The organism is Corallincola platygyrae (assembly GCF_039544265.1).
In the GTDB taxonomy this organism is placed as follows: Bacteria; Pseudomonadota; Gammaproteobacteria; order Enterobacterales; family Neiellaceae; genus Corallincola; species Corallincola platygyrae.
In genome coordinates, this window is sequence record NZ_BAABLI010000015.1 from 1 (window position 1) to 230686 (window position 230686).

Sequence of the window (230686 nt, forward strand, 5' to 3'; positions counted from 1 at the left end):
GCCTTCGGGCATAGCCCTCAGGCGTTCAGCCAGTGCACGAAGCGATGCTTCGTCAGCGCACTGTCTTCACCCCCATGTGAGCGATAAACCTTTTAGAAACGCGTCTACCTCTTGGTTTGTAGGACAGACACCTAATTAAATGAAAAGGCTACCCGAAAGGGTGGCCTTTTTGCGTTGTGGGGTACTGAAAAACCACGGAGACACCTTCGCAGCTTGCGGGCAGCCTTTTAACTTAATGCGCCTGACGGCGCTTACCCCCGCGGTCAGCCCTTACGGGATGAACACCTTTCCTTTATCAACACCCCACGCCGCAGGGACTCCCGGCTTGCAAGCACAGCTTGCTGCGCGCTACGGCCACGGCAAAGCGATGCTTTGCTAACCGCGTGGCCTACGCCCCCATGTGAGAGGACTGTAAGGAACAAATGTCAGGTGCAACCTCTGCCATGCAGCCCACAGGCGCTCGCAAGCGAGCTGCGTTGGCCCCCAGCTCACGGCAGCAAGCCGCTCGCGCTTCGGGTGTATGAAGCTGCGCTTCATTAACAGCACACCCTAAGCCCCCATGTGAGCGGCGCTTCGCGCAGATAACCAAAATACAAACAAGTTGCTTGTAATCGACTCTTCCTAGGGGAGAGAGGGTTGGGTGCGGGGCTTTCGTTTTATGAAACCGTTACAAAGGCTGTTTGCTGATCAAAAAAGCAAGCCGCTTCTTAGCTTCAAGTTCTTCATCAAAAGGCTGTCCTTGGTCGAGCGCCAATTCCAAATAACGTTGCTCTTCTTTTTCGTTATTTTTGCGTTCGTAGATCTTTGCAAGCGAGAGAAGATCTTCTAACTCCAATGATGCGTGTTGGGCTTGAGAAGCAAGGTAGTTCTCGATTGCTTTATCCAGCTGCTGATTATGAAACTGGGTCCTGGCGTAAATTTTGGTTACTTCCCCAAATTGAGGAGCAATTTGGTGAGCCTTGGTTATTGACGTTAGTGCGGATTGATTCTGATTAAGGGCAAGATAACTTAGGGCTATTTGGGCTTTGACTATTGGATTTCCCGGCAGCTTATCTTCCATTTCCTGATAGGTCTTTAGTGCTTCTTCGTAACTACCGGCTGAGAAAGCTAAGTTTGCTAGTCTGCCTTTTAAGTCGAGGGACTCCGGGGCTTTTGCGCTGGCAACCCGATACCCAGCCAATGCTTTTTCAAGGTCTCCTTGATGAAAAGCGATATCCGCTACTTCAAGTTCGGGAATCAAGAGTGTGGGGTTGCTCTCTTTTAATTTTTTATACTGGCGTAATGCTTCTTCTGCATTCCCTCCCTTCCATAGGCTGCGGGAAAGGTTTATTTGGGCTAACGAGTTGTCATGTTTTATGGGGGCTTCCGTAGCCATCTGGAAATAACCCTGTCTGAACAGGTAGTAGCCATAGGCGATATTGAGCCAGTCACTCTTAGTAAGCGCAAGGAACTGCGTTCTGACTCTTGCTTCTGACATATCGAAATAGAGTGGTATCAGGGACTTTAACTGCTGTTCGTTTTCGACACCTTTGTACGCAAATGATAGTAGTTGGTGGAGCGGATCTGCAGGATCTAACCGCATCAGGCGAGTTATGATCTTATCGGAATCAGCACTTTGTTCAGTGAGAGATATGAGCGCTTTAAGTTGTTGAGGCTCTCGACTGTTAATTTCATCTAACCGACTAATCAACAATTTGGATTGCTTTACATTGCCTTGGCGCCACTCGATTAATGCAAGGTCTAACATGGCAACATAGTTTTCAGGGTGCAGTTCGAGTACCCGGGCTATTGAGCGCTTAGCGGAGACCAAATCGTTATTGATCATCGCTACTGCCGAAAGAATCAGGGGGCCCCCTGGATGTTCAGGATCAAGTCGCTGCCAATGTTCGGCGTATTTTTCAGCATCATACAGATTACTTTGAGAGAGGCTGATTTTGGTTAGAAAAACGGTTGCCGCAAGGTTGTTGGGATCGAGGGTCATTACCTGTTTGAGTAGTTGAGATGCCGCCTCGTTGTGTCCTTGTTTAAACAATATCTGCGCTTTTAGTAATTTCGCCTCGCTACTGTTAACAGGCATATCGATGACTTCAAGCGCTTTAAATAACCTATTTTGCTTTGCATAACCTGTCGCCGCAATAAAGGCGGTAGAGGAGAATAGTTGAGGTGCAAGACGTTGAAGTTCTGTTAGGTGTTTGGTCAGAGCTAAGTCCTTATGCTGACCGAGCAGTGCTAGAGCATACAAGTGATGTCCCGCGGGGTCTTCTGGACGTTCAGCTATCCAGTTTTTGGCGGCGAGCTCAGCATCGATGAAGTCATTGTTACCAATCAACCCTAATATCTGTTGCTTTGCGCCTTGAACATAAAGCCCATCCATCAGGGTTTGGTTGAGCCAGTCGAGATCACTCAATCCATAACTGTCACTACTGCTCAAGCTGTTCGATTTGAGCGCGTCTGAGAGTGCGCTATCAAGCTTTCGCTGTGAAGCTGTGTCTGACAAGTTTATTGGCGCGGCTAAAGATACAGGCAACCAAAAGGCCAAAATCAGAGCGGCACAGTGGCGATAAATATGGCTGATAAGTTGGCTCATCATCAGTAGTTCCTTTACTGGCGTTAACCTACCAGTTTAGACAAAAATGGCGCTACCGCGGAAACGGTAACGCCATTTGTGATTGGAAGTTGGAGTTAATCAACCAACTAGCCTTGACGGCGACGATACATTACACCAAACAGTGCCAGAGCCAGCATTGCCAGTGGGGCTGGAGCTGGAACATCTGAATTTGGTGGAGGCTCGTTAAAGCCTGCTTCGCCTTTCACGTGGAAAAGCGCAACAAAGATGTTGTCGTCATTAGATGGATTATTGGTATCAACTTTTATCTGGGTATCACCATCGTTGATAAACGGAACCAAGTTGTAACGTTCATCATCGTCTGTGTAGTTATTAGGATTCAACAGGTCATCGTCATAACCACCCATGGTGATCAGTGAACCATTACTTTGCTGTTCACCGTCATCCCAATTACCTGCGTTGTTGGTGAGCAAATTGCCATTAACGTCAACGTTAGACTTCTGATTACAGCAACTGAAGCTAATACCTAAACGCATCTCAGCAAAAAACGCTGGATCCGTAGTATCGATGGGGTCGGCGAAATTTACTGTGGTGGTATCACCGTCGAGTGCTGCGCCGCCATCAAGAATAGCTACAGTAGATTTTTCAAGAGAAGCCAATTCGTAAACCACAATCAATGCTTCACCATCCGTACGTGAATCAGATTCACGAAGGCTAAAGTTGTAGACGCCACCTGGGCCGCCATCAATGGTAGGCTTCACCAGATCGGTTACATCTTTACGGCCTGTGCGGAAGTAGTTTGGCAGTGAAGGAGGAATTGGGTTCACATATTCCTGATCCCAGGAATTGATGTTAGTGCCGTTGAAGTTAACATCACCCATTGCAGGTGCTGAACCATACATCGCGGAATAAAGGTAAGCTGCAACTACTGTTGCTCCCGCAGGGACGGACGCAGAAATAGTGCCGCTTTGACTTGTACCACCCCAACCGTCGGAGGAAACACCGTAGTTGCCTACGTACGTTTTAAAGGTAGTTAAAGACGCAGATGCCATGCCTGATACTGCCAGCGTGACAATCATTGCGCCGATTTGTAAAAATCGCTTCGCATTAATCATCGTGTGATTCCTTACTTTTTAATGCATATCCATATACAGCTCTAAAGTATCAGCCGCGCTACATCTGGGCTGCGCGGTTGAGTCATACCTTGTTTAGCAAGATGCTCGCCAGTTATGAATTCCAGAATTTTTCAACGTGTTAGCCTGCATATGAGGTCGCGACATTGCTTTTTTGTAAAGATCTTCGACGCGACCACTAACACAAAATTGGTAGGGATATTGTGCTTTACTTGGGCTAAAGCCCGAACCATAACGGGTGATATAAAAACGTCTTCATGGAGCGATTATGACGCGTCATTGGTATTTCTTGGTGGGACTGTTTCTCTTCATCGCAGGGGTTGCGTTGGCAAGCGACTTCTCTGGCTTTGTTGGTGGCTCTGCCATGATGGGCGAACCACTAGCTCTTTTAATGTTGCTGATTTTCTGTATCGCCTACCTATTAGTGTTTTTTGAAGAAAAAACGGGAATAGCAAAAAGCAAACCGATGATCTTCAGTGCAGGGCTGCTTTGGATGATTGCATCCGTGATAGCGTATCAGCATGGTCTGGAGCATGATGCTATCCGGCAGGCGGTGACCCATAACCTGGATGAGTTTGCAGAGCTGTTTTTGTTCCTTATGGTTGCGCTGATTTATATCAAGCAGATCGAGGAGCGACAGGTCTTCGAATTGCTCAAAAGTAAGCTAATCAGCCGGGGATACAGCTACCAGGGCTTGTTTTGGCTAACGGGCATCATTGCGTTTTTTCTTTCTGCGATAGCAGATAATCTGACGACGGCACTGGTTATCGGCACCGTGGTCATTGCTGTTGGTCAGGATTCTCCAAAGTTTGTTTCCATTGGTTGCATCAATACTGTCGTCGCGTGTAACGCTGGCGGCGCTTTTTCTCCGTTTGGTGATATAACCACCCTGATGGTCTGGCAAGCAGGTAAGGTTGAGTTCCTCGAGTTCTTGAAGATATTCATTCCTTCATTGATTAGTTTTCTTGTCCCTGCGGCTGTGATGGCGATTTTTTTGCCTAAAGGATCTCCTGAGACCTTGGGTGTGGATGTCAACTTAAAGCCGCATGCCAAGCTTTATTGTTTTCTCTTTGCATTCACTATTTTGTTGGCCGTACTGAGTGAGCAGATACTGGGCTTGCCACCCTACCTCGGCATGATGACAGGCCTTTCTCTGTTGATGTTAGGTGAGTACTTGTTTAATCGTTCTCTGCCTGAATCTGATCCTGATAAGCAGCGCAATCTTTTCTCGGGGTTGGCTGAGGCGGAGTGGGATACGTTAATGTTCTTTTTTGGAGTGATGTATTGCGTTGGTGCTTTGGGATTTATTGGCTATCTGGCGTGGCTCTCTGATCTTCTGTATACCGGTTATGGTGCGGATGCCGCGAATATTGTGGCAGGGTTGATTTCCGCGATGGTAGACAACATCCCGGTCATGTTTGCCATTCTGCAGATGGACCCGGCAATGGATCAGTTCCAATGGTTGCTGATTACCTTGTGTGCGGGGATTGGTGGCAGTGTGATGTCGATTGGCTCGGCGGCTGGCGTAGCCTTGATGGGGATAGGTCGTGGCCATTACACCTTTTTGAGTCACTTGCGCTGGTCAGGGGTGATTTTACTCGGTTACGGTGCGGGTATCGGCACGCACTATTTGGTTAACCTTTGATTCGTTGGTGGGAATTTTAGAACTTTCTTTTGCGTCAACTACTCTTAATAGAGTGAATCGACCGTGATCTTATTCGCTGAAGCGAAGGTAGAAGAGGTGTTAGATTTAGTACACATACTCTTGAATTCAGAGTTTTAGGGTTGCTAGGAGCCGACCTGTAATTGTCCGCACGGATGCCTCTTGTGGTCTGACGTAAGAGGTGATTTATGAGCTTTTTTCACTTTACCCGCGAAGAAAAACGCTACCCGGTTGCCAATATTGCTGTACTTGTTTGCGGTGCAGTTGCATTGCTGGTTGCTATCGCAATTTAGAGACGTGGACATGAAAAGGGCAGCCGTTCGGTTGCCCTTTTTTGATCTCTGAAACCTCCCTGATTCGCTTTAAATCGTTCAGTTTCGCTACTCTGCCAAGTTTTGCATAAATCTGATTGTCTCGAGCAATCGCCTATAGGTTGTAGCATAGAAGACTAGCCAATCAGTTGCCTTGTCCTGTTTAGTTGCCAGTGTCCGCAGAAGTGAAAAAGTCCTTATCGGGAGTGATCTGCTGTTATGTGTTAGCGTAATTAACTGCTATTCAAATAATAATGTGGCTTTAGGGGAAAACAGAATGATTCGACTATTAGTGGGAGCCTTGCTCTGCACGCTAGGCTGGGCTGCTAATGCAGACCTGACAGAACGAGAAGGTTTGGTGACTGCTGGAGGCAACCCTATGGTGTTGCTTGGCAATGGTGTGAACGTGGGTGATCAGGCGCCAGATTTTAAAGTCGTTGACGCTAAATTTAAGCCGATTCACTTGAGCGACTTTAAAGGTAAAACTGTACTTGTTTCGGTGGTACCCAGCATTGATACCGGCGTGTGTTCGCTGCAGACCAAACGTTTCAACAAAGAGGTCGCTAAGCTGCCGGGCGATATTGTACTGATAACCTTGTCGACAGACCTGCCTTTTGCCCAAAAGCGATTCTGTGAAGTTGAAAATGTCGACCAGATGCCTGTGCTTTCCGACGCCGTATGGCGCGAGTTTGGTGAACACTATGGCTTGTTGATTAAAGACCGCGGGCTGTTGGCGCGTGCCATTCTCATCGTAGACAAAACCGGGAAGCTGCAATACCAGGAGCTGGTGAAAGAGATGAGTGAGCATCCAGATTATGATGCGGCACTGGCTGCGGCGAAGAAGATTCATCAAGGCTAAACAGAGCAACATTTGCATTAAAAAAGGGGCTGTCGATTCAGCCCCTTTGTTGTTTTGGTCAGACAGTATTACTCAATAACTGGCCGTTTATGAGCAACGCCCTGATGACAGTCAATGCAGGTTTTGCCTTCCGTTTCTATCTGCTTGTGATTGGTGCGCACGCGGATAGGTTGTGCATCGGTATCCCAATTTTCTGGGATATGGCAGCTTCGACACTCACGGCTGTCATTGGCACTCATATCGTCCCATACGTGCTGAGCCAATCTTAGTCGCTCCTGTTCGAAATTCTCCAGCGTCACGGTTTCCATTAACTGGTAGTAGATATCTGCGGTGGCTTTGACCTTAACGATCATCTTATCGACGAAAGGTTTGGGTACATGGCAATCGGCACAGGTGGCGATGACGCCTGAACGGTTTTTGAAGTGAACGGACTCGTGGTATTCCTCTACGATAGTATCCCGCCCAATATGACAGCCGTAGCAGAACTCATTGGTGTTGGTGTAATCCATGACGCCATGGAAAGCGGTAACGCCGATAACACCAACAATGACAGCTAAAAAGCCACCTATCGGGATCCCTAACAGCCACTTACTTTTTGTTGGTCGCCAAAGTCGACCCGGCTTTTTAGGCGCATTCATAAACGATCCTCGCGTGAGGGCGAAAGCCGCTCAAGGAGCGGCTTATTCACCTTATTTACTTTCGCTCAGATAGCGCTGCTTGAATGCCTTTTGCGCTTCCAGTCGTTTTTGTTTCACGGAGTCTGGCTCTTTACCTGAGAACCAGGCATGTTCGGGGCGTGACAGGATCTCATCAAGTAGCGCGCGGGCTTCTTTCGCCTGTTCGCTCTTGCCTGCATGTTCAGCGTGCTCAACGACTTCAATATACTGAGGCACCATTTCTATGTAGAAACGTTCAGCGATTTCGTACATGCCATGCCATTGTACGTAGTCTGGTGCCATCATAGCGGCACCGTGACGGGCGCGACGACCTTCGTGGTGCCATAGGTAGAACCAGGTCCATTCGATCTCTTCGTCAAACTGCTGTTTGGTCAACATCTCATGTTTGGCCAGCATATCCATCATGGCTTTGCCTGGGCGGGCGAACTTGTCATTGTAGAGCACGACCAAGTGGTCAAACTGCTGATAGAAGTTTTCCACCCAAGGGCTGGTATGGCATGCGCTACAGACCTTCTTCATATCGGCTCGACGGTCTTCCCAGGATTTTACTTTTTTACCCTGAGCCAATGCCTTGGCATCAATTTTTTCTGAAATGGCGGGGCGTAAAGTCCAACTGATACGTGCGCCAACATCGTGGGTCAGTGGTAGCTCACGTGTGGCTGACATGTGACAGGTTGCGCACGTAGGAGCGGCATCATAATCCTCTCCCACAATCCATTTTGATGAATCCAGATTCATACGGTCGACATTGGCATAGAAGTTAATGCCGTGTTTGGACTCTTCATAGATCTCTTTCTGTGGATGGTCAGGACCAAGGTGGCATTTACCGCAGGCTTCAGGACGACGGGCCTGTACCATAGAAAACTCATGACGTTGGTGACAGGCGCTGCAGGCGCCGACAGAACCGTCCGGGTTGATTCGGCCAATGCCAGTATTGGGCCAGGTAGTGGGGTCCAGATCCCCATTTTTCAGTACTTTTACCTCTGCACCATGGCATTGCCAGCAGCCACTCACTGCGGCAGGAGATTGCCCGTTAAAGCTTAAATGGCCTTCAACGACTTCTGCTAAGAAGTTATCCAGAGACCCGATAATCTGGCCTGCTTTGGCGTGGTGGCTGGCGGCAAACTCAGCAACTTCTTTGTTGTGGCACTGCCCACAATCTTTAGGCGATACGATCACCGCAATGTCGAACCCTTCATGTTTGATAGCATCAGCATCATTGGGGTCAGCACTGTGGCATTCGTAGCAACCAATGTTGGCGCCAAAGTGCTTGGAGCGCCCCCACTGTTGATAGAGCGCAGGGTTTTGTTCTTTGTGGCAAGCAACACACTGTTTGCTGGCGTCACTCAGGGAGGTAAATGGCTTCAACATCTGCGCTTTGGGTGCAGCATAGGCCAGGCTCAGCATCGCACTGATGCAGAGCAAAGTGAGTAGGGCAAGGAATCTTACTTGTACCGCCAAACGTCCGTTAGTCATGGCTTTATCCATTCTTCGTCGCGTGGTCGTACCCTTATTATTTTTATGGGTACAAGGATGGATAAATAATAGACATATAATCCACATTTTATGTGGGTGATTTGAAAAATTGTTAACCCCCTCACTGGTCGATAAATAAACAACTGAGCGAGATCAAACCTTATAGCCAGTTAAGAGTTTGCTCATAAATAACACATTATCTATACTGTATGCATATACAGTATTTGGTGGTGTTAATGGGGTCTCTTGAATCCTTATTTGATAGTGGTGCGATATGGCAGGGGCGTAATCCTCGCACAACTTCAGAATGCTCTTTTCCGACTCAGATAGCCAAGCTTGATGATGCATTAACTGGTGGCTGGCGCACGGGTGAATTAATCGAGTTGCTGTTATCACAGCCAGGGATCGGTGAATTACAGTTGCTGCTGCCTGCCATGGCTAAACAAGCGTCGCGTGATGCCTGGCAGTTGTGGATAAATCCTCCTGCTATGCCTTATGCCCCAGCGCTCTCTGCAGCAGGTCTCGAACTTTCACAACAGTTGATTGTTGAATCTCGTTGTTTAAAGAAGGCGTTATGGAGTGCTGAACAGGCGTTGAAATCTGGCTGCTGTAGCTGCGTGCTGCTTTGGTTACCTGACCCCAGGCTACAAGCCAGTATGACTCAGTTGCGCCGACTGCAATTGGCCGCAGAAGAGGGCAATGCCCTGATTTTTATGTTGCGCCCACAGTGGTTAGGTGAACAATTTACCCAGCTGCAAAGCTCTCCCGCAGCAACCCGATTATCGCTTAGCCTGATGGAAGATGGATTGAGTGTTGAGCTATTTAAGCGTCGGGGTAGCTGGGCGCTTAAACCTTTCACGGTAGATCTGTCGACAGGTTTACAGCTTCCACAGATCACACCGCAATCAACCCATCAAACCTGCTTGCAAACCTCTGGTGCAGATATCATTCAAGGGCCATGGAGTTAGAGGGGTATGGCTTGGCTGGCGGTAGAATTTCCGAACCTGGCACTGGAGTGGTGTAGCCGCGGTCTAGGTGATGCCCAGACAGTGGTGCTGCTGGATTCTAAACATAAGGTTTCCCAGTGTAATCAGATCGCGGCGGCTCAAGGGGTTGAACCGGGCATGACGCTGGCCACACTGCTGGCGCTGGTCGACGACGTCACTTTGGTCAGTGACAGTGATGCTCGGCGCTTGTATGGGCTTACGCCAAGCCGAGAACTTGGCCAAAGTTCGGTTAAAGGGAACTCAGGTAAAAAGAGTGCGGGTAAAGAAAGACGTAGTAAACAAACTGAGTCTCTGACATCCCTTGATGCACTTCAGCAGTTGGCGCTCTGGGCAAACGATTACTCTGCCCAGATCCTGCTTGTTCCCCCTCAGAGCCTAGTGATTGAGATCGGCAGTATGCTGCGATTGTTTGGCGGCTTGCCTGGGTATTTAGCGCAATTTGAACATGGATTGCAGCAACTCGATTACCCCTGCCGTTGGGCAACGGCACATACGCCAGTAGCGGCATTTACCTTGGCTTATACCGCAACAGCGTGGCGTCAGGTGAGCGCAAAATCGACGATGGCGCAGTTGGTTCGATTACCTGTTACCAGTCTGCCGATCAGTGTCGAGCAAAAGCAGTCTCTGGAGCGGTTAGGGCTGAGTCAGCTGGAGCAACTTTTGGCGTTACCTGCAGCGCAGGTGCGTAAACGATTGGGCGGAGCATTACTGTGTTGGCTATTAGAACTGCAGGGCCGCCTGCAACCCAGGTTTACCCGCTTCGTTGTACCTCCTCAATTTGAGATGCAGTTACCGCTGCTGGCTGAAATCGTGCACATCCACGGTTTGTTATTTCCATTACGGCGCTTGCTGGAAGGTATGGTGAGTTACATGCGTCACCGTCAGTTGGCAACAACAAGCTGTCTGCTGTCGCTGACTCACAGAGATCAGCCAGCCACATTGATCCGTTTGAATTCTGCGGCGCCTGAAGTGGCATTGGCAGAGTGGCTGCAATTAAGTCAACTTCAGCTGGAACGTCATCAACTGGTTGCCCCTGTGATCAGTATGTCACTTTGCTGTGATCAGTGGGTGGAGTTAACCGCAGAAGCCAAAGACTTGCTGCAGGCAAAACATGGACAGGGTTTGAGTCGATTACAATTGCTGGGGCGATTGCAAAGTCAGCTAGGCTCTGAACAGCTCTATGGTTTGCGCTGTGGTCAGGCTCACACACCGGAACACGCCTGGCAACGTGCTGAACCTTCTGTTTCTCCTGCTTCAGCTTCTTCTGTTTCAGTCTCTTCTGCTGAACCACCGTCTGTTTCGTCTCAGGAGACAGGAAGCCAACTTCATTCGTCAATGGTGCCGATACGTCGTCCGAGTTGGTTACTAGACCCCGCTCAGCCTTTGACCAGCAAAAATATTCAGATCCTGGATGGTCCGGAGCGGATCAGTTCCGGCTGGTGGCGATGGCCAGAGCCGGCAGTATTACGAGACTATTTTGTTGCCAAAGATGGCGATGGCCGTTTGTGCTGGATCTATAAAGACGCGCAGGGCAGTTGGTTTGTGCATGGCTGGTTTAGCTGATGTCCTATGCCGAGCTTCATTGCCTCAGTAGCTACAGTTTTTTACGCGGGGCGTCTCATCCGGAAGAGCTGGTAGCCATGGCTGCGCAGCTTGACTACAAAGCCCTGGCTATCACTGATGAGTGCTCGGTAGCCGGTGTGGTGAAAGCCCATATGATGGCCAAGCAGGTGGGGCTTCAACTGATTGTTGGCAGTGAGTTCCAACTCACCTGTGGTGACCGTTGTGTGTTACTGGCACCGAATCGCAAGGCGTATGGTGAACTGTGTGAGTTGATTACATTAGGGCGACGGCGCTGTGAAAAAGGCCAATATCAGCTGGATTGGCCTGATCTCATTGATGTTACAAAGCGCTGTCTGCTGCTGTGGTGGCCAGCATCGGAAGACAGCTTTTCCACTCGCGTTAATGAGCTGAAAGTACACTGGCCTGAACAGCTTTGGCTGCTGCAACATCGTTGGTTGTTGTCGACGGAGAAGTCAGCATTGCAGCGATGGCAGTTGCTGGCGGCACAGCATAAGGTTCCTGTGGTCGCGGGAGGTGGTGTGCTTATGCATGAGCGTAGTCGGCAACCGATGCAGGATCTGCTGAGTGCCATTCGGCTCAATATGCCTGTGGCTGATGTTGTATCGCAACTGTCGCCTAATGCTGAGCGTGTGCTCAGACCGGTGGAAGTTCTACAGAAGCTGTTTTCAGCCGATGCGTTGGCGCAAACGCTGGAGATCGCCAAACGCTGTCGGTTTTCATTGGATGAGCTGCAATATGAATACCCGGCTGAATTAGTGCCGGATGGCCTTAGCGCATCGGAGTACTTGGCGCTTGAGGTGGAAAAAGGGGCACTGTGGCGATTCCCCAAAGGTATGCCTTTGCCTGTGCGAGCTCTGTTACGAAAAGAGTTATCGCTGATCGCAGATTTAAGATACGAATACTTTTTTCTCACCATCTACGATGTGGTGCAGTTCGCTAAGTCTCGTCACATATTGCATCAGGGGCGGGGCTCAGCAGCCAATTCGGTCGTCTGTTACTGCCTGGGGATCACGGAAGTGGACCCAACCAAGGTGGATCTACTGTTTGAGCGTTTTATCTCGAAAGAGCGTAATGAGCCTCCAGATATCGATGTCGATTTTGAGCATGAACGTCGTGAAGAAGTTATCCAGTATATCTACCAAAAATATGGCCGTGATCGTGCAGCCTTAGCGGCGACCGTGATCAGTTACCGCTTTAAGAGTGCGCTGCGGGATGTAGGCAAAGCGCTGGGAATAGATACCAGTCTGCTTGAGCATTGGCTGCATCAGGTGGACCGCCGTGACCGACAAATTGGCTGGCAGCAGCAGATGGCGGACATGGGAGCGTTGGACCAGCCGATGGGTGAGCGTCTGGTGGCGTTGATATCTCAACTGATTGGTTTTCCACGGCACCTGTCTCAGCATGTTGGCGGATTTATTATTTCAGCGGGGCCTCTGCATCAGTTGGTACCGGTGGAAAATGCTGCGATGGCTGACCGTACTGTGATCCAGTGGGATAAGGATGATCTGGAATCGCTGGGCTTGTTGAAGGTCGATGTATTGGCTCTGGGCATGCTGACCGCGATCCGTAAGTGTTTTGCCATGGTGGCGGAAATTACCGGTGAGCCGATGGGCATGGCGCAGGTGGTTTGGGAGCAGCCAGAGGTCTACGACATGTTGTGCCAGGCTGACAGCATTGGCGTGTTTCAGATTGAGTCCCGTGCGCAATCCAACATGCTGCCGCGACTCAAACCGCGCTGTTATTACGATTTGGTGATCCAGATTGCGATTGTCCGGCCTGGCCCGATCCAAGGGGATATGGTGCACCCGTATCTGCGGCGCAAACAGGGGGTAGAGCCCGTGATTTACCCCAATCCAGCGTTAGAGCCTGTGTTATCACGGACGCTGGGTGTGCCGCTATTTCAGGAGCAGGTGATCAAGCTGGCGATGGTCGCGGCTGGATTCAGCGCCGGTGAGGCTGACCAATTGCGGCGAGCCATGGCCAGTTGGAAAAAGCATGGCCAGTTAGAGGTGTTTGAGAAAAAGTTTCTGCTGGGCATGACCAATAACGGTTATCAGCGTGACTTTGCTGAGCAGGTCTTCCGGCAGATCCGCGGCTTTGGTGAGTATGGCTTTCCCGAGTCCCATTCTGCCAGCTTCGCGTTACTGGCTTATGTGTCTGCCTGGCTGAAATACCACTATCCCGCTGCGTTTTGCTGTGCATTACTCAACAGTCAGCCCATGGGGTTTTATACGCCGTCTCAACTGGTCCAGGATGTGAAGCGGCATGGCGTGACAGTGTTACCCGTGGACGTGACCCGTAGTGATTGGGATCATCTGCTGGAGCCTATTCAAGCCAACCATGATCGAGTTGAAGGGCATGGTATCCGTTTGGGACTGCGTATGGTCAAAGGGGTGTCCCATCAAGCCATGGCACGCCTAGTGGATGCGCGACCCGCGGAAGGGTTTGCAGACCTGAGTGAGTTTTACCAATACATGCAGGCAGCCGGGGGCATCGCCAAAGATGAGCTGGAAGCGCTTGCAGCCGGTGGTGCACTTAAATCGTTGGGTGGACACCGATACCAATCTCGTTGGCAATTGGCAGGTGCAGAGGCCAGTACGCCTTTGTTTCCTGCACGGGTGGAGAGTGATGGCGTGGCGTTAGCTGCGCCTACCGAGGTGGAGTCTGTGTATGAAGATTTTGCCAGTCTGGGGTTGTCTCTGGAACGTCATCCGTTAGCCATATTGCGTGGTGAGGGTTTGCTTCCCGGTTGTGCCACTGCGGCAGAATTGATTACCAGAGCGAATGGCAGTTTAGCGACAGTGGTTGGATTGGTCACCGGGCGCCAGCGCCCCGGCACTGCATCGGGTGTTACCTTCATCACCCTGGAAGATGAAACCGGAAATACCAATGTGGTGGTTTGGCAGGCCACCGCAAGAGCCCAGAAACAGCCCTATTTGACGGCGCGTCTACTCGAAGTGCGTGGCATTGTTGAGCAGCAGGGTGAGGTGGTTCACTTGATTGCTGGAAAACTCACCGATCGCAGCCATGAGCTGGAAGGATTACTGCTAAAGTCCCGAGATTTCTGCTAATTTACAGAAAAACACAGGTAAAAAAGGATATCCCGTGACTACGCCATTGGAGCAAACCCTGGAAGCGATTGACCAGGTAAACAGCCAGGATCCCAACCTGGAGATCTGTTACGAAGTCGAAGTTCCAAAGGAACTGCTTTATGGGCAGCGCATGAGCGAACGATTGGCTCAGTTTGAGCCGGGCGCATCAGAACACTTGCAGATCGCGGCCAGAGCTCAACATATCAAGCGTTGGGCCGTGCCCCGCAGTGATTACCCAATGGATCGAGCGGGCTATCAGAAGTGGCGGGTGGGTCTTGGCAAAATGCATGCTGAACTTGCGGGCGAATTAATGGCTGAGCAAGGTTACGGTGCGGATGATATTGCACGCACTCAGCAGTTGCTGCGCAAAGAAAAGATTAAGCGAGATCCAGAGTGTCAGGCATTGGAAGATGTGATTTGCCTGGTATTCCTCGAGTACTACTTTGAAGACTTTGCCGCCAAACATACTGAAGAGAAACTGATCGGTATTGTTAAAAAGACCTGGGCCAAAATGTCAGACCGCGGTCATGAGGAAGCATTGAAACTGCCTCTTTCTGAGGCAATGTTAACCTTAGTGAACAAGGCCTTAGCTTCGTAGTAACTCTCTATTTTGTAAGAATATTACACCGTTTTTGAAATGCCGCCTGTCAGTGATGACGCAGCGGCGTTTCTTGTATGGGCCGGGTTGGTGCGCATGTGGAGTGGTTTCACGTATCAATGGAGTGTAAAAAAATAAAAAAATGAGAACTGGCTCCCAAATTTTATGTCTTCAACTGTAGTTATTGTCACAAATTGCGGTTTGTGGCTGTGCTAGCGGTGAAAAAAACCTTTTAAAACCGAAAGTTAATAAAAAGTTATCTTTTTTAATAAAAAATTTAACAAAACATAAACAATTGACTAAAATTGCATCAAGTCAGAGCAATCACTCAGCTAAGTGATTTTTTATTGAGCGAGATCAGCTCGCGTTTTTTAGCGATTACTAGTCTTAGCAGTGACGAATTTATAACCAATTTCAAATTAACCAGTTGGAGATAGTGATGGATAAAGCCATGACCGCAGCAGAAGTGGAAGCGCTGCGAAAACAACTGGCGACGGATCGCACTGTAATGGTGGACATTATGGACCACCTGAAGCAACTCGTTCTTGTCGCTGGCGAAAACAGCCCTCAGGCGACAAACGAAGAGAGCTACGCTGCCTGATATCTGGCTTTATCTCTCAATCGAATATCTAAAGGGCCGCTGAAAAGCGGCCCTTTCTATTTCTGCAATATTTCCCTTATACTCAAACCCACATTCTTGTCGGAGTGCCGAGCCACCTTTGGGTGGATAGGCTGAGATCGCGAAAGCGGGATCCGTGGAACCTGATCGGGTTAATACCTGCGAAGGGAAACAAGAGAGTGCTTCGTCATTGGCAGTTCGGGCGATCACTCTAGCATCCTACTGACCAAACTCATCTATCGGTGCGCCGACGTTTTACTGTTAACACGGTTAAACGTGAGGCCACAATGAAACAAGCAACAGACGTTACTAAAATAGAACAACCTTCTCGTCGCGAAACCCGTGCTGCTGCACAGGCATTTTTCGACAATCTGGCGGATCTCTCCTTTCCCAACTCTCAGAAAGTGTTTGTCCAAGGTGAAATGCCAGGCGTAAAGGTGGGCATGCGTGAGATCTCTCTGGCACCGACCCTGACTGGTGGCACCAAAGACGCACCTGAGTTCACCGACAACGATCCGGTGCGGGTGTATGACACTTCCGGTTACTACACCGAGCCAGGCGCAGAAGTGGACCTGCATAAAGGGCTACCACGCCTGCGCGAACAGTGGATCCTGGAGCGAGATAATACTGAGCAGTTGGAGGGGGTCAGCTCTGTCTATGCTCAGCAGCGACTGGCCAATGAAGGATTGGACCATATTCGCTTTGAGCACCTGCCCAAACCGCGTAAAGCTAAATTCGGTCAATGCGTCACCCAGATGCACTATGCTCGCGCTGGTGTTATCACTCCCGAAATGGAATACATCGCGCTACGTGAAAACATGGGCCGCGCCAAAGTCGCTGAAGAGCTGGCGGTGCAACATCCCGGAGAATCGTTTGGTGCCGCAACACCGAAAGAGATCACGCCCGAGTTTGTGCGCAAAGAAGTTGCCGAAGGTCGCGCCATCATACCTTCGAACATCAACCACCCTGAAGCGGAGCCAATGATTATCGGCCGCAACTTCCTAGTGAAAGTGAATGCCAATATCGGTAACTCAGCGGTGACTTCGTCAATTGAAGAGGAAGTCGAAAAGCTGGTGTGGTCGACCCGTTGGGGCGCCGACACCGTGATGGATCTTTCTACTGGCCGATACATTCACGAAACACGTGAGTGGATTATCCGTAATAGCCCGGTGCCGATTGGTACCGTCCCAATTTATCAGGCGCTGGAGAAAGTAAAAGGCGTAGCGGAAAATCTGACCTGGGACGTGTTCCGCGATACTTTGCTGGAGCAATGTGAGCAGGGCGTGGACTACTTCACTATTCATGCGGGGGTGCTGTTAGCGTATGTGCCTATGACCGCCAGTCGCGTCACCGGTATCGTTTCTCGTGGTGGTTCCATTTTGGCCAAGTGGTGTTTGTCGCACCATGAAGAGAACTTCCTCTACACCCACTTCCGTGAGATCTGCGAGATCTGTGCGGCCTATGATGTTTCTCTCAGCCTGGGTGATGGTTTGCGTCCTGGCTCGGTCGCCGACGCCAACGACCAGGCCCAGTTCAGTGAGCTCTACACTCTGGGTGAGCTGACCAAGATTGCTTGGGAATACGATGTGCAGGTGATGATTGAAGGCCCCGGTCACGTACCGATGCAGTTGATCAAAGAGAACATGGATAAGCAACTCAGTGCCTGTCACGAAGCGCCGTTTTACACCTTGGGCCCACTGACTACAGATATCGCACCGGGCTATGACCATATTACTTCGGGTATTGGTGCAGCGCAGATCGGTTGGTACGGCTGTGCCATGCTGTGTTACGTGACGCCTAAAGAACACCTGGGGCTGCCCAACAAAGAAGATGTGCGGGTAGGTCTTATCACCTACAAGATCGCGGCACATGCTGCAGACTTGGCCAAGGGGCATCCGGGTGCTCAGGTGCGTGATAATGCACTTTCCAAAGCGCGTTTCGAGTTCCGCTGGGAAGACCAGTTTAATCTGGCGTTGGACCCTGATCGTGCCCGCGCCTATCACGATGAAACTATCCCACAGCAGTCAGGTAAAGTGGCGCACTTCTGCTCCATGTGTGGCCCTAAGTTCTGTTCAATGAAGATCTCTCAAGAAGTACGTGACTTCGCTGCCAGTCAGGAGCGGGCGATCAGCATCCAGCTAGTCGATGAAGTGATTACCACCACGATTAAAGACACGGATATTGCTGAAGCGGGCATGGCGGAGATGTCTCAGCAGTTCCGCGAGCACGGTAGCAAGTTGTATCAACCTGCCACAACAGAGGCGGAAGAATGATCACGCCTTACACCTGCACCGGAGAGCTGGCAACGCCAGCTTTGCCGGTGGAAAGGACTGTGAAGAAGCCGCTCAAAAAACCGATAGTATGGGCCATTGGTGGCTCAGACAGTGGCGCTGGCGCGGGCATTCAGGCCGATATACAGGCGATCAACGGGTTGGGGGCGCACGCCTGTACCCTGGTTACAGCAGTCACTGCACAGTCGTCAGTGGGTGTTCGTTCGGTCAATCCGGTATCCGTTGAGGTACTGGCTGATCAGTTGACGGCCTTGCAAGAGGATATGCCGCCAAGGGTAATCAAAATCGGTTTGCTGCCTTCAGTCCCGCAGGTGCGTTATCTTGCCGATTATATTGCCACCCTGAAGCAGCAGGCGAATGCGCCAAAAGTGATTTTTGATCCAGTAGCTGTGGCCAGCTCTGGCGACCGAATGGCTGATGACGGCGTATTAGCGGCTGTTTGTCAGTACCTGTTGCCCTTAGTGGATCTGCTCACGCCAAACCTGATCGAGGCCTTTGCTTTAGCTGATATGCCGTTTGAGAACGCGACATCGCCGGAACGGCTGGTTGATAAGTTGCTGCAAACAGGTGTTGGCTCCGTCTTACTCAAAGGTGGCCATGCTCTATCTGAGACGGCTGCGGAGGCTGCGCCGGAGAGTACGCCGGAGAGTTCACAAGTTACCGATCTGTGGAGTAACGGTAGTGAGCAGCGCTGGCTGCGCTCGACCCGCATCAACACTGCCCATGGTCACGGCACCGGCTGTGTCCTGGCCAGTGCCATTTCGGCTGTATGGTCGTTGGGATACGCACTGGAAGATGCGTTGGTGTTTGCCCGAGCCTATCTGCAGCAAGGCCTGGTGAATGCCTATGGCGTGGGTCTGGGCGCTGGGCCTTTGCTACATGGCGGCTGGCCGACGGATCCTAAATGTCTGCCTCTTGTAGGGGGAAGTGAACAGGAGCTGGTCGTCGACGATAAAGAGCAAGCAGCCTCTTTCGTGCCCTGTCCCAAACAGTTGGGCTTATACCCTGTCGTTGATTCCGTCGAGTGGATCGAGCGGCTGCTAAAGGCTGGCGTAAAGACGCTCCAGCTGCGCATTAAAGATCCTGATCATCCTGAGTTAAAAGCGCAGGTCGCCAAAGCGGTGGCATTGGGTAAACAGTATCAGGCTCGCCTATTTATCAATGACTATTGGCAGCTGGCGATAGATGCCGGGGCTTATGGCGTGCATTTAGGGCAGGAGGACTTGTTGACCGCAGATCTTGACGTCATTAAATCGGCGGGACTGCGGCTTGGCCTAAGTACTCACGGTATTTACGAGTTACTGCGCGCAGCACAAATAAAACCGAGCTATTTGGCGCTGGGGCACATCTATCCGACCCAAACCAAACAGATGCCGTCAAAACCGCAAGGTGTGTATCGCCTAGCACAACAGGTGGCGCTTTGCCCCGACGTGCCACTGGTAGCGATTGGTGGGATCTCCCTTGAAAGAGCAGAGCCGGTAGCTGCAACCGGCGTCGGTAGTATTGCCGTGGTTACTGCGATCACTCGAGCGGAACAGCCTGAGCAGGTAATTGCTCAGTTCAATGCCTGTCTGAGTAGATTGGACGAGGTGCAGCCATGACTCAGGTATTTGTGAATGGCGAAGCTGTGGATTGCCCGATAGGGGCCACTGTGGCTGAGTTGTTGCGGCTTCAGCAGTTTGACACATTGGGTATCGCCGTCGCGGTCAACCAGCAGATCATACCTCGGGGTCAATGGCATCTGCATGAGTTGGCACATCAAGATCATATCCAGCTATTTAAAGCGATAGCCGGTGGCTAGAGAAAATAGGTGAGAGAGACATATGTTAACTATTGCAGGTAAGTCATTTTCCAGTCGATTGTTCTCAGGCACGGGCAAATTCGCCAACGCAGAGCAGATGGCAAAGGCGATTTTGGCCAGTGGTACCGAGCTGGTGACCATGGCGATGAAGCGAGTCGATTTGGAAAGCAAACAGGATGATATTCTTCGTCCGCTTATCGAGGCGGGTGTGAACCTTCTGCCCAATACATCAGGGGCAAAAAGCGCTGAAGAAGCGGTGTTTGCAGCGCAGCTGGCCCGCGATGCGTTGGGTACTGAGTGGGTGAAACTGGAAATACATCCTGATCCCAAATATCTGATGCCAGATCCTATCGAAACCCTGAAAGCGGCAGAGCAGCTGGTGCAGCAGGGGTTTAATGTGTTGCCTTATGTGCATGCTGATCCTGTGCTGTGTAAACGGTTAGAAGAGGTAGGCTGTGCGGCGGTGATGCCTCTGGGCTCACCGATTGGCTCGAATCAGGGCCTCCGCACCCGTGAGTTTTTGCAAATCATTGTCGAGCAGGCGAGGGTTCCCGTCGTTGTTGACGCAGGAATTGGTGCACCATCCGATGCCAGCCTGGCAATGGAGCTGGGTGCTGATGCCGTGCTGGTAAATACCGCTATCGCCGTGGCTGCCGATCCGGTTGCCATGGGGCGGGCCTTTAAGATGGCCGTTGAGGCTGGACGAATGGCATATGAAGCTGGCTTGGGGACAAAACAGCAGATCGCAGTAGCCAGCAGCCCACTGACGGCATTCCTTGACCAAGCCGAGGTGTGCCAGTGAGTTTTGCCGAGCAGATCGCCACTTGGGATTGGGATGATTTGGCGCTGACCATCAATGGTAAAACTACCGTTGATGTGCAGCGAGCGCTGGCCAAACCAAAACGCGACCTCGACGATTTCCAGGCGTTGATATCGCCAGCGGCAGAGCCGTTTCTGGAGCAGATGGCACAGCAGGCGGCGATGCTGACCCGACAACGGTTTGGCCACACTATTCAGCTCTATATCCCGCTCTATCTGTCCAATATGTGCAGCAACATCTGCACCTATTGTGGCTTCTCCATGCATAACCCGATCCGACGTAAAACCCTGGATATGGCAGAGCTGACCGAAGAAGCCCATGCGATCAAGGCTCTAGGGTTCGAGCACTTGCTGCTGGTGACCGGGGAGTCGGAACGCAAAGTCGGCATGGACTACTTTCGCAAGGCGTTGCCTTTGCTGCGGCAGCATTTCTCTCATTTGTCGATGGAAGTTCAGCCGCTGGCCACGGAGGAGTACGCAGAGTTAATTGGTCTCGGTTTGGATACGGTTTTGGTTTATCAGGAAACCTATAACCGCCGTACCTATGCCGAGCATCACCTGAAGGGGCAGAAAACCGATTTTGATTGGCGATTGGCGACCGCGGAGAGGTTGGGCGAAGCTGGTATTGATAAGATAGGCCTCGGCGCTTTGATTGGCTTGGATGATTGGCGCGTAGATAGCTTTCACGTAGCCGCGCATCTGGATTATCTGGAGCGACGTTTTTGGAAAACTCGCTACAGCCTGTCGTTTCCAAGGTTGCGTCCATGCACCGGTGGCTTAGAGCCCAAGTCAGTGATGACAGATCGACAACTGGTACAACTGATATGTGCTTATCGCTTGTTAAACGGGCAGGTGGAGATCTCGCTGTCGACTCGCGAATCTGCCAGTTTTCGCGATAGCGTATTACCACTGGGTGTTACCACTATGAGTGCTTATTCCAGTACTCAACCGGGTGGCTATGCTGATGGCCGTGTGGCGCAGCTGGAGCAGTTTGAGATCTCTGATGATCGACACCCTCAGGCGATTGCTACCAGACTAAAACTGCTTGGATTTCAACCAGTTTGGAAAGATTGGGACCAAGCATTTAGCGACGGCGTGATCTGACCCCATCCTTTTCTTGCTAGCGGCCATGGTAGAATTGAGACTCAACTTAGTTCCAGCCCCTGCCGGAGTATTGTAGATGCGGCTCACTACCTATACAGATTTTGGTTTACGTACCCTGATCTATTTGGCGTTATTGCCAAGGGATCAGAAGACCAGTATCGCTGAGGTGTCGGCTCACTATCAGGTGTCACGCAACCATATGGTCAAGGTGATCCACCAGTTGGCCAAGTTGGGTTATGTGTCGTCGACCCGGGGCAAAGGCGGCGGGATTCGATTGGGCATGCCAGCGGACGAGATCTGTGTGGGGGATGTGGTTCGAGCCCTCGAGAACGCTCTGGATGGGATTGACTGTAACTCTCCCGCCTGCTGTTTGACGCCATCTTGTCGTCTCAAAGGCGTACTCAAGAAAGCTGTCAATGCGTTTTTGGCAGTGCTGGATGAGTACACCTTGGCAGAGCTAATTGTTAATCGCGACGACCTTATTCCACTGCTCTGGAAAGATGGACTACCTGGCAAAGAAGTGAGCACAGAGTCATGAGCCTTTCTCTTCAATAGGAGTGGCACATGACGTCTGTTTCTTATGCTCTGAAAGTTGTCATCTAAGCAAAGTAGCCGGGATCTGGCTGCCAGAACTCTCTGATATCCACCGTTGCCATGCCTGCTGCTTTTGCTGCATCGATACCCGCATCACCATCTTCGAATACCACACAACGAGTTGGCTCTACTTTCAGCATTTCGGCGGCCAGCAGAAAAGTATCTGGCTCTGGTTTATGTTTGGTTACCAGATCTGCACCGACCACGGCGGAGAATAGCTCATGAATGCCGGCCAGTTTAAGTAGTGAGTGGGCTTCATCCGTGCCAGAACCGGTGCCAATCCCCTGAGGTTTCTTACCAAAATAGTGCCGAGCAATATCAGCAATTGGCGTAGCGGTTACGCCATGGGCCATCAGGTCGTCGACCCGCTGTTGTTTGAATTCAACGCCTGCGCTGAAGTCTCGTACCGGTAGTCCCGCTTCTTCAGCGATGATTTCCATCGTTCTCAGCGTCGGCAGGCCCACTAGAGATCGCATTAACTCAGGGAGAACGGGCAGTTCGACAAACGCTAGAGTGTCTCGCCAGGCTTGCTCATGCAGCGCCATGGTGTCGAGCAGCGTGCCATCCATATCGAAGATAAGGGCGTCGTAAGCTTGGTAATCGGATAGCTTCATTTATATGTAGAACGTTTTCAGGGAGCAGACGAGCGTCAGAATATCTTGCTTGAATAAAGGTTTCGAGAAATTTCCTTTTCACGTTTTTTTGATCTGAAAGAAAAGAACATCACTGATTAGACCAATGAGCACAGTTTGTTAACGAAGTGTGATCAACACCTCTAAGTGGTGAAAAAAACAGCATATAATCTGGAATCCTAAATCAGGATTAAGTGAATTCCTTACATTTCAAGGACAAGGCGACGCAGAAAAGGAGGTCAGCGCGCTTATTTGGGGACATTCGATGTATGCAGTGATTGTAAACCCCCTCAGTGGTTGTGGTCAGGCATTGAGCATAGCCAAGCGGGTGATGCAACGAATTGAAAAAGCAGGCGAAAAAGGCCGGCTGATCCACTGCTATGCGCTCGAAAATCTCCGTCACCAATTACAACAGGCCGCAGATAACGGCGTAATAAACCTGGTTATCGTTGGCGGCGATGGCACTGCCCATCAAATCATCAACCACCTTCCTCATTACGATTTCAATATTGGTTTTGTTCCCGCTGGTAGCGGCAATGACTTAGTGCGTGCATTGGAGTTAGGCCACTGTGAACAGGAACAGATCGATGTGGCTCTGTTTACTCCCCCACAGAGCGTGCCACTGGGGCGATGCAATGGTAGCTATTTTTTAACCTCGGTTGGCATCGGCTTTGAAGGTCATATTGCCCACCAGGCGGCTGGGAAACGTCGCGGAAGAAGGGCAAGTTACCACGGCGCCATACTGGGCAACCTGTTTAACTACCAGCATCACAAAGCCAAGTTTGTAAACTGTCAGTGGAAAAGTGACGAAGAGTTTCTGATGTGCACTGTCGCTAATAGTCCCTTCAGCGGTGGCGGCTTTAAAGTGGCACCGGGAGCCAGCCTGCAGAATCGCGAGTTATCCTTGGTTCGCATGGCTCCAATTGGTGGTTGGTCACGTTTACCCATGATGTTCAAAGTCGCGAAAGGTGATCATGTGGAGGCGCCAACGGTCAAGCAGATTAATCTGAATCAGCTCGAGATCCGTGCCAGCCAGCGTATTCCTGCCCATATTGACGGTGAACCCTTTTACGCAAATCGCTTCTGTTTCTCCAGCTCTGACACATCGATCAAGGTCCGTTGCCTCGGACTGCGCTAATTCGGTATGGTAAGCCCCTGATTTCATGACAGAGTTGATCCCATTCCCGATGCTGACCTCTAAAGAACAGTTACGTTATAGCCGCCATTTGTTATTGAGCGACATCGGTGAAGCCGGGCAGTTGAAACTAAAATCTGCCACTGTGCTTATCGTTGGCCTGGGTGGCCTGGGATCTCCAGCAGCGCAATACCTGACCGCGGCTGGTGTCGGCAAGTTGCTACTGGCGGATGGCGATAGCCTGGACAGCAGCAACCTGCAACGGCAGGTGTTGTATCGCACCGAGCAGGTTGGTGAGCTTAAAGCTGAGCTCGCTTTGGAGCAGCTGGAATCTCTTAACGATGAAGTCCAGTTGGAAGCGATTGCAGAAGCGCTTAATGAGGAAAGTCTTGCGACATACCTGCCTGAGGTTGATTTGGTGCTGGATTGCACCGATAACTTTGAAACCCGCCACGCTATCAATCGTGCTTGCCACCACTATGGTGTGGGCCTTATCTCCGCGGCGGCGATTCGTTTTGAAGGGCAGCTGGCCAGCTTTAATCATCGTCAGCAGGACAGTGCTTCGCCCTGCTACCACTGTTTGTATCCCGAGACTGGTGAGTCGCCGACATTGAATTGCAGTAACAGTGGTGTTGTAGGCCCTTTACTGGGTATTTTGGGCAGTATGCAGGCACTTGAAGCGGTTAAATGGTTGCTGGAGATGCCTGTACCCAGCTTGAACCGACTGCGACTGTTTGATGCCAAGACCCTGGAATGGCAGAACTTTGCCATCAGCAAAGACCCAAACTGCCCGGTTTGCGCTAAGTGATCCGACCTGTTAGCTTTACTGTACTAATCGCTTTGATATGGGCCTGCGAGGCAGCTGCAGATGAGCAATGTTTACCAGTTTGAAGTTACCAATAATGTTGGACAGCCGGTATCTATGTCGGCTTATGAAGGCAAAGTGCTACTGATTGTTAATACCGCCAGTGCTTGTGGCTTTACACCGCAATACGCCGGGCTGGAAACCTTATACAAAAAGTATAAAGAGCAAGGGTTTGAAGTGTTGGCTTTCCCATGTAACCAGTTTGGTGCGCAGGAGAAAGGCAGCAACGAAGAGATTGCCAAGTTCTGTGATTTGAACTTCAACATCAGCTTTCCACTGTTCGCCAAATTGGATGTGAATGGTGCAACAACTGATCCGCTGTTTGCTCACCTGAAGAGTGAAGCCAAAGGCTTGCTTGGCAGCGAGCGCATTAAGTGGAATTTCACCAAGTTTCTGGTTAACCGCAAAGGGGAAGTGGTTAAGCGTTTTGCCACGGCCACCAAGCCGGAGCAATTAGTGTCAGCCATCGAAAGTGAGTTAGCAAAAAGCGTTTAACTCAGGTCCACAGGCGGATAATCGACATCCGCCTTGTCGATGCCTATTTTGTCAAACAGTTCGACCAGTGCTGGTACCTCATCGAACTGGATCCCAACCGTGATATGGCGGCCGTCATGTCTGTTTTCGCTTTTTATCTCACCATCAAGCAGCAATGGTTCGTCGGGCTGGGATGGAAACACCACCTTGAGCAACACATCTTTGATCCTCAAACGTGGCTGACCGAGTGGCCAAGGCAGCTTTAAGCGGCAGCCGCCGACCGACAGGTCGACAATGGTGCCGTGAAATACGGTTTGTTCTGTCTGCCCTGTGCTTTCATCTTTCTGTTCACCAATCATGGTCGCTGGCACATGGGTGGCGATGCGGGTTTGATTGCGCAAGCTGTATAACTGGATCTGCTTTGGATAGTCGATAAACAGGACTGGGTGGGGCTGTCGAAGGTTGGTTTGGATCAGGGATTTAAAGGCGATACATTGGCCGGCTTCCCCTTCGATAATGGTGCGTACAATACAGCCGTAGCCGTGCACCAACAGTTCATCGTGGTCGACTCGGGACTGTGCTGGTATCGACAGCGCCATGTAGCGGCCCTCTTCATAGCCCACCAGTTTGCACTTAAACCTGGGCTTGACCCCCACGGCAAGCTGAAAATCCAAAACATTGCCGGGCCTCATCTGACTGAGGGTTTGTACAATCTCGGCTCGTTCGGTGATGCTGTCTGCCTGTTTATTGCTCACTTTGCCCCTCCCAGACTACGGCTTCAGTGAGACTCACTGAAGCCGTTTGCCGATTTAGCTTACTTGATGAAGGTGCACATCTCGCTGTGGGAACGGGATGGTGACATCCTCTTGGTCGAATGCCAGTTTCACCTTCTCAATTAGGCCAAAGTGTACCGGCCAATAATCATCTGAATTTACCCAGACACGGAGCAAGAGGTTCACTGAACTGTCGGCGTGGGCACTGACATAAACCTCATGGCCAGGATCTGTCAGCACACGTTCGTCTTCGATAGCCAGCGCATCCAGAATGCCCTTCGCTTTGGCAATATCATCCTCGTAGCTAATGCCAAAGGTAAGGTCGACACGTCGCTGGGGTTCGCAGAATAAGTTTTTCACGCAACCGTTTGAGAGCATGCCATTAGGTACTACGACCTTCTGATTATCCATAGTCAGCAGAATGGTGTTGAAGATCTGGATCTCGCGAACGCGTCCCAGGTAACCCTGGGCTTCAATCACGTCGCCCGCCTTAAACGGCTTGAATAACAGGATTAATACACCGCCGGCAAAGTTGGCCAGGCTGCCCTGAAGCGCCAGGCCAATGGCTAAACCCGCTGCACCCAACATGGCGATCAGGGACGCGGTTTCAACGCCGATCATCGATGCAAATATGATAATCAGAATAGCTTTGAGAATGACCGAGGTGATGCTGTGCAGGAAGCTACCCAGAGTGGGCTCCACTTTGGCTCGGCTCAGGGCTGCATCCATTACCTTGAGCATGCCCTTGATGATGGAGAAACCGACAAGAAGCACGATAATGGCCAAGAGTAATTTCGGGCCATACATCACCGCCATCTCTGCGGCTTTTTCTGTCAGTGTGGTGAGTATGTTAACGCCGCTGTCGACGCTCTCTGCGAGCTGTTCTTCCATTGAAAAGTCCTTTGTTGTGTTAGTGATTATTGTTCTATGAACAGTGGTTAGAATCCGTTGTTTTCTGCGACTGATTGATACCAGTAGGAGGAGGCTTTGCGATAACGGCTTAGATCGTTGTCGCGGTCGATATATAAAAAGCCATAGCGTTTTTTGTAGCCATTGATCCAACTGAAGTTATCCATCAGTGCCCACATGTAGTAGCCCTTAACGTTGATCCCATCTTCAATCGCCTGATGGATAACAGCCAGGTGCTCCTTCACAAATGCGATGCGGTCGGGATCATCCACACTGCCATCAGGATTCAGCTTATCCTGCAGTCCAATGCCATTTTCGGTGACATAAATCGGGATGTTGGGGCGATAACCATTGGCTCGTTTCAGCAACTCATACAGACCTTCTGGGTAGATCTCCCAATCCCAATCGGTGTAACGGCCCTGCGGATTCTTAACGAACTTGAAGGCACCTTTAATCGAGAAGATACAGTCCTGAGCTGGGTCTTTTTCGCCCGATGTGTTGAGATAAAACTGAGTTTGGTCTGCGTTGCCACTGGCGTAGTGGGGGTAATAATAATTAACGCCGATGAAGTCGATGCTGTCTTCGGTAAACCAGCCGAGCTCCTCTCCCGTGTGTTCGGGCAGCAGATCCCAGTCAGCATAGTATTGCCAGACATCATCGGGATAGTGGCCCAAAAGAGCCGGCTCGATAAACCAGCGATTAAGTGCTCCATCAGCCAGCCGCGCCGCCGTTTCATCCTGTGCTGAAGCGGTTGCCGGATAGACGGTGGACATGTTCAATACGATACCTATCTGACCTAGATACGCCTTTTCGTGATAGTGCTTTACTGTCAGTGCGTGGGCACACAGCATATGGTGAGCAACCTGTATCGCACGTTTATAACTGTGAACACAAGGTGGGTGCAGGGCAGTTACGTAGCCGTTAAGCGTGCTCCAGGAAGGTTCATTGAGTGTGGCCCACTGCGGCACCCGATCACCAAAACGCTCGAAACAGGCTGCCGCATAACGAACAAAATGGTCCACTGTCGCTCGGTTCTCCCACCCTCCTTGTTCAGCAAGTGCCAGTGGCAGATCCCAGTGGTAAAGGGTGACATTGGGTGCAATGCCAGCCTCCAACAGTTGGTCGATCAGGCGATCGTAGAAGTCGAATCCCTTTTCATTAAAGGCGCCCTGACCATCAGGCTGAATACGTGGCCAGGAAAGGGAAAAACGATAGCCGTTATGACCCATAGCTTTGATCAATGCGACATCTTCAGACATCCGATGGTAATGATCACAGCCCAGAGCAGGTGTTGCCTGTTGATAGATGCGCTCAGGATGCTGTTGGCAGAACTGATCCCAAATTGATGGGCCTTTGCCATCTATATCCGCCGCTCCTTCTATTTGGATCGCGGCGGTGGCGCTGCCCCAGATAAACTTGGGCGGAAATGGGTGCTGCATGCTGTTACCTCGGAACAATCGGTAACAGTAAGTGTAGACGGATAGATGAAAAAAAACGCCTGTTTACAAGTAATTACTCGTAGACAGGCGTTCATCCAGCAGAGGACGGGGCAATGAGTCTCCCCTAATGTTTACTTCACCTACAGGGCCGTTGGCGGAGTAAACTCCCTTCCAGAGGTTCCAGGAGCCGCCATAGTAGGCAGGCTCTATGACGATTAAGTGACAATCTGAAACTTTTCTTGTGACAAAGAAGGGGGTGGACCCTACTTGCGGCGTCCACCTTGCTGAGCAAGTACGCCTATGACGATCAGTGACAGCCCAATATAGGTTGCTGGGTGTATTGTTTCGCCCAGAAACAGGTAGACAAAAACCAGAGATAAAAAAGGAGAGAGGAAGATTAGATTTCCTACCCGAGCTGCGCTGTCGGTAAGCCTTAGCGCTGTGAGCCAAACAATAAAAGTCACTCCCATTTCGAACAATCCGATATAGGTTGCTCCCAGCCAGCCCTGCCAATTGGCGGGCCAAAGATCTCCCTGACTCCAGGCCAGCAGACCACATAATGGTGTGCCGATCAGAAAGCAAACAAGCAAGCTGGCAACGGGATCCTGTGATTGTTTGGTGTTGAGGATCCAGTAGGTTGCCCAAAGCAGGGTACTGCTCAGCGCCAATATGACGCCAAGTGTTGAGTCAAACTGTAGCGACAACAAACGTCCCTGAGTCGCGATGACAACTGCGCCAAGGTATCCCAACCCCGCTCCCAGCCACTGGGCTCTGGTCACCCTATGTTTCAGCAGTGGAACGGAGAGCAGAGTCAGCGTGATCGCCCAAGTGTAGTTGAGCGTCTGGGCCTGCTGTGCAGGTAATCTGTCATAGGCTTCGAACAAAACCCAGTAGTACGCAAATGGGTTAATAGCCCCCAGCGCCAGAAACAGTAGAGGCTGTGTCTTGAACAGGCTCGGCAGTACTTTTAACTTGCCTTTAGCAACCACCACCACAGCCAGGAACAGCGTCGAAACTAGTGATGCCAGCCAAACCAATTGCACGGGTGAGAGGTGCTCCAGCGTGAGTTTGAATGCAGTGGCGACAGTAGACCACAGCAATACCGCGAGCAGGGCGAATAAAACCGCTTTTCTAGGTTGGGGAACGGCTGACAAGATGGCGTCTCTGACGTGATTTTTCTCTGTATTCGATGGTTGCTATTGTCGTGGGATCACATTACTTACTCAAGTCGCTTGAGAATGATTTCCACTCAGGCGCATAGTGTCGCTCCTTGATGAAGCCCGACAGGACTTTTATCTGAACTCGCAAACTTCGGGATCTAAGTCTTTAATTAGTGAACCGAAGCGTAATTAAGCTGACCAAGGGGTGCTTTATATGTCGCAGATGATGTCTGTGGCCGACGTTGCCGCGTTTTTGAATGTATCTGAGGTGCGAGTAGAGCGCCTTGCCAGAGAAAAACTTTTAGTTCCTGTGGAAGAAGACAGCGAAGGTCATCCCGTTTTTTCTGAAGATGATGTGAAGCGTTATAAGACGTTAGCTGACCGCCTGGGTGGGTTGTAAGTTCTGACTATGCGAGGAATATAGATAGATTCCTCGCACCCTCCCTTGGAAACTAGTCTGCGTTACCCGCACTCAACCGCGCAATCTCATTGTTTATTTTCTGCATCATGGCTTCGATATCAAGAATGTCGAGGCGTCCCTCTTTATACCAAAGCAAGCTACCATTGCCGTCGAACACAAAAATAGCGGAATCACCTTTTTTCAATCCCCATCCCGTTCGGACACGCCCTTTGTTGTCCAATACAAACTGGGCGTTAGGCTCTGCTGCTGTGCGCTCCTCCAGCAGGTTACGAATGAACTTTTGTGTACCCCAGACACGGTCGCTGGCGTTAACTATGGTGGTAGTCTGAAAGTAGGTGATGGGTAGATTAGCCTGAGTTAAGGCCTGGATCGCATCCTGATTGATCTCATTGGCACTCTTTTTTGCGGCGATATGCACAACCACACGCGCTTTGCCTGTCAGTTGCTGGCTGCTCCAATCCTGATACTCAATTTCAGATCCCTGAAGGGCCATCAAACCTTTATTACTGACGTCGACCTTGGGTGGCGTAACGCCTACGGTGAGTGCTGTGCTGCTGGTAGAGCAAAGTAGCAGGGCGATACCAAGTACCCGTTGGATAACTCTCATGTCAGCTCCATAGGTGAATACCGAGGGTAGTAAACATGTGTCTAATCAAAGCATAGGAGAATTGGATGGGTTTTTATCTGCGTCAAATCTCGAACTGATAAGTTTTTAATCAACAGCTTTAACAAGATTTTGTAACATAGAGCGATTAACCCAAGGAGATTCAGGCAGCATTAAAGGCTCCTGAGTGACTTAGTAAAACAATGGAGCAGTAAATGACGGAACAAACTCCCATGGATGAGACAGTGAACGCCGCTGAGCCATCCCAAACGCAGCCAGCGCCTGCGGAGCAAACTATTGAACGCACCAGTTACCCATTTGCCTTTCATGGCCAGGGCGGTGAGTTCTTCAAGATTTGGATCGTAAATATTGTACTTACCATCCTCACGCTGGGGATCTACGCTGCGTGGGCGAAAGTACGTACGCATCAGTATTTTTACGGTAATACCGAAGTTGCCAAAGCCAGCTTTCAATATCTGGCGGATCCCATCACCATCCTCAAAGGTCGCATTATCGCGGTGGTACTGTTTCTGGCTTACTTCTTTTTGAACCAGCAATTTCCAGTGCAAACCATGCTGGTTTCAATTCCGCTGTTTATTATCGCGGCACCCTGGATTATCAATCGCAGTCTGCGGTTTAACATGCGTAACACTGCTTACCGTAACATCCGGTTTGATTTTACCGGTACTTACGGCTCGGCATTCTGCAACTTCGTACTCGGCTACCTGGCAGTGATTTTCAGCTTTGGCATGGCATTTCCGTGGTGGCTGCGTCAGCTCAACAAGTATGTGGTGAATAACACCAAGTATGGTGATGCAGAGTTTGAAGCGACCTTGGACGTTGGGGAGTACTACATCGCCTTCCTACTCTCTATTCTGATTAGTTTTGCTGTTTATGCTGTGATTTTAATTGGCATAGGCATTTCTGCGATTGGTGCGGCCGTAGAGAGCCCGGTACTGACGGTAATTCTGGGTGGTGTTACAGGTATCGCCGGTATTATCGGTTTCAGTTTTGCGAAAGCTTTTGTTAATGCTCGCCTGGGTAACCTGTTATTCAATAATACAAAACTGCGAGACAACGGATTCACCAGTGAACTTAAGCCAGTTGATTTAACTAAGCTCTACGTCACCAATGCGTTGCTGATTATAGTGACCCTGGGCTTGGCTATCCCTTGGGTAATGGTGCGTATGGCGCGTTACCGTTTGGAAACACTGACGTTGGAAGCGACAGACCTGACCGGCTTTGTGTCTGAGCAAACCGATCGTGGCAACGCTATCGGCGAAGAGATTGGCGACGTCTTCGACATTGAGCTGGGACTGTAACGTGATCCAAGGGGACTACTACGACGGAGAGTCTTCAGCCCAGTTAGCGGCAACCATGCAGGTTGCCGCCAATGGCTCAGTGGTGGTGTTGGGTGACCAGCGTCAACAACTGGCAAGCTTCCACCTGGAACAGGTGAAAGTGTCACCACGCATTGGCAATACCGCGAGATACATCGATCTGCCAGATGGCAGCCGATTTGAAACCCGTGAAAATGATGCTGTGGACCAGTGGCTGACGGCATTTGGCCGGGATAGAAGCAACCGTTTTCTCAACTTCCTTGAGAGCCATACCAAGTTTGTTCTGCTCAGCGTTGTGATTGTCGCAGCGTTTTGCTGGTGGATGGTTGAAGATGGTATTCCGCGAGCGGCAGAGGTGGTTGCCTATCAGCTTCCGGCATCGATTCTCGATGATTCAAGTAAAGCGACATTAAAACTGTTGGATGAGAGCTTCCTTGGTGAAAGTGAATTGCCGCCAGAGAGACAGCAAGCATTGCAGGAACTGTTTGCCGGTTATCTGCCAGAACATAGCGAGTATCAGTTCAGAGTGCTGTTGCGTAATGGCGGCCGAATGGGGGCGAATGCATTTGCGCTTCCAGATGGCACCCTGGTTTTCACCGATCAGTTGGTAGAGCTGGTGGATTCTGACCAAGAGCTACTGGCTGTGCTGGGCCATGAGATTGGTCATGTGGTTGAGCGGCATAGTTTGCGCCAAACCCTACAGGGGTCGACAGTCGCAGTGATTGCTGTGCTGGTTGCGGGCGATGTGTCGGTGTTTGGTGATCTGTTTGCGGCTTTGCCAACCATCATTGTCAGTTCATCTTATTCGAGAGACTTTGAACGTGATGCGGATGAGTTTGCCTTTACCTTTCTAAAGGACCACGAGTTGTCACCTAAGCTGTTTGCCAATGTGATGCGAAAAATGATGCTGGCTCATGAAGCGAAGTCCGAAGGTGATGAGGGTGAGGAACATACACACGGCGACGACCCTGATGAATCAAGTTGGTTAGACTACCTCTCCAGTCACCCGGCATCGCAGGAGCGGATTGAACGCGCTGAAGCCGCCGCTGAGTAATCTGTAGAGTCGTCTTTTGTCTTAAAAAAAAACCGCCATTTGGCGGTTTTTTTCGTTTTTAGTCGTCTATCTTTTCGGCAAGCATGAAACGGTAAAAAGAGTACACTGTCCTAACTTTCATCTTTGCCGGGAGTTTCTGTGTCTGTGATTAACGTGGGTATCGTCGGCTTTGGTTATGCCGCGCAAACATTTCATCTGCCTTTTCTAAAAGCGCTGGCTGAAGATGAGCGTGTCGCTATTGCGATGGTGAGCAGCTCGGATGCTGCAAAAGTGCATGCTCATCTGCCCGGCGTCGATGTGGTCTCTGATCCTGCCGAGCTCTGTCAAAACCCAGCGCTGGACCTGGTGATCATTACCAGCCCTAATGACAGTCATGCCAAGTGGGCAGAGTTTGCTTTGACTGCAGGTAATCATGTGCTGTTGGAAAAACCACTTACCACACGCCTGTCGGATGCCGAGCATCTGGCTACGTTGGCTGAGAAACAGCAACGTATGCTGGTGCCTTTCCAGAACCGTCGTTGGGATGGTGACTTTCTGACCTTGAAGCAGCTCATCGCTGAGCAGGCTGTGGGTCCTATTCATTATTTCGAAAGCCATTTTGACCGATTTCGTCCGCAGCCCAGAGACCGCTGGCGAGAGAATGGTGGTGAGGGCAGTGGTATCTACTGGGATCTGGCACCGCACCTGATCGATCAAACGGTCAATCTGTTTGGCATGCCGCAAACCATTACGGCGAACTTGCGGGCGCTTCGTCCGGGAGCAAAGTCGGTGGATTACTTCCATCTGCTGTTGGGGTACGAAGACAAAGAGGTGGTATTGGCCGCGTCACCTTACATGGCAGCACCCAATCCAAGATTTGTGCTACAGGGTGAAAAGGGCAGCTATATAAAACTGGGACTGGACCCCCAGGAAGATGCTCTAAAACTCGGTGTGTCTCCGCTGCAGCAAGGATTTGGTGCAGAGGCAGAGGCTGACTGGGGACGTCTGCATAACGCTGAAGTAGCTAAATCTCAACCTACCTTAGCTGGCGACTACGTTTCGTTTTATCGTCAACTGCTGGCTGCGATACGGGGAGAAGCCGCTGCGCCTGTTCCCGTGACAGATGCGGTGGGTGTAATTCGCCTGTTGGAGCTAGGTGAGCTTAGTGCAAAAGAGCAAAGAACCGTCAGCTGTCAGCTGAAACATTTTGAGTGAGCTTATACAGCTCTTTCGCCAACTGCCGAAACAGCGTTGGCGAGACCATCATTCCCACATGGGTGCAAATGACTGCCTGTTGGTGGGTGCTGGCTTGCGGGTCCAGACAGGCTCGCCAATGAACGATACCATCGTACAGACTGTAAAACGCAGAAACTGGGACGGGCATGGGAGTTCGGTTTTGCTCGGCCAGCTCTTGTTCTATCTGTTCAATGGGATAACCCCATCTACGATAATGCCTGTTAACTATGGTGTATTTGGGACCCCCGACAACGGGTGTACCTAGGGTGATAATGCCGGCAACCTGTGTCGGATTATCGCGCGCCAGTTGTCTTGCCAGATAACCCCCCAGGCTCCATCCAACCAACATGGGGGGGCAGCCATCTCGCTGGTTGATACTGACTAATCGAAGTTGCAGCTGTGGAAGCAGCTTTTCCACCCGGCCATGATTTCTCCCCAGTTGCCACCCTTCAACGCGATAGCCTAACCAAGTCAGGTATTTTCTCAGCAGCCAGGTGGCCTTGTCGGACGCGGTATAACCAGGAATGACAAGCAACGAACCGCGGTGGTGTGGTGCGCGGAATCGAGACCGCAACAGCCAAGGGCTGCTGAGAATAAGCATAAGTAATTCCACTACGCACATTGCCTCTCGAATAGTTTCCCAGAGGTAAGGAGCGCGAAGCGGTGTATCAGCTGTTGTTTTCATATGCCCGCGTTCAGTGTTTTTATACCAATCCGAATAAGAATCTGATCTACCAGCGGGAATTTTAATCACTTTAGGCAAGGCAGGTGATTGAAGGCATAGTTGTTCTACGCCGAAATCAGCTAACGCTGCATAAAGTGATTTAAAACCCGCCCTGCGGGGAAGTCTGGGCAAGCCTACTTCTGCGTTGCAGCCATTAAGGGAGCAACCATTGCTTCATGACTGCTCCTTGAGTTGAACTTGCCCAGGTTTCCTGGTTGACCATATATTTATTCGGATTGGTATTAGATGTGAGCAAACGCACGGCTCACAACAAATTCCAGAGATCTAAGTGAATATCTCTTGTCGAAGCATTTGGCAACCACTAGATTGGTTTTTGAACAAGACGTTCAATATGCGTTCAAGGAGTGGACCATGTCCGTTGTATCTAAACTTTCGCCATCTTTTCATTTGCCTCCCATCGGAGGTTCGCTAAAACGATTCGCTAATCGGCATTGGGCGCTATTGGCATTCCCTGTATTGCTGCTGTCTGCTCTGGTGCTGGTCGGTCAGCTGTTTTCATCCGAATCAACGCTGTTTGCTGTGTCAGAAGTGATCGTTTTCTCGGCGTCGGGGCTTTGGAGTCTGGTGATATGCCTGCTTTCGCCCAAGTTGCTCTGGTCTGATCGTTTGGTACGCCTCTGGGCCTGGAGCCAACTTCCACTTTTTGCCGTTTGGATTGCGACTGAATCAGCACGCCCCTGGTGGGCGCAGTTGGCTATTGCAGCGCCGCTGTTAGTGCTACTCATCCAGACGCAAAGGCGGCGTTGAACATCGATGTGTTTTTCCTGTTTGTATTATCTGGTTGTTGAGGTTGTTAGATGAAAAATAAGATTTTGGGTATTGTCGGTGTAGCGTGGGGAGGCGGGATACTGTTTCGCCATTTCACAGTGAATCAGGGATATACCAATCCCGATTATCAAGCTGGGATAAACTTTGCGGCGATTTTTGGTGCGGCTATGTTGGTGGTGGGGTTGTATACGTTTTTTAAGAAATCGTGAGTTAACCGTTTGCCAAAATGACTGAGCTCAACCACTAAAAAGGCCACATTATGTGGCCTTTTCGATACGACTCAAGCGCAGAACTAACGATAAATATGTGGTGACAAGGTCACAAACTCTTCCGCGCTGGTGGGGTGAATTGGAATAGTGGCGTCAAAGTCCGCCTTGGTCGCGCCCATCCGCATCGCCACTGCAAAACCCTGCAGTATCTCATCCATGCCAAAACCGATGCCGTGAATACCAATAATTCGCTGCTCTTCACCCACACAGATAAGCTTCATCCGAGTTGGCTGCCTGTGCTCGGTGAGCGCCGTATACATGGCGGTGAACTGAGAGTTATAGACTGTGATGCTTTCTTCGCCATGAGCTTCAATTGCCTCTGGCTCGGTCAAACCCAGCGTACCGATAGGCGGGTGGCTGAACACGACTGTCGGGATCTGATCGTAATCCAGGTGCAGTCCTTCACGACCATCAAATAAACGCTCTGCCAAACGACGACCCGCAGCAACAGCGACTGGCGTCAGTTGAGGTCGGCCGGTATTGTCACCTACCGCATAGATACCGGAAACTTCGGTATTCTGATACTTGTCTGTAGGGATATAGCCGCGGCTATCCAGGCTGACACCAGTGGCTTCCAGATTGATTTTGTCTGTTGCTGGATCGCGTCCTACGGCCCAGATCAGGCTATCTACCGGACCTATCATCTCTCCGGATTGGGTTTCCATGGTCAGGCTGCCATCATCGTGTTTATGGATAGCCTTGGGTACCGCTTCGGTATGCAGGTTTAATCCGTCCTGTTCCATTACTTCCACCAGCGTGTCTGACAGCATGGGATCGAAGTTTCTAAGTGGTTTGTGTTTGCGAACGGCTAAGTGGGTTTCGCTGCCCAAGGCGTTAAATACACCCGCGATTTCAACAGCGATGTAACCTGCACCCACGACAAGCACGCGTTCAGGTTGTTCGGTCAGTTCAAAGAAACCGTCGGAATCGATGCCATACTCTGCACCGGGCACATCTGGGATCTGAGGACGGCCGCCGGTGGCGATAACGATGTGATCTGCGGTGTAGGTTTCGCCATCCACTTCAATGGTGTGGGCATCAACAAACTTGCCGAAGCCGTTGATCACTTCAACCTTGTTGTTGGCTAATACGCGGTCATAGGAGCCGTGAATACGGGAGATGTAAGCTTCGCGGGTTTCGACCAGTTTGCTCCAATCCAGTCCTTTCAGGTCTGCATCAAAACCATAATCCGGCGCGTATTTGAATGCATCAGCGATTTGGCCGGCAAACCACATCGCTTTTTTAGGCACACAACCGACGTTAACACAGGTACCACCCAGATACTTGGCTTCAACAATGGCACACTTGGCACCGCGCAATGATGCACGGTTGGCAGTCGCGATGCCGCCACTACCACCACCCAGAGCGATAAAGTCGAAATGCTTACTCATGTTCTCTCCTGCTTTGGCTTTCTACTGCGGGTCGAAGGAATGACCGAGGATCTATGACAAATCATTCATAACCTAACATTTATGACTCATCTCCTATGACAAAGGATACTAGCAAAGCACAGCAAAAAGAGAACGGAATGATTGTAAGGGGTTATGCTATGGAGGGAGGCTCTGTAGGTGTGATTTTTTAATCAGAGAGCCATAAGAGCTCCGTATGGGGCTAACTTAGCGTATTCAGTTTCCTGTAATACGACTTGCGACACGTTTCGCTAAGGCGGCTATTGTTACGAAAGCCGCGTTAAAACCGTCGCTATAGGCTGTTGCGTAAACAGGCTACATAGTCCGCTTTGGAGATCGAATTGACGGCGAGAAAATGCTCCATTTGGCACTCATTGACTTCGTTCAACGCGGCTTGAACCAAGTCGGCGGGAATACGCTCCGGTAAACCTTCTATGAGAGCAATGTGACATTGTGTTGAAGCTCGTCGCAGGGCTTGTTCGAATTCTGATTGGCTGAGCTTGGCACATTGACGAGGCGCTAAGTTGCCCGCTTCAAGCTCCATTTTGATCATCTTTTGAGACACCGGGATCAATTCAAGCGACCCAAGGCTACCATCTGCCGCGAGAGGGATGGAACGAGCGCGCTCAAGCCTTTCGATAAATTGTTTGGCATGACTATACCCCTTCGCTGCTGCCTGCTGGATCGCATCAAAACCTTGACGCTGAAGCGTCGAGTCGTTGCGCTCCAGCCCCATGTGAACTTGGACTTGGCCCTTTAGAAACAAGGCTTCTAAATGACCCGTCTGCTCGGCTTTTTCCAGCCATTTCACAGCATCTTCGTAGCGCTGAGCCTGATAGCTGAGCAAGCCCAGCACCAAATAGGCGTCAGGTTCTTTCTGTTTGGCGTAGGACATTGCAAGTTCATGCGCTTTAACCGGGTCTTCAAACACCAGTGCATCTAATTCATCACGAATTGTCTTAGCCTGCACGGCACCTGTGATTAGTATCAGCGCGACGCACCATCTCATAAGGCTTCGAGGGGACATTCAAAAATCCTTTTTTCGACTTGAGCTTTTATTGTCCATCAGTGATTGCGATGTGACAAGGTAATGTGGAGCCAGACTTGAGCCAAGTGCATGCTTGCCTGTCGATGCTCTCGTCCTATGACTTCGTATAAGGGAAAATTCCCTACGATAAATAGAAATACACTGCATTGTCTGCGCCAGCATGGATCACTAATCAGAAAGTCATCATGCGGCAAAAACTTCACCAAAGCTCTCCAAATGGTTACAGCCAACCCTTCAAGTGTGCAGTTCGGCCCGCTTCTACCCGGTTCTTAGCGCCCAGTTTGTGTATCGCCTCAGACAGATAGTTGCGCACCGTTCCTTCAGATATGAACAGCTGTTCTGCGATCTGTTTCGAGCTCAATCCTTGATGGGCTAATCCCAGAGCTTTACGCTCTTTATCTGTCAGAGGACTCTCTGCATCCATACCCTGCAGAACCAGCTCCGGGTCATAAACACGTTGGCCGCGATAAACGATACGGATGGATTCTGCCAGTTGTTCTGCCGGTGCGTCCTTCAGCAAAAAGCCTTTTACGCCCATCTCCATTGCTCTGCGAATATAGCCCGCACGGGAGAATGTGGTCAGTATCATCGTTGTGAGGTCTTTGTTGTCAGCCAGGGCCTGTTCACAAAGTGAAAGCCCATCGAGCTCCGGCATTTCGATATCGCTGAGTAGAATGTCGACAGTGTGTTCCTGCAGCAAATTCAGCGCTTCTTTACCGTTTTTTGCTTCCGCGACAACGTCGATATCGGTTTCCATATTCAGCAGGGCACTCAGCGCCCCTCTGATGAGATCTTGATCTTCTGCCAGTAATACTTTTATGCTCAACTGAGTGCCTCCACTGGGATGGTGATTTGTTGGTAGGTTCCTTGGCCTAAATCGCCTTGTTTGTGGGTGACTGAAAACGACCCATTAAGCGCCTTCACCCGCTCGACGATACCTGTCAGGCCATTACCGAATTGAATATCCTGGCCGACACCGTTGTCGTTGACCCAGAGTTGAAACTGATTGTCGTTGGTTTCGCTACCCACCTGGCATTGGGTCGCTTTAGAGTGACGAAGCACGTTGGTGATCAGCTCTCTCAGGATCAAGCCGAGTTCCGCTTCGGTTTTTTCTGACATCTGCGGTAGCGAAATTTGAGACTTGGTAACAATATTATGTCGCTCTAATTCCAGGCTTAATGCGCTGAACTCCGATGCCAGATCCACATGCCGGTAATGACTGACGGCTTCTCGCACCTGCTTAAGTGCGTCACGACTGACCTGGCCAATGTTTTTTAACTCCTCGGCCAGCACTTCCAGTTTTTCTGGTGAGTGTTGCGCTTGCTGGCAAACTCGTTCGGCCAGCTGGGCGCGCATATTCACCACGGACAGGGTATGACCCAGAATATCGTGCAGATCCCGGCCGATTCGCTCACGCTCTGCTTCTGCTGCTAATCGCTGTATCTCCTGCTGACTCTGTTTCAGTTCGCTTTGGTGTTTTTCTTCCCGAGCGACCCACACCGACTCGATGCCGATTATGATAGAGGTGATCATGCCGGGCAGCAGGAAGTAGCCAATATGGAGAGGGAACAGCAGATAACACCCGATCATCAACACAATGTTGGTGATCAGCAGTGGCACGGCAATACGCATCGACCAGTTATGACCAAAGTGGGCAGAGGCAAAGATAAAGAAGGTATTGGCACCCACATTTACCGTGGCTGTTGCAATGCCAAGCATCACCATGCCGAGGTTGGCAAGTCTGCGATGGGTGAGATTGGCGCTGGCAGATACAATGTAATAGCAACCAAGAAACGCGAGCATTGCCAGTGCCAACCAAACCATGGTTATGGAAGGAAATTCGCTCAGTACGGGTTGCAACCAATAAAAGCCAAGCGTCAGCAACCAGATATGGGTCGAGTTAGGTGTATTGCGGAGCCATCGCTTACTTTCGTTCATTCCCTTTAACTTCATTCTGTTGTTTCTCAATGCTGAGCGCGTGCCCCTCTCGAAGCACACGCTTGGTGTCATAGTTGCGTGTCTATTTCAGGTTGGCAAGCTGTTCTTCAACCCAGCCGTTGTTGGGGGATAGCACCAGCGCTTCCTGCAGATCACCAGCAGCCGCTTGTTTTTGGTTCAGTGCACTGTAGGCCTGTGCGCGCCAGATATACGCTTCCGTCAGGCCCCAGTCGATGGTGTTTGTATCTTCGACGGCGAGTAATTTGATGGTCTGACTGAAATGCTCGACTGCTTTTGTTTTGCTGCCACCATATTGCTCAGGTTTGTGGTAAGCCACCAAACCACTGGCCAGGTGCGCACGAGGATTGTTGGGGGCTAACTTAAGTGCTGTGCGTGCCGCTTTGTCAGACTCAGGCCCAAGATTGACTGCCTGAGCATAGTCCAAACCGATCTGAAAGCCCTTCACCATAGAAAGCAGACTCCAGGCTTCGGCATCTTCAGGTGACTCAGCAACGATCTTCTCTAAGGCAATCTGGGCAGCCTTAGCATTGGCCAGACTTTTTTCATTATCACCTGCAACCAAGCTGGCAATTGCCAATTTGTATTGGGCAAATGCCGCAAGATAACGGTCACTGCTTTCTACATACGTTTCAATGGTGGCGGTGTCCGCCTGATAACCGGCACTGGCCAATTCGTCGTAAACCGATGCATTGGCCTGGCTGGTCAGCAACAGGGTGGCGCTTAGGAAAGTGGCAAACTTATTCATGTGGTCCTCACTTAGTTTGGTTTGATACTGGCTGTTCAGTTGAAAGAAATTCTCTACTGATAAACTGGGTAACTGCACCGACACGTCACTTGAAAATCCATAAGCGTTGGCGGTAAGCAAAGTGGTTAGCGTTACGGCAGCTAAGGGCTTTCTCATGTTTAGGGGCATGGTTCGTTTCCTTGTTTGTGTCGGCGTTCTTTGTCATCAGTTGACGGTGATAAGTATTTCCAATTAGCACTGTGTTCGTTACCCACAGCTGTCACCAATCGCATATGACAAATGTCATCAATTCACTTGAAAACTGCGCTCAGAACCCCGATAACTCGTTTAACCCAAAACAGAATCCGGTGTGCCTTTTATGACCAACCCTTTACTCTCTTTTTCCGGTTTACCGCCGTTTAGCCAGATTAAACCTGAACACATTCAACCCGCCGTTGAGCAGCTGATCGCCGATTGCAAAGCCAAGGTGGAAGAGGTGGCTGCAAAGGGAGGGGCAAGCTGGGAAACCGTGATTGCGCCTCTGGATGAGGTAAATGACAAATTATCCAGAGCCTGGTCGCCGGTGGGACATATGAATGGTGTGGTTAACACGCCGGAATTGCGGGAAGCTTATGATGCCTGTTTGCCATTGCTGAGTGAGTTTGGTAGCTGGGTTGGCCAGCACAAAGGTTTGTTTGATGCTTATCAGCGCGTAGCCAACAGCACTGAGTTCGCCAGCCTGAGCCAGGCGCAGCAAGAGGTGATTAATCAAGCGCTGCGGGACTTCGAGTTGGCAGGTGTCGCATTGGAAGACGATAAAAAACGCCGCTTTACCGAGATATCAACACGCCTCAGCGAGTTAGGCAGCCAGTTTTCCAACAATCTGTTGGATGCCACTCGGGGCTGGAGCAAGTTGATCTCCGATGCTAACGAGCTGGCGGGGCTTCCAGAAACCGCATTGGCGGCTGCCAAGCAAGCGGCAGAGATGAAAGAACAACAGGGTTATCTGTTGACCTTGGACTTTCCCTGCTACCTGCCTGTGATGAGTTATTGTGATAATCGCGAACTGCGGGAAGAGATCTACACCGCATTTGTAACGCGAGCGTCAGACCAAGGGCCGAATGCGGGCAAGTGGGACAATTCAGCCATCATGGATGAGATTGTTTCTCTGCGTCATGAGAAGGCTTGTCTACTTGGGTTTGCTAACTATGGCGAATATTCGTTGGCAACCAAAATGGCGGAACAGCCTGAGCAGGTATTGGGTTTTCTAAACGACCTGGCGGAGAAATCCAAGCCCCAGGCAGAAGCCGATCTGACCGAATTGAAAGTCTTTGCTAAGGCTGAATTTGGCGTCGATTACGCGGAGCCCTGGGATCTGACCTACTACGCTGAGAAGCTGAAACAACACAAGTATGCAATTGACGCCGAGGCCGTGCGCCCATGGTTCCCAGAGCAACGTGTTGTATCCGGCTTGTTTGAAGTTGCCAAACGTCTATTTGGTGTGGATATCAAGCAACGTGACGGTGTTGATACCTGGCACAAAGATGTGCGTTTCTACGATATCTTCAATGCCGATGGCTCTTTGCAAGGTAGCTTCTATCTTGATCTCTACGCCCGTGAAGGTAAGCGTGGCGGTGCTTGGATGGATGAGTGCCAGGTGCGCTGGCGCTTAGGCAGTGGCGAGCTGCAGTCGCCGGTGGCTTACCTGACCTGTAATTTCAGTGGCCCTGTGGGGGCGCAGCCTGCGCTGTTCACCCACGATGAAGTCATCACTCTGTTCCACGAGTTTGGCCACGGTCTGCACCACATGCTGACCCGTGTTGATGTGCCGGGAGTATCGGGTATCAATGGCGTGCCCTGGGATGCGGTTGAACTACCCAGTCAGTTCCTGGAAAACTGGTGTTGGGAGCCGGAAGCGCTTGCGTTTATCTCAGGTCACTTCGAATCGGGTGAGCCATTACCGCAAGAGATGCTGGATAAGATGTTGGCGGCGAAGAACTTCCAGAGCGCGATGCAGATGGTGCGTCAGTTAGAATTCTCCCTGTTCGATTTCCACCTGCATCTTGATTTTGACCCTGCACTGGGTGCTCAGGTGCAACACACCTTGGATCAGGTACGTGACAAAGTAACCGTAGTGCCTGTCAGTGGCTTTAATCGCTTCCAGCATAGCTTCGGTCATATCTTTGGTGGCGGCTATGCGGCAGGCTATTACAGCTACAAATGGGCGGAAGTACTTTCTGCTGACGCCTTTAGCCGCTTCGAAGAGGAAGGGATCTTCAATCCGGAAACCGGACAGAGCTTCCTCGACAATGTTTTACGCAAAGGCGGCAGTGATACGCCAATGAACCTGTTTAAGGCATTCCGTGGCCGTGAGCCAGAAGTGGATGCACTGCTGCGTCATAGCGGCATTGGCAAAGCGGCTTGAACTAACATCAGGTCATATAGAATTTAGTATGACGGGGCGTGAATAGTTCGCCCTGACTCAGGAGCTTTTAATGACACGAGCAGAACAAGGCAAGTTGCCAGTAGCGGAGGTCGACGTACATGGCTGCGTTGGCAAGATTGGATTGCACCCCTGTCCCGGCAAACGCGATGGCAGTGATGATTACAGCGCTATGATGGAGCAGGATCTGCAGCAACTCCTATATTGGGGTGCTGAGGCTGTCGTGACCCTGGTGGAGCCGGAGGAGCTGGAAAAACACAATGTCGCCGACCTCGGAGACAAGGTAGTTAAGTGCGATATGCAGTGGTTTCACCTGCCAGTACCCGATGTGGGTTTGCAGGATGACGCGTTTGATGAACGTTGGCCTGCAGTAAGCAAGCGTTTGAATGCGTTGTTGGATGGAGGAGCCAATGTCACTTTTCATTGCCGAGGAGGTACCGGCCGCACCGGTTTTATTGCCGCTCGCCTGATGATTGAACGTGGCATGGATAAACATGAGGTTGAGAAGCTGGTACAAGCCGCTCGACCCGGAGCACTGACCATGGAGTGTCGAAGGGAATTCCTTGGCTTAGATTAAACAGCAGAGTTTTTTGCCTAGCTTTATTAGAAAGGTGTGATATTGCTTGCAGGCTAAGCGGGCAATTGTTGCACCTTTTTCTATTTCCCATTATTAAAAATGAGTTGGAAAGGAAGCTTTCTTGCTATTCCTTTTAAGACCCAGACATGTCCTCATTTTTATATGCTTAGCTAAGCCCCAGCGTTAAAACATTGATGGAACAATTTAGTTTGGAAAGTTAATCCGTATTTACTTACTAAAATTGGAGTTAAGGATGATTTATAAGTTGAAAATGGTGTTTGTATCCAGTGTTTTATTGATGCTGGTCGGGTGTGTAAGCCCTATTCCGCTTGCTGAACAGACTCCGTCCCCTGATTATTTGCCCCCCAATAAAATTCTCTTAACGGTAAACGACCAAAGAACAAGGGTATTTGATGGCAAACCTGATGACTTTGTTGGGGTGGCCCATGGTTCATTTGGGATTCCTTTCGATTGGCATGTCGGAACCGTATTGGCAACTGAAGATGGAGATAAGGAAAGAAACCTGGCTGAGTTCTTGGAGCATAGAATTAGTACAGGTTTAAACAGCAAAGGGTGGGATACAGAAGTTGTTGCTATCGCAGATCCAATGGATGAAGGAAGTATTACCCAAACTATTCAAGAGAAAGATGCTCAGAAGCTGCTAATGATTAACATTCATGAGTGGTACTTCAGTATTAATTTGAATTGGGTTTCTGCTTTCAATTTTGATACTGATGCAACAGTCAACATCTATGAGACCGAGGATGGCAAGCTGTTCCAGAAAAGAATTGCCGGTAGAGATGTTATCGAGGAGAAAGCTGATGAGTCTCCCCAAAACAATATTTTGAGGGCATACAGGGCGCAGTTAGTAGAGATTTTTAGTGATCCTGAAGTCAAAGATGCCCTTCTGAAGATGTAATCTGTTTCCATAAATAGACTGGGTGGCACCTCCCACCCAGTCTCGCATTTCAACTGACCTTTCTCTCATTTCCCTGCATTTCGCGGCATCGTTCAAACTCTGAAACATCCAAATTTTGTACTGTTTAAAATGTGACCATTCAGCAGTTTTGTTTTGTTTCCAACTGCTTTAATTGCTGTCGTACTTATTGAAAAGGCGAACGCAATCAAGCGTATTCCTCGCAAGGAGAGCAAGGTGAAACAGTTGGTCCTAAAAGCGATTACCTTCCTGCAACTGGTGTGTGTGATAGCACTGGTGCTGGGAGGATGGGACGCTTTTCTTTATTGGCAGCAAAATGGCGAACAGCCAATCAAAAGGGCTGCACAATCTCTGGTTGTTGATGCACCCACTAACCACTATGTAGAGGTCAGTGGTGGCTTACGTGAAGTGACCAACACCTACGAAGTCTCGATAACATCAGGTCAACCAACGGAGTACTATGTGCCGGTGGTGGTTCAGGCGGGTGACGAGCCGCAGTTAACTTACCTGATCAAGCAAACTGACGAACCCAGCATTACTGATTTGTTTGGTGAGGTGCACGAGCGCGGATATCTGGTCTCCAGGCATCTCCCCGTAGATTTAGAGCAGGCATTTCGCCATCAGTACCACTTCTCTGGCAGGTTGTTGGTACTTGAAGCGGATTACCTGCCAATGCCTGTGCATGGCAAACTGCTGGTATTGCTGCTGCCCATGGTACTGCTGTTGATAGCTGTGGCCGCGCGCTCTATCTGCCTCAATGGGCGTCATTGGGCTTGGTATGATGGTTACGTGTAGCTTGTTTGAAGAGCTCTGGACAGAAAAAAAGCGCTCACAAGGAGCGCTTTCGGGGGGTACGCTGTCCCATACAAGGGATTTGGACAACGCTCTTTTGTTTCAGCCCTGGGTTCTCATTACAGGACCAAAAACGTTCTTTACATGCGGTACGTGAAACCCGCAAAGAAGTAACGACCTAACACGTCGTAAGCCTCAGGTACCGTATTCATATCTGAATAGCTTGGTACGTAAGGTGGTTCTTTGTCGAATAGATTATCGATACCGACCTTCAGGCTCAAGCTGTCATTAACATAATATTGACCTGAAACATCGTGGTATGTCACAGAAGAGACTTCGTAATCTTCATAAAGGTCATCCATCGAGTGGATGTAACGCATTTTGTAGGTGAAGTCCCAATCATCTGATCCCACACGAATATTTGCATTACTACGCCAGCGAGCGTAGGCCCCTGTCATGCCGCTGATGGTGCCGGTGTAGTCATTGCCGTCTTCTTCAAATTCGATCAGGTAAGAGCTATCTAAGTTAGTGCTCCAGTCCAGATCAAAGGCTATGAAGCTGTACTGAACGTTAGTGTCGATACCAGAAGTCTGCTGATAACCCACGTTGGTCAGTGGACGGTCAACGTTACTGATCTCACCGGTTAGACTGTCACGACTAATGTTCAACGTATCACAGGCCTCGGAGATACCTCCGTAGCACGCATCCAGATACTGCTGTGTATCAATACGTACGATGGCATTTTCAATTTCGATCTTGTAGTAGTCCATGGTCAATGACAAGCCATCAACATACTCTGGGCTGTAAACAACACCGAAGGTCCATGTATCAGCTGTTTCCGGCTGCAGGTCTTCATCAGATACCCAGGTCGATTCGATCTGGAAATCATTGAACTGGTAATCGGTATTGCCGATCTCGGAGTGACACTGCTGATAAAGCGCACCGGTTGGATCTGAGTCGCCATAGCCAGAGCAAGGATCTGTTACGTAGTCGAATGAACCGACATTACCGCCATAGAGCTCATCAACACTCGGTGCACGGAAGGCGGTTGAACGCACGGCACGCACCATCCACTCATCGTCTACTTTCCAGCTCAGACCCAGTTTCCAAGTGTCGTCACTACCGAAAGTACTGTAGTCGAACCAACGGACTGCAGCTTCCAGTGTCACATCATCTGCAAAACGCATGTCAGACAGCAACGGAATAGCAAATTCAGCATAAGCTGAGGTGGTATCGTAAGAACCGTCGGTTGCATCCTGTTGTGACTGCGAACTTTCACCTGCCACCGTGACTGAGTCTGGCTGGAACCAGCCCTTCTCCTCACGGTACTCAAGGCCTGCTGCGAACCCAACAGTGCCAGTAGGGATCTCAAAGGCGTCACCAGAGATGTTGAAGTTCACTACGTTCATCTCGTTACCGCCGCTGGATTGGTCGGTGTAAGTCACGTAGTCGAGTGTTTCCTGGCTGATCTGTCCTTCCGGCACGAACCAGTCCTGACAAGGTACACCATTCTGACCACAGCTGTCTGAATAGGCGGTTTCCATCATCTTTTTGTTGTTAATCAGGTTGTGAACTTTGCTGTTGGCGTCATTGCGGCCCCAGGTGTAGCTCAGATCCCAATCGTAGCCATTGCCAATATCCCAGTAACCCTCTACACCCACTACAACTCTGGTGGTGTCAGTAACCTGCTCGTATTGGCGCGGACCGGCCTCGGTCATACGGCGCTTGTAACTGACGTCACTGCCAAACGGGTTACCGATGGCATCGTCACCAAACTGAACTCCTGTCACGGGTGAGGGGGCCAATTGCTGATCAGAAGTACGTTTGGTGTAAAGAAACTCGGTGAATGCAGTGAGGTCATCATTCAACTCGAAGTTACCATTACCAAAAATGCTGACACGTTCCTGTGGCGTGTACAGATAGCTATATGGCACATAATTAAAGGCATCGGTCTGGTTGACCCACTGGCCTGAATTGGGATCGTACTGCTTCCATCCATCGCCAGGGTTGACTGCACCACCAGGGATAGTCGAGCTGCCAGGCACACAGCTTGGATCGGTAGAGCCGTCCAGCGCACAGGAAGACCAGCCACGGTCACTTTGCTTTGCACTGCCGCGGTCAACATAGGTTGCACCAAGTACAAAGTTGCCTCGGTCGCTGCTGCCGCCCATCAACAGGCTGATATCGCCAGTGTTGGCGTCGCCTTCACCACTGCCACCATAGGTGCCTGAGAGTTCCAGGCCTTCAAAGCTTTTTTTAGTGATGATGTTAACCACGCCAGCAATGGCGTCGGAGCCGTATACAGCAGAAGCACCATCTTTCAACACTTCAATACGTTCGATCATCGCCAGAGGAATGGTGTTCAGGTCGACGGATGCATCAGCACCTGTACCTGAATTCACCATGCGGCGACCATTGACTAGTACCAGGGTGCGCTGCGTGCCCATACCTCGCAGGTCAACGCGAGCAGCACCTACGCCGCCGTTGTTGGATGAGGCGCCAGTCGCCATACCTGCAGAGGCTGTGGATTGCTGCAGAACCTGCTCTACTGAGGTATAGCTGCCAGCGGCAATATCTTCCGCAGAAATCAGTTGAACAGGGCTGGCGCTTTCCATATCTGCACGCTTGATACGTGAGCCGGTAATTTCGATACGTTCAACCTGTTCTTCGCTATCGGCGTCGTTAGCAAGTACGGGTTGTGCCAGCAGCGGAATACCTGCCAGCAAGCATATCGATCGGGTGATCGTATTGAGTTTGGTTGTAAGCATTGGAAGTGCTCCTTGAAATCGATGGACAGTGCTTTTTTAACTCGGGATTTTTATTGGTTTTTCCCGTTGGGCTGACGTTAAAAGCTATTTTCGAAGGAGCGTCAATCGTGATAATAGATTGATATTGATGATAAAAAGTTTAGAGAGTGTGTATTAGAGGTCAATTATATGTAATGGAACTGTAGCCATATGGTTAAGTAGCATCTAAACCTGTTCACCACATAAACAGCATGGCTAAAAAGCGAACATTTACTTTTGTGAAAATTGTTGCGTGACAGGCGTTTTGGATAGATGTAAAAGTGTGATCGGTGTCACGTTTGGTTGGGTGGGTTTCAGGAACTTTTTTTGAATGGCTTTTTTCAGACAAGACAAAATTGCGCTAGTTCAAATTCGACCCATTTAAAAGTTACATCTCGGTGACACCTTTCCCTCCTATGTTGCTTTCAGTGCCAACTTGTAACATTTAACTGTCTATCTCCACTCGATTTCGGCCAGCCTGTTTTGCCTGGTAGAGCAATTCGTCTCCTCGCTGGTAGAGAGATTCAAAACTATCGTCTGGCTGGCAAAGGGTCAGTCCCATACTCACCGTGACAGCAATTTCGCCATTATCCGTTTGAAAAGGTTGGCCTGAAATCGCGTTTAGTAGTCGTTGAGATGCACCTTTGGCATTCTTTTTTGAGCAGCCTGGTAGCAAGATTAGAAACTCTTCTCCGCCTATGCGGCCGAACATGTCGCCACGGCGTAACTGCTGCCTGATCCGTTTCGTCAGCATACGTAGGATGTGATCACCCGTTGGATGGCCAAAGTTATCATTAATCGATTTGAAATGATCTACATCGACAACCATCAGGGCTAGCGATGTATCACTGCGGCGATGTTTTTTCACCAGATGATTGCCCGTGCGAATAATCTGCCGGCGGTTTAGCACACCTGTAAGGCTGTCTTTCTGTGCTAGCTGTTGTAAACGCCACAGAAAGTAGGTCAGTAGGGTGAGAGAGACTATCAGCACGAGTAGCAGGGCATACTGCATTTTTATTTGTCTGGAGCGCAGTTCATTTAGCTGGCGTTGCTCCGCCAATCTACGCTCTTGCAGAATATTCTGTTTGGTGAGCAAATCTGCTCGGGTTTTGTTGATTGCATTGTCCATCTGGGCACTGAGGGTGGCGATACTTTCGCGTTGCTGGATGGCATTGAATTTTCTGAGGTCATTGGCCCACTTTGCGTAGAGCTCAAGTGCCTGTTGGGTTTGACCCCTTACTTTTGCCAACTCAGCTTTATAGCCCAGTGCGATCAATTGATTAGCTTCGCGGGACAGAGCCTTGAATTCGTCATAATCCTGCTCACTCAGCTCCTGAAGTCGATTTGCTTCTGAGAAGTTGCGATTGTGGGCTCTGATTAACGCGGCGAGCATAAAAAAGGGATAGCGAAAGCGAGCTTCGTCAATCTCACTGATCTCACGTAACGCAATATCAACGCTGTAGTTCGCATCTTGATAGCGTTGCAGTTGATGTAGCGCCATCATGCGACGAAATTGAACGAAAAAAAGGCCGTAACCCCACTTAGCTCTGCGGACATCCACTTCTAATTGCTGTAATACTTCCAGAGCTTCTTCTGCGCGGTCCAGGCGAATAAGCACTAACGCAATATTTGAGCGCAATGTCAGACCCGTAATCAGATCTTCGGCCTTAAGCTTCTCTTGAGCCTCCAGCATCGTATCGTAAGCTTCCTGAAACCGCCCTTGCAGAAACAGCACCGATGCGGCGTAAATCTTTGCGTTAAACGTAAATTCGTGCCAACCCTCGGTATTCTCTTCGTCGGGCTGCATTTCTCTTATTATTGCCAGCGCATTATCTACTGTCGTGATTGCTTTAGAGCGTTGTTCAGATACCGCATAAGATTGAGCCAGGGATAGGGTTAGTTGGCCTCTCACCAAATTTGCTGATTCTGGCTGTGCTTCGATTTGTTGTGTCAGCCATTGCTGCTCTCCAGCATAGTTGCCCTGCCTTTGCAGCAATACCCCCTTGATCTGAATGACCTCGACTCTAAATCGTGGAGGGGCGGAGGCCAGCGATTTTAAGGCCTGCTCGGCTTTAACTAGCGCCTCATCACGTTGTCCAATTTGGATATAAGTATTCAATAGCCAGACCCAGCTTTCCGACAGTTCTTCAATAGAAACATCATCTGGTGGCGTGCTAAGCCAGTAGTTGAGCCTCGCGACTAAAAGGGTTGGGGTATAGCGCTGACTCTCCAATGACTCTCTGAGATCGACCCAGGCGGGTGCCGACGCAATAGCGTTTTTTGCAGAAATAATACTCGCAAAAACAAGGAGAAAGATGGCAATGCACGGCTGACTACGCAATCTAGCCTCGTCGATGTTGAATGGTAGTTACTAATAACTTAGGAGGCTTTTTCAGGTTGTTCAAAGAAGGCGGATACTCTGTGATAGTTTTGTGATGATTTTAGAATTTGGCTGGGAGATGTTACTCGCAAACTTGATCATGAGAATTCACATGGAGATAGATTCAAATGAACAAGTTAAAGTTTGCTCTACCTGCCGCAGTGATGTTGGCTGCCGGCGCCTCTGCCAATGCTGCTCAACTTGAGATCAGCGTACAAAACCTGACACATGGTATCCACTTTACCCCCCTGATTATCGCGGCACACCCCGGTGATGTTTACATGTACCAAACAGGTGAAGCAGCATCTGCAGCGCTTCAAGCGATGGCAGAAGGCGGTGATATCTCCATGTTGGAAGCCGCATTGGATGGTATGCCTGTGTTGTCTAACCCTGCCGGCGGCCTGTTGGCACCGGGCGCATCAACAACACCTATGATGCTGGATACAGGTGAGATGACTTACCTTTCTCTCACTGGCATGTTGCTACCCACCAACGACGGTTTTGTTGGTTTAGATCGCTGGATGATCCCATCTGAGCCCGGCACCTATACGGTTTACCTGAAAGGTTATGACGCGGGTACTGAAGCCAATGATGAAATTATCAACGGCGGCGGCATGTCAGGTGTTCCGGGGATTCCGGTTGCACCAGGCGGTGATGGCGGCACGGGCGCGAGCGGCGTTACCAGCACTGAATTGAATACGACTGTGCATATTCACCCTGGTGTTTTAGGTGACTTTGACCCTGCAGGTGGTGTTTCCGACCTCGACCCAAGCGCACACCGCTGGCTGAATCCTGTGGCCAAGCTGACCGTTACCGTACAGTAAGGGAGGGCGAGCCATGAATAAGCAATCCCTATTTAAACTTGCAACGCCGCTTTTGGCCATCGCAGTGATCAGTGGCTGTAGTGATGACGATGATGATGAAGAGATCGTTATCGAGCCCTTGATGCGCAGTTATGAAGTTCAGGTCGTTAATTTAACGCCAAACCAGCCATTGTCTCCAGTTGCTGCTCTGGTGCATGACAGCACTATTCAAGCCTGGATGCTAGGCTCGCCTGCTATCGTGCCATTGGAAGTGATGGCCGAAGGCGGTGATAACAGCCAACTACTGGCGATCGAAGGTCTATGGGCCTCAGCTTCTGGTGCAGGTGTAATTATGCCGGGCGCGTCTGAAACCATGATGTTGGAATTTGAAGACAGCGTCGATCTTAACCTGACCTTGGCAACCATGTTAGTTAACACCAATGATGCCTTTACCGGTCTCAACAGTTGGTCAATAGATCAACTGGCTGTAGGTGACTCCTGGTCAGCCACAACCAACGTGTATGACGCGGGTACCGAAGCCAATTCCGAAACTGCGGCCACTATTCCTGGCCCAGCCGCTGGTGGTGAAGGCTATGCCGAGGCGCGAGATGACGTTGACCGTGTTTATGTGCATGCGGGGGTTATCAGTGCTGATGACGGTTTGACCGATTCGGCCCTGTCATTCAGTCACCGCTTTGACAATCCGGCAATGAAAATCACTATCACCCGTATCGAGTGATAGTGCAGTGACGCTCCTTATCGCCCTGTTTTTCTCCATTCTAAACCTGGGGCGGTAAGGAGAATTTTCATTGTCGGAAATTTAATCGGCGTTGGACCGGTCTGCTCCTTCATTGCAGCCAAAGGGGCAGGCTATGAAGGCACGGATTTTACTGGTCGAAGACCACGCGGATATCGCCAATCTGATTGGCATAAACCTGGGAATGATGGATTACGAGGTGGATGCTTACGGCGATGGTAAACAAGCGTCACGGCGTCTGCATCAGGAGTACGACATGGCCATATTCGACATCATGTTGCCCGGCGGCATTGACGGTCTGAGCCTTTGCCGTCAGCTTCGGCGCATCAACGAAGATATCCCTATCCTGATGTTGACGGCTAAATCTGGCGAGCAGGATCTGGTGGTTGGTTTAGAAAGTGGTGCCGATGATTATCTGGCCAAGCCATTCAGCGTACTGGAGCTGCAAGCCCGCGTAAAAGCGCTGCTGCGTCGATATCACCGTCACCATCAACAGGCAGAGGAAGGTCCTAAACCGATCTGCCTTGAAGATCTGGAGATCGATCCGACTACACGCCTGGTTCATGTCGCTAAACAGTTAATTAACTTAACCGCCACTGAATTCGAGTTGCTCTGGCACATGGCCAGTCAGCCGGGCCGAGTATTCAGTCGTGAACAGCTTCTTAATCAGGTATGGGGGCATCGCCATGATGGCTACGCCCATACCGTTAATTCCACCGTTAATCGACTTCGCAGCAAACTGGAGTTGGACCCTGCGCGCCCTCGCTGGATCCATACCGTTTGGGGTGTGGGGTACAAGTTTGCCGGTGGACAACTTGCGGATAGCCACTGATGTTTAGATCTCTGTCCGGTCAATTTGCGCTTTATGCCACGCTGCTGTTTTTGACGGTAGGTGTGGCGGTCGGTTGCTGGAGCTTTTCCAGCTATCAAACCTACGGTGAAGAGGTAGAACAGCGCCTTCACCGAGGCCTGGCTGCGCATATTGTTTATGACAACAAACAGCTAAAGCAGGGCACCATTGACGCCAGTAAGCTGAAAGATGCATTCCATACCATGATGTTGCTGGGACCCGATTGGGAGATTTATGCGCTTGACACCCAAGGCAGTTTATTAGCCTACTCGGCGCCACCTGGAAAGGTGCTTCGCCAGCGGATCAGCCTGGTGCCGATCCGCGCTTTTTTTGAGGGTGCCGATTTCCCTCTGTATGGCGATGATCCACGTAGTCATGACGGTCAACGGATCTTCTCTGTGGCACCCATCGAAGACAGTAACGGCCAGTTAACCGGGTACCTTTATGTCATCATTGGTGGTGAGCAATGGCGCAATCTGACTGAGATGCTGTCAACCAGTCGCGTGCTGCAGGACAGCTGGCGTCTATTGGGTGCAGGCTTGCTGTTTGGTCTGGTGCTACTGGTATTGCTGTTTGTGCTTTTGACCCGGCCATTGAAGCGGATCGTAAAGCGCTTCGAAGCTTTCACCAGTCATGGCTTCACCCGCCAGCATGAAGAAGCGGTTAAGCATAGCGGTTGGACCCCTGCAGAAGTGAAGGCATTAGATGGCGGTTTTGAAAAGATGGCCGATCATATCGAGCATCAGCTCGAGCAGATTAAGTCCACCGAGCAATTGCGGCGGGAACTTATCTCGCACGTGTCCCATGACTTTCGCACACCGCTGGCGTCATTGCAGGGTTATCTGGAAACCTGGTTATTGCAGCATCCCGATGAACGTCAACCTCAGCTGGTACAGGTGGCGCTTAAAAATGCACGACAACTAAATTTGTTGGTCGAGCAGCTGTTTGAGTTGGCACGTTTGGAGGGAGGGGATATCCGTTTTAATCCAGAGCCTGTGGTTGTGGCGGAGCTGGCCTACGATGTTGTGCAACGACTGCAATTGATGGCGGAAGACAGAGGGGTCCGACTTACCGTCGATACCGATATTCACCAACTTCAGGCGATGGCAGATATCGGCAAGCTGGAACGGATACTGGTTAACCTGATCGACAATGCGCTGCGCCACACACCTAAGGGTGGTGAGGTCACCCTGAAAGTTAAAGCTGCTAATGATGCTATATATTTGGCGGTATCAGACAATGGCTGTGGTATTGATGAGGCGGAAGTACCGCATATCTTCGACCCCCATTATCGTGCCAGTAACAGCATTAATGGTGAGGGAGCAAACACCGGCCTCGGGTTAGCCATTGTGGCGCAATTGGTGGCACTGCATGGCAGTCAGATTGCGGTGGAAAGTCGCCCTGAGCAGGGCTCGACCTTTGGTTTTAACTTACCAAAGGCCAGTTAGTCAGACTTTCAATTAGACGCTGGTCCAAACGATTCTTTAAGTTGGGCCAGCAATTTCGTTGCCTCTTCCCGCTCTTGTTTTTGTCGCCGTTTTATCTGTTTCTTCACCTCTAACAGGGCATTCAATGTTGCGGCCTGGTGCGGCACTTTCTTCTGCATCAGGCGACTCTGTTTACGTCTAACGCCTTGCAACTGAACAGCGCAATCATTCACATTCCCGAGATGCCTTTGAAGTTTCTTCATCGGTTTCAGCAGCGGCTGCCATTCACTTTTTTCGCTGATGTCGGGGAACAGTTCGATCAGGTATCGGAGTTTCTTGCCCTGGATCCGCAAGGCGTGGAGTTCATCATCTGAAACCTGATCATGTAGAGCCTGCGCGGCAGCAGTGATCACGCGGTAGCGTTTTTTCATCTGCTTATGCAGCCATTGCTGCAGTTGCTCTGGTTTTGATTCTGGGCTGGCGTTTTTTTCCGCCTGCGCAAACCAACGGCGGATAGATTGGAAACTTCGCTGGCATCGTTTGCTGGTGAGCCAAGCCACTACCTGTGCGCGCTCGCGCTGATGGCGCTTCAGCTCTTTCTGGGAAAGCTGGTTTAACAGCTTCTGCTGCTTTTTGGTCAGTGGTGCCAGATAAGCCTGCCACTGTTCATGGTATACATCCATGTCGCGCAGGGTATTGGTTTTACGAGCCAGCAAACCTAGGTGTTGATTCAGTAATTTGGCGCTGTCGTCGGGGAATAGCTTTTTTAGCTGGCTAATCAGACTACGCAGTTTACGCAGTGCGACGCGATAATCGTGCAGGGCATCAACTTGGGTGGATGTGCGCATTATTTTGGGCGGCTGCAACTCAGCAATAGCCAGCAGCTTTAATGCGACCTGGGCAATAGGTAAGGGAAGTCCTTCTTCTGTAATGGCTTTCTGATTCATGCCTGGCCTCGGTCAGTTTATCAGCGAAAAAGCCAAGCACTGACGTTAAAGCAAGTTGATGACAGTGAACCTAGTATGGACCCAAATGGGCGGGGCATAGCGCTAACTTGCCCCGGGATTATTCAGCGGCATGCGGAAGGCAGCATCTCTGATGGCAAGTCTGTTCGGTTCTCGCCAATGGCTGTCATGCCTTCAACTGCTTCACTGTATCCGCACAGCCAGGCTATCGGGCTGCTGGGGCTGCCTTTCACTACCGCAGGCCGGAAAGAGAGTGTTTTGCCTTGTAGTGCCTGCGATGCCTTATTCCCCAAAGTCACATGAATCGCACCATTAATAACCCTGGTTCCAGTGATTCGATTGCCTATCAGTAAATTGGCGTCGGGTACGCCGGCTTCTCGGTTGTCTTTTGGTAGATACAGGTTGTCAGCATAGAACTTGGTGATACGGCTTTTCACATGATCCGCCATAGAGATGGCTTCGGTCATCTCGCTTCGTTGCACATATATTTGGTAGGCAGGTAGAGAGACCGTGGCCAGAATGCCGATGATGCTGACCACAATCATCAACTCAATCAGGGTAAATCCTTTTACGGCCTTCATACGACATCTCCTAATACAAAAATGGGTGAATACGCGCTGACCAGGAACATCACAATAGTGGCTATGATGGCGATGGCGGTGATCGCCAGCAGCCCTTGTGAATAGTGGTTGAGTTCTATTGTCAGTTGTTTTCCTGAATGGGCGATAAGTGTGGTTAGCTCTGTCTTCGGGTTAAGACCTGCGGACGCCAACAACTCAATTTGTTTCGCGGGTACCTGTTTCTCGTTTGCTTGATGTATTGGTGTTTCAATTAGTTGTTTTAGCTGTTGATAACGCCTTTTTGATCTGCTCGGTATTAGCAGTAGCCATGAACTTTGGTTTTCGGTGATGGGCAGGGTGAAACGAAACATCTGCCGTATCTGGAGCGAAGCCGTCAGGTTAAAGACGATCAGCAGGAAAATGGCAATAGAGATAAGATCGTTGTAATCAATAAACCACCCCATCTGCCCTGGCATTCCAACGTCCATTTGCTCGAACATAATGGCAAATTGAGGGTAAACAAATGTCGAAAACAGGGAGGCCATGACGCCGTAGCAAATGAGCAACAACGACATATATACATGCAAACGCAGCAGTGTTGGCGGCGCAGATAACTTAGGTTCGAGATCCATTTCACCGTAGGCCGTTGCCGATTGAAGCGCTGCCTGTCTTGGCTGACTTGATATCTCTGAAAGGATTTGAGCTGGCAATGATTTTGGGCTGCCCAGTGGGGGCAACTCCAGTGCATTTGCCAACGCTTTTGCTTTTACAACGGCATCCCCAGTTGTTTCACCCTGGTTTAGTTGCTGCGTAATACTGCGGCAAATAAAGTGAAATGTACTCCAACTCACAGTCACAACCTTGTGATTTATCTGTAGATTTTTCCACTCTATTAATTAGTTCGCCAACAATCCAATTTTTTATTCAGGAATGAGGTTGGGGTTAACCGACTGCAAATGAATGTAATGAAAGGCGAGGCATCCGCACCTGTATTCTCCGTGATGATATGACCCACGAAGATGGAACCACCGTTTTGAGGGGAACGGTGATTTGGACCGGATGCCTCTAATCTTTTTTAACTGACTTCTACAGCCTTCTGCAGTTCGTTCTCAGTTGAAGGTTTCTGTTTACCTTTACGCAGCAGGTAGTAGAACACCGGGGTCAGCAGCAGACCAAAGATGGTCACACCAATCATGCCGGAGAATACCGCCACACCCATTGCCTGACGCATCTCTGCACCCGCGCCGCTTGAGAACACCATGGGAACCACACCCATGATGAAAGCGAACGAGGTCATCAGAATAGGGCGTAGACGCAGGCGACACGCTTCCTTAATCGCTTCAACCACACCCATGCCGCGTTCCTCCAGCTCTTTGGCGAACTCGACTATCAGGATGGCATTCTTGGTGGCGAGCCCCACCAGAACAATAAAGCCGATCTGGGTAAAGATGTTGTTGTCACCACCGTAGATGATCACACCCGTCATGGCAGACAAGAGTGTCATTGGCACAATCAGGATGATTGCCAGAGGCAAGCTCAGGCTTTCGTACTGAGCAGCCAATACCAGGAATACCAGCAGGACGACCAGCGGGAATACCAGTAGGGCGGCATTACCGGCCAGGATCTGCTGATAGGTTAGATCGGTCCACTCGTAGGTCATACCAATTGGGAGTGTTTCATCCAGAATCTTCTCAATCGCTGCCTGCGCCTGACCTGAACTGTATCCCGGCGCCGGTGCACCGTTGATCTCTGCCGTGGTATAGCCGTTGTAGTGCATGACGCGGTCTGGACCAGCACTGTGAGAGACCTGTAGGAAAGAGCCCAGTGGGATCATCTCGCCGTTCTGGTTGCGCACTTTCAGCTGGTTGATCTGGTCAGGTTCCTGACGGAAGCTTTCATCTGCCTGCACATTCACCTGATAGGTGCGACCAAACTGGTTGTAATCATTCACATATAGTGAACCCAGATAGGCCTGCATGGTGGTAAACACTTCGTCGATAGCGACGCCCTGGCTTTTCGCCTTGGTACGGTCCAAGTCGACATCCAACTGCGGCACATTGACCTGGAAACTGGTGAAGATACCGGTCAGTGCCGGATCTGCCCATGCTTTACCAATCACCTCCTGGCTTACCTGATAAAGAGTTTCATAGCCGAGGTTAGCGCGGTCTTCGATCTGCAGACGGAAGCCGCCGATAGTGCCCAAACCCTGTACCGGTGGTGGCGGAAAGATGGCGATAAACGCATCCTGAATCGCTCCAAATTCCTGGTTCAGCTGGGCGGCGATGGCGTGTGCAGACAGCTCGGGCGTGGTGCGCTCTTCAAAAGGCTTGAGTGCCGCGAACACAATGCCGCTGCTTGAGCTGTTGGTGAAGCCGTTAATGTTCAGACCCGGGAAGGCGACTGCGTTTTCCACACCGGGATGCTGCAGTGCGATCTCTGACATCTTACGGATCACCTCTTCGGTACGGTCCAGTGATGCCGCATCAGGAAGCTGCGCAAACGACACCAGGTACATTTTGTCCTGACCCGGCACATAACCGGTGGGGGTGCTGGTGAACTGCTGATAGGTCAGACCCATCAGGCCACCATAAAGCAGGACTACGATGCCGCTCAGGCGAAGCAGTTTGCCTACGCCCTGGGTATAACCACGGGCACCTTTATCAAACAGTTTGTTGAATGGTGCGAACAACCAGCGGCCAAATAGGAAGTCGATCAGCTTGGTCAGCCAGTCTTTGGCTGAGCCCTCTTTTCTCAACAACAGCGCAGACAGTGCCGGGCTCAGGGTGAGTGAGTTGATCGCTGAGATAAAGGTCGAGATGGTGATCGTCAGAGCGAACTGTTTATAGAACTGACCGGTCAGGCCAGACATAAATGCCGTGGGGATAAACACCGCTGCCAATACCAGCGTCGTCGCGATAATGGGGCCGGTGACCTCTTTCATCGCCTGCTGTGTTGCTTCGATTGGGCTTAGACCTTCACTCAGGTTTCGCTCGACGTTTTCCACCACCACGATGGCGTCATCCACCACGATACCGATCGCCAGTACCAGACCGAACAGAGACAGGGCGTTAAAAGAGAAACCCATCAGATGCATGATGGCAAAGGTACCCACCAGTGACACGGGGACCGCGGCTAATGGGATCAAGGATGCACGCCAGGTTTGCAGGAACAGAACAACTACCAGAACGACCAGCAGTATGGCTTCAAACAGGGTGTGAACTACCGCTTCAATTGAACCACGAACAAACACGGTTGGGTCATAAACGATGGCGTAGTCCATTCCATCAGGGAAGGTTTTCTTCAGCTCGGCCATGGTGGCGCGAACATCATCTGAGATCTGGATAGCGTTAGAGCCGGGTGCCTGGAAGATGGGTAGGGCGACGGCAGGTTTGTTATCCAGCAGTGAGCGCAGGGCATAGAAATCTGAGCCCAGTTCGATACGGGCAACATCACGCAGACGTGAGATCTCGCCATTCGCGCCGACCTTGATAATAATGTCGCCAAACTCTTCTTCGTCAGCCAAGCGACCCTTTACGTTGATTAACCACTGAAATTCGCTGCTACCAGTAGGTTGCGCACCCAGTGAGCCCGCAGCGGCTTGCTGGTTCTGTTCGCGAATAGCGTTGATGACATCGCTGGGGTTAAGCTCCAGTGCGGCCACTTTCTCCGGATCCAGCCAGACACGCATGCTGAATTCACCCGCACCAAACAGCTGCACATCACCGACACCCTGAATACGGGCCAACTCATCTTTCACATTGAGATGGGCGTAGTTAGACAGGTACAGCATGTCATATCTGTCGTCAGGAGAGGTGAGGTGTACCACCATGGTCAGGTCAGGAGATGACTTCTGGGTGACAACGCCCAGACGCTGCACTTCTTGTGGCAGGCGGGGCAGGGCACGGTCAACACGGTTCTGTACCAATACCTGTGCGTCATCGGGATCAGTACCGATAGCGAAGGTCAGGGTCAGGGTCATACGACCGTCCGCAGTGGCCTGAGAAGACATATACAGCATGTCTTCTACGCCGTTAATTTCCTGCTCCAGTGGTGAAGCTACGGTATCGGCGATCACCTTGGGGTTAGCACCAGGGTAGTTGGCGGTCACAACCACAGTCGGTGGCACAACGTTCGGGTATTCAGTGATTGGTAGCTGCCACACCGCCAGTGCACCGGCGATGAAAATCATCAGCGACAGTACACCTGCAAAGATAGGGCGGTGGATAAAGAACTGTGAAAATTTCATCTTAGCCTCCAGTGACCGCATCACGCTCAGTTGCGGCTAAACGCAGTTGAGAGGTATGAGATGCAACCATGTTCTGGATAAACTCTAGACGGGCTAACTGTTGTTCGCTGGCCATGGCAACAGTTTCGGCATTTACCGGGGTACCAGGGCGAACACGTTGCAGACCGTTAACGACAATTTTCTCGCCAGCTGCCAGACCTGATTTGATGATGCGCAGGCCTTCAACCTTTTCACCTAATTCAACAGGGCGATACTGCACTGCATTGTTCTCATCTAAAACCAGCACATATTTGTTGTTCAGGTCGGTACCGATAGCGCGATCTGAGATAAGAATACCCTCATAGCTGGCACTGCCGGTCAGTTTGATACGTGCAAACAGGCCAGGAATAAACTGGTCACTGTCGTTTTCAAACACGGCACGGCCACGAATAGTCCCTGTGCTTGGATTAACACGGTTGTCGATGAAATCGATATAACCCTGATGTGGGTAGTCACTGTCGTTGGCTAACGCCATCAGCACTGGGTGATGCACGTCGCGATCACTGGCACGACGACCTTCGTTCGCGAGTTTCACGTACTTCAGGTAGGTTTGCTCATCAGCGTCAAAATAGGCGTAAACACGGTCGGTAGAAACCAATGAAGTCAGCTTGGTCTGACCGGCTGCGACATAGTTACCCTTGGTAACATCCGCGCGTGAAACACGGCCGCTGATAGGTGCAGTGACTTCGGTGTAGCTCAGGTTGAGTTCTGCCAGTTCCAGTGCCGCTGACACAGAGGCAACATTGGCGTATGCCTGATTCAGCGCAGCAAAACGTTGGTCATATACCTCTTCTGACATGGCATTAGTTGCACGCAACTTTTTAGCACGCTTAAAGCTCAGTTCAGCCAGTTCGCGTTGGCTTCTGGCTTCGGCAAGCTCTGCGTCCAAACGCTTAACCTCGGCGTCAAATGGACGGCTGTCGATGTAAAACAGTGGTTGGCCAGCTTCAACAATGGCACCCTCTTCAAAGGCAACACGTTCGATATAGCCAGATACGCGAGGACGCAGGTCGACGCTTTCCGGTGCTTCAAGACGACCGGTAAACTCATCCCACTCGGTGAGTTCCTGGTTAATCACAGTCGCGACAGAAACGGTGGGCGCCACCATGGGTGGTTGTGCTGAAGTAGGCTCTTGGTCACAGGCCGCCAGTAGCAGTGCACTGGCGCCAATGAGAGCTATTTTGATACGAATAAATGTGTTCATTGCTTTCCCCTCCAAAGCGAGTGATTTGAAGTATGAGCAAGATCACACTATAAATATAATTATAAAATCGTATACAATTCATTTGGAAAATGAATGGATTAACGATCATTTTGATAATGTACTGTTAATTCATTGGGTTAGTGTTAACGAGGTGTGAGATATGCGTCACCAGGAACTTAACTTATTAATGATTTTTGACGCCATTATGACCGAGGGTTCGATTACGCGAGCCGCGGATCGTCTGGCATTAACCCAACCTGCCGTATCCAATGCGCTCTCGCGCATGCGCGCCGCCTGGAAAGATGAACTTTTTGTTAAAGATGGCCGCAATATTCAACCTACTGTGTATGCCCAAAACCTCTGGACTCAAATTCGTGAGCCGCTGAAAGAGTTGGAAGACGCGGTAGACCAGAATGAATTTAATCCCGCTACCGCCAAACGCACATTTCGTCTAGCTGTCGCAGACGCCGTGGTCGATGTGGTTTGGCGGCCATTGCGCAAAATCATTGAAGAATCCGCACCGGGCATCAATATTCATGCGGTGCCTTACACCATTTCAAATGCTGAATCGTCTCTCCACGACGCTGAGGTGGATATGGTCATTGGTGCTCAGGCGACCGCCTCTTCAGTAATTCGTACCGAGTTCCTATTCAATCCTTGTTATGCCTGCGTGATGCGTCTGGATCACCCGCTGACGAAAGTGCCGCTAACGCTAGAGCGTTTTGCTGCTGCAGACCATCTGCTGGTTTCTCTGTCTGGTGATGTCACCGGTTATACCGACCAGGTACTGGCGCAACAGGGCATGAAACGTCGTGTTGCCATGTCGGTAAACCACTTCGCAACAGTGCCTGCGCTACTTAAAGAGACTGATCTGATTGCTGTAGTACCTTCAACCACCATAGAGCAGGCAATGTTTAATGGCGAACTGGCAGTGATGGAGCCACCGATTGAACTGGCTCCTGCGCCAGTGGCCAGTGCCTGGCACAAACGGCAAGAAAACGACAAGGGATTGTGCTGGTTACGCGGCCACGTAAACCGCATTATCAAAGAGCACTTCGACCGTCATATGAGCGAACTGAAAGCGCGTATCTGCCCGCAGTGCAAAGACACAGTGTAACCCTGTGTAGATAGAGGCTAGGGTCATGAACAATCAACAGGGATGGATCCATATGCCGGTACCGCTGGCGATTTTGGTCGCGGTATTGATGGCGCTTAGCTGTGGCTGTTTTCCTGCTTCTTTGGAAAGGATATTTGATTCGGCGTTGTTGTGGTCTCGCACCTCTTTCTGGTTTGGGCTGAGCCTTTGTTTGCTCGCAGCCGCCATCTGCATTGCAGCGGTGATCAGCTTCCGCCGTGCAAAAACCACCGTCGACCCCAGATATCCAGAGCAAAGCAATCAACTGGTGGTAGCCGGTGTGTTTAACTACAGCCGCAATCCGATGTACGTAGGGTTTGTGCTTGCCTTGATAGGCTGGAGCTTGGTTCTAGGGGATGCCTGGACCTTGCTTTGGATTATTGCCTACTGGGTGTTTATGGACAGATACCAGATCCGTCGCGAAGAACAGGCGCTCACCGCCAAGTTTGGAGAGAGCTATCAAGCCTACTGTCAGCGAGTGAGGCGGTGGGTTTAGGCTGGCATAATAGAGGCCCTTCACCAAAACCCCCTCCCGTTGGAGAGGGCGCGATGTCAGCTATAGTTCGTCCCGTGAAAAGTTCGTAATACCTTCACCAAACTGAGCGACAGCTTTTTCTCTCATTGGATTAAGCAGTAATCGCAGTTCAACCAGATCATTGCCTACATCAGCGACTTCATCAGGATCATCTGAGCTCGAACAGACGTCTGCCATCTGTTGCTCTAGCGTAGTAAGCCCTTCTAGGACCAACTTTAGCTCTGATTCGGCAAACTCCATTTTGAATTGGCTCATACGACTTTACCTTCTTTTTTGAACACTCTGGACGCTTTCAGCGCCATCTCTTCTAGCAAACCTTTGAACTTGTCTACTGGCATGTTCTGCGTAGGAGAAATGCAGTAATGATGGGGTTTATCCTGAACCATCTTTAGCCCCTGTGGAGGTTGAGTATTTGGAGGAAAACGCCAAACCCATCCCGTCATTGGGGCATTGTTGATACCTTCTCTATCAAACACGCTGATTCCTTTTCCATTCGCGATGATAACCTTAATTCCATTTATGGTTGTTACATCAACATCACGACTTCGGACGTTTGATAATCGAGGGCTAGATGCATTTCCAAGTCGAAAAAGCTCTTCTGGAAGGATGTAGAATTCCTTTGGATACATAATGATTTCCTTATCATTTTCAAAATTCAGAAGCCTAAATCTAGCAGGTTTTTAAGACCTTATCCCCTTACAGTAAGTTTTTTCGCCTGAGTTAGTAAAGCTATTGGAATGGACTACGTGCAGCGCATTCCTACCTTGGGCGTAAATGTCTTGGTGAGGGCTTAACTCAATTAATAGAAAGAAAAAGACCGACAAACCGGGGAATGACAGTTTGCTGGTCTTTACCTTGCCGCTAATTATTTACTAACCAAAACTCTCCGGTGACCGCTGCGATTGGCAGGGTGACGCTGCCGCTGACGGTTACCGTTTGTCCGGTCAGCAGGTTGGTCAACGAGGTAGCATTGGCCAGTTGTGATGCTTCAAAGGTCGCTTCATGAGCGGTACTGTCCGCATTGAGCAAATAGAGAATCTGCTCACTGTCTGCTACTTTCAGGTCGGCATACAAGCCGGTGGCGTTTTCCGCTAGCAGCGGCACTCGTTCGCCGCTGTACAGCGCCGGATGGGCATCCCGCATCAGCATCAGCTGGCGGATATAGTCACGCAGTGCGGCTTGCTCTGTGGATGCGGTAAAGGGCGTGCGGGTTTCGTCCAATGGCAGGCCTTCGATCTTGCCTGAGGTGCGCGCCACATGGTCATCACACATCACGTCGATACCGTTGCACACATCGTTGGTTTCGGCAAAACCGGGCACCTCATCGCCAATCTCGTCTCCGTAGTAGAGCGTAATAGGGCCCGAGTAGGCGGCGACAAAGCTATAAACCGCGCGGTGACGCTCAAAGTACTCCTCTTCCAGCCCTGCGCGTTGGATCAGATCGCCGAGCCTGACCAAATCATGGTTGGTCACAAACAGGTTAGGGTGAGCGTAATCTGGATTCGCCGAGTTAAGCTGCCAGCCCAGATTTAGCTGACTGGGGTAGGGCGCTCCGCGACCACTTTCTTCTGCTGCCAGGGTCTGAACCAGTTGATAGCGCATGGCAAAGTCCAACGCTGAGCAAACACCGGGTAGCTCGGCTGTGCCATAACCATGGCTGCGCACCTTGTCGCCACTGCCATCGAAGATCTCTGCCACCATATAACCCAGCGGATTTACCGTTTCCCCATTCATCTGATAGGTCACAGATTGGCTGGTTTCCTCTACGAGCTGGCGGATCTCGCCCCAGCCGCCGACGGGCACTTCGTTGGCGACGTCTAAGCGCCAACCATCAATTTTTAATTCGCGGATCCAGTAAGTGGCGACCTCTTTCATAAAGTCGAGATCGACAGGGAAGGTACTTAGTTGTGTAGTGGTTAAGCTGTCAGCATAGTGCGGACCCTGACCTGATAGCGTCAGTCCGTTGGGTGAAGCATATTCTGGCGCGTTGGTTTTATGATGGCCAAACACACCATCGAAGAAAACATAAAGGCCGCGGGCATGGGCTTCATCAACCAGTGTGCGAGCCTGTTCCAGGCTGCCAAAATTCGGATCAATGGCAAAGTAGTTACTGCCAAAGTAGCCAGTGGCATCGAGCCGAGTGACGTTGTCTGGTTGACCGGCGTCCTGCACGGATTCAAACACAGGCGTCAACCAGATCGCGTTCATGCCGAGTGACTGGATATAGTCCAGTGAGTCAGTGATGCCCTGAATGTCGCCGTTATGGTGACTGGGACCATAGCCGATGCCATAGCCTCGATTGGTATCGCCATCAATAAAGGCTTCCGTCATCACGTGATAAATACGCAGTCTGTCAGTTTGTTGATACAGCGTTTGGTCACAGGGGTAGGGGGTATAAGTGACTTCAGGCTCTGTTTTGGTCTCGGTGCCGCCCGGTGTGCCGCCGCTACTGCCGCCACCACAAGCGCTCAGCACACTGGCTGCCAACAAAAGACCCACGGTTAACTTTGCGTCCATACTATCTCCCTGAAACCCAGATGAATTGTTTTCAGTGAGCTATTTAGCCATGGGTGTAGAAAAGAAAAATCCACCTCAGGGGTGGATTTTTAATCAATGGTGCTAGCGCACGAGGGACTCGTTTGAAAGCGAAGGCCTATTCACTGGGTTCGACTGCAGCCACTGCTTTTTTACCTTTGGCTTTTTCCCGCATGCTCTGCATGATGACGTAAAACGCAGGCACCAGCAGAGTTCCGACGATCGTCGCCATCAACATGCCGCCCATCACTGCATTACCCAGTGAGCGGCGGCTGGCCGCGCCTGCGCCAGTGGCAATCACTAAAGGCAAAATACCCAGCACAAACGAGAAAGCCGTCATCAGTACCGCTCTGAAACGGAGTTTAGCTGCGGTTTCTGCTGCTTCCAGAATGCTCTTGCCCTCTTCTCGAAGCTGCTTGGCAAACTCCACCACCAGAATCGCGTTTTTACTGGCCAAGCCAATCAGCAGCACCAGACCGATCTGGGTATAGAGGTTAATTTCCCCCCCCACGGCCAGCACCATGGCAAAAGCACCAAATACGGCGACAGGTACGGCAAGCATGACCGCAGCGGGAATGGTCCAACTCTCGTATTGGGCTACCAGGAACAGATAGGTAAATACCAGTGCCAGGGCGAAAATAAAGGGTGCCAGGTTACCGGCTTGGATCTCCTGGTAGGTTTGGCCACTCCAACTGGTGGTGTAACCCGCGGGTAGTGTCTCTGCTACTTCCTGAATAGCTTTAATCACCTCACCACTGGATACACCAGGCATGGGAAACGCATTGATCTTGGTTGCACCATAGAGGTTGAACTGCTGCACGTATTCAGGACCCAGGATAGGGCTGGTGGTAATCAGGGTACTCAGAGGCACCATCTCCCCATTTTTGGTTCTGACGTAGAAACGGATCAGGTCGGTCTCATCGTTTCGGTATTCGGTTTCCGCCTGCATCATTACCCGGAACACCTTACCAAACAGGTTGAAGTCGTTGACATAGGATGATCCCAGCATGGTCTGTAGGGTCGAGAAGATTTCCGTCAAGCTGACCCCCTGGACCTTGGCTTTGGCGCGATCCACGTCGACAAACAGTTGCGGCACATCGGCGCGGAAATTACTGAATGCGCCGGCAATTTCGGGGCGTTGGTTGGCGTTGAGAATCATCCCGCCCATGGTGGCGGCGATCTGATCCGTTGAACGTCCTTGGGTATCTTGAAGGAAGAACTCCACACCGCCGACATTACCCACCCCGGGCAGAGGCGGCAGCGAGAAGGCCATGGCTTTTGCCTGCGGGAACGCAGCTAATTTGCCTTGCACCTTTCGCACAATGGCAGCTTCAGTCAGTGAGGGATCTTCCCGTTCACTCCAGTCCGCCAGCGTCACAATCAACAAACCCGCGTTAGAAGACACTGCTTGAGACACGATGCTGTAGCCACTCACAGAGATCACTCGTTCAACGCCAGGCTCCTCTTTCACTGCATTGATCATCTCCTCCATCACCGCTTTACTGCGGTTCAGTGAAGAGCCATCTGGTAATTGGACATCGACGAAGAAGGCTTTTTTGTCCTCAGTAGGCACAAAACTTGTGGGCAGGATGCTCGCTAAACCGCCGACACCCGCAAGTAACACCAGATAAACGACACCAACAAAGGCGGTTTTTCGGACCAGAGATGAAACCCATTTGCTGTAGCCATTGGTCATACGATTGAAGTGCCTGTTAAACAAGGCATGGAAACCTTTCTCTTTTTTCTCCGGCGTTTTCAACATCACAGCACACAGTGCGGGACTGAGCGTCAGCGCGTTAACCGAGGAAATGAGTACCGAGATACAGATGGTGACTGAGAACTGGGCGTACATCTGACCGGTAATGCCTGGCATCACAGCCGTCGGTGCAAACACGGCCAACAGTACCAAGGTGGTGGCGATCACCGGCCCTGTGACCTGGCGCATCGACTCAGCCGTAGCGTCGACAGCAGACATCCCTTCCTCTTCCATCAGGCGGGTGACATTTTCTACCACGATAATGGCATCATCCACCACGATACCGATGGCGAGGATTAGTGCAAACAGGGTGACGGTGTTGATGGTCATGCCGGTGGCCAGCAGGAAGGCAAAGGTACCAATCAGAGACACCGGAATAGCAATCGCCGGGATCAGGGTTTGCCGGACATTCTGCAGGAACAGGTAAACCACCAAGACCACCAGGCCAAGTGCCTGTAGCAGGGTGACGACCATCTCCTCGATGGAGACTTCAACGAAGCGTGTGGTATCGTAATACACGCCCCAATCCAGACCCTCTGGGAAGTTTTCTTTCAGCTTGGCCAGCTCGGCACGCACGCCTTTGGCAACTTCCAGTGCATTGGCGTCGGAAGACTGGTTAATAAAGATAAGGGAGGACGCCTTGCCATCGAGCAGGGCTTCGGCGTCGTAGCTTTGGGCACCCAGTTCTACGCGAGCAACATCTTTGAGTTTGACGCTACTGCCATCTTCGTTTGCCAGCAGCACAATCTCCTTAAACTCCTCGACATCGGTTAAACGGCCTTTGGCCTGCAGCGTATACTGGAATTTCTGATCGCCGCCGGCAGGTGGCGCGCCGATACGCCCTGCAGGTACCTGAACGTTTTGCTCCTGTAGCGCCTGTCGAACATCATCAACCGTGATTGACAGACCAGCCATGCGGTCCGGGTTAAGCCAGATCCGGATGGAGTAGTCCATCGAGCCGATAATATCGGCTTTGGATACGCCCGGTACTCGCGCCAGATTGTCCTTAATGTTGATCGCCATGTAATTGTTGATAAACAGACTGTCGTAGCGATCATCGGGCGAGAACAGACTTACCGCCATCAGCAGGTTGGGGCTCTGTTTCTCAACTTTTACCCCTTCACGTTTTACCTCTTCCGGCAGTCGTGCGGTGGCAATTTGGACCCGGTTACTGACGTTTACCTGGGCCATATCGGCATCGGTGCCGACTTCAAACGTGACAGTCAGGTTATAACTGCCATCGTTGGCGGAGCGGGATTCCATGTAGATCATCCCCTCCACACCATTGACCTCGGCTTCAATCACCTTGGCGATGGTATCCCTGACCGTTTCGGCGCTTGCCCCGGCATAACTGGTGCTGACATTGACGCTGGGCGGCGCCAGATCCGGGAACTCGGAAATAGGCAGTACCAGCATGGAGAGAAAACCCGACAGGGTCAGTACGATCGAGATAACAAAGGCGAACTTGGGCCTGTGAATAAAGAACTGACTGATCATGGTGGACCCCTACCTATTTGCCAGCGCTTTTTTTGCCAGAGCTTTGCTCAAATGGCATCGCTTCCGCCATCTGGGTGGTGACCTCCAATCCAGGTCGAACCTTCTGCAGCCCCTCCACCACGATCATCTCGCCCTCTTTCAGGCCAGATTCTACTTGCCATCTGACACCATAACGACTGCCCATGGTGACCTGGCGCTTTTCAATTTTGCTTTCTGCGTTCACCACTAAAACGAAACGACCGAGTTGGTCTTCCTGAATGGCGACTTGCGGGATCAGCAGCGCTTCCACTTGTGAAGGTGCATTAACGATGGCAGTGACGAACATGCCTGGTAGCAGGGCGCGATTAGGGTTAGGGAACAGTGCGCGAATGGCCAGGGTACCTGTGGCCGCATCTACTCGGTTGTCGACGAAATCAATCTTGCCGTCCAGTTCATACATTTCACCGTTAGGCAGGCGCATTTTTATTACCAGGTCGCCGGCTTCAAGGGCTTCTTCTGCGCCGTCGGCGCCAAAGTTGCGATATTTGGCTACGATTTTTTCACTGGCTTGGAAATGCACTTCGATTGGGTCGAGGTTAACCACGGTGGCTAGTGCGCGATCTGGTGATATCAAATCACCTGCAGACACGTTAGCGCGGCTGATACGACCATCAATTGGCGAAGTGATCTGGGTGTAACTCAAGTTAAGTTTGGCTGCATCTAATGCTGCACGCGCTTTGGATTCTTCCGCTTCCGTTTCCAGCTTGTTGCCGGTGAGTTCATCCATCTCTTTAGCGCTAATAACGCCTTCAGCGAAGATCTCTTTACCACGGTTATAGTTGGCAAGGGCCACTTTTTTAGCAGCGATGGCGCGGTCTAACTGCGCCTGTGCTTGATTCACTTCGGTTTTGTAAGTCGCTGGGTCGATTTCGAACAACAGGTCGCCTTGTTTCACGTCTGCCCCTTCCGAAAAAGTACGACGCAGTAGCAAGCCGGAAACGCGCGCATTGATAGTGGTGTCTTCATTGGCCTGAGTTCGGCCGACAAACTGGCTGTTGGGCACTATTGAGTCAGTCGCAACTTTCACCACGGTAACACTGGGCTTGGGGGCTTGTGGCGGTGGTTGTTTATTGTCGCAGCCGCTTATCACCAGTAGGCCTGCAAGCGCCAACACAGCAGCGCCGTAGCGATTTCCATTTGCTTTGTTCATGTGAACCTCAAAAGACGTCAATTCCCAAATATCCAAGGCGATAATGCTCAAGCGACTGCGACATGAAAAGCCATGCTGAGCGAACTCTGAGTTTTTGGCGTGTTGCGATATCGACAGCAACACGCAGATTCAGATTTGAGTGATGCAAGATCTAAAGCATCGTACATTGATGTTAAGACTGCGCGATATTCATTCAAATAGCTATGAATTTGATAAATTCATCATTGAATCAAAGAGTTTGACACAATTGTAGTCGTTTACAGGAGGTGGGGGCGATTGGATTAACTGCGCTGGTATTTTTGTTTCCAGCAATCCACCGTGTGTTGCAACGGGGCTTTGATTGGTATCCCGGAGTTATGATCCTGATTGAGGTGCAATATATCTCCGGTTTGCTGAAACTTGGTCATGCCTTCTTGATTAGCCCAATAGTAAATTCCCCAGTTATCAAGGTCCCACTGAGGATCATAGGGATTGTGCTCGTAATCCACGTAGAACAGCTGATCAGGCGTACTGACAAAGTTAGCAGGGAAGTAGTCCAGATTGACTCCAGCACGCTTGGCGATATGAGAGATTTGGTAAAGGTCTGATATCACAGCTTCGGCATTGCCCTTGGCAATAAGATCATTGGCTAGGACGCCATCAATATATGACTTAACCAGAAAGCCTTCCTGTTCGTTGTGACTGAGTAATTTGGGTACCGGCACGCCGTATCTTTCCAGATGGTGGTAAGCATTCAGCTCGAGTGTAACTTTGTTTTGGTTGCCAAAGTCGTAGTAGGGACAGGGTTCGTCATGCATCAGCTTGACGACGTATTTGCAGCCATTATGTACCGCCAGATAGGAATAGCCTGATTTGCCTCGGCCAAGTAGCTGCTCCAGGCGCAGTGGTCCTTGCTCGGTTTCCAATACATTGCCAACTTGCTGGTCCGGACTCATTCGGGTTCTCTGAATATTTGCGCGAAAACAGCTCATTTTTGCTGTCCGCGACCTTGTTCACCATGTTTCCCATCAATAAAACGCTGATAAGTAAAGTGCTATATAGCGTTGATTTTATTTACAAAGATCTAGATGTTAGACCTCTGACTTCTTTGAAAACACAATAAATACAGGTAGTTAAGATTTGGCACTTCAATTGCTTAGCTGGTACCGATAACAACAATCTATGTTTGGGGAAAGGAAATGAAAAAAGCAGTATTAGCGTTAGGTGTTGCAAGTGCTTTGATGGCAGCAAATGTATCTGCAGACGTGCTGACGTTTGATGACATCACCAATGCAACCGGATTCACTAACCTTGCTCCTACCAACTACGGTGGGCTTACTTGGAGTAGTGATTTTTACATCCTGCATACACCAACCTACACGCCAAGTGGTTATCAGACGGGCACCGTTTCTGGCGACTATGTAGCGTTGAACGGTTTTGCCAGTGATGTTGCTGTATCAAATGGTGCGTTTAACTTTGAAGGTGCTTATCTGACCGGTGCATGGAATGATGGTCTGCAGATTGAAGTAACCGGCCTGTTGGGTGGTGCGCAGCAATATCAACAAACTGTGAGTGTTGATACTTCAGGTGCTACCTGGTTCGATTTCAATTTCTTTGGCATTGATGAGCTGAAGTTCCGTTCTTTTGGTGGTGTCCAGAATGGTAACTTGAACGGCTCAGGCACCCACTTTGCCCTGGATAACTTTACTTTCAGCAAAGCTGCTGTTCCGGCACCAGCCACTTTGGCATTGCTTGGCTTGGGTCTTGCTGGCTTTGCAGGGTTCCGTCGTCGTAACGGCTAGTCCTCATTAGAATTACAATAAGCCCCGCAATGCGGGGCTTTTTTATACCCAAAGGGCACACTGTGTTCAGGACGAACGGTATGTCGCGGTCACATGGTACCCAAAACACTTCGTGGGGCATGCTAATGTGATGGAGCGACGATGTTCTGAATTCGAGTTGGGTTTGCGTTTGCTTCAGCGCATATGCAGTTGGTCAACTTCACAATGATGTGGTCAATATCCTCAAGTCAGGTTTTTAAATAATCAAGCAATAAACAGTCAAACCTATCAAAAACAATGTGTTACCTAGTTGGCCTCTGTTTTGCTCTAGTCCTTTTCGACATAGTAAAAACCAACAGGGAATTCATGATGAAAAAACTATGGGTAGTACTGGCGCTATTGGCGCCTTTGAGTTTGAGCGGCTGTGTGATTGCCGTTGGGGGAGATGGTGACAGTGTTCGCATGCATTCCGATTGGGAAGATCGTGAGCACGAGAACCGTAAGAAACTGGAAAAGCTGGATCTCGGCATGGCATTGACGGATGTCCGTGGAATTATGGGTACGGCGGACTTCGACGAGAAGCTGGCGAAGGAAGAAAAGTCTTTCCGCATCCTATACTACCGAACTCAGCGTCAACACAAAGACGGCATTACCAGCAAGTCGGAATGTACACCGCTGGTGTTTGAAAACGGCAGTCTTGTAGGTTGGGGTAATACCGCGTTGGAACGTATCTAAGCCATCAGCTTAGCCTCTTAGAAAGGGTGTTGTTTGATAAGCGTCTCTAGTTCGGAGGCGCTTAAAAAACCCTCGGCAGCACCTTTTTCTCCGATTTTCCACGAGGCAAACCTAACCGCTGTCTGAATCGACACGTATGGATTACCCGTAGCCAGCCAGGTGTGGATAAAGGCGGAAAACAGCGCATCACCAGCACCAATGGTGCTGACGATAGGGCGAGTTTGTAGCGCATTGGCGTGATAGAACTGCTGGTCTTCGGCAACAAACATCAGTGCGCCTTGGCTGCCACGTCCCATCACGATGATCTGGTTTTGGTAGCGTTGAAAGAGTTCGTTGATCAACGACTCTGGCAAGCGACCATGCAGGCCTTCGTCACTGAGGAATAGAATATCAGCGGCGGCCATAAAATCACGGTTGTACTCGTCATCGGGATCCGCCAAGACATGAACATCGGTAGCGAGTGAGACTTTGTGTTTTTTCGCTAAAGGTAATAGGGCGCGGTTGTAATTGATGTTGCACATCACTGCGAGTTCACACCCTTCCAGCTGTTGCTCGAAAAGTGCTACATCGTATGCCGTGTCTTGAATGGTTTTCAGATCAACGTGGATCTGCCGTTCACCGCCTTGGCCATAAACAATAACGGAGGCGGGTGTTTCCGCCAGGGTCGACAAGATATGGGTATCGTCGAGTTCTATACGGGCCATGTCTGCCCTTACCAGTTTGGCATTGAGGTCCTGCCCGATTAGGGAGGTAATATCAATATCATTGCCAAGGGTGTGCAGCGCTTTAGCGACGTTGTAACCGACGCCAGAAACGGTGCTGTGGACTTTATCGAAGGCATAGGTGACGGGAAAATAGTTAAGGGGGAAACCATCGATTGCCAAGGTGGTTTCAATATTGATCAGCCCCGAAACCAGAATCCGCTTGTCCATGTCAGTACCTATTCAATTGTTTAATTTTGTTTTTTTACTGAAGTAGCGCACTAAATCTGACTGAATTTGTCCTATATGAGAAGCAAAGAAGACGTGGATCATGACTAATACCAATCCGCATAAGAATATGAGCTACCAGCGGGAATTGAAATCACTTTAGGCAAGGCAGGTGATTGAAGGCATAGTTTTTCTACGCCGAAATCAGCTAACGCTGCATAAAGTGATTTAAAACCCGCCCTGCGGGGAAGTCTGGGCAAGCCCACTTCTGCGTTGCAGCCATTTGCAAGGGAACAATCATTGCTGCATGACTGCGCCTTGAATTGAACTTACCCAGGCTTCCTGGTTGACCATATCTTTATGCGGATTGGTATAAAATTAAGTTGTGCATAGTGAGGAGCTTGGAATGGTAGCGACGACAACAGCAATGACGCCAAAGGCAAGAGCCGCAGTAAGAGCAGTGTCCGTGGCCATGATGATTATGGGCGGGCTTGCGATAATCCTGCCGTTTTATGTTGGCATAGCTGCTGCCATGGTTGTTGGGATCGCCATTGCTCTGACCGGTGTGTTTGGACTGGCAGTTAGTCGCCGTATCAAGCGTGCAGGTTATAAGACGCTGTCAGAAGTGCTCTATTGGGGGTATCTAATATTTGGAGTCATCATCCTGTTTATGCCCAAGCTAACCCTTGGTCTGGCGGCATTTGCGTTGGGTGCTTTCTTTATTCTGATCGGTTGGGTTAACTGGCGCTCAGCCAATCACGCCGCAAACGCTGGTAAAGCCAAACTGAAGAGTGGTTTCAGTGTCGCTTTGGGCATTTTGATTGTATTGGCAGGGTCGACAGGCGTTGCCTGGTTGATCGGTATCGGTTTTGGTGTCAGCCTGCTGTTGCAGGGCATCAACCTATGGAACAAAGTCGGCCAAACGCCGGTGATGTTTGAGGCTGAATCCTGAATGTGGGGTTAACAACGATCTGAATAGAATAGAGTGAGCAACTAAACATTGCTCACTCTATATAATCTGCAGAAAATTACCTCTTACTGAAAGCTTTGAACTTCTATTGCACCAATGTCATAGCTTTCACCCACAGGACGTAGATTGCCATTAAGATCGTCCAAGATTGGTGTCGTGGGCGTCACTCCAGCATCCACTGCTGCACTCGATGAAAGCGGTGCATAGCCAACCCCAGATAGCTCTGGCGCATCGCTGATAACATTGCTTCCTGCCCAGTGACTATCAATTGATGGTAGTAAGTTGCCTTCAACAGAGATTTGCGCACCACCGAAACCTGTAATGGCGTTTGTTTGAGGTAAGTCCTGCTCGCGGTAGAACAGGTTGTTTTCAACCCTGTACACCGACGCAGGTATTTCGCCTATTTGAAGCAAACTGGAGAAATTGACCACTGTATTGTGTATCAGATTGATCTCTCCATCTCCTCCCCAGTCATTTACGACGGGGCTGTTGGCAAGATTAGAAACAAAAAGGTTGTTCTGGATATTGATGAGACAGCTGTAACACGTTGTGATCATACCGCTGATGTTATCGTCCTGCTGTTCGGCCTCAAACATAAACCTGTTACGTTGGATCAGGCCGCTACTGAGCAGTTCCAGAGCGCTGCTCCCTGCTGACAGCTTGTGAATAGAAGCGTCTTGTATCGTACTGTTTTCAGACATCACTATCGGGTGTGATAATACGAAGTACTCGCCACCCTGAAGAGTTGAGTTTGCAGCAATCGACAGTGTTGCACCCGGCATATCTCCGTTATAGAAGCTATCGCCACTTGTTAGCCAGAGCTGCAGATCCGCAGGTGCAACGATCTCCGCACCACGTGTATCCAATGAGCCAACATAAATGCCTGAGGGCAGAGTAACCACACTGTTTGGATCTGACGCTAAGGATGCGTCTATAAGATTTTGAAGTTGTGCAGCAGGATTGCCGAAGAGGACGGTGCTCTCTGTGTTACTTACATGTTCAGTACCACCTTCATAGCTTGTCGTTATTGTATAACGGATCCGTAGCTCTCCAGTCGAAACTGGTTTATTTAGCATGAAGAAAAACACGGTTTCTGAACTATATAAGTTGTCTTCCTCAGGTCTTTCCGAAGTCGTGCAGCTGAAAGACAGTCTTTCCAAGACGCAGTTTTCCAAGCTGTATTGATAATCTTCGATACCCGCAAAGCTGGCACCTTCAGGGGCTTCAATGATTTCACCGCTCACGGTTACACGGATGGGAGTACCCGAGCCAGTGCCGGTAATCCGAACGGCGGTTGTCGCGAAACTTGGATTGTCGCCGATAGGCAACGTTTGCAACATACTATGTGGCATAACCTGGTAGTCCGCTCCTTGAATATAGATAGTTTCCAGTGAGCGAGACGTTAGGCGTCCGAGCATGTCCGTCAACAGGAGCGAGGGCTGAGTGAACCCTTGGCGCTCTGGCACAAAGGTCAGGGTAACCAGGTCATCTATCGCTTTGTACTCTCCACGGTCCTCAGATAAGAAAGGAGTTAAGGGCAGGTTTTCACACTGCAGAATGTAGTTCGGTGAGTCTAACTCGAGCGTACACTGGTCAGGACCTGAAAAGCTCCACCCTGGCTCGCTGCCCAGATCTACTCTAATTGAGTAACCTGCCTGGGATAGGTAATCGATCAGTCCGGAATGTACATTGCCTCCCACAGCAATCTTGACTGATGCCTGCTGTCCCACCTCCAGGTTGCTGAAGCCTGCGTCATTAGGCCCTTCGTAGTGAAGGTGCGCTTCCAATGCTGCGGAAGGGCTGAAACTGGATTCATTGGGCGCGTATCCGGTCTGATATTCAAGCAGGTTACTGACTCCATCCCCATCCAAGTCTTCGCTGGAATCATCTAGCCTTGTTGATAGGCCATAAAACTGCTCCCAGCCGTCGGGCATACCATCTTGATCACTATCGCTTAGGTCACCATAAACAGGGTCAACCAAAAGGCTTGCGCCAATGCGCATCTCTTTGATGTTGTTTTGGTGAGTTAGGGTGATAGTGGCTTCAGGGGCATCATAGAGATCTTCTCTAGAGGTGATCGTGATATCCGCTGTGGCCAGTTCATTGCTAAGTCGCAGATGGCCTGCATAGGGCTGATAATATTGTTGTGCTGCATACCTATCAAGGGCCAGAGGCTCTGGCGTGGTGACATTAACAAAACCAAAGGCGCCAATGTATACCTGGCCTGTCATAGAGATTAAGTCTTGCCCATTTTCACAGATAAAATTTTGCTGGAAATTGTGGTAATAGATATCGTCATTGGAACCAGGATTGTCCCAATTCATTTCAAAGTGATAACTGCGCTGACAGGTATCGTTATTGCGAATCTCAATTTGTCCGTCGGCGACGGTCAAACCAACATACTGACTTTCGACACTGAACTCATCGTAGATAAAGGTCATGTCCGCTGGTGTCGCGGTATTTAGGTTCCAACGTTCGAACTCAATAATGATGGCACCATTAACCTCTACGCCACTGATTACACAGCTATTAAACTCTTGCGTTAACGTGCCGGTTCCATCGTCGTCGTCAAGATTGCCTGAAATTCTACCGGAACCCGATTCGCAGTTAAGTGCTTCATCAACACGTTCTTTGGCAAGATGGCTGGATTTTGCTTGCTTGATCACTGGTAATGCATGCATCTCCATGGGACTGGCCTCAAATGACAAGCTTTCTTCGAAATCAAAGCCGTCAAATACAGCCAGCAGATAAGGTGAAATGGACTCCATTTCTAAATCTGCAGCGGTCGTTATACCGTCGTAATGTCCGATATTTGGTTCGGGGGAAGGGGGAGGGGTTGTATTACCGCCACCTTCGCTGCCACCTCCACCTCCACCACCACAGGCGGAGAGAAGAGTTATCAATCCAATGAGCGACAAAGGCCTTAACTTATCCATATTACTCCATTCCATTTTTGTTTTTTTATAACCAAAAGCGCACAGAAAATTAACATAACCACTATCTTAGGGTGATGTTTTTATAAGCATTTAGTGATGCAAATCATTTGGCTTAGATTGGATCGTTTTGAGACCAATAAAAAAACCGCCGAGCGGCGGTTTTTTTATTGGTGGGTATAGGGTTGATTAATGCTGATCTGGTGACTCGTTGATTATCTCATTGCCGTTGGAGCGCCCCTCGAGAAATGCTTTTGCATTCCCCAATGAGGTTTCTGCGATCGCCGCTAGCGCCTCGCTGGTGAGAAATGCTTGGTGGCCCGTGAAAATTACATTGTGGCAGGCTGAGAGTCGGCGGAACACATCATCCTGAATCACTTCGGTTGAGAGATCCTCAAAGAACAGGTCCTGCTCATTTTCGTATACGTCCAACGCCAGTCCTCCCAGCACGCCGCGCTTGAGGGCGTCAATCGCCGCTACCGAATCCAACAGTCCACCACGACTGGTATTGACCAGCACCGTACCTGGCTGCATTTTGGCCAATGACGCTTCATTGATCAGATGATTGTTTTCTGGTGTCAGCGGACAGTGCAGTGAAATCACTTTACTTTGGCTAAGCAGTTCATCAAGAGGCACGTAGCGACCGCCTAACTCTTCAAAGGCGGGATTGGGGTAGGGGTCGTGGCCTAAAACTTCACAGCCAAAGCCTTTCAGAATACGTGCGGTTGCTAAACCAATTTTGCCGGTACCAATCACGCCCGCAGTGCGACCGTGCATATTGAATCCGGTCAGGCCTTCCAGCGAGAAGTTTGCATCTCGGGTACGTTGGTATGCTTTGTGGATACGGCGATTAAGTGTCATCACCAGAGCGATGGCATGTTCGGCGACCGCTTCTGGTGAATAAGCAGGAACCCGTGCGACACGCATGCCCAGTTCACGAGCGGCATCGAGGTCAACGTTGTTAAATCCGGCACAGCGCATCAGGATCAGCTTGATGCCCTGGCTGGCCAGGATCTGAAGGGTATCTCGTCCTAAATCGTCATTAACAAAAGCACAGATTGCAAAGGCATTACGTGCCAGGGTGGCGGTTTTGGGTTCCAAGTGAATATCAAAGTACTCAAGCTCAAACTGGTAGTCGTTGTTTCGCTTGTCGAAGAACTCGCGGTCATATTTTTTGGCGCTGAACAGACAAATTTTCATAGTACCTCAGGGAATTAGCCGCAATAAAAAGAGAAGAAACGGCGTAAATGTTTGCCGCTTGATAAGGCTCAAAATATAATGCAGATCACATTTTTTTGGGAGTCATCCGTGGATTTTCCTTCCCTCTGTCGTCATGCCGGGTCTTATCTTTCCAGTGCCATAGTCCTGCTGGCCTGTCTTTTTGCCGGGCGCTGGGTGGCAGATCTGACCCAGGGTGTGCTGCCTGACAGCATTGCAGGCATGATCCTGCTGGCAATACTGCTCAGCCTGGGTGTGGTCAAGCTCGCTTGGGTGGAAGCCGGTGCTAATTTCCTGATCCGTTGGATGGCGTTGCTGTTTGTGCCTATTGGTGTTGGTTTGGTGGATAACCTCGAACTGTTGTCCAGTAGTCTGGCTGCGATTATTGTGACATGCCTGTTTGGTACTGTGGTGATTATGGGGCTGGCGGGTTGGCTGTTTCAGTGGCTGGAGCGTCGTCAATGAACTGGATAATGCCGTTATTTTATCTGTTGCTTACCGTGGCTGTTTATCTCGGCGCAATGGCGCTTCAAAAGCGCTGGAACCATCCTCTGCTTAATCCGGTACTTATCGCACTATTAGTGTTGGTGGCTATTCTGCTTGGGTTCGATATTCCCTATCAGGATTATCAGGCTGGTGGTCATTGGCTCAGTGACCTGCTTGCCCCCTCAGTGGTGGCGTTGGGCGTTCCACTGTACAAACAGCTCAAACAGATACGCCGCGAACTGCCGGGTGTGCTGATGGTAGTAACCCTGTCCACGCTGTTTGCGCTGATGAGTACTGTCATTCTTGCCTTGTTAGTTGGTGCGGCCAATGAGATCGCCGTTTCACTGGCGCCGAAATCGGTGACGACACCTATCGCGGTGATGATTGTTGAACAGATGAATGGCACACCTTCATTGGGTGCTATCGCCGTGATCGTGACTGGATTAGTTGGTGCCATTGCAGGTATTCCAGTGCTCAATTGGATGAAGATTACTGAGCCTAAGTCTCGTGGTATTGCCATGGGTACCGCCTGTCATGCCCTGGGCACTGCGCGTATTGTGCAGGAAGGCGGAGAGCAGGGGGCATACAGTGCGCTGTCTTTGGTGATTTCTGCTACCATCAGCGCCATTATCGCGCCCTTGATGGTGCCTGTTCTGTTGCAGTGGTTTGCTTGATGCCGTTACCCATTCATTGTGATCTCCCCCAGCGCACCGACGATCTGAATCGTTTGGTGGCGCAGTGGGGCTTTGTGCCTGTTAAGCAGTTGCCCAAAGAGGGATTGATGCTTTGGTTGGACGCGGAGCGGTTGTCGTTGCGCGATGCAGGTGACAAAAAGCAGGGGGCGGTGAGTGTTGATTTTGCCGGTGGTGGCTCCCGCCATCGTCGTTTGCATGGTGGCGGGCGAGGTGAAGCGGTAGCAAAAGCGGTCGGTGCCCGTGGCCAATCCACGCCAACGGTATTGGATGCTACAGCAGGATTAGGTCGGGATGCGTTTGTGCTGGCCTCTATCGGTTGTCATGTCACTATGCTTGAGCGTTCGCCAGTCGCAGCTGCATTGCTGCAGGATGGACTCAATCGCGCGGTTATGGATAGCGAAATAGGTGACTGGATCAGTGACCGAATGACACTTATTCCTGGCGCCTCCAGTGACTTGATGAGTGACTGGTCTGGTGAGCGCCCGGAGGTGGTTTATCTCGACCCCATGTATCCCCATCGGAAAAAATCCGCTCAGGTCAAAAAAGAGATGCGGCTGTTTCAACAGCTGTTGGGACCGGATCAGGATGCAGACGCGTTGCTGGCACCGGCATTGGCTCTGGCGACCAAACGGGTTGTGGTGAAACGCCCAGATTATGCGCCTCCGTTGGCTGATAAACCTTCAGACGCACAGATCAAAACCAAAACCCATCGATTTGATATCTACTTTTGTTAAAACTATTGGTTTGCTAGCAGCGCAATAATTGCGCTGAACCAAAGTTCCTGCGAATGGTGTCAAACTTTTTAACAGTGTAAAAAAAGTGTAACGCCCCCTTCTTATACTTCGCCCTATTGTCGCGGCGGAGCCTTTGCCGTGTTTTTTATTCGGGCGGTTAGGGCAAAGTCGATGCGCGTTTCTCATCTTTCACGTTATTCAGCGTTCAGTCTCTTTGGTGTTAGCGCGCTACTGCTGGCAGCTTTGATCATCGGTTTAGAGCGTCTTGATGATGCGGCTGAACAGTTAGAAAGCTACCAGCAGCTTAAACAGAAAATCGTGGTCGACTTAGGCCATACCATCAACCGCTATCTTTCTACTGGCAACGCGCTTGAACTCAGTGCAGCTGAGCAATTACTGACTCAACTGCCAGAGCAGGAGCTCCGGCAATTGGAAGCAGATGTCGCCGCGCCTATGGCGGAGGCGTTGACCAGCCTGCTTAACAACCTCACTACCAAGTACCGTGCGTTGGGCAAGCTCAGTGGCAACAGCCAGGGTCTGCTATTGAACGCTGAACGTGAATTGTCGGGGTACGCTGAAACCGCGGTGGACTATGGCTACAAAGCGCAGGCCCTGGGCCGTCGCGAAGCTGCCGATTACGTGCGCTTGGGTGCTGCCCTGCTGGTGGACCTGCAAAGCCTGTCGTTTGCTCGCGCCAATTACTTCGAAACCGGTGACGATGAGCAGGTATTTCTTGACCAGGTTAATCGTGTCCAAAGTGTGGCAAACAAAATAGGTGACCTACCTCTGCTGGGTGTAATGTCTGAAGTGGAAGTGGATGAGTTTGCGCTGGGTGACGATGAAGAAGAGGCCTATGACCTGGCCGAAGAGATGCGCCAGGAGATCGTCAGCCTAGCACGCCGTTATCCAAAAGAGATGGCCAGCACCACCGCTTTGATTCGTGAGCGCACCGATACGCAACAAGCGCTCAGTGACGAAGTTGCCCAGCTGACGGCGTTGATACTTGAACAGGAAAGCCTGGTTAAACTGAGCAGTGCGTCGATTGTTTCTACGGTGGAATTGGCGTTGTATGGCTGCGCGGGTCTGATCCTGATCGTTGCCCTGTTCAGTTACCTTGCGATAGCGCGAATGGTATTAGCGCCACTGCGCCGCCTGCGGGATAGCTTCCGCCAACTGGTTGAAGATGGCCACCTGAACCGTATCGACAATATGGCAAAGAACTCCGAGCTGGGAGAGATCGCCAACTACTTCAACGTGCTGTTGGATAATCAGCAGGGTGACGAGCGGCGCAAAGTGGAGCAGCTCAAACTTGTCTCTGATGCCTTAGCCAGCGTCAAAGAGCAGGTCAATCATATCTCCTCGACGACAGAGGAAACCGAGCAGCAGGTCGCTACTTCTCGTGAAGTGATGGAGCAACTGGCTTCGCTGAGCACCCAATTGAATGCAGTATCAACGGATGTTGAACAGAATGCACGGGAAACTCAGGAGTCTATGACCGCATCGCAACAGGGTGTTGAGCAGGTCATGGGGGCGACTGAAGCCACAGACAAAGCGGTAAAAGAGGGCCGCGAGTCGTTGGCATCGCTGAGCCAGTCGGTCGAAGACGTTAATGCCATTCTTGATGTGATCCGCGGCATTGCCGACCAAACCAACCTGTTAGCACTCAATGCAGCTATCGAATCTGCACGCGCCGGTGTCCATGGGCGGGGGTTTGCCGTGGTGGCGGACGAAGTGCGCAAGTTGAGCCACAAGACTCAGGAATCACTCTCTGAAATTACCCAGATCCTGACACAACTGGGTGAATCTTCGGTACAGCTGCAGGGCAATATTCAGGGGATTGAGGATGCTTCGCGCTACCAGCACGAGGTCAGTCAGTCTTTGCTGAAAACCGCTGATCAGGTTTTGGATAAGTCGCGCGCCAGTGCGGATGTCGCTCACCAGGCATCAGAGTATGTAAAACAACAATCAGACTATGTCACCGATTTTGCTCGCGCGATGGATAACGTGCAGGCCCAGGTAGAAGAAGCCAGGACGCTGTCATTCGAGATTGAAAGAGATGTTGAGCAGCAAGTTGGACGCATTACCCAAACCTTGGGCATGGCTTAGCTATATGAATGCTCGCCCGCAATCGAAACAGGTCAAGCATAAAGCAGATACGGTTGCGACTTGGGTGGCTGTGCTGGTGCTTTTGGCGGGGGTTTCGCTAAACGGTGCGCTCGAACGTAACGCTGAAACTAACCAACAGCAACAAGCTCAATTGCTGGCTGAGAATGTTGGCACACGTCTGGATGCGTTTGTTCAGGAACGGCAGTCTGCACTGTCCGTCATGGCTCGCAACTGGCCTAATTCCCATCCAAATGTACCGCTTTGGTTTGCGCAGCATGCAGCTGACACCATGGAGGTGTTGGGGGGGGTTGTTGCCATCGGCTGGTATGGTGCGGGCGGAGAGCTGCAAGCGGTTCAATCTGCCGACTGGCAACCCTTTCAAATATTCGGCTCACTGGCAGAGGCAGGGCTGCCCCACATGAACTGGCCGCAGGGATTGGAATCCCTCAGTGTTCGTATGCAGACGGAAGAGGGCCGCCACTTAGTTGCGTATCTGATCCCTATGCTCCCCAATCGACTGGATCGTGGCTGCCTGGTGATGGTGATTGACCCCCAGGCCATTGCGGCAAAGCTGATTGCGCCCATGATAGGAAATGAGTTCACACTCAAGATCACGTCTGATGAGATGGATGTATTGGTGGTGGGACAGCCTGGTGCCGCCCACATCTATGCATCAAGACCGCTTGTATTTAAAGACCAGCGCCATGTTTCACTGTCGATCTACGCTAACCACACTGCCTATCAGGCAAAGAACTATGTGATTGGTTTTGCCGCTTTGGCTGGTTTGCTGCTGGCCTGGGCTGTCAGAGCCAGCATTATTCGGCAACGACGTTTGAATCTGAGTCAGCAGCGCTTCAAAGCGGCGTCTGAATCCAGTCTCGACGGGCTGCTTATCTTAGCGCCGAATGAATATGGTGAGCTGGCGGTGGCCGAGGCCAACCCAATGGCTGAGCGATTGATCGGTCGTCCTCTGGACCAGCTTTTAGACGCCAATGTCGATTCCGTGGCCGCTTGGCTGCAGTCGGAGACACTAACCAATGACTGCTATCAGGTCCTCACTGATCAACAAACCATCGAACGACGTTTTTCCACTCGCTGCGGAAAGCAGTGGTTCAAATTACAGCTGGTGCATACCGAAGAGTTGGTTGCAGTGACCTTGAGAGATGTTTCGCAACGGATGATCGCCCAGCAGGAGTTAAAAGCGCGTGAAGAGAAATTCCGCCGATTGGTAGAGGGGCTGAACGGCCATGTTATCTACGCCATAGATAGTGATGGCCAATTCGAATACCTGAGCGATACCTTGTCACGATTGTTAGGCTGGTCTCCGGAAAAAGTGGTGCCCAGACTGGAGCGCATTCTTGCCAGTTGTGCCCAGCACCGAGGTTCACGTTATCAAATGCTGCTGTCGGGCCAGACGACAGAGCCCTATCGCCTTCGCATTCGTCATCAAAATGGTAACTTGAGAACGGTAGAGCTGAGTGAATCGCTGGTGTTTGATAATGCCGGTGAGTTACGCGGCATTGAAGGGATCGCCAAAGATATAACGGATGCCGATAAGTTGCAGCAGCAAGTGACTTACCAAGCTCATCACGATGCCTTAACTGGGTTGTTCAATCGCTACCATTTTGATGCCTGTATTGCCGAGTCTCTTGAGCAAGTCAGAGAGGGTGGGGTGGAGCGCTGGTTATTTTATTTTGACCTCGACCAGTTCAAAGCGGTCAATGACAGTTGTGGTCATATTGCGGGCGACGCTTTGCTGCGCCAGCTGACACACATTATCCAAAATGCTTTGCCTGACGACGCCGTGTTAGCTCGTCTTGGTGGTGATGAGTTTGCAGTGTTATTCCCGATGCAAGGCCAGGAATCGGCCGTTGCCCATTGTGAGGAGCTGATTAGGGCCGTGCGGGAGTTTCGATTTGGTTGGGAAGGGCAGCTGTTTCAGCTTGGTGCCAGCGGTGGATTAGTAGAGATAGAGTCTTCTTTTGTCAGTGCTGACGAACTGCTCAGAGCCGCAGATGCGGCGTGTTACATCGCCAAAGAGCGCGGACGCAACCGTATCCATCTGCATGCCGATGATGAAGCAACACAGGATCGCCATCGCGAGCTGCACTGGTTCAGCCGGTTACGCCGGGCATTGGAGCAGGATCAGTTTGAACTCCATATGCAGCCCATTTGTGCCGTGGGCAATACACCCAATAAAGGTTTGCACTACGAAGTATTGCTCCGACTTCGGGATGAGCAAAATAGTTTGGTGAGTCCCGCAGTCTTTATCCCTGCGGCGGAACGTTACGGCGTGATGCCTGACATTGACCTGTGGGTGGTTTCACAGACCCTGGCGTTGTTAGATGCCCATCCCGAGCATGTTGATGAGCTGGATTGCTGCTCCATTAACCTGTCCGCGGCAACACTGAGCCAGCATAGAGTGACAGAGCAGATCATCGAACGGGTGTCAGATCACCCAGAACTCGCAGCTAAGATCTGTTTCGAGATCACTGAAACCTCGGCCATTAGTTTGATGGAAGATGCGCAGCAGTTTATTGGGCATCTGAAGTCGTTGGGGTGTCGTTTCGCGTTAGACGACTTTGGTGCGGGCATGACCAGCTTTGCCTATTTGAAAAACCTGCCCGTCGACTACCTCAAGATTGATGGTCAGTTTGTCCGTCGTCTGGCGGAGGATAAAGTGGATCAAGCTGTGGTACGCGCCTTTAAAAATGTGGGTCTGAGTCTGGGTATGGAGTTGGTCGCGGAGTTCGTCAGCTCCGATGCGATCCTTGAAGTTATCTGTGATGTAGGGATTCATTATGGCCAGGGCTACGCATTAGGTAAGCCATTACCGCTGGCCCAATATCTTCAAGGCTACCAGATGGCCAGAGCCTGCTGACTACTCTACAGGGCGCGTTGAGTGTGCTTAAATTGCCAGTAAGGCAATTCAATGACCACAATGCAGCGCTCAATGTCAAAACATATCTGTAAATGGGACCGCCAGACAAAAGCTCAGATGATGGGGGATCCTCTTTACGAACTGGTGAAAAAGCCCAAGTTTGTCTGCAAGAAGTGCTTTCGTGTTGCCAGCGATAAGTCGCCCCTTTGCAAGCCGATCAAACTTAATTCACTCAGATCAAAATAATCGTCCGTCGCCTTTTTAAAACGCCTAGTAATTGCGATACCCTGCTGCCAGTTTATTTGTGAAGGGTTAACCAGATGAGAGTGCGCGAGCAGACCGCTTACGACCAGACTCGGGTCGACAGCCTGTATCGTCAGGCGGCGCCACTGATTCTGATGTTCCCTTTTTCCAGTGCTTTAGTGTGCGCCTACTTGATAGGTTTCACCGAGATGCCCGCACTGCCACTGCTGGTTTGGTGGGGTGGGATCTTTGGTTTAAGTCTGGTGCGGTGGTGGTTAACCGAAAAACAGAAAAAGAGCCGTGGCGAAGCGCTCCATTACGAGCGCGCTTACATGGTGCTCGAACTGATCTGTGGCGGATTTGCTGGCGCGATTTGTGTTCTGACGCTGCAGTTGTCCTTCCTGCAACAACTGATACCCCTGCTGGTTGTGGTTGGCGAAGTGGTCAGTGCCGTGGTGGTGATGGTGACCTGTTGGCGGGTCTTCGCTGCTTTTGCCTCCATGGCTGTCATACCTTTCTCGCTTGTCTGGCTATTTGTCGGCACTCAGGACCATCAGATTGCAGCACTGTTGCTGTTGCTGCCCTTCAGTTTTTTGGTTGCGAATACGTACCGCCATTTCTATCGCTTCGCTGATGAAACCAACAAGCTGCGATTCGAGCGAGAGGAGTTGGTCGCTGAGCTGGCTGACAACAATCGGGAGTTGGCTGCAGCACGAGATCAGGCAGAGCTAAACAGTCTTGCCAAATCTGAACTTCTCAATACCTTAGGTGCACAGCTCAAAGCGCCGTTGATGGGGCAGCTGGCCTGTTTGAATCTACTGCATGACAGATCAAAAGGGCGAGCCAACCAATCTCTGGTAACAGCCAGCCAACACAATGCGGCGCAATTGCTGCAACTGGTAGACGACCTGACGCAACTGGAAGCGCTGGATCAGGATGCGTTTTCACTCAAACCCATGGTGTTTAATCTTCGCGGCGTGGTCGAAGAGGTGATGGAGCTTATGGCCCCCTCTGCTCACCTGAAAAAGGTGCAATTGGAAGCGGCCATTGATCAGAGTACTCCTGAACTGGTTAAGGCTGACATGGGTAAATTCAGGCGCCTGCTACTCAATATGTTAACGCCAGCCATTGAGTCGACCCACAAAGGTGAGATCCTGCTGAAAATGACCTTCAGCAACCAGCAGGCGTTTTTGGTACTCACCGACACTGGCGAAGGGCGAACTTCTATTCCAGATGACCAGACCGAGTTGTTACCAGGACTCCCTCTGGCGACCCGGTTAACTCAAGTTATGGGGGGAAAACTGTCCTGCAACGCGTCCCTGGCAAAGGGTACCCGGGTGAGTGTTTCTGTGCCGATGGATGTTGTTTCTGAGCCTGTTAGTGTTCCCTTGGTGGATACCAACCAAACTGTGCTTGTAGTGAGTCCCCATGGCTGCGTGCGCCTAAGTGTGGAAGCACAGCTTGCTTGCCTTGGGTATCAAGCACATTTGGTCGATAAATTGGATATCGCTGAAGCCCTGTTAAAACAGAGTCGAACATCGGCGATCCTGATTGCTGATATCGACGCGGCCAAACCAGATAAGTGGTCCTGGCTGGCGGAACGCGCTCACAAACAAGGCCATCGATTGTTGCTGTTGCGCCGGTTCAATCAAACGGCAGTCAATTCGCCAAAAGCGGCAGAGCTAGCTTTACCCACCAGTGTAAGTAGGATTGAGAACGCTCTGACGGTTACTGTTCGTGATAAACAGGCCGAACCCGAAACCGAGGTGTTAGCGGCGCAGCGACAAAAGCAAAAACAGCAAAAACAGCCGATAGCTGCCGGTGAAGCGTTATTGCATCAGCTGCCACCAATGGAGGTGCTGGTACTGGAAAACCTGTTTGCTGAGCTGGGGTGGCGAACTAAAAATGTCGATGTAAACAGCCTGTCTAGCCTTCCGCAATCGTCTGCGCTACCACAGATTGTGGTGGCAGATGTGTCCAGTAGTCCTATCGCCGATGTGGTCATGAATCGCCCTGTTATTCGTGTTGGTCAGGCGGGAGATGAACGGGCGCAGTTAACGCGCCCTATCGATTCAGCACAGCTATTGGCGGAGTTAGAAAAGCAGCTTAAGACCGGTTAGCCGGTTCTTAGGGCCAGCAGTGCCGGAATATCCAGCTCTTCCTGATAAGGTACAAATCCCGTTTGCCTTTCATCAATGGCCAGTATCGACATACGGTCGGCCAGCTCGTTGCCCTCAACACCCACGTGGCCATTAACGTGCAGTAGGCTCACTTTTGGGGTGACTTCGTTGTAGAGATAGTAGATTGACTGGATCAGCTCAAGATTTTTTATCACGCCCTCGCGTTTCTGCCAGCCGTTTTTCTCCCACCCTTTTGCCCACTGGGTAATGCATTGAATCGCGTATTGAGAGTCACAAAACACAGCGACTTCTTTGTCTTTTGCCAGCAGTTTTTTGGCAAATCTCAGTGCCTGATGCAGCGCATTTAGCTCCGCGGTATTGTTGGTGCCCTTGGGGTTGAATAAGCCATACCAAAGTTCGACAAGACGGTTTGAGCGATAGATAGCCACACCTGAACCGGCTTTACCTGGATTGGGCTCACAGCCACCATCGGTGAAGATCTTAAGTTTGGCTGGGTGCGCAGCCACTTCTTTTGCTGTGTAGGTTTTTACACCAGAACCACGTTTTTTGGCTGCCGGGCGTTTTGCAGGTGAGGGCGATGACTTGCCGTCAAAAGCCGCCTTGGCTTCAGCTTCTGTGGGGAAAGACTTGTATCGAGCGCCGGGAAATTGGTCGACCTGCGCTTTGCAACTTGGCCAATCGGTGTAAATACCCGGCTGGTGTCCTTTCCAGACCACATAAAACTTCTTTGCCATCTAATTTAGCCTCTAGCTTGGTCGACATTTTCAGGGTGTCATGATGACAGTAATGATTGGTAAAAGCATCTGATGACACCTCAAGTGCGGGGAATTGAGGTGTCCATATCCATAATCCAGTATCAGCGAAGCACCAGCTCGACACGCCGGTTCTGCTCCCGCCCACCTTCGCTTTGATTGGTTGTCACTGGAGATGCTGGCCCCACTCCCATGGCCATCAGTTGCTTCTGCGGAACGCCTTTGCTGATTAACGCTTTGACAACCGATTCGGCGCGTTGGCTGGAGAGCGTCATATTAAATTCGTGTTTACCGACGCTATCGGTATGTCCCACCACATAAAACACTTGCTCTGGATTGGTTTTCAGATAATCAGCAATGGTATCCAGTACTGGTGCCGAGTCGACGGTAAGTGAAGCTTTGTTGAAGTCAAAAAACAGGCCGTGCAGAACCACCTTGCCCTGTTCCGCTAACTGTTGATTCAGGTAGGCCGCATCAATGGTGACGCGATCCGTTGCCATTGCTGTGGGTTCGACAATATCAACGGCGATGTACACATCTTCCCAGTAACCAAGAACGGCTACCGAAGCGTAGGCATCCCTCTTATCGCCTGATAATTTGGCTGTCATCATTCGAAAGTCGCTTTTATCCGTGATGTTCCAGATATCCATCGGTGAATATCTGTGTTCGTCTGGACTGCCCTCCCACAACGGCTCGAGCACACCATCTTTGCCACAGTTAGCCAAAGCGCAATCAAATATTACCGAAAAGCCCGCTTGGTTGAGCGCTTGCTCATAGTTTTTATACACCTGAAGCACTGATTGCTTTGGCGGCGCTTTGTAGACGATGGTGGTGACTTTTCCTTGAAGTGACAGGTGAGGCACGTTTTCTTTTGCGTCTGCCACACCGGTTGCCAAACGAAATTCACCAAATTCGAGTTCTTGATAACCCTGGATAACTGACCCTTGATAGCGACTGATAAGTGGATGATCTTTGCTGCCTTCTTTGTCTTCACCTTCAGCCTGACCAATAGGGGCGGGGGTAAGTTCTTGTGCCAAAACCTGCGTGTCGACTTCTACCAGCCCAAGCTGAAGAGGGAAGGGCTCAACAATATGTTGATCGATCTCGAGCATGTCCTTGTACCCGAGATTGATAATCCATTGCACATAGGTGGGGGATTCTTCGGCACCCAACTGTGCCAGCAGATATTGATAGTTATCTCGCGAATCTAGGTTGTAGATATCGATATGGTTTTGAGAATCGTGGTGCCAGGTGTCACGGAAAAGCTGCTCGACAAAATCGTCACCACAGCTTTTCTGGTCGCACTGCAGTAAGATCTTGCCACCTGATTTCTCAACAACATCTTGATAGTTTTTAGCTGCCATTATCGGTGTGGAACCGTTGTTGAGCTCGTAGGCATGCACGGTGAGCTTACCGGCCACTATGGTGCCTGTTGGTTGTTCGTTCACATCTAGTTGAACACTATTTGGTATCAATATTTCGGCATAGTTGACTTGCGCGGTCCCCTTAATCCCTGCCTGACTAAATGCAGATATCAGCGGGTGGTCTTGAGGTGTCTCAGCCTGAATTGCGGTGCTCAGTAACGCGCCGCTGGCGACAAGCACTGCTGAGAGCGATTTGATGATTGTTGCAGTATTCATGGAAGCAATCCTTTGTCTCTTGTTGGCGAGTGCGAGGTTCATCAGTCGCACAAGCAGTCATTATGTCACTTTGGTCGTATTGAGCTATGTCTTTTGTCATACCGGTGGGGGATGCCTCCAAAGCGGCGACCTGTGCTGTTACGTCTACTTTCAGTGAGGCACTGGCTGGCGTTACCCGCACGCATGCAGAACATCAGGAGGAGTCATGGATTTATTCGCTTGATCACGCTTTTTTCTATCCATGTCAGTGGTTAGAGAGTTTTTAATCGGCAGCTCGGTAGAGTCAATCAAAGTTATTAAACAATTTTGTTGTCCACGTTGGTGCTCCTATATGTCTATTTTTTAATCAGAAATCAGCAAGGTCCAAAGGAAGTGACGATGAAAAGCAATGGGTAAGATAATTAAGAAAGGAAAAGGTTACGCCCTGCTTTTGAGTTAGCAGGGCGCAGTGAAGGTTAGTACGTAAATGGCACAACCAGTGCCGTTGCAACGGTGTTTAGCTGTTCGCCTTCTCTATGGTGTCGCTGAAAGCTATATACAGCGCCATATCCAGATACCTGTGCAGGTATCATGTCCAGAAATGGGACTTCCCCAGCAGAAAAGTCAAATTCTTGCTGCGGTAGTTCGATGTCTGTGGATTTAATTACTCTGCCATCTAAGCCAACTTCTAAAAGTTTTAGAGTGAAGTTGATTTGCGTATCAAGGAAGTTATCCGCATCTTCGTTTTCTTCAGTCGTTGTTTGACTATCGACCCAAGTGACTACTACACGTCCATCAACTGCCTGGCCCAGCTGGTAGCTTTCAGATTGACCAAGTGAGGCGATCTGCGTCCAGTCAGAACCGTTAAAGCGGCTTAAATAATAATTAAATACGCTAGGGTCGTCGGTCGGTTTTTGGATCACTGCAAAAAAGTTGTTGGCATCCACAATATAGTGGCCTGCCAGTGTGCCATCGCTAATTGTGGCAACGGTTTTTTGGTTAAGCGCAGCGTCTACAACACACAGTGATTTGTTATCGAAGGCGGTAATGACAAACCCGTAGTTATTGCGTTCGAGAGTAAAACTGCAAGGTGTAGAAAGATAGCTATCATCTGTCAGTGATACATTCCTGTTTAGCTGCAGAGACGAGGTTAATTCACCTGTAAGGTCGTATTTTCTAAGCTCGTTATCCAATTTGAAATCGTTGTTGATGTTGCTGTGCAGCATGGCGATATGCGTATCGTCTGCAGCAGCCACTAAGCCTGATGACATTTCCGAGTATTGAGTTAACTCCCCTTGATACGCCAATGACAACTCCCCATCCCAATTCAATTTGCGGTAGGTTGTTTCGTAACCTGCGGGGTCTTCTCCTGTAGTAGTACCAATGCTGCCGACAATAGATAACCCTTTGGCTGTATCAAGACTAAGGGCATCTGGTTGGTACTCATAGCCGCTGTCATCCTGCATGCCTCTGATTTCACCGTATGGCATCAAAAGGTCGACTTCCCCATTGAAACCGTAGTACTCGACAAACCCTTTAATTAGGTCGCCGGGCATAGAGACACCCATAAAACCGTGTTCAGGATGGTAGTTTACGTGAAGTAACAGGCTGGCGCTGTATGGATCATCTTGATCGAATGCACGATCGAACAACGTATATTCTTGCGGCGTTGTGCTTGCAATGATGGACTCGGTAACGGGTGAAAGCCCCATCACGATGTAACTCCCATCTTGCTCTACTACTACCATTTCACTCCACAATGGAGTTTGGTTCTGATCGATAATGTCGGCTTCTTCGGCCGCGATCGCGGTCAGCATCGCATCTGCTTTTGTCGACAGTGCAGCGCTATCGTCTAACACCTCTTCAAGCGTCATGATAGGCATGAGTGCCTTGGCTATTGCGCTGAGTCGGGCGTCATCAGCGGCAATATAGTCTGTATTCAAATCACAATTAGACTGACCTATCCAATGGCAGACTTGTTCTCTGGCGGTCTGCTTCTCTTCACCGGCTCTTTGATACAATACCTCCAGCGTGGAGTAGGGAGAGACCAACGACACATCTAGATTGCTGACCAGTAATAGATCGTTCTCGAACGTCTTTGAATAGGTAACATCAACCGTGGTACCCGCATGAATTTTTGCTGCCAGTAGGGTGGTGGTTGGCAGTTCATAGTCGGTCTTGATGGTAACTAGGCCGTGGCTGTCAGACTTTTCAGAAGGCTCGCCGCTGTCTTGCTGAAGATCACCATTAAGATCAAGCCAGCCAGTGGCATCTTTCAAGTAGCCGTCAATGACCGTGAATTGCGTGGTTACCTCAGGGGTTTCAGGTGTGCTGCCTCCTCCTGAGCCACCACAGCCTGCAAGAATGCAAGCAGAGATAATGGTTGTTGCTATTGATGAATGTTTAAACTGCACTTAGATGTTTCCTTACGTGTAAAGATATGTACTTTTAAAAAATTGGAAAAAGTGTTGCTTAGCTTGATGCAACCCCGCTCCGAGATGATTCGGAAAGCGGGGATTCCAGTTAGGTTAGCGCTGTCGTGTGGTTCTTGTTAGGCAAAGCCCGACCAACCAAAGAAGGCTTATCCAGCCAAGCGAACCGCCTCCACCAGACGACTTATCCACTTCTGCTTCAGTTGTTTTCACTTCCACATCAAATGCAGTAAATCCGCCTTTATTGTCGGTAACAATGACTCTGAAATGATCGACCCCCAGATGTCCTTCCGGTGGCGTGTAAACTGCATTTTGATGGCCAGAACGAGAGATGCTTGCACCTTTGACGGAGTGGTCACTGACGGAAACGATGGCCACAGTGTCGCCATCTTCATCACTCACTTGGTTCATCAGGTCAATGGTTAAACTTGCGCCCTGTTCTACTGTGTGGGGAGCAACATAAATGCGGGGTTTATTGTTGCCCATGGCTAAGAAGCCTTTATGGCTTGTGTTCTCTACACTGACAATGGCATAGCCGTTTTCAAATTGTGCGGTTTCATCTTTTTGCCAGCTTTGTGATGCTTCATCAAATACAAAGTAGGCTGAGGGATAGATGCGCTTATTGTAGAAAATGGTGAGCTGCTCTATCGGTTGTTCAGTTTGCATGTCAACAAACCCAAAAGGCGCATCCGCCAAATCGACCGGCAATGACTCATCAACAAATGTTTTGGTGGCAAATTGAACAAATTGGTTTTCTGGGGCGATCACATAGCTAAAACTAATGGCGCCTGTTATTGGCAATGAAACGACATTTGCCTGTTCAGCATCGAGAATCGTGTCTTTGTTACCATCCGCGAACAAATTTTCCAGTCTGTCGGGAACAGAATCTCCGTCACTATCCTGCACAGCGACGGGGGCATTGAAAATTCCATGGTTGGTCTGCGAGGGATCAGCCTGGTTAGCTGCTCGCAATATCACGCGGTATTTGTCGGTTGCTGCCGCTGACTGTGATAAAGGTACATCAACGTGTACCGTTTTTTCTTCACCAGCTTCCAGTGTCAACTCGGTATCGGTCAAGCTGATTTCGGTACCGTCCTGCAAACGAGCATTTAGCGTTAGCGACTGTGTTTCGCCATGATTCTTAACGATGAAATCGACTTTGGTTGTGACGCCTGGGATAAACACCACGGGGCGAGAATAGACTGGCTTAACAGACACTGTTTGCGGCGAGTACAGGCTGCGATAGGTACGTTCAAACGCATGCCCAGCTTGCGTGACACCGCTGATGACGGCCTTGAAAGCCGTCGTAGGTATCTCCACCTCACCAACATAGCGGGTTGCATTCGCACCTGTTTCCACAGCCTCAATTTTTGCGGTTTGCAAGTGTTGACCTTGCTGGTCAACAAGTTCAACGTTGGCCTGGTCAATAGCGCCTGCAAGGTGCAGTGTCAGTATTTGGTTTTTACCGGCAATGGGTTGACCGGAAATGGCGTAAAGGCCCTCATGTGCGGCCCTGCCTTTAAGCTCTTTGAAACCAAACTCAATCGTATGCACCGCCGTGCTGGCGTGAACATCCAACGTATAACTCTGCCCATCTTCTCCTTCAACAACGGCCTGCCATTCGCCAGGTACGGGATCTGATATCACCCAGCTTTGACTGCGCTCAGTTCCGCGGATTTGCAGGCGCGGATCGAAGGTTGGCACCTCCGAACCATCCGGCCGATATAGGCGCAGGGTGCCAATAGGGTTCATATTGATGTGGAGCATGAGTTGGTTAGTCTGCTCATCTACCTTAACGGTATGTGTATTTGGCAATGTTGCGGTTTTTGGCTCTGCCATCCGGGTTTGTGCTGATAGATCCGCGTTTGCATAGGAGGATATGGTTGCGGCTATCTGCACCAGCTTGGCAAACATGTCGCCACCGTCACCAAAGTTAGGGTTAACATAACTGAAGGTCTGTTCGGCACTCGCAGCGGAGTAGTCGTAAGGGTAAACCAGCCCTTGGGTTTCATTTGCGATGGTGGTGTACGTGCTGTCTTCAGTAAAGGCGAGGAAAAAATTAATGCGAATGTTTTTCTCTTTAGCCAGACTAATTACATCCTGCAACAGGTCTGTATGTTTGGTATCGGCATCTGTGTATAGATACAGCTCTGTGCCGGGTGTGGCTTCATTTACCAACACCAGCAGCGCATCTAATGCGCTTTCTGGCGCATCAAAACCATCGTCCGGAACGCCCTGCTGTATTCGGTTGATATGAGAGAGCATGGTCTGATTGGTATAGGCTGTTTCAACGGTGGCTACTGCCTCACCGAATGACACCTGGTAATAGTCTGTAATACCCCTTTGTGCTTGGATCGCACCCACCGCGTCACGCATACCGTTTTGAATGCCAGTAATGGTTGGCCCCATACTGGTGGTGGTGTCAACGGCAAAAGCTATTTTGCCTCCAACCCCCATAAATCGTGCAACATTGTTTACCCGTTGCGCCTGTGAAAGGGTTTCATCCTCAAACACAGCAGTAATAATATCGTTGACGTAGGCGCGGGTATGAATGGTCGCAACGTTGATCGCTTCCATATGATACGCCTGGCCCGGTGTGTCTTTGTTTAATCCTGTTCCATCGCCGCCATGTTCACATTTATAGGGCTGCGGGTCGGTCTGGCCCATGGTGTAACCATTAAAATACCCTGTGGTAACAACATTAAGGCCACGGGGGCCCAAGGTTAGGTTGGGCAATGGGCCATCATCAACCTGCCAACCCGTTTCCCACTCGCAGGTTTTATAATGTGCTTCGTCTGGTGCTTGTTCCCAACCATCTTGTGCATCGGCATATGGATTATCGTCTGTCGGGTAGGTCAGTTCAGTAAAAATATCCTGATTCCGATGCCCCAGATTGACCCAGTTTGAATGGGCATAAAAATCCTGCAGTGTGTGCAGCGCCCTGCCGAGTTTTTGCCTGGCGGCGACGAGATCCGGCTCATTGGACGACAGTTCCTCTACGATATCCCCTCTGAATTCAATTAGTCGCTGACTGCACCCATCTCGGCCACCAATCATTTCATCGTCACAATGGGCCGGACCATGGAAAAACTCGCCGGTTAAGTCATCAACGTGGGCGTTTGCCGCTTGAATTTCAGCTATCACCGCTGCTGAAAAAGCCAAATCGTGCCCTTCTATGTCCAATGAGGTCAGCGCATCTGCGGTCACCGTCAGGTGGTTGGTTCGGACATCTTGCCAGAGGTATCCCTTGCTCTCTGACGGCTTAAACGCATTTGCGGAAAATGCGAATGTACTAATTAATAGTGCTATCTGTAGATTGCTGGTAACAACGCGCATCGCTATGGTTCCTGGAGTATTTTTATAAATTTAACGCAGCGTTCGTCGTAACGTTCGCCGTAGCTATCAACAAGGGTGATAATGCTGCCATCCGTTGCGACAGCGAGACTGTTGCCTTGCCAGAAATAAGCATGTTCAAACCCTTTGATGGAACTTATTTCGCTTTTAATTTCGTCTGATTTCCCCGACAGATAAATGGTGTCATTTAAGACATCAAACGAAGAAATAAAGCCCGTATTATTTGTTAATGCTGCCCAGTGTCTGCCGGAGGTTTGTTGCACCTTATTTAGCGTATTTTTATTGGTGTCAAATACCAGCAGGCCGGATTGTCCTGAGGCGATATAGAGGTAGCGGCTATCGGCACTAAAACGCCCCTCTTTAAAATTGGCGGATGTTTTCCAGCTGCCACGGTTATAAAATGGCTTGGTAGTATTGTCCAGACGGGTGATCTTTTGTTTGTCCGAGATGTCGGTGAGTATCAATGGCGAATCTAAAATTGAGCCGTAGGCTAATTTATTTCCGTCGGGAGAAATGACGATTTGTGATGGATGTTTTACACCGTCTAACTCTTTAATAAACGTTAATGTATCACCCTCTATTCCAAACAGGCTTAATCCGTCACATCTTTTGTTTTTATAACAACCTGAAGCATAGAGGTATTTATCATCGGCGGTTATGGCAAATGCCAATGGCTCCATGAACTTGGTGCTTGATAGCTGATGGATGTTTTCTGGGTTGCGAACATCATAGATAAGTAAGCTATCTTGGACCGTCATATACAGCTTATCCGCTGCATGGTTTAATTTGTATTCCCGAATGTTTGCTTTTTTTTGATTGCTGGTGACTGAGATGATGTCGCTGATTTTGGGTTGGGTAATATCACGAATGTCAACCACGTAGATCTTGTGCTTCTGACCGCGATGGTGATCCATAAGGAGTACATACTGGTTATTATGAATAAACAGAGGTTTACCCTGCACCCAAGATATTTCTTTAAGGCACCCCACCTGTTCTTCTTTTGGGAAATCAGCCCAAGCACTCCTTGTGTTAATAAGAAGTACTATCGCTACAATATAAAATACTATCTTCATTTTTACATATATGGATTGGTAGAAGAGTTATAAATTTCAACTTCGACATGGTCATCTTTGAAAACAAATAACATATTTGAGAGGAAGTAACTGCCCGCTCTATTAGGGTTTCTAGTGCCGGCTCGCTGAAACTCTTTTGAATTTTTTATCGCCTCCATATCAAGCTCTTGTCGAAATATAGCGGCGTCAATGGGAACCCATCGACAACCGCGCTTCCGCGTCTTATATATATGTTTGCAATCATGCAGTTCAGCTAGCTGCCAAACTATCTCTAGTTTGTCTGGCAGCTTTTTTGACTTAAGCCATAGCAGGCTAACCCAATCAGGTTGAGAAACCGTGCCAGCTATTCCCGGCCTTATTTCGAATTGAGGCTGCATTATCTCATTGCCATTGTCTGTATTTAGCTCAGTGACAATAACACCATAGCCTGCAGGCGAGAGATTTAGCCCATACAATCTGGTATTTTTACTGCCCGAACAAGCCGCTAATAAGGTAACTAATAAAAGCGTGAGTATGGTTTTCATTTCATATCGCCTTAGGTTGGATCGTCAGCCAGAATAGGAGAGGCCTCGCTGCGGTCAATTGTCACATTCAGCCCATAATTGTTTTGTAGCCACTGGCTGTATGCATCGCCGTTAACCAAACCGATACGGCTTTTCTCTCCAGAGACATCCCAGCCCTCAACCATATCGCAGCCAAATACTCCACAGTCCTCCACCATGTAATGATCGTCGTAGAATTGCTGACTTTGCGCGTGAGTCATACTGCCGCTGTTTCTGGGCCCGCTAAAGGCGTCTCTTTGCGAGACAGAGCTACCATCCAGGTACTTCAGGTTTCGACCTCGCATATAGATCGGCAGCGCATTCAGACTGGTGTGCACGATGGGGTTGGTAACCTCCATTAGGCTTTCAGTGCTAAGGTATTGCCTGTTGAGTGTAGGTACGCCCGCTTGTTCCGCTTGTTGTACCATCCACATCAGGGCGGCGTCAGACAAATCACCATCGGGGTAGCCTCCGCCAACATCAGCATGGGCGCCAACAAACCCAAGTTCTATTCGGTTAGAAGAGTTTGATGTATTGGCAGATTGGTGAATGGACACGCCGTGGAAATCGTCCCTTTCTTCATCCATGGCTACGGCGTGGGCTGCATAGCCCACTGAGTCGGGGAGGCCCAGTCGCAGCTCCGACAGGTCATCACCCTGCCACTGGCCGAAATGTGACACCGTATCCCAAAGACCTGCAAAGCGCAGGTTTAGGCTGATCCCAAGATTACAGCTATCTCCCTGCATCAGTGCCTGAGCATTTTCCAGGCTATCAGCGGAGGCGCCTACAAAGTCGGTTTCAAAATCAGGGAACTCGAGCGATGTTGCCCCGTCAATAATGTCTTGTACAATATTTAGGAAAACACGTGCGGATGTAGCACCTCGGCTAAACCCGACAACGTCAATATCTAAAACATCTGACGTTCGGCCTGCGTCACCAAGGGCATTGATGTGATCAACTAAATAGCCTGTCATATGGGCCACACGCTCTCCAAGCGTGTGACCAAACGCTAAATCTGTATTACCTCCCGATATGCCACTGGCGGCATCCGTGGTGCCGACACCTGAGATGTAGTACCAGTGCCGCCCCGCCAATGTGGGCATTTCCGATGATGCTGCACGATAACTGTTTCTAAAGTGCACCACATTACTGATTGTCGTTTTTGGCACCGCCGGGTCGTTATTATTCGTACCGTCAAAGGCAAATAGCAGTAGGCCTTGCGGATCGAAGAAGTGCACCGGATTGGAGGCTACGTAGGCAAAGGTGTTGATACCGCCCCTCAAACCCAATGGATCAGGAGAGGTATAACGCCCCATGGTGGGATCGTAGTAGCGATGAATGTTGTAAAACAGCCCTGATTCTTTGTCGGCGTATTGCCCCGGAAAGCGCAGGTTGACGTGATGATGGTAGCCGTCTTGATCTGGGTCTGAGTCTGCTTTGCCGTTGCCAAATGCATCGCTCTGCCATCGCCACACTGTTTGCTGCTTACTGTTGGTGGCGAGGCGTGGTGCCTGCAGATGATCGGTGTGCAGATAGAGTATAGCCGCTTCGGGTTGCTCACCCGCTCGGTTGAACTGTGCTATTGGCATATCGCCCAGCCAGACGTATTGTTTACTTAACGCGCCTTTAGGGGTAAGTGACCACTCACCCAGCAATTGTCCGTTTCTATTGTAATAGAACAACTGATGATGCCATTCATCACCCTCTCGCCAGGATTTAACCTGACGTTGACCGAGCGCGTTATAGCTATAAGCGGTTTTTAACACTCCCTGATTAAATAAAGCGGCGGGTTTTCCGCTGATATTGTTGAGGAAGTGAAGGCCTCGGATCTTAGGTGCCGTTTCAGGATCTGCAGACCCGCTTTGTTGGGTAACATGACTCTCTGTTTTCTCAACTAGCCCTGAAGGCTCTGCGTTTTCATTTGTCACGCCCATTAAGCGGTTGCTTTTTGCCTGATAACGATAGTTTAGATTTTGCTCAACGTCTCCAACGCGTACCTGGTGAGTTAAACGGTTGCCTGCAGGGTCATAGCTGTAGGCTAAATTCAGCTTGTCGTTGCTTTCTGAAAGCAGACGATCCAGTCCGTCATACTGATAATGGGTTGTGCTGTTGTCAGATTTAATGGCAGTAAGTGAGTTGCTATTATCAAATTGATAATGCCGCTGCCAGTGAGTATGTCCTTTGCGATCCGTCAGTTTGCTCTGGGTAAGCCTTCCATCCTTGTCGTAGGTGTGACTTGTTTTCAGGCCATTGCCATAGGTCCAAGCATATGGGCCAGCAAATGGGCGATAACGCACACTCTGAAGCAGGGTATCCTCAGGCTTTCCTGGTTGAGACTGCTGCATTGCCACCAATCGACCCTTGTCATAGGTGTAGCTGATTGCCAGGCCGTCGGGGTATATCATTTTCGCCAACTGATTGGCTTGGTTGTATTGGTATTGCAGACTAAAACGGTATTCTTTGTCAGCGACAGCGATAAGGCGACTGTCTCTGATGATATTTCCGAGTCGGTCATACCCGTAGTCAAATTGACCGGCACTATTGCTAATATGGGTCAGGCGTCCGATGCCAGCGCCATGCTCAGGATCGGTTTGGTCATATCGATATTGGGTGTCCAGTTCATCTGTGACGTGATCTAACGCAATACGACGATTTAGCATGTCGTAACGGTAAACAATCCCTGTCGTTGATGGGGCCGCCGTTATTTCTATCAGATTCCCTGCTGCATCATAGCGGTAATGCTGCGTGCCTTTGTCAGGGTTAATGGTTTGAATGGTTTCTCCAAAGCCATTGTGCATAAATGTGGTTTTCGCGCCATTTGGTGCTTTGACGACGGATAACCTCTGCTGCCCATCGTATGTGAATTCGGTGATACCACCCTCTGGATCCTGATAGCGGACAAGTTGACCCAGCAAGTCATAGTTGAACTGGCTCAGTAGCGTTTGTTCTGCCCTGGCTTGAGACTGACTGAGTTGCTGGCCCCTTGCATTGTATCGATATTCTGTTTTTTGCTTGTGGTTCCCCAGCGCCTTGATGACCTGCCCAAGCGCATTGAATTGACGTGCACTCGTTTGTACTACGGCGCCTTGTCTATTACTAACACTGGCATTCTGCCATTGGCCATTCAGACGGTTAGGCGAGAGCGTTATGCTGTCTCCCTGCTGATTGCCTAATTGAATAAGTTGGCGAGCATCGTTGTATTTCAGTGTCAGTTGTTGACCATCACTGCTGACGACATGGTCAAGAAGGCCGTTAGCTTGATAGCTGAACCTCTGCGTGACGGCGCCGTTTTCACCATGAACCGTTGCAGAGAGCAACTGGCCACGCGGGTTGTAATCAAATGTGTGACGGGTGCCGTTTGCATCAATGAGAACCGTTGGCTGCCCGAAATGATTCAACTCACTAAAATGGACCGTGTGCCCTAATGCGTTAACTGTTTTTATGAGATTGCCGCTACGGTCAAAGTGCTGGACCGTGATGTCGTCCTGGCCATTTTCTGGTGCCCTTGGTCCATTAATAGCCCAGCTTTTGATTTGTGTTTCATCAACGTCATAGAAGCTGTATTCGTGCTGCCAAGTGCGGGTGGTATCAGTGCGACTAGGATCGTTAGCTGACTCGGTGAGGTCTTGCAGTGTCCTCGATACAATACGCCCGCGCTGATCGTATTCATTGGTTATTTTGAGGTAGTCTTGCCATTGTCCCTGGGCATCTTTTCCTCGATAAATAATTTGAACCGGCTCGGCTATACGTTCGTGCCATGTTGTTAGCGTTTCTTGGGATTTTTGGGTTTCAATCCAGTTACTACCATCCCATTCCATGCCGGTGCGCTGTTTGGTTGGTAAACCGCGGCGTTCTCGCTCTGTGAGTGTCCCTGCACCATTGGCGTCAACCGCGACATTCACAAAAGCATCGCTTGAATAGAAATGGAAGTTCTTTGTGGCGTCGCAACCGAGTGTTTCATCACCTTCGATTTGGGCGGTTCGCCTGATGCCGCTGATCTCTGCAAAATGATATTTTGATGCAAGGCCCAGCGCGTTTGTTACAGTGGTAGTGCCATCATCGTGGTATACCAAAGTAACTTTTTCTGCACCTTTACCGTGTTCGCTACTGATCGCACGTTTCACGTCGTCGTAATGCCAGGAGGCGTAGCGCTTGCCCTCTTCGTCGGTGATACCTGTAAGCGCTTCGGGGTGACGTTCATCCTCATAATGATATTTGCGCTCTGAGATTTCACCTGTTGGCGCTATCTGAGAGATACCTACCAAGTTTCGCTGGCTATCATGAGAGAAACTAATCTGCTTTCCTGACGGTAAGGTGACAGCGCTTAGCATTCCATCTTGGTATTGGAATGAGATCTCAGCGCCCACATCATCGACAACAGATTGCAATTGCCTGTCATCGCTGTAGTTAAGCGTATGGGTGCGTCCGTATCGGCTGGTTAAGGAAAGTAATCTACCATCGCGGCTGTACTTTTCGGTCTCCCCAGTGCCCAACGTGTAGTGCCATGCGACAAGCTGGCCGTTGTCACGGATTGGCAGCAGGGCACCCACAACGCCAGGCTCGGCTACAAATTGTTCTTTGTAATAAATGAAGCGCGCTTGTTGGCCATCATTGCGGTGCATCAGCACGCGCGGACGTCCTTTATCATTTACCTCAACAAAGAGTTTACGATGATAATAGTGGCGCCAACCTGCGCCGACTGTGCTGACACGATCTGTGTCTGAGCTGTTGTAATAGCGGATAAAAGCTAATGGAAATACACCACTGCCAATATAATCGATTTCTTTCTGAAATTTGTTTCCGGTCGCCGAATTGATCGGGTTGCCTACACCTGAGTAGGTCGGGGCGTCCCCACCAGGCATGGGGCAATAGCCACCGCCACTGTTGCCACCATTCCAACGACCACTATCACCATCAAGAAACCCAGGATCGCCGGAGCCTCCGGTACCTCCGCTTCCCCAGTCACCGCCAGTACCGCCAGAGCCTCCATTCCAGCCTCCATCATTACCAGATCCTGATCCGCCCGTGCCGCCGTTACCGTCGCCAGGGCCATCATTGCCACCGTTATCGTTGCCGGAACCGCCCCCTGAGCCGCCGTTATCGCCTCCCCAGCCTCCACCAGAACCTCCGGTACCACCATTGTTGCCGCCAGAACCGCCATTGTCTCCGCCTGAGCCGCCGCCATTGTCGCCGCCGGTACCTCCATTGTTGCCGCCGGTGCCGCCACCTGAACCGCCAGTACCCCAGCCGCCACCTGAGTTCCAGCCACCACCGGAGTTCCAGTCGCCACCTGAACCGCCTGAACCTCCGGTACCATTGCCTCCACCATAGTTTCCATTGCCGCTACCAGCACCGGGGCCTACGCTGAAAACGGGCCCCTGCATTCCGTCTGTTGAAATACCTGCAAGTTCCATGGCGACTTTGGTTCCTTGAAACCTGACAGCCTCTCCCATCCGAGAATAGGCGCCCACGCCTAGGAACAGGGTCAACGCGAGCAAGGGCATGTACTCTGACATGCTGTTGCCAAGCTGTTTCTTGAGTGAAACGGTTGTTAGTTTTGGTGTTTTCATGGCACTTCCTTGTTTGCAGAGTGCGTTGGCTTTCTTCTGATTGCTACGGACAACACCAAGCAGTGGTGGCTTCATCGCTTGGTGTTGTATTTCTATTTACATCAACCCCTTACGAGTATGCTTCGGCTGGAAACATGCCCTTTAGGTGTTTCAGTCTCAATGGTTAGAACGCCTGACTCAGGGCCACTTGGTGTTTCCTCTTCTTCCTCTTCGTCCCTCAGAACATTCACACGATAGTGCAGAGGACCATATTGAACCGTACTAGGTACAGAGAAGCTGGCCTGGCCTTCAATTGTACCGACGGTGGTACTAATTCTGACTTCCGTACCGTGTGGCAGTGGATTGTTGTTGATGTCTGATACCCAGATGGTTACTGGGACTGCTGCATGGTTGACAAGGTCTACGTGGTCTTCAGCCGAACCGGTAATTTGATCGTCAAAAACGGTAGCGCCGTCTGGCTTACCGCCGAAGGGAACAATCCATATGTAAGCGGTTGAACCTGATTTGATAAGGGTGATGGTTTCTCTGACTTGAATAAGGTTTTTGACGCACAGTCCAAGTTGCTCTGCTTCATCAGAGCATAACAAGCCGTTATAAATGCCATTGGCTAGGTTAAACTCGCCATCAGGCTGATTAGGATACCCTCCTTGCGGGCCGCCAAAATCAATGAATTCTTCCTGTTGACCACCCTCTCTTTCCAGGCATAGTTTTGTGGCGTCATCGTAGCAGTAGGGACCGGTTGGGTTTACGCTGCTATCTAAGCTGAACACTCCATCTTCATTGTCATCAAGAAAAGCTTCTGTCAGGTCATGATAGTGTTGCTCTTCTTCGCCCTGGTCATAAGAGCCATTACTGTTTTGGTCAACCCAGTCATAAACGCCGTTGGCGTTTTCATCGACAAAGGATTCTTCGCCAATTGCTGTGACAAGTACCGAGATGCGAGCTGCGTATGGTTCGCCAAAACCACCGTGAAACGCCTTTTCGAAGGCGGTTGCTGGTCGCGCTGAAACAGGGCACGGTAGCATTTGACCTGCCGGAAAAATCAGGATGTCTTCGCCAGCACTGTTTCGGCCTATGCAGTCTCTATCCCCAAGTTGAATGCCCTCTGGCGTGGGGTCTGAACTAATCCACTTGGCCTGACATTGACCATCAACAGTACCCGCTTCACAGGCGGCTGTGATTGCGCCCCCTTCGGTGCGAAATACAGGGGCCGTACCATCGGGAACAGGGTTGTTGAAGTGATCAGCCAATGAAATGACGATATCGACTTCGTGGTTAGCATAGTCGAGCGATTCTGAATTGTACTCCGTTGCAGATAAGGTAACACTGTTCTGGTCTGCCACACCTGTGCCGACGGTCATTACATCAGACAGTGCAAAGACGCCTTCGCTTGTGATCTCTGCACGGACACGAAGAGATACGGGGATGGTGCCAGAATGCACTTCTGTTTGCACAAAGCCATTGGCGTCACTGAAGCCCTCAAGTTCTGAGAGTTCAAGTCCACCTAGGTTAGTGGTTAGAGAGAATTGGACTAAAGTGCCGGGGATGCCGTTACCGGATTGGTCTACGACTTTAAACTTGATTTGGCCAACCTCGGAGCGACCGGCGCCGCCCGTGCCCTTGAGTACAATTTGTGAAGGTGTGGCAGAGACAAATTGCAGGTCTGACAACTCAGGTTCCGCCAACGGTAGCGTAAGTTGCGCCATCGGCACCTGATCACTGGTCAACGTGGCATAAACGGTATCACTACCGCTACACCCTTGATTCGAGTACGTCACCACGGCTTTTCCAGAAGCATCAGTCCATACTGTAGGTGTCAGGCTGGCAAGAGCGTCAGTCATTGACGCGCATCTGGACCAAAAATAGACTTGCTTTGGTTGTGTGTGTGCTTGATTGTTCTCGTCAAATACGTGCACGGTTAAGGTAGTGGAACCGCTTGCTGACAGCAGGGCGTCAGGGTCTCCGGCACGCTCAATGTTGCCAGATATATACTGCCCATCGACCAGTGAGCCCAAAAACAATGACACTTGCCTAATTGAGATGTTGATTGTCTCTTCTACATCTTCAACCGTGACGCTAACTTGTCCTGCACCTTCCATGTTCTGATACAGCATAGCTATCATGGCGTGGCCGTTTGCGTCCGTTGTGACAGCACCATTGCCAGCGGGTGAGAGCAGGGTGGATGCCACTTCCGCAAGTTGATTAGCCGCGGGGTTGTGAGCCTTATCCTTCACGGTAATACTCAGATACGCGTTGTCACTTGAAGTGAGTGCGTTGTCAGTTACTGCCACACAATCAGTAATGCTAGGTGAGTCAACTGGACACGTAACGATAACTGCGGTGATTGTATACTCTGGCTCGTCTTCTTCCCCTGGTTTTGGTGATGAGCCAGAGCAAGATACCAATGCAATGACGAATGCCATCGCGACGAAGATTGAGCGGAGAACTGCCAAATTGATAGATCTAAATGCGAGGTCCATTTTTAAAATTCCGTTACTTCAAATACGGCGACTTTGCGGTCTTGTTGCGATTCAATGGGGTTGGTTGAGTTGCTTGTAGGGGCCAACTCACCGATACCAACATGCTTTAGCCTGTGTTGCTCAATACCTTGGTCAACTAAATAATTAGCAACGGTTTTTGCACGTTTTTCTGAGAGTGTTTGGTTAGATTCCAATGAGCCCGAGACACTGGTATGACCGACAAGTAAAAATTTGCTTTCTTTATTTTTTTTGATGTGGTGAGTGAGTTCTTTCAGTAGCTTCTTCTGAGGGAATCCAAGTGATGACTTACCTTCTTCAAAGTAGATATTTGATATCTGTGGTGATGTGCCAACACTTTCAGACTGACTGATGACCTTTACACTGAGCAGGCGGGGATACTGCCCGACATCATTAAAGTAAGCTGCAGTGATCTCGCTATGCACAGCTCCTTGTTTGAGCGTCAGTATGTAGTGTTGAGATTCGGTCTTGCCTAACTCGTTGGCATTTAAAAAGAGCTCCCATGCTTCAACGGCACCGCATGCTTCACCATGGCATTCAAATAGGATCATGTCCTTTTGTTGCTGAACGTAATCAATGTATGTCGAAGAGAGACTGAGTGCAGATTGTTGTTTTCCAAAGTCGAACACCTGCCACTGTGCCACGCCAACTTCTGTTCTTAGCTCGGCAGGGCGAATGCCTTCGCTGTTGTTGTCCTTATCAAATACCTCTTCTAGTTTGCCTGCGATTAAATCGACCTTTGTGTGGATCTCAGTCCTCTCATCAAATAGTACAGCGGAGTTAGATAAATCGAAGTTCAACTCAGGCGCTGCGTGTACAGTGTGAGAAGTGCTAAGTATTAAACTAACGATAATGGGCTTTAGATACTTCATTGAAAATTCCCTATTCGTTACGGAAGGTCGTTACCAAGGACCGGGGTTTGCATTCTAAAAATTGAGTTTGCAGATAAAACGATGTAGCTCTTGCCTGTCACTGCTGACATGGCGAGGTTGCATTGACCAAACATAGGGTCAATGTCGACGGCGCCAATAGTCATGAGTCCGGCAAGTGTTGCTACGATGATGTCATCGACAATGGGTACAAGTAGTTCATGACACAGGCGAACTTCTGCTTTAAGTAGATTCGCGTCCTGCATGTTGAGTTGATAACTTTCATCACCAGATCCTATTGATCGTTGAGCGGTGGAGCGCCAAGTGAGGTTGTCGTTCGGTATGATCCACTCGTTCCTATTAAGATCGGGAACAAAAGTTTCTTGTTTAAAGGCTTCAAAGACTTCTTTTGTCGGGCTAATAATGGACACCCTTGCCCCGCCGGTTCTGACCAGCAACTCAGCCTCGGCCCAAGCCATTCCTACGCTTGTCACTCCGGCATCGCCATCGACATAAAGAGGGATTAAGGACTTTGCAAGCTGGCTGTTCATCGATGCCATTGATGCATAGTTGAGAGCGCCAGCTCTGACGGTTTCAAATGCGGCACGGCTTAGTGTACTTTTGGCGCGATAGGCCAGGGCAATCTCAAATATTGAGAAAATGAGCAAAGCGGCCAACGGCAGAACAATGAGCGTTTCTACCATGGACTGACCCGCGATTTTTCTCTTAGAGGCATGTCTTCCGAGCATTTGTGCAGGCCCTATTTGATGATTTCTAGCAAGCGAGACTGCAAGATTTCGAGGCGCTTTCTATCGTTGTCCGTTATTGGAATGATAGAAAGACCATCGTCCGATACAGCAATGGCTTGCTTAACCCGAGTGAGTGATAGGTTGTACCAAGCTCGGGAATTTTCTGGGTCAGCTTTGATTGCCTGCTCATAAGACCTTACCCCTGCGTCCATATGACCGGTGCGAACATAAATGTTGCCTAATCTGTACCAGGCGTAGCTGTACTTTGGATACTGCTGCGTGATCTTTAGATACTCGGTTTCCGCTTCTGCCAAACGACCTTGCTTGTAGTAACCGTCGGCCTTTTCAAGCGTTTCGTAGATCTGCTTATCAAGTGGTTTTTCTTCCACCACCCGTTGCGTATGTGACACGCAGCCACCCATTAAAAACAGGCAAATAATCGCGGTGACAGCGCGACTAAAGATTTTTAAAGCTGAGTTCATCGCCGACCTCTACACCGAGTTTGTTTAACAGACCTGCACTACATTCGATGACTTTATGTGCGCGCCTGTCGGATGTTGCTTTTCTCTTGCCAATTTCAGGCACTATCTTCGTCACAATATTGTCCTTATTGAGAAACGCGACATCGATTGGAAATCGCATTCCCAACGTATGAACCGCGTTACAAGGTGTAAGGCAGAGCGCCTCTTGCTCGGTAAGGCCGTCTTTAAACAACAGACCTTTTAAGCGGGCCAAAAAGTTGTTGGCAACGGTAACGTCATTGAATAGCACCCGGGTACCTTTCAGTAGCTGACTTTGCATACGTTAAACCTCGTAAAGAAACTTCATGACGATTGGGAAGCCGATGATGATAAAGGTCACCGGAAAGATGAATGCGACCAATGGAAAGACCAGTTTAACGGGGGCTTCCAATGCCTTTTTCTCGGCGCGTTGAAAGCGCTCGACCCGACGTTGCTCAGCTTGAATTGCTAGCGTGTCGCCAATACTGGCGCCTGACTTCTCTGCCTGAACCAAGGCGGAGACAAAACTGCTCACCTCCTTGACACCGAGCCGGTCATCCATTGCCCTTAAAGCATCCAATTTTGGTTTCCCGGCCTTAATCTCCCTCAAGACTCTAGAAAACTCATATTGCAGTGGACCGATGGGCCCTTTTTTTACTGCTTGTGCTAAGCCTGCAGTCAGGTTGAGGCCTGCCTCTACGGTCAGGACCAAGAAATCGAGGTAAGTAGGCAAGTGCTTGATAATGTTACCTTCGCGCTTCTTGCGGTAATCACCTAACGAAATTCGAGGAAATACAGCACCAAAAAGGGCTGCAAGGGAGACAGGTAAAAAACCAGCATTGCCCAGCACAGACATTACTATCCAGCAGCCGGCACTAAAGCAGACCGCTGAAATTACTTGTATTCCAAAAAGTTGTTCCGGTGTAAACAGGTAATCTAAGCCTGAACGCTGCAGCATCTTCGCTTGGCGTTCCAGCTCGTCAACCGGCAGTCGCTCACCAAAGTAGGTCGCAATAAGATTGACTAAAGGCCATATTGGGCGCAGCAAAAACGGCAAGGGATCCAGATATTCACGATCCTCGCGGGGCATGATTTTGCGTACATTGTATGCCCCAAATATGATGAGCACGGTGGCGACCATAAATAGCGCGCTCAGCGCAATAATTGAGAAATTCATACTAAACGTCGATATTCACTATTTTTTGAATGAAAAAGTAACCAATGCCGAGCAAGATAGTGCTGATGATAATCACCACCCATCCACTCAACTCAGTGGTGATCCGACCCATGGCTTCAGGTTCGATATGGCTTAGTGCTAACCCCACAAATACCGGCAGTCCGGTCATCACCCAGCCTTGCATTCGCCCTTGCGCGGTGAGGGCGTCAATTTTGCCTTCCATCTCCAACTTTCGGCGCACCGTAGAGGAAAGCTTTGCCAAAATATCAGCCAGATTCCCCCCTACTTCTTTGTTGATTAGCACTGCCGAGACCAGCAGGTTGACCTCATCAAGCGGTAGGCGTTTTTCCAAGTTGCGAAAGGCTTCGTCATATTCAACACCCATACGGATCTCTCTAATAACGAGGCCAAACTCCTGAGATATTGGTGGAAGTTGCTCTCTGACCATCTGCTCTAATGCGGACTTAAAGCTGGCGCCAACACGCATTGAGGTCGCAATGGTCTGTAATCCGTCAGGCAGTTGCGCTAGAAACAGCTTCGTTCGCCTTTCTTTGAGCTTTTTGTATACGATGCGAGGTGCAAATCCCGCCCCGACGCCTGCCAGCGCGCTAAATACAGGATTTTCAGAAATGATGAGCGTGACTAACCAGACCACAAACATCGAAACTAAATTTATCTGAAGCAATCGTTTGGGCGAGACGAAAAGATACATGTCTGCAAGCGTTGTATTCGCATGTCGCTCAATTTGAGACTGGTAAACTTCCGCGAATGATTGCCCAATTCTGGAAAAAAACATCACCAGGAAAAAAACCGACGCGGCAGCGAGCAAACTAAGCACTAACATCATTAGGCATTTGCTCCAGAGAACATATTTAGGTTGATGTCGATACCGCGCTTAGCTAGGTCTTCACAAAAATCAGGGATTAGGCCAGTAGCCTCAAAGTAGCCTTGAACTTTGCCATTAGCGTCATATCCACTCTGCGAAAATTTGAAAATTTCGGATAGCATGAGCCGCCCGTTTTCGATGCCGTTTACTTCGGCGACATATGTGATCTTTCTTGAACCACAAGGGAACCGTGTTTGTTGCACGATAATGTCAACAGCAGAGGATATCTGTTCTCGGATAGCCAGTACCGGCAGATCCATTCCCGCCATCATAACCATGACTTCAAGGCGAGAGATGCAGTCTCGAGGCGAGTTAGCGTGCAGTGTCGTCAGCGAACCGTCGTGGCCAGTGTTCATTGCCTGCAACATGTCCAAGGCTTCACCCGAACGACACTCTCCAACGACGATTCTGTCTGGCCGCATACGCAGACAGTTTTTAACTAAATGACGAATAGAAACTGCACCTGCACCTTCTTGATTTGGCGGGCGAGCCTCCAATGAAACGAGATTGGGCTGGTAAAGTTTGAGCTCGGCGGCATCTTCTACTGTCACAATTCGCTCGCCATCCGGAATGTAATTGGACAGCACATTCAGAAGAGTCGTTTTACCAGAGCCTGTCCCCCCCGAAATAACGACATTCTTTTTTTGCAATACAGCAAACTGTAGAAATTCCGCCATTTCTTCGTTAAGGCTGCCAAAACGCACGAGATCAGAGGTGTCCAGTCGTTGTTTCATGAACTTACGAATGGTGATGCTAGGGCCTTTTAGTGCTAAGGGTGGGATCACCGCATTCACACGTGAGCCATCCTTAAGGCGTGCGTCAACCATTGGGCTTGATTCGTCGATTCGTCTACCCAGGGGAGAGACAATGCGCTCAATTGCTGAAATTACAGCGTTATCGTCGGTAAATGTGACTTCTGACTTTATAAGGCGGCCATTCTTTTCATAGAAGATTTCATCAGCTGCATTCACCATGACTTCACTGATGTCATCATCTTCGAGGAGCTCTTCAAGTGCACCCAACCCAACGGCTTCATTAAGCACTTGGTTCATCAACTTGTCTTTGTTGATATGTGTCGGTATTGACTCCAAACTCGAGATCACTTCAGTGATCCAGTTAATGGAGTTTTTCCGGAGCTCCGTATCTGACATTTCGTCAACATCAATACGGCGTAAGTCGAGCAGTTTAATGAGGCTTTGATGCACAATGGCACGCCATTGGCAGTACTCTTTTTCTTTAGAGTTACTGTTATCCTCGCTTGTTATCGTTTCTGTTGAGGCGCTGTGTGGCTGCTCTATTGATGTGGCATGTTCACTTGGCGCTTCAGTTGTTACTTCTTCTTGTGTTGGGTTATTGGGTTTTGTTTGCTGCGTGGACTGGGACTCCGCTTGGCCGCCGTTATTACTGGCTACCTGGATCAAGTAACCACCAATTTCTATCATGTCGGTTTGTGATAGCGGACCAAAATGTTCGCCAGCCTCGCCACTCACTGTGATGGGAGATTTCTTGTTTAATGCGCGAACATAGACATCTTTATCTTGCAGGTAGATGCAGGCATGTTGGCGACTGATTCCCCATCCTCGTAAGATAATCAGGTTGTCAGGATCTTTTCCCAGGTAACACTCATTGTTTACGCAGGGGAAATCACCAACTTTGCTACCTTTTTTGGTTGCAACCGTTACTGTAAACATCAGTCAAACAACCCCATCTCAAATTCTGCGTCATAAATAGGGCGAATGTCGCCATTAAAGCTCTCAATCAGCTGATCTCTGAATTCGGTCTCTAAGCTAGTGCCGTTGGGATCCATCACTGCGGGTGTCACAAGAATGACCATCTCACTTTTCTTATTGATAAAGTTTTCTGAGCGGAAGAGAGCTCCTAGCAGAGGTAGGTCGCCGAGGTAGGGTATTTTGTCGTAAACGAGAGAATCTTCGGCTTGCACAAGACCTGAAAGTACAATGGTTTGGCCTGAATCAACATTAACAACGGTTGATATCTCTCGGTTAAATAAACCGGGGACATCTTCAACTTCGGTTGAGTTATCGAGCGAACTTACTTCGGCATGCAGGTCTGTGAGAATTTTGCCTTGTTCATTTACTACGGGTTCGATGTTGAGCATGATGCCGTACTTTCGAAATTCCACTGTGACCTGGCCGAATTGATCTCGGACTGGATAGGGGAACTCGCCGCCGGCGTGAAATTCAGCTTTCTCACCGCTGCGGGTGTTTAGCATTGGGCGTGCGAGGGACCGAGCCTGACCTGTTTGGGCCATTAAGTTGATTTGAGATGTAATGGAAGAGGCCATGCCTAATGACCCATAAAGAGATCCATCAGAGATTGCGATGTTTTCCACCAACTCTTCAGCGCCAGGGCTTACTACTTTGAAGAAATCGTTAGTGATTGATGCGCCTGCTACGCCGGCTGATGGCCCCGCTATCTGACTTACCCACTCAATGCCTAACTCTTCAAGCGCGTTACGTTGCAGCTCTAAAATTTCTACTCGAATCGAGATCATTTTTTTCATCTCGACTTGTTCAAGCTCTACAAAAGAGATTGCATTCGGGTATCGGCGAAGAATTTCTTCAATTTTAAAAGCGTCAGCCGCTTTGATGGCTCCTCGAAGTACGGATTTACCACGTTGGTTAGCGAGTTCGACACCTTCAATACCCTCTATAAGCTCTTGAATTTCCTCGAAATCACTGAGTCTTAACATGTTTACCACATTGGGAAGGCCCTTTACGATGGCATCAATTTTCTCTAGGTCGTCTTTCGTGACTCGCCCTATGAGCATAATTTTGTCTGTTTCACGATGAACGGTTACGCCATTAAAACTTTTTAGAATTTTGCGCACATCCAGCGTGAGGCGGTCCATATCCAATGCGGTAACGGTGACGTCGTATTCGCTGCGCCTGTTTCCCTTAGTCCAAACATAGATTTCAGTTTTACCGGGCATTTTAGGGATAATCATCAGTTCGCCTTCAGCGAGGACTGATGTACTTAAAACCTGGTCGTTACCTACAGCAATCCGTTCAACATCTTGAACCTTGAGCGTGAAAACTTGGCCGACATATAGCTGAACGTTGAATTCACCGATCTTTGGATACTGTGATACCTGAGCCTGAGCAAAAAGAGTAAAACAGGCAATGACAAGTACACATAATTTGAATACTGCTTTCATTCATTACTTCCATGCACAAAAAAGGTTACTTGCTTTCAGCAAGGCTTGCTTCTTCTGGTTCTTCTGTTGTGGCTACCGGAGCTTGCCAACGTTTGAGTTTTTTACTTGGGTCTGTGGTTGAAATTACGGGGACAAACGCGGTGATTAGCCCACCGTTCTCTGAAAGCGAGCCAGCAAAATACTGGATGCTCCCTGAAGAGACGTTGGAGGTTGCACCGTATGCGATTTCCTCAAAATCAAGCTCTTCTGTGTCTACCTGGTTGCGGAGCATCACAACCAAATCACCGTTTTCTTGTGCAAGGAGAACTTGTCCTGCGAGTTCCGCTTCTAGAACGACGGTGATGGTGTTGTAACCATAGAAATCACTGGGTGCGATGGTCTTACCTTGTGCGCTGGTGGAAGCACTTCGTCGAGCGCCAGTGGCGATGACATTCACATTCTCGGCGAGTATATCGAGCTTTTCGACGGTGTTGTTTTCCCCTCCTTTTACCATCAAAACCAGATCGACGTGGTCGCCCACTTCGATCATTTCTTCGTTAGATTCGAGGCTATCAACTTCTAAGGTAAGAGGGCGGTCGCCTTTCGCTATGAGGTCCGAAAAACGTCCCGCCTTTTCGCCGCCAGCATAAATCTTTAACAGCGGTTTACCCCTTGACATATCAACGAGCATTTCTTTGCCTGCATACTGAGTGAACTCCAGTGGGCTGACGTAGCTGTCAGGTAAGTACTTCGCCGGCACCTTGGCGACAGCCATGTTACTGGCACCGATGAAATCACCTGCATTGATCTTTTTGCTCGAAACAACCACTTCCACTGTGGCAGCCTCTTTTTTGCGGATATTCGATAGCAGCTCTTCTTTTTCGCTTTGCAGGTAAGACTGCGAACTAAAATACGCTATCACGGCGAGAATGATCCCGGCGGCCAGTAGGCCCCAGGATTTTAGGTTGTCATTGATTTTGATTGCCATTATTTACTACTACTTCTGATACTGAATGACTAACGAAGCACGCCGATTGAAGTTGCTTCTTCGTACGCGGTTTGATTTTGTCGAATTGCGTCATTGAGACGTTCGATAATGTTTCGCCCATTCTGGGAGGGCATATAGTTATCGTCTAAAGGCGTCAGCAAAGTGACCAAAAGAGCTGCAAAAACAAGCATGTATTCGATCATGGCTATGCCGCGCTGGCTTTTCATTTCAACCCACTCCCTTTGTTGACTTGTACCATGACAATGTCTGTTACATCGCTGCCTTTGGGCCTGCTAAAAATCAGTTGAACTTCGTTACCATTTCTAGAAAAAAGCAGGATGCCTTTTGAGCGCGAGTCTTTCATGCGGTAGCTGATGTTCTGCCAGCCCCTGTTCATGTAATGCTTGAGATAAAACTCTTTAGCCATAGCAATGGACTGCTTGGTTCTAATGGTGGCGGTTCGGGAGGAGCCAACCATCTCTGCGGCTGTGAAGTCCTGAATAACGACGGAGCGAGCCGGTACTGGGAGGCCTTTACCGGGAGAGAAATCACTTTCATCTTCAAAAATGCCCATATAGGAGATTGAAAGTGTGCCGATCGTAATGCCTTGAACTTTATTAAGTTGCACAGCAAACATCATCTGTTCACTAGGATCGTAGTGGCTGATGAGTGGTGCGCCATTTAGCTCCTGCTCAATAAAACCTTCGACATCACCTGTGTTGTTTGTCCACTCTTGGCGGTAAAAACTCATGACTTCGGCCATGGTTTTATCTGTTCTGAGTTCGAGAATATGGAGAGGCAGTCCATTATTCCTTATTTCCTGGGCGATGATGGTTACCTGCGCATTATCAGGAACTGGGAACGTTGGCCAGTCGGTGGCCTGCGCCTGTAGGCCCAAGGTGGCAGTCAGAAAAGTAATAACGAGGAGAAAAAATCGCATTCAACTAGTCCTTTAATACGCGATTAGGATTGGGATCTTGATTGGGCACGGCGTCGTGCTCGACTATGCCTAGCTCTATGTCGTCAAGATAGCTTAGCCACGGAACATAGCTGAGCCCCGTCGTTACCACATTGTTTAGAAGGGGTTCAAACATATCTAACGGCACCAACGCAGAGACGGTTCGGTCTTGGTGTGAGGGGCCTCCTGCATTCCAGCCGTCTGTTAACATGGAATGATTTGAAGAGATTTCAAAAGGTGCTGCCAGCCCGTTATTGCTCCAATCAAATGCGCTGAGCCAAGACAAGTCTTTCATCTTGATGCTAGCCTGACTGCTGACAAAGCCGTTAACGTTGACATCGAAATCAGTGAAGCGGGATAGATTGCCAACGGTCAGATCGATGGCGGTTGAGTAAGGCCCATTGATACGTCCACTTGAGGCTGAAACGTTGACATAGAGTGGCTCATCCCCATCGGCATCGATAAGTAACTCTCGTTGTTCTGTTTCGGGGTTGTAAGCGTAAAGTATCGGGTCCAGGGATAGCGAGTCGTCAAACGCGCCCTGGTTAGAATCGATTCTCTGATCACCTTCCGCTAGGATTCTCGCGGTAATTTCGTGACCGATTTGATTATCTGACTTGGTAATTCGTTGCGGCACACCGTCAGCATAATCTGCGAGCCAAACAGAACGTTCCCACGAAGCATATCGTGCGGCTTCTTGGGATTTATGTTGGGTTTCCATATACTTGCCCATCACCGGTAGCATAAGAAAAGCGGGTACCAAAATCAGTGAGGCGACAATGGTGAACTCTGCAAGGGCTTGACCTTGCTGCTGCGATTTTATTGGTGAGGAGATCATGGTATGGGTCTCCAATCTGGGTCTAGTCCCGTAGCATCGTCGACAGTGTCACCAGCTTGGGAATTACTGTAGGAAGAAAGGCGTGGTTGCCAATAAGGGTTATACAGACTTCCATACTCAAATTTGCCGTCACGTCGTTGCCAGCCTGATATATCTGACGCGCGCAGGAAATGGGCTTCCGCTTTGGATAACGTCATGACTCGAGCCAGGTTCAGGCCGGAACCTTGAGCTGATTCCAGCGTATTTCGGCTAGTGCTGTCTGCGACATCATCAATGTTGTTACTGGTGTTAATCTTGTCATGACCTTTCTCAAGGTAGATGCGAACCGGTACCGCTTTCGATGTCTGTTCGTTGGTAGCTAAGCCATGGAAGTCTTTCAGCCCGGTATAACCGAATCGGCCATTGGCCCCCAATCCGCCTTTTCGGTGTCCGATACCATCAAAACGGCCTCGGTAATTGTGGCGAGAGCCATTAAATTTATCGGTCGTTCCTTCCCAATACCTTGTTTTTCTGTCTCGCTTATCGACTTTTTCTGCCGCATCATCATTTTTATGGGCCCCTCCCCAATATTGCTCAAGGTCAGGTCCCTGACATTGGGAGGCATAAGGCGCATAGTTACACCACCAAGGCGGGGTGTAGTCGTTAGATACAGGTACGCTCCAGTCAAAGCCATCTGGGTGGTAAGTAGCTTGCCTTCCCCAGCCGAGTTCAGTCTCGCTCCACTTTCTTCTGGGGCCACGCCAGGAGAATTTCCATTTTTGAACCCACATACTTAATGTGTCTTTGGCTGACCATGAGTAGTAGGGCGCATCTTTGCCTTCGGCACGTCCCATTTCTGTGCCACCATATTGGCGGAATTCTAATTTTATCAGCGGGAAGGGTAGCCAGTTGATTCTCCAGAATCGGTTGTTTCTGGTGGTTGAGAATTGGTCTCGACTGGCCAGTGTCACTTGGCGAAATTCGTCCATTCGCTCTTTGTGTCTTTCATTATCGACGCCATCGTCGTCATCACAATTTTGATTGTAATAAAGACAGGTTGGCCCAGTGCTGCCATCTGAGCCCCCATAGGCTTGTTCTGCGCGTTCAACCTCGTACTTTTGAACAAAGTTGAGCCATACGCGTATATCGTCTGCGGTTAAAAGCCCGCCAGCAAGACCGGCTGAGGCCTCACTGTCATTTTGATCGATGACCTCAAAAACATCGAAAAACATGCCGCCTGTGGTTGCCGCATGCATTAAGGTTTGTGCGTAGGACAAAGCAAAAACTGCGCCCTCTTGAAGCGGTATTAATCCGTCACCAGCCCGCTGCAGGCCTAAATTTAGATAGCCAAAAACTCGTTCTGCGACGGTGAAAAAGGCGTCAATTGCGGGACCGATGTATGGGATATAGCGTAGCCAGTCAGCAATGCCCTCAAATGTCCAAAAGATTTGCTGATTGTTTTGTAGGTAAGATGACAGCGACACTAACTGGGCGACTGTCACGTGATTAGCGATCATGGCACGGTTTGTATACGCGTGGAAATTTAACTCGCGTGCTTGAATCACTGCGGCCGAATAGGCAGCTGCATCAGCGGTGTTTTGCAGTCTTGTGCGTTCATTATTGACTCGCCCTGAGTCATACACCATCAAAGATGCAAGAGACAAAGCTATCAGAAACAGCGCACTAATTACGATCACATTACCGCGCTGTTTAGATATAAGACGTCCGTTTCCTATCAACTATGCCTCCAAACTCAAATCCATGAATCAGTAACTTATCGACTACTGTGCTGCACCGTCGTCATAGTTACTCAGGTTGTACTCTTGATCAGCCAACGCTTGAGCTGCGTCTGCATCGTCTTGTGCTTTCTGAATGACAGCATCACTGTTTTGACCAGATAGTTCGGTTGTAACAGCGGCTACCTGATTACGGAGGGTTTCTCCAAACAAGCCGTAAGTACCGATAGCGGCAATGGCGATCAATGCCGTGATAATGATGTATTCAGTCATACCCTGACCTAGTTGACGACGCATATGCTTGATGTTGCGGATGGCCATGCCAATCTCCTTTTTAAACGCAATTATTTAAATTGGCATCATAAATGTTATCGATACCATTGTGCGCCCATTGCTTAGGGAAGGAGCGAGCGATTAACCTTGTTAAATGAAGTATTAAACAAAGGAATTGCCCTATATCCCCTCCTTGGGTGCAAGCGCATTATCTGAATTAGTAAAATTTGGTCAATCAAGGTTTAACCTTTTATTGACAATGGTCATTAAAAGTTAAAATAGATAATTGGTATGTTAAATACATGTATTTACGAGAAAATATGTATATTTTGGGTGATATCAGAACTGGATTTAGCTGCTGCGTCTCCTCTGCCCAGAGTATAGATTGGCTATGTTTAGTTTGATGTTACGTTTAATGTTATGCGTTTATATTCAGGTAAAATCGGAGCGCACTACAACAATAAAGAAGCGGGAGCCTGCCATATTCAGAAGGTTAAACAGTGATGATTCATGTATCATTTTTGGTTAATTAATGTTCGATTATGATATCCTTATTTAGCGAAGCTTTTACGCTAAGCGTTTAACCGAAACGTTAATTCATAGCTGAAAGTTGTCATTGAAACTGTTGGGCGTGCTCATTCGCTAATGGTTTCGATTGCGTTTTTATTTAGACCGATGCCCCACGAGGTTTTTATTAACCAGTTCTGAATTGAAGGGAGGGAATCAGCCTTTTGGGTTCGACTTTTAAGTCTTTATTCGTGACCAGAGATAGCCTGCCAAGTGGCAGAACATCTCAAGATTTTACAGAGCTTTTGCGCTGCCTATCTTTGGACTTGAACAGGTATACGTAACAGGGCATTGGCTTCATATTTGGGTATCTGTACGGTACCAATAGATCTGGGTTTAGTGTTCGCCGAGTGATGCAGGGCGTTGGTTAGTACCCTTTGCTTATCGACCTGATAACACGCCTTACCACGTAAGCGGCCTAACCAGTACCAGCACAAGATGTGATCTCCCTGCACAAGGTATTACGATAACCCGCATTAGTGATAATCAATGGTGTAAGTTGTAAACCTTAAACTCAAAAGTGGACTCATAGAGTGTGACAGAGCGGCTTTTCACTGACACGGAAGCGTGCAGAGTCGCTATTGCGCAGGTACTTACTTACATCCGTACTATCGACCTATACAACGGACATGGGATTGGCTCCACATAAACCTTTCGCCCACCAACGGTAAATCACTAATGGTTCGGTAATCAGCTAAATGCTACCCAACAACCCGTCGATGCGTTTGATGTTGCGCTAGGGGAGACACACCCTTGTATATGACGCCCTAACTCGGTGAATGAAAAGCTGTCGCCATCAAGTTACTAAGGCGTCAATTTTTGAATTTGTGGACATTGCTAAGCGAGCATTTCCTGTCGGGTCTGAATTCGGTGCATCCCGCTGCCGCAGTGCAGGGTTTGAGATGGTGTGCTATTGGCGAAACTAATTAGATCAAACCACGGGGTGCGCGTCTACTTTTGTGAATTTCCTAGGGATTATGGGGGGATTCGCTAGGCTGTTGTAATGAAGCTGCCTGGGATGGTATTCAGGCTCAGGTTTCACGGTGGGAACGCAGCCAAGCAGAAGAGATGCGATAGCAGCGACTAAGGTTAAAGAGATTGTCTTGTTCTGTCTTCGCTCGGGGCGGAAGTCGCATTCATAGCCGTTGCTGTATATAGATAAAAGCTTAGTGCTTTGTTCCTCTGATGATACTTGATGAGTCATTGGTCAATTCCTTTGTCCAAGTCATCTAAATTCGTATTGTTATCTGTCTCGGCCTGTGATGCTACAAGTAGGGTAGCCAAGGGTATGGCAGATCATCTCAATGTTTTTGGCGATCCAATCTGGATTAATTGCTCCCCAATCCTGCACTTCGTAATGCCCGTTCTTATTTGCGCCAACAAACGTAATCTGTATATCCAGTTCTTCCAGAGCACTTAACGTGTCTTGCGCTGTACGCCTCGGCATACCCGTCACTTTAACAATGGCCGGTATGGTGGCGATCCCTTTAGAAATCAGGTGGGCTAGTAGCAGACGGCGAAAAAAGCTGGTTTGGGTTTTACTTGGCATACTGGTTCAACGATCCAATTGAATGACCGGGGCAGTATGCCCTATTGCCATGTACAAATAGGGGGATGGCGAATCAATTTGCCAGTCAGCTCACGAATTCTTGGGCGAATAGCCGTCCAAGTGATTGGAACTTCAATCCTTATCTATATGATTTGCTACGCTTTAAAAGCCTGTCACCAAGACAATGGGGTTGAGATGAAGAGTTGCTGGGCAATGGTGTTGGTTTGGCTTCTGGGCATCAATGTGTTTGCTGCGCATGCGTCCGGGCCGGGCGTTGATGTGTTGCGAATGGTGCCAAAGCAGTCAGAAACCGACGTTTCCCATGCTTTTTTGATGGACGCCGTCACAGCCGCGATGGAAAACACGGTTGATGACTTCGGTCCTTACCAGATCGAGATGATGCCGATCCCCCTCAACCAAGGCTTGATTCTGCACCTGCTGGAGTTTCCCGGCGTACTCGACTTGGTGGCGTCGGCTCCGACCGAAGAACGTGAAACGACTTTTCGAGCGATTCGTGTGCCGCTGATGATGGGCTTACTCGGGTATCGCATGATGCTGGTGCACCCTGATCGTATTGATGAGTTTAATAGTTTCACCAAACCCGAGCAGTTGAAGTCGCTGGTGGCATGTCAGGGCGCTCAGTGGCCGGATGCCGACCTGTTGGAAAATCAAGGCTACCGTGTATATAGAGTGGAAGGGTATGAAGAGATGTTTCACTTTGTTCGTGACGGCACCTGTGATTACTTCCCTCGGGCAATTACTGAAGGATATGGTGAGCTGGAAGCCTTCAATCAAAAACATCCTGATGCGCCATTAGCTAAATTTGATCGCATTTTGCTGCACTATTTTGTTCCGCTGTATTTCTTTACCGGCCAGCATAATTACGAGTTGGCTGCCCGTATCGAGCTGGGATTGCAGCGAGCGATTGACAGTGGTGAGCTAAAAAAACTGCTGGAACAGAACCCTGTCACTCAGTCGGCCTTTCCGCTAAGCAAGTGGAAGGAGTCCATCGTGTTTAAGGTGGCTAACCCTGATTTGTCTAAATCCACCCCTATCTATCAGGCGCACTATTGGCTGCAGATCCCTGCGACCGTATATCAACCATGATCAGGCAGATTGTATTTACGATCGCCGGATTGCTTCTGGTTGTTGGTAAAGGGCTCGCTGACGAGCGGGCTCCAACCCAAAAAGATCCCCTATTTGATGAGCCAAGCCTCGCCGAAGAGTTGGCCGATAAATCCACCTTGGTTGGAGGCTGGTCCTTTATCCACCGAAACAGAACGCGTCGTGATGAGTCGGGCAATTCCAATCGTTTCTTTGATGACCTCGACCATAGCACCGCACAAGCGGATGTGAAGTTTAAGTCGGGTTGGCTCTGGCAGCAGTGGGGCCTGAATTTCAGCGCATTTTCTGCGTTGGATCTTTATATCGATGACGACTTACCACGCAATATTGAAAATGAGTTCTCGTTTGCCGGTGACCGCTGGAGTGAAGAGAACAGTGACGCGGCAGAAAACGGTGTGAGTGTGTCCCGCCTGGTGCTCAAGTACCGCAATCAGCCGAAGTGGTTTCGGGTCAAGGCAGGCTACGCCCCGATGCATGTGCCCGGAATTATCGGTGTGAATTGGTCATTTCAGCCGGGCACCTATCGCGGCGTTCAGGCCAAGTTTATCCCTAAAGACTGGACCATCACCTACGCCTGGGCTGACCAATATAAAGCGCCCTGGTATCTGAAGACTCAGAACTTTTCACGAGTTAACGCATGGGATGAGGCCCCTGTCAGTGGTGGCAACCGAATCGATTACATCCACGCTCTGGGCGCGATCTATCACCCTAAACATCATACTTGGTCGGTGGCTTTCAGTGCCGGGCAATCTGAAGACTATGTGGATGCCTATTTCTTTAAAGTGGCTAATCGCTGGGATTGGCTGGATGGTGTCACTGCCAGCTATCAGTTCTATGGTGCCGATTCCAAGGATGACCCAGATTATCCACTTTACGATGGGTTAGCCTGGCAGCAGGCGCTAACGCTTTCAGTTACCGACCAGAACTGGCTTTATCGTTTGGAGTTTATGGCAACCAAGGCGGAGGGATTAGGTACTTATTTACCTCGCCTTACCCGGGGCTATGCTAACTCCCAGGGCGCATTAGAGCTGTGGTGGGATAGTCGCTCAGATTGGAATAATGATGGTGAAAAAGCGCTGTTTGCAGGCGTCTGGTATCAATTTCCTGCTGAGTGGGGGTTGCAAGGCTGGCAGATCGGGGCCTCCGGTGCTTATGGTTGGGATGCGGTACGCTGGGTTAATCACCAAGAGGATTCTGATGCAGCTAAAGGGGAGGAAAGCGCCTGGAACATAGATCTTGGTTACACGGTGTCAGAAGGTCCTTGGCGGGGGGCATCTATCAAACTGCACTACACCCACTATCGCAATCATCAGGATGATTTGGGCAGTTTCTACTACGCCAACATGTTTACCTCAGAAAGAGATCTCAAGCTGTTATTGTCGGTGCCTTTTGAGGTATTTTAGTTGTTTATCAATATAGGGTGGCTAACCCATCCGGAGTTCTCGCAATCCAGCCCTGCGACGAAGGCGTCTGGCCAAACTGTCCACCAGCACGTTTAGCAACGCACTGATCACTATCAGCAGCGCTGCACGGTCAAAGCGAATATCTTCAAATGCCGAATCGATGTAAAAGCCAAGGGTGGTGATCCCCAAAATGCCAAGGATGGCACTCTCGCGCATGATCACTTCCCAACGATAGAGCAGAAATGTCATTAACTGCGGGTAGATGCGGGGCAGGATCTCGTAGCTGTATCGGTCAATGCCTTTGGGTGCGTCCTGGCGCAGCTTCACATGGTCTGTGATACGGCTGCCCAGGTAGCTGATGAGGCCGCTGTTGTGCAGTGCCAGGGCCAGTATCGCTGGCAACATGGAGGGGCCAAAAAGCAGCAGGAAAACGAATGCCAGTATCATTTCGGGCGTTGACCGCAGCGCCAGTAAGATGCCGTGCCCCAAGGTTTGTGAAATGGGATTGCCGAACTGACGACTACCCAGCCAGGCTAGTGCCACGGTGAGCAAACAGGTCGCAGCCAAGCTGAGTTGGGTGAGTACAAGAGTTTGTCCTACTGCGGGCATGGCTACCGACACTAGCTGATTGGCATACCAGTTCAACGCGCCTATCCAGTCTCCTAGGAGTAAGGCCTTGGGCCAGATATCCTGGGTGAAAAATTGCCAGAAATAGCTACCGTATACAGGGGGTGTTTCTGGCAGTGCCCATAGACAGACCACCAAGTAAACGGGAACTAGCGCTGGTTTTAGCCAGAACCTGAGCGTAGCAATCAGGGCAAAAAACAGCAGCAGTATGGTCGCCGCCTGATCATAGACGCCCTGGGCAAATGCGGTATCTAAGTGAAATCCCAGAGTGGGTAAACCAATGAAGCCTAGAATCGCACTGCTGCGAAGGGCGCATTCAAAGCGATAGCGGGTGTAGGCAACCAGCGCTGACCACGCGGCCGGGATAGTGCTGTAACACCAACGACTGATCTTATCGGTGCCTGACGGCAACGGCGTTTGGTTATCAATGCCCTCCAGTATCTCCGCATAAACCTTAGCGAAGGTGCAGGCGTAGGGTAGGGTGATCGCCAGCAGGCCGGTTATCGCAGAAAGCCCGAACACCTGCATAAAAATCAACGCCCAGAACAATTCATGTATTGCGCGAATAAAGGCGCACAACCCGCGTATGACACGAAAATGAAAAAGCAATGCCAGCGGCATACCCAGGAGGGCGGCTATGCCGACACCTATCAGCGCAAAGGCGACGGTGATCAGGCTGGCGTGGGTCAGGGTGTCAATCTCACTGAGGCTGGGTGATACAAGTCCTTGCATCATGCGCCCTAATTCTGCGCCTGGCTCAACCTGATAAAGGTTAAGGTCTGCCCAAGGCAGTAAAACCAGCGCAGCCATAAGAATTAACAGGGTGAGTCTGGCCATGGGGTGAAGCTGTGCGGCCTTATGCCACATAAAGTTGGTCCAGTTGCTCGGCTGTGAGCGACGAACTTGGTAGATCGAATACGACTTTCCCGTGTTGCAGGCCTACGATGCGATCAAAACAGGTCAGGGCCAGTTGGCGATTGTGCAGAGCAATCACCGAGCTGGCGTGCTGGTGTTGAATCAACTCTATCAGCAGTTTTGCCTGCAGCGGATCGACCGCAGACACAGGCTCGTCACCGAGAAAAATACCTGCCTGTTGATACAGGGCGCGGGCAATAGCAGTGCGCTGTTGTTGGCCACCAGAGAGCGTATCGACGGGGGAGTTAATCTTCTCATCCAGCCCGAGCGTGTCGCAGAGTTGCTGCACCGCTGCTTTGTGTCTGCGCCAGGGGCGAACAAGGTTACACAGGTTATAAAGTGGGTTGTGCCGGTTCAGCTGACCCATGTAGACGTTTTGGTAAACCGACAGATTGCCCACCAAGCCATAGCTTTGTGGACACAGTGCGATATGCTCCGGTGCTTGCTGATAAAGCAGTTTGAGCAGAGAGCTTTTTCCTGCCCCCGAGCGCCCCACTAATGCCACATGCTCTCCGGGGGGGATAGAAAGAGTGACAGGGGCAAGCACCTGCTCGCCCTCATAGCTGAGCGATTCGCCACTCAGCGTCAGTGATGGCTGTGCCATTAATCGAGCAGGCCGATCGCTTTGCCGGTCTCTTCAATCGGGCCGTAGTCCGCGTTACTTGCAGGTACGAATGACTTGCGAGGAAAACTGGCAAGCAGATCAGGATCCGTCATGTTCAATAGTGCTGCCTTCACCTTCTCTTTAAAGCCTTCGCCATAACGAGTATCGACATCGCCGCGAATACTCCATTGGTAATCTGGGTAAGTTGGCGTCTCCCAGATCACGCGGACTTTATTGGCGTCCACTTTGCCTGAGGCGAGTTCACTCTCCCAAACTTTAAAGTTCACCGCACCGACTTGATAAGCGCCAGATTGCACTTGAGCGATGGTACGACTGTGGTCGCCTGAATAACCTACCCGTGCAAATAGCTCCTCAGGCGATTTCTCGCTCAATAGACGTAAATAGAATTCCGGCATCAGTCGACCTGAAGTTGAGCCTTTGGATCCAAAGGTAAAAGTGTTGCCGACGATGTTTACGGGAAATTTTTCATCCTTTGACAACTCTGCACTGTGGTGCGCGATAAAGAAGGTTTTGAAGAACTGATCTTCGTAACCTTGTGCCAGAGCCTCGGAACCAGGAACCAGGGCCCGGGCGCGCACACCAGACAGGCCGCCAAACCAAGCCAGTTGTACCTGATCATTGCGGAAAGCGGTGACAGCGGCGGCATAGCTTTTCACCGGAATGTATTTCACCTCGACGCCTAATTCTTTGCTCAAGTAGGCAGCGACTTTATTGAAGCGCTGCTGTAGGCGTGTTTCGTCTTCGTCGGGGATGGCGGTGAAGGTAAATACCTGTGCCTGAACGGCGAGGGTACAAAGTAGTGCCGACAGGGCAACCAGCATGTTGCGAAACAAACTCATCACTTATCCTTTTGTCTGATGATTGGATTTTAATTGGTGCAGCAATTGTTGGCGCTGCTCACTGTTTTGCAACAGCTCGGAGATCTCTTCTGGTCCACCTCGATAAACAATGCGCTGCGCTTTTTTAGTTAACTGGTAGTCATACATAGGGTCGTAATATTCTACCAGTAGCGGTGATATCCACTGTTTATGGGCTTCTGGTTCACCTCTAAGGTGACGACTCAACGCATCTTCCAGCAGTGCCAGCATCTCCCGGTAACGCAGGTCGCCCAAGCGACGCTTTAGTTTACTCATCGCCTTGCGCAAGCCTTCGGCAAAACTATCAAACCCCTGCTCTTCGCCCAATGCCTGCTGCGACTCCGTGAGATTGCTGAGTATATAGTCGTGATAACTATGTTCAATGCGCTGGTCCAGTGGCAGTTCGAGCAAAACCAGCGGTGATTGCTGCATCTGCTGTTGAAGCACGGGAGGCAGGGCACAGCGACCTATCAGATGGCTTTCATCTTCTAATACCAGGGGCGGAATCGAGACATGGGCTCGATAATGGTGACGATATTTCAGCAGGTTGATGGAAAACGCATTTTCGAAACCGATTTGTGCTGGCTGTCCGCCCAAACGTTTACCAAATGCACTGCCGCGATGATGCGCTAACCCTTCCAAGTCTATTTGGTCAGGTAGTTGTTTGAGCAGGTGAGTTTTAGCACAACCTGTGCGCCCTCCCAGAATGACCATGGGTGTTAGAGGTGTGGTCGCTTCTAAATGATCGAGTAGGTAGCGCCGCATCGCCTTATAACCGCCAATGATTCTTGGGTAGGGATGTCCGGATTCGGCCAGCCATTGCTGACTTATCTGCGAGCGCAGCCCGCCACGAAAACAGTAAATGAATCCCTCAGGATGTTTCCGGGTAAAAGCCGCCCAGGCATTCACTCTTGACTGCTTTGTTTCTCCTTTGACCAGCTGATGCCCCAGTTTAATCGCTGCATCCTGGCCATGTTTTTTGTAGCAGGTGCCGACTTTAGCTCGCTCCTGATCCGTCATCAGCGGCAGGCTGACGGCATTAGGGAAAGCGCCTTTGGCGAACTCGAGCGGTGCCCGGGTGTCGATGAGCGGACGATCGTTAAGAAAAATATCCGCAAAGTCCTGACTGTCTGGACGCTTGGTTGACATAGGATTGTAAGAATTCTGTGACATTATCTTCGCCAATCTGACATCTAACACCGCGTGTTGCTGATTTTATTCAACTGTTTCGGCGAAATGCAGATGTTTCGTTTTTGTTAACAATGTGAGAGCGCTCGTTTTTTAGGCTTTGTTAAAATGGCATCCTTGTTCGGATTTTGAGCAAGGCAGCCGAAAGAGCTGCTCGTAAGGAGTCCAATGATGTCTTTAACTGCCAAGCGCCCTGTTGGCATTACTGTATTGGCCATGCTGTTCGCAACACAAGTGTACGCGACTGAGCTGACCCCTCAACAGTGTGAAGAATACCTACTGATTGATGAAGTGTCTTTGACTGAGCAGCAACATAAATTAGTCACCGAGCAGTGTAAAACACGATTTAACAGCAAAGACGGAGTAAGTCAGTGTGCCTATGAAGAGGGTGAGCTCCTGCGCCAGTCTTTATCTGAGCAGGCGGCTGTGAAATGCAAATAGTTGCCTGAGCCCATTTAACTGAACGCTGACGCAATAAATTCAAGCTGGTAATCCCTAACGGCTGCTGCCATGCTAAAACGGTTTTTGCCTAACTGTTTGAGTTCATGGGAGGAACCGTGTCATGTATCGCCTGTATGAAATGCCCGCTTCGGGCAATTGCTACAAGATCCGATTATTGTTGACCCAATTGGATTTGGCTTTTGAGCGTATACCTGTCGACTTGCTCAAGGGCGAAAGTCACACCGCAGAGTTTCTCGCGTTAAATCCCCACGGTAAAGTGCCACTGCTGCAGCTTCCTGATGGTAGAACCCTACCTGAATCCAATGCAGTGCTTTGGTATCTCGCTGAAGGCACGCCATATTTGCCAAGAGAATCATTCGAGCGTGCGCAAGTCTTGCAGTGGATGTTCTTTGAGCAGTACAGCCACGAGCCATATATTGCCACCAGCCGTTTCTGGCGTGTTTTTGTTAACCCTGCAGACCATCAAGAAGAGCTTGAACGTGCTTATCCAAAAGGCATTCAGGCGTTAGCGCTTTTGGAGCAACACTTGAGCGAGCGCACTTTTATGGTGGCTGAACGCTATACCATTGCGGATATTGCACTATACGCCTATACCCATGTGGCTGAAGAGGGCGGCTTTTCGCTGCAGGATTACCCCGCCATTCGCGCATGGCTGGATAGGGTTGCGTCGCAACCTGACCATATCAAGATTACCGAATAACAAAAGTATAGATTGAGCACCAAGATTGGCAGAGCGCCAACGCTCAACAAGCTAAGAGGAAAACTGATGAAAGACGCTACTAAAGCGATACATGCCGGTTACCAGACAGATCCCACTACAAAATCGGTTGCTGTGCCTATCTATCAGACGGTCGCCTACGAGTTTGATAATGCGCAACATGGCGCCGATCTGTTTAACCTGGAAGTGCCGGGCAATATCTACACCCGAATTATGAATCCAACGACCGATGTGTTGGAGCAGCGGGTAGCAGCGCTGGAAGGAGGCGTGGCTGCCTTGGCCCTTTCTGCGGGTAGCTCTGCAATTCACTACGCCATTATCAACCTGGCAACCGCGGGCACCAATATTGTTTCACCTCCCCAGTTGTATGGCGGTACCTATACCCTGTTTGCCCATATGCTGCCGTCGTTGGGTATCGAAGTAAAATTTGCTGAAAATGACAGTCCGGCTGCGATCGCTGCCTGTATTGATGAAAACACCCGCGCTGTGTTCTGCGAAACCATTGGTAACCCGGCGGGTAATATCATCGATATCGAAGGTGTTGCACGAGTCGCTCATAACGCCGGTGTGCCTCTGGTGATCGACAACACAGTGGCTACGCCTGTGCTGTGCAAACCGATCGAACATGGCGCAGATATTGTGGTGCATTCAATGACCAAATATATGGGTGGTCACGGTACTGCCCTTGGTGGTGTGATTGTTGACGGTGGCAGCTTCCCCTGGAGTGATTACGCAGAGAAGTTCCCGATGTTTACCCAGCCTGAGCCTGCTTATCACGGCGTAGTTTATACAGAAGCCTTTGGTCCTGCGGCATTTGTTGCCCGTGCCAGAACTGTACCGCTCAGAAACACAGGGTCTGCTATTTCGCCGATGAATGCGTTTTTGATTTTGCAGGGTCTTGAAACTCTGTCGCTGCGAATGGAGCGACACTGTGAAAATGCACTGGCGGTTGCCAACTACCTTAAGTCACATCCGAAAGTTGAGTGGGTGAGCTTTGCCGGATTAGAGGAAGATGATCGCTATCCGTTGGCGAAGAAATACTTTGATGGCAAACCCAGCTCACTGCTGACCTTCGGCATTAAAGGCGGCTTGGATGCCGGTGTGAAATTCTATGATGCATTAGGTCTGTTTAAACGCTTAGTGAATATCGGTGATGCCAAGTCATTGGCTTGTCACCCTGCCAGTACCACTCACCGTCAGCTCTCGGACGAAGAGCTGGTGGCAGCCGGTGTTACGCCTGAAATGCTGCGCCTGTGCGTTGGTATCGAACATATCGATGACATTATTGCTGATCTTGAACAAGCTCTATCAAAAGCTTAACGTGTTGTTCTAAAACAAATTATCAGACGCCACCGCTTGCGCCGGTGGCGTTTTTTATTCAAAGTACTAGGCCTTCTAATTAAGTAAAAAATCGTAGTCTTAAGGATGAGTTGAGAATGAAGTTTCACGCCGCCACCGTTTGTTCTTTATTTACTGCATTGCTTGTTTCCCTACCTGCTAGCGCTGAATTGACATCGCCCCAGATTTCGGTGGGTGTGACAGCGGTTAAAACGTATTTTGATGATAGTTTCGCCTGTATTTTATGTACCAGTCCCGTGGAGTTGGAAGATGATGAAGATGCTGGCGTCGAATTGTTTGTGCGTTTTCACTATAGCTCCTGGCTTGGTTGGGAGCTGGGTTATGTTGATGCGGGTGAATTCAGTTATTCCGGCCGGTATGGAAATGAAGACGCTAAAGGTACGGGTGAAGTCAGTGTGACTTACGTTTCTTGGGCACCGCAATGGGTTGTCGCAGATAACTTCTCTCTTGGTTTTGGTTTAGGTTGGGGCATTGAGAGTGTCGATATTAACAACGATGCCGGCAGCGTTGATGTGGATGATGGCGGCGCTTTTTATTATAAAATCGGCGCTGAATATAAGTTCTCCGACAATTTCGCTATCCATACCAAGGCCGCATATGTAACAGGTGAAGATATTGATGTTGGCTGGGTAGGTTTGGGCGGCAGCTACTTTTTCTAAGTCATTACCGGCCTGTTTTTTTCTTAGGCAATAGCTGGGCCACTGTTAATACTAATACATCTTCAACTCCTTTCGCCTGCTCTGGCGGCGCTTTGGTGGAAGTTAATCTGGAGTGGCTGGCCTCTCCCGAAGCCTGGATGGCTCTCGTTGCGCGTATTGGCTTGTTGCTGTCGATCACTTGGGTAATGAGTCTGTCCAGCACGCTATTTTCTGTACTGGATAATGCGCTGAGTGGCCGTGACTTGATTCTAATCGGCGGTGGACTGTTCCTCTTGGCGAAAAGCACCCATGAGATCCATAGCTCATTGAAAGGAGAGCAGCAGGGTGGTGCCATTAAACATGCTGGTTTCATCTCTGTGATCGCTCAGATCATGGTGATCGCCTTAGGGGTGATGATGCTTGCCGCTGGCAGTATAGCCCGTTTTGTTGATACTCATCCTACCCTTAAAATGCTCGCGCTTAGCTTCCTAGTGCTGCTTATCTTCACTTTAATTGCGGAAGGTATTGAGGTTCATATACCTAAGGGCTATATCTACTTTGCGATGGCATTTTCTTTTGGTGTCGAGATACTCAACTTGCGCGCAAAGAAACGACTGAAAGCAAAAGCGGTACGTTTGCACAATCCACGAAAAGCCAAGCTCAAAGCTGAGTTTGCTGAACAGGGAGCCGATTACGGCAAGGAGTAATGATGGGGACCTTATGCTGCTCAACACGCATTAATTACCTTCCGGTGGACGAAACCCATTTGAATTTGCTGGCGTCGTTGGATAGCGACCCGGAAGTAATGCGTTTCATCAATGGTGGCAAACCAACGCCATTGGCTCACTATCGGGATAACGTTCTGCCTAGATGGGAGGCGATCAGTCAACGTGCATCCCATTTGGGCTTCTTCATAATGGAACACCAAGATGATGGTCGTATTCTGGGGTGGGTGCATAACCGCCCGTTTGTAAATGCTGATGGTGAAGAGACCGGTGAGCTGGAGTTGGGATATCGTCTGTTTCGCTGCGAGTGGGGGCAGGGATTTGCCAAAGAAGCGGCGGGGTGGGTGATCAATAATAGTCGACGAGTCTCGCAAGGCGAAACCATGGTGGCGATAGCCATGCCTGATAATCTGGCGTCTATCGCGGTGATGCGCTCGGTGGGTATGTCCAAGGTTGAGCAGTACCTTCATCAGACAGGTGTCGAGGTGGTGAAGTACAGTTGTACGCTGTCTGACTAACCATGCTTTCTATATCCACACTAATGTTAATAGTTTGTAACTCTTTGCTCGCGCGGCATTAACAGTTCACTCATATACTTGTTGCCATCATCATTGTAGTGACAGGGTTATGGTCCTTACATCCAGTTCATTGAAGAATCCGGCAGGTGTGCTGATCATGGTCGCCATGATCGCGCTGCTGGGTGCATACAGCCTACAGCAACTGCCGGTTCAACTTTTCCCTACCATTGAGCGTCCGCAGATCTCCATCATGACCTCTTGGCGCGCTGCTTCACCGCGAGAGATTGAGTCTGAGATCCTTGAGCCTCAAGAAGAGGTACTCCAGGGGTTGCCCGGAGTCGAAGAGATGTCGGCATGGGCAAACCGCGGTAACAGTTGGATAAATCTGACCTTTGGGTTGGAAACGGATATGCAGAAGACCCTGGTTGAAGTGATTGCCAGGATGAATCGTCTGCCGCCGATGCCGAGAGACAGTGATCCACCGACCATCATGTTGGGGGGATGGGGTGGTGATACCCCGGCACTGACCTATTTCTTTATCCAGGCGTTACCGGGCAACAATAAACCGATTGGCGATTACCTGACCTTTTTTGAAGATGTGGTCAGGCCCCGCTTAGAGTCGGTTCCAGGTGTTAGTCGCGCCAGATTAGAAAGTGGTGCAGGCGCTCCGCAGGAGCTGCAGGTAAGGTTTGATCCCTATCTTGCCGCCGACCTGGGGATCGATGTCAGCGCCATTGGCGGTTTGCTCGGCAGTGGTAATGACATTTCCGGTGGTTTTGTTGATGTCGGCCGTCGTCAATACACTCTGCGTTTTGCTGGTCGCTATCAACCTGAGCAGCTGGGAGAGCTGATTCTGGAATGGCGCGATGGTCGTCCTGTGTATCTGCGCGATATTGCAGAAATCAGTATTGAACGCGGTGACCGTCAGGGTTTGGCCATCCAGAACGGTAATCCGGCGATTTCGGTGCGGATCGACCGTCAAAGTGGCGCTAACGTGCTGGCTACTTTATCGCTGGTAAAAGAGGAAGTGGCCAGACTGCGCGAAGAGGTGCTTGCTGAGAAGCAACTCACCATGGTGCAGTCCTTCGATGCTTCTGTGTTTATTCTCCGCGCGATTAATCTTTTAAGCGGTAACCTGAGTATTGGCGTGCTGCTTTCTGTGGGTGTGCTGTGGTGGTTTATGCGTCAGGCACGAGCAACGTTACTGGTTGCTCTGGCGATCCCTGTCTCTCTGTTATCCACATTTATCGTACTCAAGCTGACGGGCCGTTCATTGAATGTGATTTCGTTAGCAGGACTGGCGTTTGCCGTGGGTATGGTGCTTGATGCTGCCATCGTTGTGTTGGAAAACATTGTCCGGCACAGGCAACAAGGGGCTACAGGATTAAAAGCGGCTGAGTCGGGTGCATCTGAGGTATGGGGGGCGTTGCTGGCGTCCACCGCAACGACGGTAGCGATCTTTATTCCGGTAATTTTCCTTAAAGACGTGGAAGGCCAACTGTTTGCCGATCTTGCTCTGACTATTGCCATCGCGGTTTCTATTTCGCTACTTGTGGCGGTGACCATATTACCGGCCGCGGCCAGTCGTTGGTTGGTGCGGGATGCGATCCCGGACCGTCTGCAGGGCTTATGGCTGCGGATCACCAATATTGTCATGCGTCTAACCCAATCGGCCAAGCGGCGCTGGGTACTGATTGTTTCCATGATGGCAGTGCCTATAACGGTAACGGTATTAATGCTGCCATCCATCGATTACCTGCCTCCTGTGAAACGAGACGCAGTGGATGCCTGGTTTAACTTCCCACCGGGCGCGTCAATGGAAACGCTGGATAAAGAGATCGTGCAGACCATTGTCGAACGTCTCGATCCTTATATGAAAGGGGAGCAGCAGCCAGCACTCAAGAACTACTACATCATTCTTTGGCCCAACGGCGGCACCATGGGCGTTCGGGTAAAAGATCAGGATCGTGTATCTGAGATGGAGGCGATTGTTCGTGACCAAGTGCTGAAGGGGCTGCCTGATACCATGGCTTTTGCTCAGCAGGGCAACTTGTTTGGCGGCTTTGGTGGCGGACGCCATATCGCTGTGCACCTTAAGTCTCGGGACACCGAATCTCTCATCGACGTTGCCCGCTATGGCATGAATCGATTGAACGAAGTTTTACCGGGTGCCAACGTGCGACCCAACCCGGGCCTGGAACTGGCCGAACCTGAGCTTCGCTTGGTGCCTAATGACCGGCGTATGCTGGAAGTGGGCTGGAATCGGGCAGACTTGGGACGTCTGGTGCGTTCGTTTGGTGATGGCCTTTATGTTGGCGAATATTTCGATGGCGACAAACGGATGAACATCATCTTCCGTAGTCAGGATTGGCAATCTCCTGAGGCGCTGGCGGCGATGCCGTTGGCGACGCCCGAGGGTGGTCAGGTCACCCTGGGTGAACTGGTAGACATCGAGCGTACCGTGGGCCCAAGCCAGGTTCAGCGTATCGACAGACGTCGAACCTTTACCCTTGGCGTGTCACCTCCGGAGGGCGTGACGCTGCAGGAAGCAATCGACAAGATTAAGGCTGAAGTTGAGCCTGAACTGATCGAAAGGATGCCCGATGATGGTGCCATTACCTATGGCGGCAGCGCTGACAGTCTTAAGAGCGCATTACGCAATATGTCAGAAAACTTTGTGGTCGCGCTGTTGTTGCTGTTCTTGCTAATGGCGGGCCTGTTCCGTTCACCCAAGGACAGCTTGCTGGTGGTATTGTCGATTCCATTAGCGACGGTGGGTGGGGTGTTGGCATTACGCCTGCTGCATTTGATTAGCTTCCAGCCGCTGGATCTACTGACCATGATTGGTTTTGTGATTTTGCTTGGCCTGGTGGTGAATAATGCCATTTTGCTGGTGCACCAAACGCGCAGTGCTGAGCGGAATGGCGCCAATCGCGAAGAAGCTGTTAGACAAGCCCTGCAGCTGCGTATGCGGCCGATATTTATGAGTACCCTGACCAGCATTTTCGGCATGTTGCCTCTGGTGTTGATGCCGGGTACCGGCAGCGTGATTTATCGAGGATTGGCGACGGTTATTGTCGGCGGAATGTCAGTGAGCGCGTTGTTTACATTGTTGCTATTGCCCGCCTTGTTGCGTTTAGGCGAGAAGCCTCTGCAACAGGCCGAAGTGCTGGATATGCCGGAGCGTTTTCCCATGGCCAGTGGCAGCAAAAGGAGTTAGATAATGAAAGTGTGTAAGTTACTGGCAGCCACCATGCTACTGACCGTATTTGGTTCTGCTCAGGCTGAGCTTCCCCCTGCGTCGGTTTGGTTGGCGACAGCAGAGCAGCAACAGATGCAGTCACAGCTTTGGTTGCCCGGCTCTGTGGCTTCTCGCCATGACGCTGAGATTGCGGCAGAGATCAGTGGTCGCCTTACCTGGATTGCAGAAGTAGGCACACAGGTGAAAGAAGGCGAGGTGATCGCCCGCATTGATGACAGTTATCTGCTGCTTGAGTTGGAAGCCGCCGAAGCGTCAATTGCTCGGCTTGAAGCTCAGCTAACGTTTTTAGATAAAAAATTAGCTCGTTTTATCGAAGTCGCTCGTTCTCAAGGCACGTCGCAGAACGAGTTGGATGAGCTGACCTCTTCAAGAGACATGGCCGTTCAGGAACTGGTCGAGGCAAAAGTTAGCCGAGCCCAGATACAACACCGCTTGACTCGAAGCAAGGTCAAAGCACCTTATGAGGGAATGGTGGTCAGCCGCGAACAGCAACGTGGCGAATACACAGATGTAGGTGAAGACCTGGTGCGTCTGGTACAGATCTCCCAACGGGAAGTCAGAGTGCAGGCGCCGCTAAGTGTGGCCAGCTATCTGAAAAAAGGTGATTCAGTTTTGGTTCGTTATCTGGAGAAAGACATTCTGGTGTCGGTTCGCACCTTGATCCCTGTTGGCGATGACCGTTCTCGTACCATGGAATTGCGGCTGGCGTTAGAGCAGACTGACTGGCCGGTGGGGGCAGCGGTAAGAGTCGCCCTTCCAAACAGTGAACCAACCGATGTGATTGCTGTGCCACGTGATGCGTTGGTATTGCGCGGTAAGCAACGCTACGTGTTTTCCGTTGACGATGAGGGCAAAGCGGTCAGAATCGAAGTAGATACCGGTATCGCTGATGGCGATCAGATCCAGGTTATCGGAGACGTCGGTGAAGGGCAGCGGGTGGTTATCCGCGGTGCAGAACGTCTCCAGCCCGGACAGGCTGTAAAAATTGAGAATCAACTGGCACAGGCAGAAAAGAGTGCCAATATAGATAGTTAGTTGCTATTTGACGCTGCTACTCCGACCACTCGGGGTAAGTTTGGTCAGCGCACACTATTCGGACATAATAGGCGCAGCTTTTTACCGGGCAGCGCCTTTTTGCTTGCCAGAACATAGGAACAGACCATGGTTATCAAACCAAAAATTCGTGGTTTTATCTGTACTAACTCTCATCCAAAAGGTTGTGCTGCCAACGTACAGGAGCAGATCGCCTACACCAAGGAACAGGGAACTATTGCCAATGGCCCGAAGAAGGTTTTGGTGATCGGTGCATCTACAGGTTATGGCCTGGCATCTCGCATCACTGCCGCATTCGGTAGTGGCGCCGCCACCGTGGGTGTATTTTTCGAAAAGCCTGGCACAGTAAAACGCACTGCCAGCGCAGGCTGGTATAACTCTGCAGCATTCCAGCAAGCAGCTGAAGCTGAAGGTCTGTATAGCAAGAACATCAACGGTGATGCCTTCTCTGACGAGATCAAGCAGCAGACGATCGAGCTGATTAAGCAGGACCTGGGTCAGGTTGATATGGTTGTTTACAGCCTTGCATCGCCTCGTCGTACCGACCCCAAAACAGGTGAGACTTTCTCTTCTGTGTTGAAACCCATAGGTAAGGGTTACACCGAACGCACGCTCAACACCAGCAAGTTGGAGATTGAAGAGGTCACCGTTGAGCCAGCCAATGATGAAGAGATCGCCAATACCGTTAAAGTGATGGGTGGTGAAGACTGGGAGTTGTGGTTGGATGCGCTGCAAGAAGCCGGCGTACTGGCCGACAACGTACAGACGGTTGCTTACAGCTATATCGGTAAAGAACTGACTTGGCCTATCTATGGCAAGGCGACTATCGGTAAGGCTAAAGAAGATTTGGACCGTGCCGCTGCGGCGATCACTGACAAGCTTAGCGGCCTGAAAGGCGAAGCGCGCGTTAGTGTGCTGAAAGCCTTGGTAACGCAGGCGAGCTCAGCCATTCCTATTATGCCGCTGTATATCTCTCTGCTTTACAAAGTGATGAAAGAGGAAGGCAGTCACGAAGGTTGTATTGAGCAGATCCAGCGTTTGTTCCAACAGGTTTATGTTGGTCCAGCGAACCTGGATGAAGACAACCGTCTGCGTGTTGATGACAAAGAGCTGGCTCCTCATGTTCAGGATGCGGTTGCTGAGTTATGGCCACAGGTCACGACAGAAAACTATGATGAGTTGTCTGACTATCGAGGCTATCACGCCGACTTCCTTAAGTTGTTCGGCTTTGGGGTAGAAGGTGTTGATTACGATGAAGACGTCAATCCAGAAGTGGATATGGTGTTGTCGTAACTAAAGCTGCAAGCTTTTAAAAAGGCGCCTTAGGGCGCCTTTTGCATTTCTGTAACTTCTAAATTTTGACCAGCGGCGCAGACTTCAGCTGTTCTAAGCCATAGAATCGGAGCGGTTTGGCAATCGATTTCGTTAGGGATTTTTCTGAATGGTTCAGCGTCTTCTTGGAATAGCTCTGTGCAGTTTGCTCTTTTTTACCGGGTGTAGTGATGCTCCGGATGCATCACAGGTACAAAAAGCTATCGAGCGTCATATTGTTTGGCAGCCATGGCAGGTTGGCAGTGTCGCAATCAACAGCGAATCGTCGGTCGGTGATAGTGCGGTGCAGTACCAATTCACAGTAAAATTGTCGCCTAAAGAGGATCTTTACACATATTTGTTTCAGCTTGGTGACAACCGGGTGGTATCTGTTGGTCGTGCTCAAGGTGATAGCAAACCCGTGGTAGGCGTTGCTGATGGCAAAAAAGGGCCTCATGGTTGGGATCTTTCCATTGCGTTTAATGATGATGCTTTTGGCCCTGAAGGTGAGCCCAAAAAGGACGGTGACGTCGTTATAGGCAGTGACGAATACAACAAGGCGGTTGAACTCGCCAATGCAGAGCTTGCTCAGATTGCGATAGAGATTGAAGAGCTCACGTCAAAATTACAGTTTTCAAGAAAAGAACATCAAGGGATGCTGGCGCAGCTAAGCGATCTGCGTGATACCAACCGATTTCGGGTTGATAAATTGAAGCAGCAGTTTGAAGGCAAGCGTCAGGCGATCGAGGAGCGCTTTGCTACTCAGAGCCGCCAACGTCAGTCTCAGTTGAATGAAAAGCGTAAGCAGCAATTGATTGCGCTTAACGTGAAGTTTGAAGAACGTTTCACCAATGCCGAAAAAACTTTCGCCGATCGACGCCGCGCATTAGACAAAGCCATGGTCGATAATGACCGCAACTACAACATCATGGTTCAGGATGTTCACAAAGCGTACAAGGCGGATATTGGCGCATTGGATCCGAATTCCATGTCATCTGACGAGTATCGCTCTTACCTTGACGCGAGAGTGCAGTCTCGGGACAAGTCATTGGCACAGGTGAAACAGGAACATGCGCAGATGCGCGAGAAGATCCGTGTTGATAAAGAACAGTTGATTACGGGCCACAGAGAAAACATGGAGTTGTTGCGTCAGGAAAAACGCACTACTTTGGAAGAGGCGCGTCGACAGCAGTCAGATGAAAAGCGCGCCATGTTTGGTGAGTATCAGCAGCAACTGGATGTCTCTTTGGCTGAGTTGGATAAAGCCTATGAAGCACGCCGCTCAGAACTGCTCAGCGAGGAGAAAGAGCTGAGTCGATCAATGAAAGAGATGGCTCAGCAGGTGCATGAGTTGGAGACGCTTAATGCCAGTAAGTTGAACCGACGTGACGCACTGACTAAAGGGCTGGAGGCCGCCAGTACGGCCAGTTAATTAACACTCAGGTGAGGAATAGTTGATGAAGGCGATAAAAGGGAGTTTGGTCGGCTTATTAATGGTGTTGGCGAGTCAGGTTCAGGCTGGCACCATCCGAGTTGTCGGACAGGGACAAGTGTCACAAGTGCCAGATCAGGTTGTTGTGCAACTGAGTGTGGTTAAGCTCGCAGATAAGGCTGAGCAAGCCAAACAACAAGCTGACGCTGCGGTTCGCAATGTATTAGATGCAGTCGCCGCGTTGGATATCCCAACGGAAAATGTCGGCGCCGCTGACCTGCGTTTGTCCCCAAAATACAATTACCAGAAAAGAGAACGAGTACTGCTCGGGATGGAGGCTAGCCGCCAGATCCGGATTGTTCTTAGTGACGCGTCTCTCCTGGCCTCCCTTTTGGATAACGTGGTTTCGGGTGGTGCGACTCAGGTTCAGGGAGTACATTGGCAGTTCAGTCAGTTAGCCAAACTACAACACCAAGCGCGTCTGGAAGCCTTGAAAGATGCGCAAGCTCAGGCAAAGGAACTTGCCGCCGTGTTGGGAGCAAAGTTGGGAGATGTTGAAACCATCGATACACAAACCCAGCAGGCAGGGGTACCTATGCCGAGACTGAGAACTGCCGCCGCTGAAATGGATAGTTATCAACCTGCTTCTCAAAACATTGAGGTACAGGTGCTAGTGGAATTTGAGCTGGAGTAAGTCCCCACTTCGGTGCTTCGATCCTGATAGCTTGGCTACGCTGCTGAAGCACTGCCTCTGTAAATTATTTTGTAAAAAATAGTGTACACAAAGGATTGTTATTCCTTTCTATAATTTTGATATTCATTTTGGTTTTTTATACCACATCGGTATTACTAATAGTCGCGCTGGATCGCTACCATGTAGCCCAGCAAAAAGTTAAACAAAACAGATAACGATAATGAAGAGGATCCTTGATGACCCTCTCCCCCATCTCCAGAGGGGTTGTGTTAGGAGTGATGTTTGATTTGGTTGCATGCCAGCCAGTCTGACAAAAAAATCACCCAACACGTCTGCACAGCAAAAATAAAAATAAGTGCAGTTTTCAGCCGGTCTCGTTAGAGATCGGCGTTCTATTCAAACGTCATGCGTTAATTGCATGTCAGGTTCAAGCAAAGCAGACCGTTCCTGGGTTTGTAATGGTTTGCTTTGATGAAGGGAAAGCGGTGCCGGTGGCACCGCTTTTTTTATACCCAAAACACTTCGTGGGGCATGCCAATGCACAGGAGCGTCGATGTACAGGAAGTACGGCCGAAAATTGCTCCTGCATTTTCGGCATTTCCGCCATCCATGGCGGTCGTATGACGCGGGTGCATGGTACCCGAAACACTTCGTGTGGCATGCCAATGCACAGGAGCGTCGATACCCAAAACTTCTCGTAGTAACCAATCCGTTTAACCGGAAACTCCGTAAGGATAATGCCGGGCCCAATTGGAAACTTGTCAGTCGCTTGCGTCCGTTTTGCAACCAATGCTAAGGACGAGAAGATGATCGCTAGAAACAGTATAAAGACGCTGATTGGTATCATGATGCTAGGCATGGTGCCCTTTGCTAACGCTGGCCTATATAAGGCTGTCGCGTACCTGGATTATGCACAGGAAGTTTCACCGAGTAACCCTTTGCCGAGTTCAGCCATGGGGTATGCCTCTCTGGTGTTTGATTCAGATACCCTGACTCTGGATATGGTCGCTACTATTCAAGGCATCGCTCTGGCTGGTGTTACGTTTCCAGATGGCGGGCTTGCCTTTGGCGTATTGGGACCGTTCCACATACATAATGCGCCAGCGGGCGCGAATGGCGGTGTGGTGGTGCCATTTAACATGATGAGTTACTTTACCGGTGCGGTTGACGGGTTAATGGTGCAGGCTGATGACATTGCTTTTGATGCGTCGATTCTCACCGAGTTGGTAGCGGGAAATTTGTATCTTAACCTGCATACCTTGGATTACGGTTCAGGAGAGATCCGTGGCCAGTTATCTGTCGTGCCGGCACCTGCTGCCGTTGGACTGCTCGCATTGGGCATATTTGGTTTGATGCGTCTACGTAGTCACTAAAACCTACAGCTGAACGGAGCCTGACATCAGGCTCTTTCAGCCAGTGAACCTTCACTAGTTTGCAGGCTTGTCGACCTGATCTAGGTCGGCAATTGGCAGACTTTGACCTCGAATCAGTTCAATTAGCTCTGGGATAAGGGCTTTACCTGTTTTGGGTGGGGGTAAACGGGTTGTGGTTTGAGACGGTTGCCATCCCGCTGGAGAATGCTCAGCCAGCAGGTAGCGAAATGGCAGGTAAGGCTCTACACCTAATCGCATATCAACAAACTTCAGTTGTCCCTGGTCGTCTTGCAGTTGATAGTACCCATGAGTAAACCAATCGAGCCTCGCCAGTTTTGGTAGTGCGTGTTTATCAGCAAGATTCTGATTGTGAGGATAAGCGTTAAACGTGATCGGTTTTGGATCGAGCCAGCTAAAGTAGCCTATAAGCAGCTGATCTTCGTTTTTACCTATGACACGCCAACTCATAATGTTGAAGGGGGTGGGTGCCAGAAAGGGGCTCTCAAAGACATTATGTTGCGCCAGAATGGGAACCGCTTGTGCCCTCACTGATAGCATCAGTATGACGCTCAGTACCAGATAACCCTGGCTTACACCCAGGCCCCATAGATTTGCGCTGGTTGGGTCAGCCCTTCTTGTTTTAAATGCCCATAAACTTATGCCGATGCCAACAAGCAACGGCAGGGTGTAGAGTGGATCAATAATAAATATGGTTGACCAGGCAATAGGCGGGGTTTCGAGAGGCCAAAATAGTTGTGTCCCATAACTTGTGAAACAATCAAGAATGGGGTGAGTCACCAGGCATAGCCATACCATTAAAGTTGCTGACCAATAACGCCAAGAATGCAGCTTGCTTACAATTGCGCCAATCAGCGGTGACAATGCAGAGAGAACGAAAATTGAGTGGCTGAAGCCTCGATGTTTGGTGACCTGATCGACCGCGTCCTGATAGTGAATAAATACATCAAGATCCGGCAAGGTGCCTAAGCCTGCTCCCCATGCGAATGCTCGCCAACCGAGCTGCCTTCCACCAATTGCGCCGCCAACTGCAGCCCCCAGGGCTGCCTGTGTGATTGAATCCAATTTTCTACCTTAAAGAACCTTTGTCTGACTTTAAGCTAATACATTTTTAGCTGGGCCTCATAATCGAACCAAACAGCTTGAATTAACAGTGTATTACGTCTAGCAGTTAGGGTTAGACCATAGCTTTTTGAGGATGTTTGATGGCCAGCATAATGATCGTTGAAGATAGTGAATCTTTGGCGCTCGTCTATCAAAGCTATTTAAAGCAGGAAGGTTACCGTGTCAGCCACTTCAGCAATGGCCAATCCGCACTGGCGGCGCTGACTCGTCAGCCTCCTGACTTGATGTTGCTGGATTTAAAGCTTCCCGACATGGATGGCCAGCAAATTCTTGAGTTTGTAAAAGAACGGGAGTTGGCAACCGCGGTTGTTGTGATCACTGCCCATGGTTCAGTCGAAAATGCGATTGAGGCGATGCGGCTGGGTGCAAAAGATTTCCTGCTGAAGCCCGTGTCTAAAGCCCGTCTTCTGGTGACTGCCGAGAACATGTTACGCCTTTCTGAGCTCGATGCCTTGGTTGAAACGCTGCATCAGACTTTTGTGGTTGAAAGTTTCGAAAAGCTGATTGGCAAATCCCTGCCAATGCAGCAGGTGTACCGGATCATTGAAAGCGCCGCTACCAGCAAAGCAACGGTTTTTATTACTGGTGAAAGTGGTACAGGCAAGGAGCTTTGTGCCCAGGCGCTGCATCAAAGGAGTCCACGTAACAAAGCGCCTTTTGTGGCTATCAACTGCGCTGCTATTCCTCGCGAACTGATGGAAAGTGAAATCTTTGGTCATGTTAAAGGCGCCTTTACCGGCGCAGTTAGCAATAGGGAAGGGGCGGCAGAGCGTGCTGAAGGCGGAACATTGTTCCTGGATGAGCTTTGCGAGATGGATTTGGATTTGCAGAGCAAGTTGCTGCGTTTCCTGCAAACCGGACAGTTTTCTCGGGTCGGAAGCAGCAAGCTGCAAACCGCGGATGTGCGCATTGTGTGCGCGACCAATCGAGATCCGCTGACCGAAGTCAGTGAAGGTCGATTCAGGGAGGATCTCTACTATCGATTGCATGTGATACCTCTGGCCTTGCCGCCATTGCGTGAGCGCGGAGATGATGTGCTGCTGATTGCTGAAAAGCTGTTGTCGACAATTTCCAGTGAGGAGAACCGGCAATTTAGAGGCTTCAGTAGTGATGTCCAGTTATGGATGAAGCAATACCCCTGGCCAGGCAATGTGCGTGAGCTGGAAAATGTGCTGCGCAACGTCACCGTACTTCACGACGGTGAGCAGGTAGAGCGCGCGATGTTGCCTGATCTGACGCCCCGAGCTGAACTAAACGGAATCCGAAAATCGGTCTCAGATAATGAACGCCTCTCGTCTGTAGCCGAACCGCTCCTGGCAAAAACAGCAAATGTCTGGCTGCCAGATACCCTGGATTCGGTACAAAGCTTCGAGTACTACGAACGCCACCTTATTGAGCATGTTGTAGACCTGCATCAGGGCAAAGTCAGTGAGGCTGCCAAAAAGCTGGGACTCAATCCCTCTACCTTGTACCGCAAAATAAAACAGTGGAAAGCCCTGGATGAACAATCGCAGTTACCTGTCTGAACAGGTGTTAATCGACCTTTTGGCAGATACGGGGGCTGAACTTTGGCCCCAACTAAGCCAATGCTTTATCGATGAAACTCAGGCGAGAATCAATGAGGTTGAGGCGTGGTCTGGCGACCGGCAGCAACTACTGCGAGAAAGTCACACCCTTTGCTCCAGCGCGGCCACGTTTGGCGCGCTGGCTATTAGCGACTTGGCCGCGGAGATCGAGCAACGGGCAATGACAGAAGAAGTTTACTTGCTCGAGCAAAAAATCAAGAAGTTGGCACCGATCTGGCGTGAAACGCGTCAGGCATTACAGGCCTTTGGAAACAAGTGAGGACTCCTATGCGGATAGCGACAGCATTCAGCACCCAAACAGAGACACCAGCCGCGGTTAATGAGTGCATTAGCCAGCTGGAGTCGATTTTTGATACCGCTGCTGACTTGTTGTTGATTTATCCCACCAGTGCAATGGATGCCGACGAAATATTTCATTGTCTGGAAAGCCACTATCCAGCAGCGCAACTGATGTTATGTACCTCCTGTCAGGGTGCGATGACCGAACATGGCTATCATGGTGTTTGTGGCCATGGCTTGGTTATTTGGGCATGTCACGATCCCGGCGGTAGTTTTGGCTGTGCCGTTGAGCCGTATGCTGATAATGCAGTAGAAGAGGCAGTGCAAAGGGTACTGCATAGCGCAATGGCCGCGGCAGGCCGTGTTGGAGAGCTACCAGCCTTGGTCTGGCTGCATGGTACGCCAGGACAGGAAGAGCGCATACTTAGCGCAATTGAACAGTTATTTGGGCGTTCTATGCCTGTGATCGGCGGCAGTGCCGCAGACAACGATGTAGCACAAAAATGGTTAATTGGTGCCAATGGCCATCTTTGTGAGAACGGTGTCGCTGTGACACTGTTTTACCCTTCGTGTGAGCTGGGATTCAGTTTCCATTCTGGTTACTTGCCTACGACAGTAACAGCCACTGTGACCCAATCCAGTGGACGCCATCTGGAGCAATTAGATGATGCGCCAGCTGCTGAACTTTACAATCAGTTGACCCATGGCGTGCTCGGAGACGAATTGGAAAAAAATGGCAGCATTCTGGCGGCCACAACCCTTTCTCCTTTGGGCAGGTATGTAGGGCAAGTCAATGGTGTGGCTTATTACAAATTGGCTCACCCGGAACATGTCTCCGAAGAAGGGGGCCTGCGTCTGTTTGCAGAAGTTGAAGAAGGTGAAGAGGTGGTGCTGATGCAGGGCACCATAGAGAGCTTGATCGGGCGCGCGGGAAGGGTGGCTCAGGAAGCAAAAGAGACTTTGGATGTGTCGCGTCATCGCATTATTGGAGGATTAAATATCTATTGTGCCGGTTGTATGCTGACCGTTCAGCAGCAGATGCCCGAAGTGGTTGATTCAATTAATCAGGTGCTGCAGGGCGCACCATTCGCCGGTGCCTTTACCTTTGGCGAGCAGGGCCAGTTTATCGGTGGTGAATTTGCACACGGCAATCTGATGATTGCCAGCGTTGTATTCATGGAGGCATAGATGGCGCCCGACGATAAACTGGAGCAGGCAGAGTCTTACCATGAATTGGCGCAACAACTGGTGCGAGCGAGAAGTCAGGCGCACAAACTCCAGGCGGAAAATGATGCGTTGCTTCGAGGGTTGCAGCAATTGTCTGCGGCAGCGGATCCGTCAAAACTCACGGATGCTTTAGTCGATATGCTGGCGCCTTTTACGGGGTTGGAGAATGCGCTTATCGTTGAATTTCAAGAGGGCGTTTATACTCCTCTTGTTGCCAGCGATAAGGCATTGATGATCGCGCGCTGGCCAGCATCACCTTCATTTGGCCGAGCCTTGTCAGGCGAAACCCTGTTGCTGTTTGATACCGGTTTTTTACCTGAATGGCAGGCGTTGCCTGATTCTGTTTGCCAGATATCGCGAAGTGCCATTATTACTTCGATTGCGGATAGTCGGCGCCAGGTTCTGCTGATCTGTTTGCATAGCCAAGCACATAGCTTTGACCACGAAGCCCGTCGTTTAGTGTCGCGTTTTCGCCCTTTTTTGTCACAACTGCTGATTAATCTTGGCTTTCGCCATCATCTTGAAAACCTGGTTGCTCAACGTACCCAGGCCCACAAAGAGAGTGAACTTAGGTTTAAAGCCTTTGCCAGCAGTGCCAGTGACTGGTTTTGGGAGACCGATAGTCGACTTCGACTGACTTACCTGACGCAGCCCGATCGATTAGCAAAACAGGCCGCTGAACTAAACCTATTGGGCAGGCGCTGGTTAAGGCTGCGCAGCTCTAAAGAAAAGAAGCAGGGGCGCTGGCGTGATTTGTTAAAACAGCTGTCGGCGAGAGCACCGTTCCAAAAACTGCGCTTTGAAATAGAACCTATGCCGGGCAAGCGGCGCTGGATTGAAGTCAGCGGTGAACCAAGGTTTGAACAGGCGCGGTTTATTGGTTATCGCGGTACCGCCAGGGATATTACTGACATCAAACGCAAACAACTTGCATTGGAGCAGGCTTGGCAGGCGGCTCAACAAGCGGCTGAGGCCAAAAGCGCCTTCCTGGCGATGATGCAGCATGAATTGATTACCCCGGTTGGTGGCATTGTCGGTGGACTGGAGCTGATGGCGGCCGAGCCACTGACCGAAACCCAGAAACAGCAATGGAATATGGCGTCACAGTCTGCTGCATTACTCGATGCCTTATTGAAAGATCTGTTGGCCTTGAGTCAGGATCAAGGCATTGAAGGAGAGTTGGCTCTTGAAGCTTCTGAGTCACGCCGAGTTAGCGGGAAACTGATTGATCTGGTTAATCACGCATTAGGGTTGTGGCGAACCAAAGCGGCGGAGAAGGGGTTGACACTGATAAGCGAGATCTCCGGTGCTGTTGAAGATGTTTGGCTGCCGGAGGTGGAGCGTATCGCCCAGGTACTGTTTCATTTGCTGGGCAATGCCGTGAAGTTTAGTGACTCTGGCACTGTCCGACTCGCGGCGTCATTGATGGCCAACAACATAGTTTTTGCGATAGAAGATCAAGGCCCTGGCTTCGAGCCAGAGCAGGTGGCGCAGTTGTTTAATCCGTTTGAGCAAAGGGATAACAGCCGTACCCGGCTTCATCAGGGCAGTGGACTTGGGCTGGCTTTAAGTAAACGACTGGTAGAGTCCATGGCCGGCACTATAGGTATCGATACACAACCAAATGGAGAGCGGTGGCAGGGGCGCGTGTGGTTCAGCCTGCCTATGTCTAAATCAGGTAGTGAGCAAAGTGAATACATCCCTGAACTGGAAAGTGCCAATCAGCCACTCCAGATACTGGTTGCGGAAGATAGTAAGAGTAACCAAATGGTGATTAAGTTGATGCTTCAACAGCTTGGTCATGAGGTCAGCTTGGTGGACAACGGTGAAGAAGCTGTCAGAGCTGTCAGTAACAGCCAGTTTGATTTGGTGCTGATGGACCTTCGCATGCCAGTGATGGATGGACTGGAAGCCAGTCGCCAGATAAGGCAGCTGCCCAAGCCGATGTCTGACGTACCCATCTATGCGTTGACCGCAAATACGGGCCTCAATGAAGCTGAACATTTCAAATCTGTCGGTGTCACCAAGGTGCTTGCCAAGCCATTAAGAGCGGAGCAGCTTCAGGAGAACCTTAAGGGCCTGCTTGGCTGAGCAGATGCCCCCTGACGTGCTTGAGTCGGCTTCAGTCGAGCGATTAACCTCTTCAGTAGTGAACTTTTTTCAGCAAGTTGTGCGCCGCAGTAAAATGCTCCGCGATAGTATTCAACCCTGACAATCCTGATCCTGCAACAGGCATTTGAGCCGTAGCCAAGAACCATCGAATAACACCGTTGCGATGCTGGCGGTGTATCACACTTGAACCCGACGCCCTCTGAGGCCAGGTTTACCAGCAATCCATAGCCCCAAGGGGAAAACCAATGCAGCCAACCGCTGGGTTTGAATCTTAACTTAATCCCCGCCTTGCGAACGGCAACGCGGGGAAAGCGCCGGCTGTTATGACTATCTGGATGGAATTTACTCATAACCTTATGGGACCTCATAAAGCTCGTACTCGATAGTTGTGACTAAACGCAAATCGACATATACCTCCATCATGTAAAGACCTGCCGGATCATTGGGTTGGGGTTTCATCCATACAGCACTGCTACCAACCGCATTGACCATACGGCTTGATATCTTGTTGAACTGGCCATTTCGTCCCTGCTTGGGGATGTAATGTATGGTACTGAGCGTAAAGGGCTCTCCGCTCGGCTTTTCAACTATCAAGCCGTATAGGGTTTCAGGCGCTATCACAAATCGATTGTGTTCAGAGAATGTGGGTTTGCTACCGGGTACGTCTGAACGGACCTCGCCAAAACGTATCTCTGTCTGTTCGCTAGCAAGGGCATAACCAATCATTAGAGCGGATAGGACAAGTAGTGCGAGTATTCTCATCTTATTTCTCCTTGTTTCGTTTGCAGGCGGCTGCGACCAATATCAGTCCCATCAAACTCAAATAAAGTGAGCCTGGTGCAGGCACCGAGACACGCGTGGCTTGAGGTGGAATACCATCGCCACTGATCTCGTAACTAAGCTTCTGTTGGATGGCGTCTCCGAACTGCTCAAACCTGTCTACCTGCATCAGAAAAGCATTTTCGCCACCGACGACTTCGTCCACGTAGAAATCACTGACGGATTGGTAAGGGCTAATCACAATGCCGTTGATGGTATCGATTTCAGTGAGCGCATCATCTCTCGCTAATTGCGTGTCTCGACCGCTGTTTTCGATGCCATCGCCGGATACATCAATAATTTTTCGATTGCCACTAAATCCGTTGTCTGCGAATTGTGCTGTGCCAAAATCGATAGCACTTCCTACCCCCGTCATATGCCAGAAAGGCCGAGCAAGCTCAGCAAGTGCAGATGAGAAATCCAAAGCAGACTCGACGGAGTCGATCAATGTCCAGTCGGCCATGATGCTTTGCTGGTTTTCACCACTCCACATCACCAGTTGAACCGCGATTTTTCCCAGTTCGCCCTGCAGGATGCTCTGTTGCACTTCATCATTGCTGAATGCTTGGGCGTAGCCATCGCGCTGCAATAGGTACTCTTGATGGCTGACGCTGCCAGAAACGTCCATCAGCAGCTGAAGTTCCACATCGACATCCAGGTCGATAATTTCTATCGCCTGGCTCTGCTCGGCTGACGTTGCCCAGAGTGAAAAAAGAAGGGTGCCGTTGGCGAGTGGCAAAAGAATTTTGGATCTGTACTTCATGTCGTTTACTCCTTAACCCGAATGCACAGGCGTAATGCCCGTTGATGCCACAGGAGAATGAGTCAAACCTCATGCCGACTTGGTAGATCACGCATAAATACCAATAATTTCAATAAGAAAGGTACGTTTTTTAAGTTGGAGGTAGAAATTAGGGGATATTGCAAATTGCAATTATTTTGCATTTTGCAACGAAGGTGATGTTGTAAATTGCAAATAAAATCTCTGCATAGTAGTGCTCTTTATAAGTTTATCATCTTGAAAAATATGGTTTTTATGGATTTGGCACAGTGGTTGATTGGGTAAGGGTGGTCGGATAAAGGAGTTTGTTATGGCTAATCTCAATATCAATAAACGTCGCCAGAAGAGTGTGACTAAGTACATTGTTTCACTCTCTATCATCAGTCTTATTATGGTCTTTCTCGGTGGCACTTGGGCTTGCATGCGCTATCAGCAGGTTAAGAAGCAGGTCAATCAACTAAATAAAAACTTTCAGCAACTCCAGGGAGAGGTGGATGTACTCCGGACCCTTGAGCCTGGAGCGCGAAGCGAGAATCTGTTTTCTAATGCGGCGAACAATATGCGCTTGCAACCGGGGTGGGTTGTGAGAGTGCACAAGAATCCTGATTTTCGAAAAGCGGTTCCTGAGTTGAAAGGCTCGGATCTGGGCAGCTTCGTTATGGATGAGTCTCGCTTTCATTTAGCGCGTCATCGCTACAATCAAATTGAGCGGCCACCTGTTGGGGCATATCAGATGAACGGTGTGTATGCCAGTTTGACCAAAGGACGCCACCAATTTGTGCTTTCGTTCAATGTGAACCGACTTTCGATGCAACGAGCCAATGAACCCAAGATCGCTACTCGCTGTTTTGCTTCGATGCGAGTAAATGGCAGAGAGCTGTTTTCTGACAGCGTAAACCTTTACCAGGGATTTCGTGATGAAGCGTTAATGAATGGCGAAGTTAGCTTGGACCAAGGGATGCACCCTATTTCCGCAGTTATTTTTTGTGATATTTCCGGATCTTTGCGTGGCGAAGATGTCGAAGTTGTATTCAAAAGCAGAGCGCCCGGTGATGCGACTGCACAAATAAGCCGAAACTCAGTGTTCCATGTTGCTCGCCCTCAACATGAGTTGGCCAGGCTAATGAAAATGATGGAGTCACAACTAGATGACTCTGTAGAACAAGAGCTTTCTCATAACCGCAATCAGCGCAGAGAAGTAACCAAAGACGTAATTCCAACTTCATTGAAATCAGCGCTGTAAGTCGGAGGGGTTATGGTTGAGCAGTACCAGGCGTTTAGGATCGTGTTTTGGGTTGTGTTGATGTTGTCGGGAGTAGTCGTTTTTTCATGAATCCCTTATCAACTCAGAATTACCGGATGCGATCTCCACCCGAAGCAGGGATGCGTTGCCGACCAAGAGGGCCCCACTGGGCCCTCTTTCTTTTTGAGTTCCTTTTTTACATCGCTCCGTGAAGTCAATCGTCTTCTTAAATTAATAAAAAAATGTTAAGCACGACATCTGTTTTTAATGAGAGAATTGTACTTTGTTTGGGAAAATATAAATAAAACATTGACAGTGAGATTTTATAAACTATTATTTCGCCTCAATTAGTTTAAATCAGATTAAAAGGAGTACTTGAAATGACAGAGGTTAAATATATCAGCCGTTAACAATGGCCTTTCAAGTACTAGAGCTTGCAAGGCCAATGAACAGGACTTGCAAGCCAGGACACGTCAATACGAACCCTGGCCATAAAGCCGGGGTTTTTTGTACCCAAAATCCAGCGCGACTCTTGTTAAGTCCCAAAAATATAATGTTATTCGCGATGTATAAATATCGCGAAGGGGATTTTTATGCCTATTAAAAAGATATTAAATGGCAATGGGAAAGATGTGCCCGTAAAAATATATACGGACACAATAGACCATGGTGCAATTAATCAATTAAAGAACATTGCCAAACTGCCAATTATTCACAGCCATATTGCTGCTATGCCTGATGTGCATATGGGCATTGGTGCAACTGTGGGGTCGGTGATACCTACGCTCAATGCAATTATTCCCGCTGCGGTGGGCGTAGACATTGGTTGCGGTATGAATGCGGTGCGGTTGTCGATAAAAGCATCGCAACTGCCGGATCATTTAAAGCCGCTCCGAGAGGCGATTGAGCGCGCAGTTCCGGTGGGTGCCGGCGCGCATTCTCAAGTGTCGGCAAGAGCACAGGCCTGCAAACCGCTGGAAAAAGGACTGGCACAGCTGTTCGAACGACATCCGACGCTGCTGAAGATGCTGCGTCAGCCCCATGCGACCTGGGTGAAACAGATGGGCACCTTGGGTTCGGGCAATCACTTTATCGAGCTGTGTGTCGATGAATCAGATGACGTTTGGATCATGCTGCACTCAGGTAGCCGCGGTATTGGTAATGCCATTGGCCGTTACTTTATTCAACAGGCTAAGCGCGATATGCAAGGGCATATGCAACACCTGCCTGATAAAGATCTGGCGTACTTTAGTGAAGGCTCACCTCATTTTAATGACTATGTGGTGGCGGTGAACTGGGCACAGGAGTACGCCAGAGTGAACCGGCAGGAGATGATGGGTTTAGTGCTTCGTGCCATTGCCCCTCACTTGCCTGAGTTTGATGTCAGCCATGAAGCGATTAACTGTCATCATAATTATGTGCAGCAGGAGTTTCACTATGGCGAGCAGGTGTTTGTGACTCGCAAAGGGGCGATCTCTGCGCGACAGGATGAGTTGGGGATTATTCCGGGCTCAATGGGAACCCGCTCCTACATTGTTCGTGGTAAAGGCAGTGAGGAGAGTTTCTGCTCCTGCTCTCATGGTGCGGGCAGGGTGATGAGCCGAGGTAAGGCCAAACAGCTGTTTAGCCGTAAAGATCTCGAAGAGCAAACCCGTGGTGTCGAATGCCGTAAAGACAAAGGCGTCTTGGATGAGATCCCGGGTGCGTATAAAGATATCGATCAGGTGATGGCACATCAAAATGATCTGGTAGAAGTGGTACATACACTCAAGCAGCTGGTGTGTGTCAAAGGGTAGAGCAAACGATTTGTTGTTCTTACACATACCCATACCCAAAAGAAGGGAGGTAACGATGAAAGTAAAACTCAGTAAACCACGCAACCTACATGCGTGTTCGCCACTGATGCGAAAAGGCGGTGCCCATGGCAGAAGTCAGAAGGCACAGCGGCAGGCGGACAAACAGGCGACCCAGTTGGATGCCTGGGAAGAGTATTTAATGATGGAACGAGAGGAGACCGGGGGCAGTGAGCCCCCGGCGCGTTTTTATCACTGACTCGTCATGGCTTGAGTGCAGCCATCGCTTCCATATCTACCTCGGCTTGATAGTCGACCCCTTCCAGCTCAAATCCATTGAGCGCCATAAAATCGTGTCTGTAGCCGTTAAAGTCGGTTAGCTGTTTGAAGTTCTCAGGTGTGATGGTTGGATAGATTTGGGCTATCTCGGCTTGCAGCGCGTCATCTAACTCCCAATCATCCAGCCTTAACTGTCTGTCTTCATCCAGTATTGCCGTTGCACCAGCCCCCTTGCTGGCAAACAGCCGGTAACACTGCTCAATGCAACCCTCGTGACTGCCTTTGGCTTTCATCTTCTTCATCAGTAGCGCCAGGTAAACTGACATCACCGGGATAAACACACTGGCTTTGGTAACCAGAGCTTTAGCGACAACAGGGTAAGCACTGCCTCCAATCGCCGTGTTGAGCTGCTCATTTAGGTGATTGGCTGTGGCGTGCAGATGTTCTTTTGCCACGCCAATGGTACCGAAGCGATAAACGGGTGCCGACAAGTCCGGCCCCAAATAACTGAAGGCCAGGGTTTGTGCGCCGGGCGCCAGGGCATCGGCTTCAAGCAGGGCATCTATCCATTCCTGCCAACCCTCACCGCCCATCACCTTAGTAGTGTGAGTGGTTTCTTCACTGGTAGCTGTTGGGATCTTGGTCCACTCCAGTGCCGCGGTCTCGAGGTTAACCGTATAGCCCTCAACCGGTTCACCCGTGGTTTTAAGCACAGAACGGAAACTCTCACCGGTGGCGGCAATATCGCGACGACCCGTGGCCAGTGAGTAGATCACCATATCCACCTGACCGAACGCTTGCTTTATCTGCTCGACAACCTGAGTTTGCAGCGTTGGCTGGAACGCATCGCCAATCACATTGATGGCTTTACGGCCCTCTTTCTCAGCCGCCTGTTTGAAGAAACAGTTGTTGTACCAGCCCGCGGAACCCACGCCTTTCTGGGAAGGCCCGCGTTCAAAAGAAACACCCAGCGTATCTGCGCCGCCTGCAAAGGTCAGTGCGACGCGAGCGGCGAGACCAAAGCCGGATGAAGCTCCCAGAATAAGCACGCGTTTGGGGGCGTTCAGTGCGCCCTGTGACTTCACATAGTCGATCTGCTTTTGCAGGGCCTGACGGCAGCCGATAGGGTGACAGCTGCGAGCGATATTGCCTGTCAGTTGCGGGGTGATGATCATAACGGGCTCCGAGCGTTGTGTTGCCTCAAGCATATACAGTGAACATCTATCTGCGCAAAGGCAGTGCGTCACCAAAACGTAATGCGAGCAATTATCATTATCAAGAGATTGAATTATAAGAAAATATTATTACAACGCATTGATCTGAACGTAGATGCACCGGAGAATAACCGGATAGGCATACAAAAAAGCAGTGGAGTTGGTTGTGTTAGCAAAACCTATGGTCGAAAAGCTCAATGAGCAGATTAATCTCGAATTTTTCTCTTCAAATCTCTATTTGCAGATGAGTGCCTGGTGTGAAGACAAAGGCTTTGAAGGCGCCGCTGAGTTCCTGAAAGAGCATGCAAATGAAGAGATGGAGCATATGAACCGTCTTTTCACTTATGTCAGTGAAACCGGTGCCATGCCTATCCTCGGCGGCATCGATGCGCCGCCACACGAGTTCGAGTCACTCAAAGATCTGTTTGAAAAGATCTATGAGCATGAGTGTCTGGTGACTCGCGCTATCAATGAACTGGCACATGTGGCATTCACCAGTTCTGACTACAGTACCTTTAATTTCCTGCAGTGGTACGTGGCTGAGCAGCACGAAGAGGAAAAGCTGTTTAAAGGCATTCTGGATAAAATCGAGCTGTTGGATAATGATCGCAAGCTACTGTTCTTTATAGATAAAGACCTACAGGCGATGGCGCGTGGTGGCAAGCCAGGCTCGATTATGGAGCCGGGTGCTTAGGCATCGAGATTTGTAAGACAATTGAAAAAGGAGCCGAAAGGCTCCTTTTTTGTTTTTGTTGAAGTGCGTTTACTTTATCTTGCGGCGAGTGAGCGCTAGCCCAAGTAGTGCCAGTAGGCTAACCAGTCCTGTTGAACCACCTGCATCAACATCATCCCCTTCGTCCCAAAAAGCAGCTGCTTGGTAGCTGCAGCGCAATTGAGCTTGCTCGGCCGGGGCCGCTAATAGGGTGAAGTCTGTGAGTGTTACTGATGATGGCGTTGCTAACTGATAAGGGTCTTTAAAATGGAATTTGAGGGTGTGTTCACCTTCGGGGATTGTTATCTGCATCGATTCGCCAACGCAGTTGCCACTTAAGTTTGTAATAATATTTCCATCCATGAATACGCTGAGTTGGGTATAGCCACTGGCCCCTGTTAAAACCGCAGAATAGCTGAGTGTTGCCGGGCCTGTCAGGGTTCCGCGAAGGTAACTATCGTAAGAGCTGTCGTTAGAATGCTCAATACCTGCCGCTATTGCGGTCCAGTTGTCTATATTGCCGACGGTCCAGTTTTGAAATGCGGGCTCCCAGCTTTCAATGCCTGGCACCGCGCTTGCGGCGTAAACCAAAAGATCGATATAGTAATTTCGGGCCTCATCTCCATGGCTTGCTCTCACAATAAGATCGTCATGATCATGATGATATGCAGGGCGCTCCACTGTCAGTAAAATTGAGCAGCTTGCTGAAGGCGTCAGTACGGTGCAATCATGGCTTACAAGTCCAAAAGCGCTATTAGTATCAGCCGATTGCAGGCGGACCTCTTCAATTGTCACCTCTTCATCGGAGTGGTTGGTAATCACCTGAGTGTGCTCTATCTGATCTGTTGCTTGGTCCAGAAACCAGGTCTGGTCGTCCCCTACATCCAATACTGGCTTGTAAACAAGGTCTGCCTTCACCTGCTCTATCCAGTCGAGATAATCCCCTAAGCGGGTGAATATGCCCATGTAGTTGTAGCCATGGGATACCAGCGCAGCGTAGTGATATTGTCCATCTATAAAAACAAACGCAGGTGTGCCGCTATCGCCCGGCGCAGGTCCCCTAAATTGCTCGCCTCCGCACAAGTAATTGCTGGCATTGAATCCGCTTGGTGCAGTGACCTGTGCAACGTCATTGCAGGTTGTTTCGTCGGCTATCTCAATGTCAGCACCCTGCAGTTGGTAAGCGGGTGTATAGCTTTCGTAACTGGTCGAGCCCAATCCTAAAATCTGTAGCCTTTCACCGGGCTGAATTTGCGCATCCAATTGTTCGGTGATAACCGCTACTGAAGGCAGTTCTTTTTTGCTGAAGGTGTTGCTGAGCCTGTACAAGGCCAAATCTGCGATGTAAAGCCGCTCATCATAATCTGGGTGGATGATGGATTCGAAAAGTTTGAAGCAGTTGTTTTCGCCGGCACTTCCTGAGCCGCCTATACAGGCGACCGATTCATCTGCTGGCGCTAGGTCGACGCAGTGGGCTGCAGTGAGTACCAAACCATCACCGATATAGGCGCCGCCACAACGGTGGTCAGATAAGCCATTGTCTGTTATTTGGCGTAGGCTGACTGTAAAGGGCCAGTCTTGATCGCTAACGGTTTCTCCGCCGACAACGGCGATGGCAGGTTGGCTTAAAAATACGAGCAGTGCGGTACTGAAAAGCGAGAGAAATTTTTTCATAACATCCTTGGTTATCAATCCATTAGGTATTGATGGGATGCTAAAGCAAACAATAAACCCCTGACTATGCCAGGGTCTTTATTTTGTGCAGAGAATCACTTAGCCACGCAGGTCACAGACGTTTCAGTGTATATACAAAACCGAGTTGTTCGGTTTTCATTGCTCGCTCGGAAAGTTCCAGCACGGTGATCTGGAAGTACCCGAGATCGATAATATTGTTTTCAAGGGTATAGGGATCTGCAGGCATGGGTTTGTTATCCAGCCAAACGATCCATTGGCAATCTTTGAATTCCCAAAGATCGTTGCGAGGCTCTCCCTTCTGGCCGTTGATTGCGGTGATCACCCACTTGCCTTGAAGTGCTGATTTATCAATAGCCTGACAGCAAAAAGGCAACAGTAATAGGCTGAATATCCACAACGTCCTTATTATCATTATTGTCCCTTTCATGTTGTGGGCACATCTTCCTGCTTTGGCCCGTTGTTGTTTAATCTACCAGTATCGCTTGCAGTATCCCTGCCGTGAGTGAGGTCCCGCCTTCAACGACTGTCCCTTTACCCGAGCGCGCTAAATCTTTCAGATCCAAAGGAACAGGCTCATCCGGAGTTACAAACAACACAGAAACCCGACTCTTTTTGCTGCTGACAAATTTCTTGGCCAGGTTTAGGGTCGCATTTCGTTCTTCTGGGTAACCCGTCGCATCCGTGATCACCACTATCATGCGCTGTTCTACTTCCGGACGCCATTGACTGCTTACCGCTTGCTTTAATCCGGCGTACAGCGCTTCAGGGGTATCGTCGTTACGGCCGCCACCTATGCCATGCCTGAGCTGCAGTGAATTCACAAACTGGCGCAGACGATTAAAGTTCTGAGGTGAGTCAGAGATTCTTCGCAGCGGATGCACCGTCACGGGCCGCTGATACTGGCGGTCACCATAGGCCACAATGCCTATGCCAATTGAATTAGAGAGCTTGTCCGTGACACTGACAAAACTCACTATTTCCCGTTTCAAAGCGCTCAGTGATTTGCCCATGCTTCCGGTCACATCCAGCATAAGCACCAGGTCCATATCCGGAAACTGAGTTTTGCTGCCGGGAACGGGTTTAGGCTCAGGTACAGGTTTGGGAATAGGGGCGGGTTTGGGAACGGGTACTGGCTCCGGCTTTTCCGCCAGTAGTTTCAACGCTTCGGCCAGTTGCCGTTGCAGTTCTTCAATGGTGGCGGACTGAGCATCAGCGCTTGCGTTGGCATCTTCCAGCGCTTGTTTCAGCGCATCTGTATCGGCGCTGTCACCGGTATGGGGAAAGTAGGGAAACAACAGGATCGCAATCAGGATAAACGCCCCCATACCTGAGGCAAACAGATCCAGCGCAGACATGCTGAATATGTTGATCTCCCGATTGCGACGCTGCATCGCTTAGCCCTGTGACACCAGTAGTTTTACATCACCTAGCTGCAATTGCGCGTCCAATGGCAATGCGACAGGTTTAAAGGGTTGAACCACAACGCCATTGACACGGGTGCCATTGGTTGAGTTCAAATCTTCAATAGTAAAGCCATTGGCATCACGCTTGATTCGAGCATGACGACGTGACACCGAGTTATCATCAAGCATCAGGTCAACAAGTTGAGGATGGCGACCAATACTGCAGCCTTTGGGATTTGCACTCAGCAGAGCTGCGGTAACTTGAAGACAGACACTGTCTGATTGACCTTTAAATCCCGACAGTACAATGCCACCGGCCCCTGCTGCCGCAAGCTGTGGACTTGGCGCATGTACAGGTGCTGGGCCCGGATTACTGGCCGGCGTGACGGGAGGTCGCGCAGGCGCTGAACCTCTGAATCGTTGGCTTAATGGCTCAACCACCTGATGTACCACTTGCGCTGCCTTTTGGCGATTTCCTTTGACAGCCAACAGCAGGGTTATCACCAGTAGGCCCGCCATGATGGAGCCCGCCAGCAATACGTTGTCGATCAGCCAATTAAGTTGTTTGTCGCGTTCGCCAAGCTGTTCATCCATCTGCTGGCGCAGTTCAGCTGCTTTCAATTCGGCCTCTCGAGCGCGCTGCTCGGCAAGTTCGGCGGCAGACTTTGCAGTCAGCGCATCTTTGCGAGCCTGTGCATCTGTGCCATCGCCTGAGCCTGTCACACATTCGCTATTGTCGCGAATGTAGTCAATGCCACGGTCTTTAAGAATGGCTGTCAGTTCCGATGCATGAGAAGCCCAAAACGCACCGTGACCAGCTTGTGCCTTAATGGCCATGGTGTTGGTGCCAACTATGCGGCCACAGGCGTCAAGCAGCGGGCCGCCGCTGTTTCCAGGGTTTACCGCGGCATCATGCTGGACAATCTTTAATGAGCGAGAGCCGCCCCAGGAGCCGGTATAAATACGGCTGACAGTGCCCTCAGTCGCTGTTGCCTGAATGGCATGGCTGCCGCCAGGCGCCTGGTCTGAAATGCCCGGATAACCAAAGGCATATACCTGGTCTGTTTTATTCAAACGACTGTCGTTGATCGCTATCGGGTGACCGTTGATCCCTCTCACTCGAATAATGGCAAGGTCCAAGGCCGGGGAGTCAATAATGACCTCTGCCTCAATCCGCTGCTCATCGTTGTGAGTGATAATGAATAGCTCCTGGTAATCTTCAATAACATGGTGGTTGGTCGCGATATAACCGTCTTTATTCAACAACGAACCGGTACCTGTGGAGGTTCCATCCACCATGATATTAACGATACGCACTACGCCACGTTCGAGTTTATCTACCCCCTTCAACGCGGCATACGCGGGCTGAAGCAGCAGCCCGAGTAGCGCGGTGAAAAGGAGTATAGGCTTGAGGGATAGCTGCATAAGAGTTACGCCTGTCTCAGTTCAAACATCAGGGTACCGAACTGCACTCGGTCACCAATCTGGACAATATGAGGCTGTTGCGGAGGCAGCGTTACACCATTGATGGCGACGCCATTGGTGGACGCCAAGTCTTCAATCATCAATTGCTGACTGACCCAGATCACTCGTGCATGCTGACGAGATATCTCGCTATGGGCGACAACTAAGTCTGACGAATTGGGGTTACGGCCCAGAACTAAACCTGCTGCTGAGTTACCCAGGCTGCTGCCCTGGATACGCACGGCCAGGGAGGCAGACTCCCCATCAATACCTACCAGGATCAGGTCTGGGATAGCAGCAATGGCTTGCTCCTGCGCGGCTTTCGCTGCCAGGTTTTGCTGAGCCTGTTGCAACTCTTCTGCGGTCATCTGCTGCTGTTGCGCCAACTCCGAGGCTTTGCGCTTCTTCAGCTGTAACAGGATGATCAGTGCCAACACAACGACGGCCGCACCAATACCGCCATAGAGCATCCACTGTTGTTGCTGTGCCTGTTTCGCTTTGGCGGCTTCCAGCTCGGCCTGTTGCGCTGTCAGCTTGGTTTCCAGCTCTGCCGCTTTGGCGGCGGCTTCTGCTACCACAGCTTTTTGGGCGTCAATTTCTGCACCCAAAGCGGCACGTTCTTCATCGGAGGCATCTTTGAGCTGCTTCTGCTTCTCTTCCAGCTCCGCCAGTTTTTTCTTGGCTTCGGCTGCCTTTTTAGCTTCTTCGGCACGCTTTTTAGCGAGCGCATCACGCTCGGTTTCTAACGCTTCGAGCTCTGCTCCCAGGTTCTTTTCGGTTTCTTTCAGTTTGGTCTCTGTGTCCGCCAATGCTTCTTCCGCTCGTCGGGCTTGTTCGGCAGCAGAGAGGCAAACCTCTTTTGCCACAGTGGCTGCAGCGTAGCTTTTACTCATTGCCTGAACTTGTGCAAGAGGGACGCTGAAGCCACTACCCTCTTTGCTGGTAAACAGGCTGGCATCAGGATCAGGCACGTTGATGCCAATCAGCTCGCCACAGTTGTTCACCAAGGCGCCACCATGACTGGCATCTTTAAGAGGGATGTTATGAACGATGTAACGTTTGCCACTATCTTTGTCGTGGACCAGCTTGGTAATGCTGCCGATGCCGAATCGAAAGGTCTTGGGTGCTTTGTCTTTATCGCTGGCTAAGCGCAGCGCGCCAACTGCACGCCCCTGTTCAGACTGCTGTTTGGCGACGGTCAGCGCCGGAGCATCCAGCCCTTCTACGCGAAGCAGGGCAAGGCCCAGCTTATCGTCCTGATTCACCCTGATGGCTGCCAGTTCCGCGCCCGTTGCATCGACCACAGTAAATCTTTGTCCTTTTTCCAGCGCGTCGCTGCCGGTCAGTACATACCCTTTGGCAAGGACAACGGCAGTCGCTTCTGCTCGAGGGTTATCGTTGAGATAAACCTTGAGCACCAGGCTGCTATCCAGCAGAGCTTTGTTAGGAATGTCAGCTGCCATGGCCGAACTGGCCAGCAAGGCGCCTATCAACAGAGTGAACAGTCGTTTCATGATCGTGCTTCCATTACTCGTTATTCTTTTCTTGCTCAGCCTTTGGCTCTATCGGGCTGGGCGCTTCATCTAACTTTTTTGTATCCGTGTCATCATCAACGGCCATATCTGATTTCTCAGGCGCCGCTTCTGCCTGGTCAGCCCCTTTCTGCTCATCCAGGTTTTCTGCTTCTGGTGCCTCTGGCTCGGGCATCAGTTCGGGAGAGGCCTGTTCAGGTTGTGGGTCTGTGACTAACGGCTTCAGATCTGCAGGAGCTGTGTCCTGCTCAGGCGTCAGATCGGTATCAGCTTCTGGCTCTGAGACAGGAGCATCGCTTATCTCTGCTGGGGTTGTGTCAGTGGCTGGCACCATCGGTTCTGGTACAGGCTGCATAAACCAGAGTACCGCTGCCATCGCGAACACTAAGCCCACAGCATAAAGTGTCATGCTGCTACTGCTACCTTGTTTGGGTTCAGGTGCGGCACTTCCCCCAGAGACAATGCTGGCCACCACTGCGGTTGCGTTATCCTGACCAGGACTTTGGACATCATGTACCGCGCCGAGCAGTGCGCGTACGCCTGCCGTCGGATCTGAGTTGTGTGTCGCCAGTTGGGTGGCGATTTCCGTCTCAGCAAGGGTTTGCACGCCATCACTGGCGAGCAGGATCTGGTCTCCCTCTTTTAAAGGGAATGGCGTATCAGGCTGGTCAACCAGAGATAGCTGATCACCGCAAAGTGCGGAGCGTAATGCGTTTCGCCGACTGTCGGTTGCAAGCTCTTCTTCGGTCATACGGCCAAGTTCAACCAACCCCTGCAATACAGGTAGCATGGAGTGGTCGTCATTAAGGCGATGAAGCTGTCCGTCACGGAGCAGCCACATGGGAGAATCACCAACACTCACCCAGGTCACTGATTGATCTGCGACCACAGCTGCCAGCAGCGTGCATCCCATACCTTCGTGGCCAGGGTTCTCATCTATATGCTGGGTGATTGCGTCGTTGGCTGCATAGAGCGCATCTCGCAAGATCACACTTGCAGGAGCACCTCCATCTTTGGCCTGTTGGTAATGGGCGAGGAAGGTATCTTTGGCCAATTGGCTGGCGGTATCTCCCGCAGCGTGACCGCCCATACCGTCTGCCACCAACAGCAGAAGATCACCTTGGTCATTGATCTGCCAATGACCAAAACTATCCTCTTGATAATCACGAGCCCCCTGGATCTGGGCGCCCGCCATCAATGGCGTATCAGCCATAATTATGACTTCTCCTGCCAGTCAAAATCAGGGCCACAAAGCGGCATGAATTTCAGCTCTGTTGCACCAATGGTGAGTTCTACACCTGGCTTCAGTTCGGTTGGGGTCAGCACGGGTGCGTCGTCCATGTAAACCAGATTTGTGCCACCGCCTTGTTGCAGATAGAACTTGCGACCCTTGGGATCGTAGGTGACCAAAGCATGCTGCTTGCGTGAGATTTGGTCGTCACCAAAGTCGAGGATCACACGCTGGTCCTGATCACGACCTATGGCGTTAACACCGTATCCCAAGCGCAGAGCGTGTCCCATACCTGGACCGCCGGTGATCACCAGCCAGCCTGATAGCGGGTCTGCCATGGCGTCCCCCTGAGGCTCGATCGGTGCAGACACAGGAGCGCCTGAGGCAGCTGCTGTGGTTTGGCGCCCTGGGCGAAATACTCGGGTTTTTGGATCACCATCAGCGGGTGTCGCTGCAGGAGCTTGTCCCTGAGGGTTGCGCGATGTTGGCGCGTCAAATGCGTTTTCACCTGAGACTGGTGGCGGTGTTACGCCAGGACGACTGACAGACGTCGGGGTATCAAGCGGATTGCCATTTCCTGTTGTCTGCTGTGGAGCTGGCTGATTACCTCTTACTACTTGAGTGGGTTGCTCCAGCGGATTGCTGGCTTGTTGGGTCGGATTATCAATGATGCGACCATTCTGATCTCGATAGACGGGCATGTTACTCCCCCTGACGTTCGTAAAGTCTGTTAATAAGGTTGTCCAGGCAATATTGCCCAGATAAATTCAAGGCGCGTTCTTCCCGGCCTTGTGCCACATGGGTGACAAGTACAAGTATCGCTGACATCAGCAGTGCCAGCAGTGTTGTGTAAAATGCGAGTCCCAAACTGAGTGTGACTTGCTTAAGAAGCTCCGGGTCATCGAATTTTGGTGCGGCACCCGCGTCGGCCAGTGCAAGCGCAATACCAACCACAGTGCCAATAAAACCTAGTGTTGGAATCAACCAGCTGATGTAACGAACAATGTTGTACCTAAGGTCAATTTCATGCTGATAAAGTTCGAGGCTGGAGTTAAATATGGTGTTGGCCTGCGAAAGTGAGCCGCTGCTTTGGAATTGCAGGATCACTCGTCTTAACAGGCGAGGTAAAAAACAGTCCGGTGCGATGGTTTGTAGTCTGGAGTAGAGAGCTCCCAGATCTCTCCCGAGTAGCATGGTCTGTTCATCTTCGGGTAGTAACTGCAATGAAAGCTGGCGCTCCTCTTCACTGGCTGCATCGAGGCGAAACCACAGTTCCGCCATGCCAAATGCAAATACCAGCCACATTAATACAGGAATGGTGAACGGGTAGGGCAGCATGCGACTATTTCTGTCCAACAGAAAACCTGCAATGCTGCTCTCTGGAGGCAGCGTAAAAGAGAGTAGGGTGAGGATCACAACGGCTGCGCCGCAGCAATATAGCCAGTACTCCTTGCGCTTCAAGATAGCACCTCACCAGTATCTGGGCGCCGTTGTGGGCTGGGCAACTGTTGTAGCAGTTGCCCCACGGTAGTGGTGACATTGCCGAACCTCACCGCATGGTGAGACTCAACAAAGGTTTGAGTGATTCCTTGCCACTGCCCCTGTTTATCAACAAACGTACCGTTGGTACTTTTGCAATCGCAGAGGTAGTAACGCCCGTCGGCAGCTCTTACCAGCTCAGCATGACAACCGGATACAGATGGGTCCTGCAAAGTGACATCATTGCTGGATCTTCGACCGATACTGAATGCGCTTACTGGCATAGCTTCCTCTCCAATCTAGTAATTATCCTGAACGTTTGCCTTGCTTCCAGCTTCATGAACGTTCTGTGAGCCACCCTGGAAGAAACGGTTGCCCGTGACGATTGGCGCAGCATCCTCGTGGATATAGATCGTGGGATATGAATCGTCTTCGTCATAACCTACGTTATAGAACTTGTTACCACGATAGGTGCCGCTGGCTTCTTCACGAATATTGATCCCGTTGCCACCGATATTGCGTAACGTGTTGTTAATTACCAATGGGCTGGACGTGTCGTAGATGGTTAAACCGAAGCCATCGACTTCGTTGCCTTCAAAGCGCGGACTGGCAGAGCCTTCAACCCATAGTGCCCAATTCACCAACCCGGTCAGTTTGCTGTTTTTAATCACAGGCTGAGCCTGTTCTTGAATTAAGAATACACGGCCTGCAGGGCTCTTAACGTCCAGTCCTAACATGGTAGGGGTCGCCGTTCCTGAGATAGACACGACAAAGCTTTCGCCAGCTCGGCGTATCACATTGTTCTCGTAACTGCCTTTGGCAGAGCCCTTAATCAAGAAATGGTTCGAGCTGTTATTGGTAAAGCGGTTACTCTGAACCTTAGGTGCTGAACGCTCCCTAGAGACAAATACCGGCTTATCCAGACCGTGGAAATGGTTGCTGCGATAAGTACCACGAACGTCACCGTAAACGTTGATGGCATTCCATGGTGTGCTATGAAAATAGTTGTCAGTAACCGTTGGTTTGGATGTGCCATTGGCCGCCAAAATGGTGGACTGGCCATTACTCAGGTCATTATTGTGAATCACCGGGCTGCCGCCAGTGATCCACAGCGTATTCTGATTCTCTTTTGTCCCAGTGTATTTCAGCGTCAGGTTTTCCACTGTCGCGTCCGCCGAAATCGCAAAGGTGTTTTCGGTTGTTGAAGTAATAATGATGCGGCTTCGATCGCCGTCACCTTTTAGTTTGATTGCCTTATTCAGAATGATAGGGCCCTGGTAACGACCAGGTTTAATCAGCAGTGTATCGCCGGTTTTGGCCGCCGCGACTGCACTCTTAAGGCTGGTGTAATCGCCTTTGCCAGAAGCATCAACGATGTAGCCACTGCGCTTAAGGTCGATTTTAGGTCCCTTGTCGCCAGACTTAGGCTTAAATTCATACCAGCCGGTATAAGTGCGGTAACCTGCTTTGCTTACTTCGACCCGGTAGCGACCAGGGGCCAGCATCATGCCATCTGTATATGCCGGGCCGATATTCAGAATACGTACTCTGGCATTAGAAGGCGTGCGTGCCACGGTGAATGGAAACTCCGTTGGCACCACTTCAGATAGCGATACCATGGGGGTCTGCGAGCCATCATGGGTGATGGTCAAGGTACTGGTTTGGAATCCATCGGCAGACACTCGGATCTCATATCGACCGTGGGGTAGTGACATCCCCTGGCTGAACAAACGGCCAGAGCCCGTCATTACAACTTTGGCGGTGCTCGGAGACAATGTCAGTTTGAGCGGCCCAGATTCAGCTTTCTTAGGTGCTACTGGATCTTTTTTCTGTACGATTTCGGCTTTTTTACCGCCACCAATATCTGGTTTCAGTTGGCTTTGTGCTACGAAGTAACCACCGACACCGACACCCACGCCAACCAGAAGGATCAGCAGTGTTTTCATGACGCCGCCACTGTTACCTTCCTGCGGTGGTGCAGAAGTCACTGGGGCTGCGGAGGATTGTTGGGCAGGTTGTGGAGCAGAGCCCTGAGAAACAGGTTGATTGGAGGACTGTCCCATCATCACTGTTGCAGCAGGTTCTGCATGACCTGATGGCGCTGGTGTTGCCGGTGGTGTCGATTCGGCAACAATACCAAGTTTCTGCTGCCACACTTCAACACTCTGTGGGCGCTGATTTTCATTAACCTGCATTGCCCAGTCGACGCCCTGTAATACGCCTGGAGCGAACTTGCCTGCGCCAATAGACTCAGCGGTAGGCATATCGGCACCGCCACGGCTTACCGTTAATGAACGGCTGACTGCATCCATCAGCTTGTCATCACCGACACCGGTAATAGCGCGGTAAGCCACCATACCCAGTGCATAGATATCGGTCCAGGGACCTAGTTGATCCATTGACTCTGCGTATTGCTCGATGGGGGCATATCCGGGAGTCAGGATCTGAGTAACACGACCGGATCGATTGCCAATGGCCTGACGTGCAGCTCCAAAGTCCAGTAACACGGCACTGCCGTCTGGGCGGATAATAATGTTGCCCGGTTTGATATCGCGGTGGATCATGCCGGCCTGATGCACCTGACGCAGACCGCTGGTGAGGTCGATCAAAAGTCGCTGTACTTCCTCATTACCGAGTACCGGTGTTGTCTGCAGTTTTTTCGACAGGGTGATCCCTTCTTCATAATTCAGCACCATGTAAGCGGTGCCGTGGGCCTGGAAGAAGCGATGCACATGATTCACATTGGGATGGGTAAAGCGTGCCAGCACCTGAGCTTCTTGTAGAAAGCGGTCCAGACCCCATTGAAAGTCATCCGCATCCTGCTGACTTTTCGGAGCAACGGTATCGCCAGCACGAACCGCAAACTCATTGGGCAAGAATTCCTTAATGGCAAACACCTTGTTCAGATAGATGTCTACCGCTTTATAAGTGATGCCGAAGCCACCGTGACCAAGAATGCCTTCAATGCGATAGTTGTCGAGTTGAAAGCCGACTGGCAGTGCGTGAATGTGGTCCATGCTGTCGCTTTACCTTAGCTAATAAGTGGAACTAACCTCCGCAGAGTCAATTTCAAAAAGCAGAGCTTAAAAGGCCTTGCTAATGACAATGATCGCGGACGGAAAACCAATGTCACTCAAGCGAAGCACGCTTAAGTTAATAATTTGTTAAATATTGTTCGTATTTTGCGCTATCTGGTCAGACATGCCAATGCTTATAGTTAGTTTTTTCTAATGCGCTGGCACCAACTGTTCAATCTATTTATAACGCCGAATCGTCTCGCTGAATTACTAACTTGCTGATTTTGTGATCCTAAGAGGCTCAAATTTATCTCTTTTAAGGCCATTAAACGTTAACTGCTGACATTTGGGGCAATCTGAGAAATCAGTTTAGGGAGATTCACAGTACTTCCTGCTCGGCTACCCGTACTCAACATAGTGGCGTAAAATGTCGTGTTTTTTAGTAAGTGATGAGTTGGACCTTCCATGGCTGAGCAAGCAGATGTAATAGTGATAGGTGCCGGTGCTGCGGGCTTGATGTGTGCCGCCGAGGCGGGCAAACGGGGGCGTCGCGTATTACTGCTTGACCATGGTAAGAAAGCAGGGCGAAAGATCATCATTTCCGGCGGTGGCCGCTGTAATTTCACCAATATGTACGCTGAGCCATCTAACTACCTCAGCCAGAACCCCCATTTCTGCAAAGCCGCATTGGCTCAATATACCCAATGGGACTTTATCGCCATGGTTGACCAACATGGCATTGCTTATCACGAGAAAACCCTGGGCCAATTGTTCTGCGATGACAGTGCGCACCAGATTGTCGACATGTTGCTCAAAGAGTGTGATGACGCAGGCGTTGAGCTCAAACTGCGCACGGAGATCCTGGCCGTGGAGAAGACTGACGTGGGGTTTCAGCTCAAAACCAGCCAGGGTGTATTTGAGTGTGAATCGCTTGTCGTCGCCACCGGTGGCTTGTCGATGCCTAAGTTGGGAGCCACTCCGCTGGGTTATCAGATCGCAGAACAATTTGGTCTGAATGTTTTACCCACACGTGCGGGGCTAGTGCCATTTACACTGCATCCGGAACAGAAAGAGGTACTGGCTGAACTCGCAGGCATCAGTGTCGATAGTTACGCTACTGCCGAGGATGGCACTGCATTTAAAGAAGCGATGTTGTTCACTCATAGAGGCCTGTCTGGTCCATCCGTGCTGCAGATCAGCTCTTTTTGGCAGCCTGGAGAGCCTGTCACTTTTGACCTCAGCCCTGACGAATCACTCGTCGACTGGCTGCTGGAGCAGGCGAATAGCCAACCGCAACTTACGCTGAAAAACGCACTGTCCAGAAAACTCCCGAAACGCATGGTTGAAACCTGGCTGGATATGCATCAACTGGGAAATCCAGCGATCGGCCAGATCAGCAACAAACTTAAAGAGAAGTTACAGAGTGTACTGCATGAGTGGCAGATAATTCCCGGCGGGACTGAAGGGTATCGTACGGCTGAAGTCACCTTGGGTGGTGTTGACACCAACGAACTTAGCTCAAAAACCATGGCCGCTAAAAACGTGCCCGGCTTGTTTTTTATCGGCGAAGTGGTCGATGTGACTGGCTGGCTCGGGGGCTACAACTTTCAGTGGGCATGGAGTTCTGGCTGGCTTGCCGCGCAGCATGTCTAGCTGCATTAGGCTAATGAATCGATTGGATTTTTCATTGTAATTTTGTGATGGCTAATTCAGTATAAGTGCTTCATTCACACGGGAAGTGAGAAGTATGACTCGCGTATATTCTAAAGTTATCAGCGCGCTCGCCGCGTCTAGCCTACTTGTTTTCAGTTCCGCGTACGCTGCACCCGATAAGGCTCGCAGCGCCAAGCCAACCCCAAAGATCATTGACGGCACACTGTCCCCACAAGGCCAATGGCCATTTATGACTGCCCTTGTTAGAGGTGATGATCAAATCAGCGTATGGAATGGGCAGTTTTGTGGCGGTAGTTTTATTGGGGATCGTTACATCCTTACCGCTGCACACTGTGTCATCGACGAGGCACCTGAAGATATCGACGTCGTAATTGGCGTGCAAGACTTGACCTCTCAACAAGCGGAGCAAAGTCGATTGCCTGTGCGTGCAATCTATCTCCACGCAGACTATGACCAGGTGACGTTACAGAACGATATTGCGGTGTTGGAATTACAAGCATCACAAGATCTACCTGCAGTATCGCTGGCAACCAATACAGATTTGGCAAACTTAAATTTGGGTGAACTGCTTACTGCGATGGGGTGGGGCAATCAGCAGCCGGATAGCAGTTTACAGCCAATTTACCCTGATGCCCTGTTTGAAGTTGAGCTGCCTTATGTCAGTCGATATGAGTGTCAGGATCAAGGTGGTGATTTTGCTCAGATAGGCGAGGAGACTATTTGCGCCGGTTATGGACCAAATTCTTTCCGTCAGGAAGATACCTGTCAGGGAGACAGTGGTGGCCCGTTGGTTGCTGGAGGAGCTTCAGAACCTGTGTTGGTCGGCTTAACCAGCTGGGGAGACGGCTGTGGGCAAGCCTATGGTGCGTATACTAATGTCGCTCATTTCTCTACCTGGTTGGAGAAAGTGACTTCCGATCTCAGGTTTATGCCATTTGAACAATTAGGTTATGTGGCCCAGGGGACCTATCAGCACAGTTTTACTTTGCTGAACGATGATAGTGTTGCCATTGATGTGCAGTCGGTGTCGGTTGCCCAACGCAATCTTAGCAATGTGGTGACGGTGTCAGATAGCTGCTCACTGGCAAGCAATGGCGGTCAGGCATTGGCCGCGGGTGAACAATGTGAGGTGGTTGTTGAGTACACGGTCAGCGTTGCAGGTGAAAGTGAGCTGGAAGTGACTTTCGAGACTAATCATCCTCAGGCGGGAACCGTCAACTCTCTAGTCCGCATGTCGGTGCTAATAGAAGAAGCAACGGACATTGGTGCCTATGTTGACAGCGCGCTGGGTGACTGGTTTAGCAGTGATTATCCGTGGCAGGTACAGACGACAGACAGCACCGTAGGTAATACGGGACTGATGGCAGGCTCTATCTCAGATGGTCAAGAATCGGTGCTGGCGGTTAAGGTTGCAGGAACGGGCACCTTAACGTTTGATTACCGTGTCAGTAGCGAAGAGGACTACGACTTCTTTTATGTCTATGTAAATGAGTCCACAGAGTTGACTCGATCTGGTATCGATAGTGGTTTCAGAAGTTTTTCCATTACATTGGATGAAGCTGAGACTCTGGTACAGTTTGTCTACAGCAAGGACGCCAGTGTCAGCGAAGGGGCCGATACCGTTTATATTGATAATATCCGCTTCACCTCAGACAACGAACAACCGGAAACACCCCCTGTAGACAATGATGACTCTGACGTTGTTGAGACCAGTGGCGGTGGAGGCGGTGGTAGCACAGGATTCCCTCTGTTATTCCTGCTCGGTTTTGTGCTGTTGGTTCGCAATTCGCTGGTAAAGGGAGCCAACTGATGGGTTTGATTAAAACGTTGGTCACTGCGACTAGCCTAGCGCTGCTATCCGCCTGCGCATCAGACGCGGATATTGAGTCTGCCAATGTAGATAGCAGCAATCACGAAACGCTGGTGGCCGCCAGTGTCAAAGTTGAAGGTGTTTACTTCTCTGCAATCAGCACCGGCTGCAGCTCGACGAAGAGCTTTATGTTGGATGTGGTCAGCATTGACGCCGACAGCGCCGATCTTGCCGTGATCCGTATCGAGCCTGATCGCTGTAAGCGGGTGCCGTTTGTTGATTCCTTCACCTTACCGTTACCTGCTGCGGTTAAAGGACTCTCTATTCAGGTGGTCAACCCTATAGACCCAGCCCTTAAGGGTGGTAAAGGAAAGCCAAGTCGCACCAAATAGTGACATCGTAATAAAAAAGGAGCCTGACAGGCTCCTTTTTTGTTTTAGTCCCTGTCTTTTGGGGGGGGCAGCATAAACTGTCACCTGATTTCTGCCCTGATGTTTTGACTGGTACATGGCTTTGTCTGAACGGTGAAGGATATCTGTTTTGCAGGTATCCGAGTCATTAAACAGACAGATACCCGTGCTGATGGTTGCAGCTACTTTTTGTTGGTTGTGGACAAATGGATTGACTTCCACCGCTTTTCTCAGGCGTTCCGCCAGCTCAACAGCCTGCTCTGGTGATGTTTTTGGCAGAATTGCCGCAAATTCCTCGCCCCCCAATCTGCCTACAATATCGGTGGACCGCAGGTGGCTTTGGCACTGAGCTGCGACATGTTTCAGGACCTTGTCACCAACCAAGTGGCCAAATCTGTCGTTCCAGCGTTTGAAATGATCGATATCGATAGTGAGCACCGTCGAGTTGCTGCCATTGAGCTGAAACTTCTCAAAATAGGAAGAGAGCTTGGCCAGAAAAGTGCGTCGATTATATAGCTTGGTCAGCTCGTCTCTTTCCAACAGATACTGAATTTTTTGCTCCATCTCGACCTTCTCTGAGATGTTGCGGGTTATCCACAGTACTGAGTCAAATGCTTCACCATTTAAAGCTAATGGCGTGATTTTCCCCTCGTACCAGATGGTGCGTTGTAGGTTTACATCCGAATTGAATTCGGGGTTCAAGTCTGAGGGTTCGACCGAGTGCATGATCACTTCGGTGCGTCCAAACGTGATCGCCTGCTCTATGTGGACAAGCAGCTTCCGAGCCAAAGACTTGGATACGATCTCGGTAAGATTGAGCCCGATTAATTTTTGGTAGTCGAAACTGGGAATTGATTCGTCATTACCCACATAGAGTTCGATACAGGTTCCATCTTTAGAGAAAACAAAGGCGTTATCGGGCAATGCGTTGACGATAGCCTTGGCGCGTCGGAGCTGATCTGTTTCGCTATTGGGTGTTTGGTTGTTCAAAAGAGTGTTTGTCCTGTTGAATCAAGCCTACGACTAACGTCTTTGAGTATAACTTACAACGAAGCCAAACCGGAGGTCTTTGATTCATATATGATTTAAACACATCAGAATGTGAGTTTTGGTAGCTTGGATGGGTTTATATGTTTGAGTTCGACAACCCTGGTCGGCGCCAAAATTTCACTTACATTTCACCTCTACCAAGATAAAGTGATGCACACCTTTAAGGCCGGAGATGCCCTGTGAAGATACTGCTGATTGAAGACAACGCAACGATCGCCAAACAGATCGTGGAGTTTTTGTCTGGTCAGCATTGGCAGGTGGATTACGCCCGTGACGGCGAGCAGGGCATTGCGCTGGCGTTGAACGATATCTTTGACGTTATATTGCTGGATCTGAACCTGCCAGATGTGGATGGCCTTGATGTCTGCGAGGCGATAAAACAACAGGCGCAGGTTGTTCCACCCATTCTAATGCTGACGGCGCGGGGCAGCTTTGAAGATAAATCGGCCGGTTTCCATCGTGGTGCCGATGACTACCTCACCAAGCCATTTGACCTTCGAGAGTTGGCGTTGCGTTGTCAGGCGTTGGCAAGGCGCAGCGAACTGCATCAAAGCCAAACCATCGACGTGGGTGAGTTAACACTGGATCTTTCCAATAAAACCGCCTGTCGTCAGGGGCAGCCGCTGCAATTGACCAGTATCGGATTTCAATTGTTGGCGCTACTGGCAAAAAGCTATCCGCAACCCGTCTCTCGTGCCCTGATTATTCACACCCTGTGGGCGGATGAACCGCCTGACAGTGACGCGCTTAAGTCTCACATCTACTCGTTACGCAAATCACTGGATAAACCGTTCTCGTCTGCCATGTTGAAAACAGTAATGAATCTTGGCTATCGGCTGGAGGTAAGCAGTGATGCTGATTCGTAGTATTAAACATGCCGCCGTGCTGATGTTTGTCAGTTTTACGCTAGGTTTAACCCTCTTGTATCTGGCCCTGGCAGTTGTGGCTGCGTTTATAGTCGAAGATGCGTTGATCTATCGCCTGCTTGCCAGAGAAGCTGCTCAGATAGAGCACCAATATCGACAGACCGGAGTGTTAGTGGAATCAGGGTTAGATTTTATTCAGGTGTATGCCAAAAAAAGTGCCTTGCCGACCTTCGCACAACAAGCGTTGGCTGACGGCATCACAGACAACGAGATCTTTACCTCCACCAAAGAGCATTACCATATAAAAACGCTGCGTTTAAAGCAGGGTAAGACGGGCTACTTACTGGCTGAGGTCTCGCCGTTGCTCATCGTTACCAATACACCACGGATATTCACTGTGTTCCTGTTCGGGCTGGGGATTACCCTGGTCATTGGCATTTTTCTCGCGTTTAAGATGGCTTCGTTTACGGTGCGTCCGGTGATGGCGATGACGAATGCAGTAAAAAACAAGCAACCCTTGCCCCACCTGAAACATGAATTGGGTTACCTGTCTGACACATTGCAAAACGCATTTGATGAGCAATCCCGAAGTCTGCAGCGGGAGAAGGATTTTACGACCGATGTTAGCCACGAGCTGCGAACACCGCTTACGGTATTAAACAACACCATTACCCTGGCAGAACAGCGCGGCTTTCAGCCTGAGGATATTGTTCAACTGAGGGATGCGGGCAGGCAGATGCAACACACGGTAGAGGTGTTGTTATCCTTGGCGAGAGCTGAATCAGTTGCCAAACAAACCTGCCAACTGCGACCCATGATTGAGCAGGTAGGTATGACCTGCGCTTTGTCACAAGGCATAGAACTGGACCTCTCACTGGAGGTCGCCGATGACTTTGTGGTGGATGCAGATCCCAGCCTGCTGACATTGCTGCTAACTAACCTGATCAACAATGCTATCAGCCATGGGTCTGATAACCAGCTGACCATTGAGGCCAATGAAAACCAGCTGCTGTTCCACAATGCAACATCCAGTTTGGCAGAGCATGAAACCAATAGCGATCAAACTGACTCAGGAGGTAAATCTCTGTTAACCGAAAGGGGCATTAAAGGTGAGCAGAGTCAGGGGATCGGCCAGGGGCTTTATCTTGTGACCCGGATACTGGATGCGCTGGAATGGCGTTATCAGCTGCATCATGGCAAGGGGCAATTTTCTATCGATATTTCACTCTGATTTCACCTGACAATCGCTAATCTGCCTGCAACAAAACGGAGGCAGAACCCATGACTAAAAAGATGAAGATTTTTTCGGTGACCCTGGTCACCGTGGTAGCCATTTTGGCATCACTCTATGGCGCTAAGGTTTGGTTGAAAAGCTTGTTGCCCGACAAGTCGCATTTTGAAGCACTCAAGCGCACCCAAGTTCACGACCTTCCATACATCACCGAGGATATTCCTGCATATCGCGGCAAAATTCTGGCTGTGGTGACCAGTGTGGATCGCATGGGTGAAGATAAGACCACCGGCTATGAACATACCGAGTTGGCGCGTGCCTACTGGGTGTTTATCGCCAACGGGTTTGAGGTCGATATCGCCAGCCCGAAAGGCGGCAAACCGCCGGTGGTGATTGATGGTGAGGACATGGGCGCATATGACTACGCCTTCCTTAATGACCAGGCAATCCAGCAGCAAGTCGACAACTCCCTTCCGCTGGCGTCAATAGATCCCCTCGATTACCAAGCGGTCTATTTTGTTGGTGGCAAGGGCACTATGTTCGATTTCCCAGATAACCCAGATGTCCAACGTATTGCCAAAACTCTGTATCAACATGACCGTGTGGTCAGTGCGGTGTGCCATGGCCCTGCAGCCCTGGTAAATGTGGAGCTGGATAATGGCGAGATGCTGATCGCTAATAAAAGAATCAGCGGCTTCACCAACGAAGAAGAGTTGTTCCTGATCCCCGATGCAGAACAGATATTCCCGTTTCTGCTGCAAACCAAGTTGATAGAGCAGGGCGCTGATTTTCAAGCGGGCAGCACTTATCTGGAGCAGGTGACTCAGGATGGCAAACTGATCACCGGACAAAACCCCTGGTCAGTTTGGACAATGGCGGAGATGGTGGTCGCGGAGCTGGGTTATGAACCCAAAACCAGAGTGCGGACACCGGAGGAACATGCGGTTGACCTGCTGATGACTTACGACGCTAAAGGCTTTGATGCCGCAGTAAACATGATGCAACAGCAACCGGAGCTGTATCAGCGGATCCTGGTGGTGATGCATGGGATCCTGGCGTTTATGAAACTTGAGGTTGGTAAGGGGTTCGAACTGTTGCGCTTGGCCAGTCAGATAAAGGAGCTGGTGAGTTAATATCCGTTTCGATTGCAGGCTATTTACGAGTAGTCTGCAATCTGTCTATTGAAGTTCACTATTGGCAGTACTCTCTGCCGACGACTGCAAACGGTAACGTTCAAAAAGATGTTGGTAGCGAACAGGCAGGGTGGCGTGGCGCTTGGTAACCAGATAGACAGATTCGACAATCGGCTGGCTAAGTGGGTAGCTGCGCACTCTGGCTTGCTGGCAGGACGCCAGATAAGCATTTTCCGGTAATACGGTATAACCCAACCCTTCAGCAACCGGCATCAATAACATGCTGATTTGGTTGCTGAATCCCGATTGTTTGAGCTTCTCGAACCCCGGATAGCTGTCGGCGAAGTTGGCGCGCATCAGTAGGTTGGTATGGTATTCACCATCGGGATGGTTAATCAGCCCGAGTCGGTCCAGCGCTGCAAACCCCTCTTCCCTGTGGTTTTCGGGGACCAGCAGATGCAGTCGCTCCTGGCCAAACTGGCGGTAATTTAACTGCTCACACTCCTCATACTTAGTGACAAATCCCGCATCGATCTCGCCATTGAGCACCATCTTCTTGATCGTTTCGTTAGGCGCAAAACGAAAATCGATATTCAGATCCGGTGCCTGTTTTTGTTGAGCCAATAAAAAGGGATAAAACATCAAGCCAAAAGAGCCCGGACTGGCCAGCCTGCAACAGCCTTTGCTGGGATGGTCGTCATTCAGGTTGTTCAACAGATTGCTGTGGTCGTCAAACAGTCGCTTGGCGTAGCGATAGAGTCGTGTGCCCGGCAATGTGGGTTCAAACCGTTTGCCGTAACGATTAAGCAGCGGCGTACCATAGTACTCTTCCAACTTGCGCATATGGTGGCTGACCCCTGGCTGAGTCATGGCCAGCAAATCGGCGGCCTGAGTAAAACTGCCCGAATCCAACAAGGCGACATAGGTTCTGAGCCAAACGGGGTTAACCATGATCATCCAACTCTTTAAATGCGTATATAAAACATTATTTCATATGTGTTGTGTAAATGTTGATAATTTGATGCGTGACAGGTCACAGCGTTGAATAATTAGTGAGCAACTATTAGCGTGAAGGGATAATAAGAGGACCAAATAGAAAAGGCGGATGTCGCTGATTGCGAACATCCGCCAGAGGGAGTGGTTAAGTCATCTCAGTGAGAAACGACTAGTCGAGCAGGGTGACGCCGTATTCGCCAGTATGCACGTTGGCCCAGAAGCGATAAGTGCCATCCGTTTCGACCATCAGGTTGAACGCTGCGGGATCGCCATGCAGCGTCAGTTCGCGGTAGCCGTCATAGTTGTAGTCAGCAAACACCATGCCCCAGGAAGCGTCGTTGGCTGTGTATTTGTACCAGTGCTCGTCGCCTGCGGTCAGTGCAACGTCGATATAAAACAGCTTGCCGTCAGCCGTCGACATGTTGAATGCAGGATCGTTGGCGTTCCATTCACTCATTGAGCCAACTAGGCGCAGCGATTCCACAGTCAGCAGTGGCGTCACTGCTGGCGTGATCTCAAAGCGGTTGGTCTCCGGCCACAGGCGGATCACATGGTCACCGGTCTCATTCACCTTAAACAGGATATTGGATTCCTGCGGCAGGGCATGCAGCGCGCGGCCCCAAACGCCAGCGGCGCCAGTGCTGTCCAGTGACCAGCTTTGGTTACTGCTGAAGTTCATCACATAGCTACCATTGCCTGCGTCACCGCCGTCGGTTGCAAGTGGCACGGTAAGCACCCAACTGCCGTCGTCCTGTTGTGTCATCTGGTGAGCGTCGTCCGTGGGGTCCCACGCATTGGCAACCACACTGCCATTGACCTGATAACTGGTGATCTCGTCGTTCAGTACTTCGACAGCAGGCTCGATATGGTAAGTCGCTGTGGTGGGGTCGACGGTGATGGTGTAGTCACCATCGGTATCTACACGAAATACCAGCGAAGCTTCCTCAACCAGGCCTACTTTTGAGTTATAGCCGTTGCCGCCCGACAGTTCTCCCGGACGGTTGTTGATGGCACCAAACGCAAAGTCAGCAATATGGTTGGCACTGAACAGGATCTGGTACACGCCGTTGCCTTCATGGCCGCCGGTCGCGGACAGCGGCATCACCTTGCTGAAGCTGCCATCGCCATTGGCGCTCATATCATGTTCGACACGGGTTTCATCCCACACTTCTGCAGGTAGGGTACGGCCGTCCACAACACGTTCTTCGGTGCCCTCTTCGTCATAGGCAAAACCATTCACCTGCATTGAACTAATCTCGGTGATCAGAGTGACTTCAGGTGAGATGGTGAAACTCTGGTCCATGGGATCAAAGGTGATGGTGTAATCACCAGCTTCAGCGACCTGAAATACAATGTTATTGCCGAGCGTATGCTGATCGCCGGTCACCAGTCTGTTTGGGCTGGTCAGGTCATGTTTGTATACCTGATCTAGTTCGTGCTCGGTAAAAAAGCGGATGGCATAGATACCGTCGCCCGCGCGACCACCTTCAGGCGAAAGTGTGTAGGTGGCAGTGAATTGATCGCCGCTGGCGTCTATTCGCGTCATGTTGTTCAGCTCGCTGTAAGGGTTCCAGCGGTCGCGATAGTTATGAACAGTACCCACCAGCTGCGCGCTGGCCAGTTGCGGGGAGATCTCTACGATCTCTGTGTCGTCATCATCACATGCAGTCAATCCGGCACTCAGGGTGAGTACCAGTACGGGCGTCCAGATTTTCATGGCCTTCCTCTAGGGTATGAATTAGAAGTTGGCGGCCTTTTTAGCGGTAATAGTGGGCAGGGTTAAATGATGGTTTTTAATTGAAACCATTACAGATAATTAAACTGTGCGAGGGCAAAAACTCTGTCGGCAGAAATGTGACCGAAACGCGCCGATTATTCTCGCCGCTATCGTTTTCTATTCCAAAACTTAATGTAACTATTTGGGGCTTCAGCGGTTTGAGCTGTGTTTAGTTGGCATGAAGAAAGTGCGTTCCCATCGCAGGCAATAACCAAGTCAGGCTGTTACCTGTCATTTGCCACTCACTATCGCCTGCCAATGGGCTGACATTACCAAGCTCGTCAAGTAACGAGCCCAGTTCAATCTCGACTTTAACCGGGGCATCCGTCAGGTTTACGCCTACAAGAATAATTTCTTCAGGTGTCGTCTTGGCCATCACCAGATAGTCGTCCTGAACGACAAGAGGCAATCGGCCGCCACGATAGAGGGCGGGATGTTGTTGTCGGGTATGAAATATTGTTTGGGATTTGCTAAGCATCTCGTCATTGAGATTGTCCCATGGCATGGGTACGCGACTGGCGTGCATGTCTGGCAAATAGGTGTGTGTGAGCGCGGTTTCGGTGCCGTAGTAGACGATCATCGGGCCGCTCAATGCTGACATGAACTTAACCGCAGCTTCTAAACGTCTCGGATCGCCGTTCATCACTGTGAAACGAGGCATATCGTGGTTGTCCAGGAACCAGGCCGGATGTGCGGTAGTCGGGTAGGCAGCACTGACGGCTTGAAGGTATTCCTCGATAAGGGTAAGCGAACGCCCGCCAGCAAATACCCGCTCAAGGGCATAGCGGGTGGGAAACTCGATCAGCGAGTCGAATTGCAAGCCTATGCCGTCAACTGGCCGGTAGTGTTCGGTGAGTTCGGTAGGGGCGGCATGGTTGTCTAACCATACTTCGCCTAACACAAAGGCATCGGGTTTTTGTGCTTTTATCTCTTGGTACAATTCCGCCCAGAAGCTTTTCTCCATCCCCAGTACATAGTCGAGTCGGTAGCCATCCACATCGAACTCGTTGAGCCAAAATAGCGCCGCGTCTTTTAGAAAGCGCCGCGTGTTGGGATCCTTTTCGTCCCAGTAACCGAAGTTGGCACCAATGCTGTCGAAAAACACCTCTTCTGGCTGACGGTTGCCCGTGGTTTTTGGTTGTAGTCCATTGGGATCTCCATTCGCCCGATCGTAGTTGCTGGCTCCATGATTAAGGGGTAGATCCAGAAAAACCTTCAACCCGCGATGATGGGCTTCATCTATTACTTGCTTGAGCAGCGCGAGACTTTTTGCAGGCTGGCCCGGGTAGGCAAGCGCACCGTTCACAGCGAAGTAGTTGGCGGGATCGTAGCCGTGAGACGTAAAGCTGGGAAAGGTGGGGCTTAGCCAGATAGCGTTCACCCCCAGCGCTTGCAGGTAATCAAGCTTGCTCAACACTCCTTGAAGATCCCCGCCAGCATAATTAGGTCCGACCCAATGCGACAGACCGACTCTATCATTGCCTGGCTCGCCGTTGGCGAAGTAGCCGACCATGATGTGGTAGATGATGAGGTGGTCAAAGGTTCGTAGTGCCTGATTATTTTGGCCTAGTTTTACCGCCAGTGCGCTTTCATCTCGGCTGCCTAGCCATAGCCTGTCAGCATAGTTGATGGGCAAGGTTAGCTCGGCTTGGTTCTGGTTTTGAGTGCTGCCTAATAGGTTCCCATTCTCGTCCAGAATCTCAGCGCCCTTGGCCTGTATATGCCAGGTGTCGTTAGTGGTGGGGACCACTTTTTCGAACTTGGAGTGGCTGCACCCTGCAAGGGTGATGATAGAAAGCAGTATGACGATTCTTATCATTGCGCGGCTCTGCAACGAGTAGTGGATAGGATTAAGCGTATAACTATAGGATAAATATAGGGTATTTGTGCGCTTGCCTAACCATGTAGCTACCAATGCCGCTAACCTCACAGAATACAGGACGAAGTCTGCAGAGGCGCCGCTGTTCTCTGGCTACCCTTCTTTGCCGTCAAAAAAGTCCTGATTAATCTTTTCGTGGAACAGCGATACGCGCATCAGTACGTTGCGCAGGTTTTGCTGCTCCAGTTCGGTCAGGTCGTTGATGGCCAGCACGTCATTCACTTTGCGCAGGTCGGTGTATTCGACAATCTGGTTCATAAAGCGCAGGTGCCAGATATGGTCGAAGATATAAACCATTTCGCGGAAGGTTTTCTGGTCAATCTCCTCCCTGGCGGCCAGCTGTTTTAACCGGGTCATGGTATTGGCTTCACGAATGTCATGTTTCAGAGCGTAGATACGGCAGAAGATCTCCATCGGTCGCAGGCAGGCTTTCAGATTGACCGATTCCACACCATCTACATTCTCGGTTTTTATCTGATTTCCTCTGTTAAGAGGCACCTTGTAAGAGAGGCAGTTTCTTGCGTAGTTGGGCAGGAACTCCGGATGACTTTGGTTCAGTGTCTGGATATGTTGCTGCAATTCGTCGACCAACGTCTTTTCACCGTAAGTCGCGCGAATATCAAAAAACACATTCAGCTCCAGAATCGAATCGGGTTCGGCCTGTTCGATCCAGTCGGTGAAATTAGCTTTCCACTCCTCCAGCGTCAGGCACCACTGGTGATTGGTGGCCATGATCAGGCCCTCGCAGTAGCTGTATCCGGCCTGATTGAGCATGCCACACACTCTTTCGGCCAGATGCAGGAAGTAGCGGCGTACGGTTTTAACGCTGGTGTCATCGGTGGGTGCCTGAAACATGATGGCGTTGTCTTGATCGGAGAACAAGGTCATATCATGGCGGGCATTGCTGCCAAACGAGATGAAAGAGAAGGGTACGGGGGGCTCGCCAAGCTCTTCGATGGTCAGGTCGATAAAACGGCAGATAGCTGCGTCGTAGGCACTGCCAATGGCGCGGCGCAGGTTGTCGGGGCGCGCGCCAGCGTCAATCATCTCCCGCACCAGGTCGGGCAGTTGGTTTAACGCCTCAACGACATGACCATGGCTGTCACTTTGGCCGATATCGGTAACGATATGGCTGGTCAGGCCCTGATAGTCGATAACCTGCTTCACCAGGCCATAGGCGCCGCCGTAGATCTTGCGAGTGATGGGGCGGAATGAGATCACGTGGCCATGTTTTTCAGAGAAGAATATCTTCGAAGAGCTCAGGATCACATCCAGCGGCTTGCCACTTTTCGTGCGCAGCTGGGCTTCAAACTCACCAGGCTCAGCGGCGTGGTTAAACAGTTCAAGCAGATGGTGTAACACGCGGCTGTTCTGCGGAGTATCGGGTAGCAGCTCACTCCATATGTCATGGGATTTGAGCTCGGAGTCACCGTAACCCACCATGCGATGCAGGCGATTGTTGGAGTAGAGGATCTCGCCGTCGGCTTCGAGGATATAGCCTTCGTTTGAGGATTCGACTAATGCCCGGTATCTGTCCTTGGCTTCATGCAGCGCCACTTCCGCGCGCTTTTTCCGGTTCTCCAGCGTGCGGCTTTGGGCCATGATGTAACCCATGATTCCTGCCAGCCCAAGGGTGATCAAAAAGAAGATAATAAACAGGGTGCGTTCGAGCTTATCTATCCCTTTCTGCACATCGTCGAAGTAGACCCCGGTGCCGACGATCCATTGCCATTCGTCGACACCTCGGACGTAACTGAGTTTAGGTGCGGTCTTGTCGGCGTCATCTTTCCACTGCCACAAGTACTCCAGGTAGCCTTCCTGGTTTGCCTTTACCAGCTCGGTAAACTCCACAAAGATCAGCTTGCCGCTTTTGTTTTCGCTATCTGTGTAGTTGGTAAGATCTGCGCCTTTGAGGTCGGCGCGGTAGGGGTGCATGACCATGCGCGGATGCATGTCAGTGATAAAGAAGTAATCCTTGTTTTCCTCACCGTAACGCATTGCTTTAATTTCTTGGGCGGCTCTGGTTTGGGCCTGGTCCCGGGTTAACTCGCCCTGTTGTTCCAATGCGATGTAGTTATCCACAATACTGACGGCAGAGGAGGTCAGTTCCTTAATCATCTGCCGTTTCTGACCCATCATCGAATCTTCTACCAGCGGCACAATGACAAAGATAATGGCGGTCACAAACAGCACTATCGCCAGTACCGTGGGCATCACGATGCGCAATCCAAAGCTGTTGATAAAGCGGTCACCGGCGGCTTCGCTATCGCGGATGCCATCGAAATACTCTGCCAGCTCCTTGGCATCCAGCACGGCGCTGAGTTCTTCGTTGTGCATCGAATCGTGGTACTTGGCTGTGAAAGTGCCGTTCTCAAAGTCGGCACGAGAGGGCAGGTAGCCGTCGTAATCGTCTTTGATATGGGTTTCCATCACGTTCTTAATTTGGCTATGTGAGTACTTGTCGCCAAACTCCTGGTAGGCCTCTTCCAGTGCCTCTTTGCAGTGCCGGAACCGGCGATGGTCGTAGGGGTCGTAGTTCATTATCTTGCCCATTCGCAGATAATGATCGAAACCGTCGTGATCGAAAAAACCGTCAATCCATTTGTGGATATCTTCGGCCCTGATGCCAAACAGCTGTTCGGTCCGGTTGGCATGTTCAGAAATTTTCATATCACTCCACTACGTAAAACAAGAAGCGCAAGAACAAGAAACGCCAAAACAAGAAATGCGAAAACAAGAAACGCGCTATTCATGATTCTCTATTCGATAGTTGCTGGCCGCAAACAGTGCGCATGATCCAGCATCTCATCAAAATACAGACTTCAAATGCATATAAAGCAACCTAAATCAAAAAGCTTTGGTTTTGCGCTCGTACACTGTGACAAATTTTTAACATTTGCCAGTTTCATAAAGAAGCGTTGGGCTTCTTTTCATCATGTGCGGGTAGCCAAGTTGCGGCAAGCACCCCCTTTATCACAGAAGAGTCATAAAGGTGTTCTGTAGCGTCTGGGATGTCGTCTCGTGCCGGTCGAAGGCCGGCATACAGAACTAAAGAGGTGTTTTGTTGTGCAGCTCAAACCCGCCAAATTTAGGAAACAAGTATATGTCTAAGAAAAATAAGACATTTTACAGAGATATGCGCCGTAAAGCGCAGGAGTTCGAAAGCCGTGAAGAGTTTTTGAACCACGATCTCAAAATCATGAGCTTCCGTCGCTGGGGCATTCACCTGCCGTTTCGCGATTACAGCGTAGAGATTGAGGACTGGGTACCAGCACTGGCTGCGACCATTGGTAAAGTGGTGATGGTAGCGGCGATGGTAGCGGCATTTGCTGCCGAGTTCGGTTTGTCAGCGGAGTTTGTTGCTGAAAACGTACGTTACGAGCTGCTGATTGCCGGTGCGCTGTTCGTGATCCTGTTCTCTGCCATCCTTAACCCTAATGCCAACCTGGCCGGAACCCACGGCCCGATGATCCCGCTGATCCCGCTGATTGCTGCGGCCGGAGGGCATCCATTGGCACTGGGTATCATGGTGTGTGTGTTTGGTCTGATCCTCGCCTATACCAAGGGGGGCTCCAAGTTAATGACCCTCACCGGGGTCGGGGTCCGAGGGGGACTGCTCATCTACCTCGGTGCGTTTGGTTTGATGGGCCAGATTAACAAGACCGAAGCATGGGCCTCATCCAGCGATCAGGGTTATATCTCGTTTGCCGTCATCGGCATCACGGTACTGGTATACGCATATCTGGCGAAAGTCGGTAAGCGTTGGTTGGCAATCCCGCTGTGTTCAGCACTGGCCGGTATTGTCGCGTTTGCATTTGGCGCTGACTTTGCCTTCTCGTCAGAGCCGGGTCTGCCACACTTCAGCCCATTCTACTGGTGGGGTGAAGACACAGGTTGGCAGCTGGGTTGGCCTAACCTGAACCACTTTATTGCGGTAATGCCATTTGCTTTGCTGGCTGTGGCAATGTGGTCGCCTGATTATCTGGGTCACCGTGTATTCCAGGAACTGAACTATCCGAAAGAAGCGAAAGGCGTACTGATGGATGTGGATGACACCATGGTGGGAGCGTCTATTCGTCAGGGTGTTGGCTCTTTCCTGGGTGGTGGTAATCTGGCGTCATCATGGGGGACCTACATGATCCCTGCGGCGATCGCTAAACGCCCTATTCCTGGCGGCGCATTGCTGACTGGTATCCTGTGTATCCTGGCCGCTGTGCTGGGTTACCCAATGGACCTGGCGATGTGGGAGCCGGTATTGCGAGTGGCACTGATCGTAGGTGTCTTCCTGCCGCTGCTGGAAGCGGGCATGCAGATGATCCACAAGCACAAAGATTCTCAGAGTGCGGGTATCTGTATTTTTGCCTGTGCCTTTGTAAATCCTGTGTTTGGTTGGGCCACCACCATGCTGCTCGACAACATGGGCTTTATCGGCGACAAGGAACGTGCAAAAGAGTTGTCGAACAAAGACAAGTACCTGATCCCAGGCATCGCATTTGTGGTTTGTGTGGGCTCACTTGCCGCTGTTGGTCAGCTGCCAGGTATTCCAGGCCTGATCGGTAACTAATCTCAGGTATCTGAATTTGTAGAGAAGGGCAGCCAGATGGCTGCCTTTTTTATTCCCCCATGGTGGGTGTTTCATCATTCTCAAGTGGGAGCTGTATGGCGATCATTGTGCCTTGATTGGGCGTCGAGGTGAGTTGGAACTCTCCCCCAAGGCCACTTTTCACCAGGTTGTTTACGATACTCAAGCCTAAACCGGTGCTGCCCAGTTGTGGGTTGGCTTTGAAAAAAGGCTCCAGGGCATGCTCTCGTGTATACGTGTCCATACCAACGCCGTTGTCTGAAATGCTTACCGTCAGTTGCTCGCTGTTGCTTGCCACCCGCAGTACGACTTGTGAACCCGCACGTCGCTTTGGAAAACCATGAATGGTCGCATTACTCAACAGACTACTAATCACTTGTAACAGCCGCGCAGGATAGGTAGTGATATGAATTGTGTGGCTGCGGTTTTCAACGATCAGCTCTATCCCTCTCTCATTGAAAGTCGCGAGCATGGTTAAACTCAGGTTATGAAGGGCGTCTGCAATAGATATTTTCTGCTTTTCGTCCGTGTACTGCACAACAGCGACCTTTTTAAAGCTTCTTACTAACTCGGCCGATTTTTCCAGGTTCTCAGCGATTAGCTGGCTACAATCAGTAAGCTTTTGCAGCGCATCCTCCAACTCTGAGCGCTTGAGCTCGTTCTGTGTCAGTCTTTGGAGACGTGTCTCTGTGCTCTCCTGTATTGAAGAGTTAGCAAGAATGCTTACACCCAGCGGCGTATTTACCTCATGAGCAACCCCCGCAACCAAGCGTCCGAGAGAGGCTAACTTTTCCTGTTCCATCAATTTGGCTTGGCTTGATTTAAGTCGCGACAGCGTATCGGATAGCTCTTGCGTGCGTTCAGCCACCAGCTCTTCCAGGCGTACATTCAATTGCTCCAGCGCGTGTTGGTGTTCCATGCGTTCAATATCTGCTGCAATGCGCCCAGAAAAGAGTTCAAATAGCGCGGCTACTTGCTCGGCATTATCGATATGATCTTTATAGAGAGCGACGATGATGCCGAACACATCACCCTGGGTGCTGTGCAGAGGGGCGCCAATGTAGCCCGCGATTCCCATATCCTCGAGTAGCTGATCCTTGGGGAACAGTCGACAGATATCATCTTCATAGATACAGATATTGTCGTTACTGACATCAGCACAGGGCGTATCTTACAGCGCGTATTCAAAGTTTTCGGCGACTTTACCATCAGCGATAAGGCAAAGGGTGCGGGATAGGATACGCGACTTATCCAGCCTAGCAATAAAGGTGTAGTCAGCGTCGATCACCCTATCCAGTTGCAGTGCCAGGGTCTCCAGAAAGGCTGTACCTTGGGTAGACTTTAACTAACTAGTAATTCGTGGAATATCGAGTGCGACACTCAAATGTATGCCCCGTACGTGTGCGCTTTTGATAAGCAAAGCAAATAACTCAGTATTCGGCCAACTAGCTGAGGCTGGCAAAGTAGTTCTGGCCCATTAAATATCGCTTGTTTTGTAAGCGCGCTTGACTAAATGTGAAACAGGTCAGAAGTTCACCAAAACAATTTGATTAGACTGTTTTTCATATTTCATGCTGTTTGAAGTGGAGATTAGGAAGTTGGCTCTTTGATTTTTCGTCGGGTAGTAGTGCTCAAGCTGTTAACGACATCTACAGTATTATTGCTATCGCTGTTAAGCTCGGCGGTGTTTGCACAACATCGCATACTGATTATCGACTCTTATCATCCGGAATATGCCTGGGTAGAAAAGTACCGGGCTGGCCTTGAAGCCACGCTGGCTGGCAAAGCTGATCTCTATTACCTGTCTCTGAATGCCAAACAACTTCCCTCTGAGAAAGTCGATGAAAACGCCGAAACGGCTTGGGCCCGCTTCAATGAGATTAAACCTGATCTGGTTATCATTGCTGATGATGAGGCGGTAGCCCGGTTGGCGGTAAGAATTGCTGAGACTAAGGTGCCAACGGTCTATTTCGGGGTCAATGCAGATGCCAGAAGTTATGGATTGCTTCGGTCGGAATGGCTGACCGGGTTTATTGAACGGCCGCTGTTTAAGCGTGGTATCGCATTTCTTACAACTTTACTTACTATTCCTCCCAAGCGAGTGTTGGTGTTATGGGACAACAGTGGTACCGCGCAGCGAGTTATCGAGCAATCGTTTGCCGGTGAGACCAACCCCACTGTGAATGGCATTGAGTTGGAACATAGATTAATTGCTGACGAGAATAGTTGGAAAGCGGCGGTGCTGGCAGCAAAAGAACAGGGATTTGATGCAGTTATTGTCGGCCTCTATCAGTCGGTTTCTGCGGAGGCTGGCGGCATAGTTCACGATCGCGCACTACTTAGCTGGACTTCCTCTCATTCGGCACTACCTCTGTTCTGTTTTTGGGATTTTGCTATCGGAGCCAATGGCACGATTGGTGGCCTAGTTATGTCAGCGGAATCCCAGGGGAGTGAAGCAGCGAGACGAGCATTATTGATTTTGAATCGGCGTCCAGTGAGCCATTTCCCTGCCAGTGTCGCCCAGGGAAGCTTTGTCTTCAGTCGTGCTCAGTTGGAAAAGTGGCAAATCATATTGCCAGACAAGATTAAGCAAGTGGCCCGCTTTGTCGACTAATGTCTAATTTCGTTTTGTCATTTTTTTGTATTAACTGCTAAATACATTAGAGCACGTTAATTTACCTCTTCGCTGGAGTTGCTTCGAGGTTCGTTCCTGCAGGAAGCCTCATAACCCTGGAGCACGTTTTTATGACCATGCGTAGTAAAATGCTACTGTTGGCACTGCTACCAACCTTGGGCATGTTTCTCGTTTCTACTTTCCTCACCATCTACGAAATAAACAAGATCTCAGCGGCGAATGTCGAAGATGCGCGCTCCACTATCTTAGAGGGGGAAAAACGAAAGCTTCGAGACTTAGTGGAGAGTGCTAAAGGTATCGCTGAACCCATTCTCAAAGACAATAATCTGAGCCCTGAACAAAAAAAGGAGTCGATCACCAAGCTTCTTTCGAGTGCTCAATTTGGTCCTGATGGCTATTTGTTTAGTTATGACTTCAATGGAATAAGAGTTTTCTCGGGGCTAAGCCAGAAAGGAATAGGTGACAGCTTTTTCAACCTTAAAGACAGCGATGGTGTTGCTTTCATTCAGGAGCTTATAAACGCTGCCAAGAAAGGGGGCGATTACGTATTTTACAGCTACCCAAAACCTGGAGAGAATATTCCCAAGCCTAAAGTTAGCTATGCCGAAGCGATCCCTGAGTTTAACTGGATGATCGGTGTAGGCACTTATATCGACCATATCGATAACAAGGTGGCAGAACTTGAACAGCAGCAGTCTGAGCAAATAGCCAGCACATTGGTTATCTATTTTGTTATTGCCGGCTTGGTTTTGGCGATAGCCCTAGTCTTTGTTCTGATGGTGACCCAGCGACTGACAGACCGCATTACACGTGTGAAAGACAGGATGTTGGAGATCTCTGAAGGGGATGGCGACCTGACCCAGCGATTGGTAAAAATGCGTGACGATGAGCTGGGTGCTTTGGCGGATGCATTTAATGCCTTTGTTGATAAGGTCCACAAAACCGTCTCGGAAATTGGTAGTTCGGTTGCGGAGCTGACCGATACCAGCGTGAAGATGGCCACCATTTCTTCAGATACCAAACACTCTATTCAAACCCAGAAAGAGGAAACGGATCTGGTGGCCACCGCGATGAATGAGATGAGCGCTTCATCTGCGGAAGTTGCCCGCTCGGCTGAAGATGCCGCCAGAGCGGCTGCTCAGGCAGATCAAGGCGGTGCTGAAGCTCAGCATGTGGTTTCTGATACGGCCAACGCTATTCATCAGCTTGAAAGTGAGATTGGCCATAGTGCGTCGGCGATTGAAACTCTGGCTAATGATGTAGACGCGATTGTCAGCGTGTTGGATGTGATCCGCAGTATTGCCGAACAGACTAACCTGTTGGCTTTGAATGCGGCCATTGAAGCGGCTCGCGCCGGTGAACAGGGCAGAGGTTTTGCTGTGGTTGCGGATGAAGTGCGCTCATTGGCGAAGCGCACTCAGGACAGCACTGCTGAGATCCAGGAGATGATTGAACGCTTGCAAGCGGGCTCGCAGGATGCAATCCGCACTATGGGCCTGAGCCGTGCGGCGGGCGAAACCGCGGTTGAACGAGCTGAAGCAGCAACGCAGGCACTGCAGGGCATCGCCGAATCAATTGGTTTAATCAGTTCAATGAATGAACAGATCGCCAGTGCTTCGGAAGAGCAAAGTACCGTGGGTGAGTCGATTAATCAGAGCATTATTAAGATTGCTGATAACGCCACGGAAGCGGAGCTGGCATCGGCAAATGGTCATCAAGTGAGTGAGAATCTGGCAGATTTGGGTGAACGCCTGAAAGTACTGGTTGGCCAGTTCAAAGTATAAACTCCTATTTGGTGTTGAGTCCGGTCCGATCAAGTTCAGGTTCGGGCTCAATATCACTCTCCATTCTGTTGATGTGTGAAGCGCATCCCTATCGAAATCTGCCTCTTTCATATACTGGTTACTTTGTTGAATTAGAAGATTAAACTCCGACTGATTGGGCGTTGACGCTGTACTATTCAAATTGATTTCAAAATTTGCTGAACAGCGGAATCGTAGTCAGAAAAAACAGAAGAATTTAGCAGCACCAGTTGGTTCGGTTTGAGCTGATGTCTCATCTATCCAGCGACGTAATCAATGGCGATTAATATGGGCTGAGTATTGAAAAGCCCATCAGATCTGAACACTAGATATTTAGGGAACAAATTACTATGACAATGCGCAGTAAGATGCTGATGTTAGCCTTGTTACCAACATTGGGCATGTTTCTTGTGTCGACCGTTCTGACCTTACATCAGATCAATAAGATTTCCGCAGCCAATGTGGAAGATGCACGCAACACGATACTAGAGAGTGAAAAGCAGAAGCTGCGAGATATTGTTGAAAGTACCAAAGCGATGGCTGCGCCGATACTAGAGGACAGCTCGCTCGACAAATCGCAAAAAGCGGAGCGCGTTGAAGCGCTGCTCAAACATGCCAAATTTGGCAAAGATGGTTACCTGTTTGGGTATGACTATCAGGGGGTTCGGCTTTTTCTCGGACTGAGTGAGAAGGGCAAGGGTGATAATTTCATTGGTCTAAAAGACAGCGACGGGGTGGCACTAATCAAGGACCTCATCGCTGCTGCAAAAAGAGGTGGGGGGTACGTTTTTTATAGTTTCCCTAAGCCAGGTGAAAGCGTTCCTAAACTGAAAGTTAGTTATGCTGAAGGGATACCAGAGTTGAACTGGATGATTGGTGTCGGTACCTATATCGACCATATCGACACTAAAGTGGCAGAACTGGAAGCACAGCAAGCGGAGGATAAAACATCAATTATCATTGCTTACTTTGTTGTTGCGGGTGTCGTATTAGCGATCGCTTTTGGTTTTGTACTGGTGGTGTCCGGCAGGCTAACGGCACGTATCACCAAAGTGAAAGACCGAATGCTGGAGATCGCCGAAGGCGATGGCGATCTGACTCAGCGCTTGGTTAAACTGCGTGATGATGAGTTAGGTGCTTTGGCTGATGCGTTTAACGCCTTCGTCGAGAAAGTGCATAAAACGGTTTCCGATATTGGTGCTTCTGTCGCTGAACTGACGGATACCAGTGTCAAGATGGCCACGATCTCCTCCGATACCAAACACTCCATTCAGACCCAGAAAGAAGAGACAGACCTAGTCGCCACCGCCATGAACGAAATGAGTGCCTCGTCCGCGGAAGTGGCACGTTCAGCGGAAGACGCTGCCAGAGCGGCAGCTCAAGCTGACCAAGGTGGCGCAGAGGCACAGCATGTGGTGTCTGATACAGCCAGTGCTATCAATCAGTTGGAAAGTGAAATCGGCCATAGTGCGTCGGCGATTGAAACTCTGGCTAACGATGTAGAAGCTATTGTGAGCGTGTTGGATGTCATCCGAAGTATTGCCGAACAAACCAACTTACTGGCGTTGAATGCGGCGATTGAGGCGGCCCGTGCTGGCGAACAGGGCAGGGGCTTTGCTGTGGTAGCGGATGAGGTACGTTCGTTGGCCAAGCGCACTCAGGATAGCACCGCAGAGATCCAGGAGATGATAGAACGTCTGCAAGCAGGCTCACAGGATGCGATTCGTACCATGAGTTTGAGTCGTGCTGCGGGGGAGACCGCGGTTGAGCGAGCGGAAGCGGCGACGCAGGCTCTGCAAGGCATTGCTGAGTCTATTGGTTTGATCAGCTCGATGAATGAGCAGATCGCCAGTGCGTCAGAAGAGCAAAGCACTGTGGGTGAATCTATCAACCAGAGCATTATTAAGATCGCTGATAATGCAACGGAAGCAGAACAAGCGTCAGCTAATGGCCATCAGGTGAGTGAAAACCTTGCCGAGCTGGGCGAGCGTCTGAAAGCTTTGGTAGGACAATTCAAAGTGTAAAAAATCTGGTAGTTATATTCGGTAACCAGATAGAAAACACCGCTGCTAGCAGCGGTGTTTTTTTTATATCAAAATCAATAAGTCATCATCTGATATAGCGACGAACGGCAAGGCCTATCATCAACAGCGACATTATCGCTAACGTTTTTGGTGCTGGAACCATGACACTATCGCGCCAAACATACATGGTGTATTGATCGCCGTAGGCATTGTCACCAGTGTAAGCGGATATATCATCGCCATTTTGCCAGCCTGGTGCGCCATAACCTACGCCACCTAGATCAAGTTTGTAATCATCAGCATACTCATGGCCGCCAGCGATACCAATGATGGTGTACCAGCCTGTGTCCGTAATGCTGAGAGGGTCCATCGAGTCAGAAATTGAGATGCGGTAATCTGAAGCATCACCACCAAAAATCATGGCGGCGGCTTCTACCGCAGAGTAAACCGGTGGATTGGTTGTCCACCAAGGTCCGTCATCGGTTTGAAAGGTGCCTACAAAGATTGGGGCAGCTTGTACCATACCGGAAAACATCAACAACGCAGTCACTGCGAACAGCTTTATCTTGTTCATCTTTTCACCCCTTTGAAATCTATAATGCGATCTCATGTACTACCCGTACATTAGAAGCAATTAATGTACCTCGCTTGTTATCCAACTAATTTTTATGAGGTTATAGGACTTACAACTTTTGGTTAAAAAATAGACTGTAAAAATATATAACGGTGGGGAGTGACGGGGTTTAAAGCGGAGGAGAGCGAAGAAAGCAGGAGCAATAGCCGAGGCCATCACTCCTGACCTGTCGAATTAAGCAGTCGTTGCGATGTATTCGTCGATAAGACGTTCCAGAATATCCAGCGGTACGGCACCGTTTTTCAGCACCACATCATGGAAATCTCTCAGATCAAACTTGTCACCCAATGCTGACTGAGCTTTGGCTCTTAGCTCCAGGATCTTAATCATTCCGACTTTATAAGCAGTGGCCTGGCCAGGCATTACAATGTAACGCTCGATCTCTGAGACGACGTCACTTTGGGCTATGCCGGTATTGGCGGCCATATAATCAATGGCTTGTTCACGGGTCCAACGTTTATGGTGAATGCCAGTATCGACAACCAAACGAACGGCGCGGAACAGTTCGGCACCAAGGCGTCCCAGGTTGTCATAAGGATCATTTTGGAAACCCAGCTCCCAAGCCAACTGCTCAGCGTAGAGCGCCCAACCTTCGGTGTAAGCAGTAAAAGGTGCCATGCGGCGTACAAAAGGCATCCCTTCCAGCTCCATAGCGATGGCCACTTGGAAGTGATGACCTGGAATACCCTCGTGATAGGCCAGAGTGCGCATGCCGTATTTGGGGGTGGCTTTTACATCATAGAGATTGGCAAAGAAGCGGCCCGGTCGAGTACCGTCGATAGATGGTTGTTGATAGTAAGCGCCAGGAGAGGTTTTCTCTTTAAATTCAGGAATACGCACCACTTCCATACCCGCCTTGGGGCGAATCCGAAACGCCTGGTCTAAATCCGCATCGATTTCATCCAGGATCTTCTGATAGTCAACCAGGATCTGTGCTCTGCCTGCATCACTGTCTTCGTAGTAGAACTCAGGTTTGTCGGCCACGGTTGCCATCGCGGGTGTAAATCCACCGGAAATATCAATCCCTTCTAACGCCATAATAGTGAGCATCTGGGCTTGAATACGGTCAACCTCATCCAGGCCTAACTGGTGCAGTTGGTCGGGCGTGTAGTCGGTAGTGGTAAACATCTTCAGCGCCAGCTGGTAGGCCTTATCGCCCTCTGGCAAGTGCCAGTAGCCGTCATCTGTCCCTGCTTTGCCTGCCAATACAGTGAAATAGTCGATGAAGGTTTGATAGGCAGGATAGACATGGCTGGTCAAACGAGCTTCTGCCGTTGCCAGCAGGTTTGCTTTTTGGTCCGATGGGATCTGCTCTGCCTGTTCCAGTTTGTTTGCTAACGACACAACCAAAATGTTCTTTTTGGGCTCGGTAGTAACAAACGCATTCATCTCATCGAGCACTCGATCGATCACGAAGCGAGGCGGAATAATGCCCCGTTCTTCACGTATTTTCAGACCCTGCAAATTTTCGCTGAATTTGCGTTTTACATCTTCGAGACGCGCAATATAGTTTTCCGCATCTTCAACGGTATTTACCTGATGCTGCGCTTCCATAAAGCTGGGGTAGCCGTTTTGGATCCCAAATAGCTGATTTACAGGGTAGGTGTGATAACGGTAGGGCTCGGCTTCGATAAAGGTGTCCAGTAGGTAGCGAGATATCTCCTGCGACAGAGCTTCCTGACCTTCCAAGCCTTGGTAGTTGTCCAGGCCTGCGCGAAAAGTCTTTATCGTTGCGAACAGCTCGTCGGTTTTCTCTGGGCGGTCATCATCCAGCTTGGCGTTATGGCCTTTGATCCCCACCGACTCTAAAAAGCCAAGTGAAGTGAGAGTTTCTGGACTGTCGAATGCTATCTTCACCAGTTCGCGGTCAAGGAAAGCACGGAAAAAAACGGGCTTCTCTGCATACCATTCGTGAGCAACAAAGGCCCCGCCAGCCAGTAGAACGGTTAAGGTACCGCCACCGACCCATTTCAATATCTTTTTAATCATAGTGTTCCCTAGAGTTTTATTTTTGTAGGTGGCCTCTCATCGAAACTAGAGGGAGAGACTAATATTCGTTAACAAAAATATCACAACACACACTACGGTAAACGATTGCGTTTACTATAAAAGTTTTTCAAAATGTGTCGTTTTTTCATACATCTAAATCAGTTGCCGCGTTATGAATCTGTCAGTACTTAAACATCAGGATATCCTGAGCGCCGCAATGGAGCTGTTTAAAGCCAAGGGATTTCAAGGCACGACAATGCAGGCGATCGCCGATGCTGCGGGCGTTTCCAAACGTACGCTATATCGCCACTTTCCCAATAAAGACAAGCTATTCAGTCGCTTGATTGGCGAGTTATCCAAGCAGTGCATTCAAAATGTCACCATTCGATTTAAGCCAGATCAGCCACTGGCCTCGCAGCTTCGTCAACTGTTAGAGGAAAAGCTGGCACTATTCGAAAATCCAGATTTTCTCTGGTTGGTGCGTATTGCGGTACCTGAATTAATCATCTGCCCGGAGCGAGCTCGCCTGCTGACTGAAGTGCTGCATCATCAGGAAGGGCCGCTGACACAGTGGCTGAAAGATGCCAATGATGCGGGTGCCATTGATTGCCTCCACCCAATTTCGCTTGCCAAGCAGGTGCAGGGAATGCTGGATGGCACAGCGTTATGGCCGCAACTTCTCGGCGGTTCTATGCCATTGAATTCTCAAGAGAAGTCCGACCTGATCAGCAACGCTATTCGATTTATCACCTCCTCAAACTCGCAAAGCCCTTTCGCGACACTGCCTGCAGCCCACGCATTGATCTAGCGCAATGCGTGGTGAGAAATAGAGCGGTTAAAACTATGTTAGCCGCTCTTTATGATACCGATCTCATAAAGAGCGCCTGAGTAACATCTTTGGTTGAAAACCAACCTATCTATGGTTAAGTTATAGGCGTCATAAATTTGACGTATCGATGCCTCACATACCATTGTGTTCAGCTCGTTGCGCCGATAGAGCTAAATATGTATTCGTAACGCATTGTTTTGAGTGGCTTTAATATTGATTTAAATCAATTTCAGGCCTCGCTGTTTGTGCGTTCTCACCACCTCTCCATTAGATTTGTGGTGACAAATATTTATCTATCAATGGGCCTACAGCTGCTGTTTTCTCTTGCTTTGGGGCTTTTTTATGCACGTCAAATGGTAACGCTACCATTTTAGCTTTTGCTGTTTTTGAAGGGCGGGTAGCGGATAAATGCCCGGCCCTGGCCCGACGTATGTTGGCGGGGGCCCTTGGACGCTGAATTTGCAACCATAAAGACACAAGGGAAAACAATGAAAAGGCTAAGTAAAACCTTAGGCGCCAGCGCTGTTGCCGCTGCCGTACTTGGACTCTCGAGTCCGGTGCAGGCCAATGATGTGGCTGTGCACCTGTTCGAATGGACCTGGAATGAGATCGCGAATGAGTGTGAGACGTTCCTTGGCCCAAAAGGCTACAACGCAGTACAAATTTCTCCTCCCAATGAACATGTCAATGCGCCAAACGACCCGAAAAACGCGGCTTGGTGGGTACGCTATCAACCAGTGAGCTTCGTTAATTTCACCAGTCGCAGTGGTACCGAAGCCGAACTGCGTGACATGATCCAGCGCTGTAATGCCGTTGGTGTTGAAATTATTGCCGATGCCGTTATCAACCATATGGCGAACTATCCTGCAGGCTCGGGTGTGGGTAGTGGTGGGTCAGTTTGGAACAGTAACAATGCTGACTATCCAGACATGGATGGTTGGGGCACCGACTTCCACACCTGCTTCAATGACATTGAGTGGGGTGACAAAGAATCCGTTTGGAATTGTCAGCTCAGCGGTATGCCAGATATCAATACGGGTAACCCTTCCACCCAGGATAAGCTGGTTGCCTACCTGAACAAGTTGAAAGATATGGGCGTTATGGGTTTCCGTATTGATGCGGCGAAGTCTATCCGTCCCAGCGAACTGAATACCATCCTAGATAAAGCAGGTAAGCCGTGGGCATTCCTTGAAGTGATCGATAACGGTGATGCGGTTGGCCTGAGCGATTACAACTGGATGGATTACATGCTGACCGAGTTCGGTTACGCCACCAAGATGCGAGAAGTGTTTGTCGGTGGCCAACTGAGTTGGCTGGAGACCTTTGGCGACAGCTGGATGTCTATCAGCAGTGATAAAGCATGGGTATTTATTACCAACCATGACCGTGAACGTGGCCATGGTGGTGGTGGCACTATTCATTACGACGAACCAAATGGCGCACAGAACCTGGCAAGTGTGTTCATGCTGGCACATCCGTTTGGTACGCCAAAAATTCATACCAGTTTTGAATTCCACCATGATGGTGATGCCGGTCGCCCAAGTGGCACGGTAGATTGCGACAGCAGTGAATGGGTTTGTCAGCACCGCTGGGGCAATATCGCCAATATGGTTAACTTCCGCAACCAAGCAGGTAATGCGCCTGTGGCTAACTGGTGGGACAACGGCAACAACCAAATCGCGTTTAGCCGTGGTGACCGAGGCTTTGTGGTCATCAATAACCAGGGCGACAGTCTGACGCGTACTTTCAGTACAGGCCTCGCGGAAGGCCGTTACTGTGATGTACTTTCTCATGCTAACGAGTGTGATGGCAATATCATCGACGTAAACGCTCAAGGCCAGGCAAGCATCACCGTAGGTGGTTATGCTGCTGCAGCGATCCATGTTGGCTTTATGGAGCCTAACGGAGAGAAGCCGACTGCTGTGATCACCGGAGCACCTACTCAGGTTGCCGTTGGCACAACCGTCACACTGGATGCGTCTTCTTCGACCGATCCTGATGGCGTGATTGAGTCTTACCTCTGGAACACTGGAGCAACCACTGCGTCTATCACTGAAACTCTGAGTGTTGAAGGGCTGCAAACCTTCAGCGTCACTGTGACAGACAATGATGGTTTGACTGACACCGCTGAGGTGAAAATCCAAGTCGGTGATACCCCACCAGTATGTAACCTGGCATCACTGAACTTCCGTGGTACAGCCAACGGTTGGACTAACACGGCGATGAGCTGTGTTGCCGATAATACCTGGGAAGCGACGGTGGAGTTTGATGGCCAAGCCGAACAGCGCTTTAAGCTGGATGTTCATGGTGACTGGACCGTTAACTACGGCGATAACAATGCTGATGGCACCCTGGAACAAACCGGTGATGACATCTTCACTGATGTAGCAGGCACATACATTGTTCGTGTGGATGACAGCACGATGACCTACGAGTTGGAGCTGGTTGATGGCATTGATGAAGCACCAGTGGCGGTTATCAACCCAACCGAAGTGACAGTGAATGTAGGCGACTCTGTTGTATTCAGTGCAACCGGCTCTACCGATGATAAAGGCATTGCGGGCTACGACTGGAGCACCGGCGACAGCGCAGATTCAGCGACGGTTACCTTCAATCAGCTAGGTACAGAGCTGGTTTCTGTGACCGTAATTGATACCGCTGGCCAGACTGACACAGCCACTGCAACCGTGACCGTGGTTGACCCGGGTGTGTTTGAAAGCAATCTGCCTTCTTTGAACTTCCGTGGCACGCCTAACGGCTGGACCGCTAGTGCGATGACACTGGTTGCCGACTACACCTGGCAGATCCAAGTGAACTTTGATGGTCAGCAGGACCAGCGCTTCAAGTTGGATGTGTTTGGTGATTGGAGTCAGAACTACGGTGACAACAATGCAGACGGTACCTTGGAACAAACCGGTGGTGACATTTTTACTGACGTGACTGGCGACTATCTGATCACAGTAAATGACGCTGATATGACATACAGCATCGTGCCTGTGGATTGTGCACCTGACTGTCAGAACTTCACCAGCAACTTTGACACACTCTTCTTCCGTGGCACGCCAAATGGTTGGGTTGCGACAGCAATGAATCTGGTTGCTGACAATACCTGGCAGTTAACTATCGACTTTGATGGTCAGCAAGACCAGCGCTTCAAGATCGATGTGCACGGTGACTGGAGTTACAACTTCGGTGACAACAATGATGATGGTGTGTTGGATCAGACTGGTGCTGATATCTACACCAATGTCACTGGCACCCTGGTATTGACCGTCAATGATGCCGACATGACCTACAGCCTGTCGACTCAGTAAACGCTCTCCCCAACGTCGCCCTCTTTGCTTAAGGCGAGAGGGCGGCAACTAAATCTGGAAACACACTGCGATTAGCTGCAGTCGGGTTCGATCGCCCTGAATTCAGTGCAAGGATGAAGTTTTTGCCAGCAGAGAAGGCGCGGGGCAGTGGACCCTAAGTTGGTCAACTGAAAGAGAAAAGCGATGAAAACTAAGAACAATACCTTCCTCAAGCGCAGCGCCCTGTCGCTGGCCTTGGGTGTAGGAATAGGACTGGCGGGTGCGCCAATCTCCCATGCGGAGATCGCGGCCACCCATATTTACCACAACCACATGCCTAACTTCTGGCCCTACTATGATGTCAGCAAGTACGAGGCGCTGCCGGTGGGCTCACCTATCCGTTATACCTACGACGGACAGGTCATTAACCTGAAACAAAACCCGCCACCCAATTACACCTTCTTCATACCGGGCAGTGGCGCACCCATGCCTCATGATGACCTGGTAGCGTACTATTCACATCATGCCAAGTACGGCGCTTACCAAAGCTGGCCGGCAGATACGGCGAAGAACAACCGCAACAATCATCCGCTGAGCCAGACCCATGTCACCATGTCAGCATCGGTGATCAATAACGTGCAGAGCTTCACCGAGCTAGGCCTGTTGGGTGAGCACTATTACAGTGGTTGGGGTGATTACTGGCGTAACACCCAGCAAAGCACCAAGACGACCAATGGTTTTAATTCGCTAGATACGATCCACTTCTCTGGTCACCATTCAATGGGACCGCTGGTGGGTAATGACTACTTCCTTAAAGATCTTATCTATCAGAATGTCACCTTGGCTCAGCCATATTTCCTGGGTGACTCATTTAAATCATCGAAGGGCTTTTTCCCAACGGAACTGGGCTTTTCTGAACGCATTATTCCGGTACTGACCAAGCTGGGTATTGAGTGGTCCGTATTGGGCAACGTGCATTACTCCCGTACGCTGCGCGACTACCCGTACTTGAACGATCCGGGTGTCGATACCATGGTTTCGCCACCAAACCGCGCGGATCTGCAGAACGTCAGTAATGTCGGTGATTGGGTGTCGATACCTATGTTCAATGAGCAGCAGGTAACCCAGAACAAGTTTCCTTTTGCGTCGATCCCACACTGGGTCCAATACGTGGATCCAGAAACCGGCGAGCAACACAAAGTGGCTGGTATTCCGGTTGAGCAGGCTTCTTCATGGGAAGAGGGCTATCAGGGCAGTGTCACTGCTGCGGCGTTGAAGCCATTTGAGTTGGATGCCGCCAACTTGGGCCGCACCCAATACTTTGTTATCGCCCATGATGGTGACAACTCTTCAGGCCGTGCCGGTGACGGCGGTACCTGGGCAAACTCAGGTAACGTTACTTATGCTGATTCCGGTGTGACAGGCAAAGGTGTTGAAGAATACCTGAGAGCCCATCCAATCCCGGCCGACGATGTTGTGCACGTCCAAGATGGCTCCTGGATCGATACCCGTGATTCATCCGCGGATCCGACCTGGTATCACTGGCATCTGCCGATGGGAGTTTGGGCCGGTCAAATGGCCGACTTCAACCGTGTAAATGGCACTGAGTTTACTGCTGACCGCCAGCACATGGTGTCGCTGGAGATGGGTTATCACTATCTCGAACGTAACTTTGCACTGCTGCAGGCGGCAGAAAACTATGCCAAAACTGCAGAACAGATCTGGTTGAATGACAACCCGAACTACTGGTCTCCAACGACTGCGCTGGATCATGAAGTAACTTATCAAGGTAACCAGCTCAACCCCTGGATGCTCTCTTATCCTGTCAAAGGTGATGCTGCCAACAACTATGCCGGCGGTGCTAACCCGGCAGAGCTGGGCTGGTACTTCCTGATCGCCTCGATTGACTCAGGCTTTGGTTACTACGACGAAAACGTTGATGACGGTGTTAAACCTACGATTTCGTTCAACCAGTCGTTGCACTTCACCACCCCTTACGTGGAAGCCAATATCACCAAAGACCAGACTGGTCCTTCGGTGTGGTGGCCACAGCGTTATCCGTACAATCCAGGCAGCGCGAACAAAGGTAAAGCGGAAGGTTGGGCAGCGCTTTACGCCGACACCAAGTTTGCTATCTATACCTACGCATTTGATGTCAGTGGCATTCAGGACATCAAGGTGAAGGTGCGAGTCCACAAAGACAAATGGGCTGATGCCAAAGATAAAACCTTTAAGCTTTATGACCCTTCTGCCCACAGTGCGGATCCAGATGTAGATCCATCTAAAGTGGGAGCATGGCAGAGCTACAGCATGCAGGTTCGTGACTTGGCGCCAGATATCAATGGTGTTGAGTGGCAGCCTTCAGGCAAAGAGATGTTTGATGTCGTGCCTGCCGAGAAGATCGGTAACCTCTACTACACCTATCTGGACCAGTACCAGGAACAGCTGCTCGATTACTATGTTGAAGCCGTCGATGCCAAGGGCAATGTGACTCGCAGTGATATCCAGCAGGTATACGTCGGCGCTGGCCGCTTCAAGAATGAAGGCGGCAAGCTGGTTGAAGACGTTAATGGCGATATCGCCGGTGAACCTGCGTTCTTTACTGATAGTTTCATTCCGGGCAACAAACGTCCTGTCGCAGTCATTTCACCTGACAGCCAGGAAGTTGAGTTGGGTACTCAGTTGACGCTGAGTGCTGCGGGTTCCACTGACGAAGATGGTTCAATCGTTGCCTATGAGTGGAGCACAGGAGAGACGACACCTGAGATCCAGGTGACAGTGAATGAGAAGACAACTTACACCGTCACTGTGACTGATGACCTCGGCTCTACTGCTACCACCAGCGTGACTATGCGTATTCTGGGGCAAACGGTTAGCTCTACCGTGTACTACCAAGACACCAATAACTGGGGGCAAGTGTGCATCCACTACACCACTGATGGTGCACAGACCTGGACCACGGCGCCGGGTGATGCGATGGAAAGTGTGGGCAGTGACTGGTTCCGCGCCACTATCGACCTGGACAGCGATCAGGACCTCGAGTTTGTCACCAATAACTGTAGTGGTGCCTGGGACAACAACGGAGGTCAGAACTATTCCGTTGGCGAAGGTACCTGGTCACTTTCTGCGGGTACTATCAGTGCGGGTGCGCCAGATATTGGACCTGTGAATCAGCCACCAGTGGCAGCTATTTCTCCTGGTAGCCAATCTGTTGAAGCCGGTACGCAAGTGACCTTGAGTGCGACTAACTCAAGTGATCCGGATGGCACCATTGAGAGCTATCTGTGGAGCACGGGTGAAACCTCTCAGAGCATTACCGTCACTGTGGATCAAACCCAGGTAGTTTCGCTGACTGTTACTGATAACGATGGAGATTCTGACACTGCTTCAGTGACGCTGACTGCCATTGTTAACCAAGCGCCTGTCGCTGTGATCTCTCCGGGAGACCAGACAGTTGCGCCGGGCACCAGTGTTACCTTGAGTGCGGCAGGTTCGAGCGACACTGATGGCAGTATTGCCAGCTATCTGTGGACCACGGGGGAAACCACCTCATCTATCACTGTCACTGTTGATACCACCAGCACCATTGGTGTGACTGTGACTGATGATGACGGCGCAACCGGCACAGCTCAGGTAACCCTGACAGTACAGAGCGGTGGCTATGAATCTAATTTCAATCAGATGCATTTCCGCGGTACGCCAAATGGCTGGGCTGCTTCAGCGATGACGCTGGTGGCTAACAACACCTGGCAGCTTGAAGTGAACTTTGATGGTCAGGCCAACCAACGCTTTAAGTTTGATGTGAACGGCGATTGGTCACAGAACTACGGTGACACAAATGCTGATGGCATTCTGGAGCAGACCGGCGGAGACATCTTCACCGATGTCAACGGTAGTTATCTGGTCACGCTGAACGATGCCAACATGACCTACGACATCACGCCGATGGAAGGTTGCACTGACTGCACGTCATATCAGAGCAACTTTGCACAACTCTATTTCCGCGGTACAGCCAATAACTGGGGAACGTCCGCCATGACCCTGATTGCCGATAACACATGGCAACTGGAAGTGGATTTTGATGGCCAGGCCGATCAGCGTTTTAAGTTTGATGTAAATGGTGACTGGTCTCAGAACTATGGTGACAACAACAGTGATGGCGTATTGGAGCAAACTGGTAATGATATCTACACCAGTGTTACCGGCCTCTACGTGATTACCGTGAATGACCAAACTATGAGTTACTCGGTCAGCATGTACTGATAGTGAATGAGGCTTAACGGTTAGTTAAGTTGAACGATATAGGGCCCCTGCACTTATCTGCAGGGGCCTTGTTTCAACAAGACTGACATTCAGGTTTTAGTCCCCTTAATGACATATACCAAAGGGACGTCATGTTTATGGCCCTGCAGGTAAAAACGCCCAGATTCTCGCTCCTCCAGTTTGTCAAAACAGGGGTAGGGCGAATAGGGATATTCGTGCAACTCGTCGATGCGAATACCAGCGCGTATCAGCGCGTTGATCACATCGCTGAGTGGATGAGACCAAACCATGATGGTCTGTTTGGCCGCCTCGGGATTGGACTTGTCATCACCATAACTGACCTCTTCCTCGACATCGGGTTGTTCATGGTGGAAGTAGCTATAGCCTGCTATTAGGTCATAGATGGGATGAAATTCCGCTATGTAAAACTTGCCACCAGGTTTGAGGCTGGCAGCCACCGTCTGCGCCCAGCGCTCGATATCTGGCAACCAGCAAACCACGCCGTAACTGGTAAACACCTGATCGAACTCGGGCGTAGCCTTTTCACCAAAGCTGTAGAGGTCCTGGCAGATAAACTGCGCTTCCAGTTGAGTTTGTGTCGCCAGTTTGCGGGCGCGATCAATGGCCACTTCCGACAAATCAACGCCCGTGACGTGCGCGCCCAAGCGTGCCAGCGACAGGGTGTCCTGGCCAAAATGGCACTGCAGGTGCAGCAGTTTGTGTCCATCAATAGGTCCCAGATGCCTTTGCTCTATCTCACTGAGCGAGCTCTCTCCGGCCAAAAAACGGTCGAGTTGGTAAAACTCCGACTTCAGGTGGATCGCCGCTCTGGCATTCCAGGCGTTTCGATTGGTGGCGAGGTAGTCAGTCATCACATGTTCCCTTGGTTGAGAAACGGATATTGGGACAAAGCAACTGCATGTTCAATTACATGAGTAAAAATTAAATGATGATAGCGGTCACATTTGATTGTTTTTTAACATGGGTTTAATTGCTCCGTAGGCGCTGTTTGATTATTTTGTGAACACTTCTCAGCGTTTAGGTATCAGTCCAACTTAGCGTAGAAAAACGATACAGATGACGCTGTTAAAAAACGTTAAACACAAAGGATAAGATAATGGATAAAAGAGATTTCATGGGGCTGAGGCTGTGCGCTTCAGCTGCCATGGTAGGCGCAGTGCTTGCCAGTTCGGCAGCCCATGCTGACTGGTTCTTTAGAGGGACGCCTAATAGCTGGCAGACCACGCAGATGGAGCAGGTTAGCGCTACCGAATATGTCACCTGTCAAAGCTTTAACAGTGGTGATGGCAATGGTGGACCCAGATTTAAGATTGACCGCTACGGAAACTGGCAGGAAAACTATCCAAACCAGGATTACACCGTTGCGGGTAATCAGAGTTATGAGATCCATTTCTTCACTGATACTCAGCAATTCCAGGTCGATCCTGTCGCCAGTTGTCAGCAGCAGCCGGATGATTATCTTAAGACCTTTGCCAGTCTAAACTTCAGAGGAACACCGAATGGCTGGGCTGCTGGCGCCATGGCCCTGGTGGCCGATTATACCTGGCAGTTGGATGTGACCTTCGATGGCCAGACCAATCAGCGTTTCAAGTTCGATGTCTATGGTGATTGGTCATATAACTTTGGCGATAACAATGCCGATGGCGTACTGGAACAAACTGGTGGCGACATCTTCTTCGCGCAATCTGGCGAATACCGGATCACGGTCAACGACCAAACCCGCCAATACTCTCTGGAAGCACTGCAGCCATGCCAGACTAACTGTGGTGGCAGTGACTCCGAAACCTTAGGTGCGGTCTATAGCGCAGATAAAACCGTATTTTCTATCTGGTCCCCGGATCACAGCGATGTGGTGCTCAACCTGAACGGTGAGTCTCATGCCATGTCGCTGGTGCCTGATTTCGAAGGCTACAGTCAGGTGTATCAGGTGACGGTAGATGGCGACCATCGCTTGAAGCCTTACCAATTTGTTATCAACGGCATTGCGGTGCGCGACCCCTACGGCAAGATGGTAGAGCCAAATACCCAGAACAATATTGTGATGGATATGGCTCAAACCGATCTAGCAGCTGGCTGGAGTGCGCGGCCAACGTTTAATGCCCGTGAAGATGCCGTCATTTATGAAGTACATGTTCGCGATTTCACTATTCATGAAAGCGCAGGTGTCAGTGCTGACAAACGAGGGAAGTTCCTCGGTATGGTGGAGTCAGGCACACAGTTAAATGGCCTGAAAACAGGTATCGACCATCTTAAAGAGCTGGGTATCACCCATGTTCAGTTGTTGCCCGTGTATGACTTTGGTTCATGTCCTGACGTTAACGATACAAGTTGCTACAACTGGGGTTATGACCCGCGCAACTTCAATGTGCCAGAAGAGCGTTATTCACAAACGCCTTTTGACTATGAAAACCGTGCCCGTGAATTCAAAACCATGGTGGATGAGTTCCATAAAGCTGGCATTCGTGTGGTGATGGACGTGGTTTATAACCATACCTACAGTGACGAGATGTTCGAAAACATCAGCAGTCAGTACTACACAGATACGGATCTGTCAGGCACCGGTAACTCGGTTGATGCCAATGTTCCTATGGTCAGCCGCATGATCCGTGACTCGCTGGAGTACTGGGTTCGTGAATACAACATTGATGGTTTCCGTTTCGATCTGATCGGTATTTTTGATTACGACGAAGTGGGGGAATGGGGTCGTCATCTGAACGAAACCTTCCCTGATCGTAACCTGCTTATCTATGGCGAACCCTGGAATGGATACGCTTCTGATCCCCGTGAGCCTGAGCGTGTGAGACTGGGTACCATAGGTCGCATCGCTGATGCGCGTGTAGGTGTATTTAATCCTAAGTTCCGCGAAGCGATTAAGGGCCAGAACGATAACGGTGGCTGTAATGACGGTGACTGCTACGCGTTCAACAACAATCCGGACATGTGGCGCATTGAGGTGGGCAGCCGCGGTGCGATCCGCTACACCAACGCTGATGGCAACGCGCCGATAGATACCTGGGATCCTATGTTTGCGATGGATCCAGAGCAGAGCATTAACTATGTTTCTGCCCACGATAATCTGGCGTTGCGCGACAAGATCCTACAGTGGGCTGATATTGCGGGTGTATCCCGCGACTCAGACTACCTGCGCCGGATCCAGATGTTTGCAAATGGCATTGTGCTGACCAGTCAGGGGATCCCATTCCTGCATGGGGGGGTTGAGATCATGCGTGATAAGCAGGAAGACCATAATAGTTACCGCTCTCCAGATTCTATAAACCAGTATTACTGGCAGTGGAAGCAGGATAACGCCGACATCTTTGCTTACTACCAGGATGTAATAGCCATGCGTAACGCCCACCCTGGTTTCAGGCTGACCAGTTGGGACGCAATTAACAACGATGTACGTTCAGAGCGTCCTCGTTATGGTGTGTTGGTGAATCGTATCTCAGCGGGCTACCACGGTGATAGCTGGAAAGAGATTATCGTCATCTATAACAGTTCAGATAACTACACCTACAACCTGCCTGCAGGTACTTGGAGGGTGGCGATGGAGAAATCTGACCCGGCAGCGGGTAATGGCCGTCAGGTCACTGGTAGCATCGTTGCCGAAGGCACCGCAGTGACAGTGCTCTATCAAGAGTAAGGTTTCTGGTCACACAAACTAAAAAGGGCGCTACCAGCGCCCTTTTTATTGTCGTTTTAAACTAATCGAGGAATGACTCTTTTACTTCCAGTACCTTAGGCAGGTTCTCTATAAACAGCTTAACCAGTTTAGGGTCGAAGTGTTTACCCGCTTCCTCTTCCAGCAGCCCGATTGCTTTTTCCACCGGCCAGCCCTCTTTGTAGGGGCGTGTTGAGGTAAGGGCATCAAATACATCGGCAATGGCGACGATGCGCCCTTCCAATGGTATATCGGTACCTGAGGTGCCCTTGGGGTAGCCTGAGCCGTCCCATTTTTCGTGATGGGTCAGCGCGACCAGTTTGGCCAGTTGCAATAGCTCAGATTCATCATCACCCAAAATCTCACCACCGATCTCAGCATGGGTTTTCATAATTTCCCACTCTTCGGCATCCAGCTTGCCCGGCTTTTGCAGTACGCGATCCGGAATACCAATCTTGCCGATATCATGCATAGGTGCTGCTGCTTGCAGCAGGTCAGCATCTGCTTCGTTCATGCCAGCGGCCAGTGCCAAAATGCGCGAGTAGTGGCTCATGCGTACAACATGCATACCGGTTTCGTTGTCTTTGTATTCCGCGGCACGACCCAGTCGCTCAATAACCTTCTGGCGGGTATCGGCGATCACTTCGGTCTGAGCTTTAACCTTCCGATCCAATTCGCGGTTTTGATTAAACAGGGCCAGATGGGTTTTGACGCGGGCTTTAACTATAGGTGGGCTGATAGGTTTGGTGATGTAATCCACGGCACCCAAATCCAACCCTCGGATCTCGTCTTCTGGGCTGATTTTGGCGGTAACAAAAATCACTGGAATATGACGGGTAACGGGGTCGGCTTTTAACCGCTGGCATACTTCAAAACCATCGATGCCGGGCATCATGATATCAAGCAGGATCAGTTCAGGTGGCGGTGACAAGTGGGCAATCTTAAGCGCAATTTCACCATTCTTAGCCGCTTTTACATTGTAATCATCACGTAGTAAACCGGCGAGTACATCGATGTTCTCTGGCGTGTCATCCACCACCAGAATTGTTGCTTTGTCTGTTGCCACACTGCTACCCCGCTACTTATCTTGTTAGTCCATTGATTCAACAGCTGCCTTCATTTGTTGCACCGTTTCCTGGGCAACATCAAAATCGTAATCATCGATGGCATTATTTAATGCCTTTATCTGTGCTGACAGACCCGAGTTGGTGAGTTTGTCTTTATTTGTCTGCAAATACTCAGCCGCTTCAGTATCGTAATTGGCGACCATCTCCTCGATGGTGACCAGCATTTCCAGTGCCTCGTCACGATCAAACGTACGGACTCCGGCCGTCTGCTTTTCCGTCGCAACTTCACTCTCTTCTGCAGGCACGCTAATAGCACTTATGCCTTCTAATACCGGCGCCAATTGCATTCGGACCAACTCCAGTATGTCACTGGCTCGTTTGCCTGACTGTGCGGCATGTTCCAATGACGCGGCTTGTTCTGCCAGTGAATTGGCGCCAATGCTGGCCGCTAACCCTTTAAGGGTGTGAGCCTCCCGGACAGCCAGCTCCTGATCATCCGCCTGCCAGGCCTGCAGATAGCGTTCGGGCATTTCAGCCTGGCTGCTGGCAAACTTGGTCAGCAGGCGAATATAGAGATCGTGATTGTTTTGTGTCCTTGCCAGCCCATCCGCGGTGTCTATGCCGGGCAGGTCAGGTAGTGATGTTATTTCCTTCGAGCCAGCTGCACTTGCTGCAGTTTCAGCTTCGTCCGAAACGATGGGGTTGGCAGGTTTTATCCACCTGGCCATGGTGGCAAACATCTCTTGTACATCTATCGGCTTAGGTATGTGGTCATTCATACCGGCTTTGACTGCTTTTTCGCGGTCTCCCGCCATGGCGTTGGCGGTAAGGGCGAGTATCGGCAGGGTGGACCAGGCGCTGTTCTTTCGGATCAGGCTGGCGGCAGTGTAGCCATCCATGACGGGCATCTGACAATCCATCAGGATGCCATCAAAGCTGTTCTCTTCCAGCACTGAAATGGCCTGCTCGCCATTTTCTGCCAGGGTTACTGAGATCTGCTGCTGAGTCAGCAGTTCTTCGATTAACTCCTGATTGACTTCATTGTCCTCGACAACCAGGACTTTGGCGCCACGTAATCGTTTGATTGAATCCTGAGACTCATCTTTGAGCTGTTGGCTGCGTGTTACTTCTGCCACTTGATGGCCCATGGCTCGCATCAGGGCATCAAGCAAGGAGGATGAGGTTAGAGGCTTGGTCAACAGACCGTGGATCTGAATACCAAAAGCGGCAGCGGAAAGCTCTTCTCGGCCATAGGCGGTGATCATTATTACCTTAGGCTGAGGTGAAATCTGATCATCTGCCTGTATGGTTCGGACCGCCTCTACACCGTCCATGCCAGGCATACGCCAATCCATTAATATCAGATCGAACTGGCTTTCATGGACTAGGGAAATCGCTTCCTTACCTGTGCTGGCGGAAGCGACATTACAACCAAAACGTGTCAGTTGGCTGCTAAGTATTTCTCGGGCGCTGGCATTATCATCGACCACCAATACGTTGAGCAGGGCAATCTCTTTTTCGCCCATCAATCGGGGCTGCTGACTGATATCCTGTTTACCCAGGTCGATATCAAAACTGAAGGTGCTGCCGACGTGGGGCTCACTTTCAAGCTGGATCTCGCCACCCATCAGCTCAGTCAGCTTGCGACAAATAGCCAGGCCCAGTCCAGTGCCACCATGTTTCCGTGTTGTAGAGCTGTCAGCCTGTGTGAATGGCTGGAACAGCTTCGCCTGTTGTTCTGGTGTCATACCGATGCCGGTATCTTTGATGGCGAAATCCAGTCTCACCCGTTCGTCACTCGAAGAGAGCATTTTTACCCTGACCACGACCTCGCCAGACTCGGTGAACTTCACTGCGTTGTTACCCAAGTTCACAAGTATCTGGCCGAGCCTGAGTGGATCGCCAATCAATGCAGTAGGCAGATCTGGTTCGATATCAAACAGTAACTCGATACCTTTCTCTTCCGCTTTCAGACCCACCAGATTGCCGAGGGTGCCCAGTACGTCTTCGAGTCTGAAGGGGGTTGCTTCTATATCCAGCTTGCCCGCTTCGATCTTCGAGAAATCGAGGATATCGTTAATGATCCCGAGCAGGGCTTCGGCGGAGCGGTTTACTTTCTCAACGTAATTGCGCTGCTTGTTGTCCAGTGCTGTTTGCAGAGCCAGATGAGACATACCGATAATGGCATTCATCGGCGTCCGGATCTCGTGACTCATATTGGCCAGGAAGTCAGATTTTGCCTGATTTGCCTCCTGCGCTTTGCGTTTTTCCGCTTCGGCGAGTTCTTTCGCCCCAGACAGCTCGTTCTGCAGTTTTTTCAGTTCATCTATGTCGAGGAAAATACCGGTCAGACGCAGAGCTCGTCCCCGTGAATCGGTTTCGGACACCTGGCCCAAACTCAAGTACCAGCGATATTCGCCGGCCTTGTTTTGCAGTCTTACTTCGGTGTTATATTTGGCTTCACAATTACGAGTCAGCTCAGACAGTTTCCGATTGGAGCGGTCTTTGTCATCAGGGTGCATTAAGGCTTGCAGACCTTGCAACCCATTGCGAATGGGAGACCACTTTTCATTGGTTTTTAGGAGCTCAATCGGCTCGTAGCCCAACATGCGTGCGCAATGCTGGTTGACCATTACTACATTGGTGGTTGGGTAGTAATCCCATAACCCCAAACCTGCGCCGGTCGCCGCGGCATCCATTCGATCTTCGCTCTCGCGCAGTTTCTCTTCCGCTTTTTTACGTTGGGTGATGTTGCGAACAATACCGGTAAAAAAGAGTTCATCGCCACGCCGAGATTCGCCCACCATCAGGCTCATAGGGAATTCATGGCCGGCCTTTGTGCGCCCGTAAACTTCACGCTCATTGTTCACGACGCTGGTAGAATTGCCTGGATGATAGTCAGCAAGAATATCGTCATGCCTGGACGCAATGTCATCCGGCATCAGCATCTTCACGTTCTGGCCTTCCACCTCTTCGGCGCTGTAGCCGAAAATACGCTCTGCTGCAGGGCTGAATGTCTGCACTGTGCCTTGCCTGTCTATCACTATGATGCCGTCGGGCACGGTATCGAGGATGTTACGAATTTTCGCTTCGGCAGCATGTTGCTGATGCAGTAATTCATTTTGGCGGCTGACGTCAAACATGGTGCCGTCAAACAGCGTTGCTTCCCCTTCGGCATTGAAATTGAAAATCGCATTAATGCGAACATGTTTCAGTGTCTTGCCTTGGTGAAAGATGCGAACACTGGCTTCCACTGGTGTTCTCGACTGTTGAGCGGCGTATAGCGCTTGGGGTAACAGATGCTGGTCATCCGGATGGATAATTTCTGACAGTTTCCGTTTGGGTAGTTTTCCTAGGTAGTCTTTTACCGGGAATCCAGTGATGGTTTCCCATCGTGGGCTGATATATGAGGCGACCGCATGAACCAGGTCATTGTTCTCAATTGTGTAGCGGAAGATGGCGCCCTGAATGTTCTCCGTCAGTGTGCGCATCTGGTATTCATTGTCAGCCAGTTGATCCAACACCCTGGCACGCTCTGTGATGTCCAAAAGCGACAAGTTGTATATCTGTCCCTTATCGCTGTCATCACGACGGATAGACGCAGACACAGTAACTGCGTGGCCGTCAGCATGTTTAAGCCAAATTGTTTTATCGGTGATCTTCTGGTCGTTGCACCACTGGCTTATTTCGGTGATCTCATCGGTGAGATCTGGGTGTAGAATTTCTGGCCAGGAGAGTCTGTCGAACGCGTCTCTGGGGTATCCCAGTAGCTGGGAAAACGCGGCATTGTGTTTGATAAATCGACCATCATGCTGCAGGCTGGCATAAGCGACCGGTGAGTTTTCATACAGCTGCCAAAGACGGGACTCTCTGTCCTTCAGCTCTGATGTGCGTTCATCAACACGTACTTCCAGCTCTGTGTTGGCGATATGCAACCGTCGGTTGATCTGGCGGCCGATGACAAACATCGCCACTGCCATCAACACGCACACCAGGACGATCGCAATGATAATAGCGACGATAATGTTGCGAAGCTCGTGATAGCTTTCTAGGATTTCTTCTTGATCTATTTCGCTTACAACGCCAACACCTAGTCGGTCGTTCCAACGCCAAGCGCCCAGTACAGGAATACCACGATAATCGCGATAGGCGGTATCGTAGTTGCCAGACTCTCTGGCAACGATACTCCCCGCGCTAACAGTTAATGGCTGATTGGCTCGCTCTTTAAACGTGGCAGGGCTGAGGCGCAAGTCTCTACCGGGATCTGTGAGAGTGATATTAAGAACGGAGCTGGTGTCTGCAGCAAGTAGCCCCATAGCCATCAAATCCTCTTCGAAACGGCTGGGGGAGAGCAGGTGACCGTCTGCCGCAACGAAGTAGGATTCACCGCTTTCACCAAAGCTGCCACTCGAGGCTAATTGCCCAAATTCCACAATAGGATCGATCCGCAGCGTAAGTACCGCAATCACCTGGTTCGCTTTGTTGCGAACAGGAGAAGCGATAAACATGGTTGGTACGTCGTGGCTTAATTCTCCATCGGTGAGTGGCAAGGGAACATCGGTTGGCATTGGTGGGATCAGTACTGTTTCGCCGTTGAAGGCGCGCGTCAGCAGCGAGCTGTAATAGCGGTCAATAATATTGATCTGCCCAAGGTTGCCATCACGCATAGAGCCAATGTTGACTCGGCTCGGTGCGATAATAAAAAAGCCTAAGTCGCCAAAAGCTTTTCGTACCCTGGTAAAGCTATGTCTAAGCTGCTTTAGCGGTTCACTGGCGATCAATGCTTGAGTGGTGTTTGGGACTTGCAGCAGTCTCTCAACCCTTTCCTCAATCAGAGGGAAACGGGCAACCGATTCAACTCTGAATTCCCAGCCATCCAGCCAGTTTTCCAGTGCCGCTTCCATGGTGCCACTGACGGCGACCAAACTGTTGACTGCCTGAGTCTGCAGGCGCTGTTTAGATGTCGACAGGCCGACCAGAGATATTAGAAGGATCATGGCGAACAGCAGCAAACCGGCACTGCTACCCAGTATTTTCAGGCGAGTACTCTGCCGTTTGGATTTGACGCCACGCACGCTGGCCCGGTAAAGCACATAGACATTGATTGCAAACGCAAGTAGCAGCAATAAGCCGATGAGTAAATAGGGAGTCATTGCCTCAGCCATGGCTGCTATCTTCCTACCGCGGGCAGATTAACTTCGATGGTCGTTGTCCGGTTCTCTTTGTTGGGCAGCAGACTAACTGAACCGCCCTGTGTTTCGGTCAGCATTTTGGCCGTGTAGTTGCCTATGGCATAACTGTGACTGGACTCCTTATCCCAGAAGCTGACTTCTCTTTCTGCACTGAGTAAGCCAAAGAAGTTGATTGCGATTTTCAGGTCAGATTGCTTGGTCAAGGTGATGGTGACCTGGGTTTTTTCAGGCGCTTCTTCACAGGCAAACTTGAGCAGATTGTAAAAAATGGAGTAACACCAGAGTGGATCGCCATTTAGCTTCTGTGTCGCCAGCTCCTCGTCTGCATCGAGAAACAGCATCAATCGCTTATTGTCATAGGTGGCTTTTGCCTGATCGTGGAGTTTTTGCAGAAGTTTTGTAATCTCAAATGGCTTGGGTTCAAAGCCCACTTGGCCAGATTCAATTTTATATAGCTCAGATGAGACGTTAACCATGTTCAGAAGATGCAGGGTCAGGTTGTCTATCTGCTGAATTTTCTCTACTGAATCGGGTGGCAGGCCTCGCTGGGTAGAGACCTGCTCAGTGATTCGCATAATATCGTTGAGTGGGGATTTGAGGTCGTGTTTCAGGATCCGATCAACATCGTGCTGCAGTGAACGATTCTCCAGCATGGTGTCGTAGTCTGCCTGAATCGCTTTGTGGTGCATCACATGGCGCATTAAATTTCGGACTCGCAGCTTTAAAAGCGGCGGCTCGATTGGCTTTTTGACATAGTCGACCGCACCGAGATCTAAGCCCTTTAGCTGATGTTCAACATCATGCAGTGCGGTAATTAGAATGACCGGAATATGTTCTGCCTGAGGATGCCCGCGCATTGCCTTGAGAACATCATAGCCGCTCACTTTTGGCATCATAATGTCTAGAAGTACGAGATCTGGTGGCGTTTCTGATTGGGTGATTTCGATCGCCTTGGCGCCATCTTTTACCAGCAGTAAGCGGTAATCATCTTTAAGTAGGCCTGAGATCAGCATCAGGTTCTCGGGGGTATCATCCACAACCAAGATGGTAGGTTGACTGTCAGCCTGTTTAGATTTGGTTTTGTCTGATTTACCGCCCGCAGCGCTGCCTGCATTACGCGTTTTGGTTTTTCCTGTCAGGGCCTTGAGAACCCGGTTACGCAGATCTCCGGTGGTAAAGGGCTTTACCAGCAGGTCGGTCACCCCCATCTGTATTGCCTGGCGTACATGCTCACGCTCGGCATCGGCGGTGATCAATATGAAGGGGATGTGTGCGGTTGTTTCAGACTCTTTGACCTTTTTAAGCAGTTCAAACCCACTCATCTGCGGCATATTCCAGTCGCTGAGAATGATGTTTACTCTGCGTTTCGCCAATTGAATAAGTGCATCTGCGCCGTTTTTTGCGTGTACAACCTCTTTGATGCCCAGTTTTCGCAGTTGCTCACTGGTGATCTTCCGCATCGCTTCCTGATTATCGACCACAAGGGCAATGATATTTTGATCAGCCAAGTGCACCGGCACCAACATAAAAATACTCCCTGAAATCTATGCAAAAACTTCAATACATCAATGAATTAAGCCAAAGACGATAGAAGAAGTATTGCCTAATAAGGCACTTTTTCAAGGGCTTGAGGGAGATATTGCGACGGTGGGGGGAGGTTGTGTAAAAGCGATTAAATATTATACAGATTGGTGGGGTATGAGGGTGGATATGCGCTTAGCGCATATCCACAACCAGACCTTCGATAAAAACGACGCGTCTGGGGCGATAATCTTTGAATACCCATTCGACGACTTCCGAACCTTCGCCGTTGACGTGACTGAACTCATTGAAGTCGAGTCCGCGACTGACTTTGCGTACCTGTGCCATCGTCATACAGCGGCGAACGCTCCAGGAGCGGATGCCATCCTGGATTGCAGAGCGAGTTTGATAATCCATGCGGCACTGATGGCCTTTAGTGGTATGCACAACAGGCGCATCGGCAGCGGCTGGATCTTCCAACCCACCCCAGATCTCTGCTTTTGGCTGGGCGCCAGGGGCAGCGAGAACATTAACCTCTTTGCCCGTTCCAGTTTCATCACCGCAAGGTGTATCCTGGAACGAGCCGTCCCGGCACTGATAGATTTTCGCGTGTGCCGAATAAGAAAATGTAAGGCAAATTAATAGTAAAAACCGGAGCATCTTGACTTCCAGAGTCCTGTATTCGTCGAATCAAACGGGCCTATTGTGCCGCACGTGGGGGCAAATCTACCATAATTCAGCTCAAATTTGAGTCAATTTGTAGCGTAACTGTGACAAAATGCGGTCACAATCACGCCAAATTAGTAACTTCTTGAATAGTCGCTACTTATCGATTCTTGGCTAACAGCCTTGCTGTAAAAAATGAGATTCCAGATATCTGGCAACGGCTTCATCACTGTTTTTACCGATGACAGGTAGTCCAGGAAGACGCCGCTTGAGCTCGGGAGAACCGTTTTCCATGATCGCCCCGTGACCTGCCACTTCCAACATATGCTGGTCATTGAGTCCATCACCAAATGCAATGACCTGGTCCGTATTCAGCCCCTTGGCTTCCAATACGACTCGCAAGGCTTCTCCTTTAGATACGCCACCAGCCATCACTTCGAGGCAGATGGGTAGCGAGAAAGCGATACTTAGGGCGTCGCCATGTTTTTCCTTCAGTCGTCTCTCGATATCCAGTAGCTCTTCATGTTCGCCAAGCCAAAACAGTTTGGCAACATGCTCGGTTGGCAGTTTGTCATGGTCGGTGATCTGGTATTTGAAACCTGAATCTTTGTGGAACTTAAGAATTTCTGGGTTTGCCTCTGTCACCCACCAATCGTTGTCTTGATAGATGTTTATCCTGGCCTGATCCGACGTGGGTTCGTCCAGTAGTGCCTGCACCAGATGAGAAGGAATGTCATGGCGAAAGATGCACTGGCCCTGGCGATCGTATACCCGCGCGCCGTTGCTGGTGATCAAGAACATCTCCATTGCCAGTTTCTGGCGGATCATTTCAACGTCTGCCCAAGGACGACCTGATGCCAAAATCAGCTTCATATCCCGTGTCTGGGTCAGGGTGTCAATCACATGTTGGGTATAGCTACCTACGGTGTGCTGGTCATTTAACAGGGTGCCGTCGAGGTCGGAGACAATGGCTTTGATCATGAAAACTCTCCTAAGAAAAATCAGTGCAGCTCAGCACTGATAAGTGAGATTAGCTAGTCAATAAACTCAAAAAGCGTGTCCAGTGTGGGTTGTCGATAGTTGTCGGATTCAAGAAACAGCTCGTGGCGCGCGCCTTCGATTGTATGGTGGCGACAGTCTAGGGCCGTTGCTGCAAATGCTGCTACTCCCTGTTTGTCTACAACGCGATCGGCACCGGCTTCTATCACTAAAATGGGTATATGTATTTGGCTTGCCTGCTTAATCACCTGCTGACAGGCGAGCACAGCCTGCTCAACCCAATGCGCGGATGGGCTACCCAGCTGTAGATCTTCATTTCGTTGATAAAGTTCCCGAAATGCCTGATAGCGGATGGCTGAGTGAGAAAGCAGATTGGTTTCAAATGGCTTGTCTTTGTAACCACTGCCAAACAGAAAATAGCCGGGCTCACCGCCAAACCACTGACAAAGATTCCGACTGCCAGCCGACCAGGCGTGGACTATCCATTTGGCCAGATGCCAGGGCAGGTGGCCGCTGTGGATCTTAAACATGGGAGAACAGAATACCGTGCGTTCAATCGGAGGGCGGTGTTCCGCCAAATACTGAGCAGAAACGCAGCAGCCCATGGAATGCGCTACCAGATAAACCTGTTGATAGCCCCTTGGCCACAAATAGTGGTCACATAGCTGGGCCAGATCCTGCTGGTAATGATCAAACTTATCTACATGGCCAAGGTGACGGTTGTGGGCCAGTCGGTCCGACGCCCCCTGACCACGATGGTCGTAGGTAAACACCGCGTAACCACGCATGACAAAGTCATAGATAGTTTCGATGTATTTGTAATGGCTTTCGATCCGACCATTCACCAGAAGAATGGCTTTGGTGGCCTGTTCGGGGTGGTAACAGGCCCAGTCCAATCCGACATCATCAATGCCAGCAAAACGTCCGCGCTCAACAATCTGCTCCAGATGATCATGGATCGTCGCCATCATCTGTTCATTGAGCTGGGATTCCTTTGGCATTGTGTCTCCGGACAGTTATTGCGCTGGCTTTTGCGCTGATGGCAGCAGTCCTTCCTGTTGGAAGCGCTGGCTTAATCTTAGCTGCAATTTGCCACTCAGTGCCTGTGCCCATGACTGACCCACCAGTGTACTTTCCTGAGTAAGTTGTGGCATGACTCTAATCGACTTCTGACCCACGGGTGATTCGTAAAAGGCGATCAGTGCGTTAATTTCTTCCAGGGTAAAGTGACGATGATAAATCGGCATCAATGAACGCTGCAGTTCACCGGTTTGCAGTTCTTCGCCTACCACTTTATTGACTTCATCAGCGATAACATCGATCGCGCGAGCGGGAATATCTGGATAGGCAAGTTGCATCGCTTTGGCGCTTTGATTGATAAACATATCCGCAAACATCATTCCCATCTGGTCTGAGCCAGTGATCTCCATCAGCTTAATGATGGCGGCCTGCTTGTCATCGGGGATCTTGGCTTCCTGGGCCACGGCGTGCCCACAAGCACCCAGTAGTAAAATACAAATCAGTTGACGAAGCAGTGACATAAGTCCTCATTAATTAATGATGTTAGGGTCTCGCCGCAGAGTAACCGCGAACCTTTCGACGGGTCAAACTCGGAACAGAAAAGACGTGAGGCTGGCAGGGCTGCCAGCCAGGCTGAATAAGTATCAGACTTGTGCTGTCTGGGTGCTGTTAGTTGACGTTTTAACCGCGCTGTTGGTCGCCAGCAGGCGACAACACTGAATAAAAGATTCTATCGTGTCTGCTCGCCATTGCTGTTGGAACTCGTCAGATTGACGGGCAACGTGTACTGGCCACTCCTCCAATGCAATGGTGTTGAGCCCACGTTTTTCATGAACGATAAACAACTCACTAGGCCGCAATTTTTTCTTAAGGCAGTCTTCGCACACATCGAGTAGCTTGTCGATTATCAGGATGCGCCAGGCCGTATCTTCTTTCTCTGGTTGCCGCTTTATCTGCGCCAGTGCCAGCAGTTGCAGTTCTTTAATGATGGTTAATGTCATCTTTTCCTGAGCAGCACTGTGTCCAACGTAAGCTTTTACCTGGCGGCGACTTTGGGACAACTCGCGTTTTAGAATCTCGCTGCGGGAATAGAGATAAAGCAGCACCAGCACGGCAACGCCTACAGCTATCACTATCCAGATCACTGGGTACCTTCTTATTGTTATCAACTTGTGACAAGTAACGCGGTACACTTTTGCCACTACTCTCCTTATCATGCAAGCAATAAATGCCAGCAACAGTGAATCGTAATAATGAAGAAGCTTTTTGATACACACGTTGACCGTCGCCAGACCGCCAGTCAGAAATGGGAGCGATACAGTGGCCAGGATGTATTGCCCATGTGGGTGGCTGATACTGACTTTCAGGCGCCCCAGGCGGTAATGGATGCGCTGCACCAACGGATCTCCCACGGTGTGTTTGGCTACACCCTGGCGCCTGATTCGCTGACTGAAACCATTGTTGAACGTATGGCGCGGCTTTATCAGTGGCCTATCGAACCTGAGTGGATTGTCTATCTACCAGGGCTGGTATGTGGTTTGAATGTGACGACCCGCTCAATGGCGTCAGAAGGCGGCAAAGTCGTCACGCCAGTCCCTGTGTATCCCCCCTTTATGTCTTCAGTACTGCTGGCTAAACGTAAATTGCTTAAAGCCCCTATGGTGTTAATCGATGGGCGCTGGCAACTGGATCTGGACGAACTGGAGCGTCATGCCGCAGAGGCAGAGCTGCTGCTGTTATGTAATCCACATAACCCTGGCGGTACCGTCTACACTCGCGATGAGTTGGAAGCGATCCGCGAGATTGCTGAGCGCCACCAACTCACCGTCTGTTCCGACGATATCCATTGTGATCTGTTGTTGGATAAAGACGCGGTACACGTGCCATTTGCCAGCCTGAATGAAGATGCAGCCAATCGCACTGTGACCCTGATGGCGCCATCAAAAACCTTCAATATCGCCGGATTAGCGTGCTCCTTTGCGATTATTCCTAACCCTGAACTTCGCCAGAAGTTTATCCGTGCAAAGCGCGGCATTGTGCCGGATATTAACTTGTTGGGTTACACCGCTGCTGAAGCAGCGTACCGTCATGGTGATGCCTGGTTGGAAGCGCAGCTGGATTACCTGCGCAGTCACCGTGATCGTATCCAACAAGCCGTTGTAAATATGCCAGGCCTGTCATTGGCGCATATTCAGGCAACCTATCTGGCTTGGATCGACGCCAGTGCTCTGCAGTTAGATTGCCCGCAGCAGTTCTTTGAGAAGCACGGGGTTGGTATGTCGCCTGGGCGAGATTTTGGTGCACCGAATTTCATTCGACTCAATTTTGGCTGTACTGCTGAGACGTTAGAGCAAGCTATTGAAAGAATGGAACAAGCGTTGATCACACTTGGCTAAAGTAAGGTGAGAAATCGCCGATATTCGGTCTACTATTTAGGTAATTCAACGAGCTTAAGGTAGCCTTATGCAGCAGAGGTCTGGTCGTGCGTTCCTGGTGTATTTCCTGATCACGCTGCTGGGCCTGTCTTTGGTGATATCTGTTGTTGGCTATCACGCTTATCACAAGGTGCTGGAGTTGAGGCTGGATACCTTGAAAGCCAATGGCGCCTACAAAATGTCGGCAGTAGAACTGTTGCTGAATTCCAAAGTTGACCGCATTAATCAAACCATCGAAGTTCTTTCCCGCCATCGCCTGTTGCGTGATGCACTCGTCCTGCCGGGAGACCAGAGTGAGCGGGAGCTGGAAGTTCACTGGGATTCTGTACTCGAAACTGGGGTAGCCTGGGAAAGGTTGAGCTTTATTGACTTGCAGGGCATCGAACGCTTTGGCGTTTATCGTGTCAGCGAAAACCAGGTGAACCCACTGCCTGCAAAAGACCTTAGCCGTTTCAGTAGTGACGATCTGTTTGATAAAGCTCAGCGACTGGAAGCGAATGAAAAATATTATGCACCTGCGGCACTTGAAGAAACTGAGCAAGGGTTACCCGTCCTTCCTATTCAAGCCATTGCGCCAGTCATTACGCCAGTGGAGTTTAACCTGCAGCGTATCGGTTACCTCTACGCCGAGATAAACATCATGCATCTGATTGAGAGGATCAGGCAGTTGCCGGATATGATCATCGGTGAGCCGATGATGGTAGGAGAGCAGGGCTACTATCGTTTCCATACCGATATGAGTCGCATCTATGGCGATCGTTACCCATCCCGCAGTCAATACAACTTTAAGGACGAATACCCTGACGCCTGGAAAGAGGTGATTGAGGACGCCAATACGGTGCACAGTGGAGTCTATGAAGGGAAAAACGCTACTTTTGTGTTTAACCGGTTTGAGTCTCGCAGCCGGTTCCGTGGCCCAACCTTTATGATCATTCGTATTCCCTACAACTGGCTGGTGGTTAATTCGAAGCCCGCACTGAATACACTGTGGCTCAATCTATCGATGACGTTTGGTATTGCGCTTCTTGCCGCGTTGATAGTGGGTGCCATTGGCGGCGGTCGTGCTAAGCGGCAACATCAACGCAGACTGGCGGAAGCCATGGTGGAATCGATGTCTGCTGTGGTGGTGACAGATGCATTCGGCCGAGTTCAGGATGTCAATCCCAGCTTTGAGCGCATTACCGGATTTAAAGAGGCGGATATCATTGGCGAAACGCCAGAGATGTTGAAGTCCACCGAACACAGCCCGATCTTCTACGCGCGCCTGGTCAAAACCTTACTGGATAAAAAGTTTTGGCGTGGTGAGATCTGGTGTCAGTTTGCGGATGCTCGCTATCACCCCATGCTGGTTGAGATCCATGCGATCCAGGATAAGAGCGGCAAAGTCACCAACTATGTGGGTTCTTGTCTCGATCTCAGTGAGCAGAAACAGCTTGAAGTAGAGTTGCGTGAAAAGTCGCTTCGGGATCCATTGACCGGTTGTTGGAACCGCCGCTACCTGAGTGAATTGCTTCGTAACGAGATCTCTCGCCAGCGTCGTTACGGTCAGCCACTGGCCCTGGCAACCTTTGATATCGACAAGTTCAAACGCATTAATGATAAACATGGTCATGATGTGGGTGACCAGGTGTTACTGCGTTGTGCAGATGTGGTCAAACGCCAGTTGCGCAGAAGTGATGCCCTTGCACGCATTGGTGGAGAAGAGTTTGTCATCGTTATGCCGATGACACCTCGCGAAGGTGCAGAGATTTTAGTTGAGCGGATCCGGGACAAGCTGCATAAGCTTACGGACGAGCCAAAATTCACTGTCAGTATGGGCATGACCGTTGCCATTGCCGGTGATGAGACTGAAGAGCTGCTTAAACGTGCTGATATGGCCTTGTATGAAGCTAAAGCCAGCGGTCGAAATCGTAGCTGCTTTGCGACGCCCAGCCAGATCACGCCTATCTCCGTCAGCGAAGAACTGCTTAAACCAGGAGCCGTTTAGCTTTCTCTCCAGAGGCAATCAATTGTTGCCAGCAGGTGCGACAAATTGTCGCACTTCATCAACTTTCCATTGCTAATGGTCAGCGTCAGCTTTGCAATATGTAGCATCATTATTTCAAATTAAAACATATTGTTAATCATGCCTCGCAAGCTATCTTTGGGTTACTCCTTACTTTGCATTTCGCCCCTTTTTGTCACCTGTCATTTGTCTTATGCCGAGCAGGTTGAGCATATTGAAGTTCATGGTCAAAGATCGTCTTTTTCCATTGGCGTAGCGACAGAGCAGGTTGCACCATCAGCCGATGTGGGGGAGTGGTTAAAGTCTCTACCGGGGGCAGACGTTAACCGTAACGGGCCTGTTTCCGGGATCGCCCAATATCGAGGTTTGTACGGTGACAGAGTCAACGTTTCGGTTGCTGGTCGTCCCGTTGTCGGCGCCGGCCCTAACTCGATGGATGCGCCGCTGAGTTATGCCCCTGATGTCTTGATTCAAAGTCTGGTGGTCGACCGAGGAGTGGCGCCTGTGTCTCGAGGGCTCAATACTTTGGGGGGCGCTGTGACTGCCGAGTTCTATCTGCCTGCGTTCTCCGCTACCGGTGACTTAACCAGTGAACATTTACTTCGCGGTGGTTACCGGGATAACGGTGGCGCCAGTGAGTTGGCATTTCGTTCAATGATGGCTCAGGATGATCATGCACTACTGCTCTTTGGCGAGGATCTCTGTGGCCGGGAAGATCAGGAAGATGGCGACGGACGCGAAATATCACCCACGGAATACCACAAACGCAGCGCAGGTGTGAACTACCAACACCAGTTATCAAATGGCCAGATCGGTGCGGATTATCAATATCTCAATACCAAGGATGCAGGCACCCCAGCGCTGCCGATGGATATTGACTACATCCTGACGCATCGCAGTGGCCTTTCGGGGCGCTATGAACTGTACGCAAGTGATATTCAGTGGCAGATAGGCTACTCGGACGCTGAACACGCAATGGATAATCATCGTATGCGCAGCAATGGAGATCCCGCTCGATATCGTAAAAACAACGCAAACAGTGACGCCTGGGATGCACGTATCAGTTGGCAGCAGAGTGATGACTTCGGTGCCATTGATGGCTGGCAGATAGGATTTGACCTGCTGAGTGAAAACCACGATGCCGTGATCACTAACCCCAACAACAGCCTGTTTCGCATCGATAATTTCAATGATGTCGACCAGCATCATCTCGGCCTGTTTGCGCAATGGCACGGGCAACTAAATGATTGGTCTATCGTCAGTGGTGGCCGGATTAAATATCTGAAATCGGATTCTGGAGAGGTCAGCCATTCGATGGCGCTGATGAATCCAAATATTCGGGAGTTGGTTGAACGGTTCAACAACTCGGATCGTGAGCAGTCAGATTGGATGCTGGATCTGGCGCTAAATGCCAGCTACCCATTGGCCGACAATTGGTTGGGGCAATTAGGCCTGGGAGTCAAACAACGACCCGCTTCCTATCAGGAGCGCTATCTGTGGTTACCGATGCAAAGCACAGGTGGACTGGCAGATGGTAAAACCTATGTCGGAGATGTCGAATTAGATCCTGAAACCGCCTGGCAAATTGATGTCGGCGTCGATTATCAGAGTCGTGAGTGGCAGATCTCTCCCCGCGTGTTTTACCAGCGTATTGATGACTACATTCAGGGCACCCCGTCAGAGGATCCTGTCGTGCAGCAGGTTGCCATGATGATGGGGGATGATTCGCCTCTTCAGTTTAGTAACGTGGATGCAGAGCTGTATGGTCTGGACCTGCTTTGGCATTTGGATATTTCGCACCGCTGGCGTTTGGGCGGGCAGGCGACTTATGTGAGGGGAGAGCGACGGGACATTGATGACAACCTGTACCGAGTGTCACCTCCCAACATGAGTCTCTATGGCGCTTATCAGTCTGATCTGTGGCAGGCGAAGCTGGATTGGCGTGGCTACATGTCTCAGGACGATGTTTCCGAGACGAACCAGGAGCAGGAAACCGCTGGGTACGGCATCCTCGGCGCTGAGGTTGTGTTCCAGCCAGATACGGCACTGGCGTTGCGGGCAGGTGTCAGCAATCTGTTTGACCAAGCCTATCAGGATCATTTGGCCGGCTATAACCGGGTGTCAGGCAGTGAGTTGGCGGTCGGGGAGCGTTTGCCCGGAGATGGGCGCACAGTCTGGTGTCGTGCCGAGTATGTTTTTTAGTCGTTGAGCTTCAGAGTTAAAAGCGTGTTGTTGCTTGGTTGCCTCGCATTCCCAAAATATGACGTGACGGCACACTGTCTTGGTGTGCTTCTTTGGGAGACCATTCTACTTAGATAGTTATTGGGATACGGGGCGTTTTTTTAGCTTACGCTGCAAGGTTCGACGATGCATGCCTAACTGCTCTGCAGTTTTTGAGATATTGCCATCATTGGCTTTCATTACCTGCTGTATGTGTTCCCACTCCAATCGTTCCGGCGTCATCTTGGGTTCATCCACGCCTGCATTAAATTGGTCACTATCCACAGTACTGTGGGTTTTAGCCTTTCCCTGAAGCGCGGCCACAATGGTTTGTGTATCTGCGGGTTTTGCCAGATAGTCATCTGCACCCGCGTGAATCGCCTCAACAGCATTGGCAATACTGGCATAGCCTGTAAGCAAAACGATACGGCTGCTGGGGAGTAACTGCCGTAGAGGGGATATCAGACTAAGGCCACTTTGCTCTGCTAGTTTCACATCCAGCAGAATATACTCGGGTCGCCACTGACGTGCGGTCAGTAGTGCATCTGTGGCATTCGCTGCTTCTCGGCACTCATAACCTTCTCGGCTCAATCGCCTGCAGACAATTCGACTGAAATCCTGGTCATCCTCAATCACAAGTAAACGAAGAGGCATCAGTCCAATTGCTCCCTTGCCGTCTTAGTGGTCGTCGTATTGAGCAATGGTAGTGATACTTCGGCAACTGCTCCGCCAGCTGGGTGATTACTCAAACTGAGTTGGCCGCCAAGTCGTTCTATGGTGGCGTGGCTGAGTAATACAGAAATACCCAGGCCTTGCTGGCTGGGCTGGGTATTCAGCCCCAGTGAATTAAGCAGCGCGGGTGACAAGCCGGGACCTGAGTCCCGAATATTAATCGATAGCTGCTTGCCAGTGGCAGACAGTGTAATTTCAACATGCCATGGCGGTTTCGCAAGCGTTTGTTTTGAGGCTTCAAATCCATTGGCTACCAAATTCAACAGCGCAGGCAATAGTGCTGAATCGACGGCTATTTGTCCTTTGGGATAACTGTTCGGTAGCGCTAATTTGCACTCAGGAAAGGTCAGGCTTGCTTGCTCCAGGAGCTGTTTGCAGAGCGCTTCAATCGTCATGGCTTCGCTGGTATTGGACTGTATTTGGCGCGCGGTGGAACGAAACCTGTCGAGATGATTAGAGCATTGAGAAATAGGGGCTTTAAGCTCTTTGACTAATGTGTCGTCGGGGTATGAGTCTTCCAGTTCTTCCTGTAGCAGGTTGAGACTGGCGAGTGGCGTTGCAAATTGGTGTGCGACCTGGGCGGAAGCTGTGCCCAGGGTCAGGATCTGTTCATTTCTCAGTTGCTCTTCGCGCAGTTTGCTTATCTGGGCAGACTGCATTCTGAGCTTTCTCGCCAATGCACCCACTACCAGGGTGATCACCCCCAGAGAGGCTAGAAAGGTAACCCACATACCCACAAAGTGGCTCTGCATCTGATGGTGGCCATGGTGCGGTTGTGGTGCCAACCAAAGTAATACTGAATAGCCCGTGAGGGCCAACAAACTCAGCACGACAATTGCGTTGCGTGGCAGGCTGACAGCCGCCAGTGCTACCGGCAGCAGTAATAGAGAAACAAAGGCGTTCGTTGCGCCGCCACTGAACCAGAGCCAGGCAGACAACAACAGCAGATCCATAGCCAGCTGGATCGCCAGCATGGGGATAAAAAGCCACCTCTTGCTGTGATAAAGCCAGCTACTGACAGCGAGCGTCAGGGTGCCGATGAGAATTAGAATAACGCCATGGGGCTGTTGGCTATTGGAGCCAAGCCAGGACTCGGGCAGAAGCATTAACACGCACAACACTGTCAGCAGTGTTGCGCGTAGTATCAAATGGAATCGAAATTGGCTTTGGCCTTCCCCCATGGCGGTGGTGGGGAAAACTAAAGGGTTTTCAGAATGCTGTCAGGTAGCGCCAGCTCGTCATTCTTGTTGACTGCAATGCCCTGACTGATGATGTCGCTGGCAATCGCTTTTGCATCATCCAGAGAGTGCATCTCGTAAGTGCCACACTGATATTCATTCAATTCTGGAATATCGTTTTGCGAGGTCACACCCTGAACATCTCTCATCGCTGCCAACCAGGCATCTGCGACCGCTTGCTCTGACGGCTCACCGATCAGGCTCATATAGAATCCGGTGCGGCAACCCATAGGGCTGATATCGATGATTTCGACACTATCAGAGTTAAGGTGGTCGCGCATAAAGCCAGCGAACAGGTGCTCCAATGTATGAATACCGCGCTCGCTTAACAGCGCTTCATTAGGAATGCAGAAGCGAAGGTCAAAGACGGTGATCGGGTCTTTGTGCGGTGTGCTCATCTTCTTTGCTACACGCACGGCGGGTGCCTGCATCTTGGTGTGGTCAACGGTAAAACTATCTAATAAAGGCATGGCCTGTTCCCCGAAACTGTCTTTTGGAAAATCGCAGCTGATAGCTAACAATTCGCTGCGATCTGATTGCGCTACATGATACCAGCTTATGTGCGAGCGTCACCCTCTGCCGGCTCGCTCACACTGGCTTCCGCGGCGTCAGTTTTTGTTGATTGATTATTGGCGACAACAGAGATTGGATCCTGGTGAATAATCACATCGCAGTTTTCCAATACGGTTCGAATATCCTCTTCGATCTCATCGGCAATTTTATGGGCGTCTACCAGTGGCAGATGATCATCCAGCTCCAGGTGCATCTGCACAAAGCGTGTACCACCGGCCTGACGGGTTCTCAGGTCGTGTATGCCATGCACTTTGGGATGGGCTTCTGCCAGTGCAATAATCTTGGCCTGTTCCGTGGCTGGCAGCTCTCGGTCCAGCAGGTGTTGAATGGCATCCTGCGCGATTTCTTTTGCGCTCCAGGCCATGTAGATACCGATACCAATGGCGAGCAGGGCGTCGGCAAGATGTATCCCCCAGGCAGTTAGCCCCAGCGCAAGCAGCACGGCACAATTCATCAGCAGATCGCTGCGGTAGTGGAGGGCATCGGCCTTAATGGCCAGGCTGCCGGTTTTGCGGATCACGTAGCCCTGATAAAGCAGCAGTAAGCCGGTGGCCAGGGTCGAAAACAGCATGACCGCAACCGCCAAACCCACTTCGCTTAGCGGTGAAGGGTGCAACAAACGGTCAATACCATGCAGGATCAAAAGCAGTGATGAACCGGCAATAAACATGGCCTGTGCCATTGCGGCCAGGCTTTCCATCTTGCCGTGGCCGAACCTGTGCTCAGCATCTGCGGGTTGGGTTGCATAACGGAGTGCCAGCAGATTGAGCAATGAAGCCGCTGCATCCATCAGTGAATCAGTGAGGCTGGCCAGCAGGCTGGCGGAGCCTGAACTGATCCAGGCCACCAGTTTGGCCAGGATCAGAAAGGTCGCTGTGATGGAGGCCGCCAATGCGGCCCGGCGAACGAGCCTGCGATAGTTATCGGGATCATTTTTCATATCCCAATTATATCGTCAGTTTTGTTACTAAAGTTTTAATTTCGCTCAGCTTTATGAGTCGTGGTTTTACTTGCCCCGCATTTTTTCACCACGAGATTTCATCTGCGCTTCCATTAGCTCCAGGAATTTCTCCTGCTGAGCGGGTTCCAGCAGGTGATAGATCTTGTAATGCATCTCTACGCGTTTCAGCATATGTTCGGCCATCTTTTCCTGACGTTCGGCAATCAGCACTTTGGCGGCATTTTCGTCAAAACTGTCCGCAGTAATAAGTGCACGCATCTGCTCTTTATGGTCTTCTCGTTCAGCTTTGTTAGTCTCTCTGTTTGCTTTTTTCTCTGCTTTTGCAGATTTCATCAGCTCGCGGATCTCAGATTTTTGGTCATCACTCAGATCTAACTGTGAAAGTACTTGTTTCATTGGATTGTTATCGCCACCCTTGCCTGGCTTCGCGATTGCCAGCGGAGAAACTAAAATGGCTGCAATGGTCAGAGCGACAAGATTTTTCTTCAACATGGTGATTTCCTCAGGTAAGTCAGTTTTCATGGTTAAGTCTACTTGCCTGAATGCAAACCAGGGTTTGTTAGCGTAAAGAAGTGCAAAGCTTGCGCTGAATTCGTAGAGCGTAGCGGTGGCTTTCAGTACAGTTAAGATCAGAGGAGTAAGTAACCTATGAAGATCCTGATCATTGATGACGACCGAGCACTGTGCGAGCTATTGGCAGAATTGCTGACAATGGAAGGTTTTGATGTCGCGATGAGTCATGACGGCCAGGCCGGATTGGACAAAGCTACATCAAATGATTTTGACCTGATCCTTTTGGATGTGATGCTACCGAGCCTTAATGGTATGGAAGTGCTGAAGCAGTTACGTCAGCAGGCCTGTGAGACTCCCGTGTTGATGCTGACAGCACGAGGCGAAGAAACCGACCGGGTTTTAGGGTTAGAGTTCGGCGCCGATGATTACCTGCCAAAGCCTTTCAGTGACCGCGAGTTGATAGCTAGAATTCGAGCTATCCTGCGTCGTACGTCAGTCCCTGCAAAACCAACGGTGAACCATGATCAGCTCACGGTAGGTGAACTGGTATTGTTACCCGGCAGACAGGAAGCTCGCTGGCGCGAGAATAAACTGGATCTGACATCGACAGAATTCACCCTATTGCACAACCTTGTCCAGTCGGAAGGGCAGGTGCTTTCAAAAGAGTTCCTCAATAAAAAAGTGTTGGGAAGGTCGCTATTACCTTATGACCGCAGCTTGGATGTGCACGTAAGTAACCTACGTAAGAAGCTGCCATCCCGTTCTGATGGTGGTGACTGGATCCGAACTGTGCGGGGCAAGGGCTACCTCTGGTTGGAGGATTGTTAATGCGCTGGTTCGGGGGCCTTTACCCCAAGCTGTTTCTCTGGTTCTGGCTTACCTTGCTGGTGATGATCGCTTTGGTCGTTACCATCCCTCGACTGTGGAGTGAGACTTACTTCGAGCTTCCCGATCGTCCACTGCGCCATATGCAGGGATTTGTTGATGAGGTGGAGCGAAAGGTGGAACGCCGTCGCAGGCCACCCCCGGGAGAAGGAAAGCGCTGGTATTTGGTCAATGCTGACGGTGAAAGCCGAGATGGCAGCCCAGTGCCCGAAATCGTGCTGTCACTGCAGCTGGCGAGCACTGCTGATGGCAAACCCAGGGGGGTCATTGACGGGCGTTGGCTGTATGCCGGTCCATGGGATATCCGCATACATGGTCAGGATTGGCAGATTGTGCTGAGGCACCCAAAAGATAAGTCACCACTCCCCCTGTTACCGTTTATGTTCAACCACCCCTGGCGCTTGGTTGTTCTGATAGTGCTGATCAGCGGAGGGCTTTGTGGTTTTCTCGCTTGGCGTTTGGGGCGTCCTCTCCATCAGCTGAGGCAAACCGCACAGTCTCTGGCCGAAGGAAATCTGGAAGCCAGGCCGGCTTATGAGCTGCTGAGTCGTCGTGACGAAGTTGGATTACTCAGTCGTCAACTCAGCGATATGGCAGATGCACTTGGATCTGAGATCGAAGCGCAACAGCAGTTGCTACGGGATGTTTCCCATGAGTTGCGCTCTCCGTTGACTCGGCTGCAACTGGCTATCGGCCTGATGCGGCGCAGTGAAGGCGAGAGTGACTTGTTGCAGAGGGTAGAGCGTGAATCCCTGAAACTGGAAGAGATGATCGCTGAGCTGCTGCAGCTGGCTCGCATGCAGAGAAAGCGTGAAGGTATGGTGCCGCTGGAGCTTAGCGAACTGCTATCACAAGCAGTAAATGATGCTCAAATCGAGGCCGAATCAGCGGGATTGAAGCTCTCGGTTAATGTTTCACCCGAGGGGGCCGAAGCCTGGTGTGCCGGTGATGCAAGCCTGCTATCTCGCGCCATAGATAACCTTATTCGCAATGCGGTACGGTTTGCCAAAGGTCGTATTGAAGTCAACTTGCAGAAGCATGATGGTGACATCCAAATTTCAGTTGCTGATGATGGCCCAGGTGTACCTGACCATGAACTTGCGCATATCTTCCGCCCCTTCTACCGGTTGGATGATGCCCGCACGCCAGAACTGGATTCAGGTATCGGCCTAGGCATGGCGATAGTTGCTGCTGCCGTGCAGGCCCATCACGGCGACGTAGTTGCACGAAGAAGTGAATTCGGCGGGCTTGAGGTCTCCATGACGCTTCCAGCAAAAGCAGAGCGTTTGCAGTAAGCATTGGACATCAGATCTGGTAAAGTGGCGGCGTCAAGAAACACGGGAACACCTCAATGCTGCATATCGCCCTGTATGAACCAGAAATACCGCCCAATACGGGGAATATTATTCGCTTGTGTGCCAACACAGGTTGTGCCTTGCACTTGATTGAGCCGCTGGGGTTTGATTGGGACGATAAACGATTACGCCGGGCGGGTTTGGATTATCACGAGTTCGCCGCAGTAAATAAACACGCCAATCTTGAAGCCATGCTGGCAAGCTTACCTGATGCGCGCCTGTTTGCTTGCACGACTAAAGGAAGCCAGCCGTTTCAGCATGCTGAGTACAGGGATGGTGACATTTTGTTGTTTGGCCCTGAGACCCGAGGTTTGCCTGACGCCGTGTTAGCGCAAGTCGCCGCTGAGCAAAGAATCCGTATCCCTATGCGCACTGATAGCCGCTCTCTTAACCTTTCAAACGCTGTTGCCATCATCAGTTATGAGGCTTTGCGTCAGCTGGATTACCCTGAGTTAACATAGATTTATCTTGCACAATTTGTGAGCTGAACAACGGTGTAAAAAAAGCTGATACCGTACACTCTCGAGAATCTGATATCGCGAGTGTGTGTACAGGGAATGACTGCGAGGCCACTTTTTTCCGATGCGTTGCAACTCAATTGGCAGCGAGCCAATGATGAGCAAGCAACCTTTGGTTTTTACCAGAGTGATTGTGCCGATCGCTTTTGTCGCTTTGTGTCAGCTTTTGCTAAAACTCAGAAAGTGCCCCTGCTCCGGATCCAGCTCCAGCCTCAAACGGAATTTTCTCCTTATCACGCTCTACTTGCATTGTTTCGCCAGCGCATGGCTGAATCCCATCTTGATCCAGAAGAAATGGCGATGTTTGCCACCGATTACCTTCCGTTGCAACGACGCCTCAGTGGCTGGTTAAAGGGTGAATCAGAGCCGCGCCCAGAATTAGCGGTTATTGACGATCTCAATTTCGAGCAGGTGGTTCTGCGTAAAGCCATTTTGCGTTTACTTGAGTTGTTGCTTGATGAGCCAACCGTCATTGCTGTTACCGGTTGGCATTATGCTTCACCCTCAGCCATAGATGTTTTGCGGTCGATGGTCGAAGCAAAGATATCAGCGCCCATCATGATCATGGTGTGTATTGATACCCAGTACGCGCTGAACAATCGTCAGGAAGATGAGCAATGGGAGTCATTCCTCGATTGGATGGATGACCTCTATCTGTTGAATCGTGTTCCTCTACACAAAGAACCTGCCGAATTTCATTGGGTATCTCCGATGATTGGCGACGTCGCAATCAAACATGTCTCTGAAAATATGGATTGCATGGCTTGGCCCGAAGCCGTGAACGCCGCGAGGTTGCTGCTCCGCCGGGCTGACCTTAGTGATCGAGAGCGCATTCAATTACAACTGAATTTGTCTTGGGCGCTGCTTTGTTTGGGTGAGTTGGACGAAGCATTACATGAAATGGAGTTGTTGCAGGAGTGGCCTGCGTTACTTGCCTGCCCACGCTGTCACGTTAAGTTGATGTGCATGTTTGCCCTGACACAGGTCTGTAAGCAGAGCTTTGAACACGCACTGCAGAGTGCTCAACGGGCTATTGAGGTAGCGAATCAGGCGGACGACGATTACCTGCGGGCCCAGGCGTTGTTTATCGATTTTTATACCCATGATAAATCGACCACCCCTGTTTCAATTGAAGAGTTTGAGCGTCTGAACCGACTGCTCGCCATATACAAGATGGGCTGTTCGCGACTTTACTGTCTGCGTAACTATTACAATTTCCTGCGCTTCTATGACAACCTTGAAGCGGAAACAGCAATCAATTTCACTCAGCAAGCTGTTGATCTGGCGCGTATTCTTGGGCATCGACAGGGTATTGCAGCGGCTTATCACAGCAAAGGAATTATCTATTCCTATATCAGTAATTACCATGCAACATTTCGCTGCTTTGGGGTTAGCTCAAGGATAAGAGAGGAACTGGGAGAATCGCTGGAGATTGTGCGTATGCACAATGGCATCGGTTACTTTAATACCTTGCTCGAACACTACCCTGGGGCGATGAAAGAGTATCTTGCCGCCTATGCGACGGCACGACGTGTTGGGGATTACAGTGAGCTGGTGGTTACCCTGTATAACTTTGCCTGGCTCTATTTCTGTACCCGTAATTATCGTGATGCCCTGCAGATTCTGGAACAGTTGGTACGGATCTGTCGTATCCGTCAGCTAACTCACTTTCCATTTAGAAACCTTTATGACGTATTCAGCTTAAAAGGTTTTTGTCATGCAAAATTAGGTGAGTTGGCGCGTGCTCAACAGTCGTTAGATCGCCTTAATGGCTTGCCATTCCAACCCAGTCGCACTGGAAAATTCCTCCGCTCCATGCTGCAAGGCGCGGTTTACTCGGCCATGAGTGATTTAGGTAAAGCCCGGGAGCAGTTTGAACAGGCGCCGGAGCTATTGGGTAAAGTGGTCGATATGGACTCGCGATTGATTCCACAGTGTTACCTGGAGTTAGTCAGTGTCTATAGCCGACAGGGTGACTGGCAAAGCTGTGACCAGCTGCTGGAGAGCAGCCTGGAGATGTGTGAACGCCTGGAGCTACCCAAATTCCGCTCCCTGTTTCTGCAGGTGAAGGATGATGTCAGCCTGCGTTTACCGGTTGATACCAGCACGCTACCAAATCAGGTTCTTGGTCGGGTTTCTCTGCAACTGGATGAGCTGGTCATCATGGTCAAGCAAGACACCAAGCTCAGTCAGGCGAATCAGCGATTACGGGAAATCCAGCTCGTCAGTCGACTGCAATCGTTGCCTGAGCGTATTAGTTGCCCACAGTTATTGGCTTCGGAAACCTTAAAACTGGTATGCGGTAACTTTGCGCTGCAAGCCGGTGTGATCCACAAGCGTAAAGGCAGTCATTGGGAGATCTGGACCCAGGTTGGCGAGTTGCCTCAGCAACTTCAGCTTGAATCTCACCTGATGCAGGTTCAGGCCAGTCAGCGAATTCTGGTAGATAACCGGATGCATTCTCAGGGTGAAGGAGGGCAGCGTGC

The 230686-nt window shown here is 50.3% G+C and carries 179 protein-coding genes and 1 riboswitch (1 of these 180 cut by a window edge); of the genes, 84 read left to right on the top strand and 95 right to left on the bottom strand.

Annotated features, from left to right (window positions below; genetic code table 11):
• Positions 1-667: 667 nt before the first annotated feature.
• Positions 668-2590: a tetratricopeptide repeat protein gene (locus ABEA14_RS12800; protein WP_345340413.1), complete on the bottom strand. Its 1923-nt coding sequence runs from the start codon at positions 2588-2590 to the stop codon at positions 668-670.
• A 104-nt stretch (positions 2591-2694) separates the two neighbouring features.
• Complete coding sequence (locus ABEA14_RS12805) at positions 2695-3681, bottom strand: DUF3344 domain-containing protein (RefSeq protein WP_345340414.1); 987 nt, start codon at positions 3679-3681, stop codon at positions 2695-2697.
• Positions 3682-3964: 283 nt separating this feature from the next.
• Between ABEA14_RS12805 and nhaD the strand changes: the two genes are divergently transcribed.
• A complete protein-coding gene (nhaD, locus tag ABEA14_RS12810) occupies positions 3965-5344 on the top strand; it encodes a sodium:proton antiporter NhaD (RefSeq protein WP_377776250.1) in 1380 nt (459 codons plus the stop codon).
• Positions 5345-5950: 606 nt separating this feature from the next.
• Complete coding sequence (gene tpx, locus ABEA14_RS12815; protein ID WP_345340416.1) at positions 5951-6532, top strand: thiol peroxidase; 582 nt, start codon at positions 5951-5953, stop codon at positions 6530-6532.
• Positions 6533-6600: 68 nt separating this feature from the next.
• On the opposite strand, the gene ABEA14_RS12820 is transcribed toward tpx, so the two are convergent.
• Positions 6601-7170, bottom strand: a complete 570-nt coding sequence (locus ABEA14_RS12820) for a NapC/NirT family cytochrome c (RefSeq protein WP_345340417.1) — start codon at positions 7168-7170, stop codon at positions 6601-6603.
• Between the two features lie 51 nt (positions 7171-7221).
• Positions 7222-8685, bottom strand: a complete 1464-nt coding sequence (locus ABEA14_RS12825; RefSeq protein WP_345340418.1) for a multiheme c-type cytochrome — start codon at positions 8683-8685, stop codon at positions 7222-7224.
• A 236-nt stretch (positions 8686-8921) separates the two neighbouring features.
• On the opposite strand from ABEA14_RS12825, the gene imuA reads away from it, so the two are divergent.
• The 11 genes from imuA to nsrR all read left to right on the top strand — a co-directional run bounded on the left by imuA (position 8922) and on the right by nsrR (position 22138).
• Positions 8922-9653 carry a translesion DNA synthesis-associated protein ImuA gene (gene imuA, locus ABEA14_RS12830; protein ID WP_345340419.1) on the top strand — a complete coding sequence of 244 codons (732 nt, stop codon included), beginning with the start codon at positions 8922-8924 and terminating at the stop codon, positions 9651-9653.
• Between the two features lie 6 nt (positions 9654-9659).
• Positions 9660-11255, top strand: coding sequence for a Y-family DNA polymerase (locus ABEA14_RS12835; RefSeq protein WP_345340420.1), 1596 nt, complete (start codon positions 9660-9662; stop codon positions 11253-11255).
• Positions 11255-14347, top strand: a complete 3093-nt coding sequence (locus ABEA14_RS12840) for an error-prone DNA polymerase (RefSeq protein WP_345340421.1) — start codon at positions 11255-11257, stop codon at positions 14345-14347. Before ABEA14_RS12835 ends, ABEA14_RS12840 begins: the two co-directional genes overlap by 1 nt.
• 34 nt (positions 14348-14381) lie before the next feature.
• Positions 14382-14966 (top strand): DUF4202 domain-containing protein, encoded by a 585-nt coding sequence (locus ABEA14_RS12845; RefSeq protein WP_345340422.1) that lies wholly within the window; start codon positions 14382-14384, stop codon positions 14964-14966.
• Positions 14967-15405: 439 nt separating this feature from the next.
• Positions 15406-15567 carry a hypothetical protein gene (locus ABEA14_RS12850; RefSeq protein WP_345340423.1) on the top strand — a complete coding sequence of 54 codons (162 nt, stop codon included), beginning with the start codon at positions 15406-15408 and terminating at the stop codon, positions 15565-15567.
• A gap of 90 nt (positions 15568-15657) precedes the next feature.
• A riboswitch (TPP riboswitch) is annotated at positions 15658-15773 on the top strand.
• A 99-nt stretch (positions 15774-15872) separates the two neighbouring features.
• Positions 15873-17858, top strand: coding sequence for a phosphomethylpyrimidine synthase ThiC (thiC, locus tag ABEA14_RS12855; RefSeq protein WP_345340424.1), 1986 nt, complete (start codon positions 15873-15875; stop codon positions 17856-17858).
• Entirely contained in the window at positions 17855-19477 is a 1623-nt protein-coding gene (gene thiE / locus ABEA14_RS12860; RefSeq protein WP_345340425.1) for a thiamine phosphate synthase, read from the top strand. Before thiC ends, thiE begins: the two co-directional genes overlap by 4 nt.
• Entirely contained in the window at positions 19474-19677 is a 204-nt protein-coding gene (gene thiS, locus ABEA14_RS12865; RefSeq protein ID WP_345340426.1) for a sulfur carrier protein ThiS, read from the top strand. The genes thiE and thiS overlap by 4 nt, the downstream gene beginning before the upstream one ends.
• A 22-nt stretch (positions 19678-19699) precedes the next feature.
• On the top strand, positions 19700-20479 hold the full coding sequence (locus tag ABEA14_RS12870; protein ID WP_345340427.1) for a thiazole synthase: 780 nt from the start codon (positions 19700-19702) through the stop codon (positions 20477-20479).
• The gene (gene thiH, locus ABEA14_RS12875) at positions 20476-21600 is read left to right on the top strand and encodes a 2-iminoacetate synthase ThiH (protein ID WP_345340428.1); all 1125 of its coding nucleotides are present in this window, start codon (positions 20476-20478) and stop codon (positions 21598-21600) included. Before ABEA14_RS12870 ends, thiH begins: the two co-directional genes overlap by 4 nt.
• Before the next feature lie 76 nt (positions 21601-21676).
• Positions 21677-22138, top strand: coding sequence for a nitric oxide-sensing transcriptional repressor NsrR (nsrR, locus tag ABEA14_RS12880; protein WP_345340429.1), 462 nt, complete (start codon positions 21677-21679; stop codon positions 22136-22138).
• Between the two features lie 61 nt (positions 22139-22199).
• Here nsrR and ABEA14_RS12885 read toward each other — a convergent pair whose 3' ends face one another.
• Positions 22200-22808, bottom strand: a complete 609-nt coding sequence (locus ABEA14_RS12885; RefSeq protein WP_345340430.1) for an HAD-IA family hydrolase — start codon at positions 22806-22808, stop codon at positions 22200-22202.
• Between the two features lie 283 nt (positions 22809-23091).
• Here ABEA14_RS12885 and ABEA14_RS12890 point away from each other — a divergent pair, with 283 nt between their 5' ends.
• From ABEA14_RS12890 to ABEA14_RS12900, 3 genes are read left to right on the top strand one after another with little or no spacing between them, the layout of a single operon-like run.
• Positions 23092-23964 carry a diacylglycerol/lipid kinase family protein gene (locus ABEA14_RS12890; RefSeq protein WP_345340431.1) on the top strand — a complete coding sequence of 291 codons (873 nt, stop codon included), beginning with the start codon at positions 23092-23094 and terminating at the stop codon, positions 23962-23964.
• A 25-nt stretch (positions 23965-23989) separates the two neighbouring features.
• Positions 23990-24769: a HesA/MoeB/ThiF family protein gene (locus ABEA14_RS12895; RefSeq protein WP_345340432.1), complete on the top strand. Its 780-nt coding sequence runs from the start codon at positions 23990-23992 to the stop codon at positions 24767-24769.
• Positions 24770-24829: 60 nt separating this feature from the next.
• On the top strand, positions 24830-25321 hold the full coding sequence (locus ABEA14_RS12900) for a glutathione peroxidase (protein ID WP_345340433.1): 492 nt from the start codon (positions 24830-24832) through the stop codon (positions 25319-25321).
• On the opposite strand, the gene ABEA14_RS12905 is transcribed toward ABEA14_RS12900, so the two are convergent.
• From ABEA14_RS12905 to ABEA14_RS12920, 4 genes are all read right to left on the bottom strand, one after another.
• Complete coding sequence (locus tag ABEA14_RS12905; protein WP_345340434.1) at positions 25318-26055, bottom strand: PilZ domain-containing protein; 738 nt, start codon at positions 26053-26055, stop codon at positions 25318-25320. The two genes, ABEA14_RS12900 and ABEA14_RS12905, sit on opposite strands and share 4 nt — an antisense overlap.
• Before the next feature lie 54 nt (positions 26056-26109).
• The gene (locus tag ABEA14_RS12910) at positions 26110-26964 is read right to left on the bottom strand and encodes a mechanosensitive ion channel family protein (protein WP_345340435.1); all 855 of its coding nucleotides are present in this window, start codon (positions 26962-26964) and stop codon (positions 26110-26112) included.
• Between the two features lie 47 nt (positions 26965-27011).
• Positions 27012-28421 carry a glycoside hydrolase family 1 protein gene (locus ABEA14_RS12915; protein WP_345340436.1) on the bottom strand — a complete coding sequence of 470 codons (1410 nt, stop codon included), beginning with the start codon at positions 28419-28421 and terminating at the stop codon, positions 27012-27014.
• 263 nt (positions 28422-28684) lie between these two features.
• On the bottom strand, positions 28685-29575 hold the full coding sequence (locus ABEA14_RS12920) for a DMT family transporter (RefSeq protein ID WP_345340437.1): 891 nt from the start codon (positions 29573-29575) through the stop codon (positions 28685-28687).
• A 220-nt stretch (positions 29576-29795) separates the two neighbouring features.
• On the opposite strand from ABEA14_RS12920, the gene ABEA14_RS12925 reads away from it, so the two are divergent.
• Positions 29796-29981 (top strand): helix-turn-helix domain-containing protein, encoded by a 186-nt coding sequence (locus ABEA14_RS12925; RefSeq protein WP_377776242.1) that lies wholly within the window; start codon positions 29796-29798, stop codon positions 29979-29981.
• Positions 29982-30033: 52 nt separating this feature from the next.
• Here ABEA14_RS12925 and ABEA14_RS12930 read toward each other — a convergent pair whose 3' ends face one another.
• Positions 30034-30609, bottom strand: coding sequence for a YtfJ family protein (locus ABEA14_RS12930; protein ID WP_345340438.1), 576 nt, complete (start codon positions 30607-30609; stop codon positions 30034-30036).
• A gap of 212 nt (positions 30610-30821) precedes the next feature.
• Between ABEA14_RS12930 and ABEA14_RS12935 the strand changes: the two genes are divergently transcribed.
• The 3 genes from ABEA14_RS12935 to ABEA14_RS12945 all read left to right on the top strand — a co-directional run bounded on the left by ABEA14_RS12935 (position 30822) and on the right by ABEA14_RS12945 (position 34194).
• Positions 30822-31928: a YjgN family protein gene (locus ABEA14_RS12935; protein WP_345340439.1), complete on the top strand. Its 1107-nt coding sequence runs from the start codon at positions 30822-30824 to the stop codon at positions 31926-31928.
• Positions 31870-33000, top strand: a complete 1131-nt coding sequence (locus tag ABEA14_RS12940) for a M48 family metallopeptidase (protein WP_345340440.1) — start codon at positions 31870-31872, stop codon at positions 32998-33000. The genes ABEA14_RS12935 and ABEA14_RS12940 overlap by 59 nt, the downstream gene beginning before the upstream one ends.
• 138 nt (positions 33001-33138) lie before the next feature.
• Positions 33139-34194 carry an oxidoreductase gene (locus ABEA14_RS12945; RefSeq protein WP_345340441.1) on the top strand — a complete coding sequence of 352 codons (1056 nt, stop codon included), beginning with the start codon at positions 33139-33141 and terminating at the stop codon, positions 34192-34194.
• Here the strand turns inward: ABEA14_RS12945 and ABEA14_RS12950 are convergent.
• Entirely contained in the window at positions 34166-34816 is a 651-nt protein-coding gene (locus ABEA14_RS12950) for an esterase/lipase family protein (RefSeq protein WP_345340442.1), read from the bottom strand. The two genes, ABEA14_RS12945 and ABEA14_RS12950, sit on opposite strands and share 29 nt — an antisense overlap.
• A 495-nt stretch (positions 34817-35311) precedes the next feature.
• Here ABEA14_RS12950 and ABEA14_RS12955 point away from each other — a divergent pair, with 495 nt between their 5' ends.
• Together ABEA14_RS12955 and ABEA14_RS12960 are read left to right on the top strand one after the other, a co-directional pair.
• The gene (locus ABEA14_RS12955; protein ID WP_345340443.1) at positions 35312-35707 is read left to right on the top strand and encodes a hypothetical protein; all 396 of its coding nucleotides are present in this window, start codon (positions 35312-35314) and stop codon (positions 35705-35707) included.
• A gap of 50 nt (positions 35708-35757) precedes the next feature.
• On the top strand, positions 35758-35937 hold the full coding sequence (locus ABEA14_RS12960; RefSeq protein ID WP_345340444.1) for a hypothetical protein: 180 nt from the start codon (positions 35758-35760) through the stop codon (positions 35935-35937).
• An 83-nt stretch (positions 35938-36020) separates the two neighbouring features.
• Here the strand turns inward: ABEA14_RS12960 and gorA are convergent, their stop codons facing one another.
• The 5 genes from gorA to ABEA14_RS12985 form a co-directional block, all read right to left on the bottom strand.
• A complete protein-coding gene (gene gorA / locus ABEA14_RS12965) occupies positions 36021-37388 on the bottom strand; it encodes a glutathione-disulfide reductase (protein ID WP_345340445.1) in 1368 nt (455 codons plus the stop codon).
• 310 nt (positions 37389-37698) lie between these two features.
• Entirely contained in the window at positions 37699-38433 is a 735-nt protein-coding gene (locus ABEA14_RS12970) for an SEL1-like repeat protein (protein WP_345340446.1), read from the bottom strand.
• A gap of 241 nt (positions 38434-38674) precedes the next feature.
• Positions 38675-39274 carry a response regulator gene (locus ABEA14_RS12975; protein WP_345340653.1) on the bottom strand — a complete coding sequence of 200 codons (600 nt, stop codon included), beginning with the start codon at positions 39272-39274 and terminating at the stop codon, positions 38675-38677.
• A gap of 2 nt (positions 39275-39276) precedes the next feature.
• Positions 39277-40392 (bottom strand): sensor histidine kinase, encoded by a 1116-nt coding sequence (locus ABEA14_RS12980; RefSeq protein WP_345340447.1) that lies wholly within the window; start codon positions 40390-40392, stop codon positions 39277-39279.
• 82 nt (positions 40393-40474) lie between these two features.
• On the bottom strand, positions 40475-41326 hold the full coding sequence (locus ABEA14_RS12985; RefSeq protein ID WP_345340448.1) for a tetratricopeptide repeat protein: 852 nt from the start codon (positions 41324-41326) through the stop codon (positions 40475-40477).
• Between the two features lie 190 nt (positions 41327-41516).
• Between ABEA14_RS12985 and prlC the strand changes: the two genes are divergently transcribed.
• The 4 genes from prlC (at position 41517) to ABEA14_RS13005 (ending at position 45889) form a co-directional block, all read left to right on the top strand.
• Positions 41517-43562: an oligopeptidase A gene (gene prlC / locus ABEA14_RS12990; RefSeq protein WP_345340449.1), complete on the top strand. Its 2046-nt coding sequence runs from the start codon at positions 41517-41519 to the stop codon at positions 43560-43562.
• A gap of 70 nt (positions 43563-43632) precedes the next feature.
• Positions 43633-44157: a phosphatase domain-containing protein gene (locus ABEA14_RS12995; RefSeq protein WP_345340450.1), complete on the top strand. Its 525-nt coding sequence runs from the start codon at positions 43633-43635 to the stop codon at positions 44155-44157.
• A 253-nt stretch (positions 44158-44410) separates the two neighbouring features.
• Positions 44411-45076 carry a YajG family lipoprotein gene (locus tag ABEA14_RS13000; RefSeq protein WP_345340451.1) on the top strand — a complete coding sequence of 222 codons (666 nt, stop codon included), beginning with the start codon at positions 44411-44413 and terminating at the stop codon, positions 45074-45076.
• Between the two features lie 234 nt (positions 45077-45310).
• Complete coding sequence (locus ABEA14_RS13005) at positions 45311-45889, top strand: hypothetical protein (protein ID WP_345340452.1); 579 nt, start codon at positions 45311-45313, stop codon at positions 45887-45889.
• 137 nt (positions 45890-46026) lie between these two features.
• On the opposite strand, the gene ABEA14_RS13010 is transcribed toward ABEA14_RS13005, so the two are convergent.
• On the bottom strand, positions 46027-48654 hold the full coding sequence (locus ABEA14_RS13010) for a TonB-dependent receptor plug domain-containing protein (RefSeq protein WP_345340453.1): 2628 nt from the start codon (positions 48652-48654) through the stop codon (positions 46027-46029).
• A 463-nt stretch (positions 48655-49117) separates the two neighbouring features.
• The gene (locus ABEA14_RS13015; protein ID WP_345340454.1) at positions 49118-51013 is read right to left on the bottom strand and encodes a diguanylate cyclase; all 1896 of its coding nucleotides are present in this window, start codon (positions 51011-51013) and stop codon (positions 49118-49120) included.
• A gap of 167 nt (positions 51014-51180) precedes the next feature.
• Here ABEA14_RS13015 and ABEA14_RS13020 point away from each other — a divergent pair, with 167 nt between their 5' ends.
• The 4 genes from ABEA14_RS13020 to ABEA14_RS13035 all read left to right on the top strand — a co-directional run bounded on the left by ABEA14_RS13020 (position 51181) and on the right by ABEA14_RS13035 (position 54910).
• Positions 51181-51876, top strand: a complete 696-nt coding sequence (locus tag ABEA14_RS13020) for a spondin domain-containing protein (protein ID WP_345340455.1) — start codon at positions 51181-51183, stop codon at positions 51874-51876.
• Between the two features lie 13 nt (positions 51877-51889).
• On the top strand, positions 51890-52594 hold the full coding sequence (locus ABEA14_RS13025) for a spondin domain-containing protein (RefSeq protein ID WP_345340456.1): 705 nt from the start codon (positions 51890-51892) through the stop codon (positions 52592-52594).
• A gap of 133 nt (positions 52595-52727) precedes the next feature.
• On the top strand, positions 52728-53444 hold the full coding sequence (locus ABEA14_RS13030) for a winged helix-turn-helix domain-containing protein (RefSeq protein ID WP_345340457.1): 717 nt from the start codon (positions 52728-52730) through the stop codon (positions 53442-53444).
• A complete protein-coding gene (locus ABEA14_RS13035) occupies positions 53444-54910 on the top strand; it encodes a sensor histidine kinase (protein WP_345340458.1) in 1467 nt (488 codons plus the stop codon). The genes ABEA14_RS13030 and ABEA14_RS13035 overlap by 1 nt, the downstream gene beginning before the upstream one ends.
• Before the next feature lie 8 nt (positions 54911-54918).
• On the opposite strand, the gene ABEA14_RS13040 is transcribed toward ABEA14_RS13035, so the two are convergent.
• From ABEA14_RS13040 to ABEA14_RS13060, 5 genes are all read right to left on the bottom strand, one after another.
• Positions 54919-55836 (bottom strand): CHAD domain-containing protein, encoded by a 918-nt coding sequence (locus tag ABEA14_RS13040; protein WP_345340459.1) that lies wholly within the window; start codon positions 55834-55836, stop codon positions 54919-54921.
• A gap of 122 nt (positions 55837-55958) precedes the next feature.
• Positions 55959-56435: a pilin gene (locus tag ABEA14_RS13045; RefSeq protein WP_345340460.1), complete on the bottom strand. Its 477-nt coding sequence runs from the start codon at positions 56433-56435 to the stop codon at positions 55959-55961.
• Positions 56432-57265: a hypothetical protein gene (locus tag ABEA14_RS13050; protein ID WP_345340461.1), complete on the bottom strand. Its 834-nt coding sequence runs from the start codon at positions 57263-57265 to the stop codon at positions 56432-56434. Before ABEA14_RS13050 ends, ABEA14_RS13045 begins: the two co-directional genes overlap by 4 nt.
• Positions 57266-57489: 224 nt before the next feature.
• Positions 57490-60660 carry an efflux RND transporter permease subunit gene (locus tag ABEA14_RS13055; RefSeq protein WP_345340462.1) on the bottom strand — a complete coding sequence of 1057 codons (3171 nt, stop codon included), beginning with the start codon at positions 60658-60660 and terminating at the stop codon, positions 57490-57492.
• Between the two features lies 1 nt (position 60661).
• Positions 60662-61903 (bottom strand): efflux RND transporter periplasmic adaptor subunit, encoded by a 1242-nt coding sequence (locus ABEA14_RS13060; RefSeq protein ID WP_345340463.1) that lies wholly within the window; start codon positions 61901-61903, stop codon positions 60662-60664.
• A 160-nt stretch (positions 61904-62063) separates the two neighbouring features.
• Between ABEA14_RS13060 and ABEA14_RS13065 the strand changes: the two genes are divergently transcribed.
• Positions 62064-63020 carry a LysR family transcriptional regulator gene (locus ABEA14_RS13065; RefSeq protein WP_345340464.1) on the top strand — a complete coding sequence of 319 codons (957 nt, stop codon included), beginning with the start codon at positions 62064-62066 and terminating at the stop codon, positions 63018-63020.
• 25 nt (positions 63021-63045) lie between these two features.
• Positions 63046-63534, top strand: coding sequence for a methyltransferase family protein (locus ABEA14_RS13070; protein ID WP_345340465.1), 489 nt, complete (start codon positions 63046-63048; stop codon positions 63532-63534).
• Between the two features lie 60 nt (positions 63535-63594).
• On the opposite strand, the gene ABEA14_RS13075 is transcribed toward ABEA14_RS13070, so the two are convergent.
• The 6 genes from ABEA14_RS13075 to ABEA14_RS13100 form a co-directional block, all read right to left on the bottom strand.
• Positions 63595-63828, bottom strand: coding sequence for a hypothetical protein (locus ABEA14_RS13075; RefSeq protein WP_345340466.1), 234 nt, complete (start codon positions 63826-63828; stop codon positions 63595-63597).
• On the bottom strand, positions 63825-64202 hold the full coding sequence (locus ABEA14_RS13080) for a Tse2 family ADP-ribosyltransferase toxin (protein ID WP_345340467.1): 378 nt from the start codon (positions 64200-64202) through the stop codon (positions 63825-63827). Before ABEA14_RS13080 ends, ABEA14_RS13075 begins: the two co-directional genes overlap by 4 nt.
• A gap of 232 nt (positions 64203-64434) precedes the next feature.
• Positions 64435-66090 carry an alpha-amylase family glycosyl hydrolase gene (locus tag ABEA14_RS13085; protein ID WP_345340468.1) on the bottom strand — a complete coding sequence of 552 codons (1656 nt, stop codon included), beginning with the start codon at positions 66088-66090 and terminating at the stop codon, positions 64435-64437.
• Between the two features lie 136 nt (positions 66091-66226).
• Complete coding sequence (locus tag ABEA14_RS13090; protein WP_345340469.1) at positions 66227-69361, bottom strand: efflux RND transporter permease subunit; 3135 nt, start codon at positions 69359-69361, stop codon at positions 66227-66229.
• 13 nt (positions 69362-69374) lie between these two features.
• Positions 69375-70550 carry an efflux RND transporter periplasmic adaptor subunit gene (locus ABEA14_RS13095; protein WP_345340470.1) on the bottom strand — a complete coding sequence of 392 codons (1176 nt, stop codon included), beginning with the start codon at positions 70548-70550 and terminating at the stop codon, positions 69375-69377.
• 281 nt (positions 70551-70831) lie between these two features.
• Positions 70832-71485, bottom strand: coding sequence for a BUD32 family EKC/KEOPS complex subunit (locus ABEA14_RS13100; protein ID WP_345340471.1), 654 nt, complete (start codon positions 71483-71485; stop codon positions 70832-70834).
• A 243-nt stretch (positions 71486-71728) separates the two neighbouring features.
• Here ABEA14_RS13100 and ABEA14_RS13105 point away from each other — a divergent pair, with 243 nt between their 5' ends.
• Complete coding sequence (locus ABEA14_RS13105) at positions 71729-72331, top strand: PEP-CTERM sorting domain-containing protein (protein WP_345340472.1); 603 nt, start codon at positions 71729-71731, stop codon at positions 72329-72331.
• A gap of 348 nt (positions 72332-72679) precedes the next feature.
• The gene (locus ABEA14_RS13110) at positions 72680-73045 is read left to right on the top strand and encodes a DUF3192 domain-containing protein (RefSeq protein ID WP_345340473.1); all 366 of its coding nucleotides are present in this window, start codon (positions 72680-72682) and stop codon (positions 73043-73045) included.
• 17 nt (positions 73046-73062) lie between these two features.
• Here ABEA14_RS13110 and ABEA14_RS13115 read toward each other — a convergent pair whose 3' ends face one another.
• Positions 73063-73977 carry a carbohydrate kinase family protein gene (locus tag ABEA14_RS13115; RefSeq protein WP_345340474.1) on the bottom strand — a complete coding sequence of 305 codons (915 nt, stop codon included), beginning with the start codon at positions 73975-73977 and terminating at the stop codon, positions 73063-73065.
• Between the two features lie 403 nt (positions 73978-74380).
• Here ABEA14_RS13115 and ABEA14_RS13120 point away from each other — a divergent pair, with 403 nt between their 5' ends.
• Positions 74381-74926 carry a DUF308 domain-containing protein gene (locus ABEA14_RS13120; protein ID WP_345340475.1) on the top strand — a complete coding sequence of 182 codons (546 nt, stop codon included), beginning with the start codon at positions 74381-74383 and terminating at the stop codon, positions 74924-74926.
• 83 nt (positions 74927-75009) lie between these two features.
• On the opposite strand, the gene ABEA14_RS13125 is transcribed toward ABEA14_RS13120, so the two are convergent.
• A complete protein-coding gene (locus tag ABEA14_RS13125) occupies positions 75010-77880 on the bottom strand; it encodes a choice-of-anchor Q domain-containing protein (RefSeq protein WP_345340476.1) in 2871 nt (956 codons plus the stop codon).
• 186 nt (positions 77881-78066) lie between these two features.
• On the bottom strand, positions 78067-79077 hold the full coding sequence (locus ABEA14_RS13130; RefSeq protein ID WP_345340477.1) for a 2-hydroxyacid dehydrogenase: 1011 nt from the start codon (positions 79075-79077) through the stop codon (positions 78067-78069).
• Between the two features lie 108 nt (positions 79078-79185).
• On the opposite strand from ABEA14_RS13130, the gene ABEA14_RS13135 reads away from it, so the two are divergent.
• From ABEA14_RS13135 to ABEA14_RS13160, 6 genes are all read left to right on the top strand, one after another.
• Complete coding sequence (locus tag ABEA14_RS13135) at positions 79186-79560, top strand: CidA/LrgA family protein (protein ID WP_345340478.1); 375 nt, start codon at positions 79186-79188, stop codon at positions 79558-79560.
• Positions 79557-80255, top strand: a complete 699-nt coding sequence (locus ABEA14_RS13140; protein ID WP_345340479.1) for an LrgB family protein — start codon at positions 79557-79559, stop codon at positions 80253-80255. The genes ABEA14_RS13135 and ABEA14_RS13140 overlap by 4 nt, the downstream gene beginning before the upstream one ends.
• Complete coding sequence (locus tag ABEA14_RS13145) at positions 80255-81010, top strand: class I SAM-dependent methyltransferase (RefSeq protein ID WP_345340480.1); 756 nt, start codon at positions 80255-80257, stop codon at positions 81008-81010. The genes ABEA14_RS13140 and ABEA14_RS13145 overlap by 1 nt, the downstream gene beginning before the upstream one ends.
• Before the next feature lie 171 nt (positions 81011-81181).
• On the top strand, positions 81182-83116 hold the full coding sequence (locus ABEA14_RS13150; protein WP_345340481.1) for a methyl-accepting chemotaxis protein: 1935 nt from the start codon (positions 81182-81184) through the stop codon (positions 83114-83116).
• The gene (locus tag ABEA14_RS13155) at positions 83067-85997 is read left to right on the top strand and encodes a putative bifunctional diguanylate cyclase/phosphodiesterase (protein WP_345340482.1); all 2931 of its coding nucleotides are present in this window, start codon (positions 83067-83069) and stop codon (positions 85995-85997) included. The genes ABEA14_RS13150 and ABEA14_RS13155 overlap by 50 nt, the downstream gene beginning before the upstream one ends.
• Before the next feature lie 320 nt (positions 85998-86317).
• Complete coding sequence (locus tag ABEA14_RS13160; protein WP_345340483.1) at positions 86318-88360, top strand: sensor histidine kinase; 2043 nt, start codon at positions 86318-86320, stop codon at positions 88358-88360.
• On the opposite strand, the gene ABEA14_RS13165 is transcribed toward ABEA14_RS13160, so the two are convergent.
• The 23 genes from ABEA14_RS13165 to ABEA14_RS13280 form a co-directional block, all read right to left on the bottom strand.
• The gene (locus ABEA14_RS13165; protein ID WP_345340484.1) at positions 88357-89115 is read right to left on the bottom strand and encodes a ribonuclease H1 domain-containing protein; all 759 of its coding nucleotides are present in this window, start codon (positions 89113-89115) and stop codon (positions 88357-88359) included. The genes ABEA14_RS13160 and ABEA14_RS13165 overlap by 4 nt on opposite strands.
• Positions 89116-89237: 122 nt before the next feature.
• Positions 89238-90773: an OmpA family protein gene (locus ABEA14_RS13170; RefSeq protein ID WP_345340485.1), complete on the bottom strand. Its 1536-nt coding sequence runs from the start codon at positions 90771-90773 to the stop codon at positions 89238-89240.
• Between the two features lie 455 nt (positions 90774-91228).
• Complete coding sequence (locus ABEA14_RS13175) at positions 91229-93166, bottom strand: hypothetical protein (RefSeq protein ID WP_345340486.1); 1938 nt, start codon at positions 93164-93166, stop codon at positions 91229-91231.
• A gap of 114 nt (positions 93167-93280) precedes the next feature.
• A complete protein-coding gene (locus ABEA14_RS13180) occupies positions 93281-96520 on the bottom strand; it encodes an Ig-like domain-containing protein (protein WP_345340487.1) in 3240 nt (1079 codons plus the stop codon).
• A 2-nt stretch (positions 96521-96522) separates the two neighbouring features.
• A complete protein-coding gene (locus tag ABEA14_RS13185) occupies positions 96523-97611 on the bottom strand; it encodes an LVIVD repeat-containing protein (RefSeq protein WP_345340489.1) in 1089 nt (362 codons plus the stop codon).
• A gap of 2 nt (positions 97612-97613) precedes the next feature.
• Entirely contained in the window at positions 97614-98135 is a 522-nt protein-coding gene (locus ABEA14_RS13190; RefSeq protein WP_345340490.1) for a hypothetical protein, read from the bottom strand.
• 11 nt (positions 98136-98146) lie between these two features.
• A complete protein-coding gene (locus tag ABEA14_RS13195) occupies positions 98147-103723 on the bottom strand; it encodes a phospholipase effector Tle1 domain-containing protein (RefSeq protein WP_345340491.1) in 5577 nt (1858 codons plus the stop codon).
• 101 nt (positions 103724-103824) lie between these two features.
• Complete coding sequence (locus ABEA14_RS13200) at positions 103825-106203, bottom strand: hypothetical protein (RefSeq protein ID WP_345340492.1); 2379 nt, start codon at positions 106201-106203, stop codon at positions 103825-103827.
• Positions 106204-106205: 2 nt separating this feature from the next.
• Positions 106206-107093: an OmpA family protein gene (locus ABEA14_RS13205; protein WP_345340493.1), complete on the bottom strand. Its 888-nt coding sequence runs from the start codon at positions 107091-107093 to the stop codon at positions 106206-106208.
• Positions 107094-107110: 17 nt separating this feature from the next.
• Positions 107111-107794, bottom strand: a complete 684-nt coding sequence (locus ABEA14_RS13210; RefSeq protein WP_345340494.1) for a TadE/TadG family type IV pilus assembly protein — start codon at positions 107792-107794, stop codon at positions 107111-107113.
• Positions 107795-107850: 56 nt separating this feature from the next.
• Positions 107851-108321: a tetratricopeptide repeat protein gene (locus ABEA14_RS13215; RefSeq protein WP_345340495.1), complete on the bottom strand. Its 471-nt coding sequence runs from the start codon at positions 108319-108321 to the stop codon at positions 107851-107853.
• Positions 108296-108640: a DUF192 domain-containing protein gene (locus tag ABEA14_RS13220; RefSeq protein WP_345340497.1), complete on the bottom strand. Its 345-nt coding sequence runs from the start codon at positions 108638-108640 to the stop codon at positions 108296-108298. The genes ABEA14_RS13215 and ABEA14_RS13220 overlap by 26 nt, the downstream gene beginning before the upstream one ends.
• 3 nt (positions 108641-108643) lie before the next feature.
• On the bottom strand, positions 108644-109516 hold the full coding sequence (locus ABEA14_RS13225) for a type II secretion system F family protein (RefSeq protein ID WP_345340498.1): 873 nt from the start codon (positions 109514-109516) through the stop codon (positions 108644-108646).
• A 1-nt stretch (position 109517) separates the two neighbouring features.
• The gene (locus tag ABEA14_RS13230) at positions 109518-110363 is read right to left on the bottom strand and encodes a type II secretion system F family protein (protein WP_345340499.1); all 846 of its coding nucleotides are present in this window, start codon (positions 110361-110363) and stop codon (positions 109518-109520) included.
• Entirely contained in the window at positions 110363-112093 is a 1731-nt protein-coding gene (locus ABEA14_RS13235) for a TadA family conjugal transfer-associated ATPase (RefSeq protein WP_345340500.1), read from the bottom strand. The genes ABEA14_RS13230 and ABEA14_RS13235 overlap by 1 nt, the downstream gene beginning before the upstream one ends.
• Positions 112093-113580 (bottom strand): type II and III secretion system protein family protein, encoded by a 1488-nt coding sequence (locus ABEA14_RS13240; protein ID WP_345340501.1) that lies wholly within the window; start codon positions 113578-113580, stop codon positions 112093-112095. Before ABEA14_RS13240 ends, ABEA14_RS13235 begins: the two co-directional genes overlap by 1 nt.
• A gap of 25 nt (positions 113581-113605) precedes the next feature.
• Positions 113606-114547: a Flp pilus assembly protein CpaB gene (gene cpaB / locus ABEA14_RS13245; RefSeq protein ID WP_345340502.1), complete on the bottom strand. Its 942-nt coding sequence runs from the start codon at positions 114545-114547 to the stop codon at positions 113606-113608.
• 29 nt (positions 114548-114576) lie between these two features.
• On the bottom strand, positions 114577-114774 hold the full coding sequence (locus ABEA14_RS13250; protein WP_345340503.1) for a hypothetical protein: 198 nt from the start codon (positions 114772-114774) through the stop codon (positions 114577-114579).
• Complete coding sequence (locus ABEA14_RS13255) at positions 114771-115487, bottom strand: hypothetical protein (protein WP_345340504.1); 717 nt, start codon at positions 115485-115487, stop codon at positions 114771-114773. Before ABEA14_RS13255 ends, ABEA14_RS13250 begins: the two co-directional genes overlap by 4 nt.
• A 4-nt stretch (positions 115488-115491) precedes the next feature.
• On the bottom strand, positions 115492-116343 hold the full coding sequence (locus ABEA14_RS13260; RefSeq protein WP_345340505.1) for a hypothetical protein: 852 nt from the start codon (positions 116341-116343) through the stop codon (positions 115492-115494).
• Positions 116340-118019 (bottom strand): pilus assembly protein TadG-related protein, encoded by a 1680-nt coding sequence (locus tag ABEA14_RS13265; protein ID WP_345340506.1) that lies wholly within the window; start codon positions 118017-118019, stop codon positions 116340-116342. Before ABEA14_RS13265 ends, ABEA14_RS13260 begins: the two co-directional genes overlap by 4 nt.
• A gap of 84 nt (positions 118020-118103) precedes the next feature.
• A complete protein-coding gene (locus tag ABEA14_RS13270) occupies positions 118104-118379 on the bottom strand; it encodes a pilus assembly protein (RefSeq protein ID WP_345340507.1) in 276 nt (91 codons plus the stop codon).
• Between the two features lie 1762 nt (positions 118380-120141).
• Positions 120142-120447, bottom strand: coding sequence for a helix-turn-helix domain-containing protein (locus tag ABEA14_RS13280; RefSeq protein ID WP_345340508.1), 306 nt, complete (start codon positions 120445-120447; stop codon positions 120142-120144).
• Positions 120448-120642: 195 nt separating this feature from the next.
• On the opposite strand from ABEA14_RS13280, the gene ABEA14_RS13285 reads away from it, so the two are divergent.
• Positions 120643-121554, top strand: a complete 912-nt coding sequence (locus ABEA14_RS13285) for a hypothetical protein (protein WP_345340509.1) — start codon at positions 120643-120645, stop codon at positions 121552-121554.
• Positions 121551-122975, top strand: a complete 1425-nt coding sequence (locus ABEA14_RS13290; protein ID WP_345340510.1) for an OprD family outer membrane porin — start codon at positions 121551-121553, stop codon at positions 122973-122975. The genes ABEA14_RS13285 and ABEA14_RS13290 overlap by 4 nt, the downstream gene beginning before the upstream one ends.
• A 21-nt stretch (positions 122976-122996) precedes the next feature.
• On the opposite strand, the gene ABEA14_RS13295 is transcribed toward ABEA14_RS13290, so the two are convergent.
• From ABEA14_RS13295 to mnmH, 4 genes are read right to left on the bottom strand one after another with little or no spacing between them, the layout of a single operon-like run.
• Positions 122997-124469, bottom strand: coding sequence for a PhnE/PtxC family ABC transporter permease (locus ABEA14_RS13295; RefSeq protein WP_345340511.1), 1473 nt, complete (start codon positions 124467-124469; stop codon positions 122997-122999).
• Positions 124459-125121, bottom strand: a complete 663-nt coding sequence (locus ABEA14_RS13300) for a phosphonate ABC transporter ATP-binding protein (protein WP_345340512.1) — start codon at positions 125119-125121, stop codon at positions 124459-124461. Before ABEA14_RS13300 ends, ABEA14_RS13295 begins: the two co-directional genes overlap by 11 nt.
• Positions 125121-125981: a putative selenate ABC transporter substrate-binding protein gene (locus tag ABEA14_RS13305; RefSeq protein ID WP_345340513.1), complete on the bottom strand. Its 861-nt coding sequence runs from the start codon at positions 125979-125981 to the stop codon at positions 125121-125123. The genes ABEA14_RS13300 and ABEA14_RS13305 overlap by 1 nt, the downstream gene beginning before the upstream one ends.
• Before the next feature lie 3 nt (positions 125982-125984).
• Complete coding sequence (gene mnmH / locus ABEA14_RS13310; protein ID WP_345340514.1) at positions 125985-127172, bottom strand: tRNA 2-selenouridine(34) synthase MnmH; 1188 nt, start codon at positions 127170-127172, stop codon at positions 125985-125987.
• A gap of 183 nt (positions 127173-127355) precedes the next feature.
• Between mnmH and ABEA14_RS13315 the strand changes: the two genes are divergently transcribed.
• The 12 genes from ABEA14_RS13315 to ABEA14_RS13370 all read left to right on the top strand — a co-directional run bounded on the left by ABEA14_RS13315 (position 127356) and on the right by ABEA14_RS13370 (position 140732).
• Positions 127356-127628 (top strand): hypothetical protein, encoded by a 273-nt coding sequence (locus tag ABEA14_RS13315; RefSeq protein WP_345340515.1) that lies wholly within the window; start codon positions 127356-127358, stop codon positions 127626-127628.
• Positions 127629-127749: 121 nt separating this feature from the next.
• Positions 127750-128349, top strand: a complete 600-nt coding sequence (locus ABEA14_RS13320) for a glutathione S-transferase family protein (protein ID WP_345340517.1) — start codon at positions 127750-127752, stop codon at positions 128347-128349.
• 66 nt (positions 128350-128415) lie between these two features.
• Complete coding sequence (locus tag ABEA14_RS13325) at positions 128416-129687, top strand: O-acetylhomoserine aminocarboxypropyltransferase/cysteine synthase family protein (RefSeq protein WP_345340518.1); 1272 nt, start codon at positions 128416-128418, stop codon at positions 129685-129687.
• A 116-nt stretch (positions 129688-129803) separates the two neighbouring features.
• Entirely contained in the window at positions 129804-130385 is a 582-nt protein-coding gene (locus ABEA14_RS13330; protein ID WP_345340519.1) for an outer membrane beta-barrel protein, read from the top strand.
• Positions 130386-130480: 95 nt separating this feature from the next.
• A complete protein-coding gene (locus ABEA14_RS13335; protein WP_345340520.1) occupies positions 130481-131071 on the top strand; it encodes a TerC family protein in 591 nt (196 codons plus the stop codon).
• The gene (locus tag ABEA14_RS13340) at positions 131071-131607 is read left to right on the top strand and encodes a GNAT family N-acetyltransferase (protein ID WP_345340521.1); all 537 of its coding nucleotides are present in this window, start codon (positions 131071-131073) and stop codon (positions 131605-131607) included. The genes ABEA14_RS13335 and ABEA14_RS13340 overlap by 1 nt, the downstream gene beginning before the upstream one ends.
• A gap of 109 nt (positions 131608-131716) precedes the next feature.
• The gene (locus ABEA14_RS13345) at positions 131717-134827 is read left to right on the top strand and encodes an efflux RND transporter permease subunit (protein WP_345340522.1); all 3111 of its coding nucleotides are present in this window, start codon (positions 131717-131719) and stop codon (positions 134825-134827) included.
• Between the two features lie 3 nt (positions 134828-134830).
• Complete coding sequence (locus ABEA14_RS13350; RefSeq protein WP_345340523.1) at positions 134831-135904, top strand: efflux RND transporter periplasmic adaptor subunit; 1074 nt, start codon at positions 134831-134833, stop codon at positions 135902-135904.
• A gap of 126 nt (positions 135905-136030) precedes the next feature.
• Positions 136031-137215, top strand: coding sequence for an enoyl-ACP reductase FabV (fabV, locus tag ABEA14_RS13355; protein ID WP_345340524.1), 1185 nt, complete (start codon positions 136031-136033; stop codon positions 137213-137215).
• Positions 137216-137363: 148 nt separating this feature from the next.
• A complete protein-coding gene (locus ABEA14_RS13360) occupies positions 137364-138665 on the top strand; it encodes a hypothetical protein (RefSeq protein WP_345340525.1) in 1302 nt (433 codons plus the stop codon).
• Between the two features lie 25 nt (positions 138666-138690).
• On the top strand, positions 138691-139359 hold the full coding sequence (locus ABEA14_RS13365) for an SIMPL domain-containing protein (protein ID WP_345340526.1): 669 nt from the start codon (positions 138691-138693) through the stop codon (positions 139357-139359).
• An 806-nt stretch (positions 139360-140165) separates the two neighbouring features.
• Positions 140166-140732, top strand: a complete 567-nt coding sequence (locus tag ABEA14_RS13370) for a CHRD domain-containing protein (protein ID WP_345340527.1) — start codon at positions 140166-140168, stop codon at positions 140730-140732.
• 54 nt (positions 140733-140786) lie between these two features.
• Here the strand turns inward: ABEA14_RS13370 and ABEA14_RS13375 are convergent, their stop codons facing one another.
• Complete coding sequence (locus tag ABEA14_RS13375) at positions 140787-141815, bottom strand: metal-dependent hydrolase (protein WP_345340528.1); 1029 nt, start codon at positions 141813-141815, stop codon at positions 140787-140789.
• A gap of 140 nt (positions 141816-141955) precedes the next feature.
• Between ABEA14_RS13375 and ABEA14_RS13380 the strand changes: the two genes are divergently transcribed.
• From ABEA14_RS13380 to ABEA14_RS13395, 4 genes are read left to right on the top strand one after another with little or no spacing between them, the layout of a single operon-like run.
• Positions 141956-143401: a sigma-54-dependent transcriptional regulator gene (locus ABEA14_RS13380; protein ID WP_345340529.1), complete on the top strand. Its 1446-nt coding sequence runs from the start codon at positions 141956-141958 to the stop codon at positions 143399-143401.
• Positions 143376-143720: an Hpt domain-containing protein gene (locus tag ABEA14_RS13385; protein WP_345340530.1), complete on the top strand. Its 345-nt coding sequence runs from the start codon at positions 143376-143378 to the stop codon at positions 143718-143720. Before ABEA14_RS13380 ends, ABEA14_RS13385 begins: the two co-directional genes overlap by 26 nt.
• An 8-nt stretch (positions 143721-143728) precedes the next feature.
• Complete coding sequence (locus tag ABEA14_RS13390) at positions 143729-144928, top strand: FIST signal transduction protein (RefSeq protein ID WP_345340531.1); 1200 nt, start codon at positions 143729-143731, stop codon at positions 144926-144928.
• Positions 144929-147058, top strand: coding sequence for a response regulator (locus ABEA14_RS13395; RefSeq protein WP_345340532.1), 2130 nt, complete (start codon positions 144929-144931; stop codon positions 147056-147058). It begins immediately after the preceding gene.
• 375 nt (positions 147059-147433) lie between these two features.
• Here the strand turns inward: ABEA14_RS13395 and ABEA14_RS13400 are convergent, their stop codons facing one another.
• Together ABEA14_RS13400 and ABEA14_RS13405 are read right to left on the bottom strand one after the other, a co-directional pair.
• The gene (locus tag ABEA14_RS13400; RefSeq protein WP_345340533.1) at positions 147434-147841 is read right to left on the bottom strand and encodes a hypothetical protein; all 408 of its coding nucleotides are present in this window, start codon (positions 147839-147841) and stop codon (positions 147434-147436) included.
• 1 nt (position 147842) lies between these two features.
• On the bottom strand, positions 147843-148661 hold the full coding sequence (locus ABEA14_RS13405; protein WP_345340534.1) for a DUF1194 domain-containing protein: 819 nt from the start codon (positions 148659-148661) through the stop codon (positions 147843-147845).
• Positions 148662-148989: 328 nt separating this feature from the next.
• On the opposite strand from ABEA14_RS13405, the gene ABEA14_RS13410 reads away from it, so the two are divergent.
• The 3 genes from ABEA14_RS13410 (at position 148990) to ABEA14_RS13420 (ending at position 151974) form a co-directional block, all read left to right on the top strand.
• On the top strand, positions 148990-149922 hold the full coding sequence (locus ABEA14_RS13410; protein WP_345340535.1) for a hypothetical protein: 933 nt from the start codon (positions 148990-148992) through the stop codon (positions 149920-149922).
• 593 nt (positions 149923-150515) lie between these two features.
• Positions 150516-151718, top strand: a complete 1203-nt coding sequence (locus tag ABEA14_RS13415) for an RtcB family protein (RefSeq protein WP_345340536.1) — start codon at positions 150516-150518, stop codon at positions 151716-151718.
• A gap of 55 nt (positions 151719-151773) precedes the next feature.
• Positions 151774-151974, top strand: a complete 201-nt coding sequence (locus tag ABEA14_RS13420) for a hypothetical protein (protein WP_345340537.1) — start codon at positions 151774-151776, stop codon at positions 151972-151974.
• Positions 151975-151978: 4 nt separating this feature from the next.
• On the opposite strand, the gene fabV (ABEA14_RS13425) is transcribed toward ABEA14_RS13420, so the two are convergent.
• Positions 151979-153169, bottom strand: a complete 1191-nt coding sequence (gene fabV, locus ABEA14_RS13425; RefSeq protein WP_345340538.1) for an enoyl-ACP reductase FabV — start codon at positions 153167-153169, stop codon at positions 151979-151981.
• Positions 153170-153374: 205 nt separating this feature from the next.
• Here fabV (ABEA14_RS13425) and ftnA point away from each other — a divergent pair, with 205 nt between their 5' ends.
• Entirely contained in the window at positions 153375-153902 is a 528-nt protein-coding gene (gene ftnA, locus ABEA14_RS13430) for a non-heme ferritin (protein WP_345340539.1), read from the top strand.
• A 69-nt stretch (positions 153903-153971) separates the two neighbouring features.
• Here the strand turns inward: ftnA and ABEA14_RS13435 are convergent, their stop codons facing one another.
• From ABEA14_RS13435 to ABEA14_RS13480, 10 genes are all read right to left on the bottom strand, one after another.
• Entirely contained in the window at positions 153972-155594 is a 1623-nt protein-coding gene (locus tag ABEA14_RS13435) for a S1 family peptidase (RefSeq protein WP_345340540.1), read from the bottom strand.
• Positions 155595-155706: 112 nt separating this feature from the next.
• Positions 155707-156027: a hypothetical protein gene (locus ABEA14_RS13440; RefSeq protein WP_345340541.1), complete on the bottom strand. Its 321-nt coding sequence runs from the start codon at positions 156025-156027 to the stop codon at positions 155707-155709.
• Positions 156028-156079: 52 nt separating this feature from the next.
• Complete coding sequence (locus tag ABEA14_RS13445; RefSeq protein ID WP_345340542.1) at positions 156080-157006, bottom strand: vWA domain-containing protein; 927 nt, start codon at positions 157004-157006, stop codon at positions 156080-156082.
• A gap of 3 nt (positions 157007-157009) precedes the next feature.
• Positions 157010-158443 carry a trypsin-like peptidase domain-containing protein gene (locus ABEA14_RS13450; RefSeq protein WP_345340543.1) on the bottom strand — a complete coding sequence of 478 codons (1434 nt, stop codon included), beginning with the start codon at positions 158441-158443 and terminating at the stop codon, positions 157010-157012.
• Between the two features lie 5 nt (positions 158444-158448).
• Positions 158449-159996 carry an FHA domain-containing protein gene (locus ABEA14_RS13455; RefSeq protein ID WP_345340544.1) on the bottom strand — a complete coding sequence of 516 codons (1548 nt, stop codon included), beginning with the start codon at positions 159994-159996 and terminating at the stop codon, positions 158449-158451.
• 13 nt (positions 159997-160009) lie between these two features.
• Positions 160010-161227, bottom strand: a complete 1218-nt coding sequence (locus ABEA14_RS13460; protein ID WP_345340545.1) for a PP2C family protein-serine/threonine phosphatase — start codon at positions 161225-161227, stop codon at positions 160010-160012.
• Between the two features lie 2 nt (positions 161228-161229).
• Complete coding sequence (locus tag ABEA14_RS13465; protein WP_345340546.1) at positions 161230-161946, bottom strand: FHA domain-containing protein; 717 nt, start codon at positions 161944-161946, stop codon at positions 161230-161232.
• 1 nt (position 161947) lies between these two features.
• Positions 161948-162706, bottom strand: a complete 759-nt coding sequence (locus ABEA14_RS13470; RefSeq protein WP_345340547.1) for a MotA/TolQ/ExbB proton channel family protein — start codon at positions 162704-162706, stop codon at positions 161948-161950.
• Complete coding sequence (locus ABEA14_RS13475; RefSeq protein ID WP_345340548.1) at positions 162703-163008, bottom strand: FHA domain-containing protein; 306 nt, start codon at positions 163006-163008, stop codon at positions 162703-162705. The genes ABEA14_RS13470 and ABEA14_RS13475 overlap by 4 nt, the downstream gene beginning before the upstream one ends.
• A gap of 15 nt (positions 163009-163023) precedes the next feature.
• Positions 163024-165741, bottom strand: coding sequence for a protein kinase domain-containing protein (locus ABEA14_RS13480; RefSeq protein ID WP_345340549.1), 2718 nt, complete (start codon positions 165739-165741; stop codon positions 163024-163026).
• 465 nt (positions 165742-166206) lie between these two features.
• On the opposite strand from ABEA14_RS13480, the gene ABEA14_RS13485 reads away from it, so the two are divergent.
• The 3 genes from ABEA14_RS13485 (at position 166207) to ABEA14_RS13495 (ending at position 169617) form a co-directional block, all read left to right on the top strand.
• Complete coding sequence (locus ABEA14_RS13485; protein ID WP_345340550.1) at positions 166207-167394, top strand: BaiN/RdsA family NAD(P)/FAD-dependent oxidoreductase; 1188 nt, start codon at positions 166207-166209, stop codon at positions 167392-167394.
• A 94-nt stretch (positions 167395-167488) separates the two neighbouring features.
• Complete coding sequence (locus ABEA14_RS13490; RefSeq protein ID WP_345340551.1) at positions 167489-169225, top strand: S1 family peptidase; 1737 nt, start codon at positions 167489-167491, stop codon at positions 169223-169225.
• A complete protein-coding gene (locus ABEA14_RS13495) occupies positions 169225-169617 on the top strand; it encodes a hypothetical protein (protein WP_345340552.1) in 393 nt (130 codons plus the stop codon). The genes ABEA14_RS13490 and ABEA14_RS13495 overlap by 1 nt, the downstream gene beginning before the upstream one ends.
• Here ABEA14_RS13495 and ABEA14_RS13500 read toward each other — a convergent pair.
• On the bottom strand, positions 169522-170625 hold the full coding sequence (locus ABEA14_RS13500) for a GGDEF domain-containing protein (protein ID WP_345340553.1): 1104 nt from the start codon (positions 170623-170625) through the stop codon (positions 169522-169524). The two genes, ABEA14_RS13495 and ABEA14_RS13500, sit on opposite strands and share 96 nt — an antisense overlap.
• 239 nt (positions 170626-170864) lie before the next feature.
• Between ABEA14_RS13500 and ABEA14_RS13505 the strand changes: the two genes are divergently transcribed.
• Genes ABEA14_RS13505 through ABEA14_RS13515 form a run of 3 tightly spaced genes read left to right on the top strand, consistent with a single transcriptional unit; the run spans position 170865 to position 173915 of the window.
• A complete protein-coding gene (locus tag ABEA14_RS13505) occupies positions 170865-171551 on the top strand; it encodes a response regulator transcription factor (protein WP_345340554.1) in 687 nt (228 codons plus the stop codon).
• Complete coding sequence (locus tag ABEA14_RS13510) at positions 171538-172782, top strand: histidine kinase dimerization/phospho-acceptor domain-containing protein (protein WP_345340555.1); 1245 nt, start codon at positions 171538-171540, stop codon at positions 172780-172782. The genes ABEA14_RS13505 and ABEA14_RS13510 overlap by 14 nt, the downstream gene beginning before the upstream one ends.
• A 50-nt stretch (positions 172783-172832) precedes the next feature.
• A complete protein-coding gene (locus tag ABEA14_RS13515) occupies positions 172833-173915 on the top strand; it encodes a type 1 glutamine amidotransferase domain-containing protein (protein ID WP_345340556.1) in 1083 nt (360 codons plus the stop codon).
• 45 nt (positions 173916-173960) lie between these two features.
• On the opposite strand, the gene ABEA14_RS13520 is transcribed toward ABEA14_RS13515, so the two are convergent.
• The 4 genes from ABEA14_RS13520 to ABEA14_RS13535 form a co-directional block, all read right to left on the bottom strand.
• A complete protein-coding gene (locus ABEA14_RS13520; RefSeq protein WP_345340557.1) occupies positions 173961-174872 on the bottom strand; it encodes a LysR family transcriptional regulator in 912 nt (303 codons plus the stop codon).
• 208 nt (positions 174873-175080) lie between these two features.
• Entirely contained in the window at positions 175081-176628 is a 1548-nt protein-coding gene (locus ABEA14_RS13525; protein ID WP_345340558.1) for a hypothetical protein, read from the bottom strand.
• Between the two features lie 229 nt (positions 176629-176857).
• Entirely contained in the window at positions 176858-178507 is a 1650-nt protein-coding gene (locus tag ABEA14_RS13530; protein WP_345340559.1) for an alpha-amylase family glycosyl hydrolase, read from the bottom strand.
• Between the two features lie 153 nt (positions 178508-178660).
• Complete coding sequence (locus tag ABEA14_RS13535) at positions 178661-181237, bottom strand: DUF294 nucleotidyltransferase-like domain-containing protein (RefSeq protein WP_345340560.1); 2577 nt, start codon at positions 181235-181237, stop codon at positions 178661-178663.
• A 433-nt stretch (positions 181238-181670) separates the two neighbouring features.
• Here ABEA14_RS13535 and ABEA14_RS13540 point away from each other — a divergent pair, with 433 nt between their 5' ends.
• Positions 181671-183131 carry a DUF3360 family protein gene (locus ABEA14_RS13540; RefSeq protein ID WP_345340561.1) on the top strand — a complete coding sequence of 487 codons (1461 nt, stop codon included), beginning with the start codon at positions 181671-181673 and terminating at the stop codon, positions 183129-183131.
• A 49-nt stretch (positions 183132-183180) separates the two neighbouring features.
• On the opposite strand, the gene ABEA14_RS13545 is transcribed toward ABEA14_RS13540, so the two are convergent.
• Entirely contained in the window at positions 183181-184227 is a 1047-nt protein-coding gene (locus ABEA14_RS13545) for a sensor histidine kinase (protein ID WP_345340562.1), read from the bottom strand.
• 528 nt (positions 184228-184755) lie between these two features.
• On the opposite strand from ABEA14_RS13545, the gene ABEA14_RS13550 reads away from it, so the two are divergent.
• The 3 genes from ABEA14_RS13550 (at position 184756) to ABEA14_RS13560 (ending at position 189610) form a co-directional block, all read left to right on the top strand.
• Entirely contained in the window at positions 184756-185763 is a 1008-nt protein-coding gene (locus ABEA14_RS13550; protein ID WP_345340563.1) for an ABC transporter substrate-binding protein, read from the top strand.
• A 131-nt stretch (positions 185764-185894) separates the two neighbouring features.
• Positions 185895-187568 carry a methyl-accepting chemotaxis protein gene (locus ABEA14_RS13555; protein ID WP_345340564.1) on the top strand — a complete coding sequence of 558 codons (1674 nt, stop codon included), beginning with the start codon at positions 185895-185897 and terminating at the stop codon, positions 187566-187568.
• A 368-nt stretch (positions 187569-187936) separates the two neighbouring features.
• The gene (locus ABEA14_RS13560) at positions 187937-189610 is read left to right on the top strand and encodes a methyl-accepting chemotaxis protein (protein ID WP_345340565.1); all 1674 of its coding nucleotides are present in this window, start codon (positions 187937-187939) and stop codon (positions 189608-189610) included.
• A gap of 85 nt (positions 189611-189695) precedes the next feature.
• Here the strand turns inward: ABEA14_RS13560 and ABEA14_RS13565 are convergent, their stop codons facing one another.
• Complete coding sequence (locus ABEA14_RS13565) at positions 189696-190184, bottom strand: PEP-CTERM sorting domain-containing protein (protein WP_345340566.1); 489 nt, start codon at positions 190182-190184, stop codon at positions 189696-189698.
• Positions 190185-190418: 234 nt separating this feature from the next.
• Positions 190419-192233: a DUF885 domain-containing protein gene (locus ABEA14_RS13570; protein WP_345340567.1), complete on the bottom strand. Its 1815-nt coding sequence runs from the start codon at positions 192231-192233 to the stop codon at positions 190419-190421.
• Between the two features lie 172 nt (positions 192234-192405).
• Here ABEA14_RS13570 and ABEA14_RS13575 point away from each other — a divergent pair, with 172 nt between their 5' ends.
• The 3 genes from ABEA14_RS13575 to ABEA14_RS13585 all read left to right on the top strand — a co-directional run bounded on the left by ABEA14_RS13575 (position 192406) and on the right by ABEA14_RS13585 (position 200618).
• A complete protein-coding gene (locus ABEA14_RS13575) occupies positions 192406-193041 on the top strand; it encodes a TetR/AcrR family transcriptional regulator (protein ID WP_345340568.1) in 636 nt (211 codons plus the stop codon).
• Between the two features lie 509 nt (positions 193042-193550).
• A complete protein-coding gene (locus tag ABEA14_RS13580) occupies positions 193551-196376 on the top strand; it encodes an alpha amylase C-terminal domain-containing protein (protein ID WP_345340569.1) in 2826 nt (941 codons plus the stop codon).
• A gap of 183 nt (positions 196377-196559) precedes the next feature.
• Complete coding sequence (locus tag ABEA14_RS13585; protein ID WP_345340570.1) at positions 196560-200618, top strand: carbohydrate binding domain-containing protein; 4059 nt, start codon at positions 196560-196562, stop codon at positions 200616-200618.
• Positions 200619-200707: 89 nt separating this feature from the next.
• Here the strand turns inward: ABEA14_RS13585 and ABEA14_RS13590 are convergent, their stop codons facing one another.
• Positions 200708-201490 carry a class I SAM-dependent methyltransferase gene (locus ABEA14_RS13590; protein ID WP_345340571.1) on the bottom strand — a complete coding sequence of 261 codons (783 nt, stop codon included), beginning with the start codon at positions 201488-201490 and terminating at the stop codon, positions 200708-200710.
• 245 nt (positions 201491-201735) lie between these two features.
• Here ABEA14_RS13590 and ABEA14_RS13595 point away from each other — a divergent pair, with 245 nt between their 5' ends.
• On the top strand, positions 201736-204282 hold the full coding sequence (locus ABEA14_RS13595; RefSeq protein WP_345340572.1) for an alpha-amylase family glycosyl hydrolase: 2547 nt from the start codon (positions 201736-201738) through the stop codon (positions 204280-204282).
• Between the two features lie 61 nt (positions 204283-204343).
• Here the strand turns inward: ABEA14_RS13595 and ABEA14_RS13600 are convergent, their stop codons facing one another.
• The 8 genes from ABEA14_RS13600 to ABEA14_RS13635 form a co-directional block, all read right to left on the bottom strand.
• Positions 204344-205366, bottom strand: coding sequence for a response regulator (locus ABEA14_RS13600; protein WP_345340573.1), 1023 nt, complete (start codon positions 205364-205366; stop codon positions 204344-204346).
• 24 nt (positions 205367-205390) lie between these two features.
• On the bottom strand, positions 205391-210532 hold the full coding sequence (locus tag ABEA14_RS13605; RefSeq protein ID WP_345340574.1) for a PAS domain S-box protein: 5142 nt from the start codon (positions 210530-210532) through the stop codon (positions 205391-205393).
• A 5-nt stretch (positions 210533-210537) separates the two neighbouring features.
• Positions 210538-212085, bottom strand: a complete 1548-nt coding sequence (locus tag ABEA14_RS13610; protein ID WP_345340575.1) for an ATP-binding response regulator — start codon at positions 212083-212085, stop codon at positions 210538-210540.
• 190 nt (positions 212086-212275) lie between these two features.
• On the bottom strand, positions 212276-212740 hold the full coding sequence (locus ABEA14_RS13615; protein ID WP_345340576.1) for a hypothetical protein: 465 nt from the start codon (positions 212738-212740) through the stop codon (positions 212276-212278).
• A gap of 180 nt (positions 212741-212920) precedes the next feature.
• The gene (locus ABEA14_RS13620) at positions 212921-213727 is read right to left on the bottom strand and encodes a Cof-type HAD-IIB family hydrolase (protein WP_345340577.1); all 807 of its coding nucleotides are present in this window, start codon (positions 213725-213727) and stop codon (positions 212921-212923) included.
• Between the two features lie 53 nt (positions 213728-213780).
• Positions 213781-214746 carry an alpha/beta fold hydrolase gene (locus tag ABEA14_RS13625; protein WP_345340578.1) on the bottom strand — a complete coding sequence of 322 codons (966 nt, stop codon included), beginning with the start codon at positions 214744-214746 and terminating at the stop codon, positions 213781-213783.
• Between the two features lie 15 nt (positions 214747-214761).
• On the bottom strand, positions 214762-215286 hold the full coding sequence (locus ABEA14_RS13630) for a DUF2059 domain-containing protein (protein WP_345340579.1): 525 nt from the start codon (positions 215284-215286) through the stop codon (positions 214762-214764).
• A gap of 123 nt (positions 215287-215409) precedes the next feature.
• The gene (locus ABEA14_RS13635; RefSeq protein WP_345340580.1) at positions 215410-215910 is read right to left on the bottom strand and encodes a hypothetical protein; all 501 of its coding nucleotides are present in this window, start codon (positions 215908-215910) and stop codon (positions 215410-215412) included.
• 108 nt (positions 215911-216018) lie between these two features.
• Here ABEA14_RS13635 and ABEA14_RS13640 point away from each other — a divergent pair, with 108 nt between their 5' ends.
• From ABEA14_RS13640 to ABEA14_RS13650, 3 genes are all read left to right on the top strand, one after another.
• Positions 216019-217161 (top strand): MalY/PatB family protein, encoded by a 1143-nt coding sequence (locus ABEA14_RS13640; RefSeq protein ID WP_345340581.1) that lies wholly within the window; start codon positions 216019-216021, stop codon positions 217159-217161.
• Positions 217162-217228: 67 nt separating this feature from the next.
• Entirely contained in the window at positions 217229-219187 is a 1959-nt protein-coding gene (locus ABEA14_RS13645) for a sensor domain-containing diguanylate cyclase (RefSeq protein ID WP_345340582.1), read from the top strand.
• A gap of 138 nt (positions 219188-219325) precedes the next feature.
• Positions 219326-221407 (top strand): TonB-dependent receptor, encoded by a 2082-nt coding sequence (locus ABEA14_RS13650; RefSeq protein ID WP_345340583.1) that lies wholly within the window; start codon positions 219326-219328, stop codon positions 221405-221407.
• Positions 221408-221524: 117 nt separating this feature from the next.
• On the opposite strand, the gene ABEA14_RS13655 is transcribed toward ABEA14_RS13650, so the two are convergent.
• From ABEA14_RS13655 to ABEA14_RS13675, 5 genes are all read right to left on the bottom strand, one after another.
• Complete coding sequence (locus ABEA14_RS13655) at positions 221525-222079, bottom strand: response regulator transcription factor (protein ID WP_345340584.1); 555 nt, start codon at positions 222077-222079, stop codon at positions 221525-221527.
• A complete protein-coding gene (locus tag ABEA14_RS13660) occupies positions 222079-223263 on the bottom strand; it encodes an ATP-binding protein (protein WP_345340654.1) in 1185 nt (394 codons plus the stop codon). Before ABEA14_RS13660 ends, ABEA14_RS13655 begins: the two co-directional genes overlap by 1 nt.
• Before the next feature lie 92 nt (positions 223264-223355).
• Positions 223356-223865: an S-ribosylhomocysteine lyase gene (luxS, locus tag ABEA14_RS13665; protein WP_345340585.1), complete on the bottom strand. Its 510-nt coding sequence runs from the start codon at positions 223863-223865 to the stop codon at positions 223356-223358.
• 86 nt (positions 223866-223951) lie between these two features.
• Positions 223952-224908 (bottom strand): cation diffusion facilitator family transporter, encoded by a 957-nt coding sequence (locus tag ABEA14_RS13670; protein ID WP_345340586.1) that lies wholly within the window; start codon positions 224906-224908, stop codon positions 223952-223954.
• Positions 224909-224974: 66 nt separating this feature from the next.
• Positions 224975-225451: a Spy/CpxP family protein refolding chaperone gene (locus ABEA14_RS13675; protein WP_345340587.1), complete on the bottom strand. Its 477-nt coding sequence runs from the start codon at positions 225449-225451 to the stop codon at positions 224975-224977.
• A 126-nt stretch (positions 225452-225577) separates the two neighbouring features.
• Between ABEA14_RS13675 and ABEA14_RS13680 the strand changes: the two genes are divergently transcribed.
• The 4 genes from ABEA14_RS13680 to ABEA14_RS13695 all read left to right on the top strand — a co-directional run.
• Positions 225578-226270, top strand: coding sequence for a response regulator (locus ABEA14_RS13680; RefSeq protein ID WP_345340588.1), 693 nt, complete (start codon positions 225578-225580; stop codon positions 226268-226270).
• Entirely contained in the window at positions 226270-227622 is a 1353-nt protein-coding gene (locus tag ABEA14_RS13685) for an ATP-binding protein (RefSeq protein WP_345340589.1), read from the top strand. Before ABEA14_RS13680 ends, ABEA14_RS13685 begins: the two co-directional genes overlap by 1 nt.
• Positions 227623-227678: 56 nt before the next feature.
• The gene (gene trmL, locus ABEA14_RS13690; RefSeq protein ID WP_345340590.1) at positions 227679-228143 is read left to right on the top strand and encodes a tRNA (uridine(34)/cytosine(34)/5-carboxymethylaminomethyluridine(34)-2'-O)-methyltransferase TrmL; all 465 of its coding nucleotides are present in this window, start codon (positions 227679-227681) and stop codon (positions 228141-228143) included.
• A gap of 96 nt (positions 228144-228239) precedes the next feature.
• Positions 228240-230686 carry the 5' portion of a diguanylate cyclase gene (locus ABEA14_RS13695; protein ID WP_345340591.1) on the top strand. Its footprint extends 754 nt past the window's final position, so only the first 2447 of its 3201 coding nucleotides appear in the window; its start codon is at positions 228240-228242; its stop codon lies beyond the right edge, outside the window.

Excerpts from the sequence above, each read along its gene's own strand:
- ABEA14_RS13130 (WP_345340477.1), bottom strand. The coding sequence starts at position 79,077 with ATGAAAATTTGTCTGTTCAGCGCCAAAAAATATGACCGCGAGTTCTTC.
- ABEA14_RS13655 (WP_345340584.1), bottom strand. The coding sequence starts at position 222,079 with ATGCCTCTTCGTTTACTTGTGATTGAGGATGACCAGGATTTCAGTCGA.
- ABEA14_RS13160 (WP_345340483.1), top strand. The coding sequence starts at position 86,318 with ATGAGAGTGCGCGAGCAGACCGCTTACGACCAGACTCGGGTCGACAGC.
- ABEA14_RS12930 (WP_345340438.1), bottom strand. The coding sequence starts at position 30,609 with ATGAGAGTTATCCAACGGGTACTTGGTATCGCCCTGCTACTTTGCTCT.
- ABEA14_RS13365 (WP_345340526.1), top strand. The coding sequence starts at position 138,691 with ATGAAGGCGATAAAAGGGAGTTTGGTCGGCTTATTAATGGTGTTGGCG.
- ABEA14_RS13450 (WP_345340543.1), bottom strand. The coding sequence starts at position 158,443 with ATGCAGCTATCCCTCAAGCCTATACTCCTTTTCACCGCGCTACTCGGG.
- ABEA14_RS13620 (WP_345340577.1), bottom strand. The coding sequence starts at position 213,727 with ATGATCAAAGCCATTGTCTCCGACCTCGACGGCACCCTGTTAAATGAC.
- ABEA14_RS13105 (WP_345340472.1), top strand. The coding sequence starts at position 71,729 with ATGAAAAAAGCAGTATTAGCGTTAGGTGTTGCAAGTGCTTTGATGGCA.
- ABEA14_RS13380 (WP_345340529.1), top strand. The coding sequence starts at position 141,956 with ATGGCCAGCATAATGATCGTTGAAGATAGTGAATCTTTGGCGCTCGTC.
- ABEA14_RS13260 (WP_345340505.1), bottom strand. The coding sequence starts at position 116,343 with ATGATCTCCTCACCAATAAAATCGCAGCAGCAAGGTCAAGCCCTTGCA.
- ABEA14_RS13685 (WP_345340589.1), top strand. The coding sequence starts at position 226,270 with ATGCGCTGGTTCGGGGGCCTTTACCCCAAGCTGTTTCTCTGGTTCTGG.
- ABEA14_RS13155 (WP_345340482.1), top strand. The coding sequence starts at position 83,067 with ATGTTGAGCAGCAAGTTGGACGCATTACCCAAACCTTGGGCATGGCTT.
- ABEA14_RS13525 (WP_345340558.1), bottom strand. The coding sequence starts at position 176,628 with ATGAAAATCTGGACGCCCGTACTGGTACTCACCCTGAGTGCCGGATTG.
- ABEA14_RS13385 (WP_345340530.1), top strand. The coding sequence starts at position 143,376 with ATGAACAATCGCAGTTACCTGTCTGAACAGGTGTTAATCGACCTTTTG.
- ABEA14_RS13325 (WP_345340518.1), top strand. The coding sequence starts at position 128,416 with ATGAAAGACGCTACTAAAGCGATACATGCCGGTTACCAGACAGATCCC.
- ABEA14_RS13405 (WP_345340534.1), bottom strand. The coding sequence starts at position 148,661 with ATGAAGTACAGATCCAAAATTCTTTTGCCACTCGCCAACGGCACCCTT.
- ABEA14_RS13030 (WP_345340457.1), top strand. The coding sequence starts at position 52,728 with ATGAAGGCACGGATTTTACTGGTCGAAGACCACGCGGATATCGCCAAT.
- thiS (WP_345340426.1), top strand. The coding sequence starts at position 19,474 with ATGACTCAGGTATTTGTGAATGGCGAAGCTGTGGATTGCCCGATAGGG.
- ABEA14_RS13090 (WP_345340469.1), bottom strand. The coding sequence starts at position 69,361 with ATGATCAGTCAGTTCTTTATTCACAGGCCCAAGTTCGCCTTTGTTATC.
- ABEA14_RS13400 (WP_345340533.1), bottom strand. The coding sequence starts at position 147,841 with ATGAGAATACTCGCACTACTTGTCCTATCCGCTCTAATGATTGGTTAT.
- ABEA14_RS13675 (WP_345340587.1), bottom strand. The coding sequence starts at position 225,451 with ATGAAAACTGACTTACCTGAGGAAATCACCATGTTGAAGAAAAATCTT.
- ABEA14_RS13170 (WP_345340485.1), bottom strand. The coding sequence starts at position 90,773 with ATGAATACTGCAACAATCATCAAATCGCTCTCAGCAGTGCTTGTCGCC.
- ABEA14_RS13445 (WP_345340542.1), bottom strand. The coding sequence starts at position 157,006 with ATGCAGCGTCGCAATCGGGAGATCAACATATTCAGCATGTCTGCGCTG.
- ABEA14_RS12995 (WP_345340450.1), top strand. The coding sequence starts at position 43,633 with ATGACACGAGCAGAACAAGGCAAGTTGCCAGTAGCGGAGGTCGACGTA.
- ABEA14_RS13415 (WP_345340536.1), top strand. The coding sequence starts at position 150,516 with ATGCCTATTAAAAAGATATTAAATGGCAATGGGAAAGATGTGCCCGTA.
- ABEA14_RS13455 (WP_345340544.1), bottom strand. The coding sequence starts at position 159,996 with ATGAAACGACTGTTCACTCTGTTGATAGGCGCCTTGCTGGCCAGTTCG.
- ABEA14_RS13410 (WP_345340535.1), top strand. The coding sequence starts at position 148,990 with ATGGCTAATCTCAATATCAATAAACGTCGCCAGAAGAGTGTGACTAAG.
- ABEA14_RS13100 (WP_345340471.1), bottom strand. The coding sequence starts at position 71,485 with ATGAGTCCGGACCAGCAAGTTGGCAATGTATTGGAAACCGAGCAAGGA.
- ABEA14_RS12805 (WP_345340414.1), bottom strand. The coding sequence starts at position 3,681 with ATGATTAATGCGAAGCGATTTTTACAAATCGGCGCAATGATTGTCACG.
- ABEA14_RS13565 (WP_345340566.1), bottom strand. The coding sequence starts at position 190,184 with ATGAACAAGATAAAGCTGTTCGCAGTGACTGCGTTGTTGATGTTTTCC.
- ABEA14_RS13300 (WP_345340512.1), bottom strand. The coding sequence starts at position 125,121 with ATGGCACAGCCATCACTGACGCTGAGTGGCGAATCGCTCAGCTATGAG.
- ABEA14_RS13055 (WP_345340462.1), bottom strand. The coding sequence starts at position 60,660 with ATGAAATTTTCACAGTTCTTTATCCACCGCCCTATCTTTGCAGGTGTA.
- ABEA14_RS13150 (WP_345340481.1), top strand. The coding sequence starts at position 81,182 with ATGCGCGTTTCTCATCTTTCACGTTATTCAGCGTTCAGTCTCTTTGGT.
- ABEA14_RS13180 (WP_345340487.1), bottom strand. The coding sequence starts at position 96,520 with ATGCGCGTTGTTACCAGCAATCTACAGATAGCACTATTAATTAGTACA.
- ABEA14_RS12885 (WP_345340430.1), bottom strand. The coding sequence starts at position 22,808 with ATGAAGCTATCCGATTACCAAGCTTACGACGCCCTTATCTTCGATATG.
- ABEA14_RS13670 (WP_345340586.1), bottom strand. The coding sequence starts at position 224,908 with ATGAAAAATGATCCCGATAACTATCGCAGGCTCGTTCGCCGGGCCGCA.
- ABEA14_RS13240 (WP_345340501.1), bottom strand. The coding sequence starts at position 113,580 with ATGAAAGCAGTATTCAAATTATGTGTACTTGTCATTGCCTGTTTTACT.
- ABEA14_RS13250 (WP_345340503.1), bottom strand. The coding sequence starts at position 114,774 with ATGAAAAGCCAGCGCGGCATAGCCATGATCGAATACATGCTTGTTTTT.
- ABEA14_RS13645 (WP_345340582.1), top strand. The coding sequence starts at position 217,229 with ATGCAGCAGAGGTCTGGTCGTGCGTTCCTGGTGTATTTCCTGATCACG.
- ABEA14_RS13660 (WP_345340654.1), bottom strand. The coding sequence starts at position 223,263 with ATGCTTCTGCCCGAGTCCTGGCTTGGCTCCAATAGCCAACAGCCCCAT.
- luxS (WP_345340585.1), bottom strand. The coding sequence starts at position 223,865 with ATGCCTTTATTAGATAGTTTTACCGTTGACCACACCAAGATGCAGGCA.
- ABEA14_RS12955 (WP_345340443.1), top strand. The coding sequence starts at position 35,312 with ATGTCCGTTGTATCTAAACTTTCGCCATCTTTTCATTTGCCTCCCATC.
- mnmH (WP_345340514.1), bottom strand. The coding sequence starts at position 127,172 with ATGTCACAGAATTCTTACAATCCTATGTCAACCAAGCGTCCAGACAGT.
- ABEA14_RS12800 (WP_345340413.1), bottom strand. The coding sequence starts at position 2,590 with ATGATGAGCCAACTTATCAGCCATATTTATCGCCACTGTGCCGCTCTG.
- ABEA14_RS12970 (WP_345340446.1), bottom strand. The coding sequence starts at position 38,433 with ATGTCCCCTCGAAGCCTTATGAGATGGTGCGTCGCGCTGATACTAATC.
- ABEA14_RS13290 (WP_345340510.1), top strand. The coding sequence starts at position 121,551 with ATGATCAGGCAGATTGTATTTACGATCGCCGGATTGCTTCTGGTTGTT.
- ABEA14_RS13330 (WP_345340519.1), top strand. The coding sequence starts at position 129,804 with ATGAAGTTTCACGCCGCCACCGTTTGTTCTTTATTTACTGCATTGCTT.
- ABEA14_RS12835 (WP_345340420.1), top strand. The coding sequence starts at position 9,660 with ATGGCTTGGCTGGCGGTAGAATTTCCGAACCTGGCACTGGAGTGGTGT.
- fabV (WP_345340538.1), bottom strand. The coding sequence starts at position 153,169 with ATGATCATCACCCCGCAACTGACAGGCAATATCGCTCGCAGCTGTCAC.
- ABEA14_RS13490 (WP_345340551.1), top strand. The coding sequence starts at position 167,489 with ATGACTCGCGTATATTCTAAAGTTATCAGCGCGCTCGCCGCGTCTAGC.
- ABEA14_RS12840 (WP_345340421.1), top strand. The coding sequence starts at position 11,255 with ATGTCCTATGCCGAGCTTCATTGCCTCAGTAGCTACAGTTTTTTACGC.
- ABEA14_RS13145 (WP_345340480.1), top strand. The coding sequence starts at position 80,255 with ATGCCGTTACCCATTCATTGTGATCTCCCCCAGCGCACCGACGATCTG.
- ABEA14_RS13585 (WP_345340570.1), top strand. The coding sequence starts at position 196,560 with ATGAAAACTAAGAACAATACCTTCCTCAAGCGCAGCGCCCTGTCGCTG.
- ABEA14_RS13120 (WP_345340475.1), top strand. The coding sequence starts at position 74,381 with ATGGTAGCGACGACAACAGCAATGACGCCAAAGGCAAGAGCCGCAGTA.
- ABEA14_RS13345 (WP_345340522.1), top strand. The coding sequence starts at position 131,717 with ATGGTCCTTACATCCAGTTCATTGAAGAATCCGGCAGGTGTGCTGATC.
- ABEA14_RS12895 (WP_345340432.1), top strand. The coding sequence starts at position 23,990 with ATGACAGAGTTGATCCCATTCCCGATGCTGACCTCTAAAGAACAGTTA.
- ABEA14_RS12900 (WP_345340433.1), top strand. The coding sequence starts at position 24,830 with ATGAGCAATGTTTACCAGTTTGAAGTTACCAATAATGTTGGACAGCCG.
- ABEA14_RS12985 (WP_345340448.1), bottom strand. The coding sequence starts at position 41,326 with ATGCCCCTAAACATGAGAAAGCCCTTAGCTGCCGTAACGCTAACCACT.
- ABEA14_RS13480 (WP_345340549.1), bottom strand. The coding sequence starts at position 165,741 with ATGGACCACATTCACGCACTGCCAGTCGGCTTTCAACTCGACAACTAT.
- ABEA14_RS13270 (WP_345340507.1), bottom strand. The coding sequence starts at position 118,379 with ATGGCCATCCGCAACATCAAGCATATGCGTCGTCAACTAGGTCAGGGT.
- ABEA14_RS13020 (WP_345340455.1), top strand. The coding sequence starts at position 51,181 with ATGAACAAGTTAAAGTTTGCTCTACCTGCCGCAGTGATGTTGGCTGCC.
- ABEA14_RS13125 (WP_345340476.1), bottom strand. The coding sequence starts at position 77,880 with ATGGATAAGTTAAGGCCTTTGTCGCTCATTGGATTGATAACTCTTCTC.
- ABEA14_RS13045 (WP_345340460.1), bottom strand. The coding sequence starts at position 56,435 with ATGAAGGCCGTAAAAGGATTTACCCTGATTGAGTTGATGATTGTGGTC.
- prlC (WP_345340449.1), top strand. The coding sequence starts at position 41,517 with ATGACCAACCCTTTACTCTCTTTTTCCGGTTTACCGCCGTTTAGCCAG.
- ABEA14_RS13370 (WP_345340527.1), top strand. The coding sequence starts at position 140,166 with ATGATCGCTAGAAACAGTATAAAGACGCTGATTGGTATCATGATGCTA.
- ABEA14_RS13545 (WP_345340562.1), bottom strand. The coding sequence starts at position 184,227 with ATGGGAATCGCGGGCTACATTGGCGCCCCTCTGCACAGCACCCAGGGT.
- ABEA14_RS12820 (WP_345340417.1), bottom strand. The coding sequence starts at position 7,170 with ATGAATGCGCCTAAAAAGCCGGGTCGACTTTGGCGACCAACAAAAAGT.
- ABEA14_RS13185 (WP_345340489.1), bottom strand. The coding sequence starts at position 97,611 with ATGAAGATAGTATTTTATATTGTAGCGATAGTACTTCTTATTAACACA.
- imuA (WP_345340419.1), top strand. The coding sequence starts at position 8,922 with ATGGGGTCTCTTGAATCCTTATTTGATAGTGGTGCGATATGGCAGGGG.
- ABEA14_RS13390 (WP_345340531.1), top strand. The coding sequence starts at position 143,729 with ATGCGGATAGCGACAGCATTCAGCACCCAAACAGAGACACCAGCCGCG.
- ABEA14_RS13215 (WP_345340495.1), bottom strand. The coding sequence starts at position 108,321 with ATGAACTCAGCTTTAAAAATCTTTAGTCGCGCTGTCACCGCGATTATT.
- ABEA14_RS13070 (WP_345340465.1), top strand. The coding sequence starts at position 63,046 with ATGAACAATCAACAGGGATGGATCCATATGCCGGTACCGCTGGCGATT.
- ABEA14_RS13605 (WP_345340574.1), bottom strand. The coding sequence starts at position 210,532 with ATGGCTGAGGCAATGACTCCCTATTTACTCATCGGCTTATTGCTGCTA.
- thiC (WP_345340424.1), top strand. The coding sequence starts at position 15,873 with ATGAAACAAGCAACAGACGTTACTAAAATAGAACAACCTTCTCGTCGC.
- ABEA14_RS13280 (WP_345340508.1), bottom strand. The coding sequence starts at position 120,447 with ATGCCAAGTAAAACCCAAACCAGCTTTTTTCGCCGTCTGCTACTAGCC.
- ABEA14_RS13540 (WP_345340561.1), top strand. The coding sequence starts at position 181,671 with ATGTCTAAGAAAAATAAGACATTTTACAGAGATATGCGCCGTAAAGCG.
- ABEA14_RS13210 (WP_345340494.1), bottom strand. The coding sequence starts at position 107,794 with ATGGTAGAAACGCTCATTGTTCTGCCGTTGGCCGCTTTGCTCATTTTC.
- ABEA14_RS12980 (WP_345340447.1), bottom strand. The coding sequence starts at position 40,392 with ATGAACGAAAGTAAGCGATGGCTCCGCAATACACCTAACTCGACCCAT.
- ABEA14_RS13035 (WP_345340458.1), top strand. The coding sequence starts at position 53,444 with ATGTTTAGATCTCTGTCCGGTCAATTTGCGCTTTATGCCACGCTGCTG.
- ABEA14_RS13485 (WP_345340550.1), top strand. The coding sequence starts at position 166,207 with ATGGCTGAGCAAGCAGATGTAATAGTGATAGGTGCCGGTGCTGCGGGC.
- ABEA14_RS13440 (WP_345340541.1), bottom strand. The coding sequence starts at position 156,027 with ATGATAATAAGGACGTTGTGGATATTCAGCCTATTACTGTTGCCTTTT.
- ABEA14_RS13080 (WP_345340467.1), bottom strand. The coding sequence starts at position 64,202 with ATGTATCCAAAGGAATTCTACATCCTTCCAGAAGAGCTTTTTCGACTT.
- ABEA14_RS13095 (WP_345340470.1), bottom strand. The coding sequence starts at position 70,550 with ATGAACAAAGCAAATGGAAATCGCTACGGCGCTGCTGTGTTGGCGCTT.
- ABEA14_RS13420 (WP_345340537.1), top strand. The coding sequence starts at position 151,774 with ATGAAAGTAAAACTCAGTAAACCACGCAACCTACATGCGTGTTCGCCA.
- ABEA14_RS13650 (WP_345340583.1), top strand. The coding sequence starts at position 219,326 with ATGCCTCGCAAGCTATCTTTGGGTTACTCCTTACTTTGCATTTCGCCC.
- ABEA14_RS12950 (WP_345340442.1), bottom strand. The coding sequence starts at position 34,816 with ATGCTTATTCTCAGCAGCCCTTGGCTGTTGCGGTCTCGATTCCGCGCA.
- ABEA14_RS13190 (WP_345340490.1), bottom strand. The coding sequence starts at position 98,135 with ATGAAAACCATACTCACGCTTTTATTAGTTACCTTATTAGCGGCTTGT.
- ABEA14_RS13360 (WP_345340525.1), top strand. The coding sequence starts at position 137,364 with ATGGTTCAGCGTCTTCTTGGAATAGCTCTGTGCAGTTTGCTCTTTTTT.
- ABEA14_RS13625 (WP_345340578.1), bottom strand. The coding sequence starts at position 214,746 with ATGCCAAAGGAATCCCAGCTCAATGAACAGATGATGGCGACGATCCAT.
- ABEA14_RS13495 (WP_345340552.1), top strand. The coding sequence starts at position 169,225 with ATGGGTTTGATTAAAACGTTGGTCACTGCGACTAGCCTAGCGCTGCTA.
- ABEA14_RS13025 (WP_345340456.1), top strand. The coding sequence starts at position 51,890 with ATGAATAAGCAATCCCTATTTAAACTTGCAACGCCGCTTTTGGCCATC.
- trmL (WP_345340590.1), top strand. The coding sequence starts at position 227,679 with ATGCTGCATATCGCCCTGTATGAACCAGAAATACCGCCCAATACGGGG.
- ABEA14_RS13200 (WP_345340492.1), bottom strand. The coding sequence starts at position 106,203 with ATGGACCTCGCATTTAGATCTATCAATTTGGCAGTTCTCCGCTCAATC.
- ABEA14_RS13060 (WP_345340463.1), bottom strand. The coding sequence starts at position 61,903 with ATGAACACATTTATTCGTATCAAAATAGCTCTCATTGGCGCCAGTGCA.
- ABEA14_RS13560 (WP_345340565.1), top strand. The coding sequence starts at position 187,937 with ATGACAATGCGCAGTAAGATGCTGATGTTAGCCTTGTTACCAACATTG.
- ABEA14_RS13395 (WP_345340532.1), top strand. The coding sequence starts at position 144,929 with ATGGCGCCCGACGATAAACTGGAGCAGGCAGAGTCTTACCATGAATTG.
- ABEA14_RS13085 (WP_345340468.1), bottom strand. The coding sequence starts at position 66,090 with ATGGACGCAAAGTTAACCGTGGGTCTTTTGTTGGCAGCCAGTGTGCTG.
- fabV (WP_345340524.1), top strand. The coding sequence starts at position 136,031 with ATGGTTATCAAACCAAAAATTCGTGGTTTTATCTGTACTAACTCTCAT.
- ABEA14_RS13285 (WP_345340509.1), top strand. The coding sequence starts at position 120,643 with ATGAAGAGTTGCTGGGCAATGGTGTTGGTTTGGCTTCTGGGCATCAAT.
- ABEA14_RS13590 (WP_345340571.1), bottom strand. The coding sequence starts at position 201,490 with ATGACTGACTACCTCGCCACCAATCGAAACGCCTGGAATGCCAGAGCG.
- ABEA14_RS13530 (WP_345340559.1), bottom strand. The coding sequence starts at position 178,507 with ATGATAAGAATCGTCATACTGCTTTCTATCATCACCCTTGCAGGGTGC.
- ABEA14_RS13520 (WP_345340557.1), bottom strand. The coding sequence starts at position 174,872 with ATGATCATGGTTAACCCCGTTTGGCTCAGAACCTATGTCGCCTTGTTG.
- cpaB (WP_345340502.1), bottom strand. The coding sequence starts at position 114,547 with ATGGCAATCAAAATCAATGACAACCTAAAATCCTGGGGCCTACTGGCC.
- ABEA14_RS13010 (WP_345340453.1), bottom strand. The coding sequence starts at position 48,654 with ATGCTTACAACCAAACTCAATACGATCACCCGATCGATATGCTTGCTG.
- ABEA14_RS12925 (WP_377776242.1), top strand. The coding sequence starts at position 29,796 with ATGTCGCAGATGATGTCTGTGGCCGACGTTGCCGCGTTTTTGAATGTA.
- ABEA14_RS13165 (WP_345340484.1), bottom strand. The coding sequence starts at position 89,115 with ATGGCAAAGAAGTTTTATGTGGTCTGGAAAGGACACCAGCCGGGTATT.
- ABEA14_RS13195 (WP_345340491.1), bottom strand. The coding sequence starts at position 103,723 with ATGAAAACACCAAAACTAACAACCGTTTCACTCAAGAAACAGCTTGGC.
- ABEA14_RS13460 (WP_345340545.1), bottom strand. The coding sequence starts at position 161,227 with ATGGCTGATACGCCATTGATGGCGGGCGCCCAGATCCAGGGGGCTCGT.
- ABEA14_RS12935 (WP_345340439.1), top strand. The coding sequence starts at position 30,822 with ATGACGGAACAAACTCCCATGGATGAGACAGTGAACGCCGCTGAGCCA.
- ABEA14_RS12915 (WP_345340436.1), bottom strand. The coding sequence starts at position 28,421 with ATGCAGCACCCATTTCCGCCCAAGTTTATCTGGGGCAGCGCCACCGCC.
- ABEA14_RS13115 (WP_345340474.1), bottom strand. The coding sequence starts at position 73,977 with ATGGACAAGCGGATTCTGGTTTCGGGGCTGATCAATATTGAAACCACC.
- ABEA14_RS13350 (WP_345340523.1), top strand. The coding sequence starts at position 134,831 with ATGAAAGTGTGTAAGTTACTGGCAGCCACCATGCTACTGACCGTATTT.
- ABEA14_RS13615 (WP_345340576.1), bottom strand. The coding sequence starts at position 212,740 with ATGCTCCGGTTTTTACTATTAATTTGCCTTACATTTTCTTATTCGGCA.
- ABEA14_RS13555 (WP_345340564.1), top strand. The coding sequence starts at position 185,895 with ATGACCATGCGTAGTAAAATGCTACTGTTGGCACTGCTACCAACCTTG.
- ABEA14_RS13255 (WP_345340504.1), bottom strand. The coding sequence starts at position 115,487 with ATGCGATTTTTTCTCCTCGTTATTACTTTTCTGACTGCCACCTTGGGC.
- ABEA14_RS13000 (WP_345340451.1), top strand. The coding sequence starts at position 44,411 with ATGATTTATAAGTTGAAAATGGTGTTTGTATCCAGTGTTTTATTGATG.
- ABEA14_RS12910 (WP_345340435.1), bottom strand. The coding sequence starts at position 26,964 with ATGGAAGAACAGCTCGCAGAGAGCGTCGACAGCGGCGTTAACATACTC.
- ABEA14_RS13220 (WP_345340497.1), bottom strand. The coding sequence starts at position 108,640 with ATGCAAAGTCAGCTACTGAAAGGTACCCGGGTGCTATTCAATGACGTT.
- ABEA14_RS13110 (WP_345340473.1), top strand. The coding sequence starts at position 72,680 with ATGAAAAAACTATGGGTAGTACTGGCGCTATTGGCGCCTTTGAGTTTG.
- thiE (WP_345340425.1), top strand. The coding sequence starts at position 17,855 with ATGATCACGCCTTACACCTGCACCGGAGAGCTGGCAACGCCAGCTTTG.
- ABEA14_RS13680 (WP_345340588.1), top strand. The coding sequence starts at position 225,578 with ATGAAGATCCTGATCATTGATGACGACCGAGCACTGTGCGAGCTATTG.
- ABEA14_RS13435 (WP_345340540.1), bottom strand. The coding sequence starts at position 155,594 with ATGAAAAAATTTCTCTCGCTTTTCAGTACCGCACTGCTCGTATTTTTA.
- ABEA14_RS13320 (WP_345340517.1), top strand. The coding sequence starts at position 127,750 with ATGTATCGCCTGTATGAAATGCCCGCTTCGGGCAATTGCTACAAGATC.
- tpx (WP_345340416.1), top strand. The coding sequence starts at position 5,951 with ATGATTCGACTATTAGTGGGAGCCTTGCTCTGCACGCTAGGCTGGGCT.
- ABEA14_RS13510 (WP_345340555.1), top strand. The coding sequence starts at position 171,538 with ATGCTGATTCGTAGTATTAAACATGCCGCCGTGCTGATGTTTGTCAGT.
- ABEA14_RS13340 (WP_345340521.1), top strand. The coding sequence starts at position 131,071 with ATGATGGGGACCTTATGCTGCTCAACACGCATTAATTACCTTCCGGTG.
- ABEA14_RS13595 (WP_345340572.1), top strand. The coding sequence starts at position 201,736 with ATGGATAAAAGAGATTTCATGGGGCTGAGGCTGTGCGCTTCAGCTGCC.
- ABEA14_RS13040 (WP_345340459.1), bottom strand. The coding sequence starts at position 55,836 with ATGAATCAGAAAGCCATTACAGAAGAAGGACTTCCCTTACCTATTGCC.
- ABEA14_RS13065 (WP_345340464.1), top strand. The coding sequence starts at position 62,064 with ATGCGTCACCAGGAACTTAACTTATTAATGATTTTTGACGCCATTATG.
- ABEA14_RS12960 (WP_345340444.1), top strand. The coding sequence starts at position 35,758 with ATGAAAAATAAGATTTTGGGTATTGTCGGTGTAGCGTGGGGAGGCGGG.
- ABEA14_RS12825 (WP_345340418.1), bottom strand. The coding sequence starts at position 8,685 with ATGACTAACGGACGTTTGGCGGTACAAGTAAGATTCCTTGCCCTACTC.
- gorA (WP_345340445.1), bottom strand. The coding sequence starts at position 37,388 with ATGAGTAAGCATTTCGACTTTATCGCTCTGGGTGGTGGTAGTGGCGGC.
- ABEA14_RS13465 (WP_345340546.1), bottom strand. The coding sequence starts at position 161,946 with ATGCCCGTCTATCGAGATCAGAATGGTCGCATCATTGATAATCCGACC.
- ABEA14_RS13075 (WP_345340466.1), bottom strand. The coding sequence starts at position 63,828 with ATGAGCCAATTCAAAATGGAGTTTGCCGAATCAGAGCTAAAGTTGGTC.
- ABEA14_RS13305 (WP_345340513.1), bottom strand. The coding sequence starts at position 125,981 with ATGAGTTTGTTTCGCAACATGCTGGTTGCCCTGTCGGCACTACTTTGT.
- ABEA14_RS13140 (WP_345340479.1), top strand. The coding sequence starts at position 79,557 with ATGAACTGGATAATGCCGTTATTTTATCTGTTGCTTACCGTGGCTGTT.
- ABEA14_RS13630 (WP_345340579.1), bottom strand. The coding sequence starts at position 215,286 with ATGTCACTGCTTCGTCAACTGATTTGTATTTTACTACTGGGTGCTTGT.
- ABEA14_RS13570 (WP_345340567.1), bottom strand. The coding sequence starts at position 192,233 with ATGATTAAAAAGATATTGAAATGGGTCGGTGGCGGTACCTTAACCGTT.
- ABEA14_RS13475 (WP_345340548.1), bottom strand. The coding sequence starts at position 163,008 with ATGCCAGTAAGCGCATTCAGTATCGGTCGAAGATCCAGCAATGATGTC.
- ABEA14_RS13575 (WP_345340568.1), top strand. The coding sequence starts at position 192,406 with ATGAATCTGTCAGTACTTAAACATCAGGATATCCTGAGCGCCGCAATG.
- ABEA14_RS13235 (WP_345340500.1), bottom strand. The coding sequence starts at position 112,093 with ATGTTTACAGTAACGGTTGCAACCAAAAAAGGTAGCAAAGTTGGTGAT.
- ABEA14_RS12870 (WP_345340427.1), top strand. The coding sequence starts at position 19,700 with ATGTTAACTATTGCAGGTAAGTCATTTTCCAGTCGATTGTTCTCAGGC.
- nsrR (WP_345340429.1), top strand. The coding sequence starts at position 21,677 with ATGCGGCTCACTACCTATACAGATTTTGGTTTACGTACCCTGATCTAT.
- ABEA14_RS13205 (WP_345340493.1), bottom strand. The coding sequence starts at position 107,093 with ATGAAGTATCTAAAGCCCATTATCGTTAGTTTAATACTTAGCACTTCT.
- ABEA14_RS13580 (WP_345340569.1), top strand. The coding sequence starts at position 193,551 with ATGAAAAGGCTAAGTAAAACCTTAGGCGCCAGCGCTGTTGCCGCTGCC.
- ABEA14_RS13515 (WP_345340556.1), top strand. The coding sequence starts at position 172,833 with ATGACTAAAAAGATGAAGATTTTTTCGGTGACCCTGGTCACCGTGGTA.
- ABEA14_RS13640 (WP_345340581.1), top strand. The coding sequence starts at position 216,019 with ATGAAGAAGCTTTTTGATACACACGTTGACCGTCGCCAGACCGCCAGT.
- ABEA14_RS12850 (WP_345340423.1), top strand. The coding sequence starts at position 15,406 with ATGGATAAAGCCATGACCGCAGCAGAAGTGGAAGCGCTGCGAAAACAA.
- ABEA14_RS13295 (WP_345340511.1), bottom strand. The coding sequence starts at position 124,469 with ATGTGGCATAAGGCCGCACAGCTTCACCCCATGGCCAGACTCACCCTG.
- ABEA14_RS13610 (WP_345340575.1), bottom strand. The coding sequence starts at position 212,085 with ATGTTGGTGCCGGTGCACTTGGCTGATCAAAATATCATTGCCCTTGTG.
- ABEA14_RS13535 (WP_345340560.1), bottom strand. The coding sequence starts at position 181,237 with ATGAAAATTTCTGAACATGCCAACCGGACCGAACAGCTGTTTGGCATC.
- ABEA14_RS12890 (WP_345340431.1), top strand. The coding sequence starts at position 23,092 with ATGTATGCAGTGATTGTAAACCCCCTCAGTGGTTGTGGTCAGGCATTG.
- ABEA14_RS13230 (WP_345340499.1), bottom strand. The coding sequence starts at position 110,363 with ATGATGTTAGTGCTTAGTTTGCTCGCTGCCGCGTCGGTTTTTTTCCTG.
- ABEA14_RS13315 (WP_345340515.1), top strand. The coding sequence starts at position 127,356 with ATGATGTCTTTAACTGCCAAGCGCCCTGTTGGCATTACTGTATTGGCC.
- ABEA14_RS13225 (WP_345340498.1), bottom strand. The coding sequence starts at position 109,516 with ATGAATTTCTCAATTATTGCGCTGAGCGCGCTATTTATGGTCGCCACC.